General features: G+C 63.7%; 205 protein-coding genes. 96 read left to right on the top strand and 109 right to left on the bottom strand.

Annotation, left to right across the window (positions count from 1 at the left end):
* The first annotated feature begins 217 nt into the window (after nt 1-217).
* Both acnD and prpF read left to right on the top strand, forming a co-directional pair.
* Entirely contained in the window at nt 218-2,812 is a 2,595-nt protein-coding gene (acnD, locus tag AAHK20_RS18630; RefSeq protein WP_449182974.1) for a Fe/S-dependent 2-methylisocitrate dehydratase AcnD, read from the top strand.
* A gap of 86 nt (nt 2,813-2,898) precedes the next feature.
* Complete coding sequence (prpF, locus tag AAHK20_RS18625; protein WP_449182973.1) at nt 2,899-4,089, top strand: 2-methylaconitate cis-trans isomerase PrpF; 1,191 nt, start codon at nt 2,899-2,901, stop codon at nt 4,087-4,089.
* 66 nt (nt 4,090-4,155) lie between these two features.
* Here the strand turns inward: prpF and AAHK20_RS18620 are convergent, their stop codons facing one another.
* The gene (locus AAHK20_RS18620) at nt 4,156-5,172 is read right to left on the bottom strand and encodes an AraC family transcriptional regulator (protein ID WP_449182972.1); all 1,017 of its coding nucleotides are present in this window, start codon (nt 5,170-5,172) and stop codon (nt 4,156-4,158) included.
* A gap of 313 nt (nt 5,173-5,485) precedes the next feature.
* Here AAHK20_RS18620 and AAHK20_RS18615 point away from each other — a divergent pair, with 313 nt between their 5' ends.
* From AAHK20_RS18615 to AAHK20_RS18590, 6 genes are all read left to right on the top strand, one after another.
* Complete coding sequence (locus tag AAHK20_RS18615; protein WP_449182971.1) at nt 5,486-6,619, top strand: acyl-CoA dehydrogenase; 1,134 nt, start codon at nt 5,486-5,488, stop codon at nt 6,617-6,619.
* A 103-nt stretch (nt 6,620-6,722) separates the two neighbouring features.
* Nucleotides 6,723-8,450 (top strand): AMP-binding protein, encoded by a 1,728-nt coding sequence (locus AAHK20_RS18610; protein ID WP_449182970.1) that lies wholly within the window; start codon nt 6,723-6,725, stop codon nt 8,448-8,450.
* A gap of 106 nt (nt 8,451-8,556) precedes the next feature.
* On the top strand, nt 8,557-10,083 hold the full coding sequence (locus AAHK20_RS18605) for a CoA-acylating methylmalonate-semialdehyde dehydrogenase (protein ID WP_449182969.1): 1,527 nt from the start codon (nt 8,557-8,559) through the stop codon (nt 10,081-10,083).
* A 107-nt stretch (nt 10,084-10,190) separates the two neighbouring features.
* Entirely contained in the window at nt 10,191-11,087 is an 897-nt protein-coding gene (mmsB, locus tag AAHK20_RS18600) for a 3-hydroxyisobutyrate dehydrogenase (protein ID WP_449182968.1), read from the top strand.
* On the top strand, nt 11,084-11,875 hold the full coding sequence (locus tag AAHK20_RS18595; RefSeq protein WP_449182967.1) for an enoyl-CoA hydratase: 792 nt from the start codon (nt 11,084-11,086) through the stop codon (nt 11,873-11,875). The genes mmsB and AAHK20_RS18595 overlap by 4 nt, the downstream gene beginning before the upstream one ends.
* A complete protein-coding gene (locus tag AAHK20_RS18590; RefSeq protein WP_449182966.1) occupies nt 11,872-13,056 on the top strand; it encodes an enoyl-CoA hydratase/isomerase family protein in 1,185 nt (394 codons plus the stop codon). The genes AAHK20_RS18595 and AAHK20_RS18590 overlap by 4 nt, the downstream gene beginning before the upstream one ends.
* Before the next feature lie 25 nt (nt 13,057-13,081).
* On the opposite strand, the gene AAHK20_RS18585 is transcribed toward AAHK20_RS18590, so the two are convergent.
* On the bottom strand, nt 13,082-13,801 hold the full coding sequence (locus AAHK20_RS18585; RefSeq protein WP_449182985.1) for an autoinducer binding domain-containing protein: 720 nt from the start codon (nt 13,799-13,801) through the stop codon (nt 13,082-13,084).
* Between the two features lie 73 nt (nt 13,802-13,874).
* Between AAHK20_RS18585 and AAHK20_RS18580 the strand changes: the two genes are divergently transcribed.
* From AAHK20_RS18580 to AAHK20_RS18565, 4 genes are all read left to right on the top strand, one after another.
* Entirely contained in the window at nt 13,875-14,318 is a 444-nt protein-coding gene (locus AAHK20_RS18580; RefSeq protein ID WP_449182965.1) for a DUF4902 domain-containing protein, read from the top strand.
* Between the two features lie 229 nt (nt 14,319-14,547).
* On the top strand, nt 14,548-15,192 hold the full coding sequence (locus AAHK20_RS18575; protein ID WP_449182964.1) for an acyl-homoserine-lactone synthase: 645 nt from the start codon (nt 14,548-14,550) through the stop codon (nt 15,190-15,192).
* Nucleotides 15,193-15,243: 51 nt separating this feature from the next.
* A complete protein-coding gene (locus AAHK20_RS18570) occupies nt 15,244-16,164 on the top strand; it encodes a hypothetical protein (protein WP_449182963.1) in 921 nt (306 codons plus the stop codon).
* A gap of 70 nt (nt 16,165-16,234) precedes the next feature.
* Nucleotides 16,235-17,122, top strand: coding sequence for a hypothetical protein (locus AAHK20_RS18565; protein ID WP_449182962.1), 888 nt, complete (start codon nt 16,235-16,237; stop codon nt 17,120-17,122).
* On the opposite strand, the gene ribA is transcribed toward AAHK20_RS18565, so the two are convergent.
* Entirely contained in the window at nt 17,101-17,751 is a 651-nt protein-coding gene (ribA, locus tag AAHK20_RS18560) for a GTP cyclohydrolase II (RefSeq protein ID WP_449182961.1), read from the bottom strand. The two genes, AAHK20_RS18565 and ribA, sit on opposite strands and share 22 nt — an antisense overlap.
* 231 nt (nt 17,752-17,982) lie before the next feature.
* On the opposite strand from ribA, the gene AAHK20_RS18555 reads away from it, so the two are divergent.
* A complete protein-coding gene (locus AAHK20_RS18555) occupies nt 17,983-18,423 on the top strand; it encodes a CBS domain-containing protein (protein WP_449182960.1) in 441 nt (146 codons plus the stop codon).
* Between the two features lie 124 nt (nt 18,424-18,547).
* Here the strand turns inward: AAHK20_RS18555 and AAHK20_RS18550 are convergent, their stop codons facing one another.
* A complete protein-coding gene (locus AAHK20_RS18550; protein ID WP_449182959.1) occupies nt 18,548-18,871 on the bottom strand; it encodes a DUF4148 domain-containing protein in 324 nt (107 codons plus the stop codon).
* Nucleotides 18,872-19,509: 638 nt separating this feature from the next.
* Between AAHK20_RS18550 and AAHK20_RS18545 the strand changes: the two genes are divergently transcribed.
* Nucleotides 19,510-20,214: a helix-turn-helix transcriptional regulator gene (locus AAHK20_RS18545; protein WP_449182984.1), complete on the top strand. Its 705-nt coding sequence runs from the start codon at nt 19,510-19,512 to the stop codon at nt 20,212-20,214.
* Here AAHK20_RS18545 and AAHK20_RS18540 read toward each other — a convergent pair.
* Nucleotides 20,177-20,506, bottom strand: a complete 330-nt coding sequence (locus AAHK20_RS18540; RefSeq protein ID WP_449182958.1) for a helix-turn-helix domain-containing protein — start codon at nt 20,504-20,506, stop codon at nt 20,177-20,179. The two genes, AAHK20_RS18545 and AAHK20_RS18540, sit on opposite strands and share 38 nt — an antisense overlap.
* A 147-nt stretch (nt 20,507-20,653) precedes the next feature.
* On the opposite strand from AAHK20_RS18540, the gene AAHK20_RS18535 reads away from it, so the two are divergent.
* Together AAHK20_RS18535 and AAHK20_RS18530 are read left to right on the top strand one after the other, a co-directional pair.
* The gene (locus AAHK20_RS18535) at nt 20,654-21,244 is read left to right on the top strand and encodes an acyl-homoserine-lactone synthase (RefSeq protein ID WP_449182983.1); all 591 of its coding nucleotides are present in this window, start codon (nt 20,654-20,656) and stop codon (nt 21,242-21,244) included.
* 163 nt (nt 21,245-21,407) lie between these two features.
* Entirely contained in the window at nt 21,408-21,836 is a 429-nt protein-coding gene (locus AAHK20_RS18530; RefSeq protein WP_449182957.1) for a hypothetical protein, read from the top strand.
* On the opposite strand, the gene AAHK20_RS18525 is transcribed toward AAHK20_RS18530, so the two are convergent.
* Nucleotides 21,808-22,455, bottom strand: a complete 648-nt coding sequence (locus AAHK20_RS18525) for a DNA-3-methyladenine glycosylase (protein WP_449182956.1) — start codon at nt 22,453-22,455, stop codon at nt 21,808-21,810. The two genes, AAHK20_RS18530 and AAHK20_RS18525, sit on opposite strands and share 29 nt — an antisense overlap.
* 284 nt (nt 22,456-22,739) lie before the next feature.
* On the opposite strand from AAHK20_RS18525, the gene AAHK20_RS18520 reads away from it, so the two are divergent.
* Nucleotides 22,740-23,828: a calcium:cation antiporter gene (locus tag AAHK20_RS18520; protein ID WP_449182955.1), complete on the top strand. Its 1,089-nt coding sequence runs from the start codon at nt 22,740-22,742 to the stop codon at nt 23,826-23,828.
* A 97-nt stretch (nt 23,829-23,925) separates the two neighbouring features.
* Here AAHK20_RS18520 and AAHK20_RS18515 read toward each other — a convergent pair whose 3' ends face one another.
* The 4 genes from AAHK20_RS18515 to AAHK20_RS18500 all read right to left on the bottom strand — a co-directional run bounded on the left by AAHK20_RS18515 (nt 23,926) and on the right by AAHK20_RS18500 (nt 27,766).
* Nucleotides 23,926-24,633, bottom strand: coding sequence for a DUF2968 domain-containing protein (locus tag AAHK20_RS18515; protein WP_449182954.1), 708 nt, complete (start codon nt 24,631-24,633; stop codon nt 23,926-23,928).
* Between the two features lie 577 nt (nt 24,634-25,210).
* Nucleotides 25,211-26,086 (bottom strand): LysR substrate-binding domain-containing protein, encoded by an 876-nt coding sequence (locus tag AAHK20_RS18510; RefSeq protein ID WP_449182953.1) that lies wholly within the window; start codon nt 26,084-26,086, stop codon nt 25,211-25,213.
* Between the two features lie 60 nt (nt 26,087-26,146).
* The gene (gene lhpI / locus AAHK20_RS18505; protein WP_449182952.1) at nt 26,147-27,064 is read right to left on the bottom strand and encodes a bifunctional Delta(1)-pyrroline-2-carboxylate/Delta(1)-piperideine-2-carboxylate reductase; all 918 of its coding nucleotides are present in this window, start codon (nt 27,062-27,064) and stop codon (nt 26,147-26,149) included.
* A gap of 63 nt (nt 27,065-27,127) precedes the next feature.
* Nucleotides 27,128-27,766, bottom strand: coding sequence for a proline racemase family protein (locus AAHK20_RS18500; RefSeq protein ID WP_449182951.1), 639 nt, complete (start codon nt 27,764-27,766; stop codon nt 27,128-27,130).
* Nucleotides 27,767-27,999: 233 nt separating this feature from the next.
* On the opposite strand from AAHK20_RS18500, the gene AAHK20_RS18495 reads away from it, so the two are divergent.
* Entirely contained in the window at nt 28,000-28,248 is a 249-nt protein-coding gene (locus AAHK20_RS18495) for a hypothetical protein (RefSeq protein ID WP_449182950.1), read from the top strand.
* A 48-nt stretch (nt 28,249-28,296) separates the two neighbouring features.
* Here the strand turns inward: AAHK20_RS18495 and AAHK20_RS18490 are convergent, their stop codons facing one another.
* The gene (locus AAHK20_RS18490) at nt 28,297-28,947 is read right to left on the bottom strand and encodes a C39 family peptidase (protein WP_449182949.1); all 651 of its coding nucleotides are present in this window, start codon (nt 28,945-28,947) and stop codon (nt 28,297-28,299) included.
* 436 nt (nt 28,948-29,383) lie between these two features.
* Here AAHK20_RS18490 and AAHK20_RS18485 point away from each other — a divergent pair, with 436 nt between their 5' ends.
* A complete protein-coding gene (locus AAHK20_RS18485) occupies nt 29,384-30,238 on the top strand; it encodes a helix-turn-helix domain-containing protein (RefSeq protein ID WP_449182948.1) in 855 nt (284 codons plus the stop codon).
* Nucleotides 30,239-30,260: 22 nt separating this feature from the next.
* On the opposite strand, the gene AAHK20_RS18480 is transcribed toward AAHK20_RS18485, so the two are convergent.
* The 3 genes from AAHK20_RS18480 to amaB all read right to left on the bottom strand — a co-directional run bounded on the left by AAHK20_RS18480 (nt 30,261) and on the right by amaB (nt 34,305).
* Nucleotides 30,261-32,066, bottom strand: a complete 1,806-nt coding sequence (locus AAHK20_RS18480) for an ATP-binding response regulator (protein WP_449182947.1) — start codon at nt 32,064-32,066, stop codon at nt 30,261-30,263.
* Nucleotides 32,063-32,581 carry a putative pterin-binding protein gene (locus tag AAHK20_RS18475; RefSeq protein WP_449182946.1) on the bottom strand — a complete coding sequence of 173 codons (519 nt, stop codon included), beginning with the start codon at nt 32,579-32,581 and terminating at the stop codon, nt 32,063-32,065. The genes AAHK20_RS18480 and AAHK20_RS18475 overlap by 4 nt, the downstream gene beginning before the upstream one ends.
* A 212-nt stretch (nt 32,582-32,793) precedes the next feature.
* A complete protein-coding gene (gene amaB / locus AAHK20_RS18470) occupies nt 32,794-34,305 on the bottom strand; it encodes an L-piperidine-6-carboxylate dehydrogenase (RefSeq protein ID WP_449182945.1) in 1,512 nt (503 codons plus the stop codon).
* 651 nt (nt 34,306-34,956) lie between these two features.
* Between amaB and AAHK20_RS18465 the strand changes: the two genes are divergently transcribed.
* From AAHK20_RS18465 to AAHK20_RS18440, 6 genes are all read left to right on the top strand, one after another.
* The gene (locus AAHK20_RS18465) at nt 34,957-35,949 is read left to right on the top strand and encodes a sugar ABC transporter substrate-binding protein (RefSeq protein ID WP_449182944.1); all 993 of its coding nucleotides are present in this window, start codon (nt 34,957-34,959) and stop codon (nt 35,947-35,949) included.
* A gap of 199 nt (nt 35,950-36,148) precedes the next feature.
* The gene (locus AAHK20_RS18460) at nt 36,149-37,084 is read left to right on the top strand and encodes an ABC transporter permease (RefSeq protein ID WP_449182982.1); all 936 of its coding nucleotides are present in this window, start codon (nt 36,149-36,151) and stop codon (nt 37,082-37,084) included.
* A gap of 81 nt (nt 37,085-37,165) precedes the next feature.
* Nucleotides 37,166-37,960, top strand: coding sequence for an ATP-binding cassette domain-containing protein (locus AAHK20_RS18455; RefSeq protein ID WP_449182943.1), 795 nt, complete (start codon nt 37,166-37,168; stop codon nt 37,958-37,960).
* Nucleotides 37,961-37,985: 25 nt separating this feature from the next.
* Nucleotides 37,986-39,209 carry an ROK family transcriptional regulator gene (locus AAHK20_RS18450; protein ID WP_449182942.1) on the top strand — a complete coding sequence of 408 codons (1,224 nt, stop codon included), beginning with the start codon at nt 37,986-37,988 and terminating at the stop codon, nt 39,207-39,209.
* A gap of 2 nt (nt 39,210-39,211) precedes the next feature.
* On the top strand, nt 39,212-40,480 hold the full coding sequence (locus AAHK20_RS18445; RefSeq protein ID WP_449182941.1) for an NAD(P)/FAD-dependent oxidoreductase: 1,269 nt from the start codon (nt 39,212-39,214) through the stop codon (nt 40,478-40,480).
* Nucleotides 40,481-40,615: 135 nt separating this feature from the next.
* Entirely contained in the window at nt 40,616-41,293 is a 678-nt protein-coding gene (locus tag AAHK20_RS18440; protein WP_449182940.1) for a TetR/AcrR family transcriptional regulator, read from the top strand.
* 76 nt (nt 41,294-41,369) lie between these two features.
* Here the strand turns inward: AAHK20_RS18440 and AAHK20_RS18435 are convergent, their stop codons facing one another.
* From AAHK20_RS18435 to aroQ, 3 genes are read right to left on the bottom strand one after another with little or no spacing between them, the layout of a single operon-like run.
* Nucleotides 41,370-42,752: an MFS transporter gene (locus AAHK20_RS18435; RefSeq protein WP_449182939.1), complete on the bottom strand. Its 1,383-nt coding sequence runs from the start codon at nt 42,750-42,752 to the stop codon at nt 41,370-41,372.
* Between the two features lie 40 nt (nt 42,753-42,792).
* Nucleotides 42,793-43,659, bottom strand: coding sequence for a shikimate dehydrogenase (locus AAHK20_RS18430; RefSeq protein ID WP_449182938.1), 867 nt, complete (start codon nt 43,657-43,659; stop codon nt 42,793-42,795).
* Nucleotides 43,660-43,699: 40 nt separating this feature from the next.
* A complete protein-coding gene (gene aroQ / locus AAHK20_RS18425; RefSeq protein WP_449182937.1) occupies nt 43,700-44,149 on the bottom strand; it encodes a type II 3-dehydroquinate dehydratase in 450 nt (149 codons plus the stop codon).
* Between the two features lie 264 nt (nt 44,150-44,413).
* Between aroQ and AAHK20_RS18420 the strand changes: the two genes are divergently transcribed.
* The 4 genes from AAHK20_RS18420 to AAHK20_RS18405 all read left to right on the top strand — a co-directional run bounded on the left by AAHK20_RS18420 (nt 44,414) and on the right by AAHK20_RS18405 (nt 48,422).
* Entirely contained in the window at nt 44,414-46,306 is a 1,893-nt protein-coding gene (locus tag AAHK20_RS18420) for a bifunctional sugar phosphate isomerase/epimerase/4-hydroxyphenylpyruvate dioxygenase family protein (RefSeq protein ID WP_449182936.1), read from the top strand.
* A gap of 67 nt (nt 46,307-46,373) precedes the next feature.
* The gene (locus AAHK20_RS18415; RefSeq protein ID WP_449182935.1) at nt 46,374-47,552 is read left to right on the top strand and encodes a porin; all 1,179 of its coding nucleotides are present in this window, start codon (nt 46,374-46,376) and stop codon (nt 47,550-47,552) included.
* Nucleotides 47,553-47,700: 148 nt separating this feature from the next.
* A complete protein-coding gene (locus tag AAHK20_RS18410; RefSeq protein WP_449182934.1) occupies nt 47,701-48,039 on the top strand; it encodes a hypothetical protein in 339 nt (112 codons plus the stop codon).
* A 122-nt stretch (nt 48,040-48,161) separates the two neighbouring features.
* Nucleotides 48,162-48,422 (top strand): hypothetical protein, encoded by a 261-nt coding sequence (locus tag AAHK20_RS18405; protein ID WP_449182933.1) that lies wholly within the window; start codon nt 48,162-48,164, stop codon nt 48,420-48,422.
* A 12-nt stretch (nt 48,423-48,434) separates the two neighbouring features.
* Here the strand turns inward: AAHK20_RS18405 and AAHK20_RS18400 are convergent, their stop codons facing one another.
* Both AAHK20_RS18400 and AAHK20_RS18395 read right to left on the bottom strand, forming a co-directional pair.
* On the bottom strand, nt 48,435-49,526 hold the full coding sequence (locus AAHK20_RS18400; protein ID WP_449182932.1) for a TAXI family TRAP transporter solute-binding subunit: 1,092 nt from the start codon (nt 49,524-49,526) through the stop codon (nt 48,435-48,437).
* Nucleotides 49,527-49,684: 158 nt separating this feature from the next.
* Nucleotides 49,685-51,031 (bottom strand): hypothetical protein, encoded by a 1,347-nt coding sequence (locus AAHK20_RS18395; RefSeq protein WP_449182931.1) that lies wholly within the window; start codon nt 51,029-51,031, stop codon nt 49,685-49,687.
* Nucleotides 51,032-51,329: 298 nt separating this feature from the next.
* On the opposite strand from AAHK20_RS18395, the gene AAHK20_RS18390 reads away from it, so the two are divergent.
* Nucleotides 51,330-52,091 (top strand): SDR family oxidoreductase, encoded by a 762-nt coding sequence (locus tag AAHK20_RS18390; RefSeq protein ID WP_449182930.1) that lies wholly within the window; start codon nt 51,330-51,332, stop codon nt 52,089-52,091.
* A 17-nt stretch (nt 52,092-52,108) separates the two neighbouring features.
* On the opposite strand, the gene AAHK20_RS18385 is transcribed toward AAHK20_RS18390, so the two are convergent.
* Genes AAHK20_RS18385 through AAHK20_RS18365 form a run of 5 tightly spaced genes read right to left on the bottom strand, consistent with a single transcriptional unit; the run spans nt 52,109 to nt 56,627 of the window.
* Nucleotides 52,109-52,897 carry a PAS domain-containing protein gene (locus AAHK20_RS18385; protein ID WP_449182929.1) on the bottom strand — a complete coding sequence of 263 codons (789 nt, stop codon included), beginning with the start codon at nt 52,895-52,897 and terminating at the stop codon, nt 52,109-52,111.
* 47 nt (nt 52,898-52,944) lie between these two features.
* Nucleotides 52,945-54,276, bottom strand: a complete 1,332-nt coding sequence (locus AAHK20_RS18380) for an FAD-dependent oxidoreductase (protein WP_449182928.1) — start codon at nt 54,274-54,276, stop codon at nt 52,945-52,947.
* On the bottom strand, nt 54,276-54,551 hold the full coding sequence (locus tag AAHK20_RS18375) for a (2Fe-2S)-binding protein (RefSeq protein ID WP_449182927.1): 276 nt from the start codon (nt 54,549-54,551) through the stop codon (nt 54,276-54,278). Before AAHK20_RS18375 ends, AAHK20_RS18380 begins: the two co-directional genes overlap by 1 nt.
* Nucleotides 54,544-55,683 (bottom strand): NAD(P)/FAD-dependent oxidoreductase, encoded by a 1,140-nt coding sequence (locus AAHK20_RS18370; protein ID WP_449182981.1) that lies wholly within the window; start codon nt 55,681-55,683, stop codon nt 54,544-54,546. The genes AAHK20_RS18375 and AAHK20_RS18370 overlap by 8 nt, the downstream gene beginning before the upstream one ends.
* The gene (locus tag AAHK20_RS18365) at nt 55,680-56,627 is read right to left on the bottom strand and encodes a 4-hydroxyproline epimerase (RefSeq protein ID WP_449182926.1); all 948 of its coding nucleotides are present in this window, start codon (nt 56,625-56,627) and stop codon (nt 55,680-55,682) included. Before AAHK20_RS18365 ends, AAHK20_RS18370 begins: the two co-directional genes overlap by 4 nt.
* Before the next feature lie 199 nt (nt 56,628-56,826).
* On the opposite strand from AAHK20_RS18365, the gene AAHK20_RS18360 reads away from it, so the two are divergent.
* On the top strand, nt 56,827-57,732 hold the full coding sequence (locus AAHK20_RS18360; protein WP_449182925.1) for a dihydrodipicolinate synthase family protein: 906 nt from the start codon (nt 56,827-56,829) through the stop codon (nt 57,730-57,732).
* Nucleotides 57,733-57,740: 8 nt separating this feature from the next.
* Here AAHK20_RS18360 and AAHK20_RS18355 read toward each other — a convergent pair whose 3' ends face one another.
* Nucleotides 57,741-58,442 (bottom strand): AIM24 family protein, encoded by a 702-nt coding sequence (locus AAHK20_RS18355; RefSeq protein WP_449182924.1) that lies wholly within the window; start codon nt 58,440-58,442, stop codon nt 57,741-57,743.
* A gap of 190 nt (nt 58,443-58,632) precedes the next feature.
* Here AAHK20_RS18355 and AAHK20_RS18350 point away from each other — a divergent pair, with 190 nt between their 5' ends.
* Nucleotides 58,633-60,108 (top strand): MFS transporter, encoded by a 1,476-nt coding sequence (locus AAHK20_RS18350; RefSeq protein WP_449182923.1) that lies wholly within the window; start codon nt 58,633-58,635, stop codon nt 60,106-60,108.
* Nucleotides 60,109-60,150: 42 nt separating this feature from the next.
* Here AAHK20_RS18350 and AAHK20_RS18345 read toward each other — a convergent pair whose 3' ends face one another.
* Both AAHK20_RS18345 and AAHK20_RS18340 read right to left on the bottom strand, forming a co-directional pair.
* A complete protein-coding gene (locus AAHK20_RS18345) occupies nt 60,151-60,423 on the bottom strand; it encodes a hypothetical protein (RefSeq protein ID WP_449182922.1) in 273 nt (90 codons plus the stop codon).
* Between the two features lie 67 nt (nt 60,424-60,490).
* Nucleotides 60,491-60,925 carry a DoxX family protein gene (locus AAHK20_RS18340; protein WP_449182921.1) on the bottom strand — a complete coding sequence of 145 codons (435 nt, stop codon included), beginning with the start codon at nt 60,923-60,925 and terminating at the stop codon, nt 60,491-60,493.
* Between the two features lie 351 nt (nt 60,926-61,276).
* Between AAHK20_RS18340 and AAHK20_RS18335 the strand changes: the two genes are divergently transcribed.
* Nucleotides 61,277-62,005: a DeoR/GlpR family DNA-binding transcription regulator gene (locus tag AAHK20_RS18335; protein WP_449182920.1), complete on the top strand. Its 729-nt coding sequence runs from the start codon at nt 61,277-61,279 to the stop codon at nt 62,003-62,005.
* Between the two features lie 75 nt (nt 62,006-62,080).
* Here the strand turns inward: AAHK20_RS18335 and AAHK20_RS18330 are convergent, their stop codons facing one another.
* The 10 genes from AAHK20_RS18330 to AAHK20_RS18285 all read right to left on the bottom strand — a co-directional run bounded on the left by AAHK20_RS18330 (nt 62,081) and on the right by AAHK20_RS18285 (nt 72,565).
* On the bottom strand, nt 62,081-63,127 hold the full coding sequence (locus tag AAHK20_RS18330; RefSeq protein ID WP_449182919.1) for an ABC transporter permease: 1,047 nt from the start codon (nt 63,125-63,127) through the stop codon (nt 62,081-62,083).
* 19 nt (nt 63,128-63,146) lie between these two features.
* Complete coding sequence (locus tag AAHK20_RS18325; protein ID WP_449182918.1) at nt 63,147-64,679, bottom strand: sugar ABC transporter ATP-binding protein; 1,533 nt, start codon at nt 64,677-64,679, stop codon at nt 63,147-63,149.
* A gap of 75 nt (nt 64,680-64,754) precedes the next feature.
* Nucleotides 64,755-65,759: an autoinducer 2 ABC transporter substrate-binding protein gene (locus tag AAHK20_RS18320; RefSeq protein WP_449182917.1), complete on the bottom strand. Its 1,005-nt coding sequence runs from the start codon at nt 65,757-65,759 to the stop codon at nt 64,755-64,757.
* A gap of 88 nt (nt 65,760-65,847) precedes the next feature.
* Nucleotides 65,848-66,891 carry an ABC transporter permease gene (locus tag AAHK20_RS18315; protein WP_449182916.1) on the bottom strand — a complete coding sequence of 348 codons (1,044 nt, stop codon included), beginning with the start codon at nt 66,889-66,891 and terminating at the stop codon, nt 65,848-65,850.
* A gap of 32 nt (nt 66,892-66,923) precedes the next feature.
* A complete protein-coding gene (gene rbsK, locus AAHK20_RS18310) occupies nt 66,924-67,862 on the bottom strand; it encodes a ribokinase (RefSeq protein ID WP_449182915.1) in 939 nt (312 codons plus the stop codon).
* Nucleotides 67,859-68,332: an RbsD/FucU family protein gene (locus AAHK20_RS18305; RefSeq protein ID WP_449182914.1), complete on the bottom strand. Its 474-nt coding sequence runs from the start codon at nt 68,330-68,332 to the stop codon at nt 67,859-67,861. Before AAHK20_RS18305 ends, rbsK begins: the two co-directional genes overlap by 4 nt.
* A 60-nt stretch (nt 68,333-68,392) precedes the next feature.
* Nucleotides 68,393-70,774, bottom strand: a complete 2,382-nt coding sequence (locus AAHK20_RS18300) for an aldehyde dehydrogenase family protein (RefSeq protein WP_449182913.1) — start codon at nt 70,772-70,774, stop codon at nt 68,393-68,395.
* An 11-nt stretch (nt 70,775-70,785) separates the two neighbouring features.
* Nucleotides 70,786-71,799, bottom strand: a complete 1,014-nt coding sequence (gene deoC, locus AAHK20_RS18295; protein ID WP_449182912.1) for a deoxyribose-phosphate aldolase — start codon at nt 71,797-71,799, stop codon at nt 70,786-70,788.
* A 72-nt stretch (nt 71,800-71,871) separates the two neighbouring features.
* Nucleotides 71,872-72,156, bottom strand: a complete 285-nt coding sequence (locus AAHK20_RS18290) for a hypothetical protein (protein WP_449182911.1) — start codon at nt 72,154-72,156, stop codon at nt 71,872-71,874.
* A gap of 40 nt (nt 72,157-72,196) precedes the next feature.
* Entirely contained in the window at nt 72,197-72,565 is a 369-nt protein-coding gene (locus tag AAHK20_RS18285) for a nuclear transport factor 2 family protein (protein WP_449182910.1), read from the bottom strand.
* 194 nt (nt 72,566-72,759) lie between these two features.
* On the opposite strand from AAHK20_RS18285, the gene AAHK20_RS18280 reads away from it, so the two are divergent.
* The 10 genes from AAHK20_RS18280 to AAHK20_RS18235 all read left to right on the top strand — a co-directional run bounded on the left by AAHK20_RS18280 (nt 72,760) and on the right by AAHK20_RS18235 (nt 83,297).
* Nucleotides 72,760-74,250 carry a cryptochrome/photolyase family protein gene (locus tag AAHK20_RS18280; protein WP_449182909.1) on the top strand — a complete coding sequence of 497 codons (1,491 nt, stop codon included), beginning with the start codon at nt 72,760-72,762 and terminating at the stop codon, nt 74,248-74,250.
* Between the two features lie 703 nt (nt 74,251-74,953).
* Nucleotides 74,954-75,991, top strand: a complete 1,038-nt coding sequence (locus tag AAHK20_RS18275; RefSeq protein ID WP_449182908.1) for a glycosyltransferase family 2 protein — start codon at nt 74,954-74,956, stop codon at nt 75,989-75,991.
* Between the two features lie 9 nt (nt 75,992-76,000).
* The gene (locus AAHK20_RS18270) at nt 76,001-77,566 is read left to right on the top strand and encodes a hypothetical protein (RefSeq protein ID WP_449182907.1); all 1,566 of its coding nucleotides are present in this window, start codon (nt 76,001-76,003) and stop codon (nt 77,564-77,566) included.
* A 71-nt stretch (nt 77,567-77,637) separates the two neighbouring features.
* Nucleotides 77,638-78,426, top strand: coding sequence for a class I SAM-dependent methyltransferase (locus tag AAHK20_RS18265; protein WP_449182906.1), 789 nt, complete (start codon nt 77,638-77,640; stop codon nt 78,424-78,426).
* On the top strand, nt 78,423-78,761 hold the full coding sequence (locus AAHK20_RS18260) for an EamA family transporter (protein ID WP_449182905.1): 339 nt from the start codon (nt 78,423-78,425) through the stop codon (nt 78,759-78,761). Before AAHK20_RS18265 ends, AAHK20_RS18260 begins: the two co-directional genes overlap by 4 nt.
* 120 nt (nt 78,762-78,881) lie before the next feature.
* Nucleotides 78,882-80,276, top strand: a complete 1,395-nt coding sequence (locus AAHK20_RS18255) for a selenium-binding family protein (protein WP_449182904.1) — start codon at nt 78,882-78,884, stop codon at nt 80,274-80,276.
* 30 nt (nt 80,277-80,306) lie between these two features.
* On the top strand, nt 80,307-80,951 hold the full coding sequence (locus AAHK20_RS18250; RefSeq protein ID WP_449182903.1) for a hypothetical protein: 645 nt from the start codon (nt 80,307-80,309) through the stop codon (nt 80,949-80,951).
* A gap of 83 nt (nt 80,952-81,034) precedes the next feature.
* Nucleotides 81,035-82,510, top strand: coding sequence for an NCS1 family nucleobase:cation symporter-1 (locus AAHK20_RS18245; protein WP_449182902.1), 1,476 nt, complete (start codon nt 81,035-81,037; stop codon nt 82,508-82,510).
* Nucleotides 82,511-82,629: 119 nt separating this feature from the next.
* Entirely contained in the window at nt 82,630-82,875 is a 246-nt protein-coding gene (locus AAHK20_RS18240; RefSeq protein WP_449182901.1) for an AbrB/MazE/SpoVT family DNA-binding domain-containing protein, read from the top strand.
* Nucleotides 82,875-83,297, top strand: a complete 423-nt coding sequence (locus tag AAHK20_RS18235; RefSeq protein WP_449182900.1) for a type II toxin-antitoxin system VapC family toxin — start codon at nt 82,875-82,877, stop codon at nt 83,295-83,297. Before AAHK20_RS18240 ends, AAHK20_RS18235 begins: the two co-directional genes overlap by 1 nt.
* A 118-nt stretch (nt 83,298-83,415) precedes the next feature.
* On the opposite strand, the gene AAHK20_RS18230 is transcribed toward AAHK20_RS18235, so the two are convergent.
* Complete coding sequence (locus AAHK20_RS18230; RefSeq protein WP_449182899.1) at nt 83,416-85,659, bottom strand: NADP-dependent isocitrate dehydrogenase; 2,244 nt, start codon at nt 85,657-85,659, stop codon at nt 83,416-83,418.
* A gap of 213 nt (nt 85,660-85,872) precedes the next feature.
* Between AAHK20_RS18230 and AAHK20_RS18225 the strand changes: the two genes are divergently transcribed.
* Complete coding sequence (locus AAHK20_RS18225; protein WP_449182898.1) at nt 85,873-86,559, top strand: DUF4336 domain-containing protein; 687 nt, start codon at nt 85,873-85,875, stop codon at nt 86,557-86,559.
* Nucleotides 86,560-86,617: 58 nt separating this feature from the next.
* The gene (locus AAHK20_RS18220; protein ID WP_449182897.1) at nt 86,618-87,472 is read left to right on the top strand and encodes a helix-turn-helix domain-containing protein; all 855 of its coding nucleotides are present in this window, start codon (nt 86,618-86,620) and stop codon (nt 87,470-87,472) included.
* Here the strand turns inward: AAHK20_RS18220 and AAHK20_RS18215 are convergent.
* Both AAHK20_RS18215 and AAHK20_RS18210 read right to left on the bottom strand, forming a co-directional pair.
* On the bottom strand, nt 87,469-89,709 hold the full coding sequence (locus AAHK20_RS18215; RefSeq protein ID WP_449182896.1) for a TonB-dependent siderophore receptor: 2,241 nt from the start codon (nt 89,707-89,709) through the stop codon (nt 87,469-87,471). The genes AAHK20_RS18220 and AAHK20_RS18215 overlap by 4 nt on opposite strands.
* A gap of 231 nt (nt 89,710-89,940) precedes the next feature.
* Complete coding sequence (locus tag AAHK20_RS18210; protein ID WP_449182895.1) at nt 89,941-90,075, bottom strand: hypothetical protein; 135 nt, start codon at nt 90,073-90,075, stop codon at nt 89,941-89,943.
* A 202-nt stretch (nt 90,076-90,277) separates the two neighbouring features.
* Here AAHK20_RS18210 and AAHK20_RS18205 point away from each other — a divergent pair, with 202 nt between their 5' ends.
* From AAHK20_RS18205 to AAHK20_RS18190, 4 genes are read left to right on the top strand one after another with little or no spacing between them, the layout of a single operon-like run.
* Nucleotides 90,278-91,606, top strand: a complete 1,329-nt coding sequence (locus tag AAHK20_RS18205; RefSeq protein ID WP_449182894.1) for a lysine N(6)-hydroxylase/L-ornithine N(5)-oxygenase family protein — start codon at nt 90,278-90,280, stop codon at nt 91,604-91,606.
* Entirely contained in the window at nt 91,603-92,850 is a 1,248-nt protein-coding gene (locus AAHK20_RS18200; RefSeq protein ID WP_449182893.1) for an MFS transporter, read from the top strand. The genes AAHK20_RS18205 and AAHK20_RS18200 overlap by 4 nt, the downstream gene beginning before the upstream one ends.
* Nucleotides 92,840-93,448: a GNAT family N-acetyltransferase gene (locus tag AAHK20_RS18195; RefSeq protein ID WP_449182892.1), complete on the top strand. Its 609-nt coding sequence runs from the start codon at nt 92,840-92,842 to the stop codon at nt 93,446-93,448. Before AAHK20_RS18200 ends, AAHK20_RS18195 begins: the two co-directional genes overlap by 11 nt.
* Nucleotides 93,445-95,328, top strand: coding sequence for an IucA/IucC family protein (locus AAHK20_RS18190; protein WP_449182891.1), 1,884 nt, complete (start codon nt 93,445-93,447; stop codon nt 95,326-95,328). Before AAHK20_RS18195 ends, AAHK20_RS18190 begins: the two co-directional genes overlap by 4 nt.
* Nucleotides 95,329-95,377: 49 nt before the next feature.
* Here the strand turns inward: AAHK20_RS18190 and AAHK20_RS18185 are convergent, their stop codons facing one another.
* The 6 genes from AAHK20_RS18185 to AAHK20_RS18160 form a co-directional block, all read right to left on the bottom strand.
* Entirely contained in the window at nt 95,378-96,877 is a 1,500-nt protein-coding gene (locus tag AAHK20_RS18185) for an HAL/PAL/TAL family ammonia-lyase (RefSeq protein WP_449182890.1), read from the bottom strand.
* Between the two features lie 13 nt (nt 96,878-96,890).
* Nucleotides 96,891-97,682, bottom strand: a complete 792-nt coding sequence (locus tag AAHK20_RS18180) for an ABC transporter ATP-binding protein (protein ID WP_449182889.1) — start codon at nt 97,680-97,682, stop codon at nt 96,891-96,893.
* Between the two features lie 68 nt (nt 97,683-97,750).
* On the bottom strand, nt 97,751-98,503 hold the full coding sequence (locus AAHK20_RS18175) for an ABC transporter permease (protein ID WP_449182888.1): 753 nt from the start codon (nt 98,501-98,503) through the stop codon (nt 97,751-97,753).
* Nucleotides 98,504-98,522: 19 nt separating this feature from the next.
* Nucleotides 98,523-99,245 (bottom strand): ABC transporter permease, encoded by a 723-nt coding sequence (locus AAHK20_RS18170; protein ID WP_449182887.1) that lies wholly within the window; start codon nt 99,243-99,245, stop codon nt 98,523-98,525.
* Between the two features lie 118 nt (nt 99,246-99,363).
* Complete coding sequence (locus AAHK20_RS18165) at nt 99,364-100,224, bottom strand: transporter substrate-binding domain-containing protein (protein ID WP_449182886.1); 861 nt, start codon at nt 100,222-100,224, stop codon at nt 99,364-99,366.
* Nucleotides 100,225-100,580: 356 nt separating this feature from the next.
* Nucleotides 100,581-102,029 (bottom strand): sigma-54 dependent transcriptional regulator, encoded by a 1,449-nt coding sequence (locus AAHK20_RS18160; RefSeq protein WP_449182885.1) that lies wholly within the window; start codon nt 102,027-102,029, stop codon nt 100,581-100,583.
* 763 nt (nt 102,030-102,792) lie between these two features.
* Between AAHK20_RS18160 and AAHK20_RS18155 the strand changes: the two genes are divergently transcribed.
* Together AAHK20_RS18155 and AAHK20_RS18150 are read left to right on the top strand one after the other, a co-directional pair.
* Nucleotides 102,793-103,296, top strand: coding sequence for a TadE/TadG family type IV pilus assembly protein (locus AAHK20_RS18155; RefSeq protein ID WP_449182884.1), 504 nt, complete (start codon nt 102,793-102,795; stop codon nt 103,294-103,296).
* Between the two features lie 9 nt (nt 103,297-103,305).
* Nucleotides 103,306-104,472 (top strand): pilus assembly protein TadG-related protein, encoded by a 1,167-nt coding sequence (locus AAHK20_RS18150; RefSeq protein WP_449182883.1) that lies wholly within the window; start codon nt 103,306-103,308, stop codon nt 104,470-104,472.
* Nucleotides 104,473-104,555: 83 nt separating this feature from the next.
* Here AAHK20_RS18150 and AAHK20_RS18145 read toward each other — a convergent pair whose 3' ends face one another.
* From AAHK20_RS18145 to AAHK20_RS18115, 7 genes are all read right to left on the bottom strand, one after another.
* Nucleotides 104,556-104,978, bottom strand: a complete 423-nt coding sequence (locus AAHK20_RS18145) for a TadE/TadG family type IV pilus assembly protein (RefSeq protein WP_449182882.1) — start codon at nt 104,976-104,978, stop codon at nt 104,556-104,558.
* A gap of 240 nt (nt 104,979-105,218) precedes the next feature.
* On the bottom strand, nt 105,219-105,605 hold the full coding sequence (locus AAHK20_RS18140) for a GtrA family protein (RefSeq protein ID WP_449182881.1): 387 nt from the start codon (nt 105,603-105,605) through the stop codon (nt 105,219-105,221).
* The gene (locus tag AAHK20_RS18135; protein ID WP_449182880.1) at nt 105,605-106,342 is read right to left on the bottom strand and encodes a class I SAM-dependent methyltransferase; all 738 of its coding nucleotides are present in this window, start codon (nt 106,340-106,342) and stop codon (nt 105,605-105,607) included. The genes AAHK20_RS18140 and AAHK20_RS18135 overlap by 1 nt, the downstream gene beginning before the upstream one ends.
* A gap of 18 nt (nt 106,343-106,360) precedes the next feature.
* On the bottom strand, nt 106,361-107,422 hold the full coding sequence (locus AAHK20_RS18130) for a glycosyltransferase (protein ID WP_449182879.1): 1,062 nt from the start codon (nt 107,420-107,422) through the stop codon (nt 106,361-106,363).
* A 91-nt stretch (nt 107,423-107,513) separates the two neighbouring features.
* The gene (locus AAHK20_RS18125) at nt 107,514-108,404 is read right to left on the bottom strand and encodes a phosphatase PAP2 family protein (protein ID WP_449182878.1); all 891 of its coding nucleotides are present in this window, start codon (nt 108,402-108,404) and stop codon (nt 107,514-107,516) included.
* Between the two features lie 9 nt (nt 108,405-108,413).
* Nucleotides 108,414-109,697 (bottom strand): glycosyltransferase family 87 protein, encoded by a 1,284-nt coding sequence (locus AAHK20_RS18120; RefSeq protein WP_449182877.1) that lies wholly within the window; start codon nt 109,695-109,697, stop codon nt 108,414-108,416.
* Nucleotides 109,694-110,935 carry a glycosyltransferase family 87 protein gene (locus tag AAHK20_RS18115; RefSeq protein WP_449182876.1) on the bottom strand — a complete coding sequence of 414 codons (1,242 nt, stop codon included), beginning with the start codon at nt 110,933-110,935 and terminating at the stop codon, nt 109,694-109,696. Before AAHK20_RS18115 ends, AAHK20_RS18120 begins: the two co-directional genes overlap by 4 nt.
* Before the next feature lie 1,067 nt (nt 110,936-112,002).
* Here AAHK20_RS18115 and AAHK20_RS18110 point away from each other — a divergent pair.
* The 15 genes from AAHK20_RS18110 (at nt 112,003) to AAHK20_RS18040 (ending at nt 125,205) form a co-directional block, all read left to right on the top strand.
* A complete protein-coding gene (locus tag AAHK20_RS18110) occupies nt 112,003-112,173 on the top strand; it encodes a Flp family type IVb pilin (RefSeq protein WP_449182875.1) in 171 nt (56 codons plus the stop codon).
* A 171-nt stretch (nt 112,174-112,344) separates the two neighbouring features.
* The gene (locus AAHK20_RS18105; RefSeq protein WP_449182980.1) at nt 112,345-112,503 is read left to right on the top strand and encodes a Flp family type IVb pilin; all 159 of its coding nucleotides are present in this window, start codon (nt 112,345-112,347) and stop codon (nt 112,501-112,503) included.
* Between the two features lie 22 nt (nt 112,504-112,525).
* Entirely contained in the window at nt 112,526-112,801 is a 276-nt protein-coding gene (locus AAHK20_RS18100) for a Flp family type IVb pilin (RefSeq protein WP_449182874.1), read from the top strand.
* Between the two features lie 28 nt (nt 112,802-112,829).
* The gene (locus AAHK20_RS18095; RefSeq protein ID WP_449182873.1) at nt 112,830-113,372 is read left to right on the top strand and encodes an A24 family peptidase; all 543 of its coding nucleotides are present in this window, start codon (nt 112,830-112,832) and stop codon (nt 113,370-113,372) included.
* 10 nt (nt 113,373-113,382) lie between these two features.
* Entirely contained in the window at nt 113,383-114,783 is a 1,401-nt protein-coding gene (locus tag AAHK20_RS18090; protein ID WP_449182872.1) for an ATP-binding protein, read from the top strand.
* A gap of 36 nt (nt 114,784-114,819) precedes the next feature.
* Nucleotides 114,820-115,647 (top strand): Flp pilus assembly protein CpaB, encoded by an 828-nt coding sequence (gene cpaB / locus AAHK20_RS18085; protein ID WP_449182871.1) that lies wholly within the window; start codon nt 114,820-114,822, stop codon nt 115,645-115,647.
* A 104-nt stretch (nt 115,648-115,751) separates the two neighbouring features.
* Nucleotides 115,752-117,716, top strand: a complete 1,965-nt coding sequence (locus tag AAHK20_RS18080) for a type II and III secretion system protein family protein (protein ID WP_449182870.1) — start codon at nt 115,752-115,754, stop codon at nt 117,714-117,716.
* A gap of 21 nt (nt 117,717-117,737) precedes the next feature.
* Complete coding sequence (locus tag AAHK20_RS18075; RefSeq protein WP_449182869.1) at nt 117,738-118,064, top strand: hypothetical protein; 327 nt, start codon at nt 117,738-117,740, stop codon at nt 118,062-118,064.
* 24 nt (nt 118,065-118,088) lie between these two features.
* The gene (locus AAHK20_RS18070) at nt 118,089-119,363 is read left to right on the top strand and encodes a pilus assembly protein TadG-related protein (RefSeq protein WP_449182868.1); all 1,275 of its coding nucleotides are present in this window, start codon (nt 118,089-118,091) and stop codon (nt 119,361-119,363) included.
* 141 nt (nt 119,364-119,504) lie between these two features.
* Nucleotides 119,505-120,029: a TadE/TadG family type IV pilus assembly protein gene (locus tag AAHK20_RS18065; RefSeq protein ID WP_449182979.1), complete on the top strand. Its 525-nt coding sequence runs from the start codon at nt 119,505-119,507 to the stop codon at nt 120,027-120,029.
* The gene (locus AAHK20_RS18060; protein ID WP_449182867.1) at nt 120,026-120,490 is read left to right on the top strand and encodes a TadE/TadG family type IV pilus assembly protein; all 465 of its coding nucleotides are present in this window, start codon (nt 120,026-120,028) and stop codon (nt 120,488-120,490) included. The genes AAHK20_RS18065 and AAHK20_RS18060 overlap by 4 nt, the downstream gene beginning before the upstream one ends.
* Before the next feature lie 26 nt (nt 120,491-120,516).
* The gene (locus AAHK20_RS18055) at nt 120,517-121,725 is read left to right on the top strand and encodes a CpaE/TadZ family protein (RefSeq protein ID WP_449182866.1); all 1,209 of its coding nucleotides are present in this window, start codon (nt 120,517-120,519) and stop codon (nt 121,723-121,725) included.
* A 43-nt stretch (nt 121,726-121,768) separates the two neighbouring features.
* A complete protein-coding gene (locus AAHK20_RS18050) occupies nt 121,769-123,133 on the top strand; it encodes a TadA family conjugal transfer-associated ATPase (RefSeq protein WP_449182865.1) in 1,365 nt (454 codons plus the stop codon).
* Nucleotides 123,134-123,185: 52 nt separating this feature from the next.
* Complete coding sequence (locus tag AAHK20_RS18045) at nt 123,186-124,163, top strand: type II secretion system F family protein (RefSeq protein ID WP_449182864.1); 978 nt, start codon at nt 123,186-123,188, stop codon at nt 124,161-124,163.
* 76 nt (nt 124,164-124,239) lie between these two features.
* The gene (locus tag AAHK20_RS18040) at nt 124,240-125,205 is read left to right on the top strand and encodes a type II secretion system F family protein (protein WP_449182863.1); all 966 of its coding nucleotides are present in this window, start codon (nt 124,240-124,242) and stop codon (nt 125,203-125,205) included.
* Between the two features lie 244 nt (nt 125,206-125,449).
* Here the strand turns inward: AAHK20_RS18040 and AAHK20_RS18035 are convergent, their stop codons facing one another.
* Nucleotides 125,450-127,930: a GcvT family protein gene (locus AAHK20_RS18035; protein WP_449182862.1), complete on the bottom strand. Its 2,481-nt coding sequence runs from the start codon at nt 127,928-127,930 to the stop codon at nt 125,450-125,452.
* Between the two features lie 259 nt (nt 127,931-128,189).
* Here AAHK20_RS18035 and AAHK20_RS18030 point away from each other — a divergent pair, with 259 nt between their 5' ends.
* Nucleotides 128,190-129,290 (top strand): acyltransferase family protein, encoded by a 1,101-nt coding sequence (locus AAHK20_RS18030; protein WP_449182861.1) that lies wholly within the window; start codon nt 128,190-128,192, stop codon nt 129,288-129,290.
* An 83-nt stretch (nt 129,291-129,373) separates the two neighbouring features.
* On the opposite strand, the gene AAHK20_RS18025 is transcribed toward AAHK20_RS18030, so the two are convergent.
* Entirely contained in the window at nt 129,374-130,066 is a 693-nt protein-coding gene (locus tag AAHK20_RS18025) for an NADPH-dependent F420 reductase (RefSeq protein ID WP_449182860.1), read from the bottom strand.
* 22 nt (nt 130,067-130,088) lie between these two features.
* Nucleotides 130,089-130,829: an SDR family NAD(P)-dependent oxidoreductase gene (locus tag AAHK20_RS18020; RefSeq protein ID WP_449182859.1), complete on the bottom strand. Its 741-nt coding sequence runs from the start codon at nt 130,827-130,829 to the stop codon at nt 130,089-130,091.
* Between the two features lie 160 nt (nt 130,830-130,989).
* Here AAHK20_RS18020 and AAHK20_RS18015 point away from each other — a divergent pair, with 160 nt between their 5' ends.
* Nucleotides 130,990-131,880 carry a LysR family transcriptional regulator gene (locus tag AAHK20_RS18015; RefSeq protein ID WP_449182858.1) on the top strand — a complete coding sequence of 297 codons (891 nt, stop codon included), beginning with the start codon at nt 130,990-130,992 and terminating at the stop codon, nt 131,878-131,880.
* Nucleotides 131,881-131,934: 54 nt separating this feature from the next.
* On the opposite strand, the gene AAHK20_RS18010 is transcribed toward AAHK20_RS18015, so the two are convergent.
* Nucleotides 131,935-132,864, bottom strand: a complete 930-nt coding sequence (locus AAHK20_RS18010) for a LysR family transcriptional regulator (RefSeq protein WP_449182857.1) — start codon at nt 132,862-132,864, stop codon at nt 131,935-131,937.
* A gap of 136 nt (nt 132,865-133,000) precedes the next feature.
* On the opposite strand from AAHK20_RS18010, the gene AAHK20_RS18005 reads away from it, so the two are divergent.
* Nucleotides 133,001-133,705: an SDR family NAD(P)-dependent oxidoreductase gene (locus tag AAHK20_RS18005; protein WP_449182978.1), complete on the top strand. Its 705-nt coding sequence runs from the start codon at nt 133,001-133,003 to the stop codon at nt 133,703-133,705.
* 77 nt (nt 133,706-133,782) lie between these two features.
* On the opposite strand, the gene AAHK20_RS18000 is transcribed toward AAHK20_RS18005, so the two are convergent.
* The 3 genes from AAHK20_RS18000 to AAHK20_RS17990 form a co-directional block, all read right to left on the bottom strand.
* Nucleotides 133,783-134,904 carry an alkene reductase gene (locus AAHK20_RS18000; protein WP_449182856.1) on the bottom strand — a complete coding sequence of 374 codons (1,122 nt, stop codon included), beginning with the start codon at nt 134,902-134,904 and terminating at the stop codon, nt 133,783-133,785.
* Between the two features lie 165 nt (nt 134,905-135,069).
* Complete coding sequence (gene dctA / locus AAHK20_RS17995) at nt 135,070-136,395, bottom strand: C4-dicarboxylate transporter DctA (RefSeq protein ID WP_449182855.1); 1,326 nt, start codon at nt 136,393-136,395, stop codon at nt 135,070-135,072.
* 102 nt (nt 136,396-136,497) lie between these two features.
* Nucleotides 136,498-137,664 (bottom strand): mandelate racemase/muconate lactonizing enzyme family protein, encoded by a 1,167-nt coding sequence (locus AAHK20_RS17990; protein ID WP_449182854.1) that lies wholly within the window; start codon nt 137,662-137,664, stop codon nt 136,498-136,500.
* Between the two features lie 117 nt (nt 137,665-137,781).
* On the opposite strand from AAHK20_RS17990, the gene AAHK20_RS17985 reads away from it, so the two are divergent.
* Complete coding sequence (locus tag AAHK20_RS17985; RefSeq protein ID WP_449182853.1) at nt 137,782-138,696, top strand: LysR family transcriptional regulator; 915 nt, start codon at nt 137,782-137,784, stop codon at nt 138,694-138,696.
* A gap of 19 nt (nt 138,697-138,715) precedes the next feature.
* Here AAHK20_RS17985 and AAHK20_RS17980 read toward each other — a convergent pair whose 3' ends face one another.
* Together AAHK20_RS17980 and AAHK20_RS17975 are read right to left on the bottom strand one after the other, a co-directional pair.
* Nucleotides 138,716-139,393, bottom strand: coding sequence for a methyltransferase family protein (locus tag AAHK20_RS17980; RefSeq protein WP_449182852.1), 678 nt, complete (start codon nt 139,391-139,393; stop codon nt 138,716-138,718).
* A 4-nt stretch (nt 139,394-139,397) separates the two neighbouring features.
* The gene (locus tag AAHK20_RS17975; RefSeq protein WP_449182851.1) at nt 139,398-140,234 is read right to left on the bottom strand and encodes an arylamine N-acetyltransferase family protein; all 837 of its coding nucleotides are present in this window, start codon (nt 140,232-140,234) and stop codon (nt 139,398-139,400) included.
* Nucleotides 140,235-140,623: 389 nt separating this feature from the next.
* On the opposite strand from AAHK20_RS17975, the gene AAHK20_RS17970 reads away from it, so the two are divergent.
* From AAHK20_RS17970 to AAHK20_RS17945, 6 genes are read left to right on the top strand one after another with little or no spacing between them, the layout of a single operon-like run.
* Entirely contained in the window at nt 140,624-142,093 is a 1,470-nt protein-coding gene (locus AAHK20_RS17970; protein WP_449182850.1) for a carbohydrate porin, read from the top strand.
* A 52-nt stretch (nt 142,094-142,145) separates the two neighbouring features.
* Nucleotides 142,146-143,306 carry an NHL repeat-containing protein gene (locus AAHK20_RS17965; RefSeq protein WP_449182849.1) on the top strand — a complete coding sequence of 387 codons (1,161 nt, stop codon included), beginning with the start codon at nt 142,146-142,148 and terminating at the stop codon, nt 143,304-143,306.
* A gap of 1 nt (nt 143,307) precedes the next feature.
* Complete coding sequence (gene efeB, locus AAHK20_RS17960) at nt 143,308-144,639, top strand: iron uptake transporter deferrochelatase/peroxidase subunit (protein WP_449182848.1); 1,332 nt, start codon at nt 143,308-143,310, stop codon at nt 144,637-144,639.
* 53 nt (nt 144,640-144,692) lie between these two features.
* Nucleotides 144,693-145,724, top strand: coding sequence for an iron ABC transporter substrate-binding protein (locus AAHK20_RS17955; protein ID WP_449182847.1), 1,032 nt, complete (start codon nt 144,693-144,695; stop codon nt 145,722-145,724).
* Between the two features lie 29 nt (nt 145,725-145,753).
* Nucleotides 145,754-147,349, top strand: coding sequence for an ABC transporter permease (locus AAHK20_RS17950; RefSeq protein WP_449182846.1), 1,596 nt, complete (start codon nt 145,754-145,756; stop codon nt 147,347-147,349).
* A 57-nt stretch (nt 147,350-147,406) separates the two neighbouring features.
* On the top strand, nt 147,407-148,480 hold the full coding sequence (locus tag AAHK20_RS17945; RefSeq protein ID WP_449182845.1) for an ABC transporter ATP-binding protein: 1,074 nt from the start codon (nt 147,407-147,409) through the stop codon (nt 148,478-148,480).
* A gap of 53 nt (nt 148,481-148,533) precedes the next feature.
* On the opposite strand, the gene AAHK20_RS17940 is transcribed toward AAHK20_RS17945, so the two are convergent.
* From AAHK20_RS17940 to fliE, 34 genes are all read right to left on the bottom strand, one after another.
* The gene (locus tag AAHK20_RS17940) at nt 148,534-149,073 is read right to left on the bottom strand and encodes a hypothetical protein (protein WP_449182844.1); all 540 of its coding nucleotides are present in this window, start codon (nt 149,071-149,073) and stop codon (nt 148,534-148,536) included.
* Between the two features lie 97 nt (nt 149,074-149,170).
* Nucleotides 149,171-150,988 (bottom strand): T6SS phospholipase effector Tle1-like catalytic domain-containing protein, encoded by a 1,818-nt coding sequence (locus tag AAHK20_RS17935; protein ID WP_449182843.1) that lies wholly within the window; start codon nt 150,986-150,988, stop codon nt 149,171-149,173.
* Nucleotides 150,981-151,577: a DUF3304 domain-containing protein gene (locus AAHK20_RS17930; RefSeq protein ID WP_449182842.1), complete on the bottom strand. Its 597-nt coding sequence runs from the start codon at nt 151,575-151,577 to the stop codon at nt 150,981-150,983. The genes AAHK20_RS17935 and AAHK20_RS17930 overlap by 8 nt, the downstream gene beginning before the upstream one ends.
* 66 nt (nt 151,578-151,643) lie before the next feature.
* Complete coding sequence (locus tag AAHK20_RS17925; protein WP_449182841.1) at nt 151,644-152,207, bottom strand: DUF3304 domain-containing protein; 564 nt, start codon at nt 152,205-152,207, stop codon at nt 151,644-151,646.
* Nucleotides 152,208-152,222: 15 nt separating this feature from the next.
* Entirely contained in the window at nt 152,223-153,017 is a 795-nt protein-coding gene (locus tag AAHK20_RS17920) for a DUF4123 domain-containing protein (protein ID WP_449182840.1), read from the bottom strand.
* A gap of 13 nt (nt 153,018-153,030) precedes the next feature.
* Nucleotides 153,031-155,571 (bottom strand): type VI secretion system Vgr family protein, encoded by a 2,541-nt coding sequence (locus AAHK20_RS17915; RefSeq protein WP_449182839.1) that lies wholly within the window; start codon nt 155,569-155,571, stop codon nt 153,031-153,033.
* Between the two features lie 19 nt (nt 155,572-155,590).
* Nucleotides 155,591-155,842 carry a PAAR domain-containing protein gene (locus AAHK20_RS17910; RefSeq protein ID WP_449182838.1) on the bottom strand — a complete coding sequence of 84 codons (252 nt, stop codon included), beginning with the start codon at nt 155,840-155,842 and terminating at the stop codon, nt 155,591-155,593.
* A 382-nt stretch (nt 155,843-156,224) separates the two neighbouring features.
* Entirely contained in the window at nt 156,225-156,734 is a 510-nt protein-coding gene (locus AAHK20_RS17905; RefSeq protein ID WP_449182837.1) for a transposase, read from the bottom strand.
* Nucleotides 156,731-157,852 carry a hypothetical protein gene (locus tag AAHK20_RS17900; RefSeq protein ID WP_449182836.1) on the bottom strand — a complete coding sequence of 374 codons (1,122 nt, stop codon included), beginning with the start codon at nt 157,850-157,852 and terminating at the stop codon, nt 156,731-156,733. The genes AAHK20_RS17905 and AAHK20_RS17900 overlap by 4 nt, the downstream gene beginning before the upstream one ends.
* Before the next feature lie 12 nt (nt 157,853-157,864).
* Nucleotides 157,865-158,776, bottom strand: a complete 912-nt coding sequence (flgL, locus tag AAHK20_RS17895; RefSeq protein ID WP_449182835.1) for a flagellar hook-associated protein FlgL — start codon at nt 158,774-158,776, stop codon at nt 157,865-157,867.
* A 20-nt stretch (nt 158,777-158,796) separates the two neighbouring features.
* On the bottom strand, nt 158,797-160,149 hold the full coding sequence (gene flgK / locus AAHK20_RS17890) for a flagellar hook-associated protein FlgK (RefSeq protein WP_449182834.1): 1,353 nt from the start codon (nt 160,147-160,149) through the stop codon (nt 158,797-158,799).
* A 108-nt stretch (nt 160,150-160,257) separates the two neighbouring features.
* Nucleotides 160,258-160,692: a rod-binding protein gene (locus tag AAHK20_RS17885; RefSeq protein WP_449182833.1), complete on the bottom strand. Its 435-nt coding sequence runs from the start codon at nt 160,690-160,692 to the stop codon at nt 160,258-160,260.
* A 21-nt stretch (nt 160,693-160,713) separates the two neighbouring features.
* Nucleotides 160,714-161,856 (bottom strand): flagellar basal body P-ring protein FlgI, encoded by a 1,143-nt coding sequence (locus AAHK20_RS17880; protein ID WP_449182832.1) that lies wholly within the window; start codon nt 161,854-161,856, stop codon nt 160,714-160,716.
* Nucleotides 161,857-161,867: 11 nt separating this feature from the next.
* A complete protein-coding gene (flgH, locus tag AAHK20_RS17875) occupies nt 161,868-162,566 on the bottom strand; it encodes a flagellar basal body L-ring protein FlgH (protein WP_449182831.1) in 699 nt (232 codons plus the stop codon).
* Entirely contained in the window at nt 162,563-163,351 is a 789-nt protein-coding gene (gene flgG / locus AAHK20_RS17870; RefSeq protein ID WP_449182830.1) for a flagellar basal-body rod protein FlgG, read from the bottom strand. The genes flgH and flgG overlap by 4 nt, the downstream gene beginning before the upstream one ends.
* Before the next feature lie 27 nt (nt 163,352-163,378).
* Entirely contained in the window at nt 163,379-164,107 is a 729-nt protein-coding gene (locus AAHK20_RS17865) for a flagellar basal body rod protein FlgF (RefSeq protein ID WP_449182829.1), read from the bottom strand.
* Nucleotides 164,108-164,111: 4 nt separating this feature from the next.
* Complete coding sequence (locus tag AAHK20_RS17860; protein ID WP_449182828.1) at nt 164,112-165,281, bottom strand: flagellar hook-basal body complex protein; 1,170 nt, start codon at nt 165,279-165,281, stop codon at nt 164,112-164,114.
* A gap of 12 nt (nt 165,282-165,293) precedes the next feature.
* Entirely contained in the window at nt 165,294-166,085 is a 792-nt protein-coding gene (locus AAHK20_RS17855; protein ID WP_449182827.1) for a flagellar hook capping FlgD N-terminal domain-containing protein, read from the bottom strand.
* 11 nt (nt 166,086-166,096) lie between these two features.
* Nucleotides 166,097-166,516 (bottom strand): flagellar basal body rod protein FlgC, encoded by a 420-nt coding sequence (gene flgC, locus AAHK20_RS17850; RefSeq protein ID WP_449182826.1) that lies wholly within the window; start codon nt 166,514-166,516, stop codon nt 166,097-166,099.
* A gap of 5 nt (nt 166,517-166,521) precedes the next feature.
* Nucleotides 166,522-166,896, bottom strand: a complete 375-nt coding sequence (gene flgB, locus AAHK20_RS17845; protein WP_449182825.1) for a flagellar basal body rod protein FlgB — start codon at nt 166,894-166,896, stop codon at nt 166,522-166,524.
* Nucleotides 166,897-166,913: 17 nt separating this feature from the next.
* Nucleotides 166,914-167,699, bottom strand: coding sequence for a glycoside hydrolase family 73 protein (locus AAHK20_RS17840; protein ID WP_449182824.1), 786 nt, complete (start codon nt 167,697-167,699; stop codon nt 166,914-166,916).
* Nucleotides 167,686-168,111 carry a flagellar protein FlgN gene (locus tag AAHK20_RS17835; RefSeq protein WP_449182823.1) on the bottom strand — a complete coding sequence of 142 codons (426 nt, stop codon included), beginning with the start codon at nt 168,109-168,111 and terminating at the stop codon, nt 167,686-167,688. Before AAHK20_RS17835 ends, AAHK20_RS17840 begins: the two co-directional genes overlap by 14 nt.
* Nucleotides 168,108-168,386 (bottom strand): flagellar biosynthesis anti-sigma factor FlgM, encoded by a 279-nt coding sequence (locus tag AAHK20_RS17830; protein ID WP_449182822.1) that lies wholly within the window; start codon nt 168,384-168,386, stop codon nt 168,108-168,110. Before AAHK20_RS17830 ends, AAHK20_RS17835 begins: the two co-directional genes overlap by 4 nt.
* Before the next feature lie 29 nt (nt 168,387-168,415).
* A complete protein-coding gene (gene fliA, locus AAHK20_RS17825; protein ID WP_449182821.1) occupies nt 168,416-169,114 on the bottom strand; it encodes an RNA polymerase sigma factor FliA in 699 nt (232 codons plus the stop codon).
* Nucleotides 169,111-170,382 (bottom strand): flagellar hook-length control protein FliK, encoded by a 1,272-nt coding sequence (locus AAHK20_RS17820; RefSeq protein WP_449182820.1) that lies wholly within the window; start codon nt 170,380-170,382, stop codon nt 169,111-169,113. The genes fliA and AAHK20_RS17820 overlap by 4 nt, the downstream gene beginning before the upstream one ends.
* A 5-nt stretch (nt 170,383-170,387) precedes the next feature.
* Nucleotides 170,388-170,690 carry a hypothetical protein gene (locus tag AAHK20_RS17815; protein WP_449182819.1) on the bottom strand — a complete coding sequence of 101 codons (303 nt, stop codon included), beginning with the start codon at nt 170,688-170,690 and terminating at the stop codon, nt 170,388-170,390.
* Nucleotides 170,674-171,069, bottom strand: a complete 396-nt coding sequence (fliS, locus tag AAHK20_RS17810; RefSeq protein WP_449182818.1) for a flagellar export chaperone FliS — start codon at nt 171,067-171,069, stop codon at nt 170,674-170,676. Before fliS ends, AAHK20_RS17815 begins: the two co-directional genes overlap by 17 nt.
* A 22-nt stretch (nt 171,070-171,091) precedes the next feature.
* A complete protein-coding gene (fliD, locus tag AAHK20_RS17805; RefSeq protein WP_449182817.1) occupies nt 171,092-172,465 on the bottom strand; it encodes a flagellar filament capping protein FliD in 1,374 nt (457 codons plus the stop codon).
* Nucleotides 172,466-172,511: 46 nt separating this feature from the next.
* Nucleotides 172,512-172,949, bottom strand: coding sequence for a flagellar FliJ family protein (locus AAHK20_RS17800; RefSeq protein WP_449182816.1), 438 nt, complete (start codon nt 172,947-172,949; stop codon nt 172,512-172,514).
* Nucleotides 172,946-174,253: a flagellar protein export ATPase FliI gene (gene fliI / locus AAHK20_RS17795; RefSeq protein WP_449182815.1), complete on the bottom strand. Its 1,308-nt coding sequence runs from the start codon at nt 174,251-174,253 to the stop codon at nt 172,946-172,948. The genes AAHK20_RS17800 and fliI overlap by 4 nt, the downstream gene beginning before the upstream one ends.
* Nucleotides 174,250-175,008, bottom strand: coding sequence for a flagellar assembly protein FliH (fliH, locus tag AAHK20_RS17790; protein ID WP_449182814.1), 759 nt, complete (start codon nt 175,006-175,008; stop codon nt 174,250-174,252). Before fliH ends, fliI begins: the two co-directional genes overlap by 4 nt.
* The gene (locus AAHK20_RS17785; protein ID WP_449182813.1) at nt 175,005-176,021 is read right to left on the bottom strand and encodes a FliG C-terminal domain-containing protein; all 1,017 of its coding nucleotides are present in this window, start codon (nt 176,019-176,021) and stop codon (nt 175,005-175,007) included. Before AAHK20_RS17785 ends, fliH begins: the two co-directional genes overlap by 4 nt.
* On the bottom strand, nt 176,002-177,612 hold the full coding sequence (fliF, locus tag AAHK20_RS17780) for a flagellar basal-body MS-ring/collar protein FliF (protein WP_449182977.1): 1,611 nt from the start codon (nt 177,610-177,612) through the stop codon (nt 176,002-176,004). The genes AAHK20_RS17785 and fliF overlap by 20 nt, the downstream gene beginning before the upstream one ends.
* Before the next feature lie 83 nt (nt 177,613-177,695).
* Entirely contained in the window at nt 177,696-178,022 is a 327-nt protein-coding gene (fliE, locus tag AAHK20_RS17775; RefSeq protein ID WP_449182812.1) for a flagellar hook-basal body complex protein FliE, read from the bottom strand.
* Between the two features lie 767 nt (nt 178,023-178,789).
* Here fliE and AAHK20_RS17770 point away from each other — a divergent pair.
* The 8 genes from AAHK20_RS17770 (at nt 178,790) to AAHK20_RS17735 (ending at nt 185,430) form a co-directional block, all read left to right on the top strand.
* Nucleotides 178,790-179,644 carry a FliM/FliN family flagellar motor switch protein gene (locus AAHK20_RS17770; RefSeq protein WP_449182811.1) on the top strand — a complete coding sequence of 285 codons (855 nt, stop codon included), beginning with the start codon at nt 178,790-178,792 and terminating at the stop codon, nt 179,642-179,644.
* A gap of 3 nt (nt 179,645-179,647) precedes the next feature.
* Nucleotides 179,648-179,995 (top strand): FliM/FliN family flagellar motor switch protein, encoded by a 348-nt coding sequence (locus AAHK20_RS17765; protein ID WP_449182810.1) that lies wholly within the window; start codon nt 179,648-179,650, stop codon nt 179,993-179,995.
* Nucleotides 179,992-180,756 (top strand): flagellar type III secretion system pore protein FliP, encoded by a 765-nt coding sequence (fliP, locus tag AAHK20_RS17760; protein WP_449182809.1) that lies wholly within the window; start codon nt 179,992-179,994, stop codon nt 180,754-180,756. Before AAHK20_RS17765 ends, fliP begins: the two co-directional genes overlap by 4 nt.
* A gap of 4 nt (nt 180,757-180,760) precedes the next feature.
* Nucleotides 180,761-181,033: a flagellar biosynthesis protein FliQ gene (gene fliQ, locus AAHK20_RS17755; RefSeq protein WP_449182808.1), complete on the top strand. Its 273-nt coding sequence runs from the start codon at nt 180,761-180,763 to the stop codon at nt 181,031-181,033.
* Nucleotides 181,034-181,044: 11 nt separating this feature from the next.
* Nucleotides 181,045-181,863: a flagellar biosynthetic protein FliR gene (gene fliR / locus AAHK20_RS17750; RefSeq protein ID WP_449182807.1), complete on the top strand. Its 819-nt coding sequence runs from the start codon at nt 181,045-181,047 to the stop codon at nt 181,861-181,863.
* On the top strand, nt 181,856-182,995 hold the full coding sequence (gene flhB / locus AAHK20_RS17745; RefSeq protein ID WP_449182806.1) for a flagellar type III secretion system protein FlhB: 1,140 nt from the start codon (nt 181,856-181,858) through the stop codon (nt 182,993-182,995). Before fliR ends, flhB begins: the two co-directional genes overlap by 8 nt.
* Complete coding sequence (locus AAHK20_RS17740) at nt 182,992-185,082, top strand: flagellar biosynthesis protein FlhA (RefSeq protein WP_449182805.1); 2,091 nt, start codon at nt 182,992-182,994, stop codon at nt 185,080-185,082. Before flhB ends, AAHK20_RS17740 begins: the two co-directional genes overlap by 4 nt.
* A 63-nt stretch (nt 185,083-185,145) precedes the next feature.
* On the top strand, nt 185,146-185,430 hold the full coding sequence (locus AAHK20_RS17735) for a hypothetical protein (RefSeq protein WP_449182804.1): 285 nt from the start codon (nt 185,146-185,148) through the stop codon (nt 185,428-185,430).
* Here the strand turns inward: AAHK20_RS17735 and AAHK20_RS17730 are convergent.
* The 4 genes from AAHK20_RS17730 to AAHK20_RS17715 form a co-directional block, all read right to left on the bottom strand.
* Nucleotides 185,397-186,326, bottom strand: coding sequence for a hypothetical protein (locus tag AAHK20_RS17730; protein WP_449182803.1), 930 nt, complete (start codon nt 186,324-186,326; stop codon nt 185,397-185,399). The genes AAHK20_RS17735 and AAHK20_RS17730 overlap by 34 nt on opposite strands.
* A 388-nt stretch (nt 186,327-186,714) precedes the next feature.
* Nucleotides 186,715-187,176 (bottom strand): Lrp/AsnC family transcriptional regulator, encoded by a 462-nt coding sequence (locus AAHK20_RS17725; protein WP_449182802.1) that lies wholly within the window; start codon nt 187,174-187,176, stop codon nt 186,715-186,717.
* A gap of 234 nt (nt 187,177-187,410) precedes the next feature.
* Entirely contained in the window at nt 187,411-188,445 is a 1,035-nt protein-coding gene (locus tag AAHK20_RS17720) for an alpha/beta hydrolase (RefSeq protein WP_449182801.1), read from the bottom strand.
* A gap of 138 nt (nt 188,446-188,583) precedes the next feature.
* The gene (locus tag AAHK20_RS17715; RefSeq protein ID WP_449182800.1) at nt 188,584-189,009 is read right to left on the bottom strand and encodes an organic hydroperoxide resistance protein; all 426 of its coding nucleotides are present in this window, start codon (nt 189,007-189,009) and stop codon (nt 188,584-188,586) included.
* A 385-nt stretch (nt 189,010-189,394) separates the two neighbouring features.
* Between AAHK20_RS17715 and AAHK20_RS17710 the strand changes: the two genes are divergently transcribed.
* On the top strand, nt 189,395-190,330 hold the full coding sequence (locus AAHK20_RS17710) for an ATP adenylyltransferase family protein (protein ID WP_449182799.1): 936 nt from the start codon (nt 189,395-189,397) through the stop codon (nt 190,328-190,330).
* Between the two features lie 120 nt (nt 190,331-190,450).
* Nucleotides 190,451-192,061, top strand: a complete 1,611-nt coding sequence (locus tag AAHK20_RS17705) for an SH3 domain-containing protein (RefSeq protein WP_449182798.1) — start codon at nt 190,451-190,453, stop codon at nt 192,059-192,061.
* A 191-nt stretch (nt 192,062-192,252) separates the two neighbouring features.
* Here the strand turns inward: AAHK20_RS17705 and AAHK20_RS17700 are convergent, their stop codons facing one another.
* The 5 genes from AAHK20_RS17700 to AAHK20_RS17680 all read right to left on the bottom strand — a co-directional run bounded on the left by AAHK20_RS17700 (nt 192,253) and on the right by AAHK20_RS17680 (nt 196,703).
* A complete protein-coding gene (locus tag AAHK20_RS17700; RefSeq protein WP_449182797.1) occupies nt 192,253-193,137 on the bottom strand; it encodes a flagellin N-terminal helical domain-containing protein in 885 nt (294 codons plus the stop codon).
* Between the two features lie 144 nt (nt 193,138-193,281).
* Entirely contained in the window at nt 193,282-194,199 is a 918-nt protein-coding gene (locus tag AAHK20_RS17695) for a flagellar motor protein MotB (protein WP_449182796.1), read from the bottom strand.
* 16 nt (nt 194,200-194,215) lie between these two features.
* A complete protein-coding gene (motA, locus tag AAHK20_RS17690; RefSeq protein ID WP_449182795.1) occupies nt 194,216-195,076 on the bottom strand; it encodes a flagellar motor stator protein MotA in 861 nt (286 codons plus the stop codon).
* An 81-nt stretch (nt 195,077-195,157) separates the two neighbouring features.
* The gene (locus AAHK20_RS17685) at nt 195,158-195,640 is read right to left on the bottom strand and encodes a flagellar basal body-associated FliL family protein (protein ID WP_449182794.1); all 483 of its coding nucleotides are present in this window, start codon (nt 195,638-195,640) and stop codon (nt 195,158-195,160) included.
* Nucleotides 195,641-195,821: 181 nt separating this feature from the next.
* Entirely contained in the window at nt 195,822-196,703 is an 882-nt protein-coding gene (locus tag AAHK20_RS17680) for a flagellin N-terminal helical domain-containing protein (RefSeq protein WP_449182793.1), read from the bottom strand.
* Nucleotides 196,704-196,850: 147 nt separating this feature from the next.
* Here AAHK20_RS17680 and flgA point away from each other — a divergent pair, with 147 nt between their 5' ends.
* Nucleotides 196,851-197,570 carry a flagellar basal body P-ring formation chaperone FlgA gene (gene flgA, locus AAHK20_RS17675; RefSeq protein ID WP_449182792.1) on the top strand — a complete coding sequence of 240 codons (720 nt, stop codon included), beginning with the start codon at nt 196,851-196,853 and terminating at the stop codon, nt 197,568-197,570.
* On the opposite strand, the gene AAHK20_RS17670 is transcribed toward flgA, so the two are convergent.
* Entirely contained in the window at nt 197,557-197,967 is a 411-nt protein-coding gene (locus AAHK20_RS17670; RefSeq protein WP_449182791.1) for a hypothetical protein, read from the bottom strand. The genes flgA and AAHK20_RS17670 overlap by 14 nt on opposite strands.
* A gap of 41 nt (nt 197,968-198,008) precedes the next feature.
* Nucleotides 198,009-198,929: a winged helix-turn-helix domain-containing protein gene (locus AAHK20_RS17665; protein WP_449182790.1), complete on the bottom strand. Its 921-nt coding sequence runs from the start codon at nt 198,927-198,929 to the stop codon at nt 198,009-198,011.
* Nucleotides 198,930-199,522: 593 nt separating this feature from the next.
* Here AAHK20_RS17665 and AAHK20_RS17660 point away from each other — a divergent pair.
* Complete coding sequence (locus tag AAHK20_RS17660) at nt 199,523-200,095, top strand: GNAT family N-acetyltransferase (RefSeq protein ID WP_449182789.1); 573 nt, start codon at nt 199,523-199,525, stop codon at nt 200,093-200,095.
* An 82-nt stretch (nt 200,096-200,177) separates the two neighbouring features.
* On the opposite strand, the gene AAHK20_RS17655 is transcribed toward AAHK20_RS17660, so the two are convergent.
* Entirely contained in the window at nt 200,178-201,479 is a 1,302-nt protein-coding gene (locus AAHK20_RS17655) for an MFS transporter (protein WP_449182788.1), read from the bottom strand.
* Nucleotides 201,480-201,643: 164 nt separating this feature from the next.
* On the opposite strand from AAHK20_RS17655, the gene AAHK20_RS17650 reads away from it, so the two are divergent.
* From AAHK20_RS17650 to mdcH, 8 genes are read left to right on the top strand one after another with little or no spacing between them, the layout of a single operon-like run.
* Nucleotides 201,644-202,435 (top strand): GntR family transcriptional regulator, encoded by a 792-nt coding sequence (locus AAHK20_RS17650; protein ID WP_449182787.1) that lies wholly within the window; start codon nt 201,644-201,646, stop codon nt 202,433-202,435.
* A gap of 7 nt (nt 202,436-202,442) precedes the next feature.
* The gene (gene mdcA / locus AAHK20_RS17645; protein WP_449182786.1) at nt 202,443-204,113 is read left to right on the top strand and encodes a malonate decarboxylase subunit alpha; all 1,671 of its coding nucleotides are present in this window, start codon (nt 202,443-202,445) and stop codon (nt 204,111-204,113) included.
* 4 nt (nt 204,114-204,117) lie between these two features.
* The gene (locus tag AAHK20_RS17640) at nt 204,118-205,071 is read left to right on the top strand and encodes a triphosphoribosyl-dephospho-CoA synthase (RefSeq protein WP_449182785.1); all 954 of its coding nucleotides are present in this window, start codon (nt 204,118-204,120) and stop codon (nt 205,069-205,071) included.
* Nucleotides 205,059-205,445, top strand: coding sequence for a malonate decarboxylase subunit delta (locus AAHK20_RS17635; RefSeq protein ID WP_449182784.1), 387 nt, complete (start codon nt 205,059-205,061; stop codon nt 205,443-205,445). Before AAHK20_RS17640 ends, AAHK20_RS17635 begins: the two co-directional genes overlap by 13 nt.
* Nucleotides 205,442-206,371, top strand: a complete 930-nt coding sequence (locus tag AAHK20_RS17630; RefSeq protein WP_449182783.1) for a biotin-independent malonate decarboxylase subunit beta — start codon at nt 205,442-205,444, stop codon at nt 206,369-206,371. Before AAHK20_RS17635 ends, AAHK20_RS17630 begins: the two co-directional genes overlap by 4 nt.
* The gene (gene mdcE / locus AAHK20_RS17625) at nt 206,368-207,183 is read left to right on the top strand and encodes a biotin-independent malonate decarboxylase subunit gamma (RefSeq protein WP_449182782.1); all 816 of its coding nucleotides are present in this window, start codon (nt 206,368-206,370) and stop codon (nt 207,181-207,183) included. The genes AAHK20_RS17630 and mdcE overlap by 4 nt, the downstream gene beginning before the upstream one ends.
* A complete protein-coding gene (locus AAHK20_RS17620; protein WP_449182781.1) occupies nt 207,183-207,917 on the top strand; it encodes a malonate decarboxylase holo-ACP synthase in 735 nt (244 codons plus the stop codon). The genes mdcE and AAHK20_RS17620 overlap by 1 nt, the downstream gene beginning before the upstream one ends.
* Nucleotides 207,917-208,843, top strand: a complete 927-nt coding sequence (gene mdcH / locus AAHK20_RS17615) for a malonate decarboxylase subunit epsilon (RefSeq protein WP_449182780.1) — start codon at nt 207,917-207,919, stop codon at nt 208,841-208,843. Before AAHK20_RS17620 ends, mdcH begins: the two co-directional genes overlap by 1 nt.
* A gap of 16 nt (nt 208,844-208,859) precedes the next feature.
* Here mdcH and bla read toward each other — a convergent pair whose 3' ends face one another.
* A complete protein-coding gene (gene bla, locus AAHK20_RS17610; RefSeq protein ID WP_449182779.1) occupies nt 208,860-209,747 on the bottom strand; it encodes a class A beta-lactamase in 888 nt (295 codons plus the stop codon).
* Nucleotides 209,748-210,052 lie beyond the last annotated feature (305 nt).

The raw sequence follows: 210,052 nt of genomic DNA, 5'->3' as shown, positions 1-210,052 counted from the left end.
CCTCGGGCTGGGCCGCCCACATCATCGAGCAGCGCATCGACAACAAGATCATCCGCCCCAGCGCGAATTACACGGGCCCGGAAGATTTGAAATTCGTGCCGATCGAGAAGCGCTGATTAGGAAAGGGGATAATGCGCGCTGAAGCTCGATAAAGCTCGCATGGTCCCCTGACCTCTTCGCTGCCCCTCTCGACTCCGACCCGCGCTTTCCCCACGCTATGAACACCGCAAACCGCAAACCCCTGCCCGGCACCGCGCTCGATTACTTCGACACGCGCGCAGCCGTCGAAGCGATCGAATCCGGCGCCTACGACAAGCTGCCGTACACCTCGCGCGTGCTCGCCGAGAATCTCGTGCGCCGCTGCGATCCCGCTACGCTTGCCGCATCGCTCAAGCAGATCATCGAACGCAAGCGCGACCTCGATTTCCCTTGGTTCCCGGCGCGCGTCGTGTGCCACGACATCCTCGGCCAAACCGCGCTCGTCGACCTCGCCGGCCTGCGCGATGCGATCGCCGAGCAAGGCGGCGACCCGGCGCTCGTGAACCCGGTTGTGCCCGTGCAGTTGATCGTCGACCATTCGCTCGCCGTGGAATGCGGCGGCTTCGATCCCGATGCGTTCGCGAAGAATCGTGCGATCGAGGATCGACGCAACGAAGACCGCTTCGACTTCATCAACTGGACCAAGAAAGCGTTCAAGAACGTCGACGTGATCCCGCCGGGCAACGGCATCATGCATCAGATCAATCTGGAGCGGATGAGCCCGGTGATCCACGCGGTAAACGGCGTGGCCTACCCCGACACGCTCGTCGGCACCGACAGCCACACGCCGCACGTCGACGCGCTTGGCGTGATCGCCATCGGTGTGGGCGGCCTCGAAGCCGAGAATGTGATGCTCGGGCGCGCGTCGTGGATGCGGTTGCCGGATATCGTCGGCGTGGAGCTTTCGGGCAAGCGTCAGCCCGGCATCACCGCCACCGACATAGTGCTCGCGCTGACCGAGTTTCTGCGCAAGGAAAAGGTGGTGGGCGCGTATCTGGAGTTTCGTGGCGAAGGCGCGTCGAGCCTCACGCTCGGCGACCGCGCGACGATCTCGAACATGGCCCCCGAATACGGCGCCACGGCGGCGATGTTCTACATCGACGAGCAGACCCTCGCTTACCTGCGCCTGACGGGCCGCGCCGAGGAACAGGTCAAGCTCGTCGAAACCTACGCAAAAACCGCCGGCCTGTGGGCCGATACGTTGCAGCACGCCGAATACGAACGCGTGCTCACGTTCGACCTCTCGACCGTGGTCCGCAACATGGCGGGTCCGTCGAATCCGCACAAGAGGCTGCCGACGTCCGATCTGGCCGCTCGCGGCATCGCCGGCAAGTGGGAGGACGTGCCCGGCCAGATGCCCGACGGCGCCGTCATCATCGCGGCCATCACGAGCTGCACGAACACGAGCAACCCGCGCAACGTGATCGCGGCGGCCCTGCTCGCGCGCAACGCCAACGCGCGCGGCTTGACGCGCAAGCCGTGGGTCAAGTCCTCGCTCGCGCCGGGCTCCAAGGCGGTCGAGCTCTACCTCGAAGAAGCGAAGCTGCTGCCCGAGCTGGAGCAGCTCGGCTTCGGCATCGTCGCGTTCGCGTGCACCACGTGCAACGGCATGTCGGGCGCCCTCGATCCGGCGATCCAGCAGGAGATCATCGACCGCGACCTGTACGCGACCGCCGTGCTGTCGGGCAACCGCAACTTCGACGGCCGCATCCATCCGTACGCGAAGCAGGCGTTCCTGGCGTCGCCGCCGCTGGTGGTGGCTTACGCGATTGCCGGCACGATCCGCTTCGACATCGAGCGGGATGCACTCGGCACGGACAAGGACGGCAAGCCGGTCTATCTGAAGGACATCTGGCCGAGCGACGAGGAGATCGACGCGATCGTCGCGCAAAGCGTGAAGCCCGAGCAATTCCGCAAGGTCTACGAGCCGATGTTCGCCGTCACGGCCGCCGGCAGCGAGCCGATCAATCCGCTGTACGACTGGCGCGCGCAAAGCACCTACATCCGCCGTCCGCCGTACTGGGAAGGCGCGCTGGCGGGCGAGCGCACGCTGCGCGGATTGCGCGCCCTCGCCGTGCTCGGCGACAACATCACGACCGATCACCTCTCGCCGTCCAACGCGATCCTCGCAGACAGCGCCGCCGGCGAATACCTCGCGAAGATGGGCTTGCCGGAGGAAGACTTCAACTCCTACGCGACTCACCGAGGCGACCACCTCACCGCGCTGCGCGCCACCTTCGCGAACCCGACGCTCGTCAACGAGATGGCGGTGGTCGACGGCCAGGTGAAGAAGGGATCGCTCGCGCGCGTCGAGCCGGAAGGCCGCGTGACGCGCATGTGGGAAGCGATCGAGACGTATATGGACCGCAAGCAGCCGCTCATCATCATCGCCGGGGCGGACTACGGCCAGGGCTCGTCGCGCGACTGGGCGGCCAAGGGCGTGCGTCTGGCGGGCACCGAAGCGATCGTCGCCGAAGGGTTCGAGCGCATTCACCGCACGAACCTCGTCGGCATGGGCGTGCTGCCGCTCGAGTTCAAGCCCGGCGTGAACCGCGTGACGCTTGGCATCGACGGCACCGAGACGTTCGACGTGATCGGCGAGCGCAAGCCGCGCGCGGACCTCACGCTCGTCATCCATCGCAAGAACGGCGAGCGCGTGGAAGCGGCCGTGACCTGCCGGCTCGACACCGCCGAAGAGGTCTCGATCTACGAAGCGGGCGGCGTGCTGCAGCGGTTCGCACAGGACTTCCTCGAGTCGTCGAAGGCGGCTTGATGAAAGCTGAATAACAGCGCGTTCAGGCATCATCTGCGGGCGGCACTCTCATGTGCCGCTCGCTGTTTCACCAGGACAACCACCCCATGCCCCACGTACCCCAGATCAAGATTGCCGCCACGTATATGCGCGGCGGCACCAGCAAAGGCGTGTTCTTCCGCCTGCAGGATTTGCCCGAAGCGGCCCGCGTGCCGGGCGCGGCGCGCGATGCGCTGCTGCTGCGCGTGATCGGCAGTCCGGACCCATACGGCAAGCAGATCGACGGGATGGGCGGCGCGACATCGAGCACGAGCAAGACGGTCATCATTTCCAAGAGCAGCAAGCCCGGTCACGACGTCGACTACCTGTTCGGGCAGGTCTCCATCGATAAAGCCTTCGTCGACTGGAGCGGCAATTGCGGCAATCTCTCGGCCGCTGTCGGGCCGTTCGCGATCAGCGCGGAGCTCGTCGATGCGAGCCGTGTGCCGCAAAACGGCGTGGCCGTCGTGCGCATCTGGCAGGCCAATATCGGCAAGACCATCATCGCGCACGTGCCAATCACCGCAGGCGCGGTGCAGGAAACCGGCGACTTCGAACTCGACGGCGTGACCTTCCCCGCCGCCGAAGTGCAGCTCGAGTTCATGGACCCGGCGGCGGAGGAAGAAGGCGCCGGCGGCGCGATGTTCCCGACCGGCAACCTGGTCGACGACCTCGACGTGCCGGGAGTCGGCACGCTGAAAGCCACGATGATCAACGCGGGCATCCCGACGATCTTCGTGAACGCCGAGGCCATCGGCTACACGGGCACCGAGCTGCAAGACGCGATCAACAGCGATGCCGAAGCGCTCAAGAAGTTCGAGACCATTCGTGCCTACGGCGCGCTGCGCATGGGCTTGATCAAGGACTTGAACGAGATCGCGACGCGGCAGCACACGCCGAAGATCGCGTTCGTCGCGAAGCCTGCCGACTACGTGGCTTCGAGCGGCAAGCGAGTGGCGGCGGGCGACGTCGATCTGCTCGTGCGCGCGATGTCGATGGGCAAGCTCCATCACGCGATGATGGGCACGGCGGCGGTGGCGATCGGCACGGCTGCTGCGATACCCGGGACGCTGGTCAATCTCGCGGCCGGCGGCGGCGAGCGCAACGCGGTGCGCTTCGGCCACCCGTCGGGCACTTTGCGAGTGGGCGCAGAGGCGTCTCAAGCGAACGGCGAATGGACTGTGACGAAGGCCATCATGAGCCGCAGCGCGCGTGTGCTGATGGAAGGCTGGGTGCGCGTGCCCGGCGACACGTTCTAAGGTCAGGTGTCAGGTCGGAAAGGCTCGGTGATGGTTGGCTTCCCCTCCAACGCCGAGCCGATTTGATCAGCTGCCGTCCGCCTCCGGCCGATAGTCGGTCGGCTTTCCCCCCGTCCACTTTCTGAACGCGCGATGAAACGCGCTCGGCTCGGCAAAGCCCACGGCAATCGCGATGTCGGCGATGGTCTGCTCGCCGGCCTGGAGCGACGCGATCGCGATGTCCCGACGCAGCGCGTCTTTGATCGATTGATACGTGTAGCCCTCTTGCTTGAGCCGCCGCCGCATCGTCGCTTCCGCAAAGCGCAGCTTCGCCGCCATGTCGTCGGCGCCGGGCCACTCGGCGATCGGCATCGCACGCAACGCGCGGCGCACGCGCGCGGCAATCGAATCCGGATTGCGGTACTTGACGACGAAAATCGCGGGCGCATCGCGCAGAAACGACTTGAGCGACTTCGCCGTCTGGATCACCGGCAGATCGAGAAAATCGGGCGACAGGTCGACGTACGACGCGCTCTGACCAAACTTCAAGTCGTCGCAAAACATCGACCGGTATTCGTGCCCTGCCGCAGGCTCGGGGCAGCTGAAGCGCGCTTCGAGAATCGGAATGCGCCGCCCCACGAGCCAGCACACCACGCCATACACGAGGATGAAGTAGGTCGCGTACGCGAACATCTGCTTGCGCTCGGCGCCTTCGCGCACGTGGAACGACAGGCGCACACGACCGCGTTCCTTGGCGACCTGCGCGCTCATGTCGTCGAGCACGAGCCGCATGAAACCGGTCGTGCGCGCGAGCGCCTGCGCGCCGTCGCGCGCGGTCAGCGCCGCCTGGCACATCGCGATGAAGCTGCCGCTTTTCATCGGATGCGAGTCTTGCCCGAAGAATTCGTCGTCGAGCGCGCGGCAGATCGCGTTCCAGAGCGCGCCGTATTGCGCCGACGAGACGCGCGCCAACGGCGAGCCCAATAGCTGCGCCGCAATACCGGCCTCCTCCAAGAGCGGCTGCGGATCGACCCCGCACCGCTTGACGCAGTGCACCGCCTCTTCGACGAGGCTCACTGCGATAGTCCCTTTTTCGTTATGCATTGCAGCAAAGTTGATTCAGCGAACACGTCGCGCCGGAATCGCGCACGCGCCTTGTCAGCTGATGGCAAATACGCTCAATAAATTTGATCGGCTTGAGCATCGAAAGCCGCCTTCGCGGTTCTTACACTCTGTCGCATCAAGGTCATGACACCAACCGTCGATGACGATCCCGGCGCCTGCGCAACGCCTTTCGCAGCGCGTATGGCAACCGGTCAGACCGCACAGTTTAAGGGGAGCGCGTGATTAGCGCCAAGCCGTCGCCGCGCTGATGCCGCCCCGCCCCGTTCGAATCCGCAACACAGGAACCCGCGTCATGGACGACTTCTACACCGACGAACAACGCATGATCCGAGACGCGGCGCGCGACTTCGCCACCGAATGTCTCGCGCCGAACGCCGGCAAGTGGGACCGCGAAGGCGCGCTGCCGCGCGAAGTCGTCTCGCAACTGGGCGAGCTCGGGCTGCTCGGCATGATCGTGCCGCCCGAATGGGGCGGCACTTACACCGACTACGTGGCCTACGCGCTCGCGCTCGAAGAAATCGCGGCGGGCTGCGCCTCGTGCGCCACCATGATGAGCGTGCACAACTCGGTCGGCTGCGGGCCGATCCTGAACTTCGGCACCGCCGCGCAGCAAGCGCGCTGGCTGCGCGATCTCGCGCTCGGCCGGGTCATCGGCGCGTTCTGCCTGACCGAGCCGCAGGCCGGGTCGGAGGCGAACAACCTGAAGACGCGCGCCGTGCTCGAAGACGGGCAATGGGTGATCAACGGCAGCAAGCAGTTCGTGACCAACGGCAGCCGCGCCGGCATCGCCGTGGTGTTCGCCGTCACCGATCCCGAACTCGGCAAGCGCGGCATCTCCGCGTTCATCGTGCCGACCGACACGCCGGGCTTCAACGTGGGCCGCCCCGAGAGCAAGCTCGGCATCCGCGCTTCCGACACCTGCCCGATCTCGCTCGAAAACTGCCGCATCCCCGAGGAAAACCTGCTCGGCGAGCGCGGCGAAGGCTTGAAGATCGCGCTGTCGAATCTCGAAGGCGGACGCATCGGCATCGCCGCGCAAGCGGTCGGCATTGCGCGCGCCGCGTTCGACGCCGCCCGCGAGTACGCCAACGAGCGCATCCAGTTCGGCAAGACGATCAAGGAACACCAGACGATCGCCAATATGCTCGCCGACATGGAAACGCGCCTGAACGCCGCGCGCCTGCTCGTGCATCACGCGGCGCGCCTGCGCAGCGCGGGCAAGCCGTGCTTGTCGGAGGCGTCGCAAGCGAAGCTTTATGCGTCGGAGCTGGCCGAGGAAATCTGCTCGAATGCGATTCAGATTCACGGCGGCTATGGGTATCTCGAAGACTATCCGGTCGAGCGGCATTACCGCGACGCACGCATCACGCAGATTTATGAAGGCACGAGCGAAGTGCAGCGCATGGTGATCGCGCGGTACGTTTGAGCTGCGCCCGCGTCGCGCGGGCGCGGCGGCTAATAGCTCACGGCGCGCAGGCGGTTATCCGTCTGCACGCACATATCAAGAGCAGCCAAGGAGAGAGACGACGATGACGGCAGCACAAGGCTTCTTCGACGCGCGCGATTTTCTCTTGCGCCATCGGACCGACTACGAGCGCGCGTATCGCGAGTTCGCGTGGCCGCAGCTTGGCGAGTTCAACTGGGCGCTCGATTACTTCGACGCCATGGCGCACGGCAATGACAATCCCGCGCTGTGGATCGTCGATGCAGTTAGCGGGAACGAATTGAAGCTATCGTTCGCGCAGATGTCGGAGCGCTCGTCGCGCATCGCAAACTATCTGCGCAGCATCGGCGTGGCGCGCGGCGACCGCGTGCTGTTGATGCTGCCGAATCGCGTCGAGCTATGGGATGCGATGCTCGCCGCGATCAAGCTCGGCGCGGTCGTGCTGCCCGCGACGACGCTGCTGTCGGCGAACGAAGTGCGCGACCGCGTGGAAGTCGGCGCGCCGAAGTTCGCGATCGTCGACGCTGCAGAGACGGCGAAGTTCGATGCGTTCGATTCCACGCTGACCAAAGTCGTCGTCGGCAACGCGAATCCGCAAGCGGGATGGCTCGATTTTGCGGAAGGCTACGCGGCCTCCGCGACGTTCACGCCCGACGGCGTCACACACGCCGGCGACCCGCTGCTGCTCTACTTCACCTCCGGCACGACCTCCAAACCGAAGCTCGTCCAGCACACGCACGAAAGCTACCCCGTGGGCAGCTTGTCGACGATGTACTGGGTCGGCCTGCAGCCTGGCGACGTGCATTGGAACATCAGCTCGCCTGGCTGGGCCAAGCACGCATGGAGCTGCTTCTTCGCGCCGTGGAATGCGCAGGCGTGCGTGTTCGTCTCGCAGTACGCGCGCTTCGACGCCAGGCAGGCGCTCGACACGCTCACGAAGCATGGCATCACGACGATGTGCGCGCCGCCCACCGTCTGGCGCATGCTCGTGCAGGAGCCGCTCGCGTCGTACGCGGTGAAGCTGCGCGAGATCGTCGGCGCGGGCGAGCCGCTGAATCCCGAGATCATCGAGCGCGTGCGCAACGCGTGGGGCATCACGATCCGCGACGGCTTCGGCCAGACCGAAACCACCTGCCTGATCGCCAACTCGCCGGGGCAACCCGTCGTGCCCGGGTCGATGGGGCGGCCGATGCCCGGCTACCGGATCGAACTGGTCGATCACGACGGCAACCCCGCCGAGGAAGGCGAAATCACGCTGCCGCTCGGCAAGCGCGGCGGCCACGCGTCACCGTATGCCAGCGAACCGCTGGGCCTGATGACCGGCTACGCGAACAATCGCGACGCGACCGAAGCCGTGATGCGCGACGGCCGTTACCGGACCTCGGACGTCGCCGTGCGCCGTCCCGACGGCTATTTCATCTACATCGGCCGCGCCGACGATGTCTTCAAATCGTCCGACTATCGACTGAGCCCGTTCGAACTCGAGAGCGTCCTGATCGAGCACGAGGCGATCGCGGAAGCCGCCGTCGTGCCGAGCCCCGATCCGCTGCGCCTCGCGGTGCCGAAAGCATTCATCGCACTGCGCCACGGCTTCGAATTCACCCCCGACCTCGCCAAGAGCGTGTTCCGCTTCTCGCGCGAAAAACTCGCACCGTACAAGCGGATTCGCCGCCTCGAAGTCATCGAACTGCCGAAGACGATCTCCGGAAAAATCCGCCGCGTGGAGCTGCGGCGCCGCGAGATCGAACGCGGCGATGCGCCCGCGCGCGTTTCGGAGGAGTATTGGGAGGAAGACTTCCCCGATCTCCGCTGACCGAACGGTTGCATTCACACGTGGCGCCGCGAAGACGCGCGCCGCGTTTCCTCGATTCCCTACCCCGGTCTTTCTATGCCGGGATGCTTTGCACAAGGAGCTGTCAATGAGCGCAATTCCGTCCACCGCTGCCGCCGCCAAACCTACCGTCAAGCTGCTGATCAACGGCGAGTTCGTCGAATCGTCGACGAAAGAATGGCGCGACATCGTGAACCCGGCCACGCAGGAAGTCCTCGCGCGCGTGCCGTTTGCGACCGCCGCCGAAATCGACGCCGCCGTCAGCGCCGCGCATGCCGCGTTCGCGCAGTGGAAAACGACGCCGATCGGCACGCGCGTGCGCATCATGCTCAAGTACCAGGCGCTGATTCGCGAGCACATGCCGCGCATCGCGAAGATCCTGACTGCCGAGCAAGGCAAGACGCTGCCCGACGCCGAAGGCGACATCTTCCGCGGCCTTGAAGTCGTCGAGCATGCGTGCTCGATCGGCACGGTGCAATTGGGCGAATTCGCCGAGAACGTCGCCGGCGCGGTCGACACCTACACGCTGCGCCAGCCGCTCGGCGTCTGCGCGGGCATCACGCCGTTCAACTTCCCCGCGATGATTCCGCTGTGGATGTTCCCGATGGCGATCGTCTGCGGCAATACGTTCGTGCTGAAGCCGTCCGAGCAAGATCCGCTCTCGACGATGGCGCTCGTCGAACTCGCGATCGAAGCGGGCGTGCCGCGCGGCGTGCTCAACGTCATCCACGGCGGCAAGGAAGCGGTCGACGCGCTCTGCACGCACGAGCACGTGAAGGCGATTTCGTTCGTTGGATCGACGGCTGTCGGCACGCACGTCTACACGCTCGCGAGCCAGCACGGCAAGCGCGTGCAGTCGATGATGGGCGCGAAGAACCACGCCGTGGTGCTGCCCGACGCGAACAAGGAGCAGACGCTCAACGCGCTGGCCGGCGCGGGATTCGGCGCGGCGGGCCAGCGCTGCATGGCGACTTCTGTCGTGGTGCTCGTCGGCGCGTCGCAGCAATGGCTGCCGGAGCTCGTCGAGAAGGCGAAGACGCTGAAGGTCAACGCAGGCACCGAGGCCGGCACCGATATCGGCCCGGTCGTGTCGAAGAGCGCGAAGGAACGCATCCTGTCGCTGATCGGCAAGGGCATCGAAGAAGGCGCGACGCTCGATCTCGACGGCCGCAACGTGAAGGTGCCGGGTTACGAGCAAGGCAACTTCATCGGCCCGACGATCTTCTCGAACGTCACCACCGAGATGACGATCTACACGACCGAAATCTTCGGCCCCGTGCTCGTCGTGCTGACGGTCCCGACGCTCGACGAAGCGATCGCGCTCGTCAATCGCAACCCGTTCGGCAATGGCGTGGGCCTCTTCACGCAAAGCGGCGCGGCGGCGCGCAAGTTCCAGAGCGAGATCGACATCGGCCAGGTCGGCATCAACATTCCGATTCCGGTGCCCGTGCCGTACTTCAGCTTCACCGGCTCGCGCGGCTCGAAGCTCGGCGACCTCGGCCCGTACGGCAAGCAAGTCGTGCAGTTCTACACGCAGACGAAGACCGTCACGGCACGCTGGTTCGACGACGCGACCACTAACGACGGCGTGAATACGACGATCAGCCTGCGCTGAGGCGCTGTGGGCTTGGAGTAGGCGCTAAAGCGCCAACTCCAAGCAACCAAAGCATGGGATGGGAGTAAGTGCTAAAGCACTAACTCCCATCGACAGAGGACTTAAACATGAAAATCGCCTTTATCGGCCTCGGCAACATGGGCGCGCCGATGGCGCGCAATCTGCTGAAAAACGGCCACAGCCTGAACGTATTCGACTTGAGCCGCGACGCCGTGCAATCGCTCGTCGACGCCGGCGCAACCGCGAGCGCCTCGCCGAAAGCCGCGGCCAGCGGTGTCGAACTCGTCATCACGATGCTGCCGGCCGCCGCCCACGTGAAGAGCGTGCTCACCGCCGACGACGGCGTGCTCGCCGGCATCGCGCGCGGCGTGACGATCGTCGATTCGAGCACGATCGATCCGGCCAGCGCGCAAGGCTTCGCGAAGCTCGCCGCCGAGCGCGGCAATCCGTTCGTCGATGCACCCGTCTCCGGCGGCACCGGCGGCGCGGCCGCGGGCACGCTGACCTTCATGGTGGGCGCGAACGCCACCGCGTACGAGCAAGTCAAGCCGGTGCTGGCGGCGATGGGCAAGAACATCGTCCATTGCGGCGACACCGGCATGGGCCAGGTCGCGAAGATCTGCAACAACCTGCTGCTCGGCATCACGATGGCGGGCGTCGCGGAAGCGATGTCGCTGGGCGCCGCGCTCGGCATCGATCCGAAGGTGCTGGCGGGCATCGTCAACACGTCGACGGGCCGCTGCTGGAGCTCGGACACCTACAACCCGTTCCCCGGCATCATCGAAACCGCGCCGTCCTCGCGCGGCTACACGGGCGGCTTCGGCACCGACCTGATGCTCAAGGACCTCGGCCTCGCCGGCGATGCCGCCAAATCCGCGAAGCAGCCGATCTATCTCGGCGCGCTCGCGCAACAGCTCTATCAAACGATGAGCCAGCACGGCGACGGCGGCCTCGACTTTTCGGCTGTCATCAAGCTGTACCGCGACGTGGGAGCGAAACGATGATCGAACTCGATACCGCGAGCGAGGCGGGCGTCGCGCTGATCACGCTGAAACGCGCGCCGGTCAACGCGTTCACGCCCGAAGGCCTGCTGCAGCTGCAGCAGACGGTCGAGCAATTGAACGACGAGCCGCGGGTGCGCGCGATCGTCATTACCGGCGATGGTCCGAAGTTCTTTTGCGCGGGCGCCGACCTCAATCAATTCGCCGATGGCGACCGCGCACGCGCGCAGCTCGCCGCGCAGCGTTTCGGCGCGGCCTTCGAGACGCTTCAGAACGCACGCGCGGTCGTGATCGCGGCGATCAATGGCTATGCGATGGGCGGCGGTCTCGAATGCGCGCTGTCGTGCGACATCCGCATCGCCGAAGAGCACGCTCAGCTCGCGCTGCTTGAGCCGGGCGTCGGCCTCCTGCCTTGCGGAGCCGGCACGCAGACGCTGCCCTGGCTCGTCGGCGAAGGCTGGGCCAAGCGGATCATCCTGACCGGTGAACGCGTCGATGCGAAGACGGCGCTGCGCATCAATCTCGTCGAGGAAGTGGTCGAACGCGGCGCGGCGCGCGAAGCGGCGCTCGCGATGGCGCGACGGGTGACGACGCTGAGCCCGCAAGCCGTGGCGTTCAGCAAGACGCTGATCCATCAGGCGCGCAACGGCGTGCCGCGCGGCGCGGCGCTCGCGCTGGAACGCGAACGCTTCGTCGACTTGTTCGACGGCGCCGATCAACGCGAAGGCGTCAACGCCTTCCTCGAAAAGCGCACGCCGCGCTGGAGCACGAGCCAGGAACACAGCCGATGAACATGCCGATGCCAACAACCGAAGCCCCCGCGCAAGGTCGCGTGACGTGTCATGTCGTGAACCGCGTCGCGATCCTGACACTCGACCGGCCGCATGCGTTGAACGCCCTTTCGCACGACATGGTGCGCGAGCTCGCCGAGCACGTCGAACGTTGCCGCACGGACGACAAGATCGTCGCCCTCGTCTTGCGAGGCAGCGGCGAAAAGGGCTTCTGCGCGGGCGGCGACGTGCGCGCGCTTTACCACGCGTCCGGCGCCTCAGGCGCATCGGACGCCACGCCCGCATGGCAGCAATTCTTCATCGACGAATACCGGCTCGATTTCGCGCTGCACGCTTTTCCGAAGCCGATCGTCGCGCTGATGGACGGCATCACGATGGGCGGCGGCATGGGGCTCGCGCAGGCGGCGACGCTGCGCATCGCGACTGAGCGCAGCAAGATCGCGATGCCCGAAACGCGCATCGGCTTCGTGCCCGACGTCGGCGCGACACGCTTCCTGAGCGTCATGCCGGTGGAGCTCGAGCTGTACGTCGGCCTGACCGGCACGACGCTGACGGGCGCCGACGCCGTGCGCTGCCGCCTCGCGGATGCCTGCGTGCAGAGCGAATGGCTGCGCACGTTCGAAGCGCGTCTACAGCGCATGCCCGCTGACGACATCGAGCGGCTCGAGCAACACCTTACCGACGTCTTCGTCCCGCCTGCGAACATCACGCCGCACGCGGCCATCGAGGCCTTCATGCCGCTCATCGTCAAACACTTCGCCGCACGCCTCACGGTTCCGGATATCGCGGCGTCGCTCGCCGCCGATTTGCAGCTCGATCCGCCGCGCGAACTGCGCAGCTGGCTGCAAGCGACGCTTGACGCGCTTGCCTCGCACTCGCCGACGATGCTGCACGTGACCCGCGAAGCACTGCTGCGCGGACGCTCGATGACGCTCGCCGAATGCTTTCGCATGGAACTCGGCATCGCCACGCGTGCGATCGACGACGGCGACTTCCGCGAAGGCGTGCGCGCGCATCTCGTCGACAAGGACCGCCAGCCGCACTGGCAGCCCGCCACGCTAGCGGAGGTTCGCGTCGAGCGCGAGCGGCATTTCCTGCGCTCGCCGTGGATGAGCGAAAAGCACCCGCTCGCCGAGCTCGGCGCGTTGCCGCAGGAACGCGCATCGAAGCTCGCGGCTTAGGTGGAAATCAGGTCGAAGGTCGTGCTTAGGCCGAATCGATGAGCCCCATCGCGATGGCCTTGACGACGGCTTGCACCTTGTTGGTCGCGGAAAGCTTGAAGAGAATGTTGTTGACGTGAAAATTGACCGTGCGCTCGGAGATGCTGAGGATCTGTCCGATCTCGCACGATGTCTTCCCCTCGCCGGTCCAGCACAGCACCTCGCGCTCGCGCGGCGTCAGCATGACGTTCGCTTCGGGCGCGAGCTTCGGCACGAGAAACTGGCTCATCATCGTATGTGTGATATTCGCGAGCCAGCTCGTTTGCAGCGTCAAGTCGTCGATCTCGGATGGCGTGAGCGGATCGGAGGGGCGCGAGATCGTCAGGAGTCCGTACACGCCGTGCGCGGCCCAACTCGAATGCGCGACACCGACCGCCATCCCGAAGTCGTGCGCGTCTTCCCATAGCTTGGGCGAATCCTCAGGCGGCGCGTCGGGCCAGACGATCAGCCCCGTGCTGTTCATCCCCTCGCGCACCGTCGGATCGATTTGCAGAAAATTGCTGTCCTGATAGTGCTTCATCCACCCCGTGGGATACGTGTCGAAAATCGCCACCGTGGGCTTCGATACCGGCAGCGGCACGCGAATCCCATAGCAGCAATATTCGAAGCCCAGCTTCTTGGCGAAATCAGCGATCTGCGTGAACAGCTGCTGCTCGGACCCCGCGCTGCGAAACTGTTGATAAGCGTCTTGCCATAGCAACTCCATTATTTCCCCGCACGTCGTAAGACTGTCATAGTTAGCAGGTCTCATCAGGTCGGCGGGCTGATACAGTCCCGCCATGAAACCCTCTCCTGCACTGCTGCATAGCCCTTCCCCCGATGGCTATGTCCGTGTTTCGGAACGCGTGCTTGCGGAATTGCAATTGGTCCACGTGGATTCCGGCATCGATGAATCACTGCTCTCGGATCTGCGCGCCAGCGATGTCGATGCAGTACGCGCGGGCTACACGGAATGGCAGAGAATGCGGCGCCCTGGGGCTGCGCATATATCGGTGGGCTGGGACTGGTATCTCGACCGCACGACCGGCGCGCTCCTCGTCGCCTGGGACGACGTCAGAAGCAACATCATGTGCATCGACCGGCGCGGCTTCGACCTCGGCATGGCGCGTACGGCGAAGGCGCTGATCCGCAGACTCGCTCAACTGAACTGGCCGAACGAAGTCGCAAACGCCGTCCTCGTGCCGCGCTTCGACTTGCGCGTCTGCGGCTCCGGCCTTCACTAGCGCCACCCGCCTTCAAGACGCCCTCCCAACCCCCGACAATTATCTCGAAATATCCCTTCAACTCTCTTTATAAGCAAACTCCGGGCTCATTTCAATCTCATTATGAATAGGCGTCGGGGTGCCGCAAACGCCCTCTCGTCTGACGTAAACGCCTGTCAACGTTGACAGTTTCGTGTCCTCGGGGCGCGCGATGTAATGCGCTCATTAAAAAAGCACACGCGAGGACTCCATGCGAACGTCAGTTCATGGCGACGGGCGGTTGCCCGCGCCCCTCGACACAGCTCTCGCGCACTATCGGCATCGAATTTTCGTCGAGCAGCTCGGCTGGAAGCTCCCAGGCGCCGACGATCACTTCGAGCGCGATCAATACGACCGGGAAGACACGGTTTATGTGGTCGCTCAGGACGACGAGACGGGGTCGATTTGCGGTTGCGCCAGGCTGTTGCCGACGACCCGCCCCTATTTGCTACAGGAACTGTTCCCGTTTCTTCTCGCGGACGACATGCCGGCCCCCGTTGCCGGCGATGTCTGGGAGTTGTCGCGATTTGCGGCAAATCCGGCGGCGAATCCGGCGGCGAATCCGGCCGCGTCCGACCTCAGCCATGAGGACTCGGCATGGGCGGTGCGGCCGATGCTGGCGTCGGTCGTCGAGTGCGCGGCGAGGCTTGGCGCGCGCCAATTGATTGGTGTGACGTTTCTCAGCATGGAGCGGCTGTTTCGGAGAATCGGCGTGCACGCTCACCGGGCAGGTGCGCCGCAGCGGATTGACGACCGGATGGTCGTCGCGTGCTGGATCGATATCGATAGCCAGACGCTGAGCGCACTGGGGCTCGATCCCTCATTAGAGCGCATGCAGTCGAAGCTGGCGGCTTGAGCCTGCCATCCCTGCCCGCTAAGCCATTCGCAGCTATATGAAATCGCAAGCATGACGCCTCCCGCCTTGTCGCCGAAGCTGTTTTCCCTGCCGCTCGATATCGGGCACGATCCGGCGTGCACGAGCGCCACGCCTGGGCTCGAGGCGCTGGCCGCGCTTTGGCGCATCGATATGCCGCCGCGCGTGGCGCGCGACGCCGCGCGCGTGTTCGCGTCGCCGGAAGACAGCGGCTCGCTGCGTTTCGGTGCCTGGGAAGTTCGCGCGTGCCCGCCTAAAGCGCTCGCGGCATTGCAAGTCTGCGCGCGCTCGAGCGTGCGAAACCGCCTGACGCTCATCCAAACGCGAGCGCGTTCAACCTTCGATCTCGTCGAAGAGATCGCGCAACCGCTCTGGCCGGATCTGCTGGCGGCATGGTGCGGTCTCGCCGACCAGCAGCGCCGCAGGCTGCATCATCTCGGCCGCGCGCTGCGGCTTACGCTCGCGCCCGGCAAGCTGTCCCGCGCTGGCGTCAAAGGTGCGATCGACGCCATTGACGAGCTGCGCCGGATCTTCGCCAGCGCCTATCGCCAACCGCGCAACGTGGCGCGCATGCCGAGCCTGTTTGCTTCGCTCGAGACCAGCTGGACGCCGGCGCTTGGGCCGATCGAGGATGTAATCGTTATCGCGGGCATGCGGATCTTGCTCTGCGGCAGCGTTGGCGTGCCTGGACAGATTGGCGACCTCGTCAATGCGCTAATCGATCGGCGCGAGCTGGCGGCGCAATGGCTCGCCCAGCGTGACGTCCTCACCCGCTTCGCCGACCACGGCCAGCGCCCGCTTGCACAGGCGCTCGCGCAAATGCAGGCGCACGCCGTTCTCGAAGTCTTGCTGCCGCGCTTGAACAGCATCGATCGCTCAACGTGTGGTGGCACGTGGCAGACGCGCTCCGGGTCGAAGCGCCGCGAGCACCTTGTGTTGCGCCTCGGCGCTTGAACGCCCCGTCGTCCGGCGTCTCTTCTCGAACCGAGCAGCCGCTTCAGTGACCGTTAACACGGAGAACAACGTGTCCAAACCTTCCGCCTCCCGCGCGGCACTATCAGGCTTCAGCTTCGCGAAGCGAGCACGGATGACGCTCGAATACGCCGGCATTGCGCAACCCATGCCGCTTGTGCGTCTCAACCGCGAGGGTCTGGTGTTCAGCCTCGGCGAGCCCGCCAAACTGCCGCCGATCGGCCTGCCGAGGCCAGCCACGATTGTTTGCGGCGACGAGCCGTTGTGTGAAATGCGCCTGGTCATACGCGGCGTGGACCGCGCCGTCGGCGGCAGACTCGAACTGACAGTGCAACCTTCGCGCTCCGACGATCACGAGTTGCTCTGGCAAACACTGCGGGCCTACCAGCAGCGGCACCGGCGCGACCTCGTCCACTCGACCCTCGTGCGCCAGCCGGAGCCGGGGCGCGCACCCGATCACACCCGCCACGCACAGTTGCGGCGCCTGCGATTCCCGCTTCCAACCGGCTGGGTCTGCGAATCGCAAAATGACCCGCAAAACGACCCGGCCGCAGGCGAACCGCTCGGCGCCTGCGCGCTTCGCGCCGTGACGTTTGCAGTCGAACGTCGCGACGACGCGCTCTTTCTCGCCGACTGGCTCGAATACCACTTCGCGGAGATCGACGCCCACTTGAAACTCGCGTCGCCCTTTGTCCAATTGCAGGACATCGAAGCACGGCTGACGGGGCGGGACGTGCGCGTCCAATTCCGCTACGAATTCGCCGATGTGGCGGCGCATGAAGCAACGATGCAAGTCTGCGCCTGGATCGAGACGGAACTGGCGACGCGCTTTCAGATGCCCATTGAATGCGTTCTGGATGAGACGCCGGGCCAGTCGGGCGCGGGTGCCGAACTCACGGCGAACAGCGCGCCCGCAGGCTACTCGTTCTCTTCAAAGTAGAAGTGCCCGAATTTGACCTGCTTCGTGCGGATATAGCGTTCGTTTTCTTCACGCACCGGGATTGCGAGCGCGACGCGCTCGCAAATCGGAATGCCGTGTTTCGACAGCGTGTCGAACTTCTTCGGGTTGTTGCTCATCAGCCGCACCGACGTCACCTTGAGGATGCGCAGAATCGCTGCGGCGGAGTCGTACTCGCGCGCATCGTCGGGCAAGCCAAGCTCGAGATTCGCCTCGACGGTATCGAGCCCCTGCTCCTGCAGCGCATATGCCCGGATCTTGTTGGAAAGACCGATGCCGCGTCCTTCGTGCCCGCGCAGATAAAGCAGCACGCCGCGCCCTTCGGCCGCGATGTAGCGCAACGCCTGGTCGAGCTGCTCGCCGCAATCGCAGCGATACGAACCGAATACGTCGCCCGTCAGGCATTCCGAATGCAAGCGCGTCAGCACCGATTGCTGATCGCCGACCTCACCCATGACGAGCGCAAGATGCTCGGCATCGCCGCCGTTCACGCGAAACGCGTACGAGGTGAACGTGCCGTAGCGGGTGGGAAGCGTCGCCGTCGCGGCGAGCGTGACGCATTCTCCGGCGGAGGCGCCATCGGCTGGCGACGAAGTGTGAGGCGTGGACATGGCGATAAGGAAATGCGCGAGGCAAGATTTCAGGGGTACCGGCAACCGGTACGCGGAATCGAAGTTTACCGCTAATCCCAATATCGGTTTCGGAACGCACTTTTGCGCGTTTGCATACAAGCTAAGGGTCGGCACTGGCGCGAGACGCCGCGCGCGGGCCTATACTTGAACCCAAGCCCCTCGCTTTTGCCGTTGAACCGTGCCCCTTCACATCAAATCGGAGACACCTTCATGCCAAGCGTTGCGCAAATCCTGAAGTCCAAACCCGAACAGTCTGTCGTAACGATCGGGGCCGATAAATCGGTCTTCGACGCCATCAAGCTCATGTCCGACCGGCAAATCGGCGCGCTCATCGTAACGCAGGACGCCGACATCGTCGGCATTGTGACGGAGCGCGACTACGCTCGCAAAGTCGTGCTGATGGACCGCTCGTCTAAAACCACGCCTGTACGCGACATCATGACCAAGTCGGTGCGCTACGTGCGCTTGAGTGAGACCGCACAGGACTGCATGGCGCTCATGACCGAGCATCGGATGCGTCACTTGCCTGTCATCGACGAAGGCAAGCTCGTCGGCATGGTGTCGATCGGGGATCTGGTGAAGAACATCATCGACGAGCAGCAGTTCACGATTCAGCAGCTCGAGCACTACATCACGGGTGCGCACACCTGAGCTTGGCGCATCCGCGACATCGGCAGGCGCGCCGCGCATCGGATGATGCGGGCGAGCCCGCCGCAGTCCACGTCGTACGGCATCGCACGGCGCCTTGCGCGCCGCGGGTGCCGACGACTCAACCTCAGCGGCCGAAGTAGACCGACATCGGGCCGTTGGCGTTAGCAGCCGGAGCACCCGACTGCGATGCGCCGCTCACTTGCGGGCCGTAGCCGCTCGTACCAGCCGCGGCGGCCTGCACGTCCTGCCCATGCACGCGCTGTTCCGCAGCCTGAATGTCGGACGGATAGGTCAGGTTGTCCGATCCCGGCTGATACCCTGCCTTTTCCAATTGCACGAGTTCTGCGCGCACTTGCGCGCGGCTCACCGGCTGTGCCGATTGTGCGAACGAAGCCACCGGTGCGGCCAGGACAGTAGCGATAACAGCGGCATAGACGATCGATTTCATGATGATTACCTCCAGATTTTGTGGGTTGTCGCAATGACTGAATGTCTTAAGCGATTAACTTCAGTCTAGTCATCGTCACTTTCGACAAAAACCCCAAGCTCAGATAAGCACTTTTACGATCTCAGAAATAATTCCGCATTGATGCGTTACGCTTCTCGCGATACATCACGCGTTTCGCATTAATGCTCATTGACGGGGAAAATCTGTCCAGCCGCGGATTTGCCGTGAGACTCCCGCGGCGAGAACGATCAGAAAATCGAACTAGCCGCAAAGCCGGCACTAACAGAGTGCATAGCGCGATACGTTTCTCGCGGTGCCTGCGATAACACGCCGCGATTCGACGCATGGCTGCGCAATTCAATCCGCGCTACGCTAGACAGACGGTGCGATACATGCCAATCCGCACTTGAAATGGAATTCAAACGCAACAGACAAACATTGAGCGCGCATTTAGCATCGCCGCTCCAGTTCGGCAAAGAAGGATAAGAAGTTAAAGATGCATTTGTCTGGTATGATTTTTCACATACCGTTATTGTCTTAAAAAGCAAAGCCAATCCGTCGAAAGCGAATCAGCCTATTCACCGAACATGGTCTTTGCAACTTCCGAGGGTGTAATGCCGCGACAATTCATCGACCAAATGTCTCCGCTATGGCAGGCAACCGACGAGAAATCGTGGTTCCACGCGCTTTCCGCATTTGGGAGCCAATACGGCTTCGAGCACACGCTTTTCGCAGTCGTGCCAAGGCCTGGGATGAAGTACACCGACGTGTATCTGCGCAACAACTACCCGACCGACTGGCGGAAGACCTACGTCGACGAGGGGTACGTATTGATTGACCCGACAGTCGAACACTGTTGGACACGGATGAGCCCTCTCATCTGGTCATCACAGCAATTCGTGGGCGACGAGCAGCAGAGACTTTACGAAGAAGCCAGCATGTATGGCTTGCGAACCGGTGTGACGCTGCCGATCCATGGACCGAAGCAAGAGCTCGGGATGCTGTGCTTCGTGTCAAGCGAAAAAACGACGGAGAATGTTCGGAGGCAGATTGAACAAGATCTGCCAACGTTGACCCTGCTGCGCGATGTCGCATTCGATATGAGCCAGCGCTTCCTGCATAGCCACACCGAATCGCTGATCCCGAAACTGACGCCGCGCGAATCCGAATGCCTGAAATGGACGGCTCAAGGGAAATCGACGTGGGAGATCGCGAAGATATTCGGTTGCTCCGAAGCCACAATCAATTTCCACATGACCAACATTCGCACGAAGTTCGGCGTCAGTTCCAGAAGCGCCGCAGCGGTCAAAGCAACCCGAATGGGCTTGATAGATCCGGATTGACCACCGTTGGCCAGCGCGCGGCGGGGCGCGACTGCGAAACACGCGAAATTTCGTCGTCCGATATAATTTTTTCGAAATAAAGTCGGAGCAGAATCATCACAGGCTTCGGAATACTCGCACCGAGTTCAAACCGGCTGCCACGCGACTGCGTCACGCCAAAGCGTGACCAGAAGCGCTTCTGACTCTCCTTCACTCTCTTGCGATAGGCCTGGATAAAGGCACTATTGATTTCGACGTGCGCTGGCAGGCGCGGCTCGTGGGACTCCACCGAGTAAAGTTCGACGCTCGACATAATTGCCTCCTCGTTGACATCTTAAGGTTCGCATCATCTCAAGCCTTGCAGCAATTTGTACCTATCTTGCTAGACAGTTACACGCGCCACCCAAAACGCATAATTTCACATGCTCTTTACGTAGCAACGCTAACACTGGAGAGCAAAATGAAAGCAACGATTAGAATCGGCACGCGGCAAGATTTCGCGATGGCGGAATTGGCTCAGATGTATCGTCTGCGCGCCAAGGTCTTTCGCGACCGGATGAAGTGGAACGTCGCTATCCTGTCCGGTATGGAAATCGACGGGTATGACGCTTTGTCGCCTCACTACATGCTCGTGCACGGCAGCTCGAACGAACTGCGGGGGTGCTGGCGAGTCCTGCCCACCGAAGGCCCGTACATGCTGAAAGACACCTTCCCCGAACTGCTGCATGGGCACCCTACCCCGGAGGATCCTCGCGTTTGGGAACTAAGCCGTTTTGCGATCGAGTCGGACTCAGAGGAGCGTTTCGCGTTTGGCGATCTCGCGCTGGATGCAATGCGCGAAATCGTGAAGTTTGCCGATCGCATGGGCATCGTGAGCTACGTCACGGTGACTACGACGAGCGTGGAGCGCTTGCTGAAGCGGACTGGTATCGACATGCACCGATTCGGCCCGCCGATGCGAATCGGCGTCGAAAACACCGTGGCTCTGACCATTGAAATGAGCGAGCAGACCCACCGCGCGCTTTTCGGCCAAGTTGCAAAAGCCGCGTAATCGCTGTCCCAACACACCGAAAACCGGCCGACTCGCTAAGTCCGGCCGGTTTCGCTCCAGTTCTTACCAACCCCAACGCTCCCCCTTCCCCCGCAAGCCTTGGAGGCATCTCGAAAACGTGATATACCGTTTAAATTATTCCAACTTGCGAAGGAGCCCGACCATGCCGACCAAAAAGGCAACCACCGACACCGTCGAAAAGCCCGCATCGTCTTCTGCCGCCAAGTCCAAAGCCACCACCAAAACAACGGCGAAGCCCGCCGCGAAGGCCGCTGAAAAGCCGGCCAAGGCGGCGGTCGTTGCGCCGCCGGCCGCTGTCCCGGCGAGCAACGGCGCGCAGGCCGCCGGCGCGAAGAAGAAAAAAGCCGAGAAACGCGACAAGGTGATCCGCGACAGCTTCACGATGCCCAAGCACGACTTCGAAAAGATCGCCGAACTCAAGGCCGTCTGTTTGAAGAGCGGTGTCGTCGTGAAGAAAAGCGAGCTGTTGCGCGCCGGGCTGGCAGCCCTCGCCGCCTTGCCCGAGAAGAAATTGCTGGCCGTGGTCGCGTCGGTCGAAACCGTCAAGACCGGGCGTCCGGCGACCCACTGAGCGCGAGCGGCTCGAGCAGCCGCTTCGGCCCGCTTACGAAGCGGCTGCCCGGCACGTAAAAGCGCAGCGGCACATGCATCTCGCGCGACAGGCCGATGCGCTTGGTCGACGCGACACACACGGTGTCCGGCGCGAGCCGCCCGATCCACAGCGCTGCCTCGCCGCATAGATCGGCGCAATCCCATTCGGGACCGATCGCCAGCGCGGCACACAGGCGCCCCGGCCCGCGCGCGAGGTCGACGAGCTTCACGCCCGGACGGCGCGCCTGCATCAATTCGATCCCGTCGAGCGGCTCGATCGCGCGAAAGAGCACACCCGCGCCGACGCCCTCCTCTTCGCTCGACATATTGAGCGTGTACGAAGCGCCGTAGACCATCCGCATGTGCGCGTGGCCCCGCGCCCGAAACATCGCCCCGTTGTGGGGCCTTAGGCCGCGAAACGCGTAACTCGTCGAATCGCCGACCGGATACGCCTCCGTCTCGACGATCCGACCGCTCATACGCCCGTGCGGCGAATCGTAGACGATGCATTTGCCGATCATCCAACGCGCGAGCTCGACGGTATCGACGGGCAGTTCGTCACGCGTAAGCCGCAGGATTGGAAACGTTTCCGAGGGCACGGTTAGTTCCTTACGGGATCGAGGCGCTCGCGCCCGGCAGCGGCTGCGCCGAGCTCGGCGAGCCGTTGTTGCAGACATCCTGAACTGTTGCACGCGTTCGGCGTCCGAATCGACTGACTGCCGCGCGCGCCGGCCTCATGAAGATCCCGCAAACTTTTCTCCGCAAGGAAAGTCGTTTGGCATCTTACTTCATGTATAAATTGAAAGTTTCCGTACAATCGCGCCGCCAGCGGCACAATGCTGCCGCTCGCTCGCCACACCGCTAGAACAAAAGGAAATCATTGATGGCCCGATCACCAAACAACCTGCCTCGCTGGACTCTCTGGGTGCCGATTGCGGCCTGGATCATATTGGCCGCATCGTCGGTCGCTGGCGGAGGGGCATGGTTCGTTGCATTGGTCGCGCTGTGCCTGGCGGGCGCGGTGTTTTCCGCCGTGCATCACGCCGAGGTGGTCGCGCATCGGGTCGGCGAGCCGCTCGGCACGCTGGTGCTCGCGGTGGCTGTGACCATCATCGAAGTCGCATTGATCGTTTCGGTGATGCTGAGCGCCGGACCCGAAAAGGCGGGGTTGGCGCGCGATACCGTGTTCGCTGCCGTCATGATCGTCTGCAACGGCATCGTGGGGATTTGCCTCTTGGTTGGCGGGCTGCGCCACGGCGAGCAGAACTTCCGGGTGAGCGGCGCGAATGCCGCGATGTCGGTTCTTGCATCGCTCTCGATCCTGACGCTCGTCATGCCGAACTACTTGAGCGCGGTACCGGGGCCGGTTTTGTCGACTTCGCAGCTTGCGTTCGCCGGCGTGTCGTCGCTAGTCCTTTATTGCGTCTTCGTATTCGTCCAGACAATTCGCCACCGGGACTATTTCCTGGCGGACGCAAAGGCCGAGGATGAATCCGTTCACGCCGATCCGCCCAGCATGCGCACCGCGCTCATCAGTTCCGCGTTTCTGCTGATCGCCCTCGTCGCCGTCGTGCTGCTCGCCAAGCTGCTTTCGCCGGCAGTCGAGCGTGCCGTGCGGGCGGCAGGAGCGCCGGAGGCTGTCGTCGGTATCGTGATCGCCGCGCTCGTGCTGTTGCCCGAAGGGCTCGCTGCGGTCAGCCAAGCCCGCGCAAATCGCCTGCAGACGAGCCTCAACCTGGCGCTCGGTTCGGCGCTCGCCAGTATCGGCCTGACGATTCCGACCGTTGCGGTGGTGTTCATCTGGACCGGGCAGGCGCTGACGCTCGGCATAGGCGGGATGGAGACGGTGCTGCTGGCGCTGACGCTGCTGGTTGGCACGCTAACGCTTGCCACGGGGCGCACGACCATTCTGCAAGGGGCCGTGCATCTATCGCTGTTCGCCGCGTATTTGTTCTTGTCGATTACGCATTGAGCAACGCGGCGTCGTCGCCGCGCGCCGTCCACTGACGGTTTCGGGCACGCGCGGCAGCGGTTCGCATGACGCGCGCGCGTCGACGCGCATCATGCGCTTAACGGCTAAGCGGCAAATCGGCGTCGTTCTGCTTTTGCAGCTGCTGAACCTGGCGCTGCAGGTCACGCAGTTTCGCCTGCGCCTCGGTCTTCTCGGCTTGCAGCTCGGCGGCTTCGCCACGCGCCTGGCGTTGCTGCTCCACGACCTGCGCTTGCTGGGCGTGGGCGATATCGATGTCGGCCTGCAGGCGTTTCGCGCGGTCATTCTGCAGCGCGATGATGCGATCGAGGAAGGCGTTCTGCGCCTGCAACTCGGTCCGGCGAATTTCGATTTCGGACAGTTGAGCAGTCTGTTGCACGAACGATGCGTAGATCGCTTCCGCTCGCGTGCGATCCTGAGACTGAATCACGCGCCAAAAATGTTTATCCTGAAAGAGCGCGACGTAGTACGTCATTTCCCGCGCGTCGAAGAACAGGCTCGCACCGTAGGTGCCGTTGTAGGTGGTGCGCAACTCGTTCAGTCTGCCGTCGCGGATCAATTGCATCAGCTGGGCGACGTTACCTTGCGCATTGTTGCCGCCCGCTGGCGCGACTTGCTGCGCCCCAGGCCCGGCCTTCCCGTCCAGCGTACCGAGCGCCGGGCGCTCGCCCGCCACCGGCGCCGCTTCTCCCTGATCCACGTCTTGCGCCGATGCGGTGCCCGCCAGCATCGCCGCACAGGCGAGCGCTGCCAGCACCGCGCTTCGAATCTTAAAAGACTGCTTCATACCCCAGTGCTCCATGCGATTTCATTGACGGACGAATTATCTCTCGGAGTTGTCGATTTCCATCTCGTATTGCAGTGCCTTGCTCAAGGCCGAACGGATGATACGCGACGGCCGGCATCACGTCGCGCGAGCGCGCACGGACACGTGGGTTCGACAGGAGCAAGTACGGCATCGAACGTACAGATATGCGCAACCTGAAAAGTCAATCGTCAACAATAAAGATGCGTAGCGACATTTCTCGCCATTTAATTAAATCTCAATTGCAGATTCCGAATTGACCTAATGACAGGCGTGTTGAAGCGTAAGCTCAACACCGGCGATAAGCAAGGCTGTCAGACCGGTTCGTCGTGCGCCTTCGCTATTCGCGGCCGCGCGTCCGGACAATGGCTATGTCAATAAAAAACCTGAGAAATAGCGGCGCAAGACGACGCAATCTATTTGAATCGGTGCAATGTGCAGATCGATTGAAATGGTATTGCAAACCACAGCCGGGCCCGTCATTCTGTTTTATTGGTCATTGCAAATAAAGGCCGCAATCCCTCTGCCGTCATCCCAAAGCATGACTATCCAATCGGGTTCAATCGTCCCGGTGCTTTGCGATCCACTCGCTGAACAACGCCACTTTCTGCTGATGCGCGACGCTGTCGGGGTAGACGAAGTAGTAGCGCAAACCCGTCTCCACGAGCGTGTCGAACGGCATGACGAGCCGCTGGGCCGCAACATCGTCGCCCACCAGCGTCCAGTCGCTGATCGCGACGCCGAAGCCCTGCATCGCCGCGTTCGTCGCCATGTCGAGCGTTTCGAAGCTCGGGCCCAGGCTCACATTCACGTCGTGCGCCCCCACATGATCGAGCCACAGCTTCCAGTCGCGATGATCGCGGGTCGGATGCAGCAGCGTGTGCTGCGCGAGATCCGCCGCTGACGCGAGCGGCTTGTCTCTGAGCAAATCCGGCGCGCAGACCGGCGTGAGCCGCTCGTCGAACAGCGGGATGGCGTGCACGTCGACGCCCGGCGACGACCCGTAGATGATCGCAGCGTCGAACGGCTCGACCTGAAAATCGACGTCGTGTTGCGAGCTGGTCGTGATCTGCAACTGCAGATCGGGGTGTTCGCCCTGAAAGCGCATGATCTTCGGCAGCATCCAGCGCATCACGCAGGTCGGCACTTTCAGCGCGAGGTCGGTGCGCTGGCGCGTGAGGCGCAGCGAAATTTCCTCGATGCGCGCGAAGCTCTCCTTGACCGCGGGGAGCAGAAGCTCGCCCTCGGCCGTCAGCGTGAGCCCCTTCGCATGGCGCTTGAACAGCGGGAATTGATAGTAGTCTTCGAGCGCGAGGATCTGGCGGCTGACCGCTCCCTGCGTCAGACATAGATGCTCGGCCGCGCGCGTGAAGCTGCGGTGGCGCGCAACCGTTTCGAAGATCTGGAGAGCGTTGAGCGGCGGCAGTCTGCGCATGGCATCAATTCAGAGGTCGGCGTTGGAAAAACTCGCGGTGTCTGGACATTAGCCCAAGCATCACGCGACCAAACCTCGCGCAACCCGGCAAGCCGCCAAATCCCAGGCCGCACAGCCGACGCTCTTGAACACCACAGGCGCAAGCGCGCGCGCCGCCCCGGCATCGTTCAACACCGACGCGAGCGTCGCCACACGCGCCCAGTCCACCCCGGCCTGAATGAAGTCGCCGGCTTCGTGCTGCGCGCCGGCGAGATCGTCGACCAACAAGGTGCTGCCGAGCACCGTCCGCGCGCCGATCTCAACGGCATCGGGCGTGAACGCGCCGACACCGACCACCAGTCGCTCGCGCCGCGGCGCCTCGTCGTAGACGGCAACCTTGCTGGTCGTGAGCGTCACGACGACGTCGACCGATTCCGGTATCTCCACACCATCGATCGGCTCCAGGTTCGGCACCGCCGCGCCGTGAGCGGCGCAGAACGCCTGCGCGCTGGCGTACGAACTGCCGCGCACGCGCACCCTCGTCTGCGGGAACACTTCGCTCAAAGCCCGCGCATGATGGACCGATTGCGTCCCGGCGCCGATCAGCAGCACGTCGCGCGGCGCCTCAGGCATCAACGTCCGTATCGCGAGCATTGTGACCGCTGCCGTGCGGCGGCCGGTCACCGTCGGGCCGTCGAGCGCGAAAAGCGCTTCGCCCGTATCGGGATCGCAAGCCGTCACTTGTCCGTGAATGGTCGGCAGCACGCGTTCGCGATTGCGCGGACACACGGTCACCAGCTTGTGGATCGCCAAATCACCGGCGGTCGCCGGCATGGACAGCATCACGCCGCCGTCGTTGAGCGGCACGACAAGACGCGCCGGACTCGCAATCGCGCCTTGCGCGTATTCGATGCACGCGGTTCGCAAGGCGTCGACGAGCTTCGGAAAAGGTGTCAGGCGCGCGGTGTCGTCCGCGTCGAAAATCTTCATTGTGGTCATCGTTTTTTGGGCTCGCTCCATGGAACTCCGCGGGCCGATCATCGCACTTGGCGGATCAGCCGCTCATAGAACGCAACCGTACGCGAACGGATCGCTCTCGTCGATGATCCAATTGGAAAAGCCGCAGATGCGCGCGCAGCCGGCGGTCTCCGGCAATGCCGTCCAAGCCGGCGCGGCAGCGTGCTGCGGTTGCTTGGCATGACGCGTTGCGCCTGCCGCCGCGTGGGCCGCTTGGGCGTATAGACGATGCGCCACGGCCCCTGCCTGCGCGCCCTCGAGGCGCACCGTGCCGGCATGATCGCCATCCCACTTCACGAACGCAACGACGACGCGCCCCGGCAAATCGATACCCACGCGCGTTTCCGGCGCGCTGCGCTCGACCCAGCCGAGCGCCACGGCGACCGTCGCGAGTGCGATCACGCCGTCGTCATTGCGCTCGAAGTAGCCGTCCGCGTCGACGAAGATCATCCCGAGATTCGCGCCTTCGCTCACGGGTTCGGTCAGGAAGCCGCCTGCCAGACCGTCGTAGCCGCGTGGCGCGAGAAAGAGCGCGCGCCGCCAATGGTCCGCGTTGCGCTCGAGCCATGCGCGCCGGTCAGCGAGCATCGTGCCGGCGAATTTCGGCAGCCCGCGCGTCACGAGCCGGAACGGCCGGCCGTTCGTGTGCACATCCACGGTGTCGATCGTCCGATTGAGCTTCATGATGCATCCGACGATTTATCGCCCCGCCGCTCCATCATGTCCTCCTGTTTCTTGTGCCATTGATGGTGGCTGGAAACTTAGACGACATTGCGCCGCGCAGCAACGTTTTCAAAAATCATCGCGGCACGGCAGACTGCGCTTGACCGCTTGACGACGCGGCGCCGATGCTAGGCTAGTATCGATTGCCCTTACGCCTTTACGCCGTTTCGCCGTCACTGACCGGAGAACCTACGATGTCCTGCTCCCCGCTAGACGAGAAAGACATTCGCCGCGTGCTGCGACGCATCGAGTACGAGGTGCAGACCGTGCGCGAAGAGGGTTTCACCACGCCGAGCTGCTGGTATGCACTGGACCGGCTCGAACTCATCAAGGGAATCTGCGAGCGCGCGCTGGCGGGCGACAAGCTCGCGAGCGTCTATAACTTCGCGAACGAAAGCGAAGCCGAAGCCCACTACTTCGACGAGCCGGACGCCTCTAACTGACGCGCCGGCGCAACCCGCGCGAAGTTTCGCCGCGGCATCCGCCAACTGTTATCGATTGAACGACCGTGAGCCGTGCGAGCGCGAGATCGTCATGCCTCGACCGGCAAAGAAGCGCTCGAATGCGTCAAAGCGCAGATAGGCATCGGCCTGATGCGGAGCGATGCCCGAAGGATTGTGAAACCACACGCCATGGCGGTCGGCGCCGTGCAGCAGAATCAGATGGCCGCCACGGGCTTCATTTGGCTCGTCCGGATAGCGAATCCGCGGACTTACCGAAGCGATCGCAAACGTGTCCGAGTCGATGCGCCCAGCCAGCGCTTCGATGCCGATTTCGGGCAACACGTCCACCATCAAGCCGAACGTATCTCCAACCCAATCGGCAAACGGCCGGTAGATCAGCCCGTCGACACCGCCATCCGCGCGCATCTTGTACGCGCCGCGCTCCAGCGCCTGATCGAGCAGCGCCGCGCGGGATGCGCGCCGGATCCGCCAAAAGTCCAGCACCGACTCGAGACAAGTCAACCCGCATACGCGCGGCGCCCAAAACCGATAGTGCTCCGGATCGGCAAAGCCGCTTTGGCGCCAATGCGGATCGTCGCAAGGATCGGCCGATTCCTCGACTATCGGCCGCACCCAGTCGGGGCTCCCCCATTGCGAGTAATACGGCACATTAATATGACGAATTGAATCATCTGTCATTGATTGTTAATTCCTCGGATCAAATAACCGCCATTCGGTACAATCTTGCCCGCCTGCAATTTCTTTACATTTCACCTTCACCGTTGGAAATGACAGAGGCGGAAGGTAATGTAAGGCATTCCCTAGCGAAATTCGGTACTTGCTTGCATATTGTGCGACCCGTAACGCGTTGAAACATATTTGACGCAGGATGGGCGAGCTTTTCTCGCTAAGATATACTCCGATTCCCAGCGTGACACGACGCCTCGAAACCGGTTTCATCTGCCGAAAAGCGGCGCTACCCCATAGTTGTGATGCTTTCTATTAGTCCGTTCGCCTCACTCCCCAGCGTGACCGGTCGGCTTGCGAAGCAAGCGGCTTATTGATGCGCTATTTGCGTTGATATTCAGCTTGGTGTCCTCTTACTACAATTGAAATCGAGACGCTTTCAAGCAGCATGACCAACGAAGCAACTTCAACCGACTCCCTCGCAGTCGCCGAGCGCGTGCGCGAGTTGATGAGCCGACACGGCATTGGCAAGCGGCAGCAAACGACCGAACTGTGCCGCATCCTCGACCTCAGTTTCTCGCAGGGTCATCGCAAACTGCGCGGCAACAGTCCGTGGACGCTTTCGCAGATCAAGAAAGTGGCCGAGGCGTTCGGCGAACCGGCGGCGCAACTGTTCGGCGCGCAGACGCTCGATCCCGGCATGGTGGGCGCCAATGCTCAGGAAGCCGTGTTTTGCATCGGCGCCGTCGAGATGGGTTGCACGGCCTGGATCGGCGCCCAGATCGAAGCCGGCACGCGCCCCGAGTTCATCGCGTATTCAAAGCAAGGCCAATGGCGCGTCGTGCGCCATGACGGCGCGCTCTATCAAAACGCGTTCGAAGTCCACAAGATCGAGATCTATCCGCGGCGGGGCGAAACCGACAAGCCGTCGATCGCCGTGGTCGACGACGATCAAACCTCCGCCGACAACCTGCGCGACTACCTGGAGCAAAGCGGCTTTTCGGCCACCGCGCTTTATGGGCTGCAAGCGTTCAACAACGCGCTGCAAACACAGATATTTGACGCCGTCGTGATCGATTGGCTGTTCGGCGGACAAACGGCGGCCGCCGCGATCCAGAACGTGCGCTCGTCCGAGAACCCGGACGCGCCGATTTTCGTGTTGACGGGCGAATTGCTGACCGGCAAGGCCAGCGAATCGGAGATCAGCGACGTGATTCGCCGCTTCGACGTCGCGTGCTACGAGAAGCCCGCGCGCCTTGCCATTCTTGTCGCGGATCTGACCAAGCGGCTGAATCGGGCGTAAGCCGCCCTTCATCAACCGCCCTTCAAACCACGCGCTGCGCCGCCCGCGCGCGTTCCACCGCCTCGCGCAATTGATCGTAGTGCAACGGCTTCGACAGCACCTCGAAGAACGGCCCGCCCTCGCCATTCAAGGCTGAATCCGGCGCGTAAGCGCTCACCGCGATGACGGGCACGCCCGCGCTCGGCCCGCCGCGTTCGCGGAACTCGGCGATAAACGAATAGCCGTCCTTGTCGGGCATGTGCAAATCGACCAGCACGACATCGCACCGCTCGCTGTCCAGCCAGCGCAGCGCCTCGTCCGCGCTGCCGGCCGCCACCGCGTCGCACGCCATATGCGCGAGCAGCTCGCCGAGCGATTCGCGCACCGGCGGATTGTCGTCGACGATGAGCACGCGAGGCCGCATGCCGGTCGCCGCATCGGGTTGCTCGATGTCGCACGTCACGGGCGGCTCGACCATGCGCACGGGAATCGTCACGGCAAACGTCGTCCCTTCGCCGACACGGCTCGTCACCTTGATCGCGCCGCCGAACAATTCCACCAGCCCGCTGACAATCGCGAGCCCCATGCCCGCGCCGCCGTAGCGCCGCGTGCGGGAGCCGTCGAGCTGCGTGAACTCCTTGAACAACAGCGGAATCTGCGCCTCTTCGACACCCGGTCCCGTATCGCTCACGGAAATGGCGAGCACGCAGCATTGCACGTCGAGCGCGACGTGAATCGAACCCGTGTCGGTGTAGCGAATCGCGTTGGTCACGAGGTTGCTGAGGATTTGGCGGATGCGGTGCGGATCGGACTCGACCATGCCCGCGCTTCCTGCGACGCCGCTGGTCAGCACGAGACCCTTCGCGCTCGCGGCCTGCAAGTGCTCGTCGACGATCGATTCGATCAGGAGGCGCGGATCGAAGCGCTCGTCGTGGAGCACGAGCTTGCCGGCGCCAAGCCGCGCGTAGTCGGTCAAGTCGCGCATCTGCACTTCGAGGTGCCGCGCCGCCGTTTCCAGGCGGCGAATCACTTTGCGGTCCGCCTCGGATTGCAGATGAAAGCCGAGCAGCTCGACCGACGACACGATCGCGTGCAGCGGCGTGCGCAACTCGTGGCTGATCATGCCGAGGAAGGTGTCCTTCGCGAGACTGGCTTCGCGCGCCACGCGCGCCGCTTCCTGCTCGGCGTCGAGGGCGGCGTGCTGCTGCGCGATGAGCTTGCTGCGGCGCATGCCGTTGAAGATCAAGAGCGCCGTCGCGGCCGCCGACAACAGCAGCAGCACGATACCGCCCGCAAACAGGTAGCGGCGCTTCGCGACGAAATCGGTCGCGAGCGCATCGTGTTCGGCGACATCGACGAGCCGCCGGCTCTGCGCGAGATCGTTGACGTCGTCCCAATGCGCGTTCAGCGTCTCGACGATCCGCCCGGCACGCGATGGGTCGCCCGGCAAGGCGTCGAAATCGGGGCGCAGCGCGTCGATCGTCTTCTCGAGCGCAATCAGTTCATCGTGCTGCCAACGCTGGAGCGATGGGTGCTGCGCGAGCCGGCTCGTCGAGCCGAGCATGACCCGCAGCTTCGATTGCAGGATCTGGTAGCGCAGCGTCAGCGTGCCGAGGTCCCAGTCCTCCCCGGTCTGATAGCACAGCACCTGGTTTTCGAGGCGCGAGTAGGCGATCTGGAACTGCGCGGCATCCCAGTAAAAGCCGTCATACGGCGCCGTGACCTGAATCTCGGCGCGCGGTGCCAGGAGGTTGTCGTAAAGCAGATAACCGACTGCGCCGATGGGCGGCGCCAGCGCGGTCAGCCAGATCAGCACGAACGCCAGGCGCCGCAGGGAAGCCTTTTTCATTTGATGACGAGCGACTTGATCTGCCAGACGAATTTAGCCGTTGCGCTGGCCGTCGACAGTTCGTCCGGATACTGGTCGCGCGGATAGATCAGGAACAGCGGGCCGAAATCGCTCACCTCCAAGCGCTTGCCGTTCATGCTGTACGCAAGGATGACGCCGTAACGGTCGGCGTCAGAGGCCGGGATCGCGTAGGTGTAGTCGTCGAACGAATGCAGCTCGACCATCTGACCGCGCGCCCCGACGATCTTCAGGATGTCCGCCAGGCTCGGCCCGACGAAGACCGATTTCTTCGTCCAGGCAGTCGCGGTGGAAATCGAATGGGCCGGCAGACTCAGCAGTTGCGCTTCGCTGAAATGGTAGACGGTGTGCGCGGCGTCGTTGGTCTGGGTGATCTGGCCGGTGACGTCGAGCGCGAGCGGAGCGGCTTGCGCGGCCACGGCGGCCAACGCCGCTGCGAACGCCACGCAAAATGCGCCAGCCCAGGACCGAATGGACGGCTTACGGTATGCAGTCATCGACATTTCCAGTACCCCAGTTTTTATTCGTTAACGACGCTTTTGGCGATTCCTCAACTCTTTAACGCGAGATCGTCTCTTGCGCCAGTATTTTGGCGCGCATTGTAGCGTCTATGGGAGGGGGTAAAGCTGGAAGGCCCTAGATGAAAGGCCCTAAGCGGAAGGCCCGCCGACGAACGCCGCGGCGGAGCCTTCCGGTCAAACCGGAGACGTCAAACGTCGAACTTGACGCCTTGCGCGAGCGGCAGCTCGCGGCTGTAGTTGATCGTGTTCGTCGCACGGCGCATGTAGCTCTTCCACGCGTCCGAACCGGATTCGCGTCCGCCGCCGGTTTCCTTCTCCCCGCCGAACGCGCCGCCGATCTCCGCGCCGCTCGTCCCGATGTTCACGTTCACGATCCCGCAATCGCTGCCGGCCGCCGACATGAATTGCTCGGCTTCGCGCATGTCGTTGGTGAAGATCGCCGACGACAAGCCTTGCGGCACGGCGTTGTGCACGGCAAGCGCTTCGGCGAAATCGTCGTAGACGAGCACATACAGGATCGGAGCGAACGTCTCGCGTTCGACCACCGCGCTCTGCTTCGGCATCCGCACGATGGCGGGACGCACGTAGTAGGCGTCGTCATGGCCTGCGTCGACGCGCTCGCCGCCCTTCACTTCCCCGCCTTCCGCGCGCGCTTGCGCAAGCGCGCTTTGCATCGCATCGAACGAGGCGCGGTCGATCAGCGGACCGACGAGCGTATCGGCAACCAGCGGGTCGCCGATCTTCACGGACCCAAACGCCTTTTCGAGCCGCGGCAGCAGCTGGTCGGCCACGCTGCGATGCACGATCAGGCGCCGCAGCGTCGTGCAGCGCTGGCCGGCCGTGCCCACCGCCGCGAACGTAACCGCGCGCACGACGAGATCGAGATCGGCGCTAGGCGCGACGATCATCCCGTTGTTGCCGCCCAACTCGAGAATGCTGCGCCCGAGCCGCTTCGACAGCACTTGCGCGACTTCCATGCCCATCCGCACGCTGCCCGTCGCGCTCACGAGCGGCACCTTCGGCGATGACGTCAGCGCCGCGCCGACATCGCGCGCGCCGATCAACAGTTGGAGCAGCCCCTCCGGCACCACGCCGGGGTGCGTTTTCTCGAACTCGCGCACGGCCTTGTTGAAGAGCGCATAGCAGGCGATCGCCGTGAGCGGCGTCTTTTCCGACGGCTTCCACACGACCGGATCGCCGCACACGAAGGCCAGCGCCGCGTTCCACGCCCACACCGCAACCGGGAAATTGAACGCCGAAATCACGCCGCACACGCCGAGCGGATGCCACGTCTCCATCATCCGGTGCCCCGGGCGCTCGGACGCGATCGTCAAACCGTACAGTTGCCGCGACAGGCCCACCGCGAAATCGCAGATGTCGATCATTTCCTGCACTTCGCCGAGACCCTCCGACTGGATCTTGCCCGCTTCGAGCGTGACGAGCTTGCCGAGCGCATCCTTGTGCTCGCGCAGCACGTTGCCGAACACGCGAACCAGTTCGCCGCGCAGCGGCGCGGGCACGTTGCGCCACTTCGCAAAGGCGGCATGCGCGGCGTCGATCTTGCGCTCGGCGTCCGCAGCGGTGTCGACGGCGAGCGTGGCGAGCGCCGCGCCGTCGCGCGGCGAGCGGGCGGTGAGCGCGTTGCCCTTCCACTGGGCGAGATCGATATCGAGCGCTGCAAGAATGTCGTTGACTGCCATCACTTCCTCTTTGGGTCGAAGCGCACCGGGTGGCTTGGCGCGCGAGTCGGGCGCCAAGCCGGCCGCGATGCGCGGTATGCGCGGCGGGATCAGCCGCCGCTAAGGGTCGATTCGATCCTTGCGGACCGGGTTGTTGTTCGAGTGTTGATACGGCGCCGCGTACTCATCGGCACGCGCCGTCTGCCTGCGACTCTCCGATTGAATCGCGCTCGCGTGCTCCGCGCAAGCTGCGAAAGCATCGGCCGAATGGCCGATACCGCACGGCCGTCATTGGCCGAGCGCCATTGTCTAGGCGGTGCATTGCACTGGCAATTGATTAAAACTCACCACTTCATTCCCAAAATGCACGAAGTCCACCCAGCGGCCCAACGGATATTCGCGGGGACTAAACACCGATCACACGCCTCTTCACGCCTCCAGATTTACCCCAATCAATGGGTGCTTACATTGCAGCGCACCAATCGACGTCAGCCTTTTCACAGCAAGGCCCGGCCAAATCAGACCCGAATTTTCCCTCCGCACCGCGCAAACGATGATTCCTTGACACCCGTTCCGCCCGCCGCTTTACTAAATAAAACAAGTTGATTTAGTCGCCCAGGAACAGTCACCGTCATCGAAACGCCGTCATTACAAATCCGGAGGAGCACACCAATGAAATCCCGTCAGCACCCTGTCGTCACCCGCATCGCCATGCTGTGCCTCGCCGCGTCGGCCGCTTGCGCCACCGCCGCGTTCGCGGATCAACCCGTCATCGGCCTCATCACGAAGACCGACACCAACCCGTTCTTCGTGAAGATGAAACAAGGCGCCGAAGGCGCCGCGCAGAAGGACGGCGCGAAGCTCCTGACCGCCGCCGGCAAGTTCGACGGCGACAACGCGAGCCAGGTCACCGCGATCGAAAACATGATGACGGCGGGCGCGAAGGCAATCCTGATCACGCCGAGCGATACGAAGGCGATCGTCCCGTCGATCAAGAAAGCGCGCGACGCCGGCGTGATGGTCGTTGCGCTCGATACCCCGACCGACCCGCAATCGGCCACCGACGCCCTCTTCGCCACCGACAACTTCAAGGCCGGCATCCTGATCGGCGAGTACGCGAAAAAAGCGCTCGGCAGCAAGCCCGCGAAGATCGCGACGCTCGATCTCGCGCCGGGCGTGTCGGTCGGCGTGCTGCGCCACAACGGCTTCCTGCAGGGCATGGGCGTGAAGGACGGCGATCCGAGCATCGTCTGCAGCCAGGACACGCGCGGCGACCAAGCGAAGGGCCAGACCGCGATGGAGAACTGCCTGCAGAAAGCGCCCGACATCAACGTCGTCTACACGATCAACGAGCCAGCCGCGGCCGGCGCCTACCGCGCGCTGAAGGCGGCGGGCAAGGACAAGGACGTGATGATCGTGTCGATCGACGGCGGCTGCGAAGGCGTGCGCAACGTCAAGGCCGGCCAGATCGCCGCGACCTCGCAGCAATATCCGCTGAAGATGGCCGCGCTCGGCGTGGAGGCCGGCGTCGACTACGCCAAGAGCGGCAAGAAGGTCAACGGCTATCACGACACCGGCGTCACGCTGATCACCGACAAGCCGATGGGCGGCGTCGACAGCAAGGACACGGGCTACGGCCTCGCCAATTGCTGGGGCGCCAACTGACCCCGCGCGTGCCTGATATGCCTGAATGAGATGTCTCGATGATGTGCATTGAGGCGGCGCGCACCCCGCACGCGCGCCGCCTCGCTCAGTACCCCCCGTTCGCACCCGTTCGACCCTGCCTGGAATCGCCATCATGCCTACCACCCACTCTGTGCCGCCGGTCGCGTCGGCGCCCGCTTCCCGCCGTCTGGCCGACCGCATGCCGAGCCTCGCCGAAATCGGCCCGCTCATTGCGCTGTTGCTCGCGTGCCTGTTCTTCATCTCGCAGAGCAATCGCTTTCTGTCGTTCCAGAACTTCTCGCTGATCCTGCAGCAGACGATGGTCGTCGCGGTCATCGCGATCGGCCAGACGCTGATCGTGTTGACGGGCGGCATCGATTTGTCGTGCGGCATGCTGATGGCGTTCGGCTCGATCGTCATGACGAAGTTCGCCGTCGTGCTAGGCCTGCCGCCCGCGCTCGCGATCCTGTGCGGCGTCGGGGCGAGCACGCTGTTCGGTCTCTTGAACGGCGTGCTGATCACGCGCATCAAGCTGCCGCCGTTCATCGTCACGCTCGGCACGCTGAACATCGCGTTCGCGCTCACGCAGCTCTATTCGAATGCCGAAAGCGTGTCGAATCTGCCGGACGCGATCATGTTCTTCGGCAGCACGTTTCGCGTCGGCCCCGCCGAGGTGACGTACGGCACGGTTCTCGCGCTCCTGATGTATCTCGGGACCTGGTTCGTGCTGCGCGACACCGTACCGGGCCGCCATCTGTATGCGCTCGGCAACAACCCGGAATCGGCGCGGCTCATGGGCCTGAACTCGAACCGCATCCTGATCATGGTGTATTCGCTGGCCGGCTTGATCTACGGCGTCGCGGCGCTGCTGCTCGTGGCGCGCACCGGCGTGGGCGACCCGCAAGCCGGGCAGACGGAAAACCTCGACAGCATCACGGCGGTGGTGCTCGGCGGCACGAGTCTGTTCGGCGGACGCGGCTCGATCGTCGGGACGCTGCTGGGCGCGCTGATCGTCGGCGTGTTCCGGAACGGGTTGACGCTGATGGGCGTGTCGTCGGTCTATCAGGTGCTCATCACCGGGATGCTCGTGATTCTCGCGGTCGCCGCCGACAAGCTCTCGCACCGCGGCCGCTAAAACGCGGCGCCGCTAAGCAAGCCATCGATATCGGGCGCCCGCTACGGCGCCCCCAAGGACACACAGAGTAGAGGAACCACCATGTCGACACCCTCTTCCACCGCCGCCACCCCGGTGCTGCAAGCCAAAGGGCTCATCAAGCGCTACGGGCACGTCACCGCGCTCGACGGCTGCGACTTCGAAGTGATGCCCGGCGAGATCATGGCCGTGATCGGCGACAACGGCGCGGGCAAGTCGTCGCTGATCAAGGCGCTGTCGGGCGCGACCGTGCCCGACGAAGGCGAGATCCGCCTCGACGGCCAGCCCGTGCATTTTCGCAATCCGCTCGACGCGCGCGCTCAAGGCATCGAGACCGTCTACCAGGAACTCGCCGTCGCGCCCGCGATGAGCATCGCGGAAAACCTCTTTCTCGGCCGCGAGATCAAGAAGCCGGGCTGGCGCGGCTCGCTGCTCAAGATGATCGACAAGCGCAGGATGCTCGAAGAAGCGATTGCGGCCATGAAGGACCTGCAAATCGGCATCCGCTCGATGCGCCAGCCGGTCGAGACGCTCTCGGGCGGCCAGCGCCAGGGCGTCGCGGTGGCGCGCAGCGCGGCGTTCGCGCGCCACGTCGTGATTCTCGACGAGCCGACCGCCGCGCTCGGCGTGAAGGAAGGCAACATGGTGCTCGAGCTGATCCGCCGCGTGCGCGATCGCGGTCTGCCGGTGATCCTGATCAGCCACAACATGCCGCACGTGTTCGAGATTTCGGATCGCATCCATATCCAGCGCCTCGGCAAGCGCGCCGCGCTCGTGAAGACGAAGGACATCCATATGTCCGACGCCGTCGCGATCATGACCGGCGCGAAGCAGGCGGACGTCAAGGCGATTGCGTGATGGATGACGTGATGCGGCTTCTGCGATGAGCACTACCCCACGTTCCCGTCCGCCGCTCGCGCGGCCCGTCGGCTCGAATCAGGTCGGCATGCGGCAATTCAACGAGCGGATCGTGCTGCAGGCGATCCGCTTGCATGGGCCGCTGCCGAAGGCCGATGTCGGGCGGCTCACGCGCCTGTCGATGCAGACGGCGTCGCTGATCGTCGAGCGGCTGATCGACGACGGCCTGCTCGCCAAGCAGGCGCGCGTGCGCGGACGCATCGGCCAGCCGTCGGTGCCGATCGCCTTGCGCGCCGACGGCGCGTACACGATCGGCATCAAGGTCGGCCGCCGCAGCCTCGACGTGCTCGCGATGGACTTCACAGGCCGCGTCTGCAGCCGCGACGTGCTCGAGTACGCCTACCCCGATCCGCACGTGCTGTTCCCCGCGCTCGAACAGAAGCTCGCGCGCGTGAACGAAACGCTCGGCAAGAACGCCGATAAAGTGGTCGGCGTGGGCGTCGCCGCGCCGCTCTGGCTCGGCGGCTGGCGCGAGTTTCTCGGCGCGCCGCAAGAAGCGCTCGACGCCTGGAACGCGATCGATATCCGCGCGCGGATCGAAGCGATGACCGGGCTGCCCGTCGAGTTCGCGAAGGACACGACCGCCGCCTGCGCCGCCGAGCTCGTGATGGGCCAGGGCCGCGGCATCCGCACGTTCCTGTATCTGTTCGTAGGCACGTTCATCGGCGGCGGGCTCGTGATCGACGGACGCCTGCATAGCGGGCCGCACGGCAACGCGGGCGCCGTGGGATCGATTCCCCTCGCAGCCGGCAACGGTCCAGCGACGCGACAGTTGCTGCACGCGGCATCGGGCTTCGTGCTCGAGCAGCGCATGACCGAGGCCGGCGCGCCGGCGACGGCGGCGCACGATCACCGCGCGCTGTCCCCCGAGCTGTGGGGCATCACCGAGCAGTGGCTCGACGAAGCCTGCCCCGCGATCGCCTCGGCGCTCACGACATCGGCGGCGCTGCTCGATCTCGAAGCCGTCGTGATCGACGGCGAGGTCGACCGACAGCTCGTGCGCGAAATCCTGCGCCGCACGGAGCGCGTGCTCGACCGCTTCGAATGGGAAGGTATAGTGCGGCCTCAGTTGCTCGAAGGTACGATCGGTTCGGATGCACGCGCGATGGGCGGCGCGATCCTGCCGCTCTACGCGCATTTCGCGCCGACTCACGAACTCTTTCTCAAACCCGCCACGGATATCGCCTGACGATGCAGAGCTTTTACGAAGCCACGGTGTTGCGAACCGCGCGGCCCGCGCTCAAGGACGCGCGCGAGGCCCAGGTCTGCATCGTCGGCGGCGGGCTCGCGGGACTCTCGACCGCGCTCGGGCTCGTCGAGCGCGGGGTGCGCGACATCGTCGTGCTCGAAGACCGGCGCGTCGGCTTCGGCGCCTCGGGACGCAACGGCGGCTTCGTGTTCGGCGGCTACAGCCTCGATTGCGCCGACCTGCTGCGTGCGCTCGGCCCCGAACGCGCGCGCGAGCTGTATCGCCTGACCACCGACGCCGTCGACCTGATTCGCGAGCGGATCGAACGCTACGTCATCGAATGCGACGCCACCCACGCCGGCGTGATCCTCGCCAACTGGTTCGACGATCCGGCGCGGCTCGACGCGCAACGCACCTTGATGAAAACGTCGTTCGGCGTCGATTGGGAACCGATTCCAAACGATCAGTTGCGCGCGCAACTGAAATCGGATCGCTATCACGGCGGCTTGCTCGAGCGTCATGGTTTTCATTTTCATCCGCTCAAATACGTGCTCGGCGTGGCTGACGCCGCAGCCAACGCAGGCGTGCGGATCTACGAACAGAGCCCCGCGTTGAAGCTGCGCCGCAACGGCAGCGGTTTTTCCGTCGAAACTGCGCACGGACGCGTCGACGCGCAGCATGTCGTGATGGCGGGCGGCGGCTACGCGCGCAACGTCTACCGGCGCGTCGAGCGCGCCGTGCTGCCGATCGCCACCTACGTGATGGCGACCGAGCCCCTAGGCGAGCGGCTCAAGGACGCGATCGATTGCGCCTGCGCCGTCTACGACACCCGCTTCGCTTTCGACTACTACCGCCCGCTCGCCGACACGCGCATCCTGTGGGGCGGCCGCATTTCCGTGCTCGAACGCGAGCCGGAAGCGATCGCGCGTCTCTTGAAGCGCGATCTGCTGCGCGTGTATCCGCAACTGCGCGACGTGAAGATCGACTACGCGTGGGGCGGCTTGATGAGCTACGCGCGTCACAAGATGCCGCAAATCGGCAAGAGCGCGGACGGCGTCTGGCATGCGGTCGGCTTCGGCGGACACGGCATGGCGCCCACCACCGTCGCGGGCGAGTTGCTCGCCGCGGCCATCGGCGAAGGCCGGCCGATTCCTGAAGGCTTCGCGGCGTTCGGCCTCACACGCGCTTTCGGACGCCTCGGGCTCGCGGCCGCGCAATTGACTTACACGGCGATGCAAGCGCGCGACGCGCTTGCCGAACGTCGCAGCTAAGGCGCTTCCGTCGAAGCGCGTTACACACGTTTTTGATGTGTCTACGGCGCGACAAATCCACACAATAGTGGGCGCAGTGCCACATATTCTGCGTGCTAGAATCGCCGCGTTCATCGCCGCGCACTTGAAGACACAATGAAGAAGGCACTTAAGGCCGCACCGTCGGATACCACCGACGTCCCCACCGAAGCCCGGCGCAAATACGATCCCGAGCAGACCAAGCGCAACATCCTCGATGTCGCCACGCAGGAGTTCTCCGCGATGGGGCTCGCGGGCGCGCGCGTCGATCAAATCGCCGAGCGCACCAACACGACGAAGCGGATGCTGTACTACTACTTCGAGAGCAAGGAAGGTCTCTATGAGGCCGTGCTCGACAAGGTCTACGGCGATATCCGCACGCTCGAACAAGATCTGCACATCGACGAGCTCGAACCCCAGGAAGGCATGAAGCGGCTCGTCGAATTCACGTTCGACTATCACGACAAGCATCGCGACTTCGTGCGTCTCGTCACGATCGAGAACATTCACGGCGCGAAGTACATCGAGCAACTGAAGTCGTTCAAGAACCGCAACGCGAGCGTGATCAAGACGATCGAGGATCTGCTCGAACGCGGCGTCGCAGCCGGCACGTTCCGCTCCGATCTCGATGCCATCGACCTGCATCTGATGATCAGTTCGCTGTGCTTTCACCGCGTCTCGAACCGCTACACGTTCGGCACCGCGTTCGGGCGCGATCCGTCGCATCCGCGACTGCGCGTGCGCCATCGCGAGATGATCGTCGATGCGGTGCTGCGGTTCGTGCGCAAGGAATAAAGCAACTTGGAAAGAAAATCGCCGCCTGCGCAATGCAGGCGGCGAGCGTTGCAGCATAGAAGGCCTAGGCGGCGGCTCAATCGCTGAGCACGATCCGCTTGATATCCCCGACCACGAAGATATAAGCCAGGGCCCCGATCAGCGCGATCGTGCCGATGAACACGAGCGCGCCGACGAACGAGCCGGTCGCCGTCACGATGAAGCCGATCGCGAGCGGCGTGATGATCCCCGCCAGATTCGCCGCCAGATTGAAGATGCCGCCCGTCACGCCGAGCAGACCGTCCGGCGCGATATCGGAGACGAGCGTCCAGCCGAGCGCGGCCATGCCCTGCGCGAAGAACGCCACCGACATGATCACGATCACCACCGTGTTGCTCTGCACATAGTTCGCGAGCACGATCGTCGATGCCAGCAGAAGCCCCGTGATGATCGGCAGCTTGCGCGCGACATTGGGCGACTTGCCGCGCTTGAGCATCCAGTCGGAGAACCACCCGCCGAACAGCACCCCCACCGACGCCGCGATGAACGGCATGATCGCGAAGAAGCCGATCTTGAGCCAGGCCATATGGCGCTCGGTCGCGAGGTAGGTGGGGAACCACGTCAGGAAGAACACGAGCGTCGAGTTGCCGGCGAACTGGCCGAGGCAGATGCCCAGCAGTTGACGCTGCTTCAAGAGGTGCCCCATCGTGCGCCAGCTCAGCTTGGCCTTGGGTTGCTCGGCGCTTGTGTCCGCGCTTGTGCCTGATTTCGATTGGCGATGCGTGAGCCCGCCGCCCGCTTCGATGTATTCGAGCTCGGCCGCATTCGCACCCGGATGGTCGCGCGGCTCGCGATAGAAGATCCACCAGATCACGGCGAACACGAGCCCCGCCGCGCCGACGACGTAGAACAGCGAGCGCCATCCGTACGCGCCCATCAGCGCGAACAGAAACGGACTAAAAAACGCGAGGCCGATGTATTCGCCGACGGTATAAGTCCCCGTCGCGAGCGCCCGCTCGTTTTGCGGGAACCACGTGGCGACGACGCGGCTGTTGGTCGGAAAGCACGGCGACTCCGACACTCCAAGCCCGAGCCGGCACGCGAGCAGCGGCGCCACGCCATGCACGAACCCTTGCAGCAGCGTGCACAGCGACCAGAACGTCATCGACAGGTAGTACGTGAGCTTGCTGCCAAAGCGGTCGAGAAAGAGGCCGCCCGGAATCTGCGCGGCGACGTAGGTCCACGAAAACGCCGAGAACATCACGCCCATCACGGCCGCACTGATGCCGAGCTCCTTGGTCAACTGCGGCGCCGCGATGCCGAGCACCGTGCGGTCGAGGTAGTTGATCATCGTGCCGATCGCCAGCAACGCCAGAATCTTGTAGCGCGCGGAGGTTCGGCGCACCGTTGCTGCCGGCACGCCTTGCGCACGCGCGTGCTCGCCCTGCGGCGCAGCTTGCGCCTGAATCTGCTGTCGCACAGATGTCTCCTTGATTGATATGTATTGGGCGGCCGGCGGATCAGCGCGGCAGCAACGTCTGAAAGTGCTGGAACATGCGCTCGGCGTCGGGCGCGATGCCGGTGAAAATCTCGAATGCGTCGACCGCTTGATACACCGCCATGCCGCCGCCCGTCAGCGTGCGGCAGCCGAGCGCCTCGGCGGCCTTCAGCAGTTCGGTCTTGATCGGGAAGTACACGACGTCCGCGACCCACAGCGCCTTGTGCAGCAATTCCACCGGCAGCGGCACGCCGGGGAGCTTGGCCATGCCGGTCGGCGTCGCGTGGATCAGGCCGCTGGCCGCCGCCACGGCGTCGGCCAGCGCACTCGGCGTCTCGCCGCCCGCGCTGACACGCGACGCCGGAAAGCGCGCTTGCAGTTCCTCCGCGAGCTTCGCCGAACGCGCGGCGTCGACGTCGAACAGCGTCAACTCGCGTGCACCCATCATCAGCGCCGCGTGCGCCACCGCCGCGCCCGCCCCGCCCGCGCCGAGCTGCACGACGCGATCGAGCGACACGCCCGGCAAGCCGCGCTCGAAGGCGCGCTTGAAGCCGGACCAATCGGTGTTGTGTCCGATGCGCTTGCCGTCCTTGAACAGCACCGTGTTCACCGCGCCGAGCGCGCGCGCATCGTCCGACAGGTCGTCGAGCAATTCGATGACCGCCTGCTTGCACGGGTAGGTGATGTTCAGTCCGTTGAAGCCCATGCGTTCGGCGGCGGTCAAGAGCGATGGCAGCGACGACATGTCGAGCCGCAGCGCCTCCAGATCGATGCGCCGGTACACGTAGTTGAAGCCGAGCTGGCGGCCCTCCTCTTCGTGCATCGCAGGCGATAGCGAGCCGCCGATGCCCGAACCGATCAAGCCGGTCAGAAACGATTTCGATGTCATTGAAACTCCTTCAATACGCTTGTTCGAGCCTTGGCGGCGATCAGCGCGCCTTGGCGAGCAGTGTCGCCATGCGCCGCAAGGCCAGCTCGTAGCCCTCGGTGCCGCATCCGCAGATCACCGCTTCCGCCACGTTCGACACATACGAATGGTGCCGGAATGCCTCGCGGCGGTGAATGTTTGAAATATGCACTTCGATCACGGGCTTATCCACTGCGCTCAGCGCATCGGCAATCGCCACCGACGTATGCGTGTACGCCGCCGGGTTGATCACGATGCCGTCGGCCGTCGTGCGCGACGCCTGAATCCAGTCGATCAGTTGATGCTCGGCGTTCGATTGCTTGAATTCGATCGACAGCCCAAGCGCGTCCGCGGCGCTGCGGCAGCGCGCCTCGACGTCCTGAAGCGTTTCCGCCCCGTAGATATGGGGCTGGCGTGTGCCCAGCAGATTGAGGTTCGGCCCGTTCAGGACCAGCACCGACGGCTTGCTCATGTGATGCGACTCCATTAATGGCGCGGACTTGAAGGCTGCGGCTCGTCCAGCGTGAGACGAAGTGTGCCTGTGTCATCGCGTCGCGTCTTTTGGGGTTTTCCAGAATTTGTACGGTCTAGTTAGTTTGTATAATTCACGGAAATTCGACTGGTATTGGCGGCTAAGCTCGAACCATAGATTGGATCAAATGGTTCATTTCAGCTTCGCCGCCAGTTTCATCCGGATCGATTTTTCGCCCCATTCCGCCTTCGCAGGAGCTTCACCATGCAACGTTCGATAGCCACCGTATCCATCAGCGGAACGCTTGCTGAAAAGCTGGCCGCGATCCGGCAGGCGGGCTTCGACGGCGTCGAAATCTTCGAAAACGACCTGCTTTACTTCGACGGCTCGCCCGCCGAAGTGCGCCGGATCGCCGAAGACTTGGGGTTGAAGATCGTGCTGTTCCAGCCGTTCCGCGACTTCGAGGGCGTGAGCGCCGAGCGCCTCGCCCGCAATCTCGATCGCGTGAAGCGCAAGTTCGACTTGATGCATGAGTTGGGCTGCGACCGCATCCTCGTGTGCAGCAACGTGTCGCCGGACACGATCGCCGACGATGCGCTGATCGTCGATCAGCTCGGCGCGCTGGCGAATGCTGCTAGCCAAGCGGGCGTGGTGGCCGCGTACGAAGCGCTCGCATGGGGACGCCACGTGAATTCGTACCGCCACGCTTGGCGGCTTGTCGACGCGGTGAATCATCCGCACCTCGGACTCGCGCTCGACAGCTTCCATACGTTGTCGCTGAACGATTCGGTCGACGAGATCGCCGCGATCCCGGGCGAGCGCATCGCCTTCGTGCAACTCGCCGATGCGCCGAAGCTCGCGATGGACGTGCTCGAATGGAGCCGCCATTACCGGTGCTTCCCGGGCCAAGGCGATTTCGATCTTGCCCGCTTCACGGCGCGCGTGATCGAAGCGGGCTACACGGGCCCGCTGTCGCTCGAGATTTTCAACGATGGGTTTCGCGCCGCGCAAACCGCCATCACGGCGAAGGACGGCTATCGCTCGCTGCTGTACCTCGAAGAACAGACGCGCGCGCATCTGGCACGCGAAAGCGTCAAGCCGCGCGCCGGGCAGCCGCTGTTCGAGCCGCCCGCGCCGCCGGCGCACGTCGGCTTCCAGTTCCTCGAATTCGCCGTCGACGCGGCCACCGGCGCGCAAGTCGCCGATTGGCTCGGCAAGCTGCGCTTTCGCCTCGCGGGCCGCCATCGTTCAAAGGACGTCACGCTCTATCAGCACGGCGCCGCGTCGATCGTGCTGAACGCCGAGCGCGATTCGTTCGCCGACGCGTTCTACCAACGGCATGGACTGTCGCTGTGCGCATCAGCGTTTCGCGTCGACGATGCGAAGGTCGCTTTCGAGCGCGCCGCCGGTTTTGGCTATACGCCGTTCTCGGGCCGCGTCGGGCCGAACGAGCGCGTGCTGCCGAGCGTGCAGGCGCCGGACGGCAGCCTCGAATATTTCGTCGACGAAGCGCCCGACGCGCCGACGCTCTACGAATCGGACTTCGTGCTCACCGACGTCAACGGCCCCACCGAAGTCGGGCCGCTCACGAGCATCGACCACGTCTGCCTCGCGCTGCCCGCCGATGCGCTCGACACCTGGATTCTGTTCTTCAAGACCGCGTTCGGCTTCGACGCCGAACCAAGCTGGGTCGTGCCCGATCCGTACGGTCTGGTGCGCAGCCGCGCGGTGAGAAGCCGCGACGGCTCCGTGCGCATTGCGCTCAACGCGTCGGCGGACCGCCATACGGCGGTGGCCGACGCGCTCGACACCTACCACGGTTCGGGCCTGAACCACGTCGCGTTCCGCAGCGACGACATCTTCAGCGCGATCGACCAATTCGTCGCCGACGGCGTGCCGTTCCTGCGCATTCCGCGCAATTACTACGACGACCTCGCGGCCCGCTACGCGCTGCCCGACGAGCTGATCGACGCGCTCGCCGAAAAACACATCCTGTACGACCGAGACGAGCGCGGGGGCGAGTTCTTCCACGCCTATACCGAGCAGATCGGCCGGCGCTTCTCGCTGGAGATCGTCGAGCGCCGCGGCGGCTACGACGGTTATGGCGCGGTCAACGCAGCCGTGAGACTCGCCGCGCAAGCCCGGAACCGCAAGTAGTTCCATCCGCCGCACCGCAATACCGCAGCACTACAACAATTCGTCAACGACACCGGAGACTTTTTTGATGAAATCTGGCTTCACGATCAAGCGGGCCCTGTTCGCCGCAGGCGCCGCTCTCGCCACGACCCCGGCCTGGGCGCAAAGCAGCGTCACGCTGTACGGCGTGGTGGACGACGCGATCACCTACGTCAACAACCAGAAAGGCAGCTCGAACGTGTATCTGCGGCAAGGCAACTTGTACGCGTCGAAATTCGGCTTCAAGGGCTCGGAGGATCTGGGCGGCGGCACCAAGGCGATCTTCGACCTGCAGGCCGGCTTCGATCCGAACACTGGCGCGGCGCAGACCTCGGGCCTGCTCTTCAATCGCCAGTCGTATGTGGGCTTGCAGAACGCGCAATACGGCACGGTCACGGCCGGCCGCCAGTACACGCCGTATTACCTGATGGTCGGTCCGCTTACCGGCAGCAACTGGCTCACCGGCGCAACCGGCGCGCATCCGGCCGACATCGACGGACTCGACACCACCATCCGCATCAACAATTCGGTCACGTATACGTCGCCGACTTACTACGGCCTCACCGCAAGCGCGATGTACGCGCTCAGCGGCATCGCGGGCAGCCCCGGCAAAGGCCAGACCTGGAGCGGCGGGCTCAGCTACGCGAACGGCCCGATGACCCTCGGCGCCGGCTACCTGCGCATGAACAACACCGGGCTCACGAAGGGGTTCGACCCGAGCGCCACCGCGCAGCTCGGCACGTCCGCGCTGAACCAGGGGTACATCTCGGCCCGCGCGGTCCAGCACATCGCCGCCGCCGGCAACTATGCGCTCGGCAATCTGACGCTCGGCTTGAACTATTCGAACGTCCAGTACCTGGCGGGCGGCAGCTCGCTGTTCAGGAATACCGCAGTCTTCAACAGCTACGGCGCGCTCGCCGACTATCGCTTCACGCCCGCCTTCGATATCGCGGGCGGCTTTGCGTACACGGCGGCGTCGAAGGCCAACGGCATCACGAGCGCGGCGCGCTACGAGCAATACTCGCTGCGCGAGTCGTACCGCTTGTCGAAACGCACGACGCTCTACTCGACGCAGGCTTACCAGCACGCGAGCGGCAATACGCTCGGTACCGCAGGCGCGGGCAATATCATCGCGGCCGCGCCCGCTGTCGGCGACTCTCAAAACACGACGCCGTCGTCGACGCACGCGCAGTTCGTCGCGATGTTCGGCTTGGCGGTCACGTTCTGAGCGAGAAAGGCGGCTCACATCGATATGTTCTAATGGCGGCTGTTCCGCCGCGCGCCGCGGTGCAGGGTGTTAGGGCCTAATGACATATGGAAACTGACCCTATTGCCCGCCGCGCGCGGCGTTTTCCTTTCAGGAGCACCGCAGATTCATGAAACGACTCACCCTCGCCGCAGCCGTATCGATCCCCTTGCTCGTCGCCGGATGCAGCCTGTTTCAGAGCAACCCGGATTCCGGCGAGCCTGAAATCGATCATGCGACCAATCGCTCGGTCAACGATGTCGTCGCATGCCTGACGCAAGACGCCATCAAGCACGGCGTCAGCTTCAAATCTATGCCGATCCCACAAGGCACGATGCTCGAGTTCGGTGATTCGAACGTCGTCAAGGTGCGCGACGACAACGGCCAGACGTCGTATCGCTTCTATCCGGGCGAGCGCCACATGTCGAACCTCTGGCTCGAAAGCGCGAGCAAGACCTGCGCGCCGTAATCGTCGTAATCGGTTGTAAGGCGCTGACGGTACAGAAAATGCGGTATAGGTCCGCGTTTTAAGAATCGCTTAAGTCTTCTTGACGATCATCCGCAAGCAGAATCAGCGACAGGAACGCGAAAATGAACGAGCTGAACCGCCTGCCGGACCGCGCAGCCGCGCCCGCCAAGCAACCGCATATCTTGCGGCGCCTTTTGAGCCACCACGAGCTGGCCACGCTGCTTCTATTGCTGCACTCTCCCATCGACTTCAAGGCGAAGCCCGAAATTCCGATGCTGCAGGAAGCAGGACTCGTCGAGATGGTGAACGGCTCGCAAGACAGCCCGCGCTTTCAATTGACCTCGGAAGGCAACGCGGTCCTGCGCGGGCTCGGCGCCGCTTGATCGCCGCTTGATCTATTTGCAAAGCATCAGCAGCTGTTCCTCCGACGAACACGGCGCCTTCGGCTTTTCCTCCGCCACGGGCCGCGGTTGTGGCCGTTGCGCCATGGCCGCCCGGCGCGCAAGGCACGCGCGCAAGTGGCGCTCCACCGGCGGGTAGTACTTCCAGCCCGAACTCAGCGGCGGCAATTCGAGTTTCACTTCCTTCCATTTCGGATGACCGTGCGCCTGCAGGTCGTCGAAGTGCGTGCACAGCGAGTCGGCGAAACGGTCCAGGTTGCCGACCGTGTCGCGCAATCCATAGTCGTAAGTCACCAGATAGGCTTTGACGGTCCACGTCGGCACGTCGTCCTTGAGCCAGTTCGGATAGCTGCTCTGGCGAATGACGTCCGTGAAATACGTCTGCTTGCCGCGTGTCGTTTCAGGTGCGTTCGGATCGAGCTTGAGGAACTTGAGCTGCGCGAGCAGCTCCGGGTTCATATCGGTGAAAATCTTCGCCGGCTGGCCGGCGACAACGATCGCCACGTCGATCTGCTTCGCGATCAACTGCGCGAGCGAGTCTTCGTTGCTCAAGTGCGCGATATTCGCATCGTCGATCGGACGGCCGAACATCAGGCGGTACAGCGTCGTGCCTGATTGCGCCGTACCGCTGCCGATCAGCCCGACGCTGATGTTCTTGCCCTTGATGTCCTGGATGTACTCCATCTGCGAATCGGCGCGGACGACGAAATAGATCTCCTCGTTATAGAGCGGCATGATGAGGCGCAGCGGACGGATGATCGTGCCCGCTTCGTCGTTGCCCGCATCGGCCATATCGACAAATGCCTGATACACGTCCGACTGCACGAGCGCGAGCTTCACGCCCGGCTCGTAGCGCATGCGCTGCACGTTCTCGGCCGAGCCTTTCGAGGCCAGCACATCGAGATCGATGCCCGCCGGAGCCGCGACGTACTTCGCGAGATCCGCGCCGATCTGGATGTAGGTGCCCCTTTCCGGTCCCGTGACTATCTTGTAGTGCGCTTCGGCGCGCGCCTGGCCCGCCGAGCCGAGCGTCGCAAGCAACGCGAACGCCACTGTCCCCAACCCCGCCACTATCGTCCTGATCATGGTGCACCTGTTGGCCTGGTTCACATCTCGTGCACAGCATGTGTCCGACGTGCCGTGCCGCCCCTCATCGTTGTGCGCAAGTACAGCGCACGCTCCTGATTTTCATCTGACGCCGTGTTGGGCCAGCTCGGCCCCGGCCGCGTCGATCATGTGACGCGTTACTGACTATTCGGCTGATCGGAACTGGGCGCCGGCGGCGGGGCCTTGCCCCAGCCCGATTCGCGGATCGAGCGCACGACCAGCGATTTCGCTTCGGCGCTGCTCGAGTCGGCCGACAGCGCGTCGCCTGCGTTGTGCCAGACACAGGTCCACTGGCCTTGTTGCGCACAGCCTCGCGCGGTGCGCAGCGAGGCGTCGCGCGCCTGCTCGCGTGTCTGCAGCTCTTGACGAAGTCTTTGTGCGTCGGCGTTGTCCGGCTGCGCGGCGATGACGTCGTTCAACGCGGCGCGCGCACCCGTCAGATCGTTCTTTTGCAGGCTCGCTTGAATCGACTGAAGATCGCGCGGAATCGCCTTGCCGCGATGATCGGCGGACTCTGGCGCCGCAGCGGCGATCGCGGCCTGAGCGGGGGGCTGCGGGACCGGCTGCGCGGGTGGCGCCACTGTTTTTGCCTGCGGCGGCGCGGGCGCTTGCGCCGATGCCTGGGCGCGCGGGATGGTTGGCGGCAGCAGCGGTGGCTGTTCAGCTTTCGACTGGGCTTGCATTCTTGCTTGCGCTTGCGCTTGGGCCTGTAACTTCGCCTGCGCTTGAGCCTGGGCTTGTAACTTCGCCTGCGCTTGAGCCTGGGCTTGTAACTTTGCCTGCGCTTGTTGCATCGCCAGCGCCTGCGCTTGTTGCTTCGCCAACGCTAGCGCTTGTTGCTTCGCCAGCGCTTGAGCTTGAGCCTGTTGCTTCGCTTGCGCTTGTGCCTGCTGCTGGGCTTGTTGTTTCGCCTGCGCCTGCGCTTGTGCCTGCAGCTGGGCTTGTTCTTGCGCCGCCTGCATATTGCGCGACGCCGCCGCGTGCGAAGCAGGCGCGGCAACCGCCGCGCTCGCCGCTGCCGGACGCTCGAATCCCGGCGTGACCGTACCGACGGCCGTACGCGACATCATCTCTTCGACGTGTGCTGCCTCATTGTCGAACTGATGCAGCAGCACGAAGCCGCCGAACAGCACCGCGAACGCGACGAGCGTCAGCCCGGCTCCTCGGCTCAAGCCCCAATGCCGCGCACCGCCGGGCAGCGGCGACGCGGTGGCGCCCGCCGACAAGCTCCCGCCGCCCGCCGCCGCGAACAGCGGCACGGGCGGCGTAGGTATCGACAGCTCGACGCGCGGCAAGTCGGCGGCAGAGGGCTTTGATGCAGCGGCTGCAGAATTCGCGGAAGCGCTCGCGGCCGAATCGGCGCCTAGCGCCACCCGCGCACTCGCGCCGCAATGAGGACAGAAGGAGATTGGTTCGAGCAGCAATCCGCCGCAGCGTTTGCACGCCACCGGAAAGGCCGCTTCAGGAGTGGATTGGCTAGACATAGCCGGACCCTTGGATGAATACGCGACGGATACTGCAAACCGACATCGCGGCGGCTGCGCTCAAAAGGCCATACGCTGTCAACGCGCTTCGCCGTCGAAGAGAAGACGACGAAAGGGGTCACAAATTTTTAATCAATATGTGTCACTTGGGGGCCCGCGTCAAGCAATGCCGCCGGTTCGCAACTAGTATTAATCCGCCATAAATCCAGCATTTTTTCGCACGTTTATTCGTATTCCTCTAGAATTAATAAAGTATGTTTTTATCTCCGCTTGATACCCCTTAATAGGAAGACATTCGATGAATGCAACATCAGGAAAAGTCGCCTTGGTCACCGGCGCGAGCAATGGCATTGGACGCGCCGTCGCGCTCAAGCTGCTGTCCCACGGGTATCGCGTCGTGCTTGCGGCGCGCAACGAGGCGGCGCTCGATGCGCTCGCCGAGTCCGCACAGAAACGCGGCGAAGATGCGCTTGCGGTCGCCGCCGACATCACCGATGCATCGAGCGTCGCCGCGCTCTTCGCAGCAACGCGGCAACGCTACGGGCGGCTCGATCTGCTCTTCAACAATGCAGGCCGCAGCGCGCCGCCCGTCGAAATCGACCAGCTCAGCGTCGATGACTGGCGCGCGGTGGTCGACACCAACCTGACCGGCGCGTTCCTCTGCACGCGCGAAGCCTTCGCGATGATGAAGTCGCAAACGCCGCAAGGCGGCCGCATCATCAACAATGGTTCGATCTCGGCGCATGCGCCCCGCCCGTTCAGCATCGCCTATACGGCCACCAAGCACGCGATCACCGGCCTGACCAAATCCACGTCGCTCGATGGGCGCAAGTACGACATCGTCTGCGGCCAGATCGACATCGGCAACGCGGCCACCGATATGACGGAGCGCATGGCCGGAGGCGTGCCGCAGGCGAATGGGGAATTGGCGCCCGAGCCGACCATGAACGTCGAGCACGTCGCCGATGCCGTGCTGCACATGGCGGAGTTGCCGCTCGAAGCGAACGTGCAATTCATGACGATCATGGCAAGCAAGATGCCGTTCGTCGGACGAGGCTGACGCCGTTCAGCTCAATGTCAGCGCGCTGTGCCGTTGAGCATCATTCGATACTCGGTCGGCGTGATGCCGACCGTCGCCTTGAATTGCCGCGTGAAGGCGCTGTGATCGGTGTAGCCGCACAACGCGGCGACGTCGGTCACCTTGTCGTTCGAGACCAGCAGCGCCGTCGCGGCATCGAGCCGCGTCTTCAGCAGCACTTGTCGCGGCGTCAGGTGAAACACCTTGTGAAAATAGCGCTCCAGTTGCGCCACCGACATGTCCGCCATCTCCGCCAGGTGCTTGAGATTCAGCGGCTGCACATAGTTGTCCTGGATGTATTGCACGACAGCCGCGAGACGGCTGTAGGCCGGATGCGTGCCTTCGTCGGCCTTGAGATCGCGCGAGATGCCGGTCAGGCCGACCACGCTGCCCGCCGCATTGCGCAGCGGCACCTTGGTCGTCAGGCACCAGCCCGGTTGCCGGCCGGGATAGAGATGCAGCTCGAGCTGGTCGAGCATCGGGTTGCCCGCGCCGATGATCGCCTGGTCCTGCGCCATGTAGACACGGCCAAAGCGGCGCGGGAAGACGTCTTCAGTGGTCTTGCCGAGCAGCTCGCTCTTCTCCTTGCAGCCGCAGCGCCGCGCGAGCGTGCGGTTCACCAGCGCATAGCGCGCGTCGCGGTCCTTCACGAAGAAGACGACGTCGGGCAGCGCGTCGAATACGGGCTCGAGCATCGCGAAGTGCGTGAGCATGTCGGCAAGCGTGGCCGCCGCGGGCGCGGTGGGCAGGTCGAGGGAAACGTTCGGCGCTAAAGCCTGCGTGTTCATGGTCGAGGGTGTCTCGCGGCACGGCCAGATGGGGAACGTGCGGTCGATTATAGGTCCGCGGAATCGTCGTCAGGCGCCGCCGCGATGAGCGTTGAGATCTGTGCGGGGCTGAACGGCGGGCGGGGTGGTGGGGCGTTCCAGGTTTGCGCGCGGCCGCCATTCGCGGGCCTGCCTAGGGTGGCCTCGCCGAAGTACGTCTGGGCGGCAGTGCCGCAAATACGCCCTTGGCACGGTCCCATGCCGCAGCGCGCATGCAACTTCGCGTCGCGCCAAGTCGAATGAGCAGCGGCTTCACCGAATGTGACGTCCTCACAGCGGCACAAGAGCGTATCGGCTGGCGGCGGTTCGCAGGCGGCCGTGCCGAGCGCAAAGGCCCGCTCGACGCGGCCCGCAAAGCGGGCCCAGCGCTCGCGCGCACGCCACAGCGCGGACGGGATACCAGCGCCGCTCGCGGCCAGCCCGGCGAGTTCGCCTTCGATGCGCGCGAGTTCCATCCCGCCGATGCCCGTGCATTCGCCCGCGGCGAACACGCCCACCACCGTTGTGCGCTGCACATCGTCGACTGCGATTGCACCATCAGGCCCCGCCACCAACTCGCAGCCGAGCGCCTGCGCCAGCGTCACGTTCGGCACGAGACCGTAGCCACATGCCACGCGGTCGCAAGCTAGCGTGAGATCGCGCGCGCCACGCCGGATGACAACCTCTTCGACACGGCCTTCACCGCGCGCTTCGCGCACGACGCTGCCGGTCCAATAACGCAGGCCGGCGAAACCCCGCGTCAAACGCGCAGCCTGCCAGAGCTTCGACGGCGTCGCCGCGAGCGTGACGCCAAAACGCGCCACGGAAGCCGCACTCGCCTGTTCGACAACCGCGCGCACCTGCGCACCGGCCTCGCGCGCGGTGGCGAGCGCCGCCATCAGCAACGGCCCGCTGCCCGCGATCACGACGCGCTCGCCGCGCACCGGCATGCCGCCTTTGATGAGCGCTTGCAAACCGCCGGCGCCGGTCACACCGGGCAGCGTCCAGCCTGGAAACGGCAGCAAGCGTTCGCGCGCACCGGTCGCGAGGATCAGGCGATCGTAGGAAAGCGTCGCCCCGCCCTGTTCCGACGATTCGATCAGCAATCCCTTGGCGGGCATCAGCGCGATCACACGTGTGGAAGGCCATAACGTGACGTTCGAGCAGGCCGAGAGCGCGCTAAGCGCATCGCGCAACGGCGTTGCCTCAGCGCGATTCGGCCCTTGCCGCCAGACCTGGCCGCCCGCGCGCGGATTGTCGTCGAGCACCGCGATGCACGCGCCGCTTGCCGCCGCCGCGCGCGCCGCACTCAAGCCGGCAGGCCCCGCGCCGACGACCACGATGTCGTAGTGCAAGCTCATCACCCGGCTCCCGTAACGATGGTCATGCCATCGCGGCAAACGGTCTGGCACGCGAGAACATGCGCGCGGCCATCGACCGTCACCCTGCACTCCTGGCACACGCCCATGCCGCACAGCATGGCGCGCGATTCGCCCGTCACTGATACCCGGCTGCCACGTATGCCATCCGCCAACACAAGAGCGGCTGCGACCGTCGTGTGGACAGGCACGTGAAGCGCCTGTCCGTCGACCGTCACGGCCACCTGTGCCACGTGTTCGCGATTCGCCTCACGCATGACACGCTCCCGCGATCGATCCGACCGGAAAGCGCTCAGGCAAATACGGCTCGATGGGAATGGCGGACTCGGTCCCGGCAATCTGCGCCGCGAGCAGCTTTGCCGTCGCGAGCGCGGTCGTCACGCCGAGACCCTCGTGCCCCGTCGCGAGCCACACCCCGGGCGCGGCAGCCCCGGCCGGGCCGATGAGCGGCAGACCGTCGGGCGTCGCCGCCCGAAAACCGGTCCAGGCGCGCAGGCCGTTCATTTGCGGCAGCATCGGCAGATAACGCGCCGCGCGCTTCAGCATCCGCGCGAGCACGGGCATTTCGACGGCGGGATCGGTGGTCTCGAACTGACGCGACGAGCCGATCAGCAATTGACCTGTGGGACGCGGCTGGGCATTGAATGCGACCGACGTGCCCGCCGCGTGATGCGCGCTCTTGATATAGCCGAGTTCGAGCAATTGATGGTGGATGAAGCCCGGATAGCGATCGGTGATCAGCAAGTGGCCTTTTTTCGGCTGTATCGGCAATGACGGCATCAGCTGCCGCGCGCCGAGGCCGTTCGCGAGGACGATATGCGCGCCGTTCACGCGCTCGCCGTTGGCGAGCGTCGCGTGCGTGGCATCGAGTTCGCGCACTTCGCTCCCAAGACGAACACGGATGCGCGCCGCGCCGGATGATTGCGCGAGCAACCATTGCGCGGCGGCCGGTGCGTAGACGATGCTGTCGTGCTCCACCAGCAAGCCGCCCGCCATCGAGGGCGCCAGCGCCGGTTCGCAAGCTCGCAGTGCGCCGGCATCGAGCAACTGCGCCGCCACATGGTTCGCCGTGAGCGCGTCGTGCATCGCGCGCGCGGCATCCCATTCCTCTTCGTCGGCGGCTACCCATAGCGTGCCGCAGCGCGAGAACGCATCGCGCACGCGCAACTGCGGCGCCAGTTCGAGCCACAAGTCGCGCGAATAGCGGGAGAGCGCGAGTTCGGCGGGAGAATCGTTCATCACGACCAGATGGCCCATGCCCGCCGCCGTCGCGCCGCCGCCGATGCCTTGCGCGTCGAGCACGTCCACCGTCATTCCGCGCGCGGCCAGTTCGGCGGCGCAGGCCGCGCCGACGATCCCGGCCCCGACGATCACGACATCAGCCGTCATGCGGTGCGTATGCCCCATGCGAACGGATCTTGCGCGTCGAAGCACAAGCGCCCTTCGGCCATGATGTGCGCGTGCCCGGTGATGGTCGGCACGATCGTGCCCGCTCGATCGCTTTCGACGTAACGCGCCTCGAACACGCTGCCGATGATGCTTTCCTGCCGCCACACCTCGCCCGGCGCGAGCTTACCGTCGGCGGCGAGGCACGCGAGCTTCGCGCTCGTGCCGGTGCCGCACGGCGAGCGGTCGTAAGCATTGCCGGGGCATAGCACGAAGCTGCGGCTATCAATGCCGTCGCGCGAGCCTGGGCCGAACAGTTCGATATGGTCGATCAGCGCACCGTCGGCGCCGGTAATGTTCTGCGCGATCAACGCATCGCGCACCGTCGACGTAAACGCCGTCAGCTCGGCGATGTTCGCGGGCACGAGCGTGCGCCCATGTTCGGAGACGAGGAAAAACCAGTTGCCGCCCCACGCGATATCGCCCGTCAGCGGCCCATGCCCCGGCACGTCGACCGTGACCGCGTGCCGATGGCGATACGCCGGCACGTTCTGAACCGACACGCTACGATCGTCATTGAGGGTCGCCTCGACGACGCCGACCGGCGTTTCGATCCGATGGCGCCCGGGCTCGATCCGCCCCATATGCGCTAGCGAAACGATGAGCCCGATCGTGCCGTGCCCGCACATGCCGAGGTAGCCGACGTTGTTGAAATAAATGACGCCCGCGGCACAATCGGAAGCGTGCGGCTCGCACAAGAGCGCGCCGACGATCACATCGGACCCGCGCGGCTCGGTCACGATGCCCGCGCGCCAATCGTCGAAGCGCTCGCGCAGCGTGACAAGCCGCTCGGCGAGCGGGCCACGGCCGAGATCGGGGCCGCCGGACACGACCAGGCGGGTGGGCTCGCCGCCGGTGTGCGAATCGATGATGTTGACGGTTTTCATGGGGCCAATGGTAGGAACGCGCACGCCTGCCGTCTTGGCGGCGTTGCGCGTACGACGTGACGATTTCGGCACAACTCACAAAGCGCATCCCTGTGCCGAAATCGTCATCCGGCACGCGCGAATGACGCAAGACGCCACAATTTCTGATGCTTACACTGCGCTTCAAATCCTACTCGGGACTTACATCAGGAGAGACGACATGGCACATATCTGGGAAGGCGTTCTGCCCGCGGTCACCACCAAATTTCACGCAGATTTCAGCATAGACCATGAATGGACGAAGAAGAATATCGAGGCACAGATCGAAGCCGGCGTCGACGGCATCATCGTGTGCGGCTCGCTTGGCGAAGCGTCGACGCTCTCGCTCGACGAAAAGCTCGAAGTGCTCGATATCGCCGTCGATGCGTCGCGCGGCCGGGTGCCGGTACTGTTGACGGTGGCGGAAAACAGCACGCTCGACGGCTGCCGCCAGGTCGAGCAAGGCGCGAAGCGCGGCGCGTCCGGCTATATGGTGCTGCCGGGCCTGCGCTACCTATCCGACCGGCGCGAAACGCTCAACCACTTCCGCATGGTGGCCAACGCCAGCCCGCTGCCGCTGATGATCTACAACAATCCGCTCGCGTACGGCGTCGACATGACGCCCGATATGTTCGCGGAGATCGCCGACGAAAAGAAAATCGTCGCGATCAAGGAGTCGTGCGGTGACGTGCGGCGCGTGACGGATCTGATCAACGCGGTCGGCGACCGCTACGCGATTCTGTGCGGCGTCGACAACCTCTCAATGGAAGCGATGCTGATGGGTGCGCACGGTTGGGTCGCGGGGCTCGTCTGCGCGTTTCCGCGCGAAACGGTTGCGATCTACAAGCTCGTCAAGGCGGGGCGTCTCGACGAAGCGCGCAAGATCTATCGCTGGTTCGCACCGCTGCTCGCGCTCGATGTTTCGCACAAGCTCGTGCAGAACATCAAGCTAGCCGAAGCGATCGTCGGCCTCGGCACGGAGCCTGTGCGCCCGCCGCGTCTGCCGCTCGCGGGCGACGAACGCAAGGCCGTCGAATCGCTGATCCGTCACTCGATCGAAACGCGGCCCGCGCTGCCGTCGCTTTGAGCTGAACGTTACCGCTCCTCAGTCGAGTTGTTCACATACATCGACTGAATCCCCACCCGCCCGGGGCCGGTAAACCGGTTCACCGTGAAGTTAAAGCCGGCCCCGAACAAGCCGCTCGTCAGTCTGTCGACGACGGTTTCCATCTTGACCTGCGGGTCTTTGTAGAGCCAGCCGCCCGGCTCGATGTCGATCGTCTCGCCGGGCGCGAGCACCTTTTCGAAGACGTTGCCGTAGCCGTGCAACCACAGCACGCCTTCGCCGCCGTGCCCGCGAAACTTGTCGACGAAGAAGCCGGTCTGCCCGAACAGCATGTTCGCGATGCCGCGAATCCGCTCGTAGGTGTACTCGATATTCGCCGTCGCCGCGAGGAACTGGTGCTCGCGCACATGCAGCTCTTCGCCCTCGCGCAGATGAATCGGCACGACATGGCCCGCGCCGTCGCGGCTGAACGCGATGATGCCCTCGCCGCTCGCTTCCGTGACGAACACCTGCATGCCCGCCAGCATCCGCTTGACTGCGCCCTTCACGGCCTTGATGCCGATGCGCACGTTCGAGTTCTTCCACAGCAGGATGTGGTGCTCGAAGTACACGGACTGCCTCGACACATCGATCGACAACACCGGCACCAGCTCGCCGCCGATGTGATAAGTCACGCCGCCGAAGCTCTCGTCGGACGCCGCCGTGGGCATGAGACGCGGTAACTCGTTCATTGTTATCCCTCGCTGTCAGTGGTCTGTCGGTGGTGCGCTCGAATCGCGCGATTGTAGCGGGTATGGGGGATGCTGCCAGTACCGTCATGCGCGGAATGCAAGACACGCGACATCGACCCTTCAGCAAGGACCGAAACGTCGGCAGGCTCAAGCGCCCTACGATGGGTGTGTCGAAACCGCGATCAAGCTCATGAACCCGACCACCTCAACCTTCACGCCCGCGATCACGCGCATCCTCGCCACGGTGAGCATCGCCTTCGTCGTCACGCAGCTCGACGTCACGATCGTCAATATCGCCCTGCCGCGCATCGGCGCCGAACTCGGCGCCGACGTCGCGGCCCTGCAATGGATCGTCGACGCCTATACGCTCGCGTTCGCCGTGCTGATGCTGTCGGCGGGCGTGCTCGGCGACCGCTTCGGCGCGCGGCGCCTGTTCGCGGGCGGCATTGCGCTCTTCGCGCTCTCGTCGCTCGCGTGCGGGCTCGCCCCAAACGTGGAAACACTGATCGGCGCGCGCGCCGTGCAAGGTGTGAGCGCGGCGGCGATGCTGCCGAATTCGCTCGCCTTGCTCAACCAGGCGTGCCGCCACGATCCAGGTTTGCGAGCGCGCGCAGTCGGACTCTGGACCGCATCGGGAGCGGTTGCGATTGCGGCAGGGCCAATCGCAGGCGGGCTGCTGATTGCCGCGTTCGGCTGGCGCAGTATCTTTCTCGTCAATCTGCCGATTTGCGCAGCGGGTCTGTTGGCTGCCTACGCTTGGGTGCCCGCTCTCGCACAACGGCAAGCATCGTTGCCGCACGGCTCGACGAACAAGGTGCACGCACGTACCAGCGGCATCGATCTGCCCGGCCAGTGCCTCGCCATCGTCACGCTCACGGCCTTCACCGGCGCGGTCATCGAACTGCGTCCGCTCGGCTTCATGCATCCGCTCATCGCCGGCGGCTTTGCGCTCGCGCTCGTGGCGGCAATCGCCTTTATCGCCGTGCAGGCACGCAGCTCGGCGCCGATGCTGCCGCTCTCGCTGTTCCGCGACGCGACGTTCAGCGCTGCAGTGCTGTTCGGCGTCTGCGTGAACTTCGCCTACTACGGGATGGTGTTCGTGCTGAGCCTCTTCCTGCAGCGCGTGCATGGCGACACGCCGCTTCAGGCCGGCCTCGCCTTCCTGCCGCTGACAGGCGGCTTCCTGATCTCGAACGTCGTGAGCGGCTGGGTGGTCGGACGCTATGGTCCGCGCGTGCCGATGATCCTCGGCGCGGCGACGGGCGCGCTCGGCTACGGCCTGCTGCACGCGACGCAAGCGTCCACGCCGACGCTCGCGCTCCTGCTGCCGTTCCTGCTGATTCCGTCCGGCATGGGCCTCGCGGTGCCGGCGATGACGACGGCCATCCTCGCGTCGGTCGAGCCGCACCGCGCGGGCACCGCATCGGCGGTGCTCAACACGGCGCGGCAAGCGGCCGGTGCGGTTGGCGTCGCGGCATTCGGCGCGCTTGCAAGCGGCGCGACGGCCGCGCATGTCGTGTTCGGCCTGCAGGCTTCGGCCGCGATCGCATCGGGATTGCTCGTGGTGGGCGGCGTGCTCGCGTGCTTCATTCACCCGCATTCGCATCGGCGCGAGCCGGTTCGATCGGCCGCCGCAGTGGCGCAATCATGTCGTGGCGGGGACTAGCTAGTTAGCGATCAAGCGATCGCCCCGTCATCGCTGGAGCGGCTAAAGCGTCGCGTTCTGAATCGAGCCCGTATCGAGCGCGCGCTCGATCAAGCCTTCTTCCTTCGCTTTGCGGACTGCGTCGGCAAGCAGCACGTCGGGGGCTTCGATCTCGGCCCGAATCGCACCGAACAGTCCGGATGCGTCGAGCACCACCATCGTTTCCGCCGAGTCCTCCCGGCTGATGATCACGCGATGCTTCGACTCCCCTTCCCCGAGGCTCGCGCAAAACGACATCATTTCTCCGCCGATCAATTGCTCGAAGTTCAGAATCATCGCTACCCTCCGTTCAGAGCCGAAGCGCTCGATTCAATCGATCAAGCAAGCTCCATGCACGCGGCGCTCAGCGCAGCCCGCGCCCGCCACGCGGGGCCCGTGCGCCGTCGATGCTGATGCCGCCGGCACCTGTCACAAAGAGCAGAAGAAAGCCGCCTGCCATCGCCACGTTTTTCCAGAAGTGAATCACCATATCGCGCTGCATGGCAGGGTCGGTCACGTTCCAGAAATCGTGGCCGAGCACGGCCGTAACGACGCAATACACCGCCATGAAGAGGCCAAGCGGCCGGACCTTGAAGCCGAGCACGAGGAACAAGCCGCCCAGCACTTCGACCGCTACCGCGATCGGCGCGCCGACCTGCACGAACGGCACGCCCTTCGCTTGCAAATACCCGACAAAGCCCGCATACCCCAGCAGCTTCATGACACCGCTCCAAAGAAACAACACCGACAGAGCAAGACGTGCAATGAAAATAACGCCGGAATCGACGGGACGCGTCATGAGGTAACTCCTGAATTCAATCGAGTGAAGAAACGATGCGGCGTTCGCGCGAGGCGCGGGTTGACCGTCAGAATATGTGCTGGACAGCCGTTTTCCAAGCAAAAAGCGCTTGCGAAACGTAGGTCGTGCATGACTGCGTTCTACTGCGCGCACTGTAAAAATGACATCGGCAGCGCGCGCGTTATGCATCGACCCGCGCATGCGGCGCGAGTTCAACACCGGCAAAAACGAAGGAAAAGCCCGCGCCGATCTCGCCGTTTCACAAGGCCGTTGTTATAATCTTCTCAATTCTCCGATACAAATATAACGCTCGCTGCCACGCTCAATTGCAGCGTCCTTTCCAGGGCCACCATGCTGAAGACCGACCGCCTGCGCTCGCTCGCCGACGCGCTCGCCAAGCAGAACGTCATGCACCTGCGCGACGCCGCCACGCTACTCGGCGTATCCGAAATGACCGTGCGGCGCGACATCGCCGGAAACCCCGAGCGCTTCACCTATCTCGGCGGCTATATCGTCAGCGCCGACGATGTGCCGAACTCCGCGGGCTACTCGCTCGAGCAGGAAACGGATCACTTTGCGCTTGCGAAGGCGCAGGCGTCGGGGCACGCCGCGAAACTGATCGCCGACAACGAGACGATCTTCATCGATTGCGGCACGACGCTCACCTCGCTCGCGCGCCTGATTCCGGCCGACTATCACGTCACAGTCGTCTGCTATTCGCTGAACATCGCCGAAATCCTGCGGCGCATGCCGAACGTGCGGATGATTCTGCTGGGCGGCGTCTATGTGCCGTCATCGGATTCGTTCAGCGGCGACGAAAGCCTCGAGATGCTGCGCCGCATGGGGATCAACAAGGCCTTCATTTCCGCCGGCGGCGTCGACACGGCGCGCGGCGTCACTTGCTGGAATTTTCATGAAGTCGCGCTGAAACAGGCGGCGATGGCGAGTGCCGTCGAGCGGCATTTGGTTGTGGACGCAAGCAAATTCGGCGTCGTGAAGGCGGTGCGTTTTTCTCAGGTCGATGATTTTGATTCGATCATCACGGAGAAGGGGCAGGAACTGCGCAAGCGCATGGTGTAAAAAAAGCGGCTCGAAAGCCGCCAAGACTCAAGCGTGGCGTTCGTTTCCGAACGGCCGCGCGCCTCAAAAGAAGTCTTAGGTTCCTCGCCGCCGCAGCGCGAACAACGTCCCCGCGATCAAAATGAAGGCGCCGATGATCACCTTCTGCCAGGTGCTCGGAATGCCGATCAGGATCAGCACGTTGTTGATCATCGTGACCAGCACGACGCCGAGCAGCGTCCCGATCACCGTGCCGCTGCCGCCCGTGATGCGCGCGCCGCCGAGGATCACCGCAGCGATCACGTCGAGCTCGCTGCCGACCAAATCGAACGGATTCGCGAGCCGGTTGTTCGCGACGTGCAGAATGCCCGCGATACCCGCCAGCATCCCCGTATAGCCGAACACGAACAGGTGGATCGCGCGCAGGTTGTAGCCGAGCCGCTCGGCGATCGCGAGGCTGCCGCCCATCGCGTAGACGGCGCGGCCCATCATCGTCCGGTTCAACAGCCACCACGTGAGCCACGCCGCCGCGAACAGCGCGATCACCGAGACCGGCAGCACCGCATGCAGCCCGTCGGCCGTCTGATAAGAAAAGAGCGGCAGCTTGCCGAAACGGTCCATGCTGTGCGGGATATTCATGAAGAACGTCGTGCCGACGAACGTCAGCAAGATCCCGCGATACAGGTACAGCGTGCCGATCGTGACGATCAGCGACGGCGCCTTCAACCTGTGCACGAGCAGCCCGTTGATCACGCCGAGCACGATGCCGCCCACGGCGCCCGTCATGAGAATCAGCGCGAACGGCGCATCGGGCCACCAGGCGAAGACGGCCTTCGTGATCGAGTACATCGTCAGCGCGCCGATCGCGGTGAACGATACGTCGATGCCGCCCGACGCCAGCACGACGAGCGTGCCGAGAGCGAACAGCGACATCGTCGTCGCCGAATGCAGCATGTCGAACAGCGTCGCCCACTGGAAGAAGCGCGGATTGATCGCGCCGACGATCACGCATGTGAGCACGATCAGCGCGGCCGTGAACCACTCGGGGTTGCGCGAGAGCTTCATGCGCCAGTTGAGGGGCCTGACCTGCGGTGCAGTTCCGGCGGTTTCGGCGGCGTTCGGGGTAGTCATGGTCTGGTTCATGCGCATGTCCATCGTCTTGCTAGGCCGCTTCGGAAAGCAGCGCGTGGTACAGGGCCGCTTCCTTCAAGCCCTCGGCGCGGTACTCGTTCGCGACCCGCCCCTTCTTCATCATCAAAATCCGGTCGCAGTTCTGCAGCAGTTCCGGCAAGTCGTCGCTGATCAGCAGGATACCGATGCCGCTTTGCGAGAGCCGCTGCATGATGCGGTAGATGATGTCCTTCGAGCCGACGTCGACGCCCACCGTGGGCCCATGCAGGATCAGCACGCGTGGATCGATCGCGAGCCAGCGGCCGATCAGCACGCGCTGCTGGTTGCCGCCCGAGAGCGACTGCACGGGCTTGTCGATATCGGGCGTCGCGATCTGCAATTCCTTGACCGTAGCGACGGCGAGTTCGCGGGCGCGCTTGCGGTCGATCTGGCCGAAGCGGTCGCGCAGGCTCGAAATCATCGCGGTGATCACGTTGTCGCGAATCGGCTTGTCGAGAAAGAGCCCTTCGTTCAGGCGGTCTTCGGGGACGTAGCCGATGCGGTGGCGCTTCGCGTCGGCGGGCGTGCGCAGCACGATCGGCTGGCCGTCGAGCGCGATGCGTCCCGAGTCCGCGGGCGCCACGCCCGCCAGCGCGCGCGCCAATTCATTGCGACCCGAATCGAGCAAGCCCGTCACGCCGAGAATCTCGCCTCGATGCAGCGCGAACGACACGTCGCGGAACTGCCCCGCGCGCGTGAGTTCACGCGCCGCGAGCACCACCTCCGCTTGCGTCGTGCTCGCGCGGTAACGCTCGCTCGACAAATGACGTCCCGTCATCAGTTCGCTCAACTGCGACTTCGTGTAATCGGCGATCGGCCCGCTCGCCACTTTCTGGCCGTCGCGCATCACGATCACCTCGCCGCCGATCGCGTAGCACTCGTCGAGCTTGTGGCTCACGAACAGGACCGTCACGCCCTGCGCGCGCAGATTCGCGAGCACGGCGATCAAGTTGTCGACTTCCTTTTGCGTGAGCGAGGTGGTCGGCTCGTCCATGATGACGAACTTCGCCTCGCTCGCGATCGCGCGCGCAATCGCAACGAGCTGGCGCGTCGCGAGCGGCAATTGCTCGATCAGCGTCGCCTGAAACTCGGCGTCGCCGGGCAGGCCGACGGCCTGCAGCGCCCGCGCCGCGGTTTGCGCGAGCGCACGGCGGTCGAAAGTGCGTGCGAGGCGTCCGCCGTGCTCGGCCAATTCGGTTGTGAGCGCAACGTTCTCGGCGACGTTCATGTTCGGCAGCAGCGACAAATCCTGGTAGACCGTTTCGATCCCCGCCGCGAGCGCTTCGAGCGGCGACAGCCGCGCATGATGCTGGCCTTCGATGATCAGTTCGCCCTCGTCGGGCGGCTGCGCGCCGGAGATGATCTTGATCAGCGTGCTCTTGCCGCAGCCGTTTTCGCCGAGCAGGTGATAGATCTGACCGCGTTCGAACGACAGCGTGACGCCGCGCAGCGCATGCACGCCGGTAAAGCGCTTGTGGACGCTGACCACTTGCAGCAAAGGCTCGGAGGAAGTCTGTTGATTCATCGTCACGTGACCGCTTGCGTTATAAGCGGCGCGCGTTTGAAACAACGCGCGCCTTAACCGTGCAACTACATCAACTTAGAACGAATAGTTCTTGTAATTCGACTTGTCGACGTCGACCCAGCCCTGGCCGCGCACGATGATGCCCTTGCCCGGCCCCTTCGCCACGGTCACCTTGTTGTAGCCCGGAATGCCGAGATCCTGGCCGTTCGTCACGGTCTTGCCGTCGATCAGCATCTGCGCGACCTTGTTCATCGCGAGGCCCGCGAGCTTCGGATCCCAGAACGAGATCCCGTTGACCGCACCGCTTTCGAGGAACTTGCCCGCTTCGCCCGGCAGGCCCGTGCCGTACACGCAGATCTTGCCTTGCAGGCCCGCTTCCTCGACCGCGCGGCCGATGCCGATCACGTCGAGCGACGACGATCCTTGGAAGCCCTTCAAGTCCGGGTGTTTGCGCAGCACTTCCTTCGCGACTTCATAGGCGCGCTCGCCGTCGTTGTTCGTTTCGAGCTTCGGCTCGACCAAGTCCATCTTCGGATACTTCGCCTTCGCGTTCTGAATCCCGCCATCGGCCCACTGCACTTGCGAGCGGCTGCCGAGCGAGCCGACCAGCACCGCCCACTTGCCGTCGTCATGCATGCACGACGCCAAGTGCTCGTTCAGGTTCGCGCCATACGCCGTGTTGTCGAAGGCCTCGATATCGACCATCGTGTTCTTTTCGTTGTCAGCTTCGTGCGTGACGACCTTGATGCCGCGATCCATCGCTTTCTTGAGCGCGGGTTCGAGCGTCGGTGGATCGTACGGCACCACGGCGATCGCGCTCACTTTCTTCGCGATCAGGTCTTCGATGATGTTCAGCTGCTGGGCGGCGTCGGCGCGGCCCGGGCCCGTTTGATAGGCGTTGACGCCAGGATTGTCCTTCGCGAACTGCTTCACGCCTTCGTCCATGCGGTTGAACCAGTTGATGCCCGTCACCTTGACGACCGTGACGATCGTTTCGTTGACGGCCGCGTGCGCGGCGAACATGACGCCCGCGCTCAACGCACAGGCAGTGAGCGCAACGCTCAGTCGAGTCAATTTCATGCTGTGTCTCCTTTATCGTTTGACGACGCCCCTTAGCGACAAGCGGACGCCCGAGGCGCGATGTCCGCCGATTACCGTAAAGCGCTGTTTAGCCCTTCGCTTCGGGTTTCCCGGCTGCCTGCGGCTTAGGCCCCGTGCCGAAGATCGCCCGCACTCGATCGCCGCCCGCGAACGCGAGCGACGCCAGCAGCAAGAAGCCCCAGGCGCAGTCGCCGAAGAACTGCGAGACGCCCATCAAGTTGAACAGGCTCGACAAGAATTGCAGCACCGTCGCCGCGAAAAACACGCAGACGATGCGTCCATAGCCGCCCGCCGGATTCACACCGCCCATCACCGCGATCAGGATCGCGATCAGCAGATACGAATTGCCGTAGTCCCACTTTGCGGAGAGCGTGTGCGTCGTGCTGATCAGCCCGGCAAGCGAGGCGAGCACGCCGCACATCGTGTACGTGAGGATCAGCATCCGCGCGCGCGGAATGCCCGCATAGAACGCGGCGCGCTGGTTGGTGCCCATCAGGTAGAGCCGCAAGCCGAACGGCGTGCGCTTGAGCAGCCAGCCGAGCAGCACGACGGCGGCGATGAAGATGCAAAACGAAATCGGCACCTGGAAGAACGTGCCGTTGCCGATGTTGGAAAGCGGGTCGACGTAATCGACGTGCACCGAAGCGCCATTGGAAAGCGCGACTGCGAAGCCGGTGAACAGCAATTGCGTGCCCAGCGTGCAGAGAATCGGCGTGAGCCGCAGACGCGCGATCACGACGCCGTTCAAGAAGCCGCCCACGAAACCCATGCAAACGACGATCACGCAGAAGAGCGCCGTATAGAGCACCGGCGAATCGTCGCCGCTGACGAACTTCGGCACGACGAGCGCGGCGACCATGCCCGACAAGTTCGCGAGCCCGACGCCGGACAGATCGATCCCGCCGTTGCCCGAGAGCATCGACAGCATGATGCCGAGCGCGAGCAGACCGAGCTCGGGCAGTTGCGAGCCCATCGATTGCAGGTTGTCGATATCGACGAATTGTCCGTGCGACAGCCAGATCGCGATCAGCACGACCAGCACGTTCACGCCCAGCAGAAAATTCAATTGCCGGTCGCCAAAGAGATTCTGTAAACCGAACGAGGACTTCATGGTGTCGGTGTGCTCCTTGTCACGATTTCATCTCAACGGCTTACAAGCGCGCCGTTGAGCACTTCGTTCACTTCGCTCAAACCCGGCATCGACGGCGCCGTGCCTGGGCGCGTCACCGAGATGCCCGCAAGCGCGCAGCCGAAGCGCATCGCGGCGACGGGGTCCTCGCCGCGCGCGAGCGCTGCCGCAAAGCCGCCCGTAAAGCCATCGCCCGCGCCCGCCGTCTCGACGACCGGGCCGCATTGGAATGCCGGCACGAGCACCGATTGCGAGCGCGAATGCAGCAGCGCGCCGGCCTCGCCCAACGTAACGATCACCGCGCCCGCGCCTTTGGAGAGCAGGACGTCGGCGGCGCGGCGCGCGTCGTCGGCGTTGCGGATCTCGATGCCCGTCAGCGCGGCGGCTTCGGTTTCATTCGGCGTGACGTAGTCGCAGAGCGGGAAGATATCGTCGGGCAGCGGCATCGCGGGCGCCGGGTTGAACACCGTCGTCACGCCATGCTTGCGCGCCACTTCGAGACCGCGCCGCGCAGCGGCGAGCGGCTGTTCGAGCTGCGTGACGAACACTTGCGCGGCGGCGATGTCGGCTTCGATCGCGTCGACGTCGGCGGCGCTCATCGTGCCCGCCGCGCCCGACGCGACGATGATCGCGTTCATGCCGGTGTTGTCGTCGACGAAGATGTGAGCCGCGCCGGTCGCGACGTCGTCGAGCACAGTTGCGCGCGAGATGATGCCTTCGACCGCCCAGGTCTTTTGCGCGATCTCGCCGAACGCGTCGTTGCCGAGGCGCGTGCAAAACACGACGTCCGCACCGGCGCGCGCGGCGGCCACCGCCTGATTCGAGCCCTTGCCGCCCGGCCCCATCGCGAACGCCGAGCCCGCGATCGTCTCGCCGATCACCGGCATGCGGTTCGCGCGAAACGCGAGGTCGGTCACGTAGATACCGAGAATGACGACGCGGCCCTTGCTCATTTGCCTGCTTCCTTCGGGGCGTCCGGCGCGAGAATCACGCCCTTCGTGAACACGAAGCAGCCATAGCCGCGCGTCTCGCCGGTCGCGATCACACAGTAGGCTTTCTTGGCGCGCGCGTAGAACGCGTGGCGTTCGATCGACGCGAACGGCACGTCGCGTCCTTCGGCGGCGTTCACTTCAACTTGCGCTTCGCGCTGCACCGCAGGAATGGCATGCGGGTCGCCGACCACTTCCATCCGCATGGCAGGGGCATCGACGAACGTATCGAGCGGCAGCACCGACAACACCGCGCGCACGGCGCGCGCAGAATCGGCGCCGTCCAGTCGCAGCAGCTTGCCGAGCACCGTTGCGCGCGCAACGGAATCGGCGGGGAAATTCGCGTCGCAGATGACGACTTCGTCGCCGTGCCCCATCGCGCGCAGCGCGTGGAGCACATCGGCGTTAAGCAGCGGGTCTAGATTCTTTAGCACGTTGTCTCCTCCAATTAATGGGCGTGCTTGTCAGCGATCTATCGTTCGGGGATCAGTAGTTCAATCGCCGTACGGTATCCAAATGTTTTTCACCTGCACGGCCTGCCGCAAGAACGCCAAGCCTTCGCTCGACCGGTCGAACCAATCGAGACGCCGACCATGATCGACGAACGTCCGCTTCAGGTTGCCGATCGATTCGCGCTCGACGAGCGCGGCCTCGTCCGCCTGGCCGAAGCACCAGAGCGCGTCCACGTCGTCATGCTTCGCAAGCGCCGGCAGCAAGGCGCTACGCGCGCCGGTCAGGATGTTGAGCGCGCCGGCCGGCACGTCCGACGTCTCCACGACCTGATAGAAATCGGTCGCCATCAGCGGGCAAGCCTCGCTCGGCAGCACGACGACGCGATTGCCCAGCGCGAGCGCAGGCCCAACGAGCGACACGAACGCGAGCAGCGGCGCCTCGTCCGGGCACGCGATGCCGACCACGCCGAGCGGCTCGTGCATCGCGAGCGCCACGCCGCGCAGCGGCGGGCTGTGGATGGCGCCGTCGAACTTGTCGGCCCACGCCGCGTAGCTGAACAACCGCGTGATCGACGCGTCGACTTCTTCCCGCGCATCGTTCACGCTGACGTCCGCACGCCGCGCGAGCTGCCGTGCGAATTCGTCGCCGCGCGCCGCGAGATTTTCCGCGAGGTAGTACAAGACCTGCGCGCGGTTGTGCGTGCTCGCCTGCGACCACTTCTGCGCATTGCGCGCGGCCGCGACCGCATCGCGCACGTCCTTGCGGCTGCCGTCGCCGACTTCGCCGACGAACTCGCCGCCCGGCGCGTACACGGCGCGCGAGTAACCGCTGTCGGGCCGCACTTGCTTGCCGCCGATAAACAGCTTGGCGGTGCGGTCGATTCGGTCGAGGCCATCGATCGACTCTTGCGCAACACCTTCGCGAACGACCGAAGCTGCGCGCAGCGGCATATTCCAGCCGTGCGGCTTCAAATACTCATAAACGCCCTCGCGCCCGCCCTCGCGTCCATAGCCCGACTCGCGATAGCCGCCGAAGCCGACGCCCGCATCGAACAGGTTCGTCGCGTTGACCCACACGACGCCGCATGCCAGCTGCGGCGCGATATCGAGCGCACGGCCGATAGTCTCGCTCCAGACGCTCGCAGCCAAGCCGTAGCGCGAGTTGTTCGCGAGCGCGACGGCTTCGTCTGGTGTGCGGAAGCTCATCGTCACGAGCACCGGCCCGAAGATCTCTTCCTGCGCGAGCGTCGAAGCGGGCGCCACGTCCGTGATCAGCGTCGGCGGGTAGAAACATCCCGCGCTCGGCAGCGCCACTTCGCTCGACTGCCAGATCGAGCAGCCTTCGTTCCTGCCCGCCTCGACGAGCGATTCGATGCGCGCAAGCTGCACGGGATCGACAATCGCGCCGATATCGATGCCCTTGTCGAGCGATGCGCCCACGCGCAGCGTCGTCATGCGCTGCTTGAGCTTCGCGATGAAGCGCGCTTCGATCCCTTCCTGCACGAGCAGGCGCGAACCGGCGCAACACACCTGCCCCTGGTTGAACCAGATGGCGTCGACGACGCCTTCCACCGCGCCGTCGAGGTCCGCATCGTCGAAGACGATGAACGGCGACTTGCCGCCGAGTTCGAGCGTCAGCGACTTGCCCGAGCCCGCCGTCACCTTGCGGATATGGCGGCCGACTTCAGTCGAGCCCGTGAACGCGATCTTGTCGACGCCCGGATGATCGACGAGCGCGGCGCCCGTGCGCCCATCGCCCGTCACGACATTGAGCACGCCATCGGGCAAGCCGGCGCGATGCGCGAGCTCGGCAAAGAGCAAGGCCGTGAGCGGCGTGTATTCAGCCGGCTTCAGCACGACGCAATTGCCGAGCGCGATCGCCGGCGCGATCTTCCACGCGAGCATCAGCAGCGGAAAATTCCACGGCACGATCTGGCCGATCACGCCGAGCGGCGACCAATCGGCGAACTCGCTTTCTTGCAGTTGCGCCCAGCCCGCGTGATGCAGGAAGTGACGTGCGACCAACGGAATATCGATGTCGCGCGTCTCGCGGATCGGCTTGCCGTTGTCGAGCGCTTCGAGCACGGCGAACAAGCGGCTGTGCCGCTGCACCATGCGCGCCAGCGCATACAGATGCCGCGCACGCGCCGCGCCGCCGAGCGCGAGCCAGCCCGGCTGCGCGGCACGTGCGGCCGCGACCGCCGCGGCCACATCCGCCGCATCGCCCTGCGCGACTTGCGCGAGCACATCGCCGCTGGCCGGCGCGCTCGTGTCGAAACGTTCACCCGAAGACGGCGCGCGCCACGCGCCGCCGATGAAATGACCGAACGACGCGCCGTGCTCCGCGAGCCATGCGCGCGCGGGCTGGTCGTCTTCCGGTGCGGGACCGTACTCCATCGAAGAAAAATACTCGGCTACGCTCATTGGAATTCTGCTCAGGCGACGGGGTGACGGTTGAAAGCGGAGTAACGGCCGCTCACGTGATGTTCGAGTTGCCGCTCGATGTCGGCGAGAAGGCTCGACGCGCCGATGCGGAACAACTCCGGCTCGAGCCACGGACGGCCCAGCTCCTCTTTCATGAGGATCTGATACGCGAGCACGGACTTCGCCGTCGACACGCCGCCCGCCGGCTTGAAGCCCACGAGCGCGCCGGTACGCTCGCGATACTCGCGGATCATGCGCACCATCACGAGCGAGACGTCGAGCGTCGCGTTCACGCCCTCCTTGCCGGTCGAGGTCTTGATGAAATCGGCGCCCGCCATCATGCAGACCATCGACGCCTTCGCGATGTTCGACAGCGTGCGAATGTCGCCGGTCGCGAGAATCGCTTTCAGATGCGCCGCGCCGCAGGCCGCGCGAAAGTCGCGCACTTCGTCGTAGAGCGCCTGCCAGTTGCCGGTCAGCACGTGTTCGCGCGTCACGACGATATCGATTTCCTCAGCGCCGTCCGCAACCGAGGCTTCGATCTCCTTGAGCTTGAACGGATGCGGGATCAGACCCGCCGGAAAACCCGTGGAAACCGCCGCGACCGGGATGCCGCTGCCGGAGAGCGCGTCGACGGCCGCCGCGACGAAGCGGTGATAGACGCAGACCGCGCCGGTCGTGATCGCATCAGGCTCGAAGCCGAGCGCATCGAGAATGTCGGCACGCACCGGCCGGCGCGCTTTGGCGCACAGACGCCGCACGCGGCCTTCCGTGTCGTCGCCGTTCAGCGTCGTGAGATCGATGCACGTGATGGCCTTCAAGAGCCACGCCGCCTGCGCGTCTTTCTTCACCGAGCGGCGCGTGCCGAGCGTGGCGGTGCGGCGCTCGACCGCCGACTGATTGACGCGCAGCGCGTCGAGCCATGAGGCGTCGAACGGCACGCCGGGGTTGCGCGCCGGATGCGCCGAGGGCGCGGCCGAAGCGCCACGCAGCATGACGATGGAGTGAGTTGGAGCGTCGGACATAGGGCCTGTTTTGTGCGATGCACAACAAATGCTGATTGCGTGTTAGCAGGCATCCTACATCACTTGATAGAATCATAACAAGCGGTCGTTACGATTATTTCTAGACAGCGTCGCGGCACACGGTTGCCGCGAAAAAGGCGCGACTTCGGCCCGCGAAAGCCAGACCCAGCGCGCCCAGCCGATCAGCGCGAGCAGCACGAGCCCCGCCGCCCCGAGCACGGGCGAGCGCAGCGACACCAGCGCGCCGAACGCGAAGGTGCGCCCGCCCGCGAGCAGCGCAAAGCCGGCGATCGCGCTCGACAGTGCATGGAGCCAACGCATCGCGCGCGTGTGGAGGGAGGCAACGGGCCCGGCCATGATCGTGTTCTCCTGTTCTAAGGTTGGTTAGCGGTTCGGCTCACGCCATCCCCGGCGCGGCATCGAGAAAACCGGTGACGGCCGCAAGCCGCCCCGACGCATCGACGACGCCAAAGTCCGAGCCCTTGACGATCGCGTCGCCGTCGGGCGTTCGCAGCTCCCACGAGAAGCGCAAGCGATTGCTGAAGCCATCGACGTCCGTCGTGCGGCGAAACACGTGGCGCGGAAAGCGCTCGTGGACCGCGCGGATCATCGCGTCGATGCCGTCGTGGCCGTCTCCGGACAGGAGCGGATCGGCATACGAGGCATCGGTGGCCCAGGTCGACGCGATCAGCTCGCGGCGATGCGCGGCGTCGGGTTCGTTCCATGCTTCGAAGTAGCGGTCGATCAGTTCGATATGCGGGTTCATCGCAGACTCCATTCGGTGGGTCACTGGGAGGTTCGCGAGGCCATCGAATCGCGTCGATGGCCGTTCGCTTGGGATGAAGGATCGGCGATGGCGCGCCGCGGGTCGATTACGCGGCAGGTAATGCTTTTAGGTTGGCGAGAGCGGTTATCGTGAGCGGTAGACGCCTCGCCCCTTCTCCAATGAACCCACTGCACATGCCTGCTGCTTCGAATCCCGCCCCCGCGCTGATGTGGTTCCGCGACGACCTGCGTCTCGCGGACAACCCGGCGCTTTCGCGCGCGGCCGCCAGCGGGCGTCCGCTCGTTTGCGTGTATGTGTTCGATCCGGATGCGGGCGGCGCACGTGCGCTGGGCGGTGCGGCCAAGTGGTGGCTGCATCACGCGCTCGAAGCGCTGGACGCCTCGCTCGCGGCGCGCGGCGGACGTCTCGTGCTGCTGCGCGGCGCCGAGCGCGCGTCGATCGAAGCGTGTGCTGCCGCATTAGGCGCAGGCGCCGTGTATTGGAACCGCCGTTACGACGCGGCTCAACGCGCGACCGACAGCGAGGTCAAAGCGTCGCTGAAGGCACGCAGCCTGACCGTGGAGAGCTGCGGCGCACACCTGCTCAACGAACCGTGGACCGTGCTCAACGCCTCGGGCGAGCCGTTTCAGGTGTTCAACGCGTACTGGCGCGCGTGCCGCCGGCTCGGCGCGCACACGGCGCCGCTGCCCGAGCCACAGCGGCTCGCCTTCCATGACACGCCGGCCCGCCTCGCCGGCTGCGAAGCGGTAGCGCTTGCCGACTTGCAACTGACACCGCACACGCCGGATTGGGCACAAGGCTTGCGCGCCACGTGGCGATGTGGAGAGGAAGCGGCGCGCGAACCGCTTCGTCATTTCATCGACGGACGCTTGGCTGGCTATGCGAAGGAACGCGACAGACCGGACCATTACGCGACGAGCCGTCTATCGCCGTACTTGCGTTTCGGCAACGTGTCGGCGCGCCAGATCTGGCATGCCGCCGCGTCGGCAGTGGCCTCGCGCGCCGTGCCCGCAAGCGAGGCCGACTTGGAAAAGTTCACCGGCGAGCTGGGCTGGCGCGAGTTCAGCTACTACCAGCTCTACCACTTCCCCGAACTCGCGCAGCGCAACGTACGCGCGCAATTCGACGCGATGCCCTGGCGCATCGACGACGCGCAATTGCAGGCGTGGCAGCAAGGACGCACCGGTTATCCGCTCGTCGACGCCGGCATGCGCGAGCTATGGACGACCGGCTGGATGCACAACCGCGTGCGGATGGTGACGGCATCGTTTCTGGTCAAGCATCTGCTGATCGACTGGCGCGCGGGCGAGCGCTGGTTCTGGGACACGCTCGTCGATGCCGATCCCGCGAGCAACGCCGCGAACTGGCAATGGGTGGCGGGCTCAGGTGCGGATGCCGCGCCCTACTTTCGCATCTTCAATCCGGTGCTGCAGGGCGAGAAGTTCGATCCGCTGGGCGACTACGTGCGGCGTTGGGTGCCCGAACTCGCGCGCCTGCCCGCGCCGCATATTCACAGTCCGTGGCGCGCGAGCGCGGCTCAGTTGTCTGAAGCCGGCGTGCGGCTCGGCATCGATTATCCGCATCCGATCGTCGCGCACGACGCCGCACGCGAGCGCGCTCTGCTGGCGCTGGCGCGCACCAAGGGGCCGAGACGCGGCAAATGAGCCACTCCGTCTTCGCCCGACTGCAACCATCGCGAAGACTCATCAATCGTCTCAGAACTGAGACATGGCCGGCAGAATCCTCCGCTGGGTTGATTGGCTTGCCTTCAATTGATTGCGGGGTCCTGTGGGCTTCGTCATTGCGATTGACGCGTGACAGCCGGCCTGCAATGGATCGCGATTGCTCAGCTCGGACCGCGAGAAGATACGCTCCCGACAGCAGATCCGGTTCTCAGTTTTGCGACACTTGCGGCGCTCGTGTCCATGTCACGCGCGAGCGCCGCTCTGAGGCGCAAACAGCAAGTAAATACGCGTTGTTCGAGCACCCGGGTCGACCGGTTTGGCGCCGCCGCTTTCGCTCACGAGTGTTCCAGGATTGAAACGATTTGTGCGGGCAGGCGGGTTCTGGAAACACATCCCCAGCCTCTGCCCCAAATGACTGCAATGGTGAAATCACGGCTGGCCCGCTATTTGCACGGGCACGTTACAGACCATTAAGACGCTGCGTCGAGCAAAGTTAATACAGCGGCGCAAGCGCCAAAAACAATGCGCGAACCGGGGGAAATCATGTCGGCACACACTCAGGCCGCCCGCCATCGGGGCGACCTTGCCATCGGGTGCCCTTCGCTCCGTTCGACCATAAGCACAAAGAACCCGCGCTAAGCGACTTAATAAGCTTGCCGGAATAGTCAATTCGGGGGTGGGTATGGTCAGGCTTAACCTGGTGATTCCATGCTTCAACGAAGAAGACGTCTTGCCTGAAACCACGCGGCGCCTTCTGGCGCTGCTAAAAGAGCTCGTCGGCGACGGGATGATCGATGCATCGAGTGGCATCACCTACGTCGACGACGGCTCGCACGACCGCACCTGGGCGCTGATCGAGAACTTCCATACCGCTGACCCGCGCGTGCACGGCATCAAGCTTTCGCGCAACCATGGCCACCAGAACGCGTTGCTCGCGGGCTTGTTGAGCGTCGAAGGCGACGTCCTCATCAGTCTCGATGCCGACCTGCAGGACGATCTCGCCGCGATTCCCCGGATGTTGGCCGAATTCCACAACGGCGCCGAGATCGTTTTTGGCGTACGGGATCGCCGCGACACCGACAGTTTTTTTAAGCGCTTCAGCGCGCGCAGCTATTACCGGCTGCTCCGGAGATTCGGCGTCAACGTACTGCAGGATCACGCGGATTTCCGGCTGATGAGCCGACGCGCGATCGAGGAATTGCGTGGCTTTCGCGAGGTGAACCTGTTCTTGCGCGGGATCGTTCCGCTGCTGGGATTTCGCACCGCGACTGTCAAGTACGACCGCCACGCGCGCTTCGCAGGCCAAAGCAAATATCCCCTGATCAAGATGATCATGCTCGCATCCGACGGCGTGACTTCGTTTTCGACCAAACCGCTGCAGTGGAGCACCTACGTGGGCGCCGCTCTCGCGCTGGCGTCGTTATCGTTCGGCCTCTGGGCGCTGTCCGTCCGCCTGTTTACCGATCAGAGCGTGCCTGGCTGGGCATCGACCGTCATTCCGATGTACTTCCTCGGCGGACTGCAGTTGCTGTTTCTCGGCGTGATCGGCGGGTATATCGCGAAGATCTACGCGGAAACGAAACAGCGTCCCCGCTTCATTGTCGAGAAGACACTGCAGCGTACGAAGCTGTCCGCCTCGCCGGGCGAGGCACCTCCCTACAGCGTTGCCGTGCGTTCCGCCAGCGCGGAACGCGACTACGACGTTGCCGAGCAGCGTTAGAGCAAGACCATGCGGATCCTGGATCAAAGCAGGCTATATGCGTATCCCAGCGATATGACGAGACGCCTGTTCCGCGCTCTTTTTTTCGTGACCACCATCGCGGGTGGCGCACTGTTTTGGCTTGCCCCCCATCCGCCGATGAGCGATCTGCCACAACATGCGGCCCAAGTTGCGGCGCTGCACGACTTGTTGCTTGGCCAGTCGCCTTGGGAACAGCTTCTCAGGATCAACCTGTTCACGCCGTATCTGCTCGCTTACGGGCTGGCCACTGCTCTGTCGTTCCTGATGCCGGTCGAGGCGGCGCTCAAGCTCGTGTTGACGCTGTCGTTCTACGGGTTCGTTGCCACCTATGTCGCGCTGAGAAAGCGGTTTCACGGCGACGAGCGCATCGACTGGCTGTGCGTGCCGGGATTTTTCGGCTTCGCATACGAATTCGGGTTCTTTTCGTATCTCGTCGCTACGCCAATCGGAATGGGCTTCCTCCTGATCGCGCTCGATTACGCCGAGCAGCCCTCCTGCAAGCGGGGAGCCGTCCTACTCCTTGCTGACCTTGCAGTGTTCTTCTCGCACGGGTTGCTGTTCGTGTTCGTCAATGCGATCGGAGGTACGTTCCTGCTGGTCCGGAATCATCGCGATTGGCGGCGGATCGCGCGGTCAGTCTGGCCGTACGTCGCACTCGCCGCGCTGTGCGGCGTGTACGCGCTCTTGCATCACGACGTTGATCTGGCGCCGATGTATCCGTACAGGGTGCAATGGAAGATTAATCCATTGATACGGCTTGTTTGTGCGATTGGCTATCCGTGGGGAATCGCCCCCAGCGTGTGGATGCTGGCCGCCACCATGCTGATGCTCTCGGCCCCTTTCTGCATGGGTGCCCGCTTGAGCCGCAACGGCATGGCCTACGTGCCGCTCGCGATCTTTGCGCTGGGATGGTTTTGCATGCCGGCTTTCGCGATGAACACTTATTACCTCTTTCATCGGTTCGCGCTGTTCCTCCTCCCTTTTTATGCCTTGATTTTCTCAGCCGCCGACTGTGGCGACGAGACGCGCGGGGACGCTCGCCGCCGCGCAGTGTGGACGCAGATAGCGCTGGCTGCCGTTTGCGTGGCCTTCCTAAGCTCGCAGGGTCTGCGCGCGATGCGCTTTGCCGACGAAAGCGCCGATTTCGATGCCATTGCGGCAGAGGTCGAGCCCGCTCAGCGCGTCCTGAATATCGCGTTCGACATCAATAGTCCCGCGGCGGACAACCCCGTGGTCTATGACAACTTCGCGCTTTGGTACCAAGCGGACCATCGCGGGCTCGTCGATTTCAATGCGGCCTGGTTCCCGCCGCAAATCGTCCGGTACCGGCTGGATCGGCTTCCTGCCGTCGGGCCTGCGGACGTAGCGCCACATCGGCTCGTCTCGACGTTCGACTGGCACCGGCACCAGGGCTGGGCGTATCGGTACTTCTTCGTCCGGCATACGTCGCCGATACCTGACGGATTTTTCGCCAATCCGGACTGTCCCGTCGTGCTGGTAAAGACGGTGGGGGCCTGGTCGGTCTATGAAAGGCAATCGTGTCGCCGCGGCTGACAGTCGCGTCGACGGCAATGGTTTGACGCTAATGATCTGGCTGATGTTGAAGAACTCAGGGAGTGCATACGATGCGATTCAAATCGAACGGAATTGACGAGGCGCGTGAATACGACGAGATTTTCTATCGCTATCAGCGTGAGGGGGCGGCACGCTCCGCACGATACGTGCTGCCGAAAGTGAACGCCGAGTTGCAGCCGGAAAGCATTCTGGACGTTGGCTGTGGCGCGGGCGCATGGCTCAGCGTGCATGGCGAGTTGGGCATGCAGGACGTCGTCGGCATCGACGGCGACTACGTCGACCGTTCAGTTCTGATGTTCGACGAAAGTCACTTCATCCCGAAGGACATCTCGAAGCGCTTCGACCTGGGCCGGACCTTCGATCTCGTCCAGTGTCTCGAGGTAGGCGAGCATGTGCCGAAAAGCTGCAGCCAGGTGCTCGTCGACAATCTGGTTCGGCACGGAAAACGCGTCTTGTTTTCCGCAGCGGTGCCCGGCCAAGGCGGTGAGAATCACGTCAACGAACAGGGATACGACTATTGGCGCAAGTTGTTCGCAAAACACGATTACATGCTGTTCGATTTCGTCCGCCCGCTGATCGGCGGGGACAAGCGTGTCGAGCCCTGGTACAGGTACAACATTCTACTTTTTGTCCATGTCGGCGAAGTGGGACGCCTTTCGCCGCGAGTCGCGACGACGGTCGTCAATAAGGGCGAGCGTGTTAGCGACGTATCGCCCCTGACGTACCAGTTCAGAAAAATGCTGCTGCGTTGGCTGCCGGTGAACGTGAAGACAGCGATTGCCGTCATGAAGAGCCGGCTCGTGGTGAGCAGGCTCAAGAACAACGAGGCCTGGTTGTGAGGATTTCGGTTTATCTACCTATATTGGGCGGCGTGTTGTTTGCCGCAATCGGACAGGTCGCGCTCAAGGCGGGGGCCGACGGCAGACAAGCGCTCGTCGAATTTTTCAACGCGTGGATCGTGTTCGGGCTGATTTGCTACGGCGCCGGCACGCTGCTCTGGATCTTCTCACTGAGCCGCACGGGGCTTACCGTCGTTTATCCGTTTACCGCGTTGACGTTCGTATTGGTCTATGTAGCGGGGATTTTCGTGTTCGGCGAGCACATCGGGTTTTCGCAGTGGTTCGGAGTCGCGCTGATCTTGGGCGGGTTGTATCTCGTCGCAGTCGTGCAATAAATGTTCCCGCCATCGACGACAAATGACCACCCGCAATATCGATATATGGATAAATTCGTTCGGCATTGAGCGTGCATTACCGACACTGGCTAAACGTTCAGGCAGGTCAGGAGAATCGCCATGCCAACCTGGAAGCCAGACCCCACGTTCTATCCGTCCGCACGCATGGCGGGCGGCGCCCCGAAAGAAACGCTCGCCTACGTCGCGAGTTTCGACCCCACTCGGCGAACGCCCGATGCGCTCGACGTGATCGACCTCGACCCCGCCTCGCCGCACTACGCGTCGATCGTCCATCGCGTGCCGATGCCCAACGTCGGCGACGAACTCCATCACTTCGGCTGGAACGCGTGCAGCTCGTGCCTGTGCCCGAACGCGCCGCATCCGCATTCGGAGCGCCGCTATCTCGTCGTGCCCGGCCTGCGCTCCTCGCGCATCCACATCCTCGATACCAAGCCCAACCCGCGGCGGCCGCAGATCGTGCGCGTGCTCGAGCCCGCCGAAGTGGCGGAGCGCGCGGGCTACACGCGCCCGCATACGGTCCATTGCGGGCCGGAGGGCATTTACGTGGTCTCGCTCGCGAATGCCGAGGGCGAGGCCCCGGGCGGCATCTTCCTGATGGATCACGAGACCCTCGATATCCGCGGCCAATGGGAAATCGATCGCGGCCCGCAGCAGCTCGCGTACGACGGCTGGTGGCACCTCGGCTACGACACGCTGGTGACGAGCGAATGGGGACTGCCCGCGACGTTCGAGAACGGCCTCGTGCCCGAGGTGCTGCTCGGCGGTCAATACGGGCACCGTTTGCACTTCTGGGATCTGCATTCGCGCAAGCACCAGCAGGTGATCGATTTTGGCGCGGAGAACCAGCTCGTCTTCGAGCTGCGTCCCGCGCACAACCCGACGCGCGCCTATGGCTTCGTCAATTCCGTGATCAGCTTGAAGGATTTGTCGGCGTCGATCTGGACGTGGTATCGCGAAGGCGATAAGTGGGCCGCACGCAAGGTCATAGAGATTCCCGCTGAGCCCGCCGATCCCGAATTGCTGCCGCCGATGCTCAAGAGCTTCGGCGCCGTGCCGCCGCTCGTAACGGACATCGCGCTCTCGCTCGACGACCGCTTCCTCTACGTGTCGTGCTGGGGCACGGGCGATCTGAAGCAGTACGACGTCTCCGATCCGCACGCGCCGAAGCTCACGGGCAGCGTGCGGATCGGCGGCATCGCGGCGCGCGCGACGCATCCGAAGGCGGACGGACGCAGCCTCAACGGCGGCCCGCAAATGGTCGAGGTGAGCCGCGACGGCAGCCGCGTCTACTTCACGAATTCGCTTTACGGCGCGATCGACGAGCAGTTCTATCCCGACGGCGTCGACGGCTGGATGGTGAAGCTCGACACGTCGCCTTCAGGCGGATTGTCGTTCGACGAACAGTTCTTCATCGAATGGCCGAAGACGCACCGGCCGCATCAGATCCGTCTCGAAGGCGGCGACGCGTCGTCCGATTCGTATTGCTATCCATGAAGGGCTAACGAACGCTCGGGCATCACGGATATGGAAAGCCTCTTCCAAGCCTCGGCGACGACGTGGGCCGCCATCGTCGGCAGCGGCGTGTTTCATGGCGTCAATCCGGCGATGGGCTGGCTCTTCGCGACCGCGCTCGGAATGCAGCGCGGCAGCCGCGCCGCGGTGCTGATGGCGCTTCCGCCCATCGCGCTAGGGCACGCCGCGGCGATTCTGCTGTTCACGACGTCCGCCGCGGCGCTCGGCTCGTGGCCCAGCTTATCGACAGCGCTGCCGCTCCATCTGCTGCTCGGCGCGCTGTTGATCGGCTGGGCCGTTTATCAGCATCTGTATGGGCATCGGCATCGCGTGCGCGTCGGCATGACGGCGGGGTTCGCGGGGCTGGCCGCCTGGTCGGCGGTCATGGCGACGCTGCATGGCGCGGGGCTGATGCTGATGCCCGTCGTGCTGCCGCTGTGCGGCGCCTCAGGCATGGGAAGCGCAGCCAGCTTGCTCGTCCCGCTGCAATTCACCGTCGCTCACACCGTGGTGACGCTCGTCACGACAGGGGCGATCGCACTCGTCGCGTACGAGTATTTGGGACTCGGCGTGCTTCGACGCGGCTGGATTAATTTTGACTGGCTCTGGTGCGGGGCGCTTGCCACGACCGGAGCCGTGCTCATTGCGAGCGGCTGAGCGCATTTGCGCCCCTCAGTGGCGAAATAAATAAATACAGGGTAGTCTGATTTTCGCCATCAACGATTCGCAAGGGGTGTGTCATGTCCGCATCACCTTCCATCGAAAGTCCTTCGCCCTACGGTCCCGACGGCACGATTGCCGGCTCCGACGAGCGCCTCTTCAACCACGATCTCGCGCCCGTGCCGCGCAACAAGCGCACGTGGACGAGCTACAGCATCTTCGCGATGTGGATGTCGGACGTGCACAGCGTGGGCGGCTATACGTTCGCCGCGAGCCTGTTCCTGCTCGGCATCTCAGGCTGGCAAGTGCTGCTCGCGCTGACGATCGGCATTCTGGTCGTCTACGTGCTGATGAACTGGGTCGGCAAGCCGAGCCTCGAGCACGGCATTCCGTTTCCCGTGATGGCTCGCGTCAGCATGGGCGTGATGGGCGCGAACCTCGCGGCGATCATTCGCGGCGTGGTGGGCATCGTCTGGTATGGCGTGCAGACTTATTTCGCGTCGAAGGCGGTCGCCACGCTGCTGCTTCTGTTCGTGCCGTCCGTCGCCGCGTGGCGCGACGTGAGCTTTCTGCGGCTCGACGGCCTCGGCTGGTTCAGCTTCCTGTTCATGTGGATCTTTCAACTCATCATCTTCCAGCGCGGGATGGAAACGATCCGCCGCTTCATCGACTTTTGCGGCCCGGCCGTGTATGTCGTGATGTTCGTGCTGATGGCGTGGATCTTGTCGCAGGCGGGGCTTAGCAGCTTGAGCCTCACGCTCGGCGGCAAAGTGCTCTCGGGCAGCGAGCAAATGGCCAGCATGGGCAACGCGATCCTGCTCGTGATCAGCTATTTCGCGGCCCTGCTGCTGAATTTCGGCGACTTCTCGCGCTTTGCGAAAAGCGAGCCGCAGATGAAGGTCGGCAACTTCCTCGGCCTGCCGGTCAACTTCGTCGTGTTCGCGATCATCACCGTAATCGTGACGTCGGGCAGCGCGCATGTGTTCGGCTCGATGATCATGGACCCGGTGGCCATCGTCGGGAAGATTCAGAACAAGGTGGCCGTCGTGCTCGGCAGCCTGACCTTCATCGTCGCGACCATGGGCATCAATATCGTCGCCAATTTCGTCTCGCCTGCCTACGACATCGCCAATCTGTTCGCGAAGCACGTGGACTTCAAGAAAGGCGGCCTGATCGCATCGATACTCGCCGTGCTCGTTTGCCCGTGGATCTTTGTCGACAGTCCGAAGGCGATCACGGTGTTCGTGAGCGTGTTCGGGGCGGTGCTCGCGCCGCTGTACGGCGTGATGATGGCGGACTTCTATCTTGTGAAGCGCCAGAAGGTGGAGACCGCGCAGCTCTATACGATGGCGCGCGAAGGCCGCTTTTACTACGACGGCGGGTGGAATCGCGTCGGGCTCGCGGCGCTCGTGCTGTCGGGCGTGATTTCGATTGGATGGGAGCTGTGCACGCAGTTGCTTCATGTGCTGCCCGATAACAATTTTGGATGGCTGATCGGGGCGGTTGCGGGGGCGGTGATTTATACGGTCGCGATGCGGATGGCGAAGCGGACGTAGGCGGGTTGTGGCCCGGCATTGGGACGGGGTTACCGGGCGCCCGACTCCCCAGGGGGTTGCCTCAGAGCCAGCGATGCGCTAGCATGTATATACGTAAATGTATATCAACTGGAGAGGCGATGAACCTGCAAATCGCGAAATGGGGCAATAGCCTTGCGCTACGTATCCCCGCTGATTACGTTCGGCACGCAGGTCTCAAGGAGGGTGACCAGGTGCAGGCCAATCTGACCGTTGATGGCGGTATAAGCATTCGCGCGGCCAAATGGGACCGCAAGGCGTTCGCGCAGGATCTGGAGTCAACACGCGAAGCGATGCCGATAACGGAGTCGGTCATGGATGAACTGCGGCATGGGGCTCGCTATTGATGGTGTACGTTGACACGAGTGTACTGGTAGCACTGTGCGTGAATGAACCGATGAGTCCCGCCGTTTCGCAGTGGTACGCGGCGTGCACCGAAGAAATGGCCTCTGCGGCGTGGTGCGTGACCGAATTCGCGAGCGCTCTCGGCATCAAGCAACGGACGAAGCAACTGTCAGCCGAACAAGGGGCCTCCGCCTGGCAGGCGTTCGAGCGCTTATGTGCTGGCGACCTGCAGTTATTGCCAATCGAACCTACTACCTTCCATCGTGCTGCCGTGCTCACCCTGGATGCGTCCTCGGGCCTTCGTGCGGGTGATGCACTGCACCTCGCCGCCGCTCTCGACGCAAAGGCCAAAACCATGGCAACGCTCGATGACGTCCTGGCCCGCAATGCAAAGCGAATGAAGATTAAGCCGCACGTATTTTGATCAGAGCGAGTCTGTTGGCGGCTGTCGTCAAAACAAAGCCCCTTCCGGCCGTTGCCGGAAGGGGCTTTCTCCATGTCGATGGCGGCTCTGAAACGAGCCGCGTCGAGTTAAAAACGGCTTAGGCCTGAACCGAACCCAGCGCCGCGTTCAGCGTCTTGCTCGGACGCATCACCGAAGCCAGCTTCTCGAAGTCCGGCTTGAAGTAGCCGCCGATGTCGACTTCCTTGCCTTGCACGTCGCCGAGTTCGCCGATGATGGTCTTCTCGTTGGCCGTCAATTGCTTGGCCAGCGGCGCGAACTTCGCGGCCAACTCGGCGTCTTCGGTCTGCCCGGCGAGTTCCTGCGCCCAATACATCGCGAGGTAGAACTGGCTGCCGCGGTTGTCGAGCTCACCGGTCTTCGGCGACGGGCTCTTGTTGTTGTCGAGCAGCTTGCCGGTGGCCGCATCCAGCGTCTTCGCGAGGATCTTGGCGCGCGCATTGCCGGTCTTGAAGCCGAGGTCTTCGAGCGACACGGCCAGCGCGAGGAACTCGCCAAGCGAATCCCAGCGCAGGTGGTTTTCCTGCACCAGCTGCTGCACGTGCTTCGGCGCCGAGCCGCCCGCGCCCGTTTCGTACATGCCGCCGCCCGCCATCAGCGGAACGATCGACAGCATCTTCGCGCTCGTGCCCAGCTCCATGATCGGGAACAGGTCCGTCAGGTAGTCGCGCAGGATGTTGCCCGTGGCCGAGATGGTGTCCTGGCCGCGAATCACGCGCTCCAGCGTGTAACGCATCGCGCGCACTTGCGACATGATCTGGATGTCGAGGCCCTTCGTGTCGTAATCCTTCAGGTACGTCTCGACCTTCTTGATCAGCTCGGCTTCGTGCGGACGGTACGGGTCGAGCCAGAACACGGCCGGCATGCCCGAGTTGCGCGCACGCGTGACGGCGAGCTTGACCCAATCGCGGATCGGCGCGTCCTTGACCTGGCACATGCGCCAGATGTCGCCCTTCTCCACTTGCTGCGTCAGCGCCGTCAGCACTTCACCCGTGGCGATATCGACGATGCGCGCTTCGCCGTCTTGCGGGATTTCGAAGGTCTTGTCGTGCGAGCCGTACTCTTCGGCCTTCTGCGCCATCAGGCCGACGTTCGGCACCGTGCCCATGGTCTTCGGATCGAACGCGCCGTTGGTCTTGCAGAAGTTGATGATTTCCTGATAGATGCGCGCGAACGTGCTTTCCGGAATCAGGCATTTCGTGTCCGCCGGACGGCCGTCGGCGCCCCACATCTTGCCGCCGGCGCGAATCATCGCGGGCATCGATGCGTCGACGATCACGTCGTTCGGCGCGTGCAGGTTCGAGATGCCCTTGGCCGAATCGACCATCGCCAGCGCCGGACGGTGCTCGTGGCACGCGTGCATGTCGCGGATCACTTCCTCGCGCTTCGATTCCGGCAGCGCTTCAAGCTTCTCGTACAGGTTCACGAGGCCATTGTTGACGTTCACGCCCAGTTCTTCGAACAGCTTGGCGTGCTTCGCAAACGCGTCCTTGTAGAAGACCTTGACGGCGTGGCCGAACACGATCGGGTGCGACACCTTCATCATCGTCGCCTTCACGTGCAGCGAGAGCATCACGCCCGTCTTGCGCGCGTCTTCCATCTGGTCTTCGTAGAACTCGACCAGCGCCTTCTTGCTCATGAACATGCTGTCGATGATCTCGCCATCCTGCAGCGCGACCTTCGGCTTCAGCACGAGCGTCTCGCCGCTCTTCGTGACGAGTTCCATGCGGACGTCACGGGCGCGGTCGAGCGTGATCGACTTTTCGCCGTGGTAGAAGTCGCCGTGCTTCATGTGCGCGACGTGAGTGCGCGACGCCATGCTCCACTCGGCCATGCTGTGCGGATGCTTCTTCGCGTAGTTCTTGACGGCGGCCGGCGCGCGGCGGTCCGAGTTGCCTTCGCGCAGCACCGGGTTCACGGCGCTGCCGAGGCACTTCGAGTAGCGCTTCTGGATCGCCTTTTCTTCGTCGGTCTTGGGGTCTTCCGGATAGTCCGGCACCTTGTAGCCCTTCGATTGCAGCTCTTTGATCGCGCTGACGAGCTGCGGCACCGATGCACTAATGTTGGGCAGCTTGATGATGTTGGTTTCGGGGAGCTGGGTCAGGCGGCCCAGTTCGGCGAGGTTGTCCGGCACGCGCTGCTCTTCGGTCAGGAACTCCGGAAACTCGCCCAGGATACGGCCCGCCACCGAGATATCGCTCGTGGTGACCTCGATGCCCGCCGGCCCGGTGAACGTGCGGATGATGGGCAGGAACGCGCTGGTCGCGAGCAGCGGTGCTTCGTCGGTCAGGGTGTAGATGATCGTGGGTTGCTGAGTGCTCATTGCTTGGCTCTGGACGAGAAACAGGTTGAGGAACGTCGCCGGCTGGGGCGCAGACCGGATGAAACCCCTGAATTTTGCCTCAATTTGCTTTCGCGAGGTTTTACACGGGCTGACGTCCTTGCTAGCCGGGCGTGAATTGACTGACTAATTGGCTGACTTTGGCAGGCCCTTTGGGTGGCGTACACTGGCCGCTTCCTTCGCGCCCTAATTGCCATGCTCAAATCGATCGCCCCCGATATTTGGCATCTCCCGCACGAATTCGCAGTGGGCGGCGGGATACGCCTTTCCTCGCGCATGACGGTCGTCCGGCTCGCCGATTCGTCGCTCTGGCTGCACTCTCCGGTGCCGCTTTCGTCTGAAGTGCGATCTCAGATCGAAGCGTTAGGAGACGTTCGCTACATCGTCGCGCCGAACAAATTGCATCACTTGTTCGTAACCGACTGCGCCGCTGCCTTTCCAGGCGCGGCCATTTACGGCGCGCCGGGCCTGAAAAAGAAGCGCCCCGATCTGGCCGCCATGCGCGAGCTGACTCGCGAGGTCGAGCCGCAATGGTCGCAGGACCTCGAGCAGACCTTTTTCGACGGCTTTCCGCTCGGCAACGAATCCATCTGGTTTCACAAGCGCTCGCGCACGCTGATCGTGACCGACCTGCTCCAGTGCTGGCAAGGCGAGCTGCCGTTTGCGTCCACGCTGTATGCCTCGTTGACCGGCGTGAGACATCGTCTCGCCGTGCCTCGCACCATTCGCTTGGCCATGAAGAATCGCGAGGCTGCGCGCGCCAGCGCGGCGGCAATCCTGAGCTATCCGTTCGAACGCGTCATCACTGCGCACAATTCGATCGTCGAGCACGACGCCCACGCGGCCGTGGAGCGCGCGTTCGCTTGTTTCGACCGCAAGTAGGAAAGACTTTACCCGGCAGGTAATGGAATCCCAGCGTCGTTTGACTATGATCCGCAGCATGAGCACCTTGACCGCCCCTCTGACTCCTTCCCCCGCGCCGGGCGCGGCGAGCCGCACTGTCGGCGACATGCTGCGCGAATGGCGGCAGCGGCGGCGAATGAGCCAATTGCTGCTCGCGTCCGAAGCCGAGATTTCGACGCGCCATCTTTCGTTCGTCGAATCGGGCCGAGCGCTGCCGAGCCGCGAGATGGTCATGCACCTTGCCGAGCGGCTCGAGGTTCCATTAAGAGCGCGCAATGCGCTGCTCGTCGCGGCCGGTTATGCGCCGCTCTTTCGCGAACGGCCGCTTTCGGACCCGCAATTGAGCGCCGCGCGGCAAGCGGTCGATCTCGTGCTCAAGGGCCACGAACCGTATCCGGCGCTGGCGATCGACCGCCATTGGACGATGGTCGACGCCAACCGCGCGATTGCGCCGCTCGTCGCGCGGGCCGATCCTAAGCTGCTCGTCGGGCCGGTCAATGTGCTGCGGCTGTCGCTGCATCCGGACGGGCTCGCGCCTCACATCGTCAACTGGCACGCATGGCGCGAGCATGTGATCGCTCGCGTGCAGCGTCAGGCGGAAACGAGCGGCGACGCGACGCTTGCCGCGCTCGTCGGCGAATTGAGCGCCTACCCCACGCCGCCGCATGCGAACAAGCCGGATCAAGCCGGCGCTTTCGAAGCGCATCAGATCGCCGTGCCGTTCCGGATCGCCACCGACCTCGGCGTGCTGTCGTTCTTCAGCACGACGACCGTCTTCGGCACGCCGGTCGACGTGACGCTCTCCGAACTCGCCATCGAAGCGTTCTTCCCCGCCGACGATGAAACCGCGCGGGCATTACGGGCCTATGCCGACGCCCAGGGCAACGCCTAAAAATCGATCTTGGCGTTCAGGCTGAGCGTGCGCGGATCGCCCGGCTTGATGTAATCGGCGTACTGGTATTCCCAGTAGCGGCGATTGGTGAGGTTGTCGATCGCGGCGCGCAACGTGACGTCGTGGCCGCCGATTTCGGTGCTATACGTGGCCCCGGCGTTGACGAGCAGATAGCCAGGCGCGGCCAGGTTGCCCGCTGCGCGCACTTGCGTATTCCCCGTGAATTTGGCGTCGACGCCGAGCTTCAAGCCGGGCACGGCTCGCACCGCGTACTGCGCATACGCGGCAGCCACGTAAGCGGGAGCCCCCGCGACGCGGTTGCCGTCGTAGGACGTGCCCTTCGCGTACCACGTATCGAGCCACATCAGGTTGCCGCCGAGCTCCCACTGCGAGCCGAGGTGCGCGGACGCGCCCAGCTCGATCCCTTGATAAATCGTCTGGCCGTCTTCGACGTAGACGTTGTCGCTGTTCGCGTAAGCCGCGCCGCGTTCGATGCGGAACACCGCTGCCGTCGCGCGCCAGCGCGCATGCTCGCTCTTCACGCCGATTTCGTATTGCTTGCTGCGCAGCGGATTCAATTGCTGTCCGTAGTTCGCGTAGCCGACGCCGACTTGCGGGCCTTGCTCGAGGGCTTCGACATAGCTCGCATAGAGCGTCGTCTGCGGCTCGACTTTGAACATCAGCGCGACGGTCGGCGTGAGCACGGCGTTCTGGTCGTAGGTCGATGCCGTCGCTCCGGTTGTCGTATACGAAGTCTGCGAGTAGTTCGTGTAGCGCAGGCCGCCGAGGATGGACCAGCGATCGGTGATCTGCATCGTGTCGCTTGCGAACAGCGACTTCTGCGTGACGACGCTGTCGCGATAGGTCTCCAAACCGCTCTTGCCGCCGAAGCTATACGGGTTCGGCAGATAGAGATTGCCGGCGCCGAGCGTCGCGTAGTACGAATTCGCGGCGTAATAGTTCAACTGCTTTTGCCACGCGGTGCCAAATACGAGTTCGTGCGTGAACGGGCCGGTTTTCAGCTTGCCTTCCAGCATCGCCTGCCACTGGCTGAATTGGTGTGCCTCGTTGCCGTTCCAGCGGGCGTCGCTGTAGTCGCCCGCGGCGTTGAGCAGGTAGAGCGTGCTCTCGTTGCGTTCGCGCGTGACCGTGCTGTAGCTGTACGACGTCGAGAAACGCCAGTCGGGCGAGAGCTGGTACTGGACGCCCGCCGTGTAAAGCTGCAGGTTGGTGTTCAGGAAGGCGTCCTGGCCGCTGAGGTTCGACGCGCCGCCGCTGATGGTCGGCGGCAGGCTCCCGCCGACGTATTGCGAGGTCGAGATCGACGGTGTCAGGCCGGTCGCGCGACGCTCCTGGTAAAGCGCGCCGAAATTGACCGACAGATCGCGCGTCAAGCGTGCGTCCAGCGCGAGCGAGACGGCGTCGCGCCGGATGTTGCCGTCGTTATACGTTTGCCCTTCTTCGTGCGTGGCGTTGATGCGCGCTCCGAACATCTTGTCCGGGCCGAAGCGGCCCCCCAGATCCGCATGCTCGCTCCAGATACCGTCGGTCCGGTAACCGATGTCGACGCTGCGCACGGGCGTGTCCGTCGGCTTCTTCGTGACGTAGTTGATCACCCCGCCCGGCGAGCCGAATCCATACATGAATCCCGACAGGCCCTTGAGCAACTGCACGCTCTCCAGCTGCTCATAGGGCATCGTGATGCCGTAGCTGATGAACGGCATGCCGTCGATCTTGAAGCCGTTTTGCCAATCGATTTGCAGCCCTCGCACCGTGACGTAGGTCGCCCACGCGTTGTACGCGCCGCTGTTGTCCGACACGGAGGCATCGCCTGCAAACACGTCGCCGAGCTTGTAGACCTGGTGGTCGGCCAGTTGCTCGCTCGTCACGACCGTGGTGGAGAACGGCGTGTCGAGCTGGGAGCGCGAGCCAAGCGCGCCGGCAGCGACCGGCGCGTCGAGATGCTGAGGCGTGTCGCGCCGCGCCGTCACCGTGATCGGCTGCAGCGATTTCTCGGTCGCGCTGGCGTGGGCTTCGTCTTTCGTCTCCTTCTGTGCCGCAGGCGGGGCTGTTTTATTCGCCTGAGGCGGCGTGGTGGCGGACGCCGCCGCGCTCCCGCTCGATGCTTGAGCGAACGCGGCGTGGCCGGCGCATAGCGTGAGACAGGTGGCAAGCTGCAATGAGCGGTTGAGTTGGCGGAGTTTGGGCTGGGCGATGCGCGAAACAGTTTTCTTCATTTTTACGATCGGAATTTGCGCGTGGTCGAATTTCGTAACGCGAATCATTCTCATTACGAGATCGCGATCCTAGCAAAGAGCCTTCCGTTTTGAAAGCCAATTTGAATCGATCGATTTCCGCGACGGATCGGGAAATAAGGCCGTCCGCCCAGCCTGCAGGCGCTGCGGCGCGGGTTGCGAGCGGCGCCGCGCCGTGGGCGAAGCGCTGGAACACCCTACAAGACAGTAAGGTTATTGCCGATAGTCGAGCGCGCTCGCGTGGACGAAATCCTTACCGATCGCGGTGTCGATCACGTCCTGGCCGTCTGCCGTTCGCACCGCTTGGCGGCTGAGTCCAGCAAGAAATTCCACCTGCGGCAAACGCACGCGCTTCCCCCTCGAATTTCGAGCCAGCGTCGGGAAATCGAAAAATGAGCGCTTGCCATCCCCGGCCTCTCTTCATATCATTCGCCAACGCGAACGATTCTCATTTGCGATTTTAGCGATACGGCTGGACATCGCCGGCCAACGAAACCAAAGGATGCTTAACCATGAGTAGTTCTAATCACGTACGCGAGGACTGAACGCCATGCACAGCGACGAGCACGACTTCATCGCGATCGGCCTAGGCCCATTCAACCTGAGCCTCGCCTGCCTCGCCGAGCCGATTCGCGGCTTGCGCGGCATTTTCCTCGAACGCAACGACGACTTCGACTGGCACCCCGGCATGCTGATCGACGACACGACGCTGCAGAACCCGTTTCTGGCCGATCTCGTGAGCCTCGCGGACCCGAAAAGCCAGTTCAGCTTCCTCAATTACTGCAAGCAGGAAGGCAAGCTCTACGCGTACTACATCCGCGAGCGCTTCTACCTGAGCCGCGCCGAATACAACCGCTATTGCAAGTGGGCCATCCGGCAGCTGTCGAGCATTGCGTTCGGCTCAAACGTCGAGCGCATCGACTATGACGACGTGCGCAAGCAGTACGTCGTGAGCGGCCGGCACTCGCGCACGCAGCAGCCGTTCACGCATCGCGCGCCGAAGCTCGTGATCGGTGTCGGGTCGGTGCCGCACTTGCCCGCCTGTTGCGCCGGCGTGGCGGAGCACTGCCTCCATAGCGCCCAATACGTCGAGCGCAAGGCCGAGTTGCAAAAGAAGCGCTCGATCGCCGTGATCGGCAGCGGTCAGAGCGCCGCCGAAATCTTCCACGACTTGCTTAAAGACAGTGACAGCAACGACTACGCCCTCACCTGGATCACACGCTCCTCGCGCTTCTTCCAAATGGAGACCACGAAACTCACGCTGGAGATGAGCTCGCCGGACTACGTCGACTACTTCTACAACCTGCCCGACGACGTCAAGGAACGCATCATCGAGAAGCAGGACAACCTCTACAAAGGCGTGAACGCGACGCTGATGAATCAGATCTACGACTTGCTCGACGACCGCCGCAGCCGCGGCCACTCGAACGCGAGGCTCATCACCAACTCCGAGCTCACGGGCTGCCATTACGACCCGGCCGGCGACCGTTTCCATCTGCGATTCATCCAGCGCGACGAACGCCAGCCGTACACGCATGTCACCGACGGCGCGGTCTTCGCCACCGGCTACGGACAGAACGTGCCGCGCTTCATCGACGGCATCCGCGAGCGCATCCGGTGGGACGCGAAGGGGCGCTACCGCATGTCGCGCAACTACGCGATCGACGTCGGCGAATCGGAGATCTTCGCGCAGAACGCGGGCCTCTACAGCCACGGCCTCACGAATCTCGATCTCGGCATGAGCTGCTACCGCAACTCGTGCATCCTGCGCGAGCTGACTGGCGTCGAGCACTACCCGATCGAGCGCCGCATCGCATTGCAGGACTTCTCGGTGCCCGCGAGCGATGCGTTCCGCAAAGTGCCGCTGGAGACCGAATGATGCGGGGCGCCATCATCCTCATGACGGCGTTCGCGGTGATCAGCGACGCCATCCTGATCCCGTTCTATCCGCAGTTCTTCGCCGCGCGCTATCAGTTGACGAACCCCGTGCACGCGGGCGCGTACGTGGCCGCGATCTCGATCGCGGTGATGCTCACACTGCCGCTGTGGGCGCGCATCGCGAAGCGGCTCGATGCGATGCATCTGCTCGTCTATACGCAGTTCGCGGCCGGCGTGTTTTCCGTGCTGAGCTATTGGGCCCCGAGCGTGCCCGCGTTCTGGGCGCTGTCGCTCGCGATGTTCATGTGCAAGAGCAGCTATCTGCTGATGTACCCGTACCTGATGCGGCTCGAAGAGAAAGCGGCGCACGCGAACACCATCGGCCTGCTGTCGGTCGTCGTGCACTTCGGCGCGATCCTGGGGGCTGTCGTGGGCGGTTTCGTCATTCAGACCTGGGGCGCGGACAAGTGCATTTTCGCCATGGCGGCGGGGGATTTCGTGCAGATGTTCGTCTGTCTGTATCTGATCCGCTCGCACGGCATCACGCGCCGTTGCCGCTTCGCACCTGCGGACCGAGACGATAGCGCCGAGCGCGTTCGCGTGGGCTTCGCCCATCGCCTGCCGATTCTGCGGCTCGCGCTGCTGATGCTCGTCTTCGACTTCAGCGTCTATCTGATCCGGCCGTTCATGTCGTCGTATTGGCAGGCGATCAGCGGACGCCCAAGCGAATTGCTGTCAGGGCTCGTGTTCGCGATTCCGGGCATCGTGGCCATCGTCGCGTTGCGCATCAATCGCCATGGCGCGCGCACGGGCGGCCAACCCACACGCGACACACGCAAGCTGGATCACACGCTAGGCAATCTGCTGCTAGGCGCCGCGGGACTCCTCCTGCAAGGCGCGGGCGATCCGCTCTGGATCGTGATCGGACGCTGCCTGTTCGGCTGGGCGCTGTTCCAGATCGTCGTGAAGCTCGACGTCACGATGTTTCGTCTCAGCACGCCGGCCTCGTATGCGGCGGACTATAGCGTCATCAACTTCTTTCAGAACCTGGGCGTGCTGCTGGCGTCGTTTGCTGCCGGCGCCGTGGTCGAAAGCTACGGATTGCGCACCCCGTTCTTTATCGCCGCCGCCGGGCTGCTGCTGACCGTCTTGCTCAACGCGCTGCTGCTCGACGTCGACAAAGCCGGCGCCAACTCCTCTCCCGATGAACTTTCCACCACTGGAGTCACCGCCCGTGCGAACTGACATCGCCACCGCCGAGATCGCGCTGCGGCCCGCGCCGCCCGAGCATTCGCCCGGCACGTACCACGGCTTTGCGTTTCGTCCTCTCGATGCCGCTCGCGACGCGCCGATGCTGCACCGCTGGTTCGCCGACGAGCGCGCGTCGTTCTGGAACATGCAGGACAAGCGCGTCGAAGAAGTCGAGGCCATCTATCGCGCGCTCGCCGACTCCGGTCATGCCACCGCGTGGCTCGGCATCGAACGGGGCACGTCCGCGTTCCTGATCGAATGCTACGACCCCGCGCACGATCAGCTCGGCGAGCACTACGACGCGCAACCCGGCGACTTGGGTATGCACGTGTTCGTCGCCCCCGCGTCGCGCCCGGTGCAGGGCTACACGCGACGCGTGTTCGCCGCGCTGATGACGTTCATGTTCGCACGGCTCGACGCACGCCGCGTCGTCGTCGAGCCCGACGTGCGCAACACGCGCATTCATGCCTTGAACCGCGCGATGGGCTTCGTCTATTGGAAAGACGTCGCCTTCCGCGAAAAAACCGCTTCCATCGCGTTCTGCACACGCGAGGATTTTCACGCCGCCATCCAGAAGGAATCCCAGCCATGACCCGCCTGCCTATCGAGCACCTCGAGCACCCGTCCCAACACCCGTCCCGCGCCGGGCTCCATCTGACGCCTGACATCTGGCGCCGCGCGAACCGCCTGCTCGTCAAGAAGGCGATCGCCGAGTACGCGCACGAACTCATCGTCGAGCCCGAGCGGACCGGCGAAGCCGCTGGCGCGGGCTTCGCGCGCTACGCGCTGCCGTCCGACGACGGCACGCGCGTCTACGCATTCGAAGCGCGCCTGCTCGCGCTACGGCATTGGAGCATCCGGCCGGAATCGATCACATGCATCGCCGGTGGCGTCGAGCAGCCGCTCGATGCGCTCGAATTCATCCTCGACGTCAAGGAGCGGCTCGGCATCAAGGAGGACATGCTGCCGGTCTATCTCGACGAAATCAGCAGCACGCTCTACGGCAGCGCGTACAAGCTGACGAAAGAAGGCACAGACACCGTCGCGCTCGTCGACGCCGACTTCCAGACCTTCGAAACCGCGATGATGGAAGGCCACCCGGGCTTCGTCGCCAACAATGGACGCCTCGGCTTCGACGCCATCGACTATCGCGCCTACGCGCCCGAGGCCGGCTCGGAGATCGCCGTCGTGTGGCTCGCGGTGCACAAGGACCACGCGGCGTTCCACTGCGCGCAAGACCTCGATTACGAGCGGCTGATGACCGAGGAGCTCGGCGAAGCGACCATTGAGCGCTTCATAGCAATCGTCGCCGGGCACGGATGCGACATCGCCGACTACCATTTCATGCCCGCGCACCCCTGGCAGTGGTTCAACAAGCTGTCGATCTGCTTCGCGTCCTACGTCGCGAACAATCGGATCATCTGCCTCGGCTACGGCGACGACCGCTATCTCGCGCAGCAATCGATCCGCACGTTCTTCAACATCACGCATCCGGCGAAGCGCTACGTGAAGACGTCGCTATCGATTCTGAACATGGGGTTCATGCGCGGCTTGTCGCCGTACTACATGGCGGGCACGCCGGCGATCAACGACTTCCTCAAGCACCTCATCGAAAGCGACGCCTATCTGCAAAGCCAAGGCTTCACGATCCTGCGCGAAGTCGCTTCGCTCGGCTTTCGCAACCGCTACTACGAAGCCGCGATTCAAGCCGACAGCCCGTACAAGAAGATGTTTTCCGCGCTGTGGCGCGAGAATCCGCTCGCGCTCGCGGGCCCCGGCCAGCGTTTGATGACGATGGCCGCCGTATTGCACACGGACCGGCACGGCCACGCGCTGCTGCCCGCGCTCATCGCCGCCTCGGGCTTGAGCACGCGCGCATGGCTCGAACGCTACATGGAGGCGTATCTCGCGCCGCTCGTGCACTGCTTCTACCGGTACGACCTCGTGTTCATGCCGCACGGCGAGAACCTGATCCTCGTGATGGAAAACCACGTGCCGGTGCGCGCGATCATGAAGGACATCGCCGAGGAAGCGGTGATTCTCGACAAGGACGCGAAGCTGCCCGACAACGTGAAGCGCCTCGCCGTCGACGTGCCCGACGGCCTCAAGCTGCTCGCGATTTTCATCGACGTGTTCGACGGCTTCTTCCGCTACGTGAACCAGATTCTCGTCGAACACGAATGCTGCAGCGAAGACGTGTTCTGGGATGTTGTCGCCCGTTGCGTCTCGGCGTATCAGGACGCGCATCCGGAGTTGGCCGCGAAGTACGAGAAGTACGATCTGTTCGCGCCGGAGTTCTTGCATTCGTGCCTGAACCGTCTGCAACTCGGCAACAACCTGCAGATGGTCAATCTCGCCGACCCGGCCGCGAACCTCAAGCTGGCGGGCAATCTGCGGAATCCGCTCGCGGGACGGCGTGATGCGTTGCGCGAAGCACGCGGCGAACCGCTGTTGAGCGCGATCGAGGGATAAGCGGGGGAAAAACGGCGGCGGCGCAAAAGCGCCGCCGCTTCAGCTCGCCTTAGCTAGCAACCGCCGGCGCGCTCGTCTCACGCATGAAACGAAACACGCGCTCGATATCCTCGCCCAACGGCCGGTCGTCGCGATACGTCGCGACGACTTCGCGCAAACGACGCCACAGGCCGCCGGTATAGCGCGCCCGCGCCGGCCCCGACGATTGCAAGTCGCACGCTTGGCTCGCGGCCATCCATTCGATCGCAACGATGCGCGCACTGTTGTCGAGCAGCTCCAGCGCTTTCAACGCCGCCGGCGTCGCGTGACACAAGTGATCTTCCTGCAAGCCCGACGTGACGCCGCCGTCGAGACTCGCCGGGGCCGCAAGCCGCCGGTTCTGCGCGACGAGCGACGCCGCCGTGTACTGCGCGATCATGAATCCCGAGCACGTGCCGCTTTGCTGCGCCAGGAACGCGGGCATGCCGCTGACGAGCGGGTTGACCAGGCGATCGACGCGGCGCTCCGCCATCGCCGCGACTTGTGCGATCGCCACGGCGAGGCTGTCCATCGCGAGCGCGATCGACGCGCCCACAGCATGCGCCTGCGAATGGACGCGCGGCGCATCCGGCGTGCCGCTCACGATCGGGTTGTCGGTCACGGCGGCCAGCTCGCGATCGACGACGTCCGCCGTGGTGGCGAGCACGTCGCGCGCCGCGCCGTGCACGTGCGGAATCGTGCGCAGGCTGAGCGCATCCTGCGTGCGCGCTCCGACGGCGGCGGCCAGCACGCCGCTGTCGGCGAGCATCGCGTGCAGGCGCGCGCCCACTGCGTTGAGCCCAGGCGATGCGCGCAGCGCGAGCGCGTTCGGGTCGAACGCGGCAAGCTGGCCGCGCAGATCCTCGAAGCTCATCGCCGCCACCGCATCGGCCCAATCGAGCAGCCGTTCGGCACGGGCGAGCGCGAGCACGGCGAGCCCCGTCACGCAAGGCGTGCCGTTGACGAGCGAGAGCCCCTCCTTCGCTTGCAGCACGAGCGGTTCGAGCCCGAGCCGCCGCAGCGCTTCCGCGCCAGTAAGACGTTCGCCGCGATAGTGCGCGTACCCCGCGCCGACGCAAACGAGCGCGATATGGGCCATGTGCGACAAGTAGCCGACTGAGCCATGCGCCGGCACTTCCGGCAAGCAATCGGCGTTCAGCAGCGCGAGGAGCCGCTCGACGATGTCGAGCCGCACGCCCGAATAGCCATGCGCGTAGTTATTGATCGCCGCCGCGATGATCGCGCGGGTTTCGGCCGCGCCAAGCGGCGCGCCGACGCCGACCGCGTGGCTCATCAGAATGTTGTGCGAGAGCGCGCTTTGCTGGCTCGGTCCGATGATGACGTCGCACAGCGCGCCGACGCCGGTATTGACGCCATAGGCGCGTATCCCGCGCTCGACAATGGTGTCGACCAGCGCGCGCGCCGCCGCGATGCGCGCGCGCGTTTCCGCCGAAAGCTCCAGCGCTTCGCCACCGGCCACAGCGGCCAGCTCACGCCAATTGAGGGGACGCTCGGATCGAATCACGGTCATGTTTGCGTCAGCCTCAGTTCGCCGTACGGTGATGGTGACTGGAAACGAACTGCTTGAAACGCTCCGAGCGCAGTTCGCCGAACACTTCGTCGGGCGTGCCGTCCGCCTCGACCTGCCCTTGATGCAGGAACATCACGCGGTTCGACACGTGGCGCGCAAAACCCATCTCATGCGTGACGACGAGCATCGTGCGCCCCTCTTCCGCGAGCGAGCGCATCACGCGCAGCACTTCGCCGACGAGCTCGGGATCGAGCGCCGAAGTCGGCTCGTCGAACAGCATGACCTTCGGATGCATCGCCAACGCGCGCGCGATCGCGACGCGCTGCTGCTGGCCGCCCGACAAATGCGCCGGATAGTGCCCGCGCTTTTCCGCGAGGCCGACTTTCGCGAGCAGCGCCTCCGCTTCCTCGACCGCTTCGGCACGGCTTCTCTTCAGCACGCGAATCGGGCCTTCGATCAGATTCTCGAGCACGGTCATATGCGACCACAAATTGAAGTTCTGAAACACCATGCCCAATTGCGAGCGGATGCGGTCGACCTGCTTGCGGTCAGCCGCTTGCAAGTGCCCGTCCTTGCGGCGCTTCATCTGCATCGTCTCGCCCGCGAGCGACACCGTGCCGTCGTCGGGCGTCTCCAGCAGATTCAGGCAGCGCAGAAACGTGCTCTTGCCCGAGCCGCTCGCGCCGAGAATCGAAATCACGTCGCCTTCGTGCGCGTCGAGCGAAATGCCCTTCAGCACGTGCACATCGCCGAACGACTTGTGAATGTTCTTCGCCGACAGCGCGACAGGTGTCGTTTGACTCATATCAGTCTCCATCCAGAATGAAGCGAATGCCGATGCGGCGTTCAATGCTTCCAGCTTGCGTTCAGGGTTCAGGATTCAGCCCGCGCTTCGGCAGCGGGCATCGCCGGCGTCTTGTCCTTCTGCGCGACGGGCGCCGCGCGCAGGTGCCTTGACAGCCGCCATTCGAGCAAGCCGAGCAGCCGCACGATCACGAAATTCAACAGCAGATAGATCAGCGCCGCGCAGATGAACACCTCGCTCGTCCGGTAGGTCTTTTGAATGATCTGCTGCGCGACGCCCGTCACTTCCCACACGGTGACGAGACTCGCGAGCGCCGTCGATTTGACGAGCAGCACCGCTTCGGTCGAATACGCGGGCAAGCACTGACGCAACGCAATCGGACCGATCACGCGGCGCAGCAGCGAAAACCCGGACATCCCGCACGCGTAGCCCGCTTCGATCTGGCCGACCGGCACCGCCATCAAGCCGCCGCGAATGATTTCCGCCGTATAGCCCGCGGTGCAAAGCGCGAGCGACAGCACCGCGCACATATAGGGATCGCGCAGCACCGGCCACACGAAGCTGTCGCGAATCACATGAAACTGCCCGAGCGCGTAGTAGACCAGAAACATCTGGATCAGCAGCGGCGAGCCGCGAAACACCAGGATGTAGGCGCGCGCAAAGCGATTCGGCAGCCAATGGGGCGAGACGCGCATCGTGACGATCACGAGCGACAGCAGGCCGCCGACCACGAGCGAGGCAAAGAACAGGCTCAGCGTCATCGGCACGGCCGCGAGCAGTTGCGAGAGCGTATCGGTCAGGAAGTCGATATCGAGGTGCATGGTGGTTCTCGTCTTCTCGTCAATTGCGCGCGAAATTGCGGCGGAAGGATCGGCCGACGTGCGCTTCCGCACGGTTGAAGATCCGGTTCGAGACGCTCGTCATCAGCAGATACAGCGCGCCGCCGACCACGAAGAACAGGAAGTAGTTGTGCGTCGAGCCGGCCGCGACCTGGCTCGTGCGCAGCAATTCCGCGAGACCGGTCACCGAGATCAGCGCCGAGTCCTTCAAGCTCAACTGCCAGACGTTGCCGATGCCCGGCAGCGCGAAACGCAGCACCTGCGGAATCAGAATGCGGCGCGCCATCGTGAGCGTGGGCATGCCCATCGCGCGCGCCGCTTCGAGCTCGCCTTTCGACACCGCCAGGACGGCCGCGCGATAGACCTCGGCCTGGTACGCGCCGGAAATCATGCCGACCGCGAACGCGCCGATCGCGAACGGCGGCACGCCGATGAAGCCGTCCGCGCCGAACCACTGTCCGATCGTCGTGACGAGCGTCGAGCCGCCGAAATAGAAGAGATAAATCACGAGCAGTTCGGGCACGCCGCGAAACACGGTCGTGTACAAGTCACCCACCACTCTCGCGCTTCGAAAACGCGACAGTTTCGCCGCCGCCACAAAAGCGCCGAACACGGCGCCGATCGCGAGCGCCGCAAGCGTCAGCACCACCGTCATCAGCGCGGCGAGCAGCAGCGCGCCGCCCCATCCTTCGGAACCGAAACCCAGTGTCTCGATCAGGTCCATGCTTCACCCGGTACGTTCATCCAATCCTGCCGACAGGCGGCGCTGGGCAAAGGCCAAGCGCCGCCGCGTTTCGACGCGCGGCGCGGGCCATGCCCGCCGCCGCGCGCGAGGCCTACGCTCAAGGCGTGACGTTGGTCTTGAACCACTTCTCCGACAGGCGCTTCACCGTGCCGTCTGCCAGCGCCTCGCTGATCGCCGTATCGAACTTCGCCTTCAGATCCGCATCCTGCTTGCGGAACGCGAGCCCTTCGCCCGGCCCCCAGATCGGGCCGCCGATCTGCGGACCGGCCAGCGTCACGCCCGCGTTCTCCTTCTTCGCGAGGTTGGCGGCGTAATACGTCACGTCGTCGAACGACGCGTCGATGCGGCCCGCGACGAGATCGAGATCGCGCTCAGGCGAGGTCTTGTAGACGCGGATCGTCGCGATGTCCTTGAAGCTGTCGTTGATGAATTGCGTGTAGACCGTGCCCGACTGGATGCCGATCGTCTTGCCCTTCAACTCCTTGCGCAACGCATCGACGGTCGGCTTGTCGGTCTTCGGGTCGCCGGTCAGCTTGAGGACCGCCGCAGTGGGGGACGCCTTAGGCAAGACCTTGGTATCGGTGACCGCGAAGGTGGCCGGAGTGGCCGCATAAGGACGCGAGAACGCGATGATCTTCTCGCGCTCGGGGGTGATGGAGATCGCGTCCATCAGCACGTCGAACTTGCCCGCTTGCAGACCGGGGATCATGCCGTCCCAATCCTGCGCGACGAGATTGCATTGCAGCTTGATGCGCGCGCACAGATTCGCGACCAACTCGGGCTCGAAGCCGCCGAGCTTGCCGCCGGGAAGCGTGAGGTTCCACGGCTCGTAGCTGCCTTCGAGCGCGATCGTCACCGACTTCCATTCCTTCGCCTGCACAGGCGCCGCGAGCGTCGCCGCCGCGCCGAGCACCGCCACCGCCAAAACCTTTGCCAACGTTGAGCGCTTGACCTTCACTTCGAATCTCCAATGGATTGAGTAAGAAACCGTGAACCACCCTCTGATCGGTCAAGCCATCGCCCGGCCAATTTGTATATACAACTCTGCAAGAAACAAAAAGCGCATGCAAGCGCTTTTGAGAAGGAATGCGGGAATCTTCGGGTAAGCCCTATGGGTAAGGCTCTGTGAGAGATGGGGAGCGATGCCGCGACATTCTCAATGAGCGAGAATTGCGCCGGGTTGGTGCATGTTGGCTAGACAAGATTGGTGCAACGGGGGGGACGAAAGCCGGCCTCATGCGCGGCGCGAACACCGGCATGAGGCGACTAAGGCGGGAAAAGTCAGCGGAATAAATCGGCGGGAAACGTCCCGCGCTATTGGGAAAGGTGCTCGGTGCAGCGAAGCGCGTCGGGTTTCGCGTTCTGCCCGGCTTGGGCGTCGAGCAGACGCAAATCCTTCATGGCAGGCGGCTCCGAGCGCAGGCCGATCGCGTTGAGCAGGCGATAGAGCGTCGCGCGCGACACCCCGAGCTCGGCGGCCGCGCCTGACAAGCTGTAGGCGTGCCGCGTCAGCGCTTGCTGAATGGCGATGCGCTCGGCCTCGTTGCGAACCTCCGCGAGCGTGCGGCCGGTGCTGTGCGGCGCGTCCGGCAAGCCCAGATCCGCGGCGGTGATGAAACGCCCTTCGGCCATCACGACCGCGCGGCGCACGCAATTGATCAGCTCGCGGACATTGCCGGGCCAGTCGTAATTGAACATCGCCGTGACGGCATCGCTCGAAAACCCGCGGAATTTGCGCGGACCGTCTTGCTTGTACATGGCGAGCGCGTGCTCGGCGAGCAGCTTGATGTCGCTGCCGCGCTCGCGCAGCGGCGGCTCCGCCAGCCTCAAGACGCACAAGCGGTGATACAAGTCCGCGCGAAACCGCCCCTCGGCGACCGCCTCTTCGAGATTGACGTGAGTCGCCGAAATGACGCGCACGTCAACCCGCACCGTGCCCTCGCCGCCCAGGCGCTCGATCGTCCCTTCCTGGAGAAAGCGCAGCAGCACCGCCTGGCATTCGTGCGGCATGTCGCCGATCTCGTCGAGAAACAGCGTGCCTTCCGCGGCGGCTTCGATGCGGCCGATCTTTTTCTGCAGCGCGCCCGTGAACGCGCCCCGCTCGTGGCCGAACAGCTCGGATTGCAGCAGCGTCGGCGGAATGGCCGCGCAATTGATCGCCACATAAGCCTTGCGGCCGCGCGACGAGCGATTGTGGATCGCCCGCGCCGTCAATTCCTTGCCCGTTCCCGATTCGCCGGAGATGAACACGGGCGCGTTGTTGCGCGCGCACTTGTCGATGCCGCGATACAGCAGCTGCATCGGTTCGCTCTGGCCGATCATTTCATGGCGGCCCAATTCGGACTCGGGCGCCGCCATCGTTTCGCGCAGCACCGACAGCCCATGCGCGTGGCCCAGCGCGAACAGCAGGCGCTCGTCGAGGCACGGCAGCGTGACGAAGTCGAAGCAGTAGTCGAGGATGAAGCGGCGCGTCAGCACGTCTTCCGCCTGCCCCGGCCAAACCTGGGCGATCCAGGTCGCGTCGCTGCGCGCGATGCACGCCTCGAACTTCGACAGCGCCTGCGCCGTGCATTCCTTCGGCAATTCGATCAGCCCGACTTTGATCGCGCCGCGCTCGAGCAATTTCTCGGCTTGCTGCGTCGTTTTCGCGTGCACCACGTGCCAGCCCACCGACGCGAGCGCATCGATGGTGTCTTGATCGGGTTTCGGCGAGATGCAAAGGACAGTGCGCTCAGCACACGGCTGAATCAAGGCGGTATTCATGTTGCCCCCGGTTTCGATGCCGAACCCTAAGCCCATGGCCTCGTGGCGCATGCTTGGAACCGCATCGGTTTCTTGCTGACTTGACTAGATGGAACGATGGCCGATCGCTGCAGTGCCGCCCCTTAAGGCCGCGTCTGCGAACTGCGCCAGCCGCTTTTGCTTCGGCATCCTTGCTGCAGGTTGTGCGATTGCGCCAGAGGCGCCCCTAATTCGCGCTCAACATTTGTGGCATTTGTGCCGAACCAAATAGTCCGGTCGTACGTTTTTGTACTTTTCATTTTCCCCTTCCCCGTATTGAACAGTCGTACTGTGGCGACTTATTCCGATGCTACGCTCTAAATGGCGCATGAAATTGAACATAGTCCAATGTGTATCGAATTGCTATAGGAATTTGTATTGCAAACGATACAGAAGCGCCATTTTTTCAGCGTGTGCGGAAGACCACAGTACGGCCGTTCAATGCTCTCTCAGCTGTATTTCGGCTTTAATACGGCAATCGTTAATCCTGGTTTCCCCGGAGATTTTTTTATTTTTCGTCATTCCCCGTAATACGAATACACCTTAATTCACCCCCCCTTTTTCGCCGCGCGTTTCAAAACTGAAACAAATCGGGCGAAAAACCGCCGATTTGACCAAGGCCACTCGCATCGTCCTCCGGCGGGCAAGCGCTGGTGCGCTCCTTGCATGCATCGCATAGGCCCGGATTCAGACAAGCAAACAATAAGTCCGATCCGGCAATTCAGAGGCCACGGGGAGGTCGTCAATGAACACTCGTATGAGAGCGGCGCGTGCCGTTGCTTTTGCATGTCGAATCAGCCGAGGGCCTGGCAACCTGAAGCGCAGAAATCAAAAAGGCGTCGCCGCTGTCGAGTTCGCCATCGTTCTTCCACTTCTTTTGCTCATCCTGTTCGGTATCATCGAATTCAGCCTGATCATGTACGACAAGGTCGTCATTACGAATGCGAGCCGCGAAGGCGCGCGAGCCGGCGTTGTCATGCCGTTGAATACGACCCTGATGGCTGGGGCGCCCTCGTCCATCCAGACCCAAATCGGCACTGTCGTCGACAACTATTGCAGCAACTATCTGATCAGTTTCGGGAGCGCGACACCGTCCGTATCCGTCCCGTCCGGCGCGGGAGGGTCATTTGGGACGCCTCTCACGGTCACCGTGACGTACAAATTCACGGGTTTGCTGCTTGGCAAGATGCTCAGCCCGCTTACAGGTCCGCTGACGCTTACGGCGACAACGGTCATGAATAACGACTAGGAGACGATCATGACCCGCCGGAACCTGAAGTCGCCGAGCGTCGATCGAGCTCGTGCTTTGAGGCAGAGCCACAGGAAGCAGCGCGGCGCGGTATCAGTACTCGTCGCGCTCTCGCTTGTGATGCTGCTCAGCTTTGCAGCGCTGGGCATCGACTTGGGGTATGAATACGCGGTCCGCAACCAGCTCCAGAACGCCGCGGACGCGGCTGCCCTGGCCGGTGCGGCCTGTCTTCTGCCGCGCACCGAGTGCAGCAACACGACGAGCAGCGCGCCTGACTGGACCACATCCGTGAGTTGGGCGACCAACGGCGTTCCGTTGAATGCGGCCGCCGACGTCAAGTTGTCCACCGGCGTTGTGCAAGCCGGTTACTGGAACCAAACCGGATCGCCGGGTACGCTTGAATCGCAGTCCATAACACCGGGGTCGAACGATTATCCCGCGGTGGAGGTCACGATCAACAAGACGGGAACCACCAACGGCGGTCCGGTGGCGACGTACTTCGCCGATCTCTTCGGTATCAAATCTGTGCCAATTGCGGCACATGCCATTGCGGTGATGTCCGGCGGTGGAACCGTTACACCCGGTGGCCTCTTTCCGGTAGCGATCAACCAGTGCATGTATGCCGCGCTGACCGGCCTTTGGAATTCGGCCACCAATTCGCCGAAGTTGGCGACAAGCACGGCGCCGCTGGGCAACGGGCAGACACTGCCCCAGGTGGTCGGCCAGCCGTACCAGCTCCAGATCACATCGTCCTACCACGTCGGCACCACGTGTGAAGCCGGCCAGTGGACCACGTTCACGACAACCGCCAATGACGTGCCGACGGTGAATGGGCTAATCAACAACGGCAACACCACGGCACTGAGCATAGGACAAAGCACCTATATCCAGCCCGGCACGAAAACCAGCATCTACTCTACGGTCGACGCATGCAGCGCGAACGATGGCAACGGATCATGCGGGTATGCGCTCTTTCCCGTCGTGACGAACATCACCACCGGGCAATACGCGCCCGTTGTCGGCTTTGCTTGTCTCAAGATTGACTCGGCCGTCGGCGGGAGCGGGAAGTACATCGTGGTCCAGCTTTCCAACAAATTTTCGAATTGCCGGCCTGCGACTCTAACCGGGATTGGTCCGTCTTACGGTGGGACCACTCCGCCACTCTTGGTTCAATAGTGATAGCGGGCCGACGCCGGGTGAAGACTGAAACGCACTAAGCTCAGTCAACACCCGGCGCGGCCATCCAGCCGCGCTCCCGGCTACTCGTAGTTCGTCGTCGTCTTGGCGGAAAGCACCAGGCTCCCCGTGAGCGCGTTGATGATCCTCGCAACCGCAAGCCCGTTATAGGGATAGCTGACGGTCACGGTCAGCGGATCGCCCGACTTGGTTCCCGATGACCTGTCCACCGCGACCTTAACGGCGTCAGACGAACCGAACGTGATCAACTTGTCCGAAACGTAATTCTGCGCCACGCCCATGATCGCGACCGGGCTCATGTGCGCCGTCGCTTGAGCCGCGCCTAAGCGGGCCGCTTCTTCGCTCGCCTGTGCGATCACCTTCTGATCGTATACGCCGACACCTGCCTCGACGACACCGAACAGCACCAGTAAAAGCGCGGGAAAGACGACCGCCGTTTCGACGCCCGTGGAACCCGCTTGCCACCGCATTTTTTTATGGTCCATGTCTATCCCCGTACCAACCTGTTTTACCGACTTCGCCCGCAGGTAAACAAGCAACTATCGAACCATCGCGCGCCAAGCACGGCGGGGCTTGGGACGCCAGGACGGTCCGCTCGACGAGGGGGTCTAAAAGGGGCAAAGCGTATCAATCGTGAATCGCAAGATACGTCGGCCAACGTACGGACAGGTTGAAGCGCTCGCCCTGCCCGTCGAGGCATGGCGAGCCAGGAAGACGCGCGCGGTTTATCGGTAGGTCCAGAAACGATGCGCGGAGAACGTGAGCGGCGGCACGAGGCAGACCACCAAGGCGATTCCGCACCATGGGCTCGCCCCGGCGGACTGGGCAATCTGCGAGACCAGTCCAGTCACGATCACGCCCCCGATGGACACGACCGTGAATCGGAACAGGTTCTTGACGCCGATCGATGAAGAAAAGCTCCACTTCGTATTGAGCAAATACGACCAGAGGGTGGCCCACGTGAAAGCGACCGTGTTCGCGATGACCGGCGGGGCATCGGCCCGCGCAATGAGCACGTAAGCGACAGCGACATGCATGCCGGTGGCCAAAACCCCTGCAATACCGAAGCGCGCGAGCCGAACGCCGAAGCTCGGATCGTAGGTCAGATTCATCACTCGTCCGCTTTCAGCACCGTGAGCAGCGAGACGCCGAACGGAAACGTCCCGTGTGCGAGCCAGCAGTGTTCCGCGCTGAAGATCGTATAGAGCGCCGCATTCAGCGCCGGAGTCGGGATCGAATCACCGCTCGACCTCTCGCGCTTGAGCAGCTTGTCCACCAAGCGAGCAGCAACCGCAAGCGGAAACAGCAGCGTATTGAAGTAGGTGATGCTTTGGACTCGATACCCCGCCGATTGAGCACACGCCATCAACGACGTGCGGCTATAACGCCGGTAATGATGAAGAAACACGTCGTGCGCGCTCCATAGCCAACGGCAGGCCGGCACGGTCACGACGATCATGCCGCCCGGCGCCAGCAGCGAACGCATGCGCGCGAGCGACTCGGTATCGTCGGCGATGTGCTCCAGGCAGTCGAAGAAGCAGATCAGATCGAACTTCTCGTTGTCGAAAGGCAAATCGTCGGGACAGTGGCCTGCGCGAATGTCGAAGCGGCCGCCGCAATTCCGGATCGTCAAGGTGCGCGCCGTTTCATCCATTTCGAGCCCGCACACGCTGCCGAATTCGGCCAGCATTTCCATATTCCCGCCCGTGCCGGAGCCGACTTCCAGCACGCGTGCGCGGGGCGGCAAATGAAGCCGGCGCAGCGCCGAGCGCAGCACGTCGCGCCGGCCCTTGAACCACCAATGCTCGGATTCGGTCTCCGCCATCTCCAGATAAGCTTCGGGTGACATGTTGCTCTCCTGGCGGTGTCAGCGGGCGGCTGCGCGCACGCGCGGCGACCCGCGCCTGCGCACGAGCTCGAGCCGCGAGATATTGGATGCACGCGAATTGCTGCGCCCGACGGGCAACGTGCTGACCTTGCTTTTCGCTTGATAGCGGCGCCGCACGAGGTACACGGGGCGCTCTTTCGTCTCGTAGTAGATACGCCCGATGTACTCGCCCACCACGCCGATGCCGACCAATTGAATGCCGCCCATGAAAAGCAGCACCGAAAGCAGCGACGCGTAGCCAGGCACAGGATTGCCGAACAACAGGGTGCGGCCGACGATGAATCCGCCGTAAACGAAGGCAAGCGAGGCAATGCCCATGCCGATATAGGTCCAGCTGCGCAGCGGCACCGTACTGAAGCTCGTGATGCCTTCGAGCGCGAAATTCCATAGCCGCCATCCGGAGAATTTCGAATGACCGGCGCTGCGCGGCTCGCGCTGATATTCGACGATCACCGTCCGGTAACCGACCCACGCAAAGAGCCCCTTCATGAAGCGGCGGCGCTCCGGCAGGCTGCGCAATGCGTTGACAACCTGGCGGTCCATCAGCCGGAAATCGCCGACGTTTTCCGGCAGCTTGACTTCCGAAAGCGCGTTGTGGACGCGGTAGTAAAGCGCTGCGGCGGTGCGTTTCGCGAACGTGTCGCAGGCCCGGTTGGTCCGCTTGGCCGCCACCACTTCCGCCCCGGCCTGCCAGTGCTCGATCATCACCGGAATCAGGCTCGGCGGGTCCTGCAGGTCGGCGTCGATCGGAATGACGGCGTCGCCCGAGGCTTCGTCGAGGCCGGCCGTTAGTGCGGCTTCCTTGCCGAAGTTGCGCGTGAGGTCGACGACGCGGACGCGCGCATCGCGGGCGCTGGCGGCGATCAGCTTGTCGAGCGTGCCGTCCTTGCTGCCGTCGTTGATGCACACGATCTCGAAGCGGATCGATTCGATCGCTTCCATGACTGGCACGATCTCATCGAAGAATCGATCGACTGCCTCGTGCTCGTTGTAGAACGGCACCACCAATGAAACCAGTGGCGCGTAGGTCTGATCGGACATGATTCCCCCCTTGATCCGATTTCACACCGCATGCCCGCATCTATCGATGCGGGCGGCACAGCCCCTTTTTCGCGCTCGTCTGCGGCGCTTCTTATTTGCGGCTCATATATGAAGTCCAGCCTATGGCGGCGGACGCGACGGCGATGCCACCGAGCACGTCCACCAGGTAATGCCCGCCCTCGGTGGGCGTCGAAAGCACGATCAATCCGCTCGCCAGTGCGCAAGGCCAGAACCACGCTCCGGAACGGCGCATCGCCCAAGTGCATAGAACCGCCACCGCCGCATGGAACGACGGCATCGAAACGAGGTCCTGCAATTTCGTCAAATCGACGCGCAACAAGGCGTGATTGCGAAGCAGCTCAAAATCGGAGAACTGCGAGAGATCAACTCCCGGACCAGGCGGGTAGTAAGTCCACGCGCCCGCGGCGGGCGCCAGTGCCGTGACGAACAACGTCGCGAGGTACGCGGCGGTGACCGCGGTCGCGAACGCACGCAGCTCGTCGAGCCTGGCGCTGAATGCGAGAACGAAAACCACGGCGATCATCTGCGGCATCAGCAGCGCATTGGCGAAGTGCAGCGTCTCTGCCAGCGGCGAGTGGGCACGCACGAAACCGAACCACGCGGGCCAGTGGAAGCCCAGAGCCGCATCGGCCCGTGAATACCATGCGTCGGCAACCGGCGTTCCCGTACCGAGGATCAAATAGTTCAGGACGGCGGCCGCCTGGCTGAAGATCACCAGGTAGAGGACCGTGTCGAGCGCGGCGCAGATCCTCTGCTCCGGACGAACTCGCGAATACACGAAGCGCAATATCAGCAACGCTGCGCCCGCCACGCCAGTCCGAACGACGCCGGCCGGCGCGAGCTCGATATGCGCCACTTCGAGCGCGATGAAATCGGTACCCGCAAGGACTATGCACAGCCACCAATTTAACAGTCTGATTTGGTGTACTGATGACTCCATCGGGATCGCCGGATTCTTCATGACAATCCCTCAGTCGCCGAGTTCGCTTTGGAGGACGGGAGGCGCGCTGCGTTCGATCGCGATGCGCCGAACGAGCATCCAAAGGGTGGCCGCCGTGATCAACGGCATGAACTGAAGTGGCGCGTGGCGGACCAGCAGCACGCCGGCGAGCGGCATCACCCAAAGCAAGACGAGCCACTCGCGCTCACCCCGCATCCACCCGTTCTTCATCGCGTGCTTGACGTACCACGCGATGAGCACGCCGTACCACGCGAGATCGTAGTCATAGAGGTACGGGCTCACGAGCAGGCTCGCGCAGATCAGCGTGGCCGCGCGCAGCGAATAGGACGACTCGCGGCCCCATGCGAAGCACACCGCCCCCGCAGCGAACAGCGCGGATGCGGCCTGCAGGCCATAGGCAAGCGCCGACGGTTCGTGAGCGAACTTCGCCATGGCGAACAGCGTCGGCATGCGGGCCAGCGCCGCGCGGCCGGTTTCGACGTAGCCGGCCGCCATGCCCGCGTTGTGCAGAAACGCGCTGAGCGTTCCGACGCCGAACACGAACACGGCGATCGCCAACGTCGATATCGCGGTGATGGCGAATGCCCCGAACGCACGCCACGAACGCGAACACAGCAGCGCGAGCGGAAAGAGCACGGCAAGATGCGGCTTCATGCACAGCAAGCCGAAAATCACCCCGGCGGCGACCGGCCGGCGCCGCAGCAACACCAGCCCGGAGCCTGCAAGCGCAGCGGTCAAGAAAGCATTCTGCCCAACGATCGCGACCAGCGCCGCGCCGGGAAATGCCAGCGCGACGAGCAGTGTTTGCCGGCTCGGGACGATGGTGTAGATCGTCTTGACGAACACCCCGTACGTCGTCCCGATGAATAGCACCGCCGCCAGCTTATAGGGCAGCAAGGCAAGCGGATAAACGAACAGCAGGAACGTGGGCGGATAGAGCCACGCGAGGATGCCCCCTCCATCGTGCGGATACGAGATCGCGCTGGTTTCGACCGCAGTCAGCAGCTTCACGTTGTAGGCATCGACTGCGTGTCCGTGCAATGCCAAAAACGACGTGCTCCAGAACGGAAGGAAATCCATCGCGAGCGGCGGAAGCTCCCCTCGTTCCCAATACAGGGCTCGAAACAGATAGATCAAGACGAACATCGCGTAGCAAGCGAGCGTCACGATCGAATAGGTCCGCAAGCGCTCGCCATTGAGCCAATGCGGCCGGCGCGTCGCACACGCCGTGGGCGACTCGGCCAACAGCGGCGAGCGCGCCATCGCTGTGTCGCGCGTGGAGATCGAGCTCATAGCGTGTCTCCTGAAGCGGCCCGGGCGCGGCGCAAGATCAAGGACATCACGAGCAACAGAATGACCGGCCCCACCTGCGGGAAATTCATCACACGATTGAAGTACTCGTAGAGCGGCAGGATCCACGCAAGCGCGAGGATCGGCTGCTCACCGCGAAGCCATCCGCCGCCAAGCCCCAATGCCATCACGCACGCCAAGGCGACACCGAGCCATGTCAGCTCGTAGTGCCAGAGGTACGGATTGGCGATCAGCGTGGCAACCGCAAAAATCGCGACCCGCAAGCGCACGTCCTCTGTGTTCCGCCAGACCTGGCATGCGGCCGCGATCGCGAGTGCGGCGACGGCTGCCTGAGCGATGTAGGCGGGCAGCAGCGGAACGTCGTTGATACGCAGCGCCGCGAATAGCGTTGGCGAAGCGAACCAGAACAGTTCGCCATGCTCGAGGAGAAACTCGCGCCCTATGGTCGTGTTCACCAGAAACATATGCAGCGTGTCGGTTCCGCAAACCAGCACGCTGACTAGCGCGAACGCAGCCGCACTGATCGCCGCCACCGCCAGAACACGCCACGCCCTAACAGCGACCAATACGAACGGAAACAGCAGCGCCATTTGCGGCTTGATCGCGAGCGCGCCGATGCACAAGCCAGCCAACCATGGCTTCCGATCGATCCAGTACACGGCGAGCGCGGCGAGCGCCGCGGTCAGCAGCGCGTTTTGCCCCATCACCGCATCGACGAACACGCACGGCAACGCCGTCACGACGAGCGCGCCCACGCGTGCCCCGCGAACCCACTGAGCCAGCCCGGACACCCGAAGGACGCTATGCGTGAACAACGCCACGCTGCCGGCAACGAACAAGAAATAAGCGATCGGGAACGGCAGCAGCGCAAGCGGCGTCACGGCCAACAAGAACGTCGGCGGATAGAGCCACAGCATGTAGTTGCCGCTATTGAAAAAATCGAAAAGCGCGACCTCTGCCTTCGCGAATGCGAGGTGATCGTAGACCTGCCATGCCGCGCCGTGCAGCATCACATGCGATGCCGCCCAAAAGACCGAAAAATCGACACCTGGCCTTTTGACAGCCGCTTCGTGAAATCCGTGGCTCGTACTGGCCCAGGCAGCAAGAATGACGACGTAAAGAACGAGTGCGGCGCAGCTGTACGTCACCAGCCGCCCTCGCGTCAACCAGCCGTCCACGCGGCGTGCTTCACACCGCGTCCCCCGACGTAGCATTTCCATGATCCCCCGCCTTTTTTTAATCGCCGGACGTGCTCTAGTTGGTTGTCCGGTCATGCTCTTTTATTTCGATTCCTAACTTTCTGAACAGACGATAAAGCCGGTTCAGATGGCTCATTGTTGGAACAAAATAATTCGACTTTCAACCCCGCGTTTTCCTAGCTCGAGTCGAGCGAGCTCATCAAACCCTTCTCAAAACGCAAAATCGAGGCCTTTTCCGGCCAATGAGAGGGGTCGCGTTTCAGCTTTGAAACGTTTCGGGCGGGCAGGCCACTTGAAAGCCGCTCGAAATCGCGAATTCGAAGCCAAATTCGAGTACGGGAAAATCCCTAGACAATGCTGTACGCCCAATTGGCACAGGGTTCCGCGCCACGCTATTTATCTTCGGATATAGCGCGGGCTTTGTCGCAACAACGTTACAGTTTCGGCGGCAGGTGCCAGGCGGAATAAACCGGGCCTCCCCCCGAAACCCTGATATTTCCTGGTATTTGGGGCACCTGGCCCACCCTTTGCATAGCGAAAAGCGCGAAAGTCGACGACGTGACGACCGAGTGCGAAGCAAGCAACAGGACGAACAGAACCTGAATCGCAAACGGCGTCACCCGCGGGGAGGGTCCTTCGCATTCGCTGCAGAAAGCTTCGATCATGAGTCGACGCAAACGCGAATGCGATCCGGACAAACGGTAACTCGTCGACTGACTCGCACAGCTCCGGTTTCGACCGGGGGCTGAAAAATAAACGCTGCAAGCCGGGGGGCTTTTCAAATGAAGAACGACGTTAAGACGCGATGGACCACGCGTAACCGCGATGCGGGAATCTCGATTCCCGTCGTCTATCAATCGATCAGGCAAGGCCGGCCGCCGGTCTTCGCCCCCGGTCGCGCGGCTCCTGTAGCCGCCCTGCTCTCTCATCCCGATTTCTGCCTCGTGCCTGGCGCGTTCAATCGCCCGGACAGGTCGAGACGTTTCGAATAGCCAGAATTCTCTGGCTTGTTCCCGCAGTGCCCGTAGTTCGCCGCCAAAGCCAATGCCGGCCAAGGCCATACCCATAGTTATCCTAAGGAGATCAACATGCAATTCGCCCTCAACCAAGTAAAGCGTTTTGTCCGCGACGAAGACGGTGTGACCGCCATCGAATACGGCCTCATCGCCGCCCTCATTGCGATCGTCATTATCGCCTCAGTCAAGCTCGTCGGCACGAACCTCAATCTCGTGTTCAGCGACGTTGCGGCAAGCATTTAAGCGACGTGCCGACGGACGAGGCCGGTTCAGCGATTCGTCTGTCGGCGCCCTTTCAATACCGGCCGGGCCCTGCGCCCGCGAAGCGCCAAGGAGTTTGTCGTGACTACACATATTTTTTCGCGATATCACGCATTGCGGAATCGGGTCGCTGCAACGAAGGTTCCAGCGGCTATCGAAAAGGGACTGCGCTTCGCGCGCGACGAAGAAGGCGTGACTGCCATCGAATACGGACTCATCGCCGCTCTGATTGCGATCGTGATCATCGCTTCCGTGCAGCTCGTCGGCACGAACCTCAATCTCGTGTTCAGCGACATCGCAGCAAGTATTTAGACGGGCCTGGACGGATGAACGGGTGGTGCAGATTCATCCGTCGCCCGACGAATTGAATCGTATTGCGCCGCCTACTGCGCGCCGCAATCAAGATTGGAGAGTGGAGGCCGCCATGACAGCAGCGCGCGAGTTTGTGACCCGGTTCCTGCAGGACGAGCAAGGCGTGACCGCCATCGAGTACGCGCTGATCGCATCGCTCATCGTGCTCGTCATCATCGTGTCAGTCGGCCTTTTGGGCACTTCCGTCACCAATCTCTACAACCAAATAGAAACCCAGCTCGCCGCCGCCCTCGGCTGAGCACTCGACAAACCCAGCGAGGCACACCATGTGGACCACTGCAATGCCGCCGCAACCGATTCCGATGTGCGTGATCGCGCTCGTATCCATCTGCGCCAGCACGGACATCGTTAGCCGCCGCATCCCGAACGTCGTGATCGCCATCGGCTTGATCGCGTCGCTCGTGGTCCAGGCATGGCTTCACGGGCCGCTCGCCGGCGGCGCGAACTGGCTTGCCGGCGTGTCGACCGGGTTCGCGCTCCTGGTGCCGTTCTACCTCGTGCGCGGCATGGCGGCCGGCGACGTGAAGCTGCTCATGATGATCGGCACGTGGGTCGGCCCCGAGATGACGTTTCACATCGCGCTCGCGACCTTCCTCATCGGCGGCGCCTGGTCGCTCGTCGTCACGATGAGCCGCGGCCGCACGAGGCAGCTGCTCTGGAACCTCTGGTCACTGCTCAACAACACGACGCGTGCTGGGCGCAATGCAGGCGCGATGCGCTATGCGCCGGTCGCATCGGTCGGATCGCTTCCGTATGGCGTGGCCATCGCAGCAGGGACGCTGGGCATGCTGTTCGCAGCGGCAGCGTAGGAGAGAAACCATGAACGAGCACAACACCGAACCCGGCAGTTCCGCGCAAGTCACGCGACTGCCGGACCCGACGCCGTCGCGCAGTCATCACGCCGCAGCGTCGGCAGCGATGCCGCGCGTACCGCGCACGCTCGCCGACACCGGCTTGCCCGCCGTGTTCGTCGCCCGGCTCGTGGCCAAGTCCACGCTGCTGCACGGCAAGTCGAGCTTCCTCGATCTTTCCGAGCGGCACCGCTTGCCGGTGTCGGTGCTCGAAGACGTGCTGCAGTTCCTCGTGCGCGAGCATCTCGCCGAGATCACGCACCGCGGGGCGACCGACGTCGACGTGCACTTCCGTCTCACCGAAGCCGGCCGCGCGGTCGCGATCGACGAAATGTCGCGCTGCAGCTACAGCGGTCCCGCCCCCGTCGCGTTCGACACCTATGTCGAGACCGTGCACGCGCATTCGGTCCGCAAGCAGCGCATCACGCAAGCCGACGTGCGCGCCTCGTTTCAGGACGTACGCGTCGACCCCGCGTTGCTCGACGCCGCCGCCGCCTCACTCAATGCCGGACGCCCTCTGATGCTGCACGGCCCGGCAGGCAGCGGCAAGACGTATATCGCCGAGCGACTCGGGCGGCTCCTGCGCGGCGACGTGCCAATCCCCTACGCGCTCTACGTGGGCGGCGAAATCGTGCAACTGTACGACCCGCTGCTGCATTACGACGCGCAAGACCAAAGCCGCGGCTCCGCCATCGACAAGCGCTGGCGCATCTGCCGCCGCCCCGTCGTGATCTCGGGGGGCGAACTGACGCTCGACGGCCTCGACCTGCGCTTCGACAGCAACGCCGGCTTCTATCAGGCGCCGCCGCACATGAAGGCGAACATGGGCCTTTATATCGTCGACGATCTGGGCCGCCAGCGCGTCGAGCCGCGCGATCTGCTGAACCGCTGGATCATGCCGCTCGATCGGCACATCGATTTGTTCACGCTGCAATCCGGCTCGCGTTTTTCGGCTCCGTTCGACGTGTGGCCGGTCTTCTCCAGCAATCTCGAACCTGCCCAGCTCGGCGACGAAGCCTTCCTGCGCCGGCTCGGCTCGAAGCTGCACGTCGGACCGCTTGCGCTCGAGGACTACCGCGCCGTGTTCGATGCGTACTGCGCCAACCTTGGGTTGACGTGCACGCAAGCCGTATTCGACTACCTGCTGCACCACTTGCACATGACGAGCGGCAAGCCGTTCATGGCCTGCTACCCGCGCGATCTGCTCGATCTGGTGTGCGCGTCGCTGCACTACCGCGGCGCGGCGCTCGAAGTGACCGAAGACGGATTGCGCGACGCGTGGCACAGCTACTTCGGCATGACGACCGATCACGACGGACCTTATTCGCCCGCCACCGAGCGGCCCGGCAGAAAGCTCGCCGCAGGCTAAGCGGCCCGAGTTCCACGTTCCAGGAGGAGTTTCATCATGAAAAACAGTCGCGCTTTCTTCATGCTTGCGATCGCCATGCTGGCGGGTATCGCCGCCGTCGTGTTCGCATCGAAATGGCTGATACAGACCTCGTCTAGCGCCGTGACGCCCGTCGTGGTCGCCACGGGCGACATCAGTCTCGGCGAGCCGCTCAACGCCGGCGAGATCCACGTCATCAATTGGCCGTCCGGCAGCGTGCCTCCCGGCGCCTTCACCGATGTGAAAGCGCTCGACGGACGCGTGGTGCGCGCAAGCCTCGAGCGCGGCGAGCCGGTGCTCGAATCGAAACTCGCACCGCTCGGCACCAAAGGCGGACTCTCCGCGGTCATCGGCGAAGGCCACCGCGCGATCACGGTGCGCGTCAACGATGTGGTCGGCGTCGCGGGGTTCGCGCTGCCGGGCAACTACGTCGACGTGATCGTGAACACGCAAGAGCCGGGCAAGGGCGACGCGCAGCAAAACAGCATCTCGAAGACCGTGCTGGAAAAGATCCTCGTGCTCGCGGTCGCTCAGCAAGTCAATCGCGACGACACCGCGCCGAAGGTCGTCAACGCCGTCACGCTCGAAGTCACGCCCGAACAGGCGGAAAAGCTCGATCTCGCGCGCAGCGTCGGCACGCTCTCGCTCGTGCTGCGCAACCAGGTCGACAAGGACACGCTGAACACGGACGGCGCGACGAAGCAGACCCTGCTCGGTCAGCCTCCTGTACCGGCTTCGGCGCCAGCGCCGGCCAAGGTGCGCGTGCACTATGCCGCGCGTCCCGCGCCCAAGCGCGACTGCGTCGGCGTGCTCTCGGGAGTCGCCGGCAGCGTCGAGTGTTTTTAACCGATCACCGAGTCTGAGAAACCAGGACCAGCAGCGCGCCGCATCACGCGGGCAAATACCAAAAGTCACGATGCTTACGCATCGAGTAACGGGGGCATGACGAAATGAAAACGAAACTTGACTTCTCGATTCACCGCGTGCCGCGGCACCTCAAGCCGCGCAGTGTCGCACTGGCCGCCATGCTGTGTGCCGGAATGCTGGCAACGCAGCCAGGCGGCGCACAAGAAGCCGTCGAGGGCGGCGCGATCTCCAAGGGCATGGTCTCAGCGCCCATGCCGATGAACCGCGGCCCCATGCAGATGACCATCAGCATGGCCCCCGTGCCCGCCGGCGCAGCCGGCGCCGCGGCAGCAGCAGCGGCGGCCATGCCGCTGCGCGGCCCCGCCTGCACGGGCGCGGTCCGCGGCCAAAGCACCGTCGTGGTCCCGCTCGGCAAGTCGATGCTGGTGCCGGTCGACGAACCCGTGCGCAACCGCACGGTCGGCAACCCCGCCATCGCGCAAGCGACCATGGTGTCGCCGCAAACGCTCTATGTGGTCGGCGTCTCCGTCGGCTCGACCAACATGATCGTGCAGGGGCGCAGCGGCCAATGCCAGATCATCGACGTCGTCGTCAATGCCGATGCGGGCGGACTGCAGAACTCGCTCTCGCAGCTGCTCCCCAACGAACGCAATATCCGCGTCTCGACGGCCGGGGACAATCTCGTGCTCTCGGGCACCGTGTCGAATTCGCAGGCGGCGGCGCAAGCGCTCGAGATCGCGAAGGTCTACGGCAACCACGCCGCGGCCGCAGGCGGTGGGCAAGGCGGAGGGTCCGAAAAAGGCGGCGTGCTCAACATGCTCGCCGTCGACGCGCCCCAGCAGGTGATGCTCGAAGTGAAAGTCGCCGAAGTCGACAAGACGCTGATCAACCAGCTCGGCTCGGCGGTCAACATCCAAGGCGGCTTCGGCTCGTGGACCGGCGCTCTAGTGAGCAACCTCTTGTCGGGCGCAGCGAGCGCCCTGGCGTTAAGCAAGTCGAACAAGCTGCCGCTCCAGTTCGCCCTGGACGCGCAGAAAACCGACAACCTCACCAAGATCCTCGCCGAACCGAACCTCGTGACGGTCAGCGGTCAGGAGGCGTCGTTCCTCGCGGGCGGCGAGGTGTTCATTCCGGTGCCGCAGAGCAGCAGCACGGGCGCGACCTCGATCGTGCTGCAGGAAGAGGAATTCGGCGTCGCGCTCAAGTTCACGCCGACCGTGCTGGCCGGCGGACGCATCAACCTCAAAGTCGCGCCGGAGGTGTCGGAACTGTCGCCGACCGGCGTCACGCTGAGCTCGACCAACGTGAGCGGCGTCTCGATCCTGCCGCTCATCACGACGCGCCGCGCCTCGACCACCGTGCAGATGAACGACGGAGAGACCTTCGCGATCGGCGGCCTCATCAACAACAACGTGACCGGCGCGTTGAAGGCGTTCCCGGGCCTCGGCGAAGTGCCGGTGCTGGGCGCGCTCATGCGCGACACGAATTTCCAACAGGACCGCACGGAACTCGTCTTCATCATTACGCCGCACCTCGTGAAGCCGCTGCCGAACAATCAAGTGCCGCTGCCGACCGACAGCTTCACGCAGCCGAGCGAAGCGGACGTCTTGGCGACGGGCAACATGGAAGGCCGCGGCGCAGCCAAGGCCGTAGCGGCTCCCGCAGGCACTGCACCTTCGAGCTCGCAGATGCAGGCTCCCGCTCCGGCCAACACGCCAGTTCCGGCTCCGGCGCATAACGAGCCGGCCGATACGGCAGTTGCGCCGAAGGAACCCGCGCCCGCCGAAACGCGCCCCGTGGCGACCACGCTGCCCGTCACCGTGAAGCCGCTGGTTGATACGCAGAACACGGGTACGTCTGCATCTGGAGCGCCGGCGCGCAAGGCTCCGGCCGGCGTTCCGGCGGCCCCCGGAACGCCGGTCCCCGTCGCCGACGGCCAAGCCGCGCATATCGCCCGCATCGAAGCCGACGCCGCTCGCATCGCCGCTGCGCAAAACCAGCAGCCGCCTGCGAAAACGCACAAGCCCAGCCAAGTGGTCTCCAACTGACCAGCCGCCAAGGGGAATCTCATGAAATCGACCACTCTCATCTTCGCTCGCCGGGCCTTGCTCGTCGTGCCGCTCACCGCCGCGCTGGGCGGGTGCCTCTCAAGCTCGCCGATCTGGGACGCGCATTTCGGCGAAGCCGAACGCGCGGTCACGCAGGCGCAGATCATCGATCCGCATGCGGGCGAGCACAACCCGTCGACGCCGGGCCTCGACGGCAAGGCCGCCGCCTCCGCCATGGACGCCTACGAAAAGTCCTTCCAGGCTCCGGCGCCGGCCGCCAACCAGTTCGTCATTGGCATCAGCTCGGGCAGCAGCAGCGGTTCGAGCGGCGGATCGAGCGGGAATTGATGTCAACGTAGGCAGGAGGCGATCATGCGTCGAGTACCCCAAAGCAGTGCACGAAACGGTATGCGTCGCCGCGAGTTCGGCGGCGTGTCGATCCTCGTTGCGCTGTCGCTCGCGATGCTGATCGCCTTCGTCGGATTGGCGCTCGATCTCGGGAAACTTTATGTCGCCAAGAGCGAGCTGCAGAACAGCGCGGACGCCTGCGCGCTGTCCGCGGCTCGCGATTTGACCGGGGCCACCTCGCTGTCGATCGCCGAAGCCGACGGCATCGCGGCAGCGCACGCGAACCGGGTCTTCTTCGAGAGCACGGCAGTTTCGGCGACGACGGACAGCACGGTCACCTTCAGCGATTCGACGAGCGACGCGTTCGAAAGCAAAGACGCCCTCACCTACTCGCTTGCCAACGTCAAATACGTGCAGTGCTCGACGAAGTTGACAGGCATTGCCAACTGGCTGATTCAGCTCGTCGCCCAGGTGCCTGGCGTGAACAACGCCAATGCCGCGAACCTGAGCACGTCGTCGGTCTCCGCCTCCGCGGTCGCCACGCTCGGCGCTTCGCAAACCACCTGCGCGATTCCGGTGTTCGTCTGTCAGGCAGGCACCGAATCGAGCACCGCGCCCGCGAACGAGACCTACACCGTAGGCGAGTGGATCGCGTCGAAATCCGGCTCCACACCCAACTACGGCCCCGGCAACTTCGGCTGGGCGGCGCTCGACGGCAGCAACAGCGCGAGCACGATCGCCTCCGAGTTGACAGGGAATTACTGCAGCCTGCCCGCGACCGGCACAAGCCTCGGCTCGACCGGCAACAAGGTGGCGGATTCGGGCGCCTGGAACACCCGCTTCGGCATCTACGGGACGTCGTACAAGGACCCCACCTCCGGCACGCCCGATTACACCGGATTCGACTACAACACGACGACGTTTTCGGCCGGGGCCAACGCCTATAGCGACTTTGTCAGTAGACGCACGACCTTCGCGCCGTATCAGGGGGACAGCGCCACCGGCCAAAACACGAAGGGCACGGACACGGCGAGCTACTACTCGACCTATGGCGCGGATCGCCGCCTCGCGCTTGCGCCCGAGCTCAACTGCAACACGCTCGCGGCCGGCCATTCGGCGCCGGTGGTCAGGTGGGACTGCGTGTTGATGCTGGACCCCATGGATTCAGGCGGCGGCGCCGGCCCGGTCCATCTCGAGTACGAAGGCTCGTCGACCGATCCCTCGGTGCCGTGCGCCACGCACGGCATCCCGGGCAGCGGCAGCTCGCTCGGCCCGCAAGTGCCGATGCTCGTGGAATAGGGAATAGGAGATCGACGTGAACAACCCCCACGCTCACATTCGTTCGCTGCCCCCCGAGGGGGCGGATGCCTCCCTTGGGGCGGCCCGGCGGGAGGCATCATGAAAACCCGCCTCCCCTCGCGCCGCGCAACGCGCCGGTCAATGCAAGGTGTCGCCGCCGTCGAGTTCGGCATCGTGCTGATTCCGCTCGTGGTGCTCGTCTCCGGCCTGGTCGAATTCGGCCACGCGATTTACCAGTACGAGACGCTCACGAAGTCGACGCGCGACGCCGCCCGCTACCTGTCGACCTATCTGCCGAGCGACCCCGCGTACCCGCTTGCGTCGGCCCAATGCCTCGCCGTGTACGGCAGCACGAGCTGCCCCAGCTCCGGCGGCACGCCGCTCGTGGCGGGCCTGACGACGTCGATGGTCGTCGTGTGCGACGCGTCCCACACGACCGGCTGCTCCGATGCGTCGGACCCGGCGCAGTTCAGCAACGTGACGACCTACGACACCAACAACGACGCGGTCAACGCATCGAGCCAGACCGGCAGCATCAACCTCGTCGAAGTGAAGATCAAAGGCTATCCGTATTCGCCGATCGAGCCGTACTTGCAAACTACGATCCTGAATCTTTCGGCCCTGACGTTCAACAACATCGTGACCGTGATGAGGCAAGTATCATGAGCCGCCACCTCACCTTCAACGGTTCCCGGCCGAGCCGCCAGCGCGGCGCCGCCGCCGTGGAGTTCGCACTCGTCGTCGGCATCCTTTGCACGCTCCTGGTCGGCATCGTTGAGTTCGGCCGCGTCCTCTTCTATTGGAATACCGCGACCGAGGCCGTGCGCCGGGGCGCGCGCACCGCCGTCGTCTGCGACGCCGACGCTGCCGTCATCAAGAGCAAGATGACCGCCATGCTGCCGTTGCTCAGTTCGTCGAACGTGACCGTGAGCTACGCGCCCTCAGGCTGCGACTCGGATCCTTCTACGGCACGCAACACCTGCACGTTCGTCACCGTCAGCGTGACCAACGTCAGCGTGAAAACAATGATTCCATTCGTCCCGCTCACGCTCACGATGCCACCCTTCTCCACCACGTTGCCGCGCGAAAGCATGGCGTCGTCGACGGGCGGCAGCGCTTGCTCGTAACTCTCAACATTACGGCACCTACGATCATGATTGAGATCCTCACCACTTCAAAAGACGCCGCGCGGCTTGCACAGGTTGTGCGTCTGATCGGCGATTGCGGCAACTATCGGACCACGCGCGCCGTGGGCAGCCCCTCGCTGCTGTTGGAGCGCGGAGACAGTCTCGACGCGTTCGACGTGCTGATCGTCGATGCCGACTCGCTCGCGGATGCCGAACTGCCGGTCATCACCGACCTGTGTCATCGGCACAAACGCATGACCTGCATCCTGCTGATGCAGGATGCGTCGCCCGAGACGCTGATCGCGGCGATGCGAGCCGGCATTCGCGACGTGCTCGGCTGGCCGCTCGACCAGCGTTCGCTGTGCGATGCGCTGCAGCGCGCCGAAGGCCGCTCCGCGCTGCACGGCGCGCACGAGACGCAGGTCATCTCGTTCATGTCGTGCAAGGGCGGAACCGGGACGAGCTTCGTCGCGAGCAACGTCGCGCAAGCGATCTCGGGGATCTACAACAAGCGGGTGTTGCTCGTCGACCTCAACCAGCTGTTCGGCGATGCGGCCTTCCTGATCACGAGCGATACGCCGCCCTCGACGCTGCCCCAGGTGTGCGGGCAGATCGAGCGCATGGATTCCGCCTTCCTCGAGACGAGTCTGCTCCACGTCACCGACACCTTCCACGTGCTCGCGAGCGCGGGCGATCCGGTCAAGGCCGCCGAGATCAAGGAAGAGCGGCTCGAATGGATGCTCGGCGTCGCGATTCCGCGCTACGACTTCGTGATCTTCGATCTCGGCCAGACGATCAACTCGCTGTCGATCCTCGCGCTCGATCGCAGCGACGAGATCCACGTGGTGCTGCAGCCGAGCATGCCGCACGTTCGCGCCGGACGCCGCCTGCAGGAAATTTTCGTGTCGCTCGGCTATCCGCCCGACCGCATGCGCCTCCTCCTCAACCGCTATAACAAGCACGGGCAGCGTGCGCGCGCCGCCTTGGAGGAAGTGCTGGGGATGCAGCCGCACCAGGTGCTGCCGGACGAACCCGAAATCGTCACCAACGCGATGAACGAAGGTGTGCCGGTATCGGCCATCAGCCGCAACAGCGGCGTCGCGCGCGGTTTGCAAAAGCTCGCGGAAAGCCTAGTCCGCGGGCAGTCCGCGGCGGGGCGTGGACGCGAGCGCGGCGAACCGGGCCTAGGCCGGTTCTTCGGGCTGCAGCGCACGCCGAAGCTCAAGACCATGTAATCGACACTAGATAAACCAGCTAAAACGGGACAAGGAGACCATCATGTCGCTGCGCGATCAGATGTCCACGCAATTCATGCAGTCGTTCGGGGAACGCGACAGCGCAGGACGCGCGCCCGGCATGGCGCGCGCCGCGTACCAGAAGCTCAAGCGCGACGTCCATCAGCTCGTGCTCGATCGCGTCGAGCTCGAGCGTCTTTCCCGGCTCGGCACCGATCAGGTCCGCCAGGAAGTCAGCACGCTGATCTCGCGCATTCTCGAAGAGGAGAAGGCGCCCGCCAACGACTTCGAGCGCAAGCAGCTCGTGATCGACGTCTACGACGAGATGTTCGGCTTCGGCCCGCTCGAAGTGCTGCTGCGCGACCCGACGGTCTCCGACATTCTCGTCAACACCTCCCAGCAGACCTACGTCGAACGCAAAGGCAAGCTCGAGCTGACCGACATCACGTTCTACGACGACGCGCATTTGATGAAGGTGATCGAGAAGATCGTCTCGCGCGTCGGACGCCGCATCGACGAGTCGAGCCCGATGGTCGACGCGCGCCTGCCGGACGGCTCGCGCGTGAACGCGATCATCCCGCCCTCGGCGATCGACGGGCCGCTCGTGTCGATCCGGCGCTTCGCCGTCAATCCGCTGCAGGTCTCCGACCTGGTCGAGCTGCAGAGCCTCACGCCGCCGATGGCCGAATTGCTTGACGCCTTGTCCAAGGCGAAGGTCAACATCCTGATTTCGGGCGGCACGGGCAGCGGCAAGACGACGCTCTTGAACATCCTCTCGGGCTTCATTCCGCCCGACGAGCGGATCGTCACGATCGAAGACGCGGCCGAGCTGCAACTGCGTCAGCCGCATGTGCTGCGGCTCGAAACGCGCCCGCCGAACATCGAGGGACGCGGCGAAATCACCCAGCGCACACTGGTGCGCAACGCCCTGCGCATGCGCCCCGACCGCATCATCCTCGGCGAAGTGCGCGGCGCGGAAGCGCTCGACATGTTGAACGCGATGAACACGGGGCACGAAGGCTCGCTCGCCACGATCCACGCGAATACGCCACGCGACGCGCTCACGCGCCTCGAAAACATGATCAGCCTCGCCGGCCTTTCGCTGCCGCCGAAGACGATGCGCCAGCAGATTTGTTCAGCGATCGCCGTCGTCGTGCAAGCAACGCGCCTGAACGACGGCAAGCGCAAGATCGTCAGCATTTCCGAAATCACGGGCATGGAAGGCGACATCGTCAACATGCAGGAAATCTTCACGTTCAAGCGAACCGGCGTCGATCAGAACGGTGGCGTGCGCGGGCGGTTTTGCGCAACCGGCGTGCGGCCGAAATTCGTCGAGCGGCTGCAGGCTTTCGGCATCAACTTGCCGGATCAGCTCTACGATCCAAACCGGCACTTCGAAACCAAGTGACCGGCGTGAGCCGATGGATTCATTGAACTGAAGGGTGTCTCTGGAGACTTGCATGGACCCGACCTTCTACGCTTTTCTTGTGCTGGTGTTCGCGGCTGTCGTGCTCGCGTTCGAAGGCATGTATCACTGGTGGCAAAATCAGCACGGCGTCGCCGCCAAGCGGATCCAATCGCGCATCCAGGCGCTGTCCGCCGGCGGCCAGGTGAACAAGGAGCGCTTGACGATCCTGAAGGACCGGATGCTGAACGATTCGAAGCCGCTCGACCGGATGTTCATGCAGCTGCCGCGCGTCAAAAAGCTCGATCTCTTGATCCAGCAGTCGGGGATGAAGTGCCCGGTCACACGGCTGATCGGCATCAGCGCGGCACTGCCGCCAGTCGCACTCGCGGTCTCGACCTTCCTGCCGGTGCACGTGCTCTACGTGGTGCCCGCCGCGTTGTTGACAAGCGCACTGCCCTGGCTCTATGTCAAGCGCCGGGTCACGAAGCGCCTGCGCCAACTCGAGCGGCAACTGCCCGACGCCGCCGACATGATTTCCCGCGCGTTGCGCGCAGGACACGCGTTTTCCGGCGCGATCGGCATGGTGAGCGCCGAGTTCGCCGAGCCGATGGGCGGCGAGTTCCGCATCACGTTCGACGAAATCAACTACGGCGTACCGATCGGCGATGCGTTGATGAATCTCGCGACCCGTGTGCCGATCGACGATTTGCGCTACTTCGTGATCGCGGTGCTGATCCAGCGCGAGTCGGGCGGCAATCTCGCGGAAGTGCTCGACAACATTTCCACGCTGATCCGCGAGCGCCTCAAGCTGTTCGACAAGGTTCGCGTGCTATCCGCGGAAGGCAAGCTGTCCGCCTGGGTGCTGGGATTACTGCCGTTCGTCACCTGCGGATTCATGATGCTCATCAACCCAACCTTTCTGGAAGTCCTCTGGACAGATCCGGCCGGATTGAAGCTGGTCGAGACGGTGCTGGTTTCGATGGTGTTCGGGGTCCTGTGGATGCGGAAAATCATCAGGATTCGCGTGTAGTGCCTAGAGCCTGTTCAAGCTGATAACAGGGCCTAAAAACCCGGCTCGGGGCAGATCAAGATAAAGAGGGAATGCCATGCAATCGCCCAATTCGATGAACCTGTTGTTGATGGTGGGCCTGTTCGTCGTCGTCTTCGCGGCGGCGTTCGGCGCGATGCTCATGTTCTCGCCGCGCGACATGCGGCGGCGCATCGAACAGGCAGGAGGCACGCGCGTCGCGTCTCCGGCCGATGCCGAATCGACAGGGACCGAGTGGCTCGAAAAGCTCGCGGTCATTTCGCAGCCGATTTCGAAATTGTCGATCCCGAAGGACGGCTGGGAAGGCTCCACGCTGCGCGTGCGGCTCATGAACGCGGGCTGGCGCTCGCCCAGCGCCGCCGGCGTCTATTTCGCCGCGAAGACGCTGCTTGCGCTGGCACTGCCGCTGATCTCTCTGATCTGGCTCGCCAGGACCTCGCTCACCGAAGAGCCCATTAACCTGTCCGCCATACTGATCGGGCTCGGCGGCCTGGGATACTACATCCCAACCATCGTCCTCACCCGTTGCGTGCAATCGCGCCAGCGCACCGTGATGGAAGATTTCCCCGATGCACTGGACTTGCTGACGGTTTGCGTCGAGGCCGGACTTAGCTTCGACGCCGGGCTTCTCAAAGTCGCCGACGAAATCAAGCTGCGCAGCAAGGTGGTAGCCAACGAACTCGACCTCACGATCCTCGAAATGCGTTCGGGCTTCGCCAAGGAAAAAGCGCTGCGCAACCTCGCGATCCGCACCGGCGTGGAAGATATCGACTCGTTCTGCGCGATGTTGATTCAGGCCGAGCGCTTCGGCACGAGCATCGGCAATTCGTTGCGCGTGCTGTCCGATACGCTGCGGACTCGGCGCCGGATGAGAGCTGAAGAAAAGGCGGCAAAGATCGCCCTGAAGCTGCTTTTCCCGCTGATTTTCTGCATCTTTCCCGCCCTGCTGACCGTGATTCTCGGGCCCGCATTCATACACATCTACCGGGTGCTCTTGCCGACCATGGCGGGCACCGGAGGCTAGGACCGGTACACGCACTGAACTTGTGGCACCGCGCTGATCCGCAGTGCGGCGTGCGTTCGCGGGCCCCCTAACGGCCCGCTTTTTTTAAACACGACTTCTAAACTCGAAGACCCCCGCCAGCTCGTGCTTCCAACGAAGCTGGCTTTCGATGGGCGGCTTGTCATGCGCCCATCCTTTTTTTTGGCGCGATCGAATCGCGCCATCGCAGCGAAGCGCGACTCAAAGAGTTGCCTTAGCCAAGCCGCTAGGAGTTGACGCGCTCGCCAGCCGGATCGTACGGCGCCTTCACATGCACGGTCACATCGAGCCGCTCTCCGGCCAGATCGATCTGAAACCGCCCGCTCTTCAAATAGTCCGCGTCCACGGCAGCGCCATCGGCAACGACGTACCCGAGCGCCACCGGGCACCCCAGCGTATGCCCGAACGCGGCCGAACTGACCGAGCCCACCGCCATCCCATCGCGCAGAATCGCCTCGCCGCCCCATAGCATCTTGTCGCTTTGTCCATCGACGGTCAGCGCAACGAGCTTGCGCGCGAGCGGCTGGCCTTTGCGTTCGAGCAGCGCCTCGCGTCCGCGAAACGGAATGTCCTTGCCGAGCTTGCACGCGAAGGCGAGCCCCGCTTCAAACGGATCGCGATCAGGCGACAGCTCGCGTCCCCACGCGCGATACGCCTTCTCGATACGCAGCGAGTCGAGCGCGTAGTAGCCCGCGTTGACGAGGCCGAACGCTGCGCCCGCCTCCATCAGCGTCTCGTAGACGCCGACCGCGAATTCCACCGGCACATACAACTCCCAACCAAGCTCACCGACGTAGGTGAGACGCGTCGCGCGCACCGTCGCGTAGCCGATATCCACCTCGCGGCTCGTGCCGAACGCAAACGCTTCGTTCGAGAAATCGCTCTTCGACACTTGCTGCAGCAACGCTCGCGAATTCGGCCCCATCACGGCGAGCACCGCGTATTGGCCGGTCACGTCTACGACCGTGCAGTCCTTGTCGCCGGGCAGATGCTTTTCGATGAAGTCGAGATCGCGCACGGTTTGCGCCGAACCCGTGACGAGCAGGTATTGATCGTAGGCGAGGCGCGTCAGCGTGAAATCCGACTCGTAACCGCCGCGCTCGTTGAGCATGCCGGTATAGACGGTCTTGCCCGGCTCGACCGCCACGTCGTTCGCGACGAGCCCCTGCAGCACGGCTTCGACGTCGCGTCCCTTGAGCAGGAATTTCGAAAACGACGTCAAATCGAACAGCGCCACTTGCTCGCGGCAGGCGCGATGCTCGGCCGCGCTCCACGCATGCCAGTTCTGCTGGCCGAAGCCGTATTCAATCGCGGGCGTCTCGCCTTTCGGCGCGAAGAAGTTCGCGCGCTCCCAGCCCATCTTGCTGCCGAAGCACGCGCCCGCGTCGCGTAGGTGCGCGTAGAGCGGCGAGCGCCGGAACGGGCGCGCGGTATCGAGCTCGCGATTCGGCCAGGGCATCGCGTAGTGCAGCCCCAGCGTCTCCTTCACGCGATCGTGCAGCCACGTGTCGTTGCCGTTGAAGCGCGCGAAGCGGCGAATGTCGACGGGCCACAAGTCCATCGTCGGCTCGCCCGCCATGATCCATTCGGCGAGCGCCATCCCGGCGCCGCCCGCCGATGCGATCCCCATGGAGTTGAAGCCCGCGCCGACGTAGAAATTTTTCAACTCAGGCGCTTCGCCGACGATGAAGTTGTTATCAGGCGTGAACGACTCCGGGCCGTTGTAGAACTGCCGCACCTGCGCCGTTTCAAGCGCGGGCACGCGAATCAGCGCGTTCTGCATCAGGATCTCGAACTGATCCCAGTCGTCGGGGAGCAACTGGAATTCGAAGTTCGCGGGGATGCCCTCCATGCCCCACGGCTTCGCGTTGGGCTCGAAGCCGCCCATCACGAGTCCGCCCACTTCCTCCTTGAAGTAGATGTAGCCGTCCGGATCGCGCATGACCGGCAAGTCGGGATGCACGCCCGGGATCTTCTCGGTGACGATGTAGTAGTGCTCGGCCGAATGCAGCGGCACCGTCACGCCGCACAAACGGCCGATCGCCTTCGCCCACTGGCCGCCGCAATTCACGACGATATCGGCGCCGATCGTGCCAACGTCGCCGTCCTTGGTGCGCCACTTCACGCCGGTCGCCTTGCGGCCGGCGTCCGTACGCTCGGTATCGATGCCCGTCACGCGCACGTTCTCGACGATGCGCGCGCCGCGCATCCGCGCCCCGCGTGCGAGCGCTTGGGTGAGATCGGTCGGGTTCGCCTTGCCGTCACCGGGCAGCCAGACAGCGCCGAGCAGATCGTCGGTGCGCATCACGGGCCACAGCTCGCCCGCCTGGCTCGCGCTGATCACGTCGCACTCGACGCCATACGCGCGCGCGACCGCGGCGGTGCGCTTGAGCTGCGTCATGCGCTCGGCCGTGCGCGCCACCGACAGCGATCCGCATTGCTTCCAGCCCGTCGCGAGGCCGGTGTCGGCTTCGAGTTCGGCGTAGAGCTGGGTCGAATAGCGAATCAGCTTCGTCATGCTCTCCTGCGAGCGCAATTGCCCGACGAGCCCTGCCGCATGCCAGGTCGTGCCGCACGACAATTGGCCTTGCTCGAGCAGCGTCACGTCAGTCCAGCCGGCCTTCGCGAGATGGTAGGCGACGGAACAGCCGATGATGCCGCCACCGATGATGACAACGCGCGAATGCGACGGAATGCCTGAGCTCATGGAAGTCTCGTATAGGGACGAAGCGGGGATGACGGTGTGCTGGGGCGCTAAATTGGCGCCCTGTCACGGCGCAACATAATGCCACTATTTGCGTCATGATGCCACATCGATGTGACAAAAATTAGGCAAGACAGCCCGTCCTCCGAAGCAGAGTCCAGCGTGATTTTCAGGGGTTTTCCCGCGACCTCATTGAGTCCCGCCCGTTTTTTTTATATAACCACACGATCGGGGAGACACCTGAACGATCGGGGACCGGCGGATGAGAAAGACAATAACCAGCCTTGAGGGGTTGCGCGGCGCCGCCGCGCTTTTAGTCGTTATCTATCATTCGAGCCTAGGTATCTCGTGGATGGCCTGGGCGCGCAACGGGTATCTTGCCGTTGATCTGTTCTTCGTTCTGAGCGGCTACGTGATCTGCACGGCATACGAGCAAAGGCTCGATGATCCGACAGAATTTCGAGTCTTCATGATTCGCCGCTTCGGGCGCCTTTGGCCCGTACACATGGTCACGACGGGCCTGTACTACGTGAGCCTGAATCTAGGCGTGATCGCGGCCGTTTTCGCGGGGTATGCACACGGGCCGGCCGTGCTTCCGAACGTAGGCGAATCTGCAGCGCTCGTCTCAATGTCTCACGGTTTATTCCCGTTCGATCATTTCGTTGGATCGTACGCCAACTGGTCCGTAAGCGATGAGTTTTACGTCTACATCCTTTTTGGTGTTCTGTGTCTCGCGTTGCGTGGACGCGCGCGTGTTGTTGTCTATGCTGCGCTCGCGATTGTGGGATACGCCCTAGCCGTGACGACAACGGTTCACGTGCGGAAGTGCGTTCCGACCGCGGATTGTTTCAACATGACGCTGGGGTTCGGATGGACGCGTTGCCAATTTGGGTTCTTCGCTGGAACTCTGATTGCGCACTTCCGCGACGCACGCATATTCCACGTCCTGCGAAAGCCACCTGCACAGGTTTGCGTACTCGCGGTTGCGGTCGCATTCTTCGCGTGCGCCCATCGCCCCCCGTTGCTTGCGCTCGCCGCGCCTTTCGTATTCGTGCCATTGGTCGTATCCCTCACCGACAATCGCGGCCCGGTTGCCGCATTGTTCGATGCTCAGCCGTTTCAATACCTAGGACGCGTCTCGTATTCGGTCTATCTCGGGCATGTGATCTTCCGCCCAATCTTCGCAATCGTGCAGCCAACGACATCGTGGCAAGTGCAAGCGGGCGCTATCACGCTATTCATCTTCTCGTCATTCGCGCTGGCTCACTTCCTGTACACCCGCGTGGAAGCGCCGTACCGCGCACGCATCTACGCATGGTCCGACCACTTCCGCGCGAACGCGCCGCGCGTTGCGATCGATTGAGAGTCCGCGGGGATACCGCTTGTAACGGCTCTCGAACGCGTGTCGCATCGACCGTTTATCGAGCTTATTAATCGCACAGACCATCACCTCGCCGCATTTAGGATTCCCATCAGTTCATCCGGGGAGATGTCGTCGGTTTTTATCGCATCTCCGGCGACCTTCCCGACCCGACCAGATGGCTCATCACCGAACTTGGCCAAGTCCTGAAAAATAAGTTGGCCCCACGTGCGACCCCGTGCTTGGACAAGCAGGCCGCCCTCGCCGATCTTCCCGAGCTGGATAGCGGCGAAGCCAAGCCGGTCGACAAGGGCCGCCACTGAGGCGCTGGCCTCCCCATCGTCGCTGGAGACGAACACGACCCGCTTCCCGCCCCGGGGCGTCTTCGCCCCTTGGGCCAGGACGCCCGCCGGCAGATGGTTGAACGCCTTCACCACCTTCGCTCCCGCGAACGACTTCGCAAGGGCCGCGGTCGACGGCAGCCCGCCCAATGCCTCGGGTGAGACGCCGAACGCGTTGGTAGCGTCGATCACGATCTTCCCCTGCCAGTTTTCGGCGGCCTGCGCGACCTCCTGATGCGCAGCGAAGGGAACGGCCACGATGACGACATCAGCCTTGACCGCCTCCTCGATCCGCCGGGGGACGAGCGACGGGCCGATCTGCGCCGCGAGCGCATCCAGCGGCCGCCTGCCTGCTACCGCGACTTCGATCCCCTGGCGGGCGAAAGCCTGGGCGATGGCCGTGCCGATCTTGCCAAGCCCGATGATTGCGTAGCTCATAGAACGCTCCATTTCTCGAGTCTCAAACTTGACCGATGCCGCCGTCGTTCATCAAATCCGCCCCTGTCATGTAGGAACTCTGGTCGGACGCCAGGAAGAGCGCCGCGCTCGCCATCTCCTCGGCCCGCGCGAGCCGGCCGAGCGGGACCATGCTCTGGTACATGCTCACCAGGTCCTCGCGTGGCGCCATCTGCGCGTCGAGAATCGGCGTATCGGTGACGCCAGGGCTGAGCATGTTGACGCGAATGCCGCGATCCTTGAACTCCGCCGCCCACGTGCGGGCATAGGAACGCAACGCCGCCTTGGTCGCCGCGTAAGCGGTGTGGCCAGGAATGCCCATGAGGTGCATTGCCGACGAGACCAAGATGATCGATCCCCCACCCGTCATCAGCGGCAGCAGCTTCTGCACGAGGAATACGGGGCCGCGCGCCATGAGGTTGAACGCCTTGTCGAAATGCTCGGGCGTGATGGTGTCGATCGAAGCCTGTTTCGTATAGCCGGCGTTCGACACGACGATATCGACGACACCCTTTTCTTCCTTGACGGCAGCCGCGACACGGTCGAGGTCGTCGAGGTTCGCCGCATCGGCCTGGATCGCGGTGACGTTGCGTCCGATCAGCTCGGCGGCCTCGGCAAGCTGCGCTTGCCGGCGGCCGAAGATAAAGACGTGTGCGCCTTCGGCGACAAACCGCTGGGCGATTGCTAAACCGATGCCGGTTGTCCCGCCGCTAATGACGGCGACTTTGCCTGTGAGAGTGGGCATGGGGACCTTCTGTCTGTTCGTGAATGACAGGAAGATCGTAATTGCCGTCGCCGGCCATGATAATCAGCGGATTTTTCATAAGACCCATTCTCCAAAAGAATTGGTCAAATCAGCGGCAATCACGCAATCTCGCGCATGACGCGTCCTCGGGAAGACTGCAATGGATCGGTTTCACGAATTGAACGCCTTCATCGCCGTGGTCGAAGCAGGCGGTTTTACCGCTGCGGCGCGCAGAACCGGCGAGACACAATCCGCGATCAGCAAGGCCATCGGCGCGCTGGAGAAGCGCCTCGGCGTGATGCTCTTCAACCGGAGCACGCGCAGCGTGACCCTGACCGATCAGGGGCAGCGCTACTACGATCGGACCAAACCGCTCGTCGCCGAGATGGATGAAGTCGACAGCGAACTGGCCAGCAGCACGCTCGATGTCTCGGGTTCCATCAGGATCGCCGTCTCGTCGACTTTCGGCCGGCTTCACGTCCTGCCGCTCATCCCCGAACTGCTAGCGCGCAATCCCGGCCTTGAGGTCGATCTCGTGCTTTCGGACTTCGTGCGAGACATGGTGGAAGACCGGATCGATCTGGCGATCCGAGTGGGCCCGGTCGATGATCCCGACGCGGTCGTCAGGCGCGTAGGCGGCACCCCTCTCGTATGCGTCGGCTCACGTCGCTACTTCGAGCAACGCGGCATACCCAAGAGCCCTGCCGAACTCGTCGATCACAATTGCCTTTTATATGGCGGTCTGCTTGAGTCGGCGAATTGGCCGTTTGTCGGGCCGGAAGGCAGATTCAGCGTGACCGTTCACGGCAATCTGTCGTCCAACAGCGTCGAAACGATCCGGGCCGGCGTGCTGGCCGGTGTGGGAATCGGCCTCTTTGCCAAGGTGTCGCTTGCCGGTGAACTCACGCATCCGGACGTGATCACCGTGCTTGACGAATTCATCCGCGACGTCAGAGACGTCAGCCTCGTCTGGCCCAAACGCCGCTATGTGCCAGCGCGTGTGCGCCGCGCGACCGACTTCTTTGCCTCGGCACTTCCGCCGCGTCTTTAGTCTTTAGGTCAATGGAATCGACCGGAGCGCTGTACGGCCTCGCTCACCGACGCGTTAGAGCGACTGTTGTCGGCGGCAAACCGAGAGCACGAGTTGCCTGAGCCAACGATGAGCGGGGTCGGCCTCTAAACGGGGATGCCACATCTGCGACACCGTAATCTTCTCCGTTGCAACGGGAAGCTCGAAAACGTAGGCGCCGTCGCATTCGACACCTTCGCCGTGTTCTGTCTGTATGCCCAGGAACGATGCGGGGACGAGCGCGATGAGATCCGAAGCTCGAGCCACGGTCAGCGCCGCGGGAAAGCCCGGAACCACCGCCACGATGGTTCGTTCGAGACCTAATGCAGCCAACGCATCGTCAACCGGTCCGTTTGCGCGCCCGTGTCGTGAAGCGACCACGTGGCCGAAAGCGGCATAGCGTTCAGCTGTGACTTGGCGCTCGAATTCCAGCGGATGACCTTGTCTGACGACGCCCACGAAACGATCGCGGAACAGCGCCTGCAAGCGCACCTCCGGACCCATCTCGCCCAAAACGCCAATCTCGAGGTCAGCCGAGCCGTCACGCAAATGCGTCGCGGTCTTGTCGAGTTTCGGTGCGAAGCGCAAACACACATGCGGCGCAACCGCCGTTGCCGCAGCGATCAGCCGCGAACCCAAGGCGTCGACGAAACCGTCGTTGGCTCGAATCGTAAAGGTGCGCCGCAACGTCGAGAGATCGAGTTCCGTCTGGGAGGGACGAAGCAAGGCGCGAGCTTCAGTCAGCGCATTGTGCGTGCGTTCGCGAAGTCCCTCGGCATAGGGGGTCAACACCATACCTCGCCCCGCGCGGACCAATAACGGATCGCCGGTCGTCTCGCGCAGGCGAGCCAAGGTTCGGCTCATGGCCGAGGCGCTCAAGCCGAGCCGCCGCGCGGCATTCGCCACACTGCCATCGGCAAGCAATGCGTCGAGCGCAATGAGGAGGTTCAAATCGGGTTCGGGCATGCCTGATCGTAGCACTGGGGGGCGAGACATGGCGTTCGGCGCAGGTTATGAATGCATCTGCTGCGCCTTCCGGCATGTCTGTCTCATCGATATATTCGATGTACCGACTCGTGGTCTCGCTTACAAGGAGCTATACATGCAAGACGTCTCTGCGCAGAAAACCGTCCTCCTAATCGGCGCATCGCGCGGCCTCGGATTCGCCATGGTCGAGGAGTACCTCAAGCGTGGCTGGCGAGTGATCGCCACCGGGAGGCAAAGCTCGACAGACGAGCTGCGCCGGCTATCAGAAAGCACCGAGGGCGCGCTGGAAGTCGAAACCGTCGATATCACGCATCCCGATCAGGTCGCCGCGTTGCGCGGTCGTCTCAAGGATCGACGACTCGACGTTCTGTTCGTGAACGCGGGCGTCATCAACGACGTTCGCGAAACGATCGCCGATGTCTCGACCGAGGAATTCATCCGTGTGATGGTGACGAATTCGCTCAGTCCAATGAGAGTGATCGAGACGCTTCAAGATCTCGTTCATGCAAACGGAACGATTGGCGTGATGTCGTCGGGCCAAGGCAGTGTCGCGAACAACGTCAACGGGAATTTCGAGGTCTATCGGGGCAGCAAGGCCGCGCTCAATATGTTCATGCGCAGCTTTGCCGCGCGCCACGCGGATGACCCGCGAACCTTGTTGCTAATGGCGCCTGGCTGGGTACGAACGGACATGGGAGGACCCAACGCCCGTCTGAGCATCGATGAGAGCATCCCGAACCTGGTCAACACGATCGAGGCTTACGAAGGCCGCTCGGGATTGCATTACTTGGACTATCTGGGAAGAGTCGTTCCCTGGTGAGGAGCGGCGGCGAGCGCTGGCGCATCATCCGTCCGCTCCGATCGCTGGATTCGACCATCGATCAATCCTGCCCAGCGTTACTCGACCGACATGGCCTCATCCTCGGCCCACGCCGAATAGTCGCTATACCCACGCGCATCGCCACCAAACAAAGTGCTCGCGTCGAAATCGGCCAGCGGCAGACCTTGCTCCAGGCGGCGCGGCAGATCCGGGTTCGCAATGAACTTACGGCCGAACGCGACAAAGTCGGCATAGCCGTTCGACAACACCCAGTTCGCGCGCTCGAAGTCGTATTTGCCCGCCACGATGATCGGTCGCGAGAAGCGCTCGCGAAGCTCGCGCCGGAACGTTTCCGTGAATTGGGGCTCGTCGTCCCAGTCGGCTTCGACGAGATGCAGGTAAGCGATGCCACGCGCCTGCAGGAAGGTTGCGGCATCGAGGATCGTCGGCAGGATGTCGGGGCAAGCCATGCCGCGCGCGGTCAGGAACGGCGCGAGCCGAATCGCTGTACGCTCGGCGCCGATCTCATCCGCGATCGCGTCGATGACCTCTTTCAAGAACCGCAGCCGGTTCTCGCGCGAACCGCCGTATTCGTCAGTGCGGAGATTCGAGGTCGTGCGCAGAAATTGGTCGATCAGGTACCCGTTCGCGCCGTGAATTTCCACGCCGTCGAAGCCCGCTTTCATGGCGTTGCGCGCGGCCTGACGAAAGTCCTGCACGACCTGCCGCACTTCTTCCGTGGTGAGCGCGCGCGGCGTGGGCGAATCGACCATCGCGCCTTGTCCGGTCGCTGGATCGACTTTCCAGATCTGTCCATCGAATTCGACCGCCGAAGGCGCGACCGGCAACTCGCCGCCATGAAAGTCCGGATGCGACAGCCGACCCACGTGCCAAAGCTGCAGGAAAATGCGGCCGCCCTTCTCGTGCACGGCATCCGTGACGAGGCGCCAGCCCGCGATCTGTTCATCGCTGTGGATGCCTGGCGTAAACGAATAACCCTTGCCCTGCGGCGAAATCTGCGACGCTTCGGTCACGATCAACGCGGCCGACGCGCGCTGTGCATAGTAGATCGCATTGGTCCGGTTCGGCACGTCGCCCGGTTGCGTGCTGCGGGCGCGCGACATCGGCGCCATCACAACCCGGTGTTCGACATGGCGCCCCGCCAGCGTGGCGGAACTGAAAAGATCAACGTGGCTCATGGTAAGAATCGCTCGTGAAGTTGAATGAAGGGATACCGCTTGCAGTGGTGTCCATTCTGTTCACGCGCCGCGTTCTTGATAATTGGCCTCGTTATTGAAGGATCTTCAATCCAGACGGAAAAATGGAAGGTGACTGTCTGCTTACGCCCGCCGCGTCCCGCTGGATCAGCGAGACTGCGAACGCATCACCGATTCAGCGGCTTCCTGCACCTCCTCGCCCGCCCCCGCTTCGCGATCGAGCACCGCGCGCGCACGCTGCATATCGATCGCACGCTCCCAGCGCGCGACCGCGATCGTCGCGACGCCGTTGCCGATCAGGTTCGTCACCGCGCGCGCTTCGTTCAAGAAACGATCGACGCCCAGCAGCAGCACGAGCCCGGACACCGGAATCTTCTGCATCGAAGCGAGCGTCGCCGCCAGCGCGACGAAACCAGCGCCCGCGACCCCGGCCGAGCCCTTCGACGTCAGCAGCAGCACACCGAGCACGAGCAGCTGGTCCCAGATCGACAGATGAATGTTCATCGCCTGCGCCACGAAAATCGCCGCCATCGTCAGATAGATCGCGGTGCCGTCCGCGTTGAACGTGTAGCCGGTCGGCAGCACCATGCCGACTACCGGCTTCGTGCAGCCAAGCTTTTCGAGCTTGATCATCATCTGCGGCAGCACCGCTTCCGTCGAGGCCGTGCCGAACGTAATGAAGATTTCGTCCTTGATGTAACGCAGGAATTTCCACAGCGAAAGTCCGCACAGCCGCATCACGATGCCGAGCACGACCACCACGAACAGCACCGACGTCACATACAGCGCCAGCATCAGCTGGCCGAACGAGGCCAGCGTGCCGATGCCGTACTTGCCCACCGTGAACGCCATGCCGCCGAATGCGCCGATCGGCGCCGCGTACATCACGATGCGCACGACGCCGAACATCGCTTGCAGGAACATGTCGAGCATATCGACGAACGGCGCGGTGCGCGGCCCGAGCCGCGCCAGCGCGATCGCCAGCAGCACCGAAAAGAAGATCACCGGCAGCATCTCGCCGTTCGCAAATGCGCCGACGACGCTGTTCGGCACGATGCTCATGAAGAAATCGAGCATGCTGTGCTGATGCGCGCTGTGCGCGTACGAGCTGATCGCCGTGCTGTCGATGTGCGCCGGATCGATGTTCATGCCGCTGCCCGGCTTCAGCACGTTGACGACGACGAGGCCGATGCCGAGCGCGAGCGTCGATGCGACTTCGAAGTACAGCAGCGCTTTCACGCCGACGCGGCCCGCCTCGTGAATGTCGTTCATGCGAGCGATGCCGACCACGACCGACGCGAAGATGATCGGCGCGAGCAGCATGCGGATGAGGCGGATGAACAGGTCGCCGAGCGGTTTCATCTGCGAACCGAGGTCGGGGAAGAAGTGGCCGACGAGCACGCCGGCAATGATCCCGATCAGCACCTGGACATAAAGCTTAGACAAGTACTTCTTAAGGCTTGAGCCTTGCATGAGTGTGTCTCCTGTCGGGTGCCCCTGGCGCGTTGGCACTTAGGGCAACCCCATGCTTCGCATTGCACGGCGCCTTCTACGAACGCCTATGGTCGCTTCGAATCACGCCGTCAGCTTGCGCATTTCCGCGTAGAGGTCGGCCTTGCCTTCGAAGCCGATACCCGGCAGGTCCGGCATGGTGATATGTCCGTTGTCGACTTTGACGCCATCGGGAAACCCGCCGTACGGCTGGAACAGGTCCGGATAGGATTCGTTGCCGCCCAGCCCGAGACCCGCCGCGATATTGAGCGACATCTGATGGCCGCCATGCGGAATGCAGCGGCTCGCCGACCAGCCGTGCTGATGCAGCATCTCAAGCGTGCGCAGGTATTCGACGAGGCCATAGCTCAGCGCGCAGTCGAACTGCAGCCAATCGCGGTCCGCGCGCATGCCGCCGTAGCGGATCAGGTTGCGCGCGTCCTGCATCGAGAACAGGTCTTCGCCCGTCGCCATCGGCTTGTCGTAGTAGTTGCGCAAGGCAGCTTGCAGTTCGTAGTCGAGCGGATCGCCCGGCTCTTCGTACCAGAACAGGTCGTATTGCGAGAGCGCCTTCGCGTAGCGGATCGCGGTGTCGAGATCGAAGCGGCCGTTCGCATCGACAGCGAGCTTCTGACCGTCGCCGAGCACGCTCAGGATCGAATCGATGCGGCGCAGGTCTTCGTCGAGCGACGCCCCGCCGATTTTCTTCTTCACGACCGTATAGCCACGGTCGAGATAGCTGCGCATTTCGTCTTTCAGCTTCCCGTGGTCTTGGCCCGGGTAGTAGTAGCCGCCCGCTGCGTAGACGAATATCTTGCGGTTGGGCTGCCCGTTGCCGTAACGGTCGGCGAGGAGCTGGAACAGCGGCTTGCCTTCGATCTTGGCGACTGCGTCCCACACGGCCATGTCGATCGTGCCGATCGCGACCGAGCGCTCGCCGTGTCCACCCGGTTTCTCGTTCTTGAACATCGTCGCCCAGATCTTGTGCGGATCGAGGTTGTCGCCGGCATCGTTGACGAGCGAGGCCGGGTCCGCTTCCGTCAGACGCGGGATGAAGCGCTCGCGCATCAACGTGCCCTGCCCGTAGCGGCCGTTCGAGTTGAAGCCGTAGCCGACCATCGGCTTGCCGTCGCGAATCACGTCGGTGATCACGGCGACGAGGCTCAGCGTCATCTTGCTGAAGTCGATATAGGCATTGCGGATCGGGGAACTGATCGGGACAGTTTTCTCGCGGATTTCGACGATTTTCATGAAGTCTCCAGGGACACATCGCACGTTGGCGGGAGCCACATGCTTCGAGGAGCCGCTAGGTTAGGCGCGAAATCGAGCGGTATGATTCACTGAAAGTCACTTCTTTATTAACTTTCGGTGAAAACTGACATCGCCTCTCAACTGCAGTTTTTCGTGCTGCTTGCACGGCATGGGAATTTGTCGGCGGCGGCTCGCGAACTCGATCTGACGCCGCCCGCGGCGACCAAACGGCTGTCGCAAATGGAAACGCGGCTCGGCGTGCGGCTCGTGAACCGCACCACGCGCAGCATCAGCCTGACTGCCGAAGGCGAGACCTATTTGCATCACGCGACGCGCATCCTCGCCGAGATTCGCGAGATGGAAGACGCGGTCGCGTCGAGCCGCTCCGTGCCGCGCGGGCTCTTGCGCGTGAACGCGACGCTCGGGTTCGGACGCACGACGATTGCGCCGTTGGTATCGGAATTCGCGAAGCGCTATCCGCACGTCGAAGTGCAGCTGGACCTGACGGATCGGCCAGTCGATCTGGTCGAGAGCGGCATCGATCTGGCGATCCGCTTCGGCTCACTGCCCGACAAAAGGCTCAACGCGCGGCGCGTGATGTCGAACCGGCGCTTTCTGTGCGCGTCGCCCGCGTATCTGGCCCGACACGGGACCCCGGAGACGCTCGCCGACCTGGCCCACCATCACTGCATCGTGCACCGGCAAAACGACGATGCCCACGGCGTATGGCGACTCGTGCACGGCGATCACACCGAGGTCGTGAAGGTGCACGGCATGCTGTCGAGCAACGACGGCGACATCGTACTCGGCTGGGCGCTCGACGGTCACGGCATTCTCGTGCGCTCGGAATGGGATCTGGCGAAATATCTCGAGAGCGGGCGGCTGCGCGTCGTGTTGCCCGAATTCGTGCAGCCGTCCGCCGATCTCTTCGTCTACTACCCGAACAAGCGCAATCAGTCTGCACGCGCCCGAGCGTTCATCGATTTTCTGGTCGAGCGATTCAAGCATGTGGGGATAACGGCCGCGGCTTGAGCATCGAAGCCGGCTGCCCTCACCAGACATGCGGCACGAGCCGATACCGCACGCGCGACCGATACGCGTCATACCCCTCGAGCTGCTCCGCAAGCACGCCCTCTTCGCGCACCGCTCGATAGGCGAGCCCCGCCACGATTAGTGGCACGAAGGCGAGCCCCCACCACGACCCGAGCAACAGCGCCATGCCGACGAGATAAAAGATCGCGCACGAATACATCGGATGCCGAACGTAAGCGTACGGCCCCGTGTCGATCACCTTGTGTCCGCGCTCGCTTTGAATCTTGACGACCGGCGACGCGAAGCTGTTCTCGCGAAACACCATGCAAACGAAGAAGATGCTCCCGGCCATCAACGCGCCGCCGATGCCTTGCAGCCACGGCGACACCTCCGACCAGTGAAAGCGCCGCGCGTCGAGCCCCATTAGCACGAGCCACGCGATCCACGCCACGGCGGCACACATCATGAAGATCTGATCCCAGCGCTTCTGTCCGCGCTGCACGAATACCGTCATGCGCTCGGCGAGCAGCGCCGGATCGTGCTGGGCGAGCCAGATGCCCGAGGCGAAGCTGAGCAGCGTCATTTCGACGAGAAATGCCCAGCCGGCCGGCCATTGCGTGGTGCCGGCCGCGCCGAACAGCAGCGCGCCCATGATCACCACCCAGGCCAGCGTGTTGACGATGAGACGGGGAATCACGGCGCTAGCCCTCCTCGCGCACGGCGACGCGTTCGAACACATCGGCGACATCGATGCCCGAGAGATCGATATCGAAGCGCTCCGTCAGCTCGCGCTCGAGTTCGCGTGCGCTGCGGATCTTGTGCACCGTGCTGCTGCCGTCTTTGGCGCGCTCGGTCAGCGTGTCGTTGAAGAGCGTGACGCGTCCGGGCGGCAGCACCCGGCTCACGACCAGATTGTTCGTGAAGCGCGATTCGGGGTGCGCCGTCGTGTACCAGTTCGCGACTTCGTAGTCGATCCACTCCGCTTTCTGCGGCAGGAAGCGATACACCTTCGGGTAGCCCTCCGGCGTCCGCAGTTCGAGATCGAAGGCGCCCGTGGCCGACACGCTCAATCGAAACGACTCGAGACGCGTTTGCTGCACCACGTCCGGCACGAAACGCAGCGGCGACGTCAGCGTGACGCTGCCGAACCCGACGTCGGCGAGCCAGGCTTCATCGTTTATCTCAACCCGCAGCAGCATGTGCGAAAGCGCGGTGATCGCGTCCGGCGCCCGGCCCCAAAGCACCCGCGCGATATGCGGCGTCACGCGAAAACCGAGCTGCATCAGCACGTGCGCGAACAACGTGTTCTGCTCGAAGCAGTACCCGCCGCGACGGCGCTCGACCAGCTTCGCCACGACCGACGGCAGATCGACGAACACGCGGCGCCCGGTCAGCGGATCGAGATTCTCGAACGGGATGCGCTGCGGATGCAGCCATTGAAGTTCTTGAAGCACTTCGAGCGTCGGTGCACGCGGACCGGTGTAGCCGATGCGTTCGAAATAGCGGTCGAGATCGAGCGGTGGATGCTCCTGCGTCATCTAATCCCCCTAATCAATGTAATGCGAACCGTATCGAATCCAGTTCAGGCTACCTCAGTTCGGACGAATGCGCGCAGCCCGCGAAGCCTATGACAAGGGCGATCCGCTGCTTCGATATTTTCATTTTTATTACGTTTAAATTTCATTTTTATTGTTATGAACTAGCCAATTTGAAGCACTTCGTAAATTCAAGCATTACGCCCTAGTAATATGGATGCGAATCATTCGCATTTGTATTGACGATGCCATTCCGCATGAGTACGATCTCGTAATTCGCTGTATTGCTCGGCCGTTCTGTACGGCAGCACATAAGAGCGATTCGCCACAGACCGCCAAGACAAGAATCGCCAACCTTGGCTACCTGCCAGATCTAACAACAAAGGACTCCGATGAAGCTTGCTTCGTCCATCGCGCGCGTCGCCAAGAAGGGTTCGTACGGGGATGCGCCGCGTGGCGCACATCTACCTTCGCGTTTGCCTGCGCTCCGCCGCCTTGCGATTCACACGGCTTTCGCTTGCGCTTCGATTGCAAGCACCTCCGCGGTTCATGCCCAAAGCTCGGATGCTACAGAAGCGCCCGAAGCCGACCTCAAGATTCAAGCGCAGCCGACCAACCAATGGACCGGCCTGTGGACCCGCCAGAATCTGCTCGGCGACATCGGCGGCCTGCGTCCGTGGCTCAACAAGTACGGTATCAGTTTCGGCCTCCAGGAAACGAGCGAATACCTCTACAACACGCGCGGCGGCCTCGGCACGGGCGGCACGTATGACGGCTTGACGACGATGTCGTTGCAAGCCGATACGCAAAAGGCGTTCGGCTTGCCGGGCGGCCTGTTCAACATCAGCGCGCTGCAGATTCATGGCACCAACCTCTCCACGCGCTATCTCGGCACGCTGAATACGGCGAGCGGCATCGAAGCGCAAGACACGACGCGCCTGTGGGAGATGTGGTACCAGCAGTCGTTCCTCAACAAGAAGGTCGACGTCAAGGTCGGCCAGCAGAGTCTCGACCAGGAGTTCATGGTCAGCTCGTACGCGGCCACCTTCGTCAACACGATGTTCGGCTGGCCGGGCCTGCCCTCGTACGACATGCCGAACGGCGGCCCCGCCTACCCGCTCGCCGACCTTGGCGTGCGCGTGCGCGCGCAGATCACGCCGTCCGTGACGGTGCTGGCCGGCGTGTTCGACAGCGACCCGCTCGGCAACGATCAGACCAACCTGAGCGGCACGAACTTCAACCTGCACAACGGCGCGCTCTATATCGGCGAAGTGCAGTATGCGATCAACCAGCCCGGCGACGGCGCGATGGAAATGCCGGGCGACGCGAAGAGCGGCAGCGGCGGCCTGCCCGGCACCTACAAGCTCGGCGTTTGGTACAACAACGAGACCTTCGCCGATCAGTTGCAAGACGGTACGACGCACCGTGGCGACTACAGCTTCTACGCCGTGGCCGACCAGATGGTGTGGCGCCCCGACCCGGACTCGCCGCGCAGCCTCGGCGTATTCGCGCGCGTGATGGGCGCGCCCGGCGACCGCAACGAAGTGAGCGTCAGCGCGAACGCCGGCATCGTGATGAAAGCGCCGTTCAAGGGGCGCGACAACGACAGCGTCGGCCTCGGCCTCGCCTACATCAAGGTCGGCAACCACGCCACCGCTTTCGACGTGAACAACGGCTTCGTGCCGCGCGGCAGCGAAACGGCGCTCGAAGCCACTTATCAGTATCAAGTCACGCCGTGGTGGCAGTTGCAGGCCGACGCGCAATACACGTTCAACGCGGGCGCGGGCCAGAACCCGAACAACCAAACGCAAGCGTTGCGCAACACGTTCGTGATCGGCATGCGCACCAACATCACGTTCTGAGGCTTCAGGCACCAGCACTTTTTCGCAATCGACGACTGACGGCGGTACAAACATGAAACCACTCTCGCTTACGAAATCCGGCGCACGCGTCGCGCTCGCGGCAGCCGCCGCGGCGGCCGCGCTCGCCGGCGCGCAGGCGGCCTACGCGGAACCGCAAGGCTTCCTCGAAACCGTCCACAAGCACACGACGCTCATCAACACGGTGCCCGACAACGGCGACCAGAACCCGTACGCGATCGCGGTCGCGCCGGTGACCTCGGGCGCGTTCAAGAAGGGCGACGTGCTGGTCGACAACTTCAACAATTCGGCCAACCTGCAAGGCACCGGCAGCACGATCGTCGACTATCACCCCGACACCAAGCAGATGACGACGTTCGCGACGATTCCGCGCGACTTGAAGGAATGCCCGGGCGGGATCGGCTTGTCGACGGCGATGACGGTGCTGAAGTCGGGCTGGGTGATCGTCGGCAGCACGCCGAGCAATGACGGCACCACGTCGACCAAAGGCGCCGGCTGCCTGATCGTGCTCGACAACCAGGGCAAGGTCGTCTCGACGATCACCGGCGAAAACATCAACGACCCGTGGGGCAACATGGCCGTCGTCGACAACGGCGACACTGCGACGCTGTTCATCTCGATGGCGGGCTTCGGCGTCGGCCGCGCGGATGCGGTCGGCCCCGACGGCGACCCGCCCGTGTTCAAGCAGGCCACGGTGCTGCGTGTCGACCTCGACGTGCCCGCCGGCAAGCCGCCGGTCGTCAAGAAGCAGACGGTGGTCGCGAGCGGCTTCGGCGCGCAGGCCGACAAGGGCGTGTTCCTGGTCGGACCGACCGGCCTCGCCCTGTCCGCCGACCGCAAGCTGCTCTACGTGTCGGATGCGATCGGCAACCGCGTCAACGTCATCGAAGATCCGCTCACGCGCGATTTCAGCGCGGGCGTCGGCCGCCAGCTCACCGCCGACGGCCTCCTGCACCGCCCGCTCGCGATGGATACGGCGCCCAACGGCCACCTGCTGGTCACGAACGCGCTGAACGGCCAGGTCGTCGAGATCGACCCGGCTTCCGGCAAGCAGATCTACGCGCGCTGGATCGACACCGACAAGGCCCAATCGCCCCCGGGCAACGGCGACTTGTTCGGCCTCGTCATGACGCCCGAAGGCGACGGTTTCTACTACGTCCAAGACGACGTGAACACTCTGGTACTGGCGAAATAACATGACCGACGATACCAAGCCGCCGCAGTGCCCGATGCGGCGTGGCTTCCTCAAAGCGAGCGGCGCCGCGGTAGCGGCCGGCGCGACGCTGGGAGCCGCGCTCGGCACGAGCGCCGCGAACGCGGCACAGACCCCATCGGGGTCCGCGCACAAGCCCACGCATGACGGCGCGCACGCGGACGATCCGCAATTCGCGGTGGAGCCCTTTTACGGCGTCCACCAAGGCGGCGTCGTCACGCCGCAGCAGGCGCATACGTACGTGGCCGCGTTCGATCTGACGACGACCAAACGCGAAGACGTGATCGCGCTGTTGCGCGCATGGACCGATGCCGCCGCGCGCCTCACGCGCGGCCAAACGGCCCAGCCGTTGCCCACGGCCGACGACAAGCCCGCGCCCGATTCGGGCGACGTGCTCGGTCTCGGCGCGGCCGGCCTCACGATCACGTTCGGCTTCGGCCCAGGTCTCTTCACGAAAGACGGCAAGGACCGCTACGGTCTCGCCGACAAGCGCCCCGCCGCGCTCGTCGACTTGCCGCGCTTCAACGGCGACCAATTGGTGCCGGAGAAATCGAGCGGCGACCTCTACATCCAGGCCTGCGCGAACGACCAGCAAGTCGCCTTCCACGCGGTGCGCCAGCTCGCGCGCATGGGCTACGGCAACCTGCAGATGCGCTGGGGCCAGGCCGGTTTCCTGTCGGGCCCGAAGGGGCAGACCGCGCGTAACCTGATGGGCTTCAAGGACGGCACGAACAATCCGCCCACCAAAGACCCCGCGCTGATGAACCAGTTCATCTGGGCCGGCGACGAAGGCCCGGCGTGGATGAAGAACGGCACCTACGCCGTGTTCCGCCGCATCCGCATCACGATCGAGCACTGGGACCAGATGGAAGTCGGCTTCCAGGAATCGGTGTTCGGGCGCCACAAGTACAGCGGCGCGCCGATCGGCAAGAAGAACGAGTTCGACGAGCTCGATCTCGACGCCCAGGACAAGGACGGCAATGCGCTGATCCCCGACAACTCGCACGTGCGCCTGTCGACGGCCGCGACGAACAACGGCCAGCGCATTCTGCGCCGCTCGTATTCGTACAACGACAGCACGAATTTCTACATCGAACGCTGGCCGCCATGGCGTCAGGAAACGGAGTACGATGCCGGGCTGATTTTCATCGCGCACCAGCGCGACCCGCGCACCGGCTTTATTCCGATCAATGAGAAGCTCGCGAAGCTCGACATGATGAACCAGTTCACGACGCACGTCGGCAGCGCGATCTTCGCGATCCCGCCGGGCGCGAAGGAAGGTTCGTTTATCGGCGCGGAGCTGTTCGAGGCTTGACAGACGTCACCGCGACGCCAACAAACACAGATATTCGAAGAGGATTTTGGATCATGGCAGGTGTGAAGTTCGGTACCCGGCTCGCCGCAATCGGCGGCGCAGCGGCACTCGCATTGGCGACACTCGGCGCGCTGCCGACGGCAGCGCACGCCGCCTCGCTCACGCTCTACAGCGCGCAGCACGAGCAAGTCGTCGACATGCTCACGAAGGACTTTGAAAAGCAAACCGGCATCTCGGTGAAGGTGCGCAACGGTGAAGGCCCCGCGCTCGCCGCCCAGCTCGTGGCCGAAGGCGGCGCCACGCCGGCCGACGTCTACTTCACCGAAAACTCGCCCGAACTCGTGCTGCTCAGCGAGAAGGGCCTGCTCGGCAAGGTCGACGCTTCGACGCTCGCGATCACCCCCGCGCGCTACAACGCGCCGCAAGGCGACTGGGTCGGCGTGCTCGCACGCGAAAACGTGCTCGCGTACAACACGGCGAAGCTCCAGCCGTCGCAACTGCCCGCCTCGCTGATGGATCTCGCCAAGCCCGAGTGGAAGGGCAAGGTCGGCATCGCGCCGTCCGACGCGGACTTCCTGCCGGTCGTCTCGGCTGTGCTCGCCGAAAAAGGCGAAGCCGCGACGCTCGCGTGGCTGAAGGGCCTGAAGACGAACTCGCAGATCTTCGACGACGACGAAGGCGTGGTCGCCGCCGTCAATCGCGGCGCGGTCGCGACGGGCGTGGTCAACAACTACTACTGGGCGCGCTTGCACGCCGAACTCGGCGACAAGGGCACCAAGAGCGCGGTCTATCACTTCGGCAATGGCGACATCGGCGGGCTGATCAACGTGTCGGGCGCGGCGGTGCTCAAGGCATCGCACAACACCGATGCCGCGCAGAAGTTCCTCGCCTATCTCGTGAGCGAACGTGCGCAGAAGCTGATCGCCGGCAGCCACATCAGTTTCGAATATCCGCTGCGCGCAGGCGTGGCGCCCGATCCGATCCTGAAGCCGTTCAACGAACTGTCGCCGCCGGCGCTCACGCTCGAGCAACTCGGCGACGACAGCAAGGCCGGCAAACTGCTTCGCCAAGCTGGACTGCTGTAATGAACGATGATTGTTCGCTGGGAGGCTGAATGAGCAACGCCGCCGTAGCGGTCACGCCATCTCCCGAAGCCGCGGCGCGCGCCCGAAGGCGCTCGCCGCGGGGGCTCCTCGCGGCCGCCGCCATCGGCGCGCTGCTGGTCCTGATGCCGCTCGCGTTCACGGTTTACCGTGCCGCGAGCTTCGGTCTTTCTGACGCCGAGGAGTTGGTGTTCCGCCCGCTCGTCGGCGAACTGCTGCTCAATACGCTGTTGATCACCGTGACGGCGACGCTCGCGTCCGCCGTGCTCGGCACCGCCGCCGCGTGGTTCATCGAACGCACTCACCTGCCGGGACGCCGCGTGTGGGCGCTCTTGATGGCCGCGCCGCTCGCGATGCCCGCGTTCATCACGAGCTATGCGTGGGTCTCGCTGTCGCTCGATTTGCAGGACTTCACGGGCGCCCTGCTCGTCATCACGTCGACGTATTTTCCGCTCGTTTATTTGCCGGTCGCCGCCGCATTGCGCGGCATGGACCCGGCCCTCGAAGAAAGCGCGCGCTCGCTCGGCTGCGGACGCTGGTCGACCTTCGTGCGCGTCGTGCTGCCGCAATTGCGTCCGGCGCTCCTCGGCGGGATGTTGCTCGTCGCGCTCGGCGTGCTGTCCGAGTTCGGCGCGTTTTCGCTGTTGCGTTTTCGCACCTTCACGACCGAGATCTACGCCGAGTACCGCACCAGCTTCGACGGCGGCGGCGCGTCGATCTTCGCGTCGCTGCTCATGACGATGTGTCTCGTGTGCCTCGTGCTCGAAGTCCGCGTGCGCGGCAAGGCGCGCTACGAGCGCGTCGATCGCGGCGCGCGCCGCGCGGCGCAGCGCTATCCGTTGGGCACGGCGCGCTGGCCCGTCGTCGCGGGCTTCGCGGCCGTGGTCATCGCGACGCTCGGCGTGCCGCTCGGCATGATCGCCTACTGGCTCACGCAGCCGGGCGCGGCCGCCGTCACGCCCGCCGACGTCTCGCCTGAGCTGCTCTGGAACGCGGCCACGGCTTCGCTCGGCTTCGGCGCCGCCGCCGCGCTCGTGACGACGCTGCTCGCGCTGCCGCTAGCGTATCTGCTCGTGCGCTATCCGGGCCGGATCGCGACGCTCTTCGAGCGCACCGTGTTCATCGCGCAAGGCATGCCGGGCCTCGTGATCGCGCTCGCGATCGTATCGCTCGCCGTGCGCTTCCTGTTGCCGCTCTATCAGAGCGCGACGCTGCTCGTCGTCGCGTACGCGATCCTGTTCCTGCCGCTCGCGCTCGTGAGCGTGCGCGCCGCGCTGATGCAGTCGCAACCGCGTCTCGAAGAGACTTCGCGCGCGCTCGGCCTCAACGCCCTGCAAACCATGTGGCGCGTGCTGCTGCCCCTCGCGGGGCCGGGCCTCGGCTCGGCTGCGGCGATGGTGTTCATCTCCGTCGTCACCGAATTGAACGCGACGCTGCTGCTCTCGCCGATCGGCACGCAAACGCTCGCCACGCGCGTGTGGACCGACACCTCGGCGCTCGCGTTCGCGGCCGCCGCGCCCTACGCCGCGCTGCTCGTCGGCATCTCGCTCCTGGCGTCGGGCGTGCTGTTCGCGCTGCTCGGCAAATCGGCGGTGCTCGAGCGTTGATTAAGGACGCGCCGGGAGAGCGGCGCCGGCGAACGAATTACGAATAGAGTCTCATCGATGAGCAATCTGAACATCAGCGGCTTGAAAAAGTCGTTCAACGGCACGGCGGTGCTGCACGGCATCGACCTGACGGTCAAGAGCGGCACGCTGCTCGCGCTGCTGGGACCGTCGGGCAGCGGCAAGACCACGCTCTTGCGCGTGCTGTGCGGCTTCGAGGAAGCCGACGCCGGAACGGTCGAGATCGACGGCCGGCGCGTGGTGGGTCCCGGCCTGCACATGCCCTCGGAGCAGCGCCGCATCGGCTACGTGCCGCAGGAAGGCGCCCTGTTCCCGCACTTGTCCGTGGCCGACAACATCGTGTTCGGCCTGCCGCGCACGCTGCGCCGCGCGCGCCATCGCGTGGACGAATTGCTCGAGCTCGTGGGCTTGCCCGCCTCGTATGCCGAGCGCGCGCCGCAGCAGCTCTCGGGCGGCCAGCAGCAGCGCGTCGCGCTGGCGCGCGCGCTCGCGCCGTCGCCGACGCTCGTGATGCTCGACGAGCCGTTCTCGTCGCTCGACGCGGCGCTGCGCATCGAAACGCGCCAAGCGGTCGCCGATGCGCTCGCGGCTGCGGGCGCGACAGCCGTGCTCGTCACGCACGATCAATCGGAAGCGCTGTCGCTTGGGCATGAAGTGGCGGTGCTGTGGCGCGGCAAGCTGATCCAGACCGCGACGCCCGAAGCGCTCTACCGGCGGCCGGTGTCGCGCGAGTTGGCGTCGTTCGTCGGGGAAGCGGTGTTGTTGCCCGGGGTGGCGGCGCGCGATGCGGTGGACTGCCAGCTCGGGATGCTGAAGCTCGCGGCGCCGGCGAACGCCGGGCCGGTCGATGTGATGGTGCGGCCGGAGCAGATACGTATTTTGCCGGCCGAGGCGGCCACTGCAGGCGCTCTCGCGCAGGGAGAAGCGTCATTGCATGCGGCGACGGTGCGCGAAGTCGCGTTCTTCGGCCAGGATGCAAGCATCGGCCTCATGCTCGACGCGGCGCCGGATGTCGCGATCCGGGCGCGCGTGCCCGGATATTTGAGTCCGCAGGTCGGCGACAAGGTGAGCGTCGCCGTCGATGGGGAAGTTACGGCGTATCCGCGTGGGTGAGCTGGGTTGTACACGCTAGGCTTGCGCTTGCGGCCACGTCAAAGGCCAATGCATCAGGACGATTCCATAATCGAACGCTCCACGAAGTGCCACCGCTCCGATTCAGGATTGAACATCGCCAAATGGCGGCTCGTCACGTCCTGCATGCCGGTCTCCATCCATAGCGAACTGACTGCGTTTTCAGCCGCCCGTGTGCAGCGATCCTCATCCCAAGTACTCAGCGCCTCCAGCGTTTCGCGCCATGCAAACAAGCCTGCTGACTCATGCAGCTTGTCCAATTCCAAGAGCGTGCCCTCGTCGACCTCGAATCGGTGTGGCTCATCGCTGGCCGACGTGATCTGTATCCGCCCCCACATGCGGGGCATTCCATTTAGTCGCGTCAGCAACCTTCCTCGATAAGCCGACCACGCGAGATGCAGGTGCGCAACCCGCCACCGGCCGGAGCCCTCGTGAAACCACCGACAGTCGATGTTCGACGCACGCATCACGTAAAACCGCCGCCCCGGTTTCAGCTGCCAGATTGCTTCGATTCGCGCGTCGATAGGCGAGAGAAAGCACCGTATCGCTCGCCCTTCCGGAAGGTCGTCCAACATGGGTGAAACCGTACCCGGCTCGCTTTCGGCATAAACGACGTATGCCACTGGGGCGGTAAAGAATCCTGGTTCCGTTCGCGAATTCACGACTTCCCCCTCACGCATTCGCTGCATTTGCCGAGCGATATTCATGCATTGCGTGCCGCACGCTCTCTCCGGCGTAGCGCGTGCGGAATTGCAGATAGCCGCCGCTCTCCCATGGCGCGTTGCGCGATGCCAGACGTCCTTTCACACCGCTAAACGGCTTGAAGCCCGCGTACGAGTCGTGGCAATAGTTGGTGAAGAAATTGAGTTCCACCTGACGCAGATTGCGGGCTGTGATCAATTCGAAGATGCTGCGCCGATCTCGCGGAATGCGCGCTTCCGCCCGATACGCGTCGGCACGCTCCGATTCCGCCAACGGTAGATCCCAAAGCTTGCCCTTCAGCGAGAACTGCGCCGTGTCGACACGTGACTCGGATCGGTAGATATCGTCTCGCGCTTGCCTGATTTCGGTAATGTCTTTGAGAAATACTTCATGCGCTCCGAGCAAGTCGCGCCGGTCTTCAGCGGTTGCCTGCAATACGAAGTTCAGCTTTTCGTAGACGTTTGAACGAACGCAGGTATAGCGCCAGGCGAGGATGTCGATCAGGCAATCGGCGATTGAGCGTACGCCGGTGCCGTTGGCTTGGATGAAGGCGAGGTAGCTCGATCTCAGCTTGTCGCTAAGTTCGAAAGGATCCCCGCTCGTGCCATCGCGCGAGGCATTCGTTCGGTCGACCGGTACAAGCGCGGCACGAGCCGCCTCATACATCATATTCAGCGGAATCTGCGACAGCTTGTTGTCGTCGGCGCCACCATTCTTGCCTTGCTCGCCGGGCAGATAGCCGCCGCCCAAATCGGAGTGCATGCCTGGGAAGCGGAACTGCCGGCAGTTTCTCGGCATCACGTCACCGGGCAGCTGCACGTCCTCCAGCGGAAACGATTCGCGCTGCTCGTGCATCGCGACGTAGTGCTCGCAGTGCGCCACGCGCGGCGAGATCCTCAGGTGCTTCGTCGCGCCCCAATCACTGTGGCCATTGGCCCATTGACTCGCAGCCGGTCCGAGACTCACTGCGGCCACCGTGTCGAAGATGCCGAGAAAGCGAATGTGGGTTCGCACTCCAGCAAGCATGTCGCCTTCGAAGCATTCATCCAGCCAATTGCAAAATACCCGTGCTTCAGCGGCGCCTCGGCTGAAACCGAATACGTCGATGAACACCTCTTTGAGCTTCGGGTGTTTGGTGTCCTCGATCTTCTGGGCGAGTTGAGCGAACTGCTCCTTGAGGAAGGTCGTGCGGTGCGAAATGCCGTTATAGGTCAACAAGCCGCCCTTGTCCTTCATGCCCACCTTGGCCAATTCGAACTGGTCAGATGGCGACAGGGGGTTGGGGCTGTCTTCCGAACCCGTTTGCAGCGACAGCCAGCCGTTGCGGCATAGCGCGCGGACCGTACTGAGCTCGATTTGCAGGCGATCTCGCACGTCGACCGAGGCATGCATCGAATTGAGCACCGCGAGCAACCCAAACCCTATACGTGCCTCTCCTCCTGCACCAAAGCCCATGCCCAGCGTGTCGCGCGCAAGGTCCTCGCCGATATCGGGAAATGGCGTGCCGACACCGGGGATGTAGTGTCGATAATAGCCGGCCAAGTGATCGTCCTTGTACGCCCGAAATAGGCGGGCTACGTTGCTGTCCTTTTGTCGCTCGAGCTGAGTTCCCGCGGCCTTCGGTTCAATCCAATCCTGATTGTTGCCAGTTCCATCGAAGAACACGCCAACATGGATGCGAAATTCGCACCGCTCGGCACGGCACATCAACTCCGGCAATGTCGGCACCACCCCTTCCGTATTCATCGGGTGCGCGGGTGCACGCAGTAGGCTTGCATTGTTACTCATGGTCTTTCTCTGGCGGCAAAAGGTTGTACTTCTTGAGTTCCTCGCGGGAAAAGGTCGGCCTATCGTCGCTCACGCCAGGCTTCGGGTAGTCCTTCCACGGCTGCTTTTGCGGAATCGGATCATGCGGGCCGGGATACAGCGGGCTATACGGACCATCGTTGGACACCACCACACGCACCGTCCCGTCGGGCAGAAAATGCACCCACACGCGGCCATGTTCGAAATATCGATCAACCGGCACATCGGCCTCGAACTCCCCTCCGTTGACGTGGTCCCGCCAATCGCTGACCTCCCATTTCACATGCGCGGTCAATCCCGGGTACCACTTGTCTGGTAACACTACGCAGCACACAAAGCTCGCCCCCGTGCCAGCCTGAAATCCCCCTGTACCGTTGACCGAGAAATCCGACACGCTCAATTGGTTGGCCAGATGATCGATTCCTGTCAACGTTGAGCCAAACGTCTGCTCCTTGCCAAGCGTTTGGCAACCCGAAAGCATCCCGGCAAAGACAAGCCCTACAGCCACAAACTGCATTCGATAGTTCTGTTTTTTCATCGTCACAATCACGTTAGGTAATCGCAGTTTCATACCCGGCCCACTCGGCAGAAGAAATGCAACATTGGATGCGTAGGTGAACGCAGCAGGCTTGCATAGTTATTCATGGTCGTTCTCTGGCGGCAAAAGGTTGTATTTCTTGAGTTCCTCGCGGGAAAAGGTCGGCCTATCGTCGCTGACGCCAGGCATCGGGTAGTCCTTCCACGGCTGTTTGCGCGGAATCGGATCATGCGGCCCGGGATACAGCGGGCTATACGGACCATCGTTGGACACCACCACGCGCACCGTTCCATTAGCAAGAAAGTGCACCCACACGCGGCCATGTTCGACATATTTGTCAACCGGCACATCGGCCTCGAATTCCCCTCCGTTGACGTGGTCCCGCCAATCGCTGACCTCCCATTTCACATGCGCGGTCAGCCCGGGGTGCCACTTGTCTGGCAGCACTACGCAACACGTGGTGCGCGCCCCAGTACCCGCCTGTGCTCCCCAAGCGCCATTCACCGAAAAATCCGACACACTCAATTGGTTGGCCAGATGATCGATTCCTGACAACGGGGCGCCAAACGTCTTCTCCTTGCCGGACGTTTGGCAACCCGAAAGCACCCCGGAAAATACAAGCCCGAAAGCCGCAAACCGCATTCGATAGTTCTGTCTTTTCATCACCGCAACTCCATCTCAAGCCTCAGGCTTCACCCGCCACCTCATCAACTCATGCCATCGCCCGGAGGCACGCAACGACTCAACCCGCGCAAGAAATCGTTCGTTAGTCAGCAGCACCCCTTCACTTTCCACCGTAACCTTTGCTATATGCCGCTGCACCGTGAACGGTTCGATCCCGTGCTTCAGCGCAAACGCCGCTGCAGCCTCAACCTGCCTGTACTGCTGAGACAACCGCTGCGGTTCGAGCCGACCGCCGCTCCCCTCGACGACCTCATCAGCGAGTGCCCCGGCAAGCTGCAGCTCGAACAACATGGCCTCCTGCTGTTCCGAAAGCACGATCATTTTCTGCCGGCGCACATCGGCGGGCGCGCCCGCACCAAACTCGCGCTGGTCGTCAAATCGATCCGTATATCGCCATTGCGCGACGGGCCCCTTCAACCGGCGCACTTGCTCGGGCGTAAGCACACGTTCCAGCGTGGCAAGCGCACGCGTGTCGGCAAACCGGAGGTAATAGCGATCGCCAGCAGACATTGCGATACTGCGCTGCGATTCAAAATGCGCGACCAGTTCGTCAAGACTCGCCTGTGTCGAGAGGCGGCTGACGGCATATCGCCAAGGCAAAGGCAACGGCCCTTCGATCGGCACAATCGCATCAAAGTCGGCGGCATTCAGCAGCCAAGGGCCAAACAGGCTCGCTTCCGCGGAGGGCAGGTCCGCGTACAGCGCAACGGCATAGGCAGTGCGCATCAGCTTTTCCAGTTCGTCAGCCTCCCGCCAGATCGCCGCGTCAAGCAAAATAATCTCGTTCATTCAGGCATCCTCTCTATTGCGGCACAATCGCACTGCCCGACCGCGCGGCCATCTCAAAACAGCGTCCGCAAAAACTGTCTGGGCGCCCCGGAAAAACAATGGGCTTGGTTTGGGGCCCCGCGTCGCGATGATCCGCCGCATGCATGAGGTACTGCCCATCAGTAAAGCCGATGATGCCCGCGCGGCTTATCTCCAGTTCGGAGCCACCGCCGTTGATCCGGATTCCCTGTTTCGCCTTCAGCTCGATCCAGTCGGTCGTGCTCATGATCTCAACGACTCGTTTGGCGATCAGTTCGACGCGATCGCTTTGCGACTCGATTCGCACTTTCCCCGACGCAGCGACAAGCGCTATGCCCAGCTTGTGCACGAACAGCGAGAACGCATTGGCGACGCTCGCGAAGAACGATTTCCCCGCAGCAATGCCAATGTGCCCGCCCGTGGTCAGCGCAAGATGTTCGTTGCTCGCCAAGTGCGTGCTGCCTGCCGTGCTCGATTGAATACCGGCCGGACTTGCCAGGACGAGATGCGATTCAGCAAGCTCGGGAAACGGGTTGTCGTCCGTTCTGGCGCCGCCGCGAATCGCGTCGTTCTGCTCCCGGATCGCCTTCGCGACTTCACTTTGATCAGCGTTCTTCTCCTGCGCAGCATGCTGCTGCGACAGTTCACTTAGGCTTTCTTGCAGATCGCGCGCTTTCGTGAGCCGCTGAACCGTTTCGCCCATATCCTTCGCGTGGGCCCGAGCATCGATGCGTGCTTCGGTAGTAATCAGCATGCCCCGCGCCGAGCGAAATACGCCGTGTCCATCAGTACGCAATTCCACGCCTTCGCCACGCGCCTCCTGACGCCCCGCGTTGCCGCGAATACGCGTAATGCTGCCGAGGCTCAATTGCGAGAGCGCGTGATCGCTCGACAGTTGCGCTTGGATATTTCCATGGGTGTCGTCCATCGCGAGATGGTTGGTTCTCCCCCCGCCGATCTCGTGGCTGCGATAGCCCGACAACGCCTGATTCCCCGGCAACTCCCACGACGGCATGTTGAGCGCGTTCACGGCACTGCCGGTGATGATCGGCAAATCCGGATCACCGTTGAGAAAGCTGACGGTCACTTCCTGCCCCCGTCGCGGCAGGAACATTCCACCGAACTGATTGCCATGCCACGCCCCGGCCACGCGTATCCAGCAGCTCGAACGCTCGTCGTCGCTGCCTAGCCGGTCCCACATGAACTGCACCTTCACGCGGCCGTATGCATCCGTCCAGATCTCCTGATCCTCGGGGGCGACAACTACCGCGTATTCCGTGCCGTACGCACGCGGCTTGTCCTCTGTATGCAATAGGCGAAAAGCGACGCTTGCAGGCTGGAACTCGAAGTTCGTCTCGCACCGGTACCGCTGACCGGCTCCGGATGCCTCAGCGATCTCCTCGATGTCCAGCTTGCACAAGACAACAAGATGTTCCTGGTTGGCAGCGAGTTGCGGATAGTGCGTCAAAGTGAATGTCTTGCCCGCCTCCAGCCCTCGCAGGTTGCCTTGGCCTGTGGCGCGCAATCCCTGGCAACGCAACGCTTGCATCTGCACGAGCGTCAAATACTCGGCTTCCGTGCGTGGCTCGTTGTGCACACCCGCGATACCGTCGGCCCCCGCTTGCGGCTGGGCGTAGTCGCCCCACACGTAGCGCTCCTGATGCGCGAAGCCGGTATCGCGCGGGTCTTCACGCTTTACCGACAAATCCGCGCGCGGCCACGTGTAGTCATAGTCCACGCTGCGTACCGATCCGGTTGTCAGCTTGCTGGTAACCGATAGCGCGTGGATGTGTTCTTCATCGATGCGTTTGCCGTTCGGGGCCAAGTAGCGGATCGCACGATAGGCCTCGCCATGAGACTGGTGAGCGCCAATGGTGCTGCACAACACCAGCCGATGTTTGCCGTCGCTGTGTTCGAACCAAAAGTAGATCCCCCACTCCTGCCAAAGCCGGCAGAGAAATTGGAAGTCGCTTTCCCAGTGCTGGCGTTGAATATCGCGCTTCGGCCAGGCGTTGTTCGGCAGAGGCGTGCTCAGGCGGGTTTCGACTGGAAACGGGTAGGACGACAACACGGCATCGGTAATCTCAAGGACCGTCTTGTCCTGAAACAGTCTGCAATCCTGGTTACGCGTGGCAAGCCACAGCCACGGACGCAAAATCAATTCGTAGCCAATGGCGCGGCTCTCTTCGCCGACGATGCGCGCGGCAGCCACAAGTCCGGTGATCTCGCGCGTGCCGGCGCCAGCGTTTGGCGATCCGAGTTCGCTATTGTTGCCGGGAACGAAGCTGCCCTTTCCCTCGATCTCAATCGACACGGTAACCTCTGTGCCGATCAGCTGATCGAGGTCGAAGTTCGCAGCGACACTCGGCGCGAACGCCAATTCATCGACAGTCTTTAGACGGAGCGTGTACTCGAACAGCTCGCCGAGAGCCTCTTTGCCGGTTAGTCGGACCGGACTAAAGACCGGTTTGCTGTTAAAGGCCGGCAACGCCGCGCCGGAAACTGAAAGCGTACGGGATTGAGTCGGATTGGACATGTGCGATTTCGTTAGGAGGTCAAACGCGGATCAGCGTCGCACCACAGGAAGTCTTATCGCCGAGATAACCGACAGGGAGGCCATGATGGGTGCGTTTCCCGGTGGCGATAATTCGAAACTTGCCGCCGCACTTCGGGCATTCGACGAGATGCCCGTCCAATGCCACCGGAACACCCATGTCGGTTAGGGTCGGCGTGGCTTCAATCACTCGTCCGCCGTGGTCTGTTGTGTCTCCCAGCCGCGCGACGGCTCGTCCTTGTTCGTCTTTCATCTCAAAACCCATTGTCAGAGGTCGTGCACGGGCTGGTGTCATCCGGCATGACGAGAACCTTGAATTGATGCATGTTGGCCATGCAGCTGTTTTCTAGCTAATTACCCAAATTGGGTTTCGGGCGGGCCGACTGGAGGAAAGCGTGAGAGGCGGTTTGAATTTCCCGGGTCTCGACGGGAAGTTTGGCGTGGAACATCGCAAGGAATCCTTTTTATTGTTCGGCGATGAACCTATATGATTTAGAAGATTTTTTATATGAGAAAAGTCACAAACTTCACGTTTATTGACCGAGATCGCAAACAGCGGCGCCCGGCCTCGCGACTCACGCACGCGTGCCGGGCTATTTGAGGCGACAAGGTCAGCGTCGCCGTCGATGGGGAAGTTACGGCGTATCCGCGTGCGTAATGAGCGTGTCGCGCTGTTCCGCGACTCGCTGCTCCGACGCGCGTTGTTCTGACGTGATCTTCTCCGCGTTGCGGTCGCGATGCCGCGAGCGGTTCACCAGCCCCAGATAGAGCGCGAGCCCGTGCTCGCCGTACAGGCGCTCGACCAGTTGCCGCAGCAAGCCATCCTTCTGCCAGCGCTGATAACGCCGGTGGCACGTTTGATAAGGCGGATAACGCACCGGCAGCCTCGACCACCCTTCGCCGCTGCGCATGATCCACAGCACGCCGTTGAGCACCGAGCGCGTGTCGGACAGCGGGCGGCCGCAGCCGCGGTAGGGCCCCGACTCCGGCAGCATCGCGCGGGCAATGTCCCATTCGCGATCGCTCAGATCGTCCTGCGGGAACCCCGGTTGATGCGCCTGCACCCCGGTTTCCGCGAGCCGTTCCGTTAGATTCTCGTGCGCGTGTTGCCACGCTTCGTTTTTTGTGTCGAATGCTGTGCTCATGAGCCGCTCCGTCTGACGTTGATCGCCGCTGGCTGCGCTGCCGCCGGACCCGGTCCGTTCGCCGTCTCGCTTGGCTTGGCCAACGGCAAATTCAGCAGCGAACGCACGCGGCTCGCATCGATATGCGCGGCCGCCTGAGCAGCCAGCGCGAAACTTTCGAAATCTTCCGCCGACGACAACTTGTCCTTGAATTGAGCGCTGTAGCCGGCGGCCCAGCGCTGTTCGGCTTCCCCGGCCGCGCTCGCGATGTTCTGCTGCGCCCGGTCCAATTTCCCTTGCAACGCGGTCTTCAACCGCGTGACCTGCTTGAGCGTGCCGGCCACCTGGCGCAGCGCATCGCGCAGCCCGGCGTCGCTGTCGGTTCTCCAGCTGTGCGTCGCGATCGGCCCCGGCACGGCTTCGGGCTGAATCCGGTTCGGCCGGCCGCTCGGAAAGCGGATGCCGCCGCCGGTGATCATCAAGCTGTCCTCGAGCGCGGGCCAGTTGGCCTCGGGCGTCGAGAACGTGATCCGGCCGTCGTCGTCCGCGCTCGCCGTGATACCGGTTCGCGCAAGCGAGTAGTTCAGGCGCGCGGCCTGGGCATCGGGCGGCATTTCCGCATCGAAACGCACGATCGCCGGCGCCTTGCTCGCAGCGCTATGGAAGACCAGCGTTTCCGGCTTGCCTGCGCGCGCCGAACGCGCGTCGAGCCCGCGAATCCGGAACGCCTGGCGCGCCGTACCCGCTTCGCCGTAGCCGAGCTGATCGCTGAGCCGTCCACCCGTGGCGGCGCCGCGCGTCTTCCAGCACGCGTCGAATTGCGCAATCTGCTCGGCGAGGTTCTCCCCGCCGTCCCGCGCTCGGCCGTTGATCTGCGAGACCACGGCATGCTTCAATCGCGTCAGTTGCAACGTGGCGCGGTCCAGGAACGCGAGCGTCTGTTGCGCCCCGGTGACCTGGCTGTTGAGCCGCAAATGGGCCGCGATCGCGTCGCTGCGCTGATACCCGGTGAGGCTCGGGCCGCGCGCCGAGTTCGCCGCGCGCGTATTGGCGGCCGCATCCAGGCCCTTGGCCTGAACCGTCGCCGGTGCGCGCGCGGTGCGTGCCGCGTCGATCGTCGATAGCCGAACGCTCGTCATGCCCGCCTCGACTTAGAGCACGCTGAACAGCGACATTTGCGAAATCTGGCCATAGACCTTTTGCGTCGCCTGCACGGCCATCATGTAGCCGTTCAGCTCGGTCATCGCCGAACCGTAGTCGACTTGGCCGAGTTGCAGCGTCGCTTGATCGTCCGCCAGACCGACCGCTTGCTGATTCGATTGCAACTGCGCGAGCACGTTGCGCGACGCACCCATTTGCGCAGTCTTGCTGCTGACCGTCCCCATGGCCGAATCGATCTGATCGAGACAGTCGGCGAGCTTCTGGCGCGTGGCCGGATCGTTCGGATCGACGTTTGGATCGGCGACCGTCGCGGCCGCCGTATCGAGCTTGTTCAGCAACCCGGCCATATCGTCGAGACTGACGTTGCCCGCCGCCGTGGTGCCGCTGCCCACCTGCGCCATCTGCTGCTCGGTGTTGCCGGTGAACGTGTAGCGCTGGCCGAGCGGCGCGTTCGGGTCGTACGAGATCGCGGGCTTGTCGGTGGCCGTGCCCGAGAAAATGTAGTTGCCGTCGCTGTCGCGCGAATTGGCGGTGCTCATGATGCTGTCGCGCAGGTTTTCGAGCGAATTCGCCATCGCGTTCAGGTCGCTCGGCGCATCGCTGCCGTCGGACGCCCACACCATCAGGTCGCGCGCGGACATCATGTCCTTCGTAATGCCGTCGAGATACGCTTCGCTCTTTTGCAGACGGATCGACAACTGATCGATGTTCTTGCCGTACTGGGTGAGCTGATCGTTCTGCTGACTCAACAGTTGCAGGCGCACCGAATCGATCGGATCGTCCGACGGACGCAAAATGCGCTGACCCGTCGCCATCTGCTGCTGCAAGTCGATCATCCGCTGGTTCGCGGTTTGCAGCGTCGAATTCATCAACGCCGCGTATTGGGCTGTGGAAACTCGCATGATTGTTTCTCCCCTTGTGCTTAGACGGCGTCGATGACCGATTGGAACAACTGATTCGCGACTGAGATCACTTTCATGTTGGCCTGGTACATCTGCTGGTATTGAACGAGGCTCACCGCTTCTTCGTCCTGGTTCACGCCGCTCACCGACCCCCACGCCGACACCGCCTGTGCGCGCACCGAGTTCGCCGTGTTGGCCGACTGCTGGTTCTTCTGGCTCGCCGCGCCGATCGCGCCGGACATCGACGTGGTCGCCGTGCCGAACTTGACGGTGCCCACACCCGGCAGCGTCACGTCCTGGTTCTGAATGTCCATGAGCTTCAAGAGGTTCGACGTATCGCCGGGCGCATTCGGATCGCCCGAGAACGCGAGATCGTCGCCAGTCATCGACGTATCGATGCTGAGGTTGCCCGAGGCCGGGTCGTAGTTGAACAGCGGCTTGCCGGGGTTGCCGTTCTTGTCGAAGCCCGCTTGGAGCTGGGCGTTGAAGGTATCCGCGAACTGCTTCTTCAGATCGTTCAGCGACTGCATTTGCGGACGCAGCGTATTCACCTCGTAGTCGTGCAGGCCGCCGAGCGCGCCGCCGATCTTGTCGTCAGGAACGCCGAAAGTCTGGTTGCCGTACTGAATCGAGATCGTCTGCAGGCCCGTGCTCGAGTCGCGATCGACGCTCATCGTAGATGCCTTGCTGCCCTTCACGAGCGGCTGGCCGCCCGCGAGCGAGACGTCCGCCGTGCCGTTGTCCTGCATCACGACGCGCACGTCGGCGAATTCGCTCAACTGGTCGATCGCATGGTCGCGCTGGTCTTCCAGCGTCGACGTGTCGCTGCCGGTTGCCTGCGCGGCGGCGATCTGCTTGTTCAGATCGGCGATCGATTTCGACAGCGAGTTGACCTGGTCGACGGTCGACACGCGCTGCTGTTCGAGCGTGTTCACCTGATCGGTGAAGACCTTCGACATATTGTTGAACTGCTGCGCCATGCCGTCGGCCGCGTGGAGCACGCCGTCGCGGTTCGCGCTCGAGGTCGGGTCGACGCTCGCGTCGTGCAGCGCGTTGAAGAACGACGTCATGCCGAGGCTCAGGTCGCTGCCGGTCATATCGCCGCCAAACGCCGCTTCGAGCTGGTCGAGGTAGGTTTGGCTCGCGCCGTACTGGCCCGTTTGCGAGTTCGATGCCCAGAGCTGGTGAGTCTTGTACGTATCGTTAAAGCGGATCAGCGAGGGCGTATAGACGCCGCCGGTGGCCAGCGAGGCGATCAGCACGCCCTGGCGCGAATAGCCCGGCGTCATCAGGTTCGCGATGTTGTTACTCGACGTGTTGAGTGCAAGCTGCGCGGCAAGCGTGCCCGACAGCCCGATGGAAATCATGTTCATCGTCGTTCCGAATTAGTGTTTGCAACGCGCCGGGACAGTGTGTGTGCCCGCCCGTTGCGGATTTCGTAGATCGCCCACAGCCGATAAGCGACCGCTGTAAGACTTTCGTTAAGCCTTCGTGTCTTCAGATTTCGCTGAGGTTTTGCTGGGCGTCATTCCGCTGGGCAGCGATCCGTTTAACCGCGATGCGCCAGGCGTCATCTGCCGCACGATGAAGTCCGAGATGCCGAACGCGTGCTGCGACGCGAGCGCATCGGAGACGAAGGTGTTCGCGTAGTCGAGCATGTCGTTCGAGATCGAATCGCGCAGCGGACTGTCTTTCGCGCTCATCTCGCGCGTCGCGTTGTTCATCTCGCGCAGCATCTGCTTGATGAACATCGATTCGAACTGCTCGGCCGCGTGTTTCAACTGCTTGGGGTCTTCGGACTGCTGCGTCGCCGCCGCATCCTGCGACGCTTGCGCCGTGGCGGGCTGCGACTGCTTGGCGGCAAGCGGCTGCAGCTGCAGCGCCGCCATTGCGTTCAGGGGTTTCAAGGTATTCATGCCTGGCTCCATCCCATTCGATCAAATGACGACCAGCTCGCCGTTCAGCGCGCCCGCTTCGTCGAGCGCCTGCAGGATCGCCATCAGGTCGTCGGGCGTCGCGCCCATGCCGTTGATCGTGTCGACGATCGTCTGCAGCTTCACGTTGGCCGGCCACTTGAACATATGCGCGCGGTCCTGCTCCACCTTCACCGAGGTCGCCGGCGACACCACCGTGCGCCCTTGCCCGAATGCATTCGGCTGGCTGACTTCGGAGCTCTCCGAGATCACGACTTTCAGCGCGCCGTGCGACACCGCAACCGGCTTGACCGTCATGCCGTCCGAGATCACGACCGTGCCCGTGCGGGAATTGATCACTGCCTTCGGAATGCCCTGGCCGGCGGTGACATCGAGTGCATTGAGCTTCGCGACGAAGGCGACGCGCTGCGTCGGATCGGCAGGGGCGACCACCTCGACGGAGGTCTCGCCTTGCGTCGTCGCGGCCTCCGAACCGAGCGAGCGGTTGATCGTCTTCACGATGTTGGTCGCGGTCTGGAAGTTCGGGCGCTTCAGCGAAAGGCGCACGGTCGGCGTGTTCGCGAAGTCGGTCGCGATTTCGTTTTCGATCGTCGCGCCATTCGGAATGCGGCCCGACGACGTCGTATTGATCTGGATGCTCGAACCGCTGTTGCCCTGTGCGTGAATGCCCGGGATCACGACGTTGCCTTGCGCGAGCGCATAGACCTGACCGTCGACGCCCTTGAGCGGCGAGAGCATCAGCGTGCCGCCGCGCAGGCTCTTCGCGTCGCCCATCGACGACACCGTCACGTCGACCTTTTGCCCCTTCGTATAGCCGGGCGGAAACGTGGCGCTCACCATCACCGCGGCGACGTTCTTCGAGCGCAGGTTCACGTTCTCGGGCATCTTGACGCCGAATTGCTTGAGCACGTTGACGATCGACTGGCCGGTGTACTTGATCTGCTGGCCGTCGCCCGTGCCGTTCAGGCCCACGACGAGCCCGTAGCCGATGAGCTGGTTCTCGCGCATCCCCTCGACGTTGACGAGGGAGCCGAGCGGCGCCGCGTTGGCGATCGCGACGAGCGGTCCGAACAGACACACGGCGAGCACCAGCAGTGTTTTCAAAGCCAAGGTCCGTGCGATCCGGGTGATGAGGTGAGTTTTCATGATTTGCCTCTTTAGAAAGGCATAAACGCGCTGTTCAACACGCGCGTGAGCCAGCCGGCCTGGTTGGAATCCGCAAGCGCGCCACGGCCGACGTATTGAATGCGTGAGTTGGCGATGCGTTGCGAGGACACGCGATTGTTCGTGTCGATGTCGGAGGTGCGCACGTAGCCCGTGAGCCGCACGACTTCCTCGCCCTGGTTCAGCGCGAGCACCTTCTCGCCTTTGACTTCGAGCAGGCCGTTGGGCAGCACTTGATGGACGACGACCGTGATGTCGCCGTGCAGCGCGTTTTGCTGCTCGCTCGTGCCCGAGCCGTCGAAGGTCCGGTTCGCGCTGAGCGACGTGTCGAGCGGGATGTTCATCGTCGCGAGCGCGCCGGGCTTCACGTCGGCAGTGCTCTTCTTGCCGAACGACGTGCCGGCTTTCTTGCTCGCCTGCGTGTCTTCTTCGAGCATCACGGTCAGCGTGTCGCCTGGGCGGAACGCGTGGTTGTCGGAGGTCAGCGACCATGCGGCTTGATCGACGAACAGACCGCCGGCCTTGCCGGCCGGCTGCTCCGCAACCGGCGGCATCTCATAACCGTCTACGTGCATTGGCTGAGGCGCGACGATGGCGCACCCGCTCAAGGCGGCCGCCGCCGCGAGGGCGGCCGCCGCAATGGCGGACCTCGCGGAACGGGAAGCTGAGCGCGAATATGAGCGGGAGCTCATCGCGCCACCTGCGCCAGTTGCTGCAGCATGTTGTCGGCGGCGGTCAGCACCTTGGTGTTCATTTCGTACGTGCGTTGCGCCGAGATCATGTCGACCATTTCTTCGACGACCTGCACGTTCGAGCCTTCGAGCGAGCCCTGCTTGATCTTGCCGAGACCGTTGCTGCCCGGATCGCCCTCGTTCGGCGAACCGCTTGCGACCGTCTCTTGATAGAGGTTGTCGCCGAGCGCAAGCAGCCCGGTCGGGTTGACGAAGTTCGCGAGCTGCAGCTTGCCGAGTTCCTGCGGCGTAGCCGTGCCCTGCACGGTCGCGGTGACGGTGCCGTCCTCGCCGATCGTGACGCCCGTCGCGTTTTGCGGCACCGTGATTTCCGGCTGGATCGCGAGGCCTTGTGCATTCACGAGCGTGCCGTCCGCATTCACCTGCAGCTGGCCTGCACGCGTGTAGGCCGTGTCGCCGTCGGCGGTTTGCACTTCGAGAAAGCCGTTGCCGACGATCGCGACATCGAGCGGCTGGCCGGTCGTCTGCAGATTGCCGTTCGTGAACACCTTCTGCGTGCCGACGAGCCGCGTGCCGGTGCCGAGCTGAATGCCCGACGGCGACGCGACGTTCTGGCTTTGCTGGCCGCCCGGCTGCTGCTCGATTTGATAGAACTGGTCTTCGAACACGAGACGGTCGCGCTTGAAGCCCACCGTGTTGACGTTCGCGAGGTTGTTCGCGATCGACTGCAGCTTCGCGTCTTGCGCCTGCAAGCCGGTCTTGCTGATCCACATTGCCTGATTCATTTCGGTACCTCTTGAATGTTCGTTTCGTTAGCCGCGGATGAGGCGGTTGCCCGCGTCGGCGTTGTCGTCAGCGACCTTGTACATCCGCATCTGCACTTCGAAATCGCGATTGAGCGTCATCGTCTTGAGCATTTCTTCGATCGGCGAGACGTTGCTCGACTCCAGATGGCCGGGCATGACCGACACCGTTTCGTCGTCGCGCAACGGCGCGCCGCTCCTCGACACGATGAGACCTTCTTCGTTCTTGATCACGTCGCCGGGCGCGGTCGCGCAGACGAGCTTGATCTTGTCCGCGATCTGCATGTCGGTTTCGCCCGGCGCGCGGATCGAGATCGTGCCGTCCTCGCCGATCTTGATGGCGTCGAACTCGGGCAGCACGATCGGCCCCGATGCGCCGAGCACCGGGTGACCGTTCGTCGTGAGATTGCCGTCGCCGTCGATCTTGAAGTTGCCGTTGCGCGTGTAGGCTTCGCCCTGGTCCGTTTCGACGGCGAAGTAGCCGTCGCCGCGAATCGAGACGTCGAGATCGCGTCCCGTTTCGACCATGTGGCCCTGCGAGACGTCGACCATGTCCGCCGCCAGCTCGACCGCCTCGCGCGAGTTGTAGCCGTAGCCCTTCACGCTGTTGTTCTGAGCGAGTTCCAGGTCGGCGCGAAAGCCGTCGGTTTGCGCGTTCGCCATGTTGTTCGCGTGCATCTGCAGCGAATACTGCGTGCGATCGGCCGCGCTCATGATCAAGTAGATGAGCCTATCCATGGCGTTACACCGCTTGCATGAGCGCCTGCATCATCTGGCTTTCCGTCGAGATGACCTTCGAGTTAGCCTGATAGTTGCGCTGCGCCGTGGTGAGGTTCACGAGTTCCGAGGTCATGTCGACGTTCGATTGCTCGAGCGCGCCGACCGTCAGCTTGCCGGCCATGCCGCTGCCCGGCGTCGCATAGAGCGCGGTGCCCGATGCGTTGGTCGCCTTCCAGCTGGTGCCGTCGACGGCTTGCAGTTTGTCGTCGTCGGGGAACGTGGCGAGCGCGACCTGGCCGACCGTTTCCTTTTGGCCGTTGCTGTACTGCGCGATGATCGAGCCGTTCTCGTCGAGCGCGACGTCGGTGAGCGCGCCGGATTGGTAGCCGTCGGTCTTGTTGGTCGTGGTGGTCGTGTCGCCCGCGAATTGCGTCGTGCCCGCGTAGTCGACGTTGACCGTCAATGCCGCCGCGCCATCGGGCGTGCCGAGATCGAGCGCGACCGGGGACGTCGGCGACGTGAGCTTGCCGTTCTCGTCGAAGGTCAGCTTGTTGGTCGCTTGCAGGTCGTTGCCGTCCATCGTGTAGTGCACGTCGACCGAGCCGTCGTCCTGCTTGACGAAGTACTGCGTGACCGCGTGCTCGCGGCCGAGCGAATCGTAGACGGTGGAGACCACCGAGCTGTTGTACGACTGCGGATCGTCCTTGCTGAAAGTCGTCGACGCAGGCGCGGTCCAGTCGGCCGACATATTGCCGACATACGAGAGCGAGCCGCTCGCCTTCGCGGGAATCGAGCCGGTCGGCACCTGCATGTCGCCAAAGCCGCCGGCGCTGCTGTAGCCCTGTACGTGGCGGCCATAGCTGTCGACGATGTAGCCGTCCTTATCCGAGCTGAAGATGCCCACGCGCGAGTACAGCATCGAGCCGTCGCTGTCCTTGCTGACGAAGAAGCCCTTGCCTTGAATCGCCGCGTCCATGCCGCGGCCGGTTTGCAGCACGTTGCCGCCGATGTCGACCGTCTGCGTGACCGAGCCGACGTACACGCCGCTCGGCTGCATGCCCGCATACGCGGCCGCGAAGTTCGCGCGGCCCGACTTGAAGCCGAAGGTCCCCGTGTTCGCGATGTTGTTGGAGATGGAATCCAGCTGGCTATTGATCGCGTTGATGCCGGACAGTGCAATATCGAAACTCATTTGGGAACCTCTTTAGAAAAGATTGAACGCGGACGCGGTGGCGCTGCGCTTCAGGTTGTGGTCCGGGTTGCTGTCCGGGTTGTCCGGATTCCCGAGAAAACGCGTGATGTCCGCGGTCGTGACGTCGCCGATGCCGGCCACGCTCAAGATCACCGAACCGTTGTCGCCGAGGCGCACGCTCTGCAACTTGCCTTCGATCTCGACGGACGGCGTCTGCGTGTTGCCGGCGTCGTCGGAGCCTGCCGCCACCGCCACCTTGTAGTGGCCCGCTGGCAAGCCGAGCTTTGACGGATCGATGTCGAACTTGACCTCGCCCGCCTTCTGCGCGCCGAGATCGATCTTGTGAGCGACGCCGTCGTCGCCGGTGACGGTGACCACTGCGTCGTCGGTGGAGGCGTCGAGATTGAACGCGCCGTGCACGGCCGTCTTGCCGTCAAGGTCGACCGCATCGGTCTTGACCATCACGTCGGAGCCGACCTGGCCGCCGAGCGAGACCACCAGCATGCTTTCGAGCATCGCGGAGTTCGCTTGCGAGAGGCTCGCCATGTTCTGCATCGCCTCGACCTGGCTCATTTGCGTGAGCTGCGTGACGAACTGATCGGGCTGCATCGGATCGAGCGGATCCTGGTTCTGGATCTGCGCGACGAGCAGCTTCGTGAACATGTCGGACATCGCGCCCGAACCGGCGCTGGGAATGCCGGTGTTGTTGTTCGCGCCGCTGTCGCTGCCGTCGTCGGCCGCCCCGAGCAGCTTGCTGTTTGCGCCGACCGAATGATTCTGTTGCGTGGAAGAAAAGATCTGCATGGCGTATGTCCTTAAGATTGGCCGAGCTTCAGCAGGTCCTGTTCCATCGTGTTCAGGCGCGTGAGCACCTCCACGTTGGTCGAGAACGCACGCGAGGCCGACAGCATGTCCGTCATTTCGGCGACCGGATCGACGTTCGAGTAGAAAACGTTGCCGTCCTTATCGGCGAGCGGGCTGTTCGGCTCGTAGCGCTTCTTGACCGGCTCGTGGCTTTCCACCACGTCGAGCACCTTCACCTGCGCGCCGGCCACGTCGCCTTCGTCGGTCGCCCCATACACGGCGGCAAACACCGGCTGGCGCGCGCGGTAGACCTCGTCTTCGCTCTTGGCGGCCGAATCGGCGTTCGCCATGTTGCTGGCGATGGTGTTGAGCCGGATGGTCTGCGCCGTCATGGCGGAGCCGGCGATGTTTGCGATATCCCTGAATCCCATGGCGATCACCCGTTACCGTTGATGGCCGTATTGAGGCCCTTGAATTCCGTGTTCATGAACGTGAGCCCCATTTGGTAGTCGGCCGCGTTCTGTGCGAATTGCGCCTGCTCGATACCGAGCTCGACCGTGTTGCCGTCCATCGACGGCTGATTCGGCACGCGGTACATCAAGTCGGGCTGTTCACCACCCAAGTCGCCCAATAAGCCCGCTTCGGCGCCGCCCATCTCGTGCTGCATCGCCGCCTTGAAGTCGATATCGCGCGCCTGATAGCCGGGCGTGGTTTCGTTGGCCAGATTCGATGCGAGCACCTTGCTGCGCTCGACGCGCAGTTCGAGCGCCTGCGGGTGAATGCTCAGCGCCTGGTTCAAGTGGATTCCCATGATTCAACTCCTTACGTTTATTCGTCGTCCGAGGCAGCAAGCCCGGCGGGCTGCATAGCCGACAGCGCCTGCTGCGCGGAAGCCGCGGCCTGCACCTTCACGTCGGCCACGACACGGTTGAGCTTGTCCGCGTACGCGGGGTCCGTTGCATAGCCGCCTTGCGCGAGCGCTTGCGCGAAGGCCGCTGCGTCGCTGCCGGTGTGCTGCGCGCCGCCAAAGCGCGGGTTCGTGCGCAAGAGGTTCACGTAGTCGGCGAACGCGCTCTTGTCGTCCGGGTAGGCGCGAAAACGGTCGACGGTCTTGACGCCCGCGCCCTTCACGTACTCGGTCGTCGTGATGTCGGCGGTCTTGCCGTCCCAGCTCGATCCGGCCTTGACGCCGAACAGGTTGTGCGTGTCGTTGCCGCTCGCGTCGCGCACCGGGTGGCGTCCCCAGTCCGATTCGAGCGCCGCATGCGCGACGAGCACGTCGGGCGACACGCCGAGCTTGTCCGCGGCGAGCTTCGCCCACGGGCTCACGCGGCTCACGAACGATTCCTTGTCCGCCTCGGGCGAGGCGCTCCCTTGCGTCGCGGCCTGCGCCTGCAAGGGGTTGTTCAGCATCCACGCGGTGGCGGCCTCGTCGCTCGGGCCTTGTGCAAAGCCGTTCTTGATCGTGCCTTCGATCTCGCTTTGCAATTGCCGCACGGTCATCGCAAAGGAGCCTTCATTCGTCGCGCCGTTCATGCGCGGCGCGGCGAATCCGCTTGCCGCGTCGAGCACGTTGCTGGCGGCGAACGAGGGGTTCAATTCAGTGCGGAGCATAGATGTCATCCTTTGCGGAGAGCGCGCGCTGCATCACTTCGAACTGCGCCATGACGATCGCCGCGTTGCGCGTGTTGAGCCGCTTGCATTCGGCGACGCACTTCACGAGCCGCTCCCATTCGCGTTCGAGCATCTCGCGCGGCGCGCCCTTCATGCGGGCGACGAGCGTGTCGATGCCGGTCGGCCGGTCGGTCGCGGCGACCACGCGGGCCAGCGTGCGGCGCTCTTTCAGGCTCTTCGAGAGCACTTCGGCCAGTTCGAGGATTTCGGCGCCGATCCGGCTCAGCTCGATCGCGTCGTGCTGCAAGGCCGCCGAGAACTGCTTTTCGAGCAGCGCATTGAACGCTTCATACTTCGCGTGATCGCGCCGCAAGCTGACGATCAAATGCTTCAAGGCATCGTTGCGAGTCATTTCTTGCTCCCGTGATAGCGCTGAATCAGCGCGGCCAATTTGGTCGGGTCGAATTCGATGCGCCCTTCCGCCAGCGCCGCGCGCAATTCGGCGACACGCGTCGCGTCGAACGCGCTCGGCGGACGCGGCCTGCCGCGCGCCGCGCTGGGTGTGCCCGCCGTATCCGGGTTCCGCCGTTGTTTCTGCTGCTCGTTCTGCGCATCGACGGCGCGGATTGGAGAGACGCCGTTGACTGGCGCTATATCACGGGCATCTCGTTTGAATGTCACTCGCATGATGGCTTCCTGGTTTCTCGATCGAACGCTCACGCGTCCACCAAAACGTCCTTCATCTTCCGGAGTGCGCCCCGCCTGATCTGGCACACCCGCGCTTCGGTCAAATCGAGCACCGCCGCAATTTCCTTGAGGCTCAGGTCGTACTCGTAGGAGAGCTGCACGACGCGCTGCTCGCGCGCGTCGAGTTCCACCAGCGCGCGCTCGAGGCTCGAGCGAATCGAGACCTGGTGCTCCGGGCTGTTTTCGTCGCGCAAAGCGTCGTCTTGCAGTTCGTCGAAGCTCACGAGCTGTTCCGCGCGATTGGCGGCGGCGCTGGCGTTGTACTGCGCTTGCGTCACGCCGAGCGCGACGCAGATTTCGTTTTCGGTCGGCTCGCGGCCGAACTCGCGCGTCAGCGTGCGCGTCATGTCGCGCAGGCGGTGCGCCTCGCGCCGCACCGAACGGGGCCGCCAATCCTGGCGCCGCAGTTCGTCGAGAATCTCGCCGCGCACGCGTGACCACGCGTAGCCGCAAAACTTCTCGTCAGGAATGCCGTAGCGGCGGATCGCCTGCAGCAGGCCGACGAGGCCGATCTGCTCGAGATCCTCACGCTCGCTGATGCCGCCGATCTGCGTGCTCAGTTGCGAAACGACACGCTTGACGAGCGGCGCATATTCCATGACCCACTCTTGCTCAGTCGCTCCGTTGTTGAATTCAGGTTGTTTAAGCGCTGCGTAGCCCACTTTCATGCTCCCGCGTTGTTGTGTTCCGTGCCAGATGCGTAGGCATCGTCCAAGGCACGTCCTGGTGCGCGTTGCTCATCGTTCTCGCGAGGCTGGCCGCGTCCTTCTTCGCCTTGCCCCATCGAACCGCCGTTGCGCACGACGACGGCGACGTCCGTGTACTGCTTCTGCGCCAGCTCGTTCTGCAGCGCACTGCTGATCGTCTGCAGCTGGCGCGCGACCTCGTCATGCGTCGCGACGAGATGCACCTGCAAGACGCCGTTCTCGTGACGGATGTCGATCTGCACGCTGCCGAGCATCGGCGGATCGAGGCGGATGGTCGCGTTGTCGATGCCATGCTTCATCTGCACCTCGACGCGTTCGCCGAGCGCGTCCATCAGTTGTCCTTGCCAGCCTTGCTGCGCATCGCCCTTCAAGGCGACCGGCGCCCACTCGGTCGTGCCGCCCCCTTGCAGTGCGCTGAGCGCACCCCAGCCGTTGCCCGTTGCCGCCGATACCGGCTGCGCGCTATCCGTGCTGCGCGCGCCGCTGTCGGCGCCCGCCGACGCCGCTTCCTGGCGCGCGCCGTCGGCGACGCGTTCGGTAAGGCGCGCGACAGATGACGGTTGCGCATCCGCGTTCGCGGCGCGGTCGCCGGATTGCGGCACCAAGTTGGCGAGGTTCGGCAACTTGCTCTGCGACATCGGCACGCCGCCGGCGCTTCCGCTTTGCGCCGTCTCGTTTGCGCGTGCATCGTCTTGCGTGTCTTCCGAGCCTTCGCGCAAAGCGCCGAGCGCGGCGTTAGCGGCCTTGCCCAGCACCGGCAGCGCGGCGGCCGCACCGCCCGGAACCAGCGCGAGCGCGCCCTGCATCGCGGACAGGTCCGCCGGAAACGCACCCGCTCGACGCGCGGCATCTCCGCTCACCGCGCCGACTTCTTCCGCCTCGCCATCGGCATCGCCGCTTTGCGCGTGGTCCGCCGCGAGACCGCCGAACGCGGCGCCCGGTATGAAGCCGCGCGGCTCGCCCGCCGCCATCGCTTGCGACATCACGTGCAGCCATTGCGGCTGACTCGACTCGCTTGCCGCACCGCGGCTGCGAGTGCGAGTACGGGCACGCGCGCCGCTCGCGCCGTTTGCCGAATCGGACTTGCTGGCCGAATCGGACTTGCCGGCCGCGCTGGAGTCGCGCGCCGAACGCGCGCCGGCCGAGTGCGCCGCACTCACGCTGCTTTCCGCTTGGGGAGCCGGCGCGGCGAGCTGCGCCTGCAGTCCGGCTACGTTCATTGCGCTCATGTCGGTCACCCGTTCATTTCCGAAACCTGGCCATAGGCCAGCCACCCTTCGCGCTTCTGGCCGAGCCCGTCGAGCTTGGCCACCAGGTCTTCATTTCCCGCGAGCACGAGGTTCATCACCTCGCCGTAGCGCGCGCGGATACGCGGCAGCGCCTGGCGCAGCGGACCGTCCGCCGGGCCGGCTTGCGCCACGCCCGCGAGCAGCGCCGAAAACGCTTCGTGCGCGTCCCGTGCTTCGGCCCACTCGGCGCGCTCGACATGCGCGCCGAGCTGCTTGAGCGAACGCACCAGTTCAGCGAGCTTGTCCATGTGCGGCCTCCGCGCCTGCCCATGCGTCGTCGATCTGCGTCATGAGGCGCACGACTTCGTCGAGCGGCTCGACGTCGAGCGCGATGCCGGCTTCGTTCAGCCGCCATGCGCAGTAGTCGTAAAGGCGCGCGAGATTCGTCACGGCTTCGCCGCCCGCTTCGAAGTCGAGCGCGCTCGCGAGACCGTTGAGCATGTCGATGCATTTGTTGATGCTCGTGCCCTTCGATTCGTAGCGGCAGGCGACGATGTGCGCCCGCGCGCGAGCCAGCTCTTCCAGCAAGCTGGTCGTGAGCAGGTGGACGAGCTGGACCGGCGAGGCGCTCGCAATCTGCGCCTCGAGGTTCGCTGAGTGGTAGCTCTGATAGCCAACGGTGTTCATGTTCGATTCCTCTGTTAGGTGCTCACTTCTTGCTGCTGGTGTCCAGGCTGTTGAGAATGTCCAACGTCGAGGCCATCTGGCTCTCTATTGCCTGCACGTTGGTGAACTCTTTCAGGTACTTTTGGTAGAGCTGCTTATAGGTGTTGGTGATTTCGGTCTGCTTCTTATCCGCTGTTTTCTGCTGCGCCTGGACGGTGTCCTGGCGCGACTTGATCTGGCCACTCGTTGAGTTAAGCCAGGTGTCGAGGTACTTGTCCATGGAACCGACGAAGCCGGTTTTCTCATCGCCGAACAGCTTGTTGACTGCGTCCGGGTCGTTGTTGATGGCCTTTTGCAACTTGTCCTTATCGAGGCTCAGGTTGCCGTCCTTGTCCGCCGAAATGCCGATCGACAGCAGGCTCGTGCCGCCGACGCTCTGCCGCATCAGGCTGTCGACCTGGTTGACCAGCGAGCGCATGCCGGAGTCGGCGGCGAGCGGGCCCGCGGCCTTGCCGTTGGTCGGGTCGCCGGCGAAGGTCAGCGTGTTGAGCGTGCTTTTCAGGGCGTTGTAGGCGTCGACGAACTTCTGGAGGCTGTCGGCGGTCGCGCTCGAATCGGAGGCGACCGTGAGCGTCACGGGGTCGTCGCCCGTCTTCATGGCGCGCGTGAACGTCACCGAGACGCCGTCGATGCCCTTGAACGTGTTCGATGCCTGCGTGATCGTCGTGCCGTTGGCGCCGCCCATATGGAAGATGGCGTCTTGCCCTTTCACGTTCGTCTGGGTATCGCCGAACGCGGCTTGCAGTTGCGCGCTGGCCTTGCTCGTATCGACCGTGATCGCGCTGTTCGCGCCCGTCTTCGCCGAGGTGAGAACCAGCTGCTGTTGGCCGTTGACCGTCACCACCGACGCGCTGACTTCGCCGTTCGCGCCAGCGGTTTGATTGATCGCGCGCGCCATCTCGGCCGGGCTCACTTGACCGTCGCCGTCCTGATCGGCCTTCGACAGATCGACATCGAGGCTCGTGCCGTCGTCGAGCTTGACGCTGATCGTGCCCGCGCTGCCGGCGTCGACCGAAGGCATGCCGCCTTTGGCGCCGTAGCTTTCCTGATCGGCCGTCGCCAGCTGATCGACATAGAACTGATAGGTGCCCGGCAGCGCCGAACCGCTCGCGGTCGCCGTGCCGAAGGTCGCATCGGAGAAGGTGGCCGATTGCTGCACCACGCCGTTGCCGCCGGACACCAGCGCGTTGAGCGCATCCTCGAACGCCTGCATGGACGATTGCAGCGTGGTCAGCGCGCCCGTGGTCGCGTTGATCGTCTTGAGCTGCGCCGCCAGCAGCTTGGTCGCGTTCTGCGTGTAAACCTGAGCCAAATAGTCTGCCGTGCCTTGGGGGTCGTTGAAATCGATAGTTCCCATTTCCTTCTCCGTTAATGCGTTAAGCGATAAACCGTCCGGCGCGCGTTCAATGTTGCGAACGCAGCCAGGCTTGCGAAGCCATTTCGTCCTGGCGCTTTTGTTCGCGCACGTTCTGCTGCTGGACCAGCACGCCGCGGCGCAGCTCGAGCGCCTTTTGCCAACGCTCGCGTTGCAGTGCGAGTTCGGTCAGGCGGCGGCGCGCCGCCTTCAAATCGGCTTCTTGAAGCGCCAGAAGGCGCCGGTGTTCGTGGGCAAGCGTCGCCATCGATTGCTGATAGCCCGCGCAATTCACGGCGAGCGCAGGCGAGCTGCGGTCCACCTTGCTGGCCGCGTCGACGCGCAAGCGGTCGATCGTGTCGATCTGCTCGCGATAGCGGCCGCAGGTGGTCTGGCGGCTCGCGACTTCGGCCGTGAGGCGGTCGATGCGACCCTGGCGCGCGGCCAACAGGCCGCTCATGCTCTTGACGGTGCGCTCGGCGCTCATTGCACGAGCTCCTTCAGTTGCGCGACGGTGCCGGCGATCGAGACTTGCTCGTTCGCGCGCTGCCGCAGGAACGCTTCGATGCGCGGGAATAGCGCGACGGCGCGATCGGTTTGCGAGTCGGCGCCCTGCACGTAGCCGCCCAGCGGAATCAGGTCGCGCACTTGTTCGTAGCGCGCGAGCAGTTCCTTGAGCGTGCGCGCGGCCTGGATGTGTTCGTTCGAGACGATCTGGCTCATGCAGCGGCTCACCGAACGCGACACGTCGATGGCCGGGTAATGGCCTTGGTTCGCGAGATCGCGCGACAGCACGATGTGTCCGTCGAGCACGGCGCGCGCCGTATCCACCACCGGGTCTTGCTGGTCGTCGCCTTCGGCGAGCACGGTGTAGATCGCGCTCATGCTGCCCGCGCCCTCGCCGTTGCCGGCGGTCTCGACGAGCTGCGGCAAGAGGCCGAACACCGACGGCGGATAGCCGCGCGTGGCCGGCGGCTCGCCGAGCGCGAGCGCGATTTCGCGACGCGCCATCGCGTAGCGCGTCAGCGAATCGACGAGCAGCAGCACGTTGTGGCCGGCGTCGCGAAAGTGCGTGGCGATCGAATGGCACAGCTCGGTGGCGCGCATGCGCATCAGCGGCGATTCGTCCGCAGGCGCGACGACGAGCACCGCCTTCGCGAGCCCTTCGCGGCCGAGCGAATCGTCGATGAACTCGCGCACTTCGCGGCTGCGTTCGCCGATCAGGCCGACCACGACGACATCGGCATCGGTGTGGCGCGTCATCATCCCGAGCAGCACGCTTTTGCCCACGCCGCTGCCCGCCATCAAGCCGACGCGCTGGCCCTTGCCGAGCGTGAGCGCGCCGTTGATCGCGCGCACGCCGACATCGAGCGGCTCGCGCACGAGGCGCTTTTTCAAAGGGTTGACCGGCAGCGGATGCGCCGCGAGCAGATGCTCGCCGCCCAATGCGCCGCGTCCGTCCATCGGCTCGCCGAGGCCGTTGACCACGCGCCCGAGCCAGCTCATGCCGATGCGCACTTCGGCGTCGTCGATGACCGGCAGCACGCGTGCGCCGGCCACGAGGCCGATCGGCTTCTTGAACGGCATCAAGTACGTTTCGTCGTGGCTGAAACCGACGGCTTCCGCCTCGATCCAGTCGCCCGAGGCGGTTTCGATCGTGCAGCGGCGGCCCGTTTCGAGCGCGCAGCCGGTGGATTTCAGCAGCGTTCCCGCGACGCCGGTCAGGCGCCCCGTGGGCCGCGCGACGGGAACGTCGGCGAGTTCGAAGGTGTGCAGGGCATCGGCGATCATTGCGTGGCCTCCTGCGGCTGCGCATTCGCTTCGTGCCAGCGCTGCGCGTTGAGCTCGGGCAACAGTTGCTCGCGCACTTGCTCCATGCAGGTGTCGAGCCGTTGCTTGCAGCCGGCGTCGATCTCGCGTCCGCCCGCTTTGATCCGGCATTCGCCGAGCTCGAGGCGTGCGTCGGCGATCAGGTTCCAGACCTTCGCGCGCTCGGGCGCGAGCGCGGCGATGCGCTCGCACGTTTCGGGCGGCAGATAGATTTCGATCGCATCGGTCACGGGCGGCAGCGTGGCGACGGCTTCGTCGATCAGCGCGAGCAATTGCGCGGGCTGCGTCGTGAGTTCGCAGCGGATCACCTGGCGCGCGACTTTCTCGACGAGGTCGATCAATTCGGTGTGCAGCGCGGAGGCGAATTCGCCCTGCAATTGCTTGAGTGCCGAGACGAGTCCGTCGGCTGTGTGAGCGACGCCTTCGAATTCGGCTTGCGCCGCGCGCTGCGCTTCTTCCGCGCCCTGGCGCAGACCTTCTTCGTGGCCGCGCGCAAAGCCCGTGTTGTGGCCTTCGATCTCGCCGCGCCCGAAGCCTTCTTCGTAGCCGCGGGCCGTGGCTTCCTGTGCGTCGGCCTGGACCTCCGGCAGGACCTCGCCGAGATCCATGCCGATGTCGAGCGCCGGATCGATCGCGTGGCCGTGCGCCGCGCGCGAGGCGGCGGACGACGACACGCTCGAGAGCGCCGGGAACCGGTACGGTACGTAGCGCTTCACGCGACCACCTCTTCGTCGAAGAGGCGCAGTTCGATCTCGCCCGCGTCGGCCAGCGTCTTCACTTCGGCCATGATTTCGCGGCGCGCTTCCTCGATGCGGCTCATCGGCACCGGGCCGCTTCTGCGCATCGAGTCTTCGAGCGACTGCACCTGGCGGCGCGGCATCGCCTTCATGATGGCTTGCTGAATCGCAGGCTCGGCGCCCTTCAAGGCAATCGCCCAGCGTTCGAGCGGCACCGTCTCGAAGATCCGCATGACCGTCGACTCGCTCTGACGCGACAGCACGAAGAAGTCGTACATGCTGACTTCGATTTCGCCGGCCACTTCCGGATCGGTCTCGCGCATCTGTTCGATGAGCTTCGCGCGGTCGCCCGGCAGGCGGTTGATGATTTCGGCCGCCTGCTTCACGCCCGCTACGCTCGTGCCTTGCATCCCGAGGTCCTGCATGCACGAATCGACGACTTCATTGAGTTCGATGAGCAGGTCGCGGTCGACGTCGCTCATGCGGGCGAGATTCATCAGCACGCCGTCGCGTTGCTCGGCCGGCAGCGCGGCGAGCACTTCGCTCGCCAGCGCAGGCGGCAGGAACGCGAGGAACAGCGCCTGCATGCAGACGTGCTCACTCATGATGCGTTGCGCGAGCCAGCGAGCCGAGACCCATTGCAGGCGCGCCATCTTCGGGCGAATGCTGTCGCCGTAGATGCTGTTGAGCACGCTGTGCGCGATATCGGGGCCAAGCGCCGAATCGAGCGAACGCTGCAGGAACGTGCGCGATGCGCCGTGCACGCCGCTTTGCTCGCGGTAGTGATCGAAGAACAGCGCGATCGCGTCGTGCACCGTGCTCACCTTGATGCCCGAGAGACCCGACATCACTTGCGTCACCGCCAGCAACTCATCGCGCGACAGGCAGCGCAACACGCTCGCGGCCCGCTCTTCGCCCATGCTCAAGAGCACGATCGCGGCTTGTTCCACCGTCCCATGACGGAGGCTTTCCTCAACTAGCTGCTTGTCCATTTTTGCGCACCCATTGTTTGACCACTTCGGCGACACGCTCCGGCTCTTTCTCCGAGAGCGACCGCAAATGCTCGACCATCACGTCGACGCTGGAACCTGCCGGGGGCAGCTCGTAAGTCGCCAGAAGCGGGACCATCGAGCCGTTGGTCGCGGCTTCGAGCGCCGCTTTCGCCTTGTCGCTGTCGTCGGCGTTGTTGCCTTCGACGAGCGCCGTCGTAGCCGGCGCTTCCGAGGCCGGCACGCCGTAGCGGTGCTTGGCCCACTGCTGTGCGATGCGCAACAGCGGCCGCACGATCAGGAAGAAGGCGAGCAGGCAGGCAATCGCGTAGCCCACGTAGCGGCCGATGTCGAACTGCGTGTCGCGGTCCTTCCACCACGGCGTTTCCATCGCGACTTGCGCCGGGAAGTCGAGCGCCGAGACGACGAGTTGATCGCCACGCGAGCTGTCGATGCCGAGGCCGTTGCGCAGGATCGTCTCGATCCCCTTCAACTGTTCAGGAGTCCACGGCTTGCCGGTCACGGGCGAAGCCGCGTTGTTCATCACGACCGCCACCGAGAGCTTCTTCAGACGGCCGCGGCTGCGCTTGATCTGCAGGATGTCGCGGTCGTACTGGTATTGACGCGTCGCAGCCGTGCGCACCGGGCCGGAGTTCGCCGCCGCGGCGGACGCGGCGGCCGGAGTGGACGCCGGCACCGGCCGGTTGCTGAGCGAACCCGGCACGCCGATCGCGGAGCGGTTGTCGCTGTGTTCCTCGCGCGTCGCCTCGTTGGTCAGCTTCGGCGTTTCGCCGTATTGCTCGCGGGTTTCCTCGACCTTGTCGTTGTCCACCTCGGCGGTCACGCTGGCCTTGAAATTGGCCGCGCCGACCGTCGGCGCGAGCAGATCGCGCACGTTCTTCAGCGCTTCGTCGCGATAGCGCTTGCTGGCATCGTTGGTGGCGTCGTAGCTGTCGTTCGAATCGACGCGCGACGACAGGTAATCGCCAGCCTGGTCGATCACGGTCACGTTGGCGGGATCGAGATTCGCCACGCTGTGCGCGACCAGGTTGACGATCGCCGCGATCTGTTCGTTGGTCAGGTTGCGGCCGGCCTTCAGCGTGAGCACGACGGAAGCCGTGCTCTTGTCGGCGTCGGAAACGACGAACGAAGTCGACTTGCCGATCGCGAGATGCACGCGCGCCGACTCGACCGGATCGAGCGTCGCGATGCTTTGCGCGAGCTCGCCTTCGAGGCCGCGGCGGAACCGCACGTCCTGCACGAACTGGCTCGTGCCGAGCGGATCGTTCTGATCGACGAGCTCGAGGCCGGCCGGCAGCTTCGCGACCACGCCCTTCGCCGCGAGCAGCATGCGGACTTTGCCGAGTTCGGAATCCGGCACGAGGATCTGGCCGGTGTCGGGGTGAATGCGGTAGGCGATGTGCGCGCCGTCGAGCGTCGCCACCATGTCGGTGACCGAGACTTGCTCGTGCGCGCCGAATACCGGCTTGTAGCGGCCTTCGTCGTAGCGCAGGTAGACCGTCGACAGCGCGGTGATCCCGATGGCCAGCACGACGATCGGCATGATCTTCGTCATCGCGGCCGGGGTCGGCATCAGCGCCGAGACCTGCGGCAACTTCAGACCGTTCAGTTTGGATTTCAGAGCGTCTAACACGTCTTATCCTTTGAAGTGGCGGGTCAAAGCTGCATCTTCAGAAGGTCGTCGAGCGCGGAGACGACCTTGTTGCGGACCTGGGTCAGCATCGAGAACGACAGGCTCGCCTGCTGGTTCGCGAGCATCGCGCCCACGAGGTCGTCGGAGGCGCCGCTGTCGACTTCGGTCATCTTGGTTTCGGCCGTTTGCTGCGCGTCGTCGACGCTGCGCACCGCGGACTTCAACGCATCCGAAAACGTCGGGCCGCCGGCGGCGTCCGCCTGCTCGGCGACGGGCCGAGGCATCACGGCGTCCGGCATGCTCACGGCCGCTCTGCGAATCTGCTCGACATCCATTTGTATGGGCTGCATCTCGTACCTTTATTAATTAGCGGCTTTGGAATCCAGATTTATCGATTTCCGGTCGCCTTCCATACCCGACCGCGAAATCGTCTCGAACACATCATCACGCCGAGACACACTGCTCACTCATCCCAAAACACTTTCAAATAAAAGGATGAATCAAGGTCAATGCCATCTGATATTGAATTTCGATTCATCCCAAAACAATCTTGCTGTCGGATTGAATTATGGAGATAGCCCGGGTTCACCACCAGGCAATATTCATCAACAAATCGGAATTGTTATGAGATGAGAGACGCCCTCTTTTGGGACGGCGGTTTGGCGGGTATTTACCGTTGCGTCAAGCAGGCGATACGTGCGCACCCGCCTTAAGCGGCCAGGCAAGGAATTCAGGAAGATTCAGGGTAATTTCGAGACGCTCATAGCAATTCGGACGCGATTAATACCCCTCGCTGCTAAAATCCATCTCGTCATTAAACACATTTGAACGCCGCCAGCGAAATACGCGAAGAAGCTCCTTAATCAAATAGGAAACCGGGTCGCCTCACGGGCCAATTGAAAAATCAGCCACCGATTCGAACCTGCCAGATGATTAATCGAGCCCGCCTGCCCTCCGATACCAAGCCAATAATCGGAAGGAGGTCCGCATGATTCGAAGGTGGCATGCATTTAATCTGTTTTGAGATGATTGACGAGTGACTGGCATATCGGCTAGCGAGGCAAAACCGATAACCAGCCATATATGAATAACCGCTGATAGCTTTCACTGGATTGCGATGTCAAGGCGAACCCACATCAAGACAGGCAACGCGCGCTCCTTTCAGGCGCTCGACCCATGCACGCTCGGCCGCCCCACGCACCTGCTCGGCCACTTCAGCGCCACGGTGCAGGAACGGCTCGCCCGCTTCGTCGAGACGCGCCTGAATCCGCGCTACGGCACCTCGTTCGAGCTGGGCCCGGTTACGTTCTCGACGCGCGACACCGCGCTGCCCCTGGCCGAACTGCCCGGCGGCACGCCTGCAACCGTTGGCATCGCCGTCGCGCTCGAGCGGGCCGTGCTGCTGCGCATCCTCGAGTGCCGCTACGGACGCCACGGCGTCGAGCACACGCAAGACGAGAGCAAGCCCGTGAAGCGCACCGCCACCGCATCGGAGCGGCGCATCGCCGCCCATCTCGGCACCGAATTGCGCGAGTTGCTCGCTGCCTGCATCGGCCGCGAAGACGCGCCGAGCGCAACGGCCCCCGGCGCGCCGCATCGTGCGCAGACCGATCTGCGCTTCTCCTGCCGCATCGACGACACCACACTAGGCGAGATCGGCAGCCTGCACTTCACGCTCGACGCGCGCTGGCAGGCACGGGTGTTCGCGCAGCTGTCGTCGGCGAGGAGCCGCGCCAAGCCGCGCGACGCGCAAACCGACTTGCAGGCGCGGCTGCCCGTGAAGCTCGCTGTGCGCTTGATGGAAACCGGCATGCCGCTCGACGACCTGCTCAAGCTCGACAAGGGCTCGGTGATCCCGGTGCAGCTCGGCGCACGCGCGCAAGTGCTCGCCGGCGCCACCCCGCTATTCACCGCTCAGGTTGCCGAAGACAACGGCAGGCTGTGCCTCACCGCTTTCGAAGACATGGAGTGAACGATGGACGCAATGGACGATACCGATCTGGACCAATTGCTCGACGACCTGCCGGGCGACCTCGAGCCCGCTGCCCCCGCGGCTGCGGCCAAGCCGGCGCGCGACAACCTCAAGCTGCTCGCGCGCATTCCCGTGACGGTCACGCTCGAAGTCGGCTCGGCGACGCTGTCGCTGGCTGAGCTGATGCAGATCGGCCCCGAATCGGTGCTCGAACTCGACCGCCTGGCGGGCGAGCCGCTCGTCATCAAGGCGAACGGCGTGGCCGTGGGCCTGGCGGAAGTGGTCGTCGCCGGCGAGAACTACGGTCTGCGCGTGGTCGAGATCGGCAACCTGCAAGGACTCGCATCATGAACAGCCGCCGCTCGCTTTGGGCCACCCGTCTCGCGCTGGGATGCACGCTCGCGGGCGGCCTTTTTCTCTCGCTGCCTGCCGTGGCGGGTCAGTTGCCGTTGATGAACGGCACGGTCGGCGGCAGCCCGGTCGACTTCACGATCAAGACGCAGATCCTGCTCTTCATGACCGTGCTCGGAATGCTGCCCGCGCTGATGATGGTCATGACGAGCTTCACCCGCTTCGTCATCGTGCTTTCACTTTTGAGACAGGCGCTCGGCCTGCAGCAAGGCTTGCCGAACCGCGTGATCACAGCCGTCGCGCTGGTGCTCACGATGCTCGTGATGCGCCCGGTCGGCATGGAGATCTGGAACAACGCGTTCGTCCCCTACGACCAGGACAAGATCACGCTGCAGGAAGCGGTGAGCACGGGCGAGAAGCCGCTCTCGCACTTCATGCTCGCGCAGACCAGCAAGGCCGCGCTCGAGCAGATCGCGCGGCTGTCGGGCGAAGGCAACATCGCGAAGCCCGAGGACCACAGCTTCATCGTCAAGGCCTCGGCGTTCATGTTGAGCGAGCTCAAGACGGGCTTCCAGATCGGCTGCATGCTGTTCATCCCGTTCCTGATCATCGATCTCGTCGTGTCGTCGGTGCTGATGGCGATGGGGATGATGATGCTCTCGCCGCTCGTGATCTCGCTGCCGTTGAAGCTCTTGCTGTTCGTGCTGGTGGACGGCTGGACGCTCACCGTCAACACGCTCGTCACCAGCGTGAGGGGATGACGCCATGCTCACGCCCGATATCGCAGTCGAACTCATTGGCGGTGCGCTGCGCATCGTCATGCTGCTGGTCGCCGTGCTGGTGCTGCCGGGGCTCGTCGTGGGTCTGGTCGTCGCCTTGTTCCAGGCCGCCACGCAAATCAACGAACAGACTCTCGGCTTCCTGCCGCGCCTCTTTGCGACGCTCGGCGTGCTGATCCTCGCCGGACACTGGATCACGCACTATCTGATGGAATACTGCGTCGAGATCTTCCGGCGCGCCGCCGAGCTGGTCGGCTAAGGACGCACGCCATGGACGCCGTCTTCGCGCTACTGCCGGTGTGGGTCATCAAGATCGCATGGCCCTTCTTCCGCATCCTCGCGGCGTTCTCGATCGCGCCGCTGTTCGGCGATGCGGTGGTGCCGGTGCGCGCGCGCATCGCCGGCGCATTCGTGCTCGCGGTGGCGGTGCTGCCGGCGCTCGCGAATGCGCCCGCGGTCGACCCGCTGTCGGCGCAGGGCATCGCGCTCGTCTTCGAGCAGATCATGATCGGCGCCCTCTTCGGCCTCGTGTTTCATCTGGTGCTCGGCGCGTTCATGACGGGCGGCTTTCTCATCGCGTCGCAACTGGGCTTCGCGATGGCCGTGATGAACGATCCGCAGAACGGCACGTCGTCCGACGTCATCACGCAGTTCCTCTACCTGCTGTTCGTGCTGCTGTTCTTTTCGATGGATGGCCACTTGCTCGTCGTGCAGGTCGTCTTCACCAGTTTCCGCGCGTGGCCGGTGGGTCATGCGTTCAACTTGAATTCGCTGCGCGACTTCGCGTACATGATCGGCTGGATGCTGTCGGCCGCCCTGCTGCTCGCGCTGCCGACCGTGTTCGCGACGATGGTCGTGCAGGTCGGCATGGGCCTGCTCGGGCGCGCGGTCTCGCAGCTCAACATCTATTCGCTCGGTTTTTCCGTGGTGATGGTCGTCGGCATCCTGGTGGTGAGCCACCTCGTGTTCGCCGTGCCGGGGCACTACGCGCATATGACGGAGCGCGCGCTCGACTTCCTGGCGCGTGAGATGGGTTCGACCGCGGGCCCCGCGGGTGCTGTTGGTGCTGTCGGAGCCGCACATGGCTGACCAAAACAGCGCCGACAAGACCGAAAAGGCCTCGCCCCAGAAGCTGCGCAAAGCGCGCGAGCAAGGCCAGGTCGCCCGTTCGCGCGATATCGCCGCGGCCATCGGCACCGTCGTGAGCCTCAAGGTGCTCACGCTGCTCGCGCCGTCGTGGCTGGTCGAATTCCGCGCCGTGTTCGCGCTGTGTCTCGCCGATCTTTCCGGCGTCGGCGGTATCTCCAACGCGTGGTCGATCCTGTTTCCCGCAGCGTTCACGCTGCTCGCGAAAATGCTGGTGCCGCTGTTCATCGTGCCGATTTGCATTGCCGTGGGTTCGATTTTTCCGGGCGGCTGGGTGCTGACGTTTTCGCAATTCCAGCCGAAATTTTCGCGGCTCAATCCGCTTGCCAACCTCGGCCGCCTCGTGTCGGCCCGGCATTACACGCAAGTGGGCATTTCCATCGGCAAGGCGGTGGCGCTCTGCGTCACGCTCTATTTCGTCGTGTCCTCGAGCTTGCCCGAGTTCGTGCGTCTGCAATCGGTGCCGCTCTTGCGCGCGATCGCGGGCAGCACGGGCCTCTTGATCGACGCGGCGTTCACGATGACCACAGTGGTCGTCACGTTCGCGCTCATCGACATGCCGGTCCAGTACTTCCTGTTCATGAAGAGCCAGAAGATGTCCAAGCAGGAAATCAAGGACGAGTACAAGACCTCCGAAGGCCGCCCCGAAGTGCGCAGCCGCATCCGCCAACTGCAGCGGCAACTGTCCCAGCGCAGCATCTCGAAGGCGGTGCCGCAGGCGGACGTCGTGATCGCGAACCCGACTCACTACTCGGTCGCGCTCAAGTACGACGCGAAACGCGCCGACGCGCCGTTCGTGCTCGCCAAGGGCGTCGACGAAATGGCGCTCTACATCCGCGAGCTCGCCAAGGAGCACAACGTGCAGGTGCTCGTGCTGCCGCCGCTCGCGCGCGCGATCTACAACACGAGCCAGGTCAACCAGCAGATTCCGGCCTCGCTCTTCCGCGCGGTCGCGCAAGTTTTGACGTATGTGATGCAACTGAAGGCGTTTCAGGCCGGCCGGCGCCGCACGCGCCCCGTTCAACCGTCCGATCTCGGCCTCCCGGACGATTTTTTATCTCCCCCTAAGCGATGAAATCATTACTCCAATCACTCTCAGGATTGCGCGGGGCTAAGCTGGCGAGCCCGATCCTGTTGCTCGTCATCTTGTCGATGATGATCCTGCCGCTGCCGCCGATGGTGCTCGACGTGCTGTTCACGTTCAACATCGTGCTGTCGATCGTGGTCATCCTGGTGAGCGTCTCCGTCAAGCGGCCGCTCGAGTTCTCGGTCTTCCCGACCATCATCCTCGCCAGCACGCTGATGCGGCTCACGCTCGGCATCGCGACCACGCGCGTCGTGCTGCTGCACGGCCACAACGGCACGGCGGCGGCCGGCCACGTGATCGAGTCGTTCGGCAAGGTGGTGATCGGCGGCAACTTCGTCGTCGGTCTCGTGGTGTTCGTGATTCTGATGATCATCAACTTCGTGGTGGTCACGAAGGGCTCCGAACGGATCTCCGAAGTGTCGGCGCGCTTCACGCTCGACGCGATGCCCGGCAAGCAGATGGCGATCGATGCCGACTTGAACGCGGGCCTCATCAACCAGGAGAAGGCGCAGACGCGCCGCAAGGAAGTCGCGATGGAAGCGGACTTTTACGGCGCGATGGACGGCGCGTCGAAGTTCGTGCGCGGCGATGCGATCGCGGGGATTCTGGTGCTCGTCATCAACCTGATCGGCGGTCTCGCGATCGGCGTGATGATGCACGGTCTGTCGATCAGCGACGCGTTCCGCACTTACTCGCTGCTCACGATCGGCGACGGCCTCGCTGCGCAGATTCCGGCGCTGCTGCTCTCGTCCGCCGCGGCGATCATCGTCACGCGCGTGTCCGATTCGGGCGACTTCGAGCGCCAGGTCGGCCGGCAATTGCTGGCCTCGCCGAATGCGCTCTTCTGCGCCGCCGTGCTGATGTTCGTGCTCGCGATCATCCCCGGCATGCCGTGGCTGCCGTTCCTGAGCTTTGCGCTCGTGCTCGCGTTCGTCGGCTGGCGCATCGCGCAGCGCACGCCGAGCGAGGCCGACGACGCCGACATGAAGAAGATCGAATCGGCGCTGTTTTCGTCGAAGGACGAGCCGCTCAATTGGGACAACATCGGCTATATCGATCCGATGTCGGTGTCGATCGGCTTTCAGCTCGCAGGGATGATCGACAAGCAGCAAGGCGCGCCGCTCACGCGGCGGCTCGAAGGGCTGCGCCGCAGCATGAGCAACGCGTCGGGCTTCCTCTTGCCGGCCATCACGGTGCGCGACGACCTCGGGCTCAAGCCCGCGCAATATTCGATCGCGGTCAACGGCACGGAAATCGCGCGCGCGGTCGTGCATCCGGACAAGCTGATGGCGATTCCCTCGCCCGACGTCTATGGCGACGTCGACGGCACGCCTGAAGTCGATCCGGCCTACGGGATGCTCGTCACGTGGATCAAGCCCGAAGACAAGCCGCATGCGCTGGGCCTCGGCTATCAGGTGGTGGAAAGCGCGGCCGTGATCTCGACGCACGTGGCGAAAGCGCTGCGCGACCATCTGCCGGAGCTGTTCCGTCACGACGACGTCGCCGCGCTGCTGCAGCGGCTCGAAGCGATCGCGCCGAAGCTGTCCGACGCGCTCGACAAAGCGATGACGCAAAACCAGATGCGCAAGGTGCTGCGCATCCTGCTGGCCGAGAACGTGTCGCTGAAGAACATCGCGGCCATTGCGACCGCCCTGCTGGAAGCGAGCGAAACGACGAAAGATCCGATTCTGCTCGCGGCCGAAGTGCGCTGCGCGCTCAAGCGCGAGATCGTCGCGGAACTTGCGGGGACGAGCTCGGATATCCCCGTGTTCGGTCTTTCGGGCGAACTCGAAGGGATGCTGCTGTCGTCGCTCCAGCAGGCGCAGCAAACCGGCGCGGTCAATCTCGAGAATTTCCCGATCGATCCGAATCTGCTCGCCCAACTGCAGACGCGGATGCCCGCGGTGCGCGAGCAAATGAAGCAGCAAAGCCTGACGCCGATCCTGCTCGTGATTCCGCAACTGCGGCCGCTGCTCGCGCGTTATTCGCGGCTCTTTTCGCCCGGGCTCAATGTGCTGTCGTATAACGAAGTGCCGGAGGCGCGCAACGTCAATATGTTGGGGGCGTTGGGTTGAACCCGCGGCACGTTGGACCCACATGCTACATTTGAACTCTTACGCCAAGCGGAGGAAATCGTCGTGAACCGCAAGACGCTCAACGCATCGCGCCTGCAAGATGAAGTCAGCCGGCGCATCAACCGCATTCACGAATTGATCGAAGACGGCGTCAAGATTCGCGTGCCGCGCCCGCAACCACAAGCGCCCGACAAGACCGGCTGCAACTGGACCATGAAGCACTTCGGCAACGCGATCGGCTACGAGCGCGTGATCGCCGAGGTGCTCGACGCGGTGCGCGCCGAGTACAACCTCGCTGAAGACACCAAGGACATTCACAGCCTCTTCGGCGACCCCGAGGGTTCCTGATCGACTTCGCCGTGCCGCCGCCGCTTGCGGCCGAACGCCTGCCCCCATGAGCGGTCCGATGCATGCGAACCGGACCTCGACCAGCGCGGCAGCAGCGACTTCACCACACAACGAAGCAAGCCGACCTTGTGCGCGAGCGACACGGAACGCCAAAAGCGCGCCGGATCGAATTCGTCGTATTGCCCTTCGCGCTCGATGAGCGGCTTGTTGCCGGGCAGATGCACGAACGCGCAATGCTTGTACCAGAAGAGATTGCGGTGCGTGTTGCCCGACCAGTGGCGCCCGACCGACTGATACGCGCCCACATCCAGAATCGGCTGCCCTTCGTCCGCCAACACGTTGAGCGCCGCTGAGACGAACGCCTCGTCGCCGTGATGATTCAACTGCGCAAGCTCGGCCGTGTAATGGTCGAAATATTCTCTGCCGCGCGCCACGAGCCGCTTCAGAAACGCGGGCGTCGCCAGTAGAAACTCGCCGCCGTACCAGCGCGGATTCTTCAATCGCCGCCCCGCGACGATCTCGAGATCCTCGATCACGCGCGCGCTGCCATAGGCGGGAAACACCTGATCGGAGATATCGAACGCGCCCACGCCGAGTTGCTTGCTGCGCCGGATCACGTCGGCGTCGAGCGGGCGCAGCGCCACCATGTCCGTGTCGAGCAACAGCAGCAGCGCATCGTCCGGCAACCCAACGCTCGCCTGGCTCAGCAGATCGAGCTTGAAATGCGCCGCGTAAAACGGCGTGCTCTTCGGCAAATCGATGCTCGTCGCGTTCAACTCGTGCACGTTCGGACGCACGTCGGCCGGCACGCGGGCCAACATCGCCGTGACGCGATCCGCCGCGTTCGTAAAGACGTTCAGCCGCGGCATGCCGGCGCGCAGCAGCGACTTGTTCAAGCACAGCGCCTGCCAGACATAGCTGAGCGGAGTTTTGCTGCGGCTATTCGGACTCGACGCGGCCGCCGTGTCCAAGTACACGAGCGCGCACGGAAAAATCGAGCGCGCAGTTGGCGAGTTGCGCCCGGCGTCGTCCTGAGAACGATGCCTTCTTGTCATGTTCGAAACGATGCGACGCAAATCAGCGACAAAAGAAACCTGCATTCATGGCCCCAAGAACCCACTCGACAGCACAGTCAATGGTATGAGGGACCGCACGCATCGATGCGCCACAATGTCGTTGCCTGTAGCCATTGAAAAGCGCTTCGGCACGAACCATGCACGAGCGACGTATCGCGGACCCGTTTGAGTAGGGACCTGCGCAAAGAGCGTTCCTAGGTTCTGGAGTCTAGAGAAGCGGCAGTCCGCTATTGCGCTTCACTTCGCGCAGCGACAGCACCGATTCGACCGCGGTCACGCCAGGCAATGCGCGCAACACGTCGCGCGTAAATGCGCCGTAATCTTCGAGATCTTTGGCGACCACTTGCAGCAGATAGTCGGCGCTGCCCGAAATGTTGTGGCACGAGACGATGCGCGGGATCGCCTGAATTTCGCGTTCGAACTGATCGGCCAGCTTTCTCTCATGCACGCCGAAGCGCAGGAGCGCAAACGCGACCACGCCGATTTGCAAAGCCGAGCGCGACAATACCGCTTGATAGCCCTCGATAAAACCTTCGGACTCGAGCCGCTTCAAACGCCGCGCGCACGGCGTTTCGCTCAAGCCGACGGCGTCGGCCAAGCTTGCGTTGGTGGCCCGGCCGTCGGACTGGATCTTCATCAGGATCGCGCGATCCGTTTTATCAAGCTTCATGAGTCGATCTCCAAGAACGCGCAGAATCATAGTGTATTCCACCAACGCGCGGGTCTCGAAGGCCGGAAATAGCCGGAAACGCTCATGGTTCGGCGAGAAGACGATGCCCGCGACCTGAATCGAACCGGCGCCTGCATCGAACGCAAACGGGGCACCTCGCACCGGGGTGCCGCGCAACATCGCGCAACGCTCCGGTGGGGCGCCCCTTATTGCGGGTACGTCGTGACGTCTTGGTCAATCCTGCGCGAGACGCGTCTTCAGCTCGTTCGCCAATTGCTTGAGCGCAGCTTGGGTCGGCGCATCGTTAGCCAGTGCGTTGAGCAAGCCGAAGTCGTGGATCGTGCCGTTGTAACGGGTCGTCGTGACTTCGTCGCCGGCCGCATCGAGCTTGCGTCCGTAAGCCTCGCCTTCATCACGCAGCACGTCGAACTGCGCCACCTGGATCAGCGCGGGCGGCAGCCCCTTCAACTGCTCGGCCGAGGCGCGCAGCGGCGACGCGTAGATCTCGTTGCGCTGCTTCGGGTCCGTCGTGTACGAGTCCCAGAACCACTTCATCATCGGGCGCGTCAGAAAATGATCCTTCTGGTACGTGATGTACGAGCCGTGGTCGAAGTCGTGATCCGTCACCGGCCACATCAGACCCTGGAAGCGAATGTGCGGCCCTTGCTTGTCCTTCGCCATCAGGCTCACGACCGCCGCCATGTTGCCGCCGACGCTGTTGCCGACCACCGCGAGACGCTGCCCGTCCACACCGATCTCGTTGCCGTGCGCCGCGACCCACTTGGTCGCGGCGTAGGCCTGATTGATCGCCACCGGATAGCGCGCCTCGGGCGACGGCGTGTAGTTCACGAACACCGCCACCGCGCCCGACTGCACCACGAGGTCGCGCACCAGCCGCTCGTGCGTCGGGAAATCGCCCAGCACCCAGCCGCCGCCGTGGAAGAACATGAACACCGGCGGCGTGCCCGTCACGCCTTGCGGGCGAACGATGGTCAGCGGCACGCTGATGCCGTCCTGCTCGATGGTCTTGTTCGACACCTCGATGCCGGACAGATCCACCTTGACGCCGTTTTGCGCGTCGACCAGAACCTGGCGCGCCTTCGCAGGCGGCAGCGTTTCCAGCCCCGGTCCCTTGGCGCTATTGAGCACGCTCAGGAAGCTGGACGTGACGTGATCCGGGGCAAGCGGCGCGCCGGCGCTCGCTGCTGCGGCGAGCGTCGGAATGACCGCGAGCAGCGTCGTCAACAGCAAAGGCTTGAAGCTCTTCATGACTGGACTCCTGTCGATCAGAGTTAGCGCTTTAGCGCTTACTCTGATCCCATGCTGTGGTTGCTTGGAGTTGGCGCTTTAGCGTCTACTCCAAGCCCGCAGCGCGTTCGAATCGATGATCGATGTGGACGGAAAAACTCAAACGAGCGTCAGCGTGACGTCGATGTTGCCGCGCGTCGCGTTCGAGTACGGGCACACGATGTGCGCCTTGTCGACCAGCGCTTGCGCTGCTGCGCGATCCATTCCCGGCAGCGAGATCTTCAGCTCGACTTCAATGCCGAAGCCGTTCGGAATCACGCCGATGCCCACGTTGCCGTTGATCGACACGTCGGCGGGAATCGCGATCTTGTCGCGCGCCGCCACGAACTTCATCGCGCCGAGAAAACACGCGCTATAGCCCGCCGCGAAGAGTTGTTCGGGGTTCGTGCCTTCGCCGCCCGCGCCGCCCAGTTCGCGCGGCGTGGTGAGCTTGAGGTCCAGCTTGCCTTCGGGTACGACTGCGCGGCCATCACGGCCTCCGGTGGCGGTGGCTTGAGCACGGTAGAGAACTTTTTCGACTGACATGATGAGGCTCCTGTTGAGGTTATCTACTACTAGATAGATTCGAGGTTCAAAAAACGGCCGGTATTTTGTGTACCGGCTTTTGCATACCAACTTCAGACTATCTACTCGAAGGTAGGCAGCGAATCCAAACAAAAGGACGTCATTCGTCCCATTCGCAATTCACTTCTACAGCGAAACCACTGCGCCAGTTCTTCCCTCTTTGCCGAACCTGCGCGTTGTTCGGTTCCATGGATCGAACTTTATCTACTCATAGATAGACTGTCAAGCGTTTTTTCGGGACAACTGCGAGCCGTGCGTAAAATGCCTTCAGTAGGTCCGGAACGACAACCGCCGGCCGCGCTCGAGGCGCTCCAACCTTTCGAGCCGCAATGCACGCTTCTCGCACATGAACTCTGCTCGCCTGCTGCAACCCGGCACCCTGTGGCCGGCTATCGAGAAGCAAACCGCGCACGCCCTGCGTTGCGGCGCGCTGCAGCCGATCGCGTCCGACGAACGGACTCTCGACGACGCCGGTATCCGCTTCATCGTCCGCCAGGTGTCGAGCCTCGCGCGCAAGGAGGCGGTCAAGCCGGCGTCCGACTCATGCGCCCCATCGAGCGCCCCGTTCAATCCGTTTCTTCCTCACGATCCGAACCTGTTCGTCGCCGACATCTCCGACACGCACTTCGCGTTGCTCAACAAATTCAACGTCATCGATCATCATCTGCTGATCGTCACCCGCTCCTTTATCCCGCAGGAAACGCTGCTCGACACCGACGACTTCGCCGCGTGGCTGGCGTGCCTCGCCGAATTCGACGGCCTCGGTTTCTACAACAGCGGCCCGGAAGCGGGCGCGAGCCAGTCGCACAAGCATCTGCAGGTCGTGCCGCTGCCGCTTGGCGCGTCGGGTGTGGGGCTGCCAATCGAGCCGCTTATCAAGGCGGCGCACCTGCGCGGGGCCATCGGCACCCTGCCCGGCCTGCCGTTCCGCCACGCGTTCGCGACGCTCGACAATCCGGCGCCGGGCAGCCAGGCAGACGCGGCCCCGATCGCCGCTGAGGCCGCCGACCGGTACCGCGCGCTTTTCGTCGCCGCCGGATTGCAAGCCATCGACGCAAACGGCCAAGCGCAACTTTCCGCGCCGTATAACCTGCTCGTCACCCCGCGTTGGATGCTGCTCGTGCCAAGATCGACGGAACGCGTCGAGACCGTCGCGGTGAACGCGCTGGGATTCGCGGGATCGCTGTTCGTGCGCGACGCCGCGCAAATGCAAACGGTCGAACGGCTCGGGCCGATGAACGTGCTTCGCCAAGTTGCGGTCACGCTAGACGCAGATCGATAACGCCACGTCGAGCCACCTCGCGCCGTCATTACGCCGCCGTTGCGCGCCAGCCGCATCCGCTCCGCAGACGACGCAACTCACCGTATCATCATGGCCTCCGTGCCAACCCCTGCGAGCATCATGTCTTTCGTCGTCCCGCCTGAAGCGCAAACCGTCATCCAACCCGACGTCACATCATCAAGCAGCCCAGCAGCTCGCGCGCGTTCTCTCGCCGGCACGTGGCTGCGGCTGCGCATTCCGGCCGCAATCGTCTGCGCCGCGCTGGCCGCCTGCAGCGCCACCGCACCGGTAACGTCAGGGCCTGTCGCCGAGATCGACCGGGCCGGCCTGTTCCCGATGGCCGCGTACGATCAAGACGTCGATCACTGGATCAATCCCGCGAGCGCCGACTACGACAAGCCATTCCTCAGCGCGAGCGACCAGCAAGCCCACTTTCAAGCGCTCTACGCACGCGAGTTCGGCGCCGATGCCAACAGCCCCTCGCCCTGGAACCCGGTGTTCGTCGACCAGCGCGTGTACCGCGGCCGCGGCGGCGACATCGCCGACTTGCAAAATCACCGCATCGCGCGCTACGACAACACCGGCAAGACCGAGCGCCAGATCGGCTACGGCCAGAACTTCCGTCCCTACACAAAGACGTGGATCGACGCCATCGCTCAAAACATGGACGTCGGGCAGTTCGAGCGCAACGCCTCGTACACGCCGGCACGCCGCGCGATCGCCACCGGCAACCTGCTCGTGCGCGAGCTGCCGACGATGGACCCGTTCTACTATTCGCGCCATTTCGCGGGCGAAGGCTATCCGTTCGACAACCTGCAGATCTCGGCGATCCGGCCGGGCACGCCGCTCTACGTGCTGGGACGCAGCGTCGACGGCGGCTGGGACTACGTGCAGACCCCCGACGTGCAGGGCTGGGTGCGCAGCGACAACGTGAGCCTCGCGGACAAGACGTTCATCGACAGGTGGCGGCGCACTGCGCTCGGCGGGCTCGGGGCGGTCATTGCGGCGTCCGCGCCGGTCATCGACGGCGGCGGCACGTTCCGCTTCGATGCGCCGGCCGGCACACTTCTGCCGCTCGCGTCGCTGCAGCTTGGCGCGGCGCCCGGCAAGCGCGTCGTGCTCGTACCGGCTCGCGATCTCGACGGCCGCGCGGTGATCCAGACCGCGCAATTGAGCGACGCGCAGATCGCGCCGATGCCGTACGCCGCCACGCCGCGCCATCTCGCGACGCTCATCAAGGCGCTGATCGGCCGCCCGTACGGCTGGGGCAACACGGGGCTCTATAACGACTGCTCGTCGGAATTGCAAAGCATCTTCGCCGCGTTCGGCGTGTGGCTGCCACGCCATTCGTCGACGCAGATGAGCGCGGGACAGATGGCGGATCTGTCGGCGTCGACGCCCGCGCAACGCCTCGACTATCTGGTGAAAAACGGCCAGCCGATGCGCACGCTGATCTATATCGGCGGCCACGTGATGCTGTATTTGGGGAACACCACGCGCGGCACGCAGACGGTGCCCGTGGTCTATCAGGATGTGTGGGGACTGCGCCCCGCCGACAACAGCCGGCGCGCCGTGATCGGCGGCTCGGTGATTTTTCCGCTGCTCGAGCAGATGCCCGAGGACCCGGCGCTGCAATCGCTTGCCGGTACATCGATCTTCCAGGTCAGCGTGCTCGGCACGCCGCAAACCGGCACGCCGCCCGAGCCCGACGAGGACAATCCCGCGAGCTGATTGCGACCTGATTGCAAGCCGCTCGCTCGATCGGCGCGAACGGCCGTTCCACAATGAAAAAGCGGCATGCCGACGGAGAGCTTCCGTCAAGCATGCCGCTTCTTTGATCACTGCCCGCGTGCGTTTATTGGGTCACACGGCACCGCTTGCGCACCCCTTGCCGGCATGACCCCACACGCAACTCACTCGCCTTACTGCAGGAGCGACAAGATCATCTGGCTCATTTGCGAGCTTTGCTTGAGCATCGACGTGCCCGCTTGCATCAGAATCTGCTTGGACGACGAGTTCGCCGTTTCGCTCGCGTAGTCAACGTCCATGATTCGGCCGCTTGCGTCTTGCGTGTTGCTCGTCATGTTCGAGAGGTTGGCCGCGATGTGGCCCAGGCGGTTTTCCGATGCGCCAATGTTCGAACGCAGGCTGCCGACCGAAGCGATCGCGTCGTTGAGCGTGTCGATCATCTTGTTGGCGCTGCCCGCGGCGGTCAGTTCCGTACCCGCCGTCGTCGGATCCTTATAGGCTCCGCTGGCCGCGACGAACGCCGAATCGACACCCTTCAGCGACGTCGAGAAATCCACGGTCATCGTTTCGCCCGAGCTTGCGCCGATCTGGAACGTCAGGGCCTTCGAGAGCTTGCCGTCGACCGCGCCGCCGCCGCTCGTCGAACCGAACAGCTTTTCGCCGCCGTACGACGTGTTCTTCATCGTGTTGGCCAGTTCGGTACCGAGCGCGTCGTATTCCGACTGCATGGCCGTCTTGTCGTCATCCGACGACGATGCGTCAGCCGCTTGCGTGGCCAGATCCTTCATGCGCTGCAGGATGTTGGTCACTTCGTTGAACGCGCCGTCGGCGGTTTGCATCAGCGACGTGGCGTTTTGCGTGTTCTGCGAAGCGACGGTCATGCCGTTCGTTTGCGCTTGCAGACGCGTGGCGATTTGCAGGCCAGCGGCATCGTCGGATGCCGAGTTGATCCGGTAGCCGGTACCGAGACGGGTCATCGATTGGGTCAGCGCGGATTGGTTCTTGGCGACAGCATTCTGAATCACCAGCGAAGCCATGTTGGTGTGCAGACTAAGCATGATATTTCCTCCGGGAAGTGAGACTAAAGACACGTCACATGACGTCCTTACCCCCCAAAGGCGGCGTGCCCCCGAAAAACCTTAAGACCTTTCCGAAAATGAGGATACCTATTGGTCTAAATCAAGTTCACCGGGCCGGCGAGCTTATTTGGTCACCGCCGCGCCGCTCGCGAGACGTACTGCGGGCCCGCCGCCCACGGGCGTCGCGCTGATGCCTTGCATGCGGAAAAAGCGCATCCAGTCCTGCTCGGCCTTGGCCGTGAGAATCATCAACTCGACCCGGCGATCGTGCTCGCCCGTGGCGTCGCCATCCGCGGCCGGGACCTTGTCGGCCATCGCGATGACCTGGAACACCTGCTTATCGTCGAGTCCGCCATCCTTCAGTGTCTGACGCACGCGCAGCGCGCGACGGCTCGACAGGTTCCAGTTGTTGTTGAACACACTTGAATCTGTGTATTGCACCGAGTCGGTATGACCGGCAATCACGACTTTGTTCTTCACCTGCGTCAACACAGGCGCCAGGCGGCGAAAGAGCATCGCCACCGGCGTTTCGAGCACGTCGCTGCCGCGCACGAACATGCCATGGTCGTCCGTGTCGTGCACGACGATGCGCAATCCGTCCTGCGTCACGATCGTCTCCATGTTCTTGTCGAGGCCGAGCGCTTTTGCCTGTGCCTGAATGGCAGCGGCGAGCGCCTGTTGCTGCGCGGTCGAATCGGCCGACGATGAAGCGTAGGACGATACGTCGTCGCCGCCTTTGTCGCGATCCTTGCTCCCTTCGGCTGCGTGAGGTGCGTACGGCGCGACCTGCGGCGTCTTGGCGTTCTGTTCGAACATGCCTGCGCCCCCGTCGAGGACCGGGCTGCCGCTCACTTGGGCCGCGATCTTCATCCGCTCTTCCTGGGTCGACGCGCTCATCACCCACAACACCATGAAGAGCGCCATTAGCGCGAGCGTGAAGTCCGCAAACGCGACCTTCCACGCGCCGCCGTGATGCTCCTCGTGATGCTTGGAACCGCGCTTGATAATCGCGGGACTGTGATGTGCGTCATCCTTCTTCATTTCATTTCTCCGGCAATCAGTTGGTTCTCAGCTTCGTGATCCACGACTCGAGCGTCGCGAAGCTCGGCTTCACTTCGAGCTGGATCAGCTTACGGCCCGCATCGACGGCAAGCAGCGTCGGCTTGCCGGCCACTTGCGCGCACAGCACCACCTTCACGCATTCGAACGCGGACATCTCCGACTTCACGCGCTGCACCATCGCCCCCGCCAGCGGATCGAGAAAGCCGTAGCAAAAGAGAATGCCCATGAAGGTCCCGACCATCGCGCCGGCCACCTGCACGCCGACCTCCGCGACCGAGCCGCCGATGCTGCCCATCGTCGTGACGATGCCAAGCACAGCCGCCAGGATCCCGAAGCCGGGCATCGCCTCGGCGATCTTGCCGAGCGATTTCGAGGGCTGAAGGAATTCGCCTTCGATCGCTTCGATTTCCTGATCGAGCATGCCTTCCAGCTCGTGCGAAGTGATACGGCCCATCGCCATCAGGCGGAAGTTGTCGACGAGGAACGCCGTGAGCTTGCGCTCGCCGAGGATCATCGGATACTTCTTGAAGACCTCGCTTTCCTCGGGGTTTTCGACGTGCTGGTCGAGCGCCTTGAGGCCGCCGTCGCGCACCATTTCGAGCAGCTCGTACAACACCAGCAGCAGCTGGCGCTGAAACTCGCCGTCGCTCTTGCCGCGCGCAATCACCTTCTTGATTTGCGCGAGCATGTCCATCAGCACATGCTTCGGACTGCCCATCACGAGCGCGCCAAGCGCCGCACCCACGATAATCAGAATCTCGGTCGGCTGCCAGATCGCGTGCAACGATCCGCCGTGCAGGAGAAAGCCCCCGAACACGCAGCCGACGACAAAAAACGCACCCAACAAAATCTGCATTTCACACCCCTCTATGTTCTGTCGCGCGGCGCCACTTCCCATAACGCCTCGACTCGTGTTCTGACGGGACCCGCCTGCCGCTCACTCGCACAACAACTGCGTGATGATTGCCGCGTTGAACGGACGATCGATATGCCGGCTGTCAGCGATGCTCAACATTCTCGTGCTGACGTCGTTTTGCAATTGCTCGAGCGGAACGTTCCGGATCTTGTCGTACGTATGCACCGACAACGCCTGAACGGCAATGCTGCGCACCAGCGGCGTGATGTTCTTGAACTTGTCCTTGTCCTTCGCGTTGACCTCGAACGCCATGTCCAGCGAACAGACGCGATAGATCGACGACGCGGAACCGTCCGACGTCAACGTCAACGGCACGGAGACCATGATCTTGTTCAACTCGATGTAGTCGAACGGCTTCGCGCGCTTGACCACTTTGGCTTCTTCGTTGTGGTCATCTCGAAACCCGTTAAAGTTTTGAAACAGCAGGGCCCCGCCGGCGCCGCCCGCAATCAGCAAAACGAGTCCGATGGCCGCAATCGCCGGCTTGCTTTTGAAAATACTCATGGCTTTTCTCGCTGAACGATTGCGGACTGGCGTCATAGCATGCCCGTCAGCCCGCACTCGACATCAAAATCGGACCGTTGATTCAACGGCCCCAATGCGGTGCGATCTTGCCGATCAGCAACGCCATCCGAACTGCGGGATAGCGCCGCTCATCGGCATGACCACGCGCAACTCACTCGCCTTACTGCAGGAGCGACAGGATCATCTGGCTCATTTGCGAGCTTTGCTTGAGCATCGACGTGCCCGCTTGCATCAGAATCTGCTTGGACGACGAGTTCGCCGTTTCGCTCGCGTAGTCAACGTCCATGATTCGGCCGCTTGCGTCTTGCGTGTTGCTCGTCATGTTCGAGAGGTTGGCCGCGATGTGGCCCAGGCGGTTTTCCGATGCGCCGATGTCCGAACGCAGGCTGCCGACGGAAGCGATCGCTGCGTTGAGCGTGTCGATCATCTTGTTGGCGCTGCCCGGGTCAGTCAGTTCCGTACCGGTTGCGCCGGCCGTCGAATAAGCCGCGCTGCTCGTGCCGAATGCCTTGTCGACCGAACCCAGTGCCTTCGAGAAGTCAACCGTCATCGTTTCGCCCGAGCTTGCGCCGATCTGGAACGTCAGCGCCTTCGCGAACTTGCCGTCGACCGTGCCCGTGCCGTCGCCGCCGAACAGCTTTTCGCCGCCATACGACGTGTTCTTCATCGTGTTGGACAGTTCGGTACCGAGCGCGTCGTATTCCGACTGCATCGCGGCCTTGTCGTCATCCGACGACGATGCGTCAGCCGCTTGCGTGGCCAGATCCTTCATGCGCTGCAGGATGTTGGTCACTTCGTTGAACGCGCCGTCGGCGGTTTGCATCAGCGACGTGGCGTTTTGCGTGTTCTGCGAAGCGACGGTCATGCCGTTCGTTTGCGCTTGCAGACGCGTGGCGATTTGCAGGCCAGCGGCATCGTCGGATGCCGAGTTGATCCGGTAGCCGGTACCGAGACGGGTCATCGATTGGGTCAGCGCGGATTGGTTCTTGGCGACAGCATTCTGAATCACCAGCGAAGCCATGTTGGTGTGCAGACTAAGCATGATATTTCCTCCGGGAAGTGAGACTAAAGACACGTCACATGACGTCCTCCCCCCCCAAAGGCGGCGTGCCCCCGGAAAACCTTAAGACTTTTCCGAAAAGATAGGGGCCCTATAATGCGAGCCATCCTCACTCGTGGCGTCGGTACGATGCAAATCAAACTCATCGCTTCCCGGTTTAAGTTTTTGCCGCTGATTGTCATCGCGGGCATCGCATCGGCGCGTGCCGAAGCGCCGGCCGCATCCGTCGAAGCCCAAGTCGGACAGGCCGCCCACGCATGGCTCGATAACTATGTGAAGCAGCATCAGCTGCAGGATGCGCGCGTCGAGGCCACGGTTCTGTCGAGCCGGCGTCCGGCGCCGGCCTGCGATGCGCCTTATGACATCACGCCGGCCGGCAATGGCCAGCTCGGGCATTTGACGTTTGCCGTGCGCTGCCCGAACGATGCGCGCACAACCTTCTATCAGGTGCGCACGAGCGTGTTTGCGAAAGTGGTGGTGGCGGCCGCGGATATACCGGCGCGACAGCCGATCGGCGTCGACGACGTGACGCTTGAAGAAGAGAACCTCGCCGCTTCACCCGACGCGCTGACCGACCCCGCCGCGCTCGCAGGCCGCGTCAGTCGCCGCCCGATCAAGGCCGGCAGCGTCGTGCAAGCGCGTTTTCTACAGGGAGAAACGGATGTGAAGCGCGGACAAATGGTGCAGATCGTCGCGCGCAATCAGCAAATCGAAATCAGCGCGCCCGGCGAGGCCATGCAAAACGGCGCGAAAGACGACGTGATCCGCGTGCGCAACACGAGCACCGGCAAAGTCATCGCCGCACGCGTGACCGGGCCCGGCACCGTCGAACCGCTCATTGACCAGTAATGCACATGCCGGCGCGGTTGTCGTTGGTCTCGACGATCCACGCGTTCGACGTCAGTTTCCGAAAGCGCATATCGACTTCCTCGCCCGGCGCCACCAGTGCGCCCGGTACGGGCTGGGAAGCCGCATTGTCGAGCTGCGAATACGCGAGCTTGCTCACCTTGCTCAGGACCGTGCCGTCACGCGCGAACAGCATGTCGATCGAACCGCTGCGATCGATCGACAGGCGCTCTTCCTCGTGGCGATAACAGCCGCTCAAGCGAATACGCCCCGCATCGAGCCAAAACGACGTCGACAGCACAGCGGTACGCGTCGCTCCGCCATCGGCGGACAACAGATAACGCGGCTGGCGCACCACGCATTCGCCGTGCGGCAGATCGCGGTAGGCGCCGCGCGCCATGTACCAGGCTGTCCAGCCCGACAGCAGCACAACGGCCAGGACTAGTGATAAGCCTTTTCGACGAAATAGGTTTCGCACTGCTCGGGTGCCTCGTAAATGGATTTCGGACAAACAGCCAGCCAGTCGTTGTTGCCGAGCCCGATCTGATAGATATAGCTGCCGGCGACGGGCGTAACGTGAATCGATTGAAGGAGTTCCTTTTGCTCCATCCTGCCATTCGAGAAGTAGTGCACGCCGTCGACCGTCTGCGCAAAGGGAAACTCGAACTTCCGGGTGCCGTCGAAGAACGTCTTCCACGCAAGCACGCCGGCCCACGCGATCAGCACGCCGTAGACCGCATAGGTCACCAGCCGGCGGCGCTTTGTCGGCGGCGCTACGATGGCCGGTGTTGTCGCCTCGGGCGCGGCAAGCGAGCCTTCGGAAGCGGACAGCGTGGCGGCGGGCTCCGGCGCTAAGGGCGGCACGGCCGCTTCACCGCTGGCATCGCGCAATGGCGCTTGTGTAGGAGCATCGCTCGCTTCAGCGGCGATCCGGTCGGCGTCCGTTTCATTGGACACACCCGCGGACACACCCGCTTCGGCCGCCGGTTCCAGCGACGGCAAGGGCGAAGGCGCAACCACGGACGCCGGCGCTTCGGCAACCGGCTCGACCGTGCCGATGAACTTCAAGCCGAGCCGCGGCAAAGTCTTGATGAGGCTTCCCGACACGCCCTGCTCTTCGAGCTTCAGGCGCAAGGCACGCACGAGCTGGTGATAGCTGCCTTCGGTCACCACCATGCCCTTGCTTTCCCACACCTGCTCGATCACCGCCTGCTTGGTGGCGATGCCCTGCATCAGCAGCGTCAGCAATTCCGTTTCATTGGCGGCCAGCGCGGTCACGAGATCGCCGTTCGACAGCGTCATCAGATTGCTGTCGAATACGAGCCGATGCTCGATCAGATATTTTTCAAAAACGGCGGCCATCTAACTGTTCGCTAAGATGTTTTCATCGAAATGAGCGCGTCGGCGCCGGCAACTACGCGGGCACAAACGGCTTTCTGGAGCGAGCGATTGGCGCTGCGCTGAAGTTGCGCCAATTCACTCCACTATTTATAGACCTTGTTGTTGCTGCGGGACAAAATCGCCTTTAGACCGATCGGGCGCCCGAAGAATACCGCCCTGTATAGGTGAGGCTTCCTTACCTCTATCTTAAAAAGGCGCTTAAATTTTGGAAACGCCTTAGAACGACCCCAATGCCGCAGATCAACCTAACGCGACTTTTAACGATTTCGGGATGGGGCAAATTCTAAAGGCTAATGGGCAAGATTCACGAATGTTTTGCGCGGATCAATGGCTCAGAGCGCAAGTCGTATAGACAAAAGAATCGCGTAGCGGTATAGAAGCCCAATCCGCCAAGCCAAGTCATTTTTACCGATTAAGCGAATACGTTTTCTAAATCGCTTGCTATTGGCTCGCATTACGCGAACCCAATAAAAGACAAACCGGTATAGCTCGATTGCGCGCGAATGACCCGGCGCGTAGACTGCGGGCCCCATCGCACCTCGTCGATATCCCGCATGCCGACTTCTCTGCCGTTCCCGCCTGAAGGCATCCGCACAGAACGCGTCGTGCTGCGTGCAGCGCGTCCCGCCGACTCCGAAGCCGTGCACGCCTACCATACCGCCAACCGAGCGCATCTCGAGCCCTGGGAGCCAGCGAGGCCCGCACAGTTCTATACGCGGGAAGCGATCGAGACACGGCTCACGTCCACGGTCGAACAAATGGCGGCCGGCCATGCATTGCATCTGCTGCTGTTCGAACGAAGCGAAGGCCAACTGATCGGCGACTGCAACTTCACCAATATCGTCCGCGGGCCTTTCGAGGCGTGTCATCTCGGGTTTGCGCTCGACGCTCGCTTCGAAGGCCGTGGACTGATGCAAGAATCGCTCAGGGCTGCGATCGAATTCATGTTCGACCGCGGCGGTCTGCATCGCGTCATGGCGAACTACCGGCCGGAGAATCAGCGCAGCGCGCGCTTGCTCGAAAAACTCGGCTTCGAACGCGAAGGCTTTGCACGCGCGTACTTGAAGATCAATGGCGTATGGGCCGACCACGTGTTGACTTCGCTGATCAATCCGGCCGCGCAGTGACTAAACAAAACGGGCGGCGCTGGTTGAGCGTCGCCCGTTCGTCGTCAAGAAGCCGCGGTTCGACCAGCCGCGTTGCTGAAGGCTATTGAGGCAACACCTCGCCGCGTGTTTCGGGTGCAAACGGAATGATGAAGAGCCCGATCACGAACGCGACGGCCGTCAGCGCGACCGGCAAGCCAAGCGTATGCGTGTGCAGCACCGCCGCGCCGAGCAGGAAGTTCACGCCCGCCCCGATGAATCGTCCAAACGACGTGCAGAACGCGAACGCCGTTGCGCGCACGCGCGTTTCGAACTGCTCGGGCAGCCACAAGCTGAAAAGCGCGAAGTTGCCGCCAAAGAAACCGAGCACAAAAAGCCAGGCGATGAACGGCGCAAGGCCATTGGGCAGATAGAACGCCCAGCCGAAACTCCCCGCAATCGATACCGCCATCCCGGCAAAATAAATCGCCAGCGTCTTCCTGCGCCCGACTTGCTCCGCGAGCCAAGGCAAGACCAGACAGCCCAGTATCGTGCCGATCGACAACAAGCCCGTGGCCATCGACGCCGTCTTGATCGCGCCGTTCTTGTCCATGCCCGCCTTCGTCGCGAGCTGAATCACCGCCGACGGTTCATAGACCGCCCCCGCCCACAAGCCCACGATGGCGATCGTCAAGAGCGCGCAAGCCACCCACGTGCGGCGCCGATAGTGCGGACCAAAGATCTCACGCAACGGCTTCACGTGAACCTTCGTGCTCGCCTCGGCCTTTTGCCACTTCTCCGTTTCCTTCACGCGCGTCAACACCAGAATCGCGACGAAGACCGGCACCGCGCCCGTCAGGAACATCGCGCGCCAGCCGAAATGCACGCCGACCGTGTAATTGAGCGCGGCCGCCAAAAAGAAGCCGGCGTAGTAGCCGGTCTGCAAGTAGCCCGCGCCCATCTTGCGCCGATCCTCGGGCCACGACTCCGCCACATAGGTGCCCGCAAGCGCCCATTCGCCGCCGATCCCGACACCCGCGATAAAGCGGAAGATCGCGAGCTCCCATACGTTCTGCGAAATGGCCGACAGCCCCGTGAAGATCGCGAACGTAAAGATCGTGCCGGCCAGCACCTTCGTGCGTCCGAAGCGGTCGGCGATCGGCCCCCAAATGAACGACAAGCCCCAGCCGACGAGAAACAGCGCGAACAACAGCGAGCCCGCAAGCCCGACATTGGCCGGCGTCGCCGCATAGCCCGAGCGCGGCAGCAACTCGGTCAGCGCCGGCGTCAGCACGAGCGCATAGATGAACGAGTCCATCCCGTCGAGCGTCCAGCCAGTCCACGCCCCCCAAAACCCCGCAATCTGCGAACGATTGAGCGGCGTGCGTTGTCGCGCGAGCCTCGCGCGGTCCGTCATTGAACTCATCTTGCTCCTCCGGTGAGACGTTGAACGTCTAGACTCAACTCAAACGAAACCGCGAGCGCGCGGCGGATGCCGCGACGCTCGCGTCGGATACGTGCCGGACCTCGGTTTTGTTGTCGGGTTTTTCCCGTTGTCGAGTTCGTATTTTATATATAATATTCACCATCATGAATGACGCAACGACTCGTTTTCCCCTAGACGACCCGTCCGGCGCGAACGCGCTGCCTGGCACGATTTCTGTCGCGGAGCGCGCAAGCGCGTCGCGGATGATCGTGAATGCGCTGCGCACGGCCATCATCGACGGCACCCTCGCACCTGGCGCACCGCTGCGCCAGGACGCCATCGCACGGCACTTTTCGGTCAGCGCGATTCCGGTGCGCGAAGCCCTGCGTCAGCTCGAAAGCGAAGGCTGGGCCAAGGTCGAGATCAACAAAGGCGCCACCGTCGCGCCGTTGTCCGCCGATGAGGCGCGCGAAATCTACGAGATCCGCGCCGCGCTCGAGAGCCTGGCGATCAGCCTCGCGATTCCCGCCCACACGCGCGCCTCCCTGCAACACGCTGAAGCGCTGTGCAAGGCCGCAGCGGCCGAATCGGACCCCTCGCTCTATGTCGCGCGCAACGAAGCGTTCCACATGAGCCTCTATGCGCCTGCCGCGCGGCCGCAGCTGTTCGAATTGATCGGCGTGCTGCACCGGCGCGGCGAACGCTATCTGCGGCTCAAGTTCGGGCTGCCGGCGTACAAGGGCGAGTCCGATCGCGAACACGCAGCGCTGCTCAAGGCCGTGCGCAGGCACGATGTCGCCGCGGCGCAATTGCTCGTCACCGAGCATCTGCTCGACACCGGCGAGCTGCTGCATCGTTTCCTCTGCGAAAACGCGGAGGCCGTGAGCGCCGCCTGTGCGCCGCCCAACACTCGCAAGCCGCGCGCGAAACGCGAGCGCGCCACCTCCGGGAGCTGAACCGCCGATGAATCACCGAGACTTCACCTCTTCCGTCACACCCGCTGCCCGCTCTTGGACGACGCTGCGCGATGAGAAAGCGCGGCGCCTTGCGGCCATCGCGCCCTGGCTTGAAGACCGCGTGCTGCCGCGCGAGCGCATCGTCGCCGCGCTCGAAACGCTCATCTGCCCGGGCGATCGCGTGGCGCTCGAAGGCGACAATCAAAAGCAGGCCGATTTTTTGTCGCGCTCGCTCGCGAAAGTCGATCCGCAAAAAGTGCATGACGTTCACTTGCTGATTTCGAGCATCAGTCGTCCTGAGCATTTGACGCTGTTCGAGCAAGGCATCGCACGCAAGGTCGATTTTGCGTTTGCGGGTCCGCAGAGCCTGCGCGTGGCGCAGTTGCTCGAAGACGGGCAATTGGAGATCGGCGCTATTTACACCTACGTCGAGCTGTATGCGCGGATGTTCGTCGACCTGACGCCGCAAGTCGCGCTGCTCTGCGCCGAGAAAGCCGATCGCCACGGCAACCTGTACACCGGCGCCAACACCGAGGACACGCCGACCATTGCCGAGGCGGCTGCGTTCAAGCACGGCATCGTGATCGTGCAAGTCAACGAAATCGTGGATGAGTTGCCCCGCGTCGATATTCCGGGCTCGTGGGTCGACATCGTCGTCGAGGCCGATCGACCGTTCGCGGTCGAGCCGCTTTTCACGCGCGACCCGCGCCATATCGGCGACCTGCAGGTGCTGACCGCGATGATGGTGATTCGCGGCATCTACGAAGCGTACGGGATCACGTCGCTCAACCACGGCATCGGCTTCGATACAGCGGCGATCGAACTGCTCTTGCCGACCTATGGCGAATCGCTCGGCTTGAAGGGCAAGATTTGCCGCAATTGGACGCTCAATCCGCATCCCACGCTGATTCCCGCCATCGAATCGGGCTGGGTCGACAGCGTGCATTGCTTCGGCAGTGAAGTCGGGATGGAGGCGTATATCGAGGCGCGTCCCGACATCTTCTTCACGGGCCGCGACGGCAGCCTGCGCTCGAACCGCGTGCTGTGCCAACTGGCCGGGCAATACGGTGTCGATCTCTTCATCGGCTCGACGCTGCAGATCGACGCCGACGCGAATTCGTCCACCGTAACGCGCGGACGTCTCGCAGGCTTCGGCGGCGCGCCCAACATGGGCCACGATCCGCGCGGGCGGCGCCATTCGAGCGAGGCGTGGCTGAAGCTCCTGAAGGCGAACGGGCCCATCGCACGCGGACACAAGCTCGTCGTGCAGCTCGCGGAAACCTACAAGAAAGGCGGCGAACCGACCTTCGTCGACGAACTCGATGCGATCGCCGTCGGCGCAAAGAGCGGCATGCCGATCGCGCCGGTCATGATCTACGGCGACGACGTGAGCCATGTCGTCACCGAAGAAGGCATCGCGCATTTGCACAAGGCCGAAGGCGTCGACGAACGGCGCGCCGCGCTCGCGGCCGTCGCCGGCGTCACGCCCATCGGCCTGCGTGCGAAGCCTGAACAAACGGCTGCGCTGCGGCGGCGCGGCATCGTCGCGTATCCGGAAGACCTCGGCATTCGACGCGGCGACGCCAAGCGCTCGTTGCTCGCCGCGCGCAGCATCGACGACTTGGTCGCGTGGTCGGGCGGTCTCTATTCGCCGCCGGCGCGTTTCCGTAGCTGGTGAGCCGATGAACGCGACTCCAGTCTGCGCGAATCGCAGCGGCGCGAGTTCATCATTGCGGCCGAATCCGTCCGTACCGCGACAGGGCACGGCTACGGTTCAAGCGCTTTCCGATACCTGCCTCGCGCGCTTCGCTGTCGAGGCGCTGCTCGAAGAAGCGCACCTCACGCCGAAGCCGGCTCTCGTCGACCGGCGCGGCAGCGGCGCGCATCGCGACCTCGATCTTGCCGTAATGACACGCTCCGCTCTCGCGCTCGAACCCACGTTCGAGGCGCTCGCGCGGGCGTCCCACAACCGCGCGCCGTCGGCGACGCTGCGCGCCGAACTCGCGCAAATCGGCCGCGCCGGCGAAGCCGCGATGATGCACGCGACGCTCGGCAGCAACGCGCATCGCGGCGCGATCTGGATCGTCGGCCTGTTGGTTGCGGGCGCAACGATTTGCGGCAGCGTCCATGCATCGAGCGCGGCGCGAATCTGCGATCTCGGCGCGCAAATCGCCTGCTTTCCCGATCGCTTCGCCTCGTCTGCCGACAGCAACGGCACGCGCGTGCGCGACCGCTATGGCGTCGGCGGCGCGCGGCGTGAGGCGCAGGAAGGGTTTCCGCACGTGATCGGCGTCGGCCTGCCCGCGCTCCACGCTGCGCGGCAACGCGGCGTCGACGAAAATGCGGCACGTGTCGACGCGCTGCTCGCGATCATGACGTCGCTCGACGACACCTGCCTGCTGCATCGCGCCGGCTGGCCCGCGCTCACCGCCGCCAAGCGCGGTGCGCGCCGCGTGCTCGACACAGGCGGCAGCTCGACTGCGAGCGGCCGCGCCGAACTCGACTCGCTCGAGCGCACGCTGCTCGCGCTGAACGCGTCCCCCGGCGGCGCGGCGGACTTGCTCGCCGCGACTCTTTTCATCGACAAGCTGGTCCGCCACCCGACCAGCGGGAGCCCCAAGACATGGAACATCTGACGTTCGACTACCCGGCACAGCGTGCTGTGACCGCCCGCGCACATGTAGGCGTGGTCGGCTCCGGCGACCTCGAGGTGCTGCTGGCGCCGAGCGATGCGATGACGGCGCGCGTCGTCGTGCGCACAAGCGTCGACGGCTACGGACACATTTGGAAGCACGTGCTCGATCGCTTCTTCACGCGCTACGACGGCGCGGCGTCGATCGAGATCAACGACTTCGGCGCAACGCCCGGGGTCGTCGCGCTGCGGCTGGCCGAAGCGGTCGAGGCATCCGAGCAAGGAGCCGGGAGGGACGACCCCCACGCTCACTCTCGTTCGCTGCCCCCCGAGGGGGCGGACGCCTCCCTTGGGGCGGCCCGGCGGGAGGCGTCATGAGCGAAAGCGGCGCTATCGATACGAACAACGGCACGGCACATCCCGCGCCCCTCCTTCGCGACAGCTTCATCGAATTGCCTGCACGTGAACGCGCGCGTGCCCTGCTCGACACCGGCACGTTTCGCGAACTGCTCGGTCCGTTCGATAAGCTCGAATCGCCGTGGCTGCCGTTGCAAGGCATCGTCTGCCAGGCCGACGACGGCGCCGTGATCGCGCGCGGGACGATCGACGGCGTTCCCGCCGTCATCGCCGCGATCGAATCGGCGTTCCAAGGCGGCAGCATCGGCGAAGTGTCGGGCAGCAAAATCGCCGGGGCATTGGAACTCGCGTTGCGCGATTGCGAACGAGGCAAGCTCGTGCGTCCGGTCATCGTGTTCGAGACCGGCGGCGTGCGCTTGCAGGAGGCGAATCTCGGGCTCGCGGTCATCGCCGAGATTCAGGCGGCGATCGTCGCGCTGCGCCGCTATGTGCCGGTCGTCGGCGTGATTGCGGGCATGGTCGGCTGCTTCGGCGGGATGTCGCTCGCAGCGGCGCTGTGCTCCTATCTCGTCGCGACCAAGCAGGGACGGCTCGGCATGAACGGTCCCGAAGTGATTGAGCAGGAAGCGGGCATCGACGAACTCGATGCGAGCGACCGGCGCTACGTGTGGCGCTTGATCGGCGGCGAGCAGCGCGCGGCAACCGGTCTCGTCGACACGCTCGCGGACGACGAGACGAACGCCATCCGCGCCGCCGTGCGCGATGCGTTTGCGCGCGGCGTGCCGGCGCAGCATCGAAGCGAAGCGGTCGATACGTATCAAGCGTTGCTCGCGCAGATCGATCCGGCCAACGTCTCGCCCGAAGCGATGCGCGTTGTGTTTCAAGCAAACGCTTCACACGCCGGTGCGGCATCGGACAGCACGCAACAGCAGCAGGAGCAAGCATGAGCGACATCACGATGACTCGCGGACAACGCTGGTTCCGCGCGCTCGCAGGCGAGCCTCGCACGGCCGCGCCGGTATGGTCGGGCGATGCCGCCCTCGGCGCCGATACCGCACGCTTCATTGCCGTTGTGCCCGATGCGGGCAATCGCTTTCCGCGCGCGGTCGATAACGTCGTCGGGCTCGAACAAGGCTGGCAGTTGGCGCGCGTGGTCCGCGACACGATGGAAAAAGACGCGGGTGCGAGCACGCGCCGCCCGATCGTCGCGATCGTCGACGTGAAAAGCCAGGCATACGGATATCGCGAGGAAATGCTCGGCATTCACCTCGCGTGCGCAGCGGCCGTCGATGCCTATGCGGCTGCGCGTGCGGCCGGGCATCCCGTAGTGGCGCTGATCGTCGGGCCGGCCATGTCGGGGGCGTTCCTCGCGCATGGCTATCAGGCGAATCGGATCGTGGCGCTCGACGCGCCGGGCATCGCCGTGCACGCGATGGGCAAGGATTCGGCGGCGCGCGTGACGCGCCGCTCGGTCGAGGCGCTCGACGAACTCGGCGAAACGATCACGCCGATGTCGTACTCGCTCTCGGCGTTTGCCAAGCTGGGTTTGCTCGACACGCTGATCGGCGGCGTGGACGCCGATGCGCCGACCGATGTACAAATCGAACGCGTGCGTGGCGTGTTGAACGAAGCCGTGCAAAGCGCGCGCAGCGACGGTACGCGGGACCTGTCGCGCCGGCTCGAATCGGCAGCGGCAAAGACGACGCGTGCTGCGTCGATTGAAGTGCGGCGGCGTCTTGCCGAGCAATGGGATGTGTAATGCACGTCAACGCGAACGTCATAGCGCCGGACACGGCGCGCGCATGCGCGCTGCCGCCTTGGACGGCAAATGCGCCTGTCGCATCGGACACACGCTGGCACGCGCATGATCTGCTGAAACTGGAGCGTCTGCCTGAATTGCCCGGGGAACCGGCGTGGGTGCGAAGCGCGTTTGCCCGCGCGCCGTTCGCCGTCGTACGGCGTGCCGAATCGGCAGCGGGGTTTGTCGCGATCGGCGTGCGCGGTGCGGAACGCAACGCGCGCTATGGCACTTGGGCCGAAGCCGGAGACATCGAAGCGGTCATCGCGCCGGAGGATCTGGCCGGCACGCTGCCTACCTTTGACCGCGCACCGTATCCGGTATACAAAATTTTGCACACCGTACGCCAGACAGGCTGCCTGTCGGCATTCACCTGGGGACCGACGGGAAGCGCCGGCTTCGAACTCGCAACCGGGCTTCCGACAGTCTCGTCATCCAGTGACCTCGACCTGCTGATTCGAACGCCTGCGCCGCTATCGATCGACACAGCACGCGCCTTGCTCGACGAATTGACGGCTCACGCCGCACGCGCCGGCACCCGGATCGACGTGCAACTGGAAACGCCGGCAGGTGGCGTCGCGCTCGCCGAATTCGCGTCGAACAAGCCACGCGTGCTGGCTCGCGGCGCACAAGGTCCGCGACTCGTCGCCGATCCTTGGGCCGCGGCCGAAGCGCGGACGAAGGAAGCGACGTAATGCTGGCTTATCTCTTCCCGGGCCAAGGTGCGCAAAGTGCCGGCTTTTTGCATCGTCTGCCGGCACATGCTGCGATTCACGACACGCTGGCGGAAGCCTCGCAGGCCCTGAGCACCGATGTGCTGACGCTGGATACCGCCGAAGCGCTGCGCTCGACCGTTGCGGTACAGCTCACGCTCGTGATCGCGGGCGTCGCGATGACGCGCCAGCTTGCGGCCGAAGGATTGATCGCGGAAATGAGCGCCGGCTTGTCGATCGGCGCTTATGCAGCCGCGGTGAGCTGCGAAGCCTTGGCGTTCGCCGACGCGCTGCGTATGGCAAAAAAGCGCGCCGAACTGATGGAGCGCGCCTATCCCGGAGGCTATGGCCTGTCCGCGATATCGGGCTTGACCGAACACGAAATCGAAACGTTGACGCGCGAGACCGCGAACGTCGCAGCAGAACGCGTCTATATCGGCAATGTGAACGCCCCTCGGCAGATCGTCGTTGCCGGTTCCGACATCGCGCTCGAGACATTCAACGAGCGAGCGCTCGCAGCGGGCGCTCGCAAGGCGACGCGGCTCGAAGTCAGCGTACCGTCACATTGCGAACTGCTTGCCCACGCCTCGGACGAACTGCTCGCCTACAGCGCCGGCGTACCGTTTCGCGCACCGCGCAGCACCTACATCGGCAATCGCGGCGCTCGCCCCTTGCATACGGCCGATGCGATCCGGGACGACCTCGTCACCAACATGCGTCACACGGTGCGCTGGTTCGATGCGCTCTCGGTGATGATCGAGATGGGGGCGACGGTGCTCGTCGAAGCGCCACCTGGGCAAGTGCTGACCGACATCGCCAAGGACGCTTACCCCGAGGTCCACGCGCTCGCTTCAAGCACGATCGCTCAAGACAAGCTTGCCGAAACGATTCGAAGACGGCTTGTGTGATTGTCGATCGCTTTACTCAACCCAGCGCACCGGCCACGATGCGCGCTGCCGCTGCCAGCACGTCATCGCGCGGCGATGCATCCTGACGCTGCTGCATGAAGTAGATCGCGATAACCAACGGCGCCCCGGATGGCCGCCAAACCACGCCGATGTCGTTCGTCGTACCGTAGTCGCCTGTTCCGGTCTTGTCGCCGACTTGCCAATCGGCAGGAACGCCAGCGCGGATGCGCTTGCCCCCTGTCGTATTCGCGCGCAGCCATGCTTGCAGTTGCTCGCGTTGGCGCGGCGCCAGCGCATCGCCGAGCGCGAGCTGCCGCAAGCTGTGCGCCATCGACGCTGGCGTCGACGTATCGCGCAAATCGCCGGGAATCGCTGTATTCAGCTCGGTCTCCCAGCGGTCGAGCCGGAACGTGTCGTTGCCGATCGAGCGCGCAAACGCGGTCACGGCTGGCGGTCCGCCAAGAATCTTCATCAACAGGTTGACTGCCGTGTTGTCGCTGTAATCGATCGCCGCCGCGCAGAGTTCGGCGACCGTCATGCCGCTTGCCAGGTGCGGCTTCGTGATCGGCGAATAGTTGACGAGGTCTTGCGCGGTATACATCACGCGGCGTTCGAGCAACCCAGGCTCGTTCTCGCTGCGCTTCAAAATCGCGGACGCCGCGATCGCCTTGAACGTGCTGCAAAAGGCGAACCGCTCATCGGCGCGATGCGAGAGGCGTGCGCCGCTGCCGGTGTCGATCGCGGCGAGCCCGAGCCGTCCGCCCGAGGACGCTTCGAGCTTCGCCAATTCGGCTTGCGCCGTCGAATTGCGCTGAGGACCTGCGGCCAGCGAGGTGCAAGCACCGACCAACGGCGTGGACACAGCGGCAAGCAAAAGCGAACGGCGCAACGCGGATGGCTTCATAGGAATGTGATGTCGAGCGATGGTTGAGAAAGTGCGCTTGGACCTCGCACCTTTCTCGATAGTTCACGCGCACTGAGCACTGCGGAGCAGCGTCGCGGACCGCCGGCACTCAACACTCCCGAAAACGCTCACCTATTCGATCGTTGCATGTATATGCATTTATGGCGCAATTTGGCCCGCCATCGACCTGGATTAGTAGATGCGTGTGCAACGATTCGCGATAAACAGCCGTAGAAGTGCTAACGAACTCACAGGTTCGCTGCCATGCGAGTGATATCAAAGGTGAGATTTTACGGGACGCTGCG

Source organism: Trinickia camelliae, assembly GCF_053525655.1.
Note: the sequence above shows the minus strand (reverse complement) of the source record. Positions and strands in the feature narration are given on the sequence as shown.

What these genes read in the sequence shown, in the direction of transcription:
- acnD (WP_449182974.1), top strand. Translation starts at nt 218, where the DNA reads ATGAACACCGCAAACCGCAAACCCCTGCCCGGCACCGCGCTCGATTAC.
- prpF (WP_449182973.1), top strand. Translation starts at nt 2,899, where the DNA reads ATGCCCCACGTACCCCAGATCAAGATTGCCGCCACGTATATGCGCGGC.
- AAHK20_RS18620 (WP_449182972.1), bottom strand. Translation starts at nt 5,172, where the DNA reads ATGCATAACGAAAAAGGGACTATCGCAGTGAGCCTCGTCGAAGAGGCG.
- AAHK20_RS18615 (WP_449182971.1), top strand. Translation starts at nt 5,486, where the DNA reads ATGGACGACTTCTACACCGACGAACAACGCATGATCCGAGACGCGGCG.
- AAHK20_RS18610 (WP_449182970.1), top strand. Translation starts at nt 6,723, where the DNA reads ATGACGGCAGCACAAGGCTTCTTCGACGCGCGCGATTTTCTCTTGCGC.
- AAHK20_RS18605 (WP_449182969.1), top strand. Translation starts at nt 8,557, where the DNA reads ATGAGCGCAATTCCGTCCACCGCTGCCGCCGCCAAACCTACCGTCAAG.
- mmsB (WP_449182968.1), top strand. Translation starts at nt 10,191, where the DNA reads ATGAAAATCGCCTTTATCGGCCTCGGCAACATGGGCGCGCCGATGGCG.
- AAHK20_RS18595 (WP_449182967.1), top strand. Translation starts at nt 11,084, where the DNA reads ATGATCGAACTCGATACCGCGAGCGAGGCGGGCGTCGCGCTGATCACG.
- AAHK20_RS18590 (WP_449182966.1), top strand. Translation starts at nt 11,872, where the DNA reads ATGAACATGCCGATGCCAACAACCGAAGCCCCCGCGCAAGGTCGCGTG.
- AAHK20_RS18585 (WP_449182985.1), bottom strand. Translation starts at nt 13,801, where the DNA reads ATGGAGTTGCTATGGCAAGACGCTTATCAACAGTTTCGCAGCGCGGGG.
- AAHK20_RS18580 (WP_449182965.1), top strand. Translation starts at nt 13,875, where the DNA reads ATGAAACCCTCTCCTGCACTGCTGCATAGCCCTTCCCCCGATGGCTAT.
- AAHK20_RS18575 (WP_449182964.1), top strand. Translation starts at nt 14,548, where the DNA reads ATGCGAACGTCAGTTCATGGCGACGGGCGGTTGCCCGCGCCCCTCGAC.
- AAHK20_RS18570 (WP_449182963.1), top strand. Translation starts at nt 15,244, where the DNA reads ATGACGCCTCCCGCCTTGTCGCCGAAGCTGTTTTCCCTGCCGCTCGAT.
- ribA (WP_449182961.1), bottom strand. Translation starts at nt 17,751, where the DNA reads ATGTCCACGCCTCACACTTCGTCGCCAGCCGATGGCGCCTCCGCCGGA.
- AAHK20_RS18555 (WP_449182960.1), top strand. Translation starts at nt 17,983, where the DNA reads ATGCCAAGCGTTGCGCAAATCCTGAAGTCCAAACCCGAACAGTCTGTC.
- AAHK20_RS18550 (WP_449182959.1), bottom strand. Translation starts at nt 18,871, where the DNA reads ATGAAATCGATCGTCTATGCCGCTGTTATCGCTACTGTCCTGGCCGCA.
- AAHK20_RS18545 (WP_449182984.1), top strand. Translation starts at nt 19,510, where the DNA reads ATGTCTCCGCTATGGCAGGCAACCGACGAGAAATCGTGGTTCCACGCG.
- AAHK20_RS18540 (WP_449182958.1), bottom strand. Translation starts at nt 20,506, where the DNA reads ATGTCGAGCGTCGAACTTTACTCGGTGGAGTCCCACGAGCCGCGCCTG.
- AAHK20_RS18535 (WP_449182983.1), top strand. Translation starts at nt 20,654, where the DNA reads ATGAAAGCAACGATTAGAATCGGCACGCGGCAAGATTTCGCGATGGCG.
- AAHK20_RS18530 (WP_449182957.1), top strand. Translation starts at nt 21,408, where the DNA reads ATGCCGACCAAAAAGGCAACCACCGACACCGTCGAAAAGCCCGCATCG.
- AAHK20_RS18520 (WP_449182955.1), top strand. Translation starts at nt 22,740, where the DNA reads ATGGCCCGATCACCAAACAACCTGCCTCGCTGGACTCTCTGGGTGCCG.
- AAHK20_RS18515 (WP_449182954.1), bottom strand. Translation starts at nt 24,633, where the DNA reads ATGAAGCAGTCTTTTAAGATTCGAAGCGCGGTGCTGGCAGCGCTCGCC.
- AAHK20_RS18510 (WP_449182953.1), bottom strand. Translation starts at nt 26,086, where the DNA reads ATGCGCAGACTGCCGCCGCTCAACGCTCTCCAGATCTTCGAAACGGTT.
- lhpI (WP_449182952.1), bottom strand. Translation starts at nt 27,064, where the DNA reads ATGACCACAATGAAGATTTTCGACGCGGACGACACCGCGCGCCTGACA.
- AAHK20_RS18500 (WP_449182951.1), bottom strand. Translation starts at nt 27,766, where the DNA reads ATGAAGCTCAATCGGACGATCGACACCGTGGATGTGCACACGAACGGC.
- AAHK20_RS18495 (WP_449182950.1), top strand. Translation starts at nt 28,000, where the DNA reads ATGTCCTGCTCCCCGCTAGACGAGAAAGACATTCGCCGCGTGCTGCGA.
- AAHK20_RS18490 (WP_449182949.1), bottom strand. Translation starts at nt 28,947, where the DNA reads ATGACAGATGATTCAATTCGTCATATTAATGTGCCGTATTACTCGCAA.
- AAHK20_RS18485 (WP_449182948.1), top strand. Translation starts at nt 29,384, where the DNA reads ATGACCAACGAAGCAACTTCAACCGACTCCCTCGCAGTCGCCGAGCGC.
- AAHK20_RS18480 (WP_449182947.1), bottom strand. Translation starts at nt 32,066, where the DNA reads ATGAAAAAGGCTTCCCTGCGGCGCCTGGCGTTCGTGCTGATCTGGCTG.
- AAHK20_RS18475 (WP_449182946.1), bottom strand. Translation starts at nt 32,581, where the DNA reads ATGACTGCATACCGTAAGCCGTCCATTCGGTCCTGGGCTGGCGCATTT.
- amaB (WP_449182945.1), bottom strand. Translation starts at nt 34,305, where the DNA reads ATGGCAGTCAACGACATTCTTGCAGCGCTCGATATCGATCTCGCCCAG.
- AAHK20_RS18465 (WP_449182944.1), top strand. Translation starts at nt 34,957, where the DNA reads ATGAAATCCCGTCAGCACCCTGTCGTCACCCGCATCGCCATGCTGTGC.
- AAHK20_RS18460 (WP_449182982.1), top strand. Translation starts at nt 36,149, where the DNA reads ATGCCGAGCCTCGCCGAAATCGGCCCGCTCATTGCGCTGTTGCTCGCG.
- AAHK20_RS18455 (WP_449182943.1), top strand. Translation starts at nt 37,166, where the DNA reads ATGTCGACACCCTCTTCCACCGCCGCCACCCCGGTGCTGCAAGCCAAA.
- AAHK20_RS18450 (WP_449182942.1), top strand. Translation starts at nt 37,986, where the DNA reads ATGAGCACTACCCCACGTTCCCGTCCGCCGCTCGCGCGGCCCGTCGGC.
- AAHK20_RS18445 (WP_449182941.1), top strand. Translation starts at nt 39,212, where the DNA reads ATGCAGAGCTTTTACGAAGCCACGGTGTTGCGAACCGCGCGGCCCGCG.
- AAHK20_RS18440 (WP_449182940.1), top strand. Translation starts at nt 40,616, where the DNA reads ATGAAGAAGGCACTTAAGGCCGCACCGTCGGATACCACCGACGTCCCC.
- AAHK20_RS18430 (WP_449182938.1), bottom strand. Translation starts at nt 43,659, where the DNA reads ATGACATCGAAATCGTTTCTGACCGGCTTGATCGGTTCGGGCATCGGC.
- aroQ (WP_449182937.1), bottom strand. Translation starts at nt 44,149, where the DNA reads ATGAGCAAGCCGTCGGTGCTGGTCCTGAACGGGCCGAACCTCAATCTG.
- AAHK20_RS18420 (WP_449182936.1), top strand. Translation starts at nt 44,414, where the DNA reads ATGCAACGTTCGATAGCCACCGTATCCATCAGCGGAACGCTTGCTGAA.
- AAHK20_RS18415 (WP_449182935.1), top strand. Translation starts at nt 46,374, where the DNA reads ATGAAATCTGGCTTCACGATCAAGCGGGCCCTGTTCGCCGCAGGCGCC.
- AAHK20_RS18410 (WP_449182934.1), top strand. Translation starts at nt 47,701, where the DNA reads ATGAAACGACTCACCCTCGCCGCAGCCGTATCGATCCCCTTGCTCGTC.
- AAHK20_RS18405 (WP_449182933.1), top strand. Translation starts at nt 48,162, where the DNA reads ATGAACGAGCTGAACCGCCTGCCGGACCGCGCAGCCGCGCCCGCCAAG.
- AAHK20_RS18400 (WP_449182932.1), bottom strand. Translation starts at nt 49,526, where the DNA reads ATGATCAGGACGATAGTGGCGGGGTTGGGGACAGTGGCGTTCGCGTTG.
- AAHK20_RS18395 (WP_449182931.1), bottom strand. Translation starts at nt 51,031, where the DNA reads ATGTCTAGCCAATCCACTCCTGAAGCGGCCTTTCCGGTGGCGTGCAAA.
- AAHK20_RS18390 (WP_449182930.1), top strand. Translation starts at nt 51,330, where the DNA reads ATGAATGCAACATCAGGAAAAGTCGCCTTGGTCACCGGCGCGAGCAAT.
- AAHK20_RS18385 (WP_449182929.1), bottom strand. Translation starts at nt 52,897, where the DNA reads ATGAACACGCAGGCTTTAGCGCCGAACGTTTCCCTCGACCTGCCCACC.
- AAHK20_RS18380 (WP_449182928.1), bottom strand. Translation starts at nt 54,276, where the DNA reads ATGAGCTTGCACTACGACATCGTGGTCGTCGGCGCGGGGCCTGCCGGC.
- AAHK20_RS18375 (WP_449182927.1), bottom strand. Translation starts at nt 54,551, where the DNA reads ATGCGTGAGGCGAATCGCGAACACGTGGCACAGGTGGCCGTGACGGTC.
- AAHK20_RS18370 (WP_449182981.1), bottom strand. Translation starts at nt 55,683, where the DNA reads ATGACGGCTGATGTCGTGATCGTCGGGGCCGGGATCGTCGGCGCGGCC.
- AAHK20_RS18365 (WP_449182926.1), bottom strand. Translation starts at nt 56,627, where the DNA reads ATGAAAACCGTCAACATCATCGATTCGCACACCGGCGGCGAGCCCACC.
- AAHK20_RS18360 (WP_449182925.1), top strand. Translation starts at nt 56,827, where the DNA reads ATGGCACATATCTGGGAAGGCGTTCTGCCCGCGGTCACCACCAAATTT.
- AAHK20_RS18355 (WP_449182924.1), bottom strand. Translation starts at nt 58,442, where the DNA reads ATGAACGAGTTACCGCGTCTCATGCCCACGGCGGCGTCCGACGAGAGC.
- AAHK20_RS18350 (WP_449182923.1), top strand. Translation starts at nt 58,633, where the DNA reads ATGAACCCGACCACCTCAACCTTCACGCCCGCGATCACGCGCATCCTC.
- AAHK20_RS18345 (WP_449182922.1), bottom strand. Translation starts at nt 60,423, where the DNA reads ATGATTCTGAACTTCGAGCAATTGATCGGCGGAGAAATGATGTCGTTT.
- AAHK20_RS18340 (WP_449182921.1), bottom strand. Translation starts at nt 60,925, where the DNA reads ATGACGCGTCCCGTCGATTCCGGCGTTATTTTCATTGCACGTCTTGCT.
- AAHK20_RS18335 (WP_449182920.1), top strand. Translation starts at nt 61,277, where the DNA reads ATGCTGAAGACCGACCGCCTGCGCTCGCTCGCCGACGCGCTCGCCAAG.
- AAHK20_RS18330 (WP_449182919.1), bottom strand. Translation starts at nt 63,127, where the DNA reads ATGAACCAGACCATGACTACCCCGAACGCCGCCGAAACCGCCGGAACT.
- AAHK20_RS18325 (WP_449182918.1), bottom strand. Translation starts at nt 64,679, where the DNA reads ATGAATCAACAGACTTCCTCCGAGCCTTTGCTGCAAGTGGTCAGCGTC.
- AAHK20_RS18320 (WP_449182917.1), bottom strand. Translation starts at nt 65,759, where the DNA reads ATGAAATTGACTCGACTGAGCGTTGCGCTCACTGCCTGTGCGTTGAGC.
- AAHK20_RS18315 (WP_449182916.1), bottom strand. Translation starts at nt 66,891, where the DNA reads ATGAAGTCCTCGTTCGGTTTACAGAATCTCTTTGGCGACCGGCAATTG.
- rbsK (WP_449182915.1), bottom strand. Translation starts at nt 67,862, where the DNA reads ATGAGCAAGGGCCGCGTCGTCATTCTCGGTATCTACGTGACCGACCTC.
- AAHK20_RS18300 (WP_449182913.1), bottom strand. Translation starts at nt 70,774, where the DNA reads ATGAGCGTAGCCGAGTATTTTTCTTCGATGGAGTACGGTCCCGCACCG.
- deoC (WP_449182912.1), bottom strand. Translation starts at nt 71,799, where the DNA reads ATGTCCGACGCTCCAACTCACTCCATCGTCATGCTGCGTGGCGCTTCG.
- AAHK20_RS18290 (WP_449182911.1), bottom strand. Translation starts at nt 72,156, where the DNA reads ATGGCCGGGCCCGTTGCCTCCCTCCACACGCGCGCGATGCGTTGGCTC.
- AAHK20_RS18285 (WP_449182910.1), bottom strand. Translation starts at nt 72,565, where the DNA reads ATGAACCCGCATATCGAACTGATCGACCGCTACTTCGAAGCATGGAAC.
- AAHK20_RS18280 (WP_449182909.1), top strand. Translation starts at nt 72,760, where the DNA reads ATGCCTGCTGCTTCGAATCCCGCCCCCGCGCTGATGTGGTTCCGCGAC.
- AAHK20_RS18275 (WP_449182908.1), top strand. Translation starts at nt 74,954, where the DNA reads ATGGTCAGGCTTAACCTGGTGATTCCATGCTTCAACGAAGAAGACGTC.
- AAHK20_RS18270 (WP_449182907.1), top strand. Translation starts at nt 76,001, where the DNA reads ATGCGGATCCTGGATCAAAGCAGGCTATATGCGTATCCCAGCGATATG.
- AAHK20_RS18265 (WP_449182906.1), top strand. Translation starts at nt 77,638, where the DNA reads ATGCGATTCAAATCGAACGGAATTGACGAGGCGCGTGAATACGACGAG.
- AAHK20_RS18255 (WP_449182904.1), top strand. Translation starts at nt 78,882, where the DNA reads ATGCCAACCTGGAAGCCAGACCCCACGTTCTATCCGTCCGCACGCATG.
- AAHK20_RS18250 (WP_449182903.1), top strand. Translation starts at nt 80,307, where the DNA reads ATGGAAAGCCTCTTCCAAGCCTCGGCGACGACGTGGGCCGCCATCGTC.
- AAHK20_RS18245 (WP_449182902.1), top strand. Translation starts at nt 81,035, where the DNA reads ATGTCCGCATCACCTTCCATCGAAAGTCCTTCGCCCTACGGTCCCGAC.
- AAHK20_RS18240 (WP_449182901.1), top strand. Translation starts at nt 82,630, where the DNA reads ATGAACCTGCAAATCGCGAAATGGGGCAATAGCCTTGCGCTACGTATC.
- AAHK20_RS18235 (WP_449182900.1), top strand. Translation starts at nt 82,875, where the DNA reads ATGGTGTACGTTGACACGAGTGTACTGGTAGCACTGTGCGTGAATGAA.
- AAHK20_RS18230 (WP_449182899.1), bottom strand. Translation starts at nt 85,659, where the DNA reads ATGAGCACTCAGCAACCCACGATCATCTACACCCTGACCGACGAAGCA.
- AAHK20_RS18225 (WP_449182898.1), top strand. Translation starts at nt 85,873, where the DNA reads ATGCTCAAATCGATCGCCCCCGATATTTGGCATCTCCCGCACGAATTC.
- AAHK20_RS18220 (WP_449182897.1), top strand. Translation starts at nt 86,618, where the DNA reads ATGAGCACCTTGACCGCCCCTCTGACTCCTTCCCCCGCGCCGGGCGCG.
- AAHK20_RS18215 (WP_449182896.1), bottom strand. Translation starts at nt 89,709, where the DNA reads ATGAAGAAAACTGTTTCGCGCATCGCCCAGCCCAAACTCCGCCAACTC.
- AAHK20_RS18205 (WP_449182894.1), top strand. Translation starts at nt 90,278, where the DNA reads ATGCACAGCGACGAGCACGACTTCATCGCGATCGGCCTAGGCCCATTC.
- AAHK20_RS18200 (WP_449182893.1), top strand. Translation starts at nt 91,603, where the DNA reads ATGATGCGGGGCGCCATCATCCTCATGACGGCGTTCGCGGTGATCAGC.
- AAHK20_RS18190 (WP_449182891.1), top strand. Translation starts at nt 93,445, where the DNA reads ATGACCCGCCTGCCTATCGAGCACCTCGAGCACCCGTCCCAACACCCG.
- AAHK20_RS18185 (WP_449182890.1), bottom strand. Translation starts at nt 96,877, where the DNA reads ATGACCGTGATTCGATCCGAGCGTCCCCTCAATTGGCGTGAGCTGGCC.
- AAHK20_RS18180 (WP_449182889.1), bottom strand. Translation starts at nt 97,682, where the DNA reads ATGAGTCAAACGACACCTGTCGCGCTGTCGGCGAAGAACATTCACAAG.
- AAHK20_RS18175 (WP_449182888.1), bottom strand. Translation starts at nt 98,503, where the DNA reads ATGCACCTCGATATCGACTTCCTGACCGATACGCTCTCGCAACTGCTC.
- AAHK20_RS18170 (WP_449182887.1), bottom strand. Translation starts at nt 99,245, where the DNA reads ATGGACCTGATCGAGACACTGGGTTTCGGTTCCGAAGGATGGGGCGGC.
- AAHK20_RS18160 (WP_449182885.1), bottom strand. Translation starts at nt 102,029, where the DNA reads ATGAATACCGCCTTGATTCAGCCGTGTGCTGAGCGCACTGTCCTTTGC.
- AAHK20_RS18155 (WP_449182884.1), top strand. Translation starts at nt 102,793, where the DNA reads ATGAACACTCGTATGAGAGCGGCGCGTGCCGTTGCTTTTGCATGTCGA.
- AAHK20_RS18150 (WP_449182883.1), top strand. Translation starts at nt 103,306, where the DNA reads ATGACCCGCCGGAACCTGAAGTCGCCGAGCGTCGATCGAGCTCGTGCT.
- AAHK20_RS18145 (WP_449182882.1), bottom strand. Translation starts at nt 104,978, where the DNA reads ATGGACCATAAAAAAATGCGGTGGCAAGCGGGTTCCACGGGCGTCGAA.
- AAHK20_RS18140 (WP_449182881.1), bottom strand. Translation starts at nt 105,605, where the DNA reads ATGAATCTGACCTACGATCCGAGCTTCGGCGTTCGGCTCGCGCGCTTC.
- AAHK20_RS18135 (WP_449182880.1), bottom strand. Translation starts at nt 106,342, where the DNA reads ATGTCACCCGAAGCTTATCTGGAGATGGCGGAGACCGAATCCGAGCAT.
- AAHK20_RS18130 (WP_449182879.1), bottom strand. Translation starts at nt 107,422, where the DNA reads ATGTCCGATCAGACCTACGCGCCACTGGTTTCATTGGTGGTGCCGTTC.
- AAHK20_RS18125 (WP_449182878.1), bottom strand. Translation starts at nt 108,404, where the DNA reads ATGAAGAATCCGGCGATCCCGATGGAGTCATCAGTACACCAAATCAGA.
- AAHK20_RS18120 (WP_449182877.1), bottom strand. Translation starts at nt 109,697, where the DNA reads ATGAGCTCGATCTCCACGCGCGACACAGCGATGGCGCGCTCGCCGCTG.
- AAHK20_RS18115 (WP_449182876.1), bottom strand. Translation starts at nt 110,935, where the DNA reads ATGGAAATGCTACGTCGGGGGACGCGGTGTGAAGCACGCCGCGTGGAC.
- AAHK20_RS18110 (WP_449182875.1), top strand. Translation starts at nt 112,003, where the DNA reads ATGCAATTCGCCCTCAACCAAGTAAAGCGTTTTGTCCGCGACGAAGAC.
- AAHK20_RS18095 (WP_449182873.1), top strand. Translation starts at nt 112,830, where the DNA reads ATGTGGACCACTGCAATGCCGCCGCAACCGATTCCGATGTGCGTGATC.
- AAHK20_RS18090 (WP_449182872.1), top strand. Translation starts at nt 113,383, where the DNA reads ATGAACGAGCACAACACCGAACCCGGCAGTTCCGCGCAAGTCACGCGA.
- cpaB (WP_449182871.1), top strand. Translation starts at nt 114,820, where the DNA reads ATGAAAAACAGTCGCGCTTTCTTCATGCTTGCGATCGCCATGCTGGCG.
- AAHK20_RS18080 (WP_449182870.1), top strand. Translation starts at nt 115,752, where the DNA reads ATGAAAACGAAACTTGACTTCTCGATTCACCGCGTGCCGCGGCACCTC.
- AAHK20_RS18075 (WP_449182869.1), top strand. Translation starts at nt 117,738, where the DNA reads ATGAAATCGACCACTCTCATCTTCGCTCGCCGGGCCTTGCTCGTCGTG.
- AAHK20_RS18070 (WP_449182868.1), top strand. Translation starts at nt 118,089, where the DNA reads ATGCGTCGAGTACCCCAAAGCAGTGCACGAAACGGTATGCGTCGCCGC.
- AAHK20_RS18065 (WP_449182979.1), top strand. Translation starts at nt 119,505, where the DNA reads ATGCAAGGTGTCGCCGCCGTCGAGTTCGGCATCGTGCTGATTCCGCTC.
- AAHK20_RS18060 (WP_449182867.1), top strand. Translation starts at nt 120,026, where the DNA reads ATGAGCCGCCACCTCACCTTCAACGGTTCCCGGCCGAGCCGCCAGCGC.
- AAHK20_RS18055 (WP_449182866.1), top strand. Translation starts at nt 120,517, where the DNA reads ATGATTGAGATCCTCACCACTTCAAAAGACGCCGCGCGGCTTGCACAG.
- AAHK20_RS18050 (WP_449182865.1), top strand. Translation starts at nt 121,769, where the DNA reads ATGTCGCTGCGCGATCAGATGTCCACGCAATTCATGCAGTCGTTCGGG.
- AAHK20_RS18045 (WP_449182864.1), top strand. Translation starts at nt 123,186, where the DNA reads ATGGACCCGACCTTCTACGCTTTTCTTGTGCTGGTGTTCGCGGCTGTC.
- AAHK20_RS18040 (WP_449182863.1), top strand. Translation starts at nt 124,240, where the DNA reads ATGCAATCGCCCAATTCGATGAACCTGTTGTTGATGGTGGGCCTGTTC.
- AAHK20_RS18035 (WP_449182862.1), bottom strand. Translation starts at nt 127,930, where the DNA reads ATGAGCTCAGGCATTCCGTCGCATTCGCGCGTTGTCATCATCGGTGGC.
- AAHK20_RS18030 (WP_449182861.1), top strand. Translation starts at nt 128,190, where the DNA reads ATGAGAAAGACAATAACCAGCCTTGAGGGGTTGCGCGGCGCCGCCGCG.
- AAHK20_RS18025 (WP_449182860.1), bottom strand. Translation starts at nt 130,066, where the DNA reads ATGAGCTACGCAATCATCGGGCTTGGCAAGATCGGCACGGCCATCGCC.
- AAHK20_RS18020 (WP_449182859.1), bottom strand. Translation starts at nt 130,829, where the DNA reads ATGCCCACTCTCACAGGCAAAGTCGCCGTCATTAGCGGCGGGACAACC.
- AAHK20_RS18015 (WP_449182858.1), top strand. Translation starts at nt 130,990, where the DNA reads ATGGATCGGTTTCACGAATTGAACGCCTTCATCGCCGTGGTCGAAGCA.
- AAHK20_RS18010 (WP_449182857.1), bottom strand. Translation starts at nt 132,864, where the DNA reads ATGCCCGAACCCGATTTGAACCTCCTCATTGCGCTCGACGCATTGCTT.
- AAHK20_RS18005 (WP_449182978.1), top strand. Translation starts at nt 133,001, where the DNA reads ATGCAAGACGTCTCTGCGCAGAAAACCGTCCTCCTAATCGGCGCATCG.
- AAHK20_RS18000 (WP_449182856.1), bottom strand. Translation starts at nt 134,904, where the DNA reads ATGAGCCACGTTGATCTTTTCAGTTCCGCCACGCTGGCGGGGCGCCAT.
- dctA (WP_449182855.1), bottom strand. Translation starts at nt 136,395, where the DNA reads ATGCAAGGCTCAAGCCTTAAGAAGTACTTGTCTAAGCTTTATGTCCAG.
- AAHK20_RS17990 (WP_449182854.1), bottom strand. Translation starts at nt 137,664, where the DNA reads ATGAAAATCGTCGAAATCCGCGAGAAAACTGTCCCGATCAGTTCCCCG.
- AAHK20_RS17975 (WP_449182851.1), bottom strand. Translation starts at nt 140,234, where the DNA reads ATGACGCAGGAGCATCCACCGCTCGATCTCGACCGCTATTTCGAACGC.
- AAHK20_RS17970 (WP_449182850.1), top strand. Translation starts at nt 140,624, where the DNA reads ATGAAGCTTGCTTCGTCCATCGCGCGCGTCGCCAAGAAGGGTTCGTAC.
- AAHK20_RS17965 (WP_449182849.1), top strand. Translation starts at nt 142,146, where the DNA reads ATGAAACCACTCTCGCTTACGAAATCCGGCGCACGCGTCGCGCTCGCG.
- efeB (WP_449182848.1), top strand. Translation starts at nt 143,308, where the DNA reads ATGACCGACGATACCAAGCCGCCGCAGTGCCCGATGCGGCGTGGCTTC.
- AAHK20_RS17955 (WP_449182847.1), top strand. Translation starts at nt 144,693, where the DNA reads ATGGCAGGTGTGAAGTTCGGTACCCGGCTCGCCGCAATCGGCGGCGCA.
- AAHK20_RS17950 (WP_449182846.1), top strand. Translation starts at nt 145,754, where the DNA reads ATGAGCAACGCCGCCGTAGCGGTCACGCCATCTCCCGAAGCCGCGGCG.
- AAHK20_RS17945 (WP_449182845.1), top strand. Translation starts at nt 147,407, where the DNA reads ATGAGCAATCTGAACATCAGCGGCTTGAAAAAGTCGTTCAACGGCACG.
- AAHK20_RS17940 (WP_449182844.1), bottom strand. Translation starts at nt 149,073, where the DNA reads ATGTTGGACGACCTTCCGGAAGGGCGAGCGATACGGTGCTTTCTCTCG.
- AAHK20_RS17935 (WP_449182843.1), bottom strand. Translation starts at nt 150,988, where the DNA reads ATGAGTAACAATGCAAGCCTACTGCGTGCACCCGCGCACCCGATGAAT.
- AAHK20_RS17930 (WP_449182842.1), bottom strand. Translation starts at nt 151,577, where the DNA reads ATGAAACTGCGATTACCTAACGTGATTGTGACGATGAAAAAACAGAAC.
- AAHK20_RS17925 (WP_449182841.1), bottom strand. Translation starts at nt 152,207, where the DNA reads ATGAAAAGACAGAACTATCGAATGCGGTTTGCGGCTTTCGGGCTTGTA.
- AAHK20_RS17920 (WP_449182840.1), bottom strand. Translation starts at nt 153,017, where the DNA reads ATGAACGAGATTATTTTGCTTGACGCGGCGATCTGGCGGGAGGCTGAC.
- AAHK20_RS17915 (WP_449182839.1), bottom strand. Translation starts at nt 155,571, where the DNA reads ATGTCCAATCCGACTCAATCCCGTACGCTTTCAGTTTCCGGCGCGGCG.
- AAHK20_RS17910 (WP_449182838.1), bottom strand. Translation starts at nt 155,842, where the DNA reads ATGAAAGACGAACAAGGACGAGCCGTCGCGCGGCTGGGAGACACAACA.
- AAHK20_RS17905 (WP_449182837.1), bottom strand. Translation starts at nt 156,734, where the DNA reads ATGAGCACAGCATTCGACACAAAAAACGAAGCGTGGCAACACGCGCAC.
- AAHK20_RS17900 (WP_449182836.1), bottom strand. Translation starts at nt 157,852, where the DNA reads ATGACGAGCGTTCGGCTATCGACGATCGACGCGGCACGCACCGCGCGC.
- flgL (WP_449182835.1), bottom strand. Translation starts at nt 158,776, where the DNA reads ATGCGAGTTTCCACAGCCCAATACGCGGCGTTGATGAATTCGACGCTG.
- flgK (WP_449182834.1), bottom strand. Translation starts at nt 160,149, where the DNA reads ATGAACATGATTTCCATCGGGCTGTCGGGCACGCTTGCCGCGCAGCTT.
- AAHK20_RS17885 (WP_449182833.1), bottom strand. Translation starts at nt 160,692, where the DNA reads ATGAATACCTTGAAACCCCTGAACGCAATGGCGGCGCTGCAGCTGCAG.
- AAHK20_RS17880 (WP_449182832.1), bottom strand. Translation starts at nt 161,856, where the DNA reads ATGAAAACTCACCTCATCACCCGGATCGCACGGACCTTGGCTTTGAAA.
- flgH (WP_449182831.1), bottom strand. Translation starts at nt 162,566, where the DNA reads ATGAGCTCCCGCTCATATTCGCGCTCAGCTTCCCGTTCCGCGAGGTCC.
- flgG (WP_449182830.1), bottom strand. Translation starts at nt 163,351, where the DNA reads ATGAATCAGGCAATGTGGATCAGCAAGACCGGCTTGCAGGCGCAAGAC.
- AAHK20_RS17865 (WP_449182829.1), bottom strand. Translation starts at nt 164,107, where the DNA reads ATGGATAGGCTCATCTACTTGATCATGAGCGCGGCCGATCGCACGCAG.
- AAHK20_RS17860 (WP_449182828.1), bottom strand. Translation starts at nt 165,281, where the DNA reads ATGAGTTTCGATATTGCACTGTCCGGCATCAACGCGATCAATAGCCAG.
- AAHK20_RS17855 (WP_449182827.1), bottom strand. Translation starts at nt 166,085, where the DNA reads ATGCAGATCTTTTCTTCCACGCAACAGAATCATTCGGTCGGCGCAAAC.
- flgC (WP_449182826.1), bottom strand. Translation starts at nt 166,516, where the DNA reads ATGGGATTCAGGGATATCGCAAACATCGCCGGCTCCGCCATGACGGCG.
- flgB (WP_449182825.1), bottom strand. Translation starts at nt 166,896, where the DNA reads ATGGGAATCCACTTGAACCAGGCGCTGAGCATTCACCCGCAGGCGCTC.
- AAHK20_RS17840 (WP_449182824.1), bottom strand. Translation starts at nt 167,699, where the DNA reads ATGCTCCGCACTGAATTGAACCCCTCGTTCGCCGCCAGCAACGTGCTC.
- AAHK20_RS17835 (WP_449182823.1), bottom strand. Translation starts at nt 168,111, where the DNA reads ATGACTCGCAACGATGCCTTGAAGCATTTGATCGTCAGCTTGCGGCGC.
- AAHK20_RS17830 (WP_449182822.1), bottom strand. Translation starts at nt 168,386, where the DNA reads ATGCGAGTGACATTCAAACGAGATGCCCGTGATATAGCGCCAGTCAAC.
- fliA (WP_449182821.1), bottom strand. Translation starts at nt 169,114, where the DNA reads ATGAAAGTGGGCTACGCAGCGCTTAAACAACCTGAATTCAACAACGGA.
- AAHK20_RS17820 (WP_449182820.1), bottom strand. Translation starts at nt 170,382, where the DNA reads ATGAGCGCAATGAACGTAGCCGGACTGCAGGCGCAGCTCGCCGCGCCG.
- AAHK20_RS17815 (WP_449182819.1), bottom strand. Translation starts at nt 170,690, where the DNA reads ATGGACAAGCTCGCTGAACTGGTGCGTTCGCTCAAGCAGCTCGGCGCG.
- fliS (WP_449182818.1), bottom strand. Translation starts at nt 171,069, where the DNA reads ATGAACACCGTTGGCTATCAGAGCTACCACTCAGCGAACCTCGAGGCG.
- fliD (WP_449182817.1), bottom strand. Translation starts at nt 172,465, where the DNA reads ATGGGAACTATCGATTTCAACGACCCCCAAGGCACGGCAGACTATTTG.
- AAHK20_RS17800 (WP_449182816.1), bottom strand. Translation starts at nt 172,949, where the DNA reads ATGAGCGCCGAGCGCACCGTCAAGAGCATGAGCGGCCTGTTGGCCGCG.
- fliI (WP_449182815.1), bottom strand. Translation starts at nt 174,253, where the DNA reads ATGATCGCCGATGCCCTGCACACCTTCGAACTCGCCGACGTTCCCGTC.
- AAHK20_RS17785 (WP_449182813.1), bottom strand. Translation starts at nt 176,021, where the DNA reads ATGGACAAGCAGCTAGTTGAGGAAAGCCTCCGTCATGGGACGGTGGAA.
- fliF (WP_449182977.1), bottom strand. Translation starts at nt 177,612, where the DNA reads ATGCCGACCCCGGCCGCGATGACGAAGATCATGCCGATCGTCGTGCTG.
- fliE (WP_449182812.1), bottom strand. Translation starts at nt 178,022, where the DNA reads ATGCAGCCCATACAAATGGATGTCGAGCAGATTCGCAGAGCGGCCGTG.
- AAHK20_RS17770 (WP_449182811.1), top strand. Translation starts at nt 178,790, where the DNA reads ATGTCAAGGCGAACCCACATCAAGACAGGCAACGCGCGCTCCTTTCAG.
- AAHK20_RS17765 (WP_449182810.1), top strand. Translation starts at nt 179,648, where the DNA reads ATGGACGCAATGGACGATACCGATCTGGACCAATTGCTCGACGACCTG.
- fliP (WP_449182809.1), top strand. Translation starts at nt 179,992, where the DNA reads ATGAACAGCCGCCGCTCGCTTTGGGCCACCCGTCTCGCGCTGGGATGC.
- fliQ (WP_449182808.1), top strand. Translation starts at nt 180,761, where the DNA reads ATGCTCACGCCCGATATCGCAGTCGAACTCATTGGCGGTGCGCTGCGC.
- fliR (WP_449182807.1), top strand. Translation starts at nt 181,045, where the DNA reads ATGGACGCCGTCTTCGCGCTACTGCCGGTGTGGGTCATCAAGATCGCA.
- flhB (WP_449182806.1), top strand. Translation starts at nt 181,856, where the DNA reads ATGGCTGACCAAAACAGCGCCGACAAGACCGAAAAGGCCTCGCCCCAG.
- AAHK20_RS17740 (WP_449182805.1), top strand. Translation starts at nt 182,992, where the DNA reads ATGAAATCATTACTCCAATCACTCTCAGGATTGCGCGGGGCTAAGCTG.
- AAHK20_RS17725 (WP_449182802.1), bottom strand. Translation starts at nt 187,176, where the DNA reads ATGAAGCTTGATAAAACGGATCGCGCGATCCTGATGAAGATCCAGTCC.
- AAHK20_RS17720 (WP_449182801.1), bottom strand. Translation starts at nt 188,445, where the DNA reads ATGAAGAGCTTCAAGCCTTTGCTGTTGACGACGCTGCTCGCGGTCATT.
- AAHK20_RS17715 (WP_449182800.1), bottom strand. Translation starts at nt 189,009, where the DNA reads ATGTCAGTCGAAAAAGTTCTCTACCGTGCTCAAGCCACCGCCACCGGA.
- AAHK20_RS17710 (WP_449182799.1), top strand. Translation starts at nt 189,395, where the DNA reads ATGAACTCTGCTCGCCTGCTGCAACCCGGCACCCTGTGGCCGGCTATC.
- AAHK20_RS17705 (WP_449182798.1), top strand. Translation starts at nt 190,451, where the DNA reads ATGTCTTTCGTCGTCCCGCCTGAAGCGCAAACCGTCATCCAACCCGAC.
- AAHK20_RS17700 (WP_449182797.1), bottom strand. Translation starts at nt 193,137, where the DNA reads ATGCTTAGTCTGCACACCAACATGGCTTCGCTGGTGATTCAGAATGCT.
- AAHK20_RS17695 (WP_449182796.1), bottom strand. Translation starts at nt 194,199, where the DNA reads ATGAAGAAGGATGACGCACATCACAGTCCCGCGATTATCAAGCGCGGT.
- motA (WP_449182795.1), bottom strand. Translation starts at nt 195,076, where the DNA reads ATGCAGATTTTGTTGGGTGCGTTTTTTGTCGTCGGCTGCGTGTTCGGG.
- AAHK20_RS17685 (WP_449182794.1), bottom strand. Translation starts at nt 195,640, where the DNA reads ATGAGTATTTTCAAAAGCAAGCCGGCGATTGCGGCCATCGGACTCGTT.
- AAHK20_RS17680 (WP_449182793.1), bottom strand. Translation starts at nt 196,703, where the DNA reads ATGCTTAGTCTGCACACCAACATGGCTTCGCTGGTGATTCAGAATGCT.
- flgA (WP_449182792.1), top strand. Translation starts at nt 196,851, where the DNA reads ATGCAAATCAAACTCATCGCTTCCCGGTTTAAGTTTTTGCCGCTGATT.
- AAHK20_RS17670 (WP_449182791.1), bottom strand. Translation starts at nt 197,967, where the DNA reads ATGGCGCGCGGCGCCTACCGCGATCTGCCGCACGGCGAATGCGTGGTG.
- AAHK20_RS17665 (WP_449182790.1), bottom strand. Translation starts at nt 198,929, where the DNA reads ATGGCCGCCGTTTTTGAAAAATATCTGATCGAGCATCGGCTCGTATTC.
- AAHK20_RS17660 (WP_449182789.1), top strand. Translation starts at nt 199,523, where the DNA reads ATGCCGACTTCTCTGCCGTTCCCGCCTGAAGGCATCCGCACAGAACGC.
- AAHK20_RS17655 (WP_449182788.1), bottom strand. Translation starts at nt 201,479, where the DNA reads ATGAGTTCAATGACGGACCGCGCGAGGCTCGCGCGACAACGCACGCCG.
- AAHK20_RS17650 (WP_449182787.1), top strand. Translation starts at nt 201,644, where the DNA reads ATGAATGACGCAACGACTCGTTTTCCCCTAGACGACCCGTCCGGCGCG.
- mdcA (WP_449182786.1), top strand. Translation starts at nt 202,443, where the DNA reads ATGAATCACCGAGACTTCACCTCTTCCGTCACACCCGCTGCCCGCTCT.
- AAHK20_RS17640 (WP_449182785.1), top strand. Translation starts at nt 204,118, where the DNA reads ATGAACGCGACTCCAGTCTGCGCGAATCGCAGCGGCGCGAGTTCATCA.
- AAHK20_RS17635 (WP_449182784.1), top strand. Translation starts at nt 205,059, where the DNA reads ATGGAACATCTGACGTTCGACTACCCGGCACAGCGTGCTGTGACCGCC.
- AAHK20_RS17630 (WP_449182783.1), top strand. Translation starts at nt 205,442, where the DNA reads ATGAGCGAAAGCGGCGCTATCGATACGAACAACGGCACGGCACATCCC.
- mdcE (WP_449182782.1), top strand. Translation starts at nt 206,368, where the DNA reads ATGAGCGACATCACGATGACTCGCGGACAACGCTGGTTCCGCGCGCTC.
- AAHK20_RS17620 (WP_449182781.1), top strand. Translation starts at nt 207,183, where the DNA reads ATGCACGTCAACGCGAACGTCATAGCGCCGGACACGGCGCGCGCATGC.
- mdcH (WP_449182780.1), top strand. Translation starts at nt 207,917, where the DNA reads ATGCTGGCTTATCTCTTCCCGGGCCAAGGTGCGCAAAGTGCCGGCTTT.
- bla (WP_449182779.1), bottom strand. Translation starts at nt 209,747, where the DNA reads ATGAAGCCATCCGCGTTGCGCCGTTCGCTTTTGCTTGCCGCTGTGTCC.